The organism is Roseibium sp. LAB1 (assembly GCF_054658235.1).
In genome coordinates this window covers 1-230,686 of sequence record NZ_BAAGIB010000002.1, presented here as the reverse complement: position 1 = coordinate 230,686, position 230,686 = coordinate 1, and the positions used below count along the sequence as shown (strand labels likewise).

Annotated in this window: 198 protein-coding genes, 1 tRNA gene and 1 pseudogene; 107 read left to right on the top strand and 93 right to left on the bottom strand. The window is 59.8% G+C overall.

All coding sequences use genetic code 11. The annotated features are described in order from the left end of the window. Nucleotides 1–9: 9 nt before the first annotated feature. The 10 genes from ACYQ54_RS11055 (at nt 10) to ACYQ54_RS11010 (ending at nt 11,686) form a co-directional block, all read left to right on the top strand. Nucleotides 10–1,818 (top strand): heparinase II/III domain-containing protein, encoded by a 1,809-nt coding sequence (locus ACYQ54_RS11055; RefSeq protein ID WP_460082106.1) that lies wholly within the window; start codon nt 10–12, stop codon nt 1,816–1,818. Between the two features lie 12 nt (nt 1,819–1,830). Further along, nucleotides 1,831–2,778, top strand: a complete 948-nt coding sequence (locus ACYQ54_RS11050) for a carbohydrate ABC transporter permease (protein WP_460082103.1) — start codon at nt 1,831–1,833, stop codon at nt 2,776–2,778. Further along, nucleotides 2,775–3,623: a carbohydrate ABC transporter permease gene (locus ACYQ54_RS11045; RefSeq protein WP_460082100.1), complete on the top strand. Its 849-nt coding sequence runs from the start codon at nt 2,775–2,777 to the stop codon at nt 3,621–3,623. Before ACYQ54_RS11050 ends, ACYQ54_RS11045 begins: the two co-directional genes overlap by 4 nt. A 66-nt stretch (nt 3,624–3,689) precedes the next feature. Continuing rightward, nucleotides 3,690–4,799, top strand: a complete 1,110-nt coding sequence (locus tag ACYQ54_RS11040) for a glycoside hydrolase family 88 protein (protein WP_460084752.1) — start codon at nt 3,690–3,692, stop codon at nt 4,797–4,799. A gap of 43 nt (nt 4,800–4,842) precedes the next feature. Further along, nucleotides 4,843–5,979: an ABC transporter ATP-binding protein gene (locus ACYQ54_RS11035; RefSeq protein ID WP_460082098.1), complete on the top strand. Its 1,137-nt coding sequence runs from the start codon at nt 4,843–4,845 to the stop codon at nt 5,977–5,979. Continuing rightward, on the top strand, nt 5,976–6,680 hold the full coding sequence (locus ACYQ54_RS11030) for a DUF624 domain-containing protein (protein WP_460082096.1): 705 nt from the start codon (nt 5,976–5,978) through the stop codon (nt 6,678–6,680). Before ACYQ54_RS11035 ends, ACYQ54_RS11030 begins: the two co-directional genes overlap by 4 nt. Before the next feature lie 47 nt (nt 6,681–6,727). Beyond that, nucleotides 6,728–7,987 carry an ABC transporter substrate-binding protein gene (locus tag ACYQ54_RS11025; protein ID WP_460082094.1) on the top strand — a complete coding sequence of 420 codons (1,260 nt, stop codon included), beginning with the start codon at nt 6,728–6,730 and terminating at the stop codon, nt 7,985–7,987. 50 nt (nt 7,988–8,037) lie between these two features. Continuing rightward, nucleotides 8,038–9,855 carry a DUF2264 domain-containing protein gene (locus tag ACYQ54_RS11020; protein WP_460082092.1) on the top strand — a complete coding sequence of 606 codons (1,818 nt, stop codon included), beginning with the start codon at nt 8,038–8,040 and terminating at the stop codon, nt 9,853–9,855. A gap of 661 nt (nt 9,856–10,516) precedes the next feature. After that, entirely contained in the window at nt 10,517–10,945 is a 429-nt protein-coding gene (locus tag ACYQ54_RS11015; protein WP_460082090.1) for a GNAT family N-acetyltransferase, read from the top strand. 177 nt (nt 10,946–11,122) lie between these two features. Further along, entirely contained in the window at nt 11,123–11,686 is a 564-nt protein-coding gene (locus ACYQ54_RS11010; protein WP_460082089.1) for a hypothetical protein, read from the top strand. A gap of 25 nt (nt 11,687–11,711) precedes the next feature. On the opposite strand, the gene ACYQ54_RS11005 is transcribed toward ACYQ54_RS11010, so the two are convergent. The 3 genes from ACYQ54_RS11005 to ACYQ54_RS10995 all read right to left on the bottom strand — a co-directional run bounded on the left by ACYQ54_RS11005 (nt 11,712) and on the right by ACYQ54_RS10995 (nt 16,004). After that, a complete protein-coding gene (locus ACYQ54_RS11005; RefSeq protein WP_460082087.1) occupies nt 11,712–12,734 on the bottom strand; it encodes a helix-turn-helix domain-containing protein in 1,023 nt (340 codons plus the stop codon). Nucleotides 12,735–13,413: 679 nt separating this feature from the next. Next, the gene (locus ACYQ54_RS11000; RefSeq protein ID WP_460082084.1) at nt 13,414–14,739 is read right to left on the bottom strand and encodes a four-carbon acid sugar kinase family protein; all 1,326 of its coding nucleotides are present in this window, start codon (nt 14,737–14,739) and stop codon (nt 13,414–13,416) included. Then, the gene (locus ACYQ54_RS10995) at nt 14,736–16,004 is read right to left on the bottom strand and encodes a ribulose-bisphosphate carboxylase large subunit family protein (protein WP_460082081.1); all 1,269 of its coding nucleotides are present in this window, start codon (nt 16,002–16,004) and stop codon (nt 14,736–14,738) included. Before ACYQ54_RS10995 ends, ACYQ54_RS11000 begins: the two co-directional genes overlap by 4 nt. Nucleotides 16,005–16,120: 116 nt before the next feature. On the opposite strand from ACYQ54_RS10995, the gene ACYQ54_RS10990 reads away from it, so the two are divergent. From ACYQ54_RS10990 to ACYQ54_RS10955, 8 genes are all read left to right on the top strand, one after another. Beyond that, nucleotides 16,121–16,945: a phosphogluconate dehydrogenase C-terminal domain-containing protein gene (locus ACYQ54_RS10990; RefSeq protein WP_460082080.1), complete on the top strand. Its 825-nt coding sequence runs from the start codon at nt 16,121–16,123 to the stop codon at nt 16,943–16,945. A 107-nt stretch (nt 16,946–17,052) separates the two neighbouring features. Next, entirely contained in the window at nt 17,053–17,991 is a 939-nt protein-coding gene (locus ACYQ54_RS10985; protein ID WP_460082078.1) for a substrate-binding domain-containing protein, read from the top strand. 111 nt (nt 17,992–18,102) lie between these two features. Continuing rightward, entirely contained in the window at nt 18,103–18,771 is a 669-nt protein-coding gene (locus ACYQ54_RS10980; protein ID WP_460082076.1) for a DUF2291 family protein, read from the top strand. Beyond that, nucleotides 18,768–20,330, top strand: a complete 1,563-nt coding sequence (locus ACYQ54_RS10975) for a sugar ABC transporter ATP-binding protein (RefSeq protein ID WP_460082074.1) — start codon at nt 18,768–18,770, stop codon at nt 20,328–20,330. The genes ACYQ54_RS10980 and ACYQ54_RS10975 overlap by 4 nt, the downstream gene beginning before the upstream one ends. After that, nucleotides 20,327–21,391, top strand: a complete 1,065-nt coding sequence (locus ACYQ54_RS10970; protein WP_460082073.1) for an ABC transporter permease — start codon at nt 20,327–20,329, stop codon at nt 21,389–21,391. The genes ACYQ54_RS10975 and ACYQ54_RS10970 overlap by 4 nt, the downstream gene beginning before the upstream one ends. A gap of 10 nt (nt 21,392–21,401) precedes the next feature. After that, on the top strand, nt 21,402–22,427 hold the full coding sequence (locus ACYQ54_RS10965) for a Gfo/Idh/MocA family protein (RefSeq protein WP_460082072.1): 1,026 nt from the start codon (nt 21,402–21,404) through the stop codon (nt 22,425–22,427). Next, nucleotides 22,309–24,258: a D-apionate lactonase gene (gene apnL / locus ACYQ54_RS10960; RefSeq protein WP_460082071.1), complete on the top strand. Its 1,950-nt coding sequence runs from the start codon at nt 22,309–22,311 to the stop codon at nt 24,256–24,258. Before ACYQ54_RS10965 ends, apnL begins: the two co-directional genes overlap by 119 nt. A 71-nt stretch (nt 24,259–24,329) precedes the next feature. After that, a complete protein-coding gene (locus tag ACYQ54_RS10955) occupies nt 24,330–25,082 on the top strand; it encodes a transcriptional regulator NanR (RefSeq protein ID WP_460082069.1) in 753 nt (250 codons plus the stop codon). 564 nt (nt 25,083–25,646) lie between these two features. Here ACYQ54_RS10955 and ACYQ54_RS10950 read toward each other — a convergent pair. Next, nucleotides 25,647–25,772 (bottom strand): hypothetical protein, encoded by a 126-nt coding sequence (locus ACYQ54_RS10950; protein WP_460082067.1) that lies wholly within the window; start codon nt 25,770–25,772, stop codon nt 25,647–25,649. 95 nt (nt 25,773–25,867) lie between these two features. Next, the gene (aptA, locus tag ACYQ54_RS10945; protein WP_460082066.1) at nt 25,868–27,208 is read right to left on the bottom strand and encodes an omega-aminotransferase AptA; all 1,341 of its coding nucleotides are present in this window, start codon (nt 27,206–27,208) and stop codon (nt 25,868–25,870) included. A gap of 116 nt (nt 27,209–27,324) precedes the next feature. On the opposite strand from aptA, the gene ACYQ54_RS10940 reads away from it, so the two are divergent. After that, nucleotides 27,325–27,900, top strand: a complete 576-nt coding sequence (locus ACYQ54_RS10940) for a cupin domain-containing protein (RefSeq protein ID WP_460082064.1) — start codon at nt 27,325–27,327, stop codon at nt 27,898–27,900. A 15-nt stretch (nt 27,901–27,915) separates the two neighbouring features. Here the strand turns inward: ACYQ54_RS10940 and ACYQ54_RS10935 are convergent, their stop codons facing one another. Then, nucleotides 27,916–28,785, bottom strand: coding sequence for a MurR/RpiR family transcriptional regulator (locus ACYQ54_RS10935; RefSeq protein ID WP_460082061.1), 870 nt, complete (start codon nt 28,783–28,785; stop codon nt 27,916–27,918). 115 nt (nt 28,786–28,900) lie between these two features. Here ACYQ54_RS10935 and ACYQ54_RS10930 point away from each other — a divergent pair, with 115 nt between their 5' ends. The 5 genes from ACYQ54_RS10930 to ACYQ54_RS10910 all read left to right on the top strand — a co-directional run bounded on the left by ACYQ54_RS10930 (nt 28,901) and on the right by ACYQ54_RS10910 (nt 34,007). Continuing rightward, nucleotides 28,901–29,947: an ABC transporter substrate-binding protein gene (locus ACYQ54_RS10930; protein ID WP_460082059.1), complete on the top strand. Its 1,047-nt coding sequence runs from the start codon at nt 28,901–28,903 to the stop codon at nt 29,945–29,947. Nucleotides 29,948–30,026: 79 nt separating this feature from the next. Next, nucleotides 30,027–31,145 (top strand): ABC transporter ATP-binding protein, encoded by a 1,119-nt coding sequence (locus tag ACYQ54_RS10925; RefSeq protein ID WP_460082056.1) that lies wholly within the window; start codon nt 30,027–30,029, stop codon nt 31,143–31,145. After that, complete coding sequence (locus ACYQ54_RS10920; protein WP_460082055.1) at nt 31,142–32,077, top strand: ABC transporter permease; 936 nt, start codon at nt 31,142–31,144, stop codon at nt 32,075–32,077. The genes ACYQ54_RS10925 and ACYQ54_RS10920 overlap by 4 nt, the downstream gene beginning before the upstream one ends. After that, a complete protein-coding gene (locus tag ACYQ54_RS10915) occupies nt 32,074–32,904 on the top strand; it encodes an ABC transporter permease (protein WP_460082054.1) in 831 nt (276 codons plus the stop codon). Before ACYQ54_RS10920 ends, ACYQ54_RS10915 begins: the two co-directional genes overlap by 4 nt. Continuing rightward, nucleotides 32,901–34,007: a DmpA family aminopeptidase gene (locus tag ACYQ54_RS10910; RefSeq protein WP_460082052.1), complete on the top strand. Its 1,107-nt coding sequence runs from the start codon at nt 32,901–32,903 to the stop codon at nt 34,005–34,007. The genes ACYQ54_RS10915 and ACYQ54_RS10910 overlap by 4 nt, the downstream gene beginning before the upstream one ends. A 59-nt stretch (nt 34,008–34,066) precedes the next feature. Here the strand turns inward: ACYQ54_RS10910 and ACYQ54_RS10905 are convergent, their stop codons facing one another. The 8 genes from ACYQ54_RS10905 to ACYQ54_RS10870 form a co-directional block, all read right to left on the bottom strand. Further along, nucleotides 34,067–35,854, bottom strand: a complete 1,788-nt coding sequence (locus ACYQ54_RS10905) for a gamma-glutamyltransferase family protein (RefSeq protein WP_460082050.1) — start codon at nt 35,852–35,854, stop codon at nt 34,067–34,069. Nucleotides 35,855–35,883: 29 nt separating this feature from the next. Then, on the bottom strand, nt 35,884–36,753 hold the full coding sequence (locus tag ACYQ54_RS10900) for an ABC transporter permease (RefSeq protein WP_460084749.1): 870 nt from the start codon (nt 36,751–36,753) through the stop codon (nt 35,884–35,886). A gap of 5 nt (nt 36,754–36,758) precedes the next feature. Beyond that, nucleotides 36,759–37,706 carry an ABC transporter permease gene (locus tag ACYQ54_RS10895; protein WP_148581964.1) on the bottom strand — a complete coding sequence of 316 codons (948 nt, stop codon included), beginning with the start codon at nt 37,704–37,706 and terminating at the stop codon, nt 36,759–36,761. A 59-nt stretch (nt 37,707–37,765) separates the two neighbouring features. Further along, nucleotides 37,766–39,271, bottom strand: coding sequence for an ABC transporter substrate-binding protein (locus ACYQ54_RS10890; protein ID WP_460082047.1), 1,506 nt, complete (start codon nt 39,269–39,271; stop codon nt 37,766–37,768). Between the two features lie 28 nt (nt 39,272–39,299). Next, complete coding sequence (locus tag ACYQ54_RS10885) at nt 39,300–40,400, bottom strand: ABC transporter ATP-binding protein (protein ID WP_460082044.1); 1,101 nt, start codon at nt 40,398–40,400, stop codon at nt 39,300–39,302. Further along, nucleotides 40,397–41,404 carry an ABC transporter ATP-binding protein gene (locus tag ACYQ54_RS10880; RefSeq protein ID WP_460082042.1) on the bottom strand — a complete coding sequence of 336 codons (1,008 nt, stop codon included), beginning with the start codon at nt 41,402–41,404 and terminating at the stop codon, nt 40,397–40,399. Before ACYQ54_RS10880 ends, ACYQ54_RS10885 begins: the two co-directional genes overlap by 4 nt. Further along, the gene (locus ACYQ54_RS10875; RefSeq protein WP_460082039.1) at nt 41,394–42,110 is read right to left on the bottom strand and encodes a FadR/GntR family transcriptional regulator; all 717 of its coding nucleotides are present in this window, start codon (nt 42,108–42,110) and stop codon (nt 41,394–41,396) included. Before ACYQ54_RS10875 ends, ACYQ54_RS10880 begins: the two co-directional genes overlap by 11 nt. 287 nt (nt 42,111–42,397) lie before the next feature. Continuing rightward, the gene (locus ACYQ54_RS10870; protein ID WP_460082036.1) at nt 42,398–42,793 is read right to left on the bottom strand and encodes a hypothetical protein; all 396 of its coding nucleotides are present in this window, start codon (nt 42,791–42,793) and stop codon (nt 42,398–42,400) included. On the opposite strand from ACYQ54_RS10870, the gene ACYQ54_RS10865 reads away from it, so the two are divergent. The 7 genes from ACYQ54_RS10865 (at nt 42,792) to ACYQ54_RS10835 (ending at nt 50,908) form a co-directional block, all read left to right on the top strand. Next, nucleotides 42,792–44,006 carry a transporter substrate-binding domain-containing protein gene (locus tag ACYQ54_RS10865; protein ID WP_460082034.1) on the top strand — a complete coding sequence of 405 codons (1,215 nt, stop codon included), beginning with the start codon at nt 42,792–42,794 and terminating at the stop codon, nt 44,004–44,006. The two genes, ACYQ54_RS10870 and ACYQ54_RS10865, sit on opposite strands and share 2 nt — an antisense overlap. Continuing rightward, entirely contained in the window at nt 44,003–44,605 is a 603-nt protein-coding gene (locus ACYQ54_RS10860) for an ANTAR domain-containing response regulator (protein ID WP_460082032.1), read from the top strand. The genes ACYQ54_RS10865 and ACYQ54_RS10860 overlap by 4 nt, the downstream gene beginning before the upstream one ends. Nucleotides 44,606–44,609: 4 nt before the next feature. Beyond that, nucleotides 44,610–45,497, top strand: a complete 888-nt coding sequence (locus ACYQ54_RS10855; protein ID WP_460084747.1) for an ABC transporter permease — start codon at nt 44,610–44,612, stop codon at nt 45,495–45,497. Between the two features lie 2 nt (nt 45,498–45,499). After that, nucleotides 45,500–46,420, top strand: coding sequence for an ABC transporter permease (locus tag ACYQ54_RS10850; protein WP_460082030.1), 921 nt, complete (start codon nt 45,500–45,502; stop codon nt 46,418–46,420). Between the two features lie 71 nt (nt 46,421–46,491). Next, complete coding sequence (locus tag ACYQ54_RS10845; protein WP_460082028.1) at nt 46,492–48,120, top strand: ABC transporter substrate-binding protein; 1,629 nt, start codon at nt 46,492–46,494, stop codon at nt 48,118–48,120. Further along, nucleotides 48,110–49,060 (top strand): acetamidase/formamidase family protein, encoded by a 951-nt coding sequence (locus tag ACYQ54_RS10840; protein WP_460082026.1) that lies wholly within the window; start codon nt 48,110–48,112, stop codon nt 49,058–49,060. Before ACYQ54_RS10845 ends, ACYQ54_RS10840 begins: the two co-directional genes overlap by 11 nt. 66 nt (nt 49,061–49,126) lie before the next feature. Continuing rightward, entirely contained in the window at nt 49,127–50,908 is a 1,782-nt protein-coding gene (locus tag ACYQ54_RS10835) for an ABC transporter ATP-binding protein (protein ID WP_460082023.1), read from the top strand. 30 nt (nt 50,909–50,938) lie between these two features. On the opposite strand, the gene ACYQ54_RS10830 is transcribed toward ACYQ54_RS10835, so the two are convergent. Continuing rightward, complete coding sequence (locus ACYQ54_RS10830; protein WP_460082022.1) at nt 50,939–53,158, bottom strand: CHASE2 domain-containing protein; 2,220 nt, start codon at nt 53,156–53,158, stop codon at nt 50,939–50,941. A 201-nt stretch (nt 53,159–53,359) separates the two neighbouring features. On the opposite strand from ACYQ54_RS10830, the gene ACYQ54_RS10825 reads away from it, so the two are divergent. Then, nucleotides 53,360–54,406 (top strand): FecR family protein, encoded by a 1,047-nt coding sequence (locus ACYQ54_RS10825; RefSeq protein ID WP_460082020.1) that lies wholly within the window; start codon nt 53,360–53,362, stop codon nt 54,404–54,406. Nucleotides 54,407–54,413: 7 nt separating this feature from the next. Here the strand turns inward: ACYQ54_RS10825 and maiA are convergent, their stop codons facing one another. The 6 genes from maiA to xdhA all read right to left on the bottom strand — a co-directional run bounded on the left by maiA (nt 54,414) and on the right by xdhA (nt 63,156). Beyond that, entirely contained in the window at nt 54,414–55,058 is a 645-nt protein-coding gene (gene maiA, locus ACYQ54_RS10820; RefSeq protein ID WP_460082018.1) for a maleylacetoacetate isomerase, read from the bottom strand. 317 nt (nt 55,059–55,375) lie between these two features. Next, nucleotides 55,376–56,755: a guanine deaminase gene (guaD, locus tag ACYQ54_RS10815; RefSeq protein WP_460082016.1), complete on the bottom strand. Its 1,380-nt coding sequence runs from the start codon at nt 56,753–56,755 to the stop codon at nt 55,376–55,378. Nucleotides 56,756–56,823: 68 nt separating this feature from the next. After that, nucleotides 56,824–58,407: a permease family protein gene (locus ACYQ54_RS10810; protein WP_460082015.1), complete on the bottom strand. Its 1,584-nt coding sequence runs from the start codon at nt 58,405–58,407 to the stop codon at nt 56,824–56,826. Nucleotides 58,408–58,475: 68 nt separating this feature from the next. Next, nucleotides 58,476–59,330: a xanthine dehydrogenase accessory protein XdhC gene (gene xdhC / locus ACYQ54_RS10805; RefSeq protein ID WP_460082012.1), complete on the bottom strand. Its 855-nt coding sequence runs from the start codon at nt 59,328–59,330 to the stop codon at nt 58,476–58,478. Between the two features lie 3 nt (nt 59,331–59,333). Further along, complete coding sequence (xdhB, locus tag ACYQ54_RS10800; RefSeq protein WP_460082010.1) at nt 59,334–61,676, bottom strand: xanthine dehydrogenase molybdopterin binding subunit; 2,343 nt, start codon at nt 61,674–61,676, stop codon at nt 59,334–59,336. Nucleotides 61,677–61,692: 16 nt separating this feature from the next. Next, a complete protein-coding gene (xdhA, locus tag ACYQ54_RS10795) occupies nt 61,693–63,156 on the bottom strand; it encodes a xanthine dehydrogenase small subunit (protein ID WP_460082007.1) in 1,464 nt (487 codons plus the stop codon). A 202-nt stretch (nt 63,157–63,358) separates the two neighbouring features. Between xdhA and ACYQ54_RS10790 the strand changes: the two genes are divergently transcribed. Beyond that, entirely contained in the window at nt 63,359–64,258 is a 900-nt protein-coding gene (locus tag ACYQ54_RS10790; protein WP_460082006.1) for a LysR family transcriptional regulator, read from the top strand. 12 nt (nt 64,259–64,270) lie between these two features. On the opposite strand, the gene ACYQ54_RS10785 is transcribed toward ACYQ54_RS10790, so the two are convergent. From ACYQ54_RS10785 to pobA, 7 genes are all read right to left on the bottom strand, one after another. After that, on the bottom strand, nt 64,271–65,584 hold the full coding sequence (locus ACYQ54_RS10785) for a lyase family protein (RefSeq protein WP_460082004.1): 1,314 nt from the start codon (nt 65,582–65,584) through the stop codon (nt 64,271–64,273). 54 nt (nt 65,585–65,638) lie between these two features. After that, nucleotides 65,639–66,475, bottom strand: coding sequence for a beta-keto acid cleavage family enzyme (locus tag ACYQ54_RS10780; protein ID WP_460082003.1), 837 nt, complete (start codon nt 66,473–66,475; stop codon nt 65,639–65,641). A 195-nt stretch (nt 66,476–66,670) separates the two neighbouring features. Further along, the gene (pcaG, locus tag ACYQ54_RS10775; RefSeq protein WP_460082000.1) at nt 66,671–67,291 is read right to left on the bottom strand and encodes a protocatechuate 3,4-dioxygenase subunit alpha; all 621 of its coding nucleotides are present in this window, start codon (nt 67,289–67,291) and stop codon (nt 66,671–66,673) included. 2 nt (nt 67,292–67,293) lie between these two features. After that, on the bottom strand, nt 67,294–68,022 hold the full coding sequence (gene pcaH / locus ACYQ54_RS10770) for a protocatechuate 3,4-dioxygenase subunit beta (protein WP_460081998.1): 729 nt from the start codon (nt 68,020–68,022) through the stop codon (nt 67,294–67,296). A 13-nt stretch (nt 68,023–68,035) separates the two neighbouring features. Further along, nucleotides 68,036–68,440: a 4-carboxymuconolactone decarboxylase gene (pcaC, locus tag ACYQ54_RS10765; RefSeq protein ID WP_460081996.1), complete on the bottom strand. Its 405-nt coding sequence runs from the start codon at nt 68,438–68,440 to the stop codon at nt 68,036–68,038. Beyond that, nucleotides 68,433–69,224, bottom strand: a complete 792-nt coding sequence (pcaD, locus tag ACYQ54_RS10760) for a 3-oxoadipate enol-lactonase (RefSeq protein ID WP_460081994.1) — start codon at nt 69,222–69,224, stop codon at nt 68,433–68,435. The genes pcaC and pcaD overlap by 8 nt, the downstream gene beginning before the upstream one ends. Further along, a complete protein-coding gene (gene pobA, locus ACYQ54_RS10755) occupies nt 69,224–70,393 on the bottom strand; it encodes a 4-hydroxybenzoate 3-monooxygenase (protein WP_460081992.1) in 1,170 nt (389 codons plus the stop codon). Before pobA ends, pcaD begins: the two co-directional genes overlap by 1 nt. A 92-nt stretch (nt 70,394–70,485) precedes the next feature. On the opposite strand from pobA, the gene pcaQ reads away from it, so the two are divergent. After that, nucleotides 70,486–71,406: a pca operon transcription factor PcaQ gene (gene pcaQ / locus ACYQ54_RS10750; RefSeq protein WP_460081990.1), complete on the top strand. Its 921-nt coding sequence runs from the start codon at nt 70,486–70,488 to the stop codon at nt 71,404–71,406. A 20-nt stretch (nt 71,407–71,426) separates the two neighbouring features. Here pcaQ and ACYQ54_RS10745 read toward each other — a convergent pair whose 3' ends face one another. Genes ACYQ54_RS10745 through ACYQ54_RS10725 form a run of 5 tightly spaced genes read right to left on the bottom strand, consistent with a single transcriptional unit; the run spans nt 71,427 to nt 76,541 of the window. Then, entirely contained in the window at nt 71,427–72,380 is a 954-nt protein-coding gene (locus ACYQ54_RS10745; RefSeq protein ID WP_460081988.1) for a glucokinase, read from the bottom strand. Then, on the bottom strand, nt 72,377–73,519 hold the full coding sequence (locus ACYQ54_RS10740) for an ABC transporter ATP-binding protein (RefSeq protein ID WP_460081987.1): 1,143 nt from the start codon (nt 73,517–73,519) through the stop codon (nt 72,377–72,379). Before ACYQ54_RS10740 ends, ACYQ54_RS10745 begins: the two co-directional genes overlap by 4 nt. Nucleotides 73,520–73,542: 23 nt before the next feature. Next, complete coding sequence (locus tag ACYQ54_RS10735; protein WP_460081985.1) at nt 73,543–74,382, bottom strand: carbohydrate ABC transporter permease; 840 nt, start codon at nt 74,380–74,382, stop codon at nt 73,543–73,545. After that, nucleotides 74,379–75,272, bottom strand: coding sequence for a carbohydrate ABC transporter permease (locus tag ACYQ54_RS10730; RefSeq protein ID WP_460081983.1), 894 nt, complete (start codon nt 75,270–75,272; stop codon nt 74,379–74,381). Before ACYQ54_RS10730 ends, ACYQ54_RS10735 begins: the two co-directional genes overlap by 4 nt. 24 nt (nt 75,273–75,296) lie before the next feature. Continuing rightward, nucleotides 75,297–76,541 (bottom strand): extracellular solute-binding protein, encoded by a 1,245-nt coding sequence (locus ACYQ54_RS10725; RefSeq protein WP_460081982.1) that lies wholly within the window; start codon nt 76,539–76,541, stop codon nt 75,297–75,299. 96 nt (nt 76,542–76,637) lie between these two features. Here ACYQ54_RS10725 and ACYQ54_RS10720 point away from each other — a divergent pair, with 96 nt between their 5' ends. Continuing rightward, complete coding sequence (locus tag ACYQ54_RS10720; RefSeq protein ID WP_460081980.1) at nt 76,638–77,852, top strand: ROK family transcriptional regulator; 1,215 nt, start codon at nt 76,638–76,640, stop codon at nt 77,850–77,852. 441 nt (nt 77,853–78,293) lie between these two features. Here the strand turns inward: ACYQ54_RS10720 and ACYQ54_RS10715 are convergent, their stop codons facing one another. The 9 genes from ACYQ54_RS10715 to ACYQ54_RS10675 form a co-directional block, all read right to left on the bottom strand. Beyond that, nucleotides 78,294–79,352 (bottom strand): sugar phosphate isomerase/epimerase family protein, encoded by a 1,059-nt coding sequence (locus tag ACYQ54_RS10715; protein WP_460081978.1) that lies wholly within the window; start codon nt 79,350–79,352, stop codon nt 78,294–78,296. Between the two features lie 23 nt (nt 79,353–79,375). After that, on the bottom strand, nt 79,376–80,974 hold the full coding sequence (locus ACYQ54_RS10710) for a glycoside hydrolase family 43 protein (RefSeq protein WP_460081976.1): 1,599 nt from the start codon (nt 80,972–80,974) through the stop codon (nt 79,376–79,378). Beyond that, complete coding sequence (mgrA, locus tag ACYQ54_RS10705; protein WP_460081974.1) at nt 80,971–82,017, bottom strand: L-glyceraldehyde 3-phosphate reductase; 1,047 nt, start codon at nt 82,015–82,017, stop codon at nt 80,971–80,973. Before mgrA ends, ACYQ54_RS10710 begins: the two co-directional genes overlap by 4 nt. Nucleotides 82,018–82,028: 11 nt before the next feature. Further along, complete coding sequence (locus ACYQ54_RS10700) at nt 82,029–83,150, bottom strand: Gfo/Idh/MocA family protein (RefSeq protein ID WP_460081972.1); 1,122 nt, start codon at nt 83,148–83,150, stop codon at nt 82,029–82,031. A gap of 9 nt (nt 83,151–83,159) precedes the next feature. Then, nucleotides 83,160–83,906, bottom strand: coding sequence for a sugar phosphate isomerase/epimerase family protein (locus ACYQ54_RS10695; RefSeq protein WP_460081970.1), 747 nt, complete (start codon nt 83,904–83,906; stop codon nt 83,160–83,162). A gap of 43 nt (nt 83,907–83,949) precedes the next feature. Beyond that, nucleotides 83,950–85,041: an ABC transporter ATP-binding protein gene (locus ACYQ54_RS10690; RefSeq protein WP_460081968.1), complete on the bottom strand. Its 1,092-nt coding sequence runs from the start codon at nt 85,039–85,041 to the stop codon at nt 83,950–83,952. 11 nt (nt 85,042–85,052) lie between these two features. Continuing rightward, entirely contained in the window at nt 85,053–85,937 is an 885-nt protein-coding gene (locus ACYQ54_RS10685; protein ID WP_460084745.1) for a carbohydrate ABC transporter permease, read from the bottom strand. Between the two features lie 107 nt (nt 85,938–86,044). After that, nucleotides 86,045–86,935 carry a carbohydrate ABC transporter permease gene (locus ACYQ54_RS10680; protein ID WP_460081966.1) on the bottom strand — a complete coding sequence of 297 codons (891 nt, stop codon included), beginning with the start codon at nt 86,933–86,935 and terminating at the stop codon, nt 86,045–86,047. Between the two features lie 147 nt (nt 86,936–87,082). Beyond that, entirely contained in the window at nt 87,083–88,318 is a 1,236-nt protein-coding gene (locus ACYQ54_RS10675; protein ID WP_460081965.1) for an ABC transporter substrate-binding protein, read from the bottom strand. Nucleotides 88,319–88,546: 228 nt separating this feature from the next. On the opposite strand from ACYQ54_RS10675, the gene ACYQ54_RS10670 reads away from it, so the two are divergent. The 3 genes from ACYQ54_RS10670 to ACYQ54_RS10660 all read left to right on the top strand — a co-directional run bounded on the left by ACYQ54_RS10670 (nt 88,547) and on the right by ACYQ54_RS10660 (nt 93,737). Beyond that, nucleotides 88,547–89,581 carry a LacI family DNA-binding transcriptional regulator gene (locus ACYQ54_RS10670; protein ID WP_460081963.1) on the top strand — a complete coding sequence of 345 codons (1,035 nt, stop codon included), beginning with the start codon at nt 88,547–88,549 and terminating at the stop codon, nt 89,579–89,581. A gap of 446 nt (nt 89,582–90,027) precedes the next feature. Continuing rightward, nucleotides 90,028–90,831, top strand: a complete 804-nt coding sequence (locus ACYQ54_RS10665; RefSeq protein ID WP_460081961.1) for a PstS family phosphate ABC transporter substrate-binding protein — start codon at nt 90,028–90,030, stop codon at nt 90,829–90,831. Nucleotides 90,832–90,956: 125 nt separating this feature from the next. Next, nucleotides 90,957–93,737, top strand: a complete 2,781-nt coding sequence (locus tag ACYQ54_RS10660; protein ID WP_460081958.1) for a bifunctional diguanylate cyclase/phosphodiesterase — start codon at nt 90,957–90,959, stop codon at nt 93,735–93,737. Nucleotides 93,738–93,894: 157 nt separating this feature from the next. Here ACYQ54_RS10660 and ACYQ54_RS10655 read toward each other — a convergent pair whose 3' ends face one another. Then, complete coding sequence (locus ACYQ54_RS10655) at nt 93,895–94,911, bottom strand: 2Fe-2S iron-sulfur cluster-binding protein (RefSeq protein WP_460081956.1); 1,017 nt, start codon at nt 94,909–94,911, stop codon at nt 93,895–93,897. Nucleotides 94,912–94,973: 62 nt separating this feature from the next. Beyond that, a complete protein-coding gene (locus tag ACYQ54_RS10650) occupies nt 94,974–96,761 on the bottom strand; it encodes an ethylbenzene dehydrogenase-related protein (RefSeq protein WP_460081953.1) in 1,788 nt (595 codons plus the stop codon). Between the two features lie 681 nt (nt 96,762–97,442). Between ACYQ54_RS10650 and ACYQ54_RS10645 the strand changes: the two genes are divergently transcribed. Genes ACYQ54_RS10645 through ACYQ54_RS10615 form a run of 7 tightly spaced genes read left to right on the top strand, consistent with a single transcriptional unit; the run spans nt 97,443 to nt 104,975 of the window. Beyond that, entirely contained in the window at nt 97,443–98,810 is a 1,368-nt protein-coding gene (locus ACYQ54_RS10645) for a V-type ATP synthase subunit B (RefSeq protein ID WP_460081951.1), read from the top strand. Next, on the top strand, nt 98,810–99,433 hold the full coding sequence (locus ACYQ54_RS10640; RefSeq protein ID WP_460081948.1) for a V-type ATP synthase subunit D: 624 nt from the start codon (nt 98,810–98,812) through the stop codon (nt 99,431–99,433). Before ACYQ54_RS10645 ends, ACYQ54_RS10640 begins: the two co-directional genes overlap by 1 nt. Continuing rightward, nucleotides 99,430–101,223 (top strand): V-type ATP synthase subunit I, encoded by a 1,794-nt coding sequence (locus tag ACYQ54_RS10635; RefSeq protein WP_460081946.1) that lies wholly within the window; start codon nt 99,430–99,432, stop codon nt 101,221–101,223. Before ACYQ54_RS10640 ends, ACYQ54_RS10635 begins: the two co-directional genes overlap by 4 nt. After that, on the top strand, nt 101,220–101,669 hold the full coding sequence (locus tag ACYQ54_RS10630) for an ATP synthase subunit C (RefSeq protein WP_460081944.1): 450 nt from the start codon (nt 101,220–101,222) through the stop codon (nt 101,667–101,669). The genes ACYQ54_RS10635 and ACYQ54_RS10630 overlap by 4 nt, the downstream gene beginning before the upstream one ends. Nucleotides 101,670–101,693: 24 nt before the next feature. Then, nucleotides 101,694–102,395: a hypothetical protein gene (locus ACYQ54_RS10625; RefSeq protein ID WP_460081941.1), complete on the top strand. Its 702-nt coding sequence runs from the start codon at nt 101,694–101,696 to the stop codon at nt 102,393–102,395. 1 nt (nt 102,396) lies between these two features. Beyond that, nucleotides 102,397–103,143 (top strand): hypothetical protein, encoded by a 747-nt coding sequence (locus ACYQ54_RS10620; RefSeq protein ID WP_460081939.1) that lies wholly within the window; start codon nt 102,397–102,399, stop codon nt 103,141–103,143. Beyond that, entirely contained in the window at nt 103,140–104,975 is a 1,836-nt protein-coding gene (locus tag ACYQ54_RS10615; RefSeq protein ID WP_460081937.1) for a V-type ATP synthase subunit A, read from the top strand. Before ACYQ54_RS10620 ends, ACYQ54_RS10615 begins: the two co-directional genes overlap by 4 nt. Before the next feature lie 265 nt (nt 104,976–105,240). Here ACYQ54_RS10615 and ACYQ54_RS10610 read toward each other — a convergent pair whose 3' ends face one another. Then, nucleotides 105,241–105,936, bottom strand: coding sequence for a nitroreductase family protein (locus tag ACYQ54_RS10610; protein ID WP_460081935.1), 696 nt, complete (start codon nt 105,934–105,936; stop codon nt 105,241–105,243). Between the two features lie 420 nt (nt 105,937–106,356). Here ACYQ54_RS10610 and ACYQ54_RS10605 point away from each other — a divergent pair, with 420 nt between their 5' ends. Together ACYQ54_RS10605 and ACYQ54_RS10600 are read left to right on the top strand one after the other, a co-directional pair. After that, nucleotides 106,357–107,346, top strand: a complete 990-nt coding sequence (locus ACYQ54_RS10605) for an ABC transporter substrate-binding protein (protein ID WP_460081933.1) — start codon at nt 106,357–106,359, stop codon at nt 107,344–107,346. 128 nt (nt 107,347–107,474) lie between these two features. After that, entirely contained in the window at nt 107,475–109,766 is a 2,292-nt protein-coding gene (locus ACYQ54_RS10600) for a putative bifunctional diguanylate cyclase/phosphodiesterase (protein WP_460081932.1), read from the top strand. Nucleotides 109,767–109,891: 125 nt separating this feature from the next. Here the strand turns inward: ACYQ54_RS10600 and preA are convergent, their stop codons facing one another. From preA to ACYQ54_RS10585, 3 genes are all read right to left on the bottom strand, one after another. Then, the gene (preA, locus tag ACYQ54_RS10595) at nt 109,892–111,205 is read right to left on the bottom strand and encodes an NAD-dependent dihydropyrimidine dehydrogenase subunit PreA (RefSeq protein WP_460081930.1); all 1,314 of its coding nucleotides are present in this window, start codon (nt 111,203–111,205) and stop codon (nt 109,892–109,894) included. A gap of 75 nt (nt 111,206–111,280) precedes the next feature. Then, nucleotides 111,281–112,627, bottom strand: a complete 1,347-nt coding sequence (locus ACYQ54_RS10590) for an NAD(P)-dependent oxidoreductase (RefSeq protein ID WP_460081928.1) — start codon at nt 112,625–112,627, stop codon at nt 111,281–111,283. Nucleotides 112,628–113,000: 373 nt separating this feature from the next. Then, nucleotides 113,001–113,255 carry a hypothetical protein gene (locus ACYQ54_RS10585; protein WP_460081926.1) on the bottom strand — a complete coding sequence of 85 codons (255 nt, stop codon included), beginning with the start codon at nt 113,253–113,255 and terminating at the stop codon, nt 113,001–113,003. Nucleotides 113,256–113,757: 502 nt separating this feature from the next. Here ACYQ54_RS10585 and ACYQ54_RS10580 point away from each other — a divergent pair. After that, on the top strand, nt 113,758–114,555 hold the full coding sequence (locus ACYQ54_RS10580; RefSeq protein ID WP_460081925.1) for a creatininase family protein: 798 nt from the start codon (nt 113,758–113,760) through the stop codon (nt 114,553–114,555). Between the two features lie 13 nt (nt 114,556–114,568). On the opposite strand, the gene ACYQ54_RS10575 is transcribed toward ACYQ54_RS10580, so the two are convergent. Then, nucleotides 114,569–115,504, bottom strand: coding sequence for a LysR family transcriptional regulator (locus ACYQ54_RS10575; protein WP_460084742.1), 936 nt, complete (start codon nt 115,502–115,504; stop codon nt 114,569–114,571). A gap of 178 nt (nt 115,505–115,682) precedes the next feature. On the opposite strand from ACYQ54_RS10575, the gene ACYQ54_RS10570 reads away from it, so the two are divergent. The 6 genes from ACYQ54_RS10570 (at nt 115,683) to ACYQ54_RS10545 (ending at nt 121,826) form a co-directional block, all read left to right on the top strand. After that, nucleotides 115,683–116,693, top strand: a complete 1,011-nt coding sequence (locus tag ACYQ54_RS10570; RefSeq protein WP_460081923.1) for an ABC transporter substrate-binding protein — start codon at nt 115,683–115,685, stop codon at nt 116,691–116,693. A gap of 74 nt (nt 116,694–116,767) precedes the next feature. Beyond that, nucleotides 116,768–117,607, top strand: a complete 840-nt coding sequence (locus ACYQ54_RS10565; RefSeq protein ID WP_460081921.1) for an ABC transporter ATP-binding protein — start codon at nt 116,768–116,770, stop codon at nt 117,605–117,607. After that, nucleotides 117,607–118,527 (top strand): ABC transporter permease, encoded by a 921-nt coding sequence (locus ACYQ54_RS10560; protein ID WP_460081919.1) that lies wholly within the window; start codon nt 117,607–117,609, stop codon nt 118,525–118,527. The genes ACYQ54_RS10565 and ACYQ54_RS10560 overlap by 1 nt, the downstream gene beginning before the upstream one ends. Then, nucleotides 118,527–119,831, top strand: coding sequence for a cytosine deaminase (locus ACYQ54_RS10555; protein ID WP_460081917.1), 1,305 nt, complete (start codon nt 118,527–118,529; stop codon nt 119,829–119,831). The genes ACYQ54_RS10560 and ACYQ54_RS10555 overlap by 1 nt, the downstream gene beginning before the upstream one ends. A gap of 2 nt (nt 119,832–119,833) precedes the next feature. After that, nucleotides 119,834–121,240: an FAD-binding oxidoreductase gene (locus tag ACYQ54_RS10550; RefSeq protein WP_460081916.1), complete on the top strand. Its 1,407-nt coding sequence runs from the start codon at nt 119,834–119,836 to the stop codon at nt 121,238–121,240. A gap of 4 nt (nt 121,241–121,244) precedes the next feature. After that, a complete protein-coding gene (locus ACYQ54_RS10545; RefSeq protein WP_460081914.1) occupies nt 121,245–121,826 on the top strand; it encodes an NAD(P)H-dependent oxidoreductase in 582 nt (193 codons plus the stop codon). A 21-nt stretch (nt 121,827–121,847) separates the two neighbouring features. On the opposite strand, the gene ACYQ54_RS10540 is transcribed toward ACYQ54_RS10545, so the two are convergent. The 4 genes from ACYQ54_RS10540 to ACYQ54_RS10525 form a co-directional block, all read right to left on the bottom strand. Then, on the bottom strand, nt 121,848–122,252 hold the full coding sequence (locus tag ACYQ54_RS10540; RefSeq protein ID WP_460081912.1) for a RidA family protein: 405 nt from the start codon (nt 122,250–122,252) through the stop codon (nt 121,848–121,850). Between the two features lie 143 nt (nt 122,253–122,395). Next, nucleotides 122,396–124,054: a CRTAC1 family protein gene (locus ACYQ54_RS10535; RefSeq protein WP_460081910.1), complete on the bottom strand. Its 1,659-nt coding sequence runs from the start codon at nt 124,052–124,054 to the stop codon at nt 122,396–122,398. Next, entirely contained in the window at nt 124,051–125,472 is a 1,422-nt protein-coding gene (locus tag ACYQ54_RS10530; RefSeq protein ID WP_460081908.1) for a di-heme oxidoredictase family protein, read from the bottom strand. Before ACYQ54_RS10530 ends, ACYQ54_RS10535 begins: the two co-directional genes overlap by 4 nt. Then, complete coding sequence (locus ACYQ54_RS10525) at nt 125,469–126,653, bottom strand: ROK family protein (protein WP_460081906.1); 1,185 nt, start codon at nt 126,651–126,653, stop codon at nt 125,469–125,471. Before ACYQ54_RS10525 ends, ACYQ54_RS10530 begins: the two co-directional genes overlap by 4 nt. A 350-nt stretch (nt 126,654–127,003) precedes the next feature. Here ACYQ54_RS10525 and xylF point away from each other — a divergent pair, with 350 nt between their 5' ends. From xylF to xylA, 5 genes are all read left to right on the top strand, one after another. Beyond that, complete coding sequence (gene xylF / locus ACYQ54_RS10520) at nt 127,004–128,035, top strand: D-xylose ABC transporter substrate-binding protein (protein ID WP_460081905.1); 1,032 nt, start codon at nt 127,004–127,006, stop codon at nt 128,033–128,035. Nucleotides 128,036–128,172: 137 nt separating this feature from the next. Next, entirely contained in the window at nt 128,173–129,462 is a 1,290-nt protein-coding gene (locus tag ACYQ54_RS10515) for a sugar ABC transporter permease (protein WP_460081903.1), read from the top strand. Nucleotides 129,463–129,486: 24 nt separating this feature from the next. After that, nucleotides 129,487–130,254 carry an ATP-binding cassette domain-containing protein gene (locus tag ACYQ54_RS10510; protein WP_460084741.1) on the top strand — a complete coding sequence of 256 codons (768 nt, stop codon included), beginning with the start codon at nt 129,487–129,489 and terminating at the stop codon, nt 130,252–130,254. 150 nt (nt 130,255–130,404) lie between these two features. Further along, nucleotides 130,405–131,856: a xylulokinase gene (gene xylB / locus ACYQ54_RS10505; protein WP_460081900.1), complete on the top strand. Its 1,452-nt coding sequence runs from the start codon at nt 130,405–130,407 to the stop codon at nt 131,854–131,856. 25 nt (nt 131,857–131,881) lie between these two features. Next, complete coding sequence (gene xylA, locus ACYQ54_RS10500) at nt 131,882–133,201, top strand: xylose isomerase (protein ID WP_460081898.1); 1,320 nt, start codon at nt 131,882–131,884, stop codon at nt 133,199–133,201. Nucleotides 133,202–133,306: 105 nt separating this feature from the next. Here the strand turns inward: xylA and ACYQ54_RS10495 are convergent, their stop codons facing one another. Continuing rightward, nucleotides 133,307–134,269, bottom strand: a complete 963-nt coding sequence (locus ACYQ54_RS10495) for a GlxA family transcriptional regulator (RefSeq protein ID WP_460081895.1) — start codon at nt 134,267–134,269, stop codon at nt 133,307–133,309. An 84-nt stretch (nt 134,270–134,353) separates the two neighbouring features. Here ACYQ54_RS10495 and ACYQ54_RS10490 point away from each other — a divergent pair, with 84 nt between their 5' ends. Then, nucleotides 134,354–135,532, top strand: coding sequence for an MFS transporter (locus ACYQ54_RS10490; RefSeq protein WP_460081893.1), 1,179 nt, complete (start codon nt 134,354–134,356; stop codon nt 135,530–135,532). Between the two features lie 15 nt (nt 135,533–135,547). Here ACYQ54_RS10490 and ACYQ54_RS10485 read toward each other — a convergent pair whose 3' ends face one another. Then, entirely contained in the window at nt 135,548–136,057 is a 510-nt protein-coding gene (locus tag ACYQ54_RS10485) for an MmcB family DNA repair protein (protein ID WP_460081891.1), read from the bottom strand. 135 nt (nt 136,058–136,192) lie between these two features. Between ACYQ54_RS10485 and ACYQ54_RS10480 the strand changes: the two genes are divergently transcribed. After that, nucleotides 136,193–136,675 (top strand): hypothetical protein, encoded by a 483-nt coding sequence (locus ACYQ54_RS10480; RefSeq protein ID WP_460081889.1) that lies wholly within the window; start codon nt 136,193–136,195, stop codon nt 136,673–136,675. A 180-nt stretch (nt 136,676–136,855) separates the two neighbouring features. Here ACYQ54_RS10480 and ACYQ54_RS10475 read toward each other — a convergent pair whose 3' ends face one another. The 7 genes from ACYQ54_RS10475 to ACYQ54_RS10445 all read right to left on the bottom strand — a co-directional run bounded on the left by ACYQ54_RS10475 (nt 136,856) and on the right by ACYQ54_RS10445 (nt 144,956). Then, a complete protein-coding gene (locus ACYQ54_RS10475) occupies nt 136,856–138,640 on the bottom strand; it encodes a SulP family inorganic anion transporter (RefSeq protein WP_460081886.1) in 1,785 nt (594 codons plus the stop codon). A 93-nt stretch (nt 138,641–138,733) separates the two neighbouring features. Continuing rightward, complete coding sequence (locus ACYQ54_RS10470; protein WP_460081884.1) at nt 138,734–140,404, bottom strand: bifunctional protein tyrosine phosphatase family protein/NAD(P)/FAD-dependent oxidoreductase; 1,671 nt, start codon at nt 140,402–140,404, stop codon at nt 138,734–138,736. Between the two features lie 126 nt (nt 140,405–140,530). Next, complete coding sequence (locus tag ACYQ54_RS10465) at nt 140,531–141,424, bottom strand: MBL fold metallo-hydrolase (protein WP_460081883.1); 894 nt, start codon at nt 141,422–141,424, stop codon at nt 140,531–140,533. 36 nt (nt 141,425–141,460) lie between these two features. After that, nucleotides 141,461–141,895, bottom strand: a complete 435-nt coding sequence (locus tag ACYQ54_RS10460) for a DUF6691 family protein (protein WP_460081881.1) — start codon at nt 141,893–141,895, stop codon at nt 141,461–141,463. Between the two features lie 4 nt (nt 141,896–141,899). Continuing rightward, the gene (locus tag ACYQ54_RS10455) at nt 141,900–142,328 is read right to left on the bottom strand and encodes a YeeE/YedE family protein (protein WP_460081879.1); all 429 of its coding nucleotides are present in this window, start codon (nt 142,326–142,328) and stop codon (nt 141,900–141,902) included. A 329-nt stretch (nt 142,329–142,657) separates the two neighbouring features. Further along, a complete protein-coding gene (locus ACYQ54_RS10450) occupies nt 142,658–144,733 on the bottom strand; it encodes a bifunctional DedA family/phosphatase PAP2 family protein (RefSeq protein ID WP_460081877.1) in 2,076 nt (691 codons plus the stop codon). 37 nt (nt 144,734–144,770) lie between these two features. Continuing rightward, nucleotides 144,771–144,956, bottom strand: a complete 186-nt coding sequence (locus ACYQ54_RS10445) for a hypothetical protein (RefSeq protein WP_460081876.1) — start codon at nt 144,954–144,956, stop codon at nt 144,771–144,773. Between ACYQ54_RS10445 and pap the strand changes: the two genes are divergently transcribed. After that, a complete protein-coding gene (gene pap, locus ACYQ54_RS10440) occupies nt 144,955–146,421 on the top strand; it encodes a polyphosphate:AMP phosphotransferase (RefSeq protein ID WP_460081874.1) in 1,467 nt (488 codons plus the stop codon). The genes ACYQ54_RS10445 and pap overlap by 2 nt on opposite strands. Before the next feature lie 256 nt (nt 146,422–146,677). Here the strand turns inward: pap and ACYQ54_RS10435 are convergent, their stop codons facing one another. Further along, the gene (locus tag ACYQ54_RS10435) at nt 146,678–147,856 is read right to left on the bottom strand and encodes a pyridoxal-phosphate-dependent aminotransferase family protein (RefSeq protein WP_460081872.1); all 1,179 of its coding nucleotides are present in this window, start codon (nt 147,854–147,856) and stop codon (nt 146,678–146,680) included. Nucleotides 147,857–148,243: 387 nt separating this feature from the next. Here ACYQ54_RS10435 and ACYQ54_RS10430 point away from each other — a divergent pair, with 387 nt between their 5' ends. Continuing rightward, complete coding sequence (locus tag ACYQ54_RS10430) at nt 148,244–149,344, top strand: N-formylglutamate amidohydrolase (RefSeq protein WP_460081869.1); 1,101 nt, start codon at nt 148,244–148,246, stop codon at nt 149,342–149,344. Between the two features lie 11 nt (nt 149,345–149,355). Here ACYQ54_RS10430 and ACYQ54_RS10425 read toward each other — a convergent pair whose 3' ends face one another. Then, nucleotides 149,356–150,537, bottom strand: coding sequence for an NAD(P)/FAD-dependent oxidoreductase (locus ACYQ54_RS10425; RefSeq protein WP_460081868.1), 1,182 nt, complete (start codon nt 150,535–150,537; stop codon nt 149,356–149,358). Between the two features lie 122 nt (nt 150,538–150,659). Beyond that, nucleotides 150,660–151,877, bottom strand: a complete 1,218-nt coding sequence (locus ACYQ54_RS10420; protein WP_460081865.1) for an acyl-CoA dehydrogenase — start codon at nt 151,875–151,877, stop codon at nt 150,660–150,662. 157 nt (nt 151,878–152,034) lie between these two features. On the opposite strand from ACYQ54_RS10420, the gene gcvA reads away from it, so the two are divergent. From gcvA to ACYQ54_RS10395, 5 genes are all read left to right on the top strand, one after another. Next, complete coding sequence (gene gcvA, locus ACYQ54_RS10415) at nt 152,035–152,958, top strand: transcriptional regulator GcvA (RefSeq protein WP_460081863.1); 924 nt, start codon at nt 152,035–152,037, stop codon at nt 152,956–152,958. Nucleotides 152,959–153,249: 291 nt separating this feature from the next. Beyond that, entirely contained in the window at nt 153,250–154,158 is a 909-nt protein-coding gene (gene yegS / locus ACYQ54_RS10410; protein ID WP_460081861.1) for a lipid kinase YegS, read from the top strand. Between the two features lie 94 nt (nt 154,159–154,252). Beyond that, a complete protein-coding gene (locus tag ACYQ54_RS10405; RefSeq protein WP_460081859.1) occupies nt 154,253–154,990 on the top strand; it encodes a sulfotransferase family 2 domain-containing protein in 738 nt (245 codons plus the stop codon). A 16-nt stretch (nt 154,991–155,006) separates the two neighbouring features. Next, complete coding sequence (locus ACYQ54_RS10400; RefSeq protein WP_460081856.1) at nt 155,007–156,134, top strand: glycosyltransferase family 2 protein; 1,128 nt, start codon at nt 155,007–155,009, stop codon at nt 156,132–156,134. 32 nt (nt 156,135–156,166) lie between these two features. Beyond that, nucleotides 156,167–157,114: a hypothetical protein gene (locus tag ACYQ54_RS10395; protein ID WP_460081854.1), complete on the top strand. Its 948-nt coding sequence runs from the start codon at nt 156,167–156,169 to the stop codon at nt 157,112–157,114. A 99-nt stretch (nt 157,115–157,213) separates the two neighbouring features. On the opposite strand, the gene ACYQ54_RS10390 is transcribed toward ACYQ54_RS10395, so the two are convergent. From ACYQ54_RS10390 to ACYQ54_RS10370, 5 genes are all read right to left on the bottom strand, one after another. Continuing rightward, nucleotides 157,214–157,975 (bottom strand): sulfotransferase family protein, encoded by a 762-nt coding sequence (locus ACYQ54_RS10390; RefSeq protein ID WP_460081853.1) that lies wholly within the window; start codon nt 157,973–157,975, stop codon nt 157,214–157,216. An 84-nt stretch (nt 157,976–158,059) separates the two neighbouring features. After that, on the bottom strand, nt 158,060–158,863 hold the full coding sequence (locus ACYQ54_RS10385) for a capsular polysaccharide synthesis protein (protein ID WP_460081851.1): 804 nt from the start codon (nt 158,861–158,863) through the stop codon (nt 158,060–158,062). 7 nt (nt 158,864–158,870) lie between these two features. Then, complete coding sequence (locus ACYQ54_RS10380) at nt 158,871–159,713, bottom strand: FkbM family methyltransferase (RefSeq protein ID WP_460081849.1); 843 nt, start codon at nt 159,711–159,713, stop codon at nt 158,871–158,873. Nucleotides 159,714–159,749: 36 nt separating this feature from the next. Continuing rightward, nucleotides 159,750–160,811 (bottom strand): glycosyltransferase, encoded by a 1,062-nt coding sequence (locus tag ACYQ54_RS10375; protein ID WP_460081848.1) that lies wholly within the window; start codon nt 160,809–160,811, stop codon nt 159,750–159,752. Further along, nucleotides 160,801–161,748, bottom strand: coding sequence for a glycosyltransferase family 2 protein (locus ACYQ54_RS10370; RefSeq protein ID WP_460081847.1), 948 nt, complete (start codon nt 161,746–161,748; stop codon nt 160,801–160,803). Before ACYQ54_RS10370 ends, ACYQ54_RS10375 begins: the two co-directional genes overlap by 11 nt. Before the next feature lie 184 nt (nt 161,749–161,932). Here ACYQ54_RS10370 and ACYQ54_RS10365 point away from each other — a divergent pair, with 184 nt between their 5' ends. From ACYQ54_RS10365 to ACYQ54_RS10340, 6 genes are all read left to right on the top strand, one after another. Further along, entirely contained in the window at nt 161,933–163,561 is a 1,629-nt protein-coding gene (locus ACYQ54_RS10365; RefSeq protein ID WP_460081846.1) for a long-chain fatty acid--CoA ligase, read from the top strand. Then, a complete protein-coding gene (locus tag ACYQ54_RS10360) occupies nt 163,551–164,369 on the top strand; it encodes an SDR family NAD(P)-dependent oxidoreductase (RefSeq protein WP_460081844.1) in 819 nt (272 codons plus the stop codon). The genes ACYQ54_RS10365 and ACYQ54_RS10360 overlap by 11 nt, the downstream gene beginning before the upstream one ends. After that, nucleotides 164,370–164,867 carry a MaoC family dehydratase gene (locus ACYQ54_RS10355; protein WP_460081841.1) on the top strand — a complete coding sequence of 166 codons (498 nt, stop codon included), beginning with the start codon at nt 164,370–164,372 and terminating at the stop codon, nt 164,865–164,867. Then, nucleotides 164,861–165,847, top strand: coding sequence for an NAD(P)H-dependent flavin oxidoreductase (locus tag ACYQ54_RS10350; protein WP_460081840.1), 987 nt, complete (start codon nt 164,861–164,863; stop codon nt 165,845–165,847). The genes ACYQ54_RS10355 and ACYQ54_RS10350 overlap by 7 nt, the downstream gene beginning before the upstream one ends. A gap of 9 nt (nt 165,848–165,856) precedes the next feature. Beyond that, nucleotides 165,857–167,092, top strand: coding sequence for an acyl-CoA dehydrogenase family protein (locus ACYQ54_RS10345; protein ID WP_460081839.1), 1,236 nt, complete (start codon nt 165,857–165,859; stop codon nt 167,090–167,092). 169 nt (nt 167,093–167,261) lie between these two features. Continuing rightward, entirely contained in the window at nt 167,262–168,290 is a 1,029-nt protein-coding gene (locus tag ACYQ54_RS10340) for a phosphotransferase family protein (RefSeq protein ID WP_460081838.1), read from the top strand. A 288-nt stretch (nt 168,291–168,578) separates the two neighbouring features. On the opposite strand, the gene ACYQ54_RS10335 is transcribed toward ACYQ54_RS10340, so the two are convergent. The 3 genes from ACYQ54_RS10335 to ACYQ54_RS10325 form a co-directional block, all read right to left on the bottom strand. Beyond that, the gene (locus ACYQ54_RS10335; RefSeq protein ID WP_460081836.1) at nt 168,579–170,693 is read right to left on the bottom strand and encodes a 3-hydroxyacyl-CoA dehydrogenase NAD-binding domain-containing protein; all 2,115 of its coding nucleotides are present in this window, start codon (nt 170,691–170,693) and stop codon (nt 168,579–168,581) included. 100 nt (nt 170,694–170,793) lie between these two features. Further along, nucleotides 170,794–171,258: a tRNA (N6-threonylcarbamoyladenosine(37)-N6)-methyltransferase TrmO gene (tsaA, locus tag ACYQ54_RS10330; protein ID WP_460081834.1), complete on the bottom strand. Its 465-nt coding sequence runs from the start codon at nt 171,256–171,258 to the stop codon at nt 170,794–170,796. Nucleotides 171,259–171,328: 70 nt separating this feature from the next. Then, complete coding sequence (locus ACYQ54_RS10325) at nt 171,329–172,237, bottom strand: substrate-binding domain-containing protein (RefSeq protein ID WP_460081833.1); 909 nt, start codon at nt 172,235–172,237, stop codon at nt 171,329–171,331. A 288-nt stretch (nt 172,238–172,525) separates the two neighbouring features. Here ACYQ54_RS10325 and ACYQ54_RS10320 point away from each other — a divergent pair, with 288 nt between their 5' ends. From ACYQ54_RS10320 to ACYQ54_RS10260, 13 genes are all read left to right on the top strand, one after another. Further along, nucleotides 172,526–173,461 (top strand): ABC transporter permease subunit, encoded by a 936-nt coding sequence (locus ACYQ54_RS10320; protein ID WP_460081832.1) that lies wholly within the window; start codon nt 172,526–172,528, stop codon nt 173,459–173,461. Nucleotides 173,462–173,464: 3 nt separating this feature from the next. Beyond that, entirely contained in the window at nt 173,465–174,799 is a 1,335-nt protein-coding gene (gene livM / locus ACYQ54_RS10315) for a high-affinity branched-chain amino acid ABC transporter permease LivM (protein WP_460081831.1), read from the top strand. Beyond that, nucleotides 174,796–175,641 (top strand): ABC transporter ATP-binding protein, encoded by an 846-nt coding sequence (locus ACYQ54_RS10310; RefSeq protein ID WP_460081829.1) that lies wholly within the window; start codon nt 174,796–174,798, stop codon nt 175,639–175,641. Before livM ends, ACYQ54_RS10310 begins: the two co-directional genes overlap by 4 nt. Beyond that, a complete protein-coding gene (locus tag ACYQ54_RS10305; protein ID WP_460081827.1) occupies nt 175,638–176,369 on the top strand; it encodes an ABC transporter ATP-binding protein in 732 nt (243 codons plus the stop codon). Before ACYQ54_RS10310 ends, ACYQ54_RS10305 begins: the two co-directional genes overlap by 4 nt. A gap of 9 nt (nt 176,370–176,378) precedes the next feature. Then, nucleotides 176,379–176,747 (top strand): DUF6867 family protein, encoded by a 369-nt coding sequence (locus ACYQ54_RS10300; RefSeq protein ID WP_460081825.1) that lies wholly within the window; start codon nt 176,379–176,381, stop codon nt 176,745–176,747. Nucleotides 176,748–176,893: 146 nt separating this feature from the next. After that, nucleotides 176,894–177,994 (top strand): branched-chain amino acid ABC transporter substrate-binding protein, encoded by a 1,101-nt coding sequence (locus ACYQ54_RS10295; RefSeq protein WP_460081823.1) that lies wholly within the window; start codon nt 176,894–176,896, stop codon nt 177,992–177,994. A 479-nt stretch (nt 177,995–178,473) separates the two neighbouring features. Further along, on the top strand, nt 178,474–179,568 hold the full coding sequence (locus ACYQ54_RS10290; protein WP_460081820.1) for an ABC transporter ATP-binding protein: 1,095 nt from the start codon (nt 178,474–178,476) through the stop codon (nt 179,566–179,568). A gap of 82 nt (nt 179,569–179,650) precedes the next feature. Further along, on the top strand, nt 179,651–180,751 hold the full coding sequence (locus ACYQ54_RS10285) for an extracellular solute-binding protein (RefSeq protein WP_460081818.1): 1,101 nt from the start codon (nt 179,651–179,653) through the stop codon (nt 180,749–180,751). 107 nt (nt 180,752–180,858) lie between these two features. Further along, on the top strand, nt 180,859–182,124 hold the full coding sequence (locus tag ACYQ54_RS10280) for an ABC transporter permease (protein WP_460081815.1): 1,266 nt from the start codon (nt 180,859–180,861) through the stop codon (nt 182,122–182,124). Between the two features lie 8 nt (nt 182,125–182,132). After that, complete coding sequence (locus ACYQ54_RS10275; RefSeq protein WP_460081813.1) at nt 182,133–182,987, top strand: ABC transporter permease; 855 nt, start codon at nt 182,133–182,135, stop codon at nt 182,985–182,987. A gap of 200 nt (nt 182,988–183,187) precedes the next feature. Then, nucleotides 183,188–184,417 carry a M24 family metallopeptidase gene (locus tag ACYQ54_RS10270; protein ID WP_460081811.1) on the top strand — a complete coding sequence of 410 codons (1,230 nt, stop codon included), beginning with the start codon at nt 183,188–183,190 and terminating at the stop codon, nt 184,415–184,417. Between the two features lie 244 nt (nt 184,418–184,661). Beyond that, nucleotides 184,662–185,081, top strand: coding sequence for a hypothetical protein (locus ACYQ54_RS10265; protein ID WP_460081810.1), 420 nt, complete (start codon nt 184,662–184,664; stop codon nt 185,079–185,081). 31 nt (nt 185,082–185,112) lie between these two features. Beyond that, the gene (locus tag ACYQ54_RS10260) at nt 185,113–185,886 is read left to right on the top strand and encodes a MinD/ParA family ATP-binding protein (RefSeq protein WP_460081808.1); all 774 of its coding nucleotides are present in this window, start codon (nt 185,113–185,115) and stop codon (nt 185,884–185,886) included. A gap of 38 nt (nt 185,887–185,924) precedes the next feature. Here the strand turns inward: ACYQ54_RS10260 and ACYQ54_RS10255 are convergent, their stop codons facing one another. Together ACYQ54_RS10255 and ACYQ54_RS10250 are read right to left on the bottom strand one after the other, a co-directional pair. After that, a complete protein-coding gene (locus ACYQ54_RS10255) occupies nt 185,925–187,310 on the bottom strand; it encodes a serine/threonine-protein kinase (RefSeq protein ID WP_460081806.1) in 1,386 nt (461 codons plus the stop codon). A gap of 67 nt (nt 187,311–187,377) precedes the next feature. After that, nucleotides 187,378–187,500: a helix-turn-helix domain-containing protein gene (locus ACYQ54_RS10250; protein WP_460081804.1), complete on the bottom strand. Its 123-nt coding sequence runs from the start codon at nt 187,498–187,500 to the stop codon at nt 187,378–187,380. Between the two features lie 195 nt (nt 187,501–187,695). Between ACYQ54_RS10250 and ACYQ54_RS10245 the strand changes: the two genes are divergently transcribed. Continuing rightward, entirely contained in the window at nt 187,696–189,459 is a 1,764-nt protein-coding gene (locus ACYQ54_RS10245) for a type VI secretion system contractile sheath small subunit (protein ID WP_460081802.1), read from the top strand. Here ACYQ54_RS10245 and ACYQ54_RS10240 read toward each other — a convergent pair. Beyond that, the gene (locus tag ACYQ54_RS10240) at nt 189,435–190,160 is read right to left on the bottom strand and encodes a PP2C family protein-serine/threonine phosphatase (RefSeq protein WP_460081799.1); all 726 of its coding nucleotides are present in this window, start codon (nt 190,158–190,160) and stop codon (nt 189,435–189,437) included. The genes ACYQ54_RS10245 and ACYQ54_RS10240 overlap by 25 nt on opposite strands. A gap of 512 nt (nt 190,161–190,672) precedes the next feature. On the opposite strand from ACYQ54_RS10240, the gene ACYQ54_RS10235 reads away from it, so the two are divergent. Both ACYQ54_RS10235 and ACYQ54_RS10230 read left to right on the top strand, forming a co-directional pair. Continuing rightward, nucleotides 190,673–191,029, top strand: a complete 357-nt coding sequence (locus ACYQ54_RS10235) for an STAS domain-containing protein (RefSeq protein WP_460081797.1) — start codon at nt 190,673–190,675, stop codon at nt 191,027–191,029. Nucleotides 191,030–191,083: 54 nt separating this feature from the next. After that, a complete protein-coding gene (locus tag ACYQ54_RS10230; RefSeq protein WP_460081795.1) occupies nt 191,084–191,506 on the top strand; it encodes an ATP-binding protein in 423 nt (140 codons plus the stop codon). Nucleotides 191,507–191,533: 27 nt separating this feature from the next. On the opposite strand, the gene ACYQ54_RS10225 is transcribed toward ACYQ54_RS10230, so the two are convergent. After that, on the bottom strand, nt 191,534–192,460 hold the full coding sequence (locus ACYQ54_RS10225) for a PP2C family protein-serine/threonine phosphatase (RefSeq protein ID WP_460081793.1): 927 nt from the start codon (nt 192,458–192,460) through the stop codon (nt 191,534–191,536). Nucleotides 192,461–192,817: 357 nt separating this feature from the next. Between ACYQ54_RS10225 and ACYQ54_RS10220 the strand changes: the two genes are divergently transcribed. The 8 genes from ACYQ54_RS10220 (at nt 192,818) to ACYQ54_RS10185 (ending at nt 200,405) form a co-directional block, all read left to right on the top strand. Beyond that, on the top strand, nt 192,818–193,231 hold the full coding sequence (locus tag ACYQ54_RS10220) for a ubiquinone biosynthesis methyltransferase UbiE (protein ID WP_460081791.1): 414 nt from the start codon (nt 192,818–192,820) through the stop codon (nt 193,229–193,231). Continuing rightward, entirely contained in the window at nt 193,228–194,406 is a 1,179-nt protein-coding gene (locus ACYQ54_RS10215) for a class I SAM-dependent methyltransferase (RefSeq protein WP_460081789.1), read from the top strand. Before ACYQ54_RS10220 ends, ACYQ54_RS10215 begins: the two co-directional genes overlap by 4 nt. Beyond that, entirely contained in the window at nt 194,403–196,787 is a 2,385-nt protein-coding gene (locus ACYQ54_RS10210; protein ID WP_460081786.1) for a SpoIIE family protein phosphatase, read from the top strand. The genes ACYQ54_RS10215 and ACYQ54_RS10210 overlap by 4 nt, the downstream gene beginning before the upstream one ends. Nucleotides 196,788–196,790: 3 nt before the next feature. Next, nucleotides 196,791–197,336 (top strand): slr1658 superfamily regulator, encoded by a 546-nt coding sequence (locus ACYQ54_RS10205; protein WP_460081784.1) that lies wholly within the window; start codon nt 196,791–196,793, stop codon nt 197,334–197,336. Between the two features lie 31 nt (nt 197,337–197,367). Then, the gene (locus tag ACYQ54_RS10200; RefSeq protein ID WP_148582075.1) at nt 197,368–197,706 is read left to right on the top strand and encodes a slr1659 superfamily regulator; all 339 of its coding nucleotides are present in this window, start codon (nt 197,368–197,370) and stop codon (nt 197,704–197,706) included. A 230-nt stretch (nt 197,707–197,936) separates the two neighbouring features. Next, nucleotides 197,937–198,161 (top strand): hypothetical protein, encoded by a 225-nt coding sequence (locus tag ACYQ54_RS10195; protein WP_460081782.1) that lies wholly within the window; start codon nt 197,937–197,939, stop codon nt 198,159–198,161. 290 nt (nt 198,162–198,451) lie between these two features. Continuing rightward, on the top strand, nt 198,452–199,147 hold the full coding sequence (locus ACYQ54_RS10190) for a ribonuclease activity regulator RraA (RefSeq protein ID WP_460081781.1): 696 nt from the start codon (nt 198,452–198,454) through the stop codon (nt 199,145–199,147). Between the two features lie 64 nt (nt 199,148–199,211). Beyond that, complete coding sequence (locus tag ACYQ54_RS10185) at nt 199,212–200,405, top strand: ATP-grasp domain-containing protein (protein WP_460081779.1); 1,194 nt, start codon at nt 199,212–199,214, stop codon at nt 200,403–200,405. Here ACYQ54_RS10185 and ACYQ54_RS10180 read toward each other — a convergent pair. The 8 genes from ACYQ54_RS10180 to ACYQ54_RS10145 form a co-directional block, all read right to left on the bottom strand. Next, complete coding sequence (locus ACYQ54_RS10180) at nt 200,390–201,379, bottom strand: Rieske 2Fe-2S domain-containing protein (RefSeq protein WP_460081777.1); 990 nt, start codon at nt 201,377–201,379, stop codon at nt 200,390–200,392. The genes ACYQ54_RS10185 and ACYQ54_RS10180 overlap by 16 nt on opposite strands. Then, the gene (locus ACYQ54_RS10175) at nt 201,376–202,551 is read right to left on the bottom strand and encodes a GNAT family N-acetyltransferase (protein ID WP_460081775.1); all 1,176 of its coding nucleotides are present in this window, start codon (nt 202,549–202,551) and stop codon (nt 201,376–201,378) included. The genes ACYQ54_RS10180 and ACYQ54_RS10175 overlap by 4 nt, the downstream gene beginning before the upstream one ends. Further along, complete coding sequence (locus ACYQ54_RS10170; RefSeq protein WP_460081773.1) at nt 202,521–203,792, bottom strand: CoF synthetase; 1,272 nt, start codon at nt 203,790–203,792, stop codon at nt 202,521–202,523. The genes ACYQ54_RS10175 and ACYQ54_RS10170 overlap by 31 nt, the downstream gene beginning before the upstream one ends. Nucleotides 203,793–203,853: 61 nt before the next feature. Then, entirely contained in the window at nt 203,854–204,678 is an 825-nt protein-coding gene (locus tag ACYQ54_RS10165) for an MBL fold metallo-hydrolase (protein ID WP_460081771.1), read from the bottom strand. Beyond that, nucleotides 204,675–205,661 (bottom strand): NAD-dependent epimerase/dehydratase family protein, encoded by a 987-nt coding sequence (locus ACYQ54_RS10160; RefSeq protein WP_460081770.1) that lies wholly within the window; start codon nt 205,659–205,661, stop codon nt 204,675–204,677. Before ACYQ54_RS10160 ends, ACYQ54_RS10165 begins: the two co-directional genes overlap by 4 nt. A 2-nt stretch (nt 205,662–205,663) precedes the next feature. After that, the gene (locus tag ACYQ54_RS10155) at nt 205,664–206,620 is read right to left on the bottom strand and encodes a 3-oxoacyl-ACP synthase III family protein (protein ID WP_460081768.1); all 957 of its coding nucleotides are present in this window, start codon (nt 206,618–206,620) and stop codon (nt 205,664–205,666) included. A 212-nt stretch (nt 206,621–206,832) separates the two neighbouring features. Beyond that, nucleotides 206,833–207,060 carry a helix-turn-helix domain-containing protein gene (locus ACYQ54_RS10150; RefSeq protein ID WP_460081765.1) on the bottom strand — a complete coding sequence of 76 codons (228 nt, stop codon included), beginning with the start codon at nt 207,058–207,060 and terminating at the stop codon, nt 206,833–206,835. Further along, a complete protein-coding gene (locus tag ACYQ54_RS10145; RefSeq protein WP_460081764.1) occupies nt 207,038–208,060 on the bottom strand; it encodes a permease in 1,023 nt (340 codons plus the stop codon). The genes ACYQ54_RS10150 and ACYQ54_RS10145 overlap by 23 nt, the downstream gene beginning before the upstream one ends. Before the next feature lie 90 nt (nt 208,061–208,150). On the opposite strand from ACYQ54_RS10145, the gene ACYQ54_RS10140 reads away from it, so the two are divergent. Then, a complete protein-coding gene (locus ACYQ54_RS10140; RefSeq protein ID WP_460081763.1) occupies nt 208,151–209,011 on the top strand; it encodes a LysR substrate-binding domain-containing protein in 861 nt (286 codons plus the stop codon). Nucleotides 209,012–209,242: 231 nt separating this feature from the next. On the opposite strand, the pseudogene ACYQ54_RS10135 reads toward ACYQ54_RS10140, so the two are convergent. Next, nucleotides 209,243–209,530: pseudogene (locus tag ACYQ54_RS10135) on the bottom strand (trimethylamine methyltransferase family protein). Nucleotides 209,531–209,978: 448 nt separating this feature from the next. On the opposite strand from ACYQ54_RS10135, the gene ACYQ54_RS10130 reads away from it, so the two are divergent. The 4 genes from ACYQ54_RS10130 to ACYQ54_RS10115 all read left to right on the top strand — a co-directional run bounded on the left by ACYQ54_RS10130 (nt 209,979) and on the right by ACYQ54_RS10115 (nt 215,462). Further along, a complete protein-coding gene (locus ACYQ54_RS10130) occupies nt 209,979–211,589 on the top strand; it encodes an ABC transporter substrate-binding protein (RefSeq protein ID WP_460081762.1) in 1,611 nt (536 codons plus the stop codon). Nucleotides 211,590–211,775: 186 nt separating this feature from the next. Then, complete coding sequence (locus tag ACYQ54_RS10125) at nt 211,776–212,732, top strand: ABC transporter permease (protein WP_460081760.1); 957 nt, start codon at nt 211,776–211,778, stop codon at nt 212,730–212,732. A gap of 10 nt (nt 212,733–212,742) precedes the next feature. Then, the gene (locus ACYQ54_RS10120; protein WP_460081758.1) at nt 212,743–213,807 is read left to right on the top strand and encodes an ABC transporter permease; all 1,065 of its coding nucleotides are present in this window, start codon (nt 212,743–212,745) and stop codon (nt 213,805–213,807) included. Between the two features lie 2 nt (nt 213,808–213,809). Then, nucleotides 213,810–215,462, top strand: coding sequence for an ABC transporter ATP-binding protein (locus ACYQ54_RS10115; protein ID WP_460081756.1), 1,653 nt, complete (start codon nt 213,810–213,812; stop codon nt 215,460–215,462). A 95-nt stretch (nt 215,463–215,557) separates the two neighbouring features. Here the strand turns inward: ACYQ54_RS10115 and ACYQ54_RS10110 are convergent, their stop codons facing one another. After that, complete coding sequence (locus ACYQ54_RS10110) at nt 215,558–215,680, bottom strand: hypothetical protein (RefSeq protein WP_022999159.1); 123 nt, start codon at nt 215,678–215,680, stop codon at nt 215,558–215,560. A gap of 390 nt (nt 215,681–216,070) precedes the next feature. Here ACYQ54_RS10110 and ACYQ54_RS10105 point away from each other — a divergent pair, with 390 nt between their 5' ends. Together ACYQ54_RS10105 and ACYQ54_RS10100 are read left to right on the top strand one after the other, a co-directional pair. Continuing rightward, complete coding sequence (locus ACYQ54_RS10105) at nt 216,071–217,168, top strand: carboxynorspermidine decarboxylase (RefSeq protein WP_460081754.1); 1,098 nt, start codon at nt 216,071–216,073, stop codon at nt 217,166–217,168. A gap of 49 nt (nt 217,169–217,217) precedes the next feature. Next, nucleotides 217,218–218,456, top strand: a complete 1,239-nt coding sequence (locus tag ACYQ54_RS10100) for a saccharopine dehydrogenase family protein (RefSeq protein ID WP_460081751.1) — start codon at nt 217,218–217,220, stop codon at nt 218,454–218,456. Between the two features lie 210 nt (nt 218,457–218,666). Here the strand turns inward: ACYQ54_RS10100 and ACYQ54_RS10095 are convergent. Further along, nucleotides 218,667–218,743, bottom strand: a tRNA-Arg gene (locus tag ACYQ54_RS10095). A 357-nt stretch (nt 218,744–219,100) separates the two neighbouring features. On the opposite strand from ACYQ54_RS10095, the gene ACYQ54_RS10090 reads away from it, so the two are divergent. Next, entirely contained in the window at nt 219,101–220,657 is a 1,557-nt protein-coding gene (locus ACYQ54_RS10090) for a cryptochrome/photolyase family protein (protein WP_460081750.1), read from the top strand. Between the two features lie 359 nt (nt 220,658–221,016). Here ACYQ54_RS10090 and ACYQ54_RS10085 read toward each other — a convergent pair whose 3' ends face one another. After that, nucleotides 221,017–221,433, bottom strand: coding sequence for a septal ring lytic transglycosylase RlpA family protein (locus tag ACYQ54_RS10085; protein WP_460081748.1), 417 nt, complete (start codon nt 221,431–221,433; stop codon nt 221,017–221,019). Between the two features lie 341 nt (nt 221,434–221,774). Between ACYQ54_RS10085 and ACYQ54_RS10080 the strand changes: the two genes are divergently transcribed. After that, on the top strand, nt 221,775–223,868 hold the full coding sequence (locus ACYQ54_RS10080; RefSeq protein WP_460081747.1) for an EAL domain-containing protein: 2,094 nt from the start codon (nt 221,775–221,777) through the stop codon (nt 223,866–223,868). 90 nt (nt 223,869–223,958) lie between these two features. Here the strand turns inward: ACYQ54_RS10080 and gyrB are convergent, their stop codons facing one another. The 4 genes from gyrB to dnaA form a co-directional block, all read right to left on the bottom strand. Continuing rightward, complete coding sequence (gene gyrB / locus ACYQ54_RS10075) at nt 223,959–226,412, bottom strand: DNA topoisomerase (ATP-hydrolyzing) subunit B (protein WP_460081744.1); 2,454 nt, start codon at nt 226,410–226,412, stop codon at nt 223,959–223,961. Between the two features lie 132 nt (nt 226,413–226,544). Next, entirely contained in the window at nt 226,545–227,693 is a 1,149-nt protein-coding gene (recF, locus tag ACYQ54_RS10070; RefSeq protein ID WP_460081743.1) for a DNA replication/repair protein RecF, read from the bottom strand. 38 nt (nt 227,694–227,731) lie between these two features. Continuing rightward, the gene (gene dnaN, locus ACYQ54_RS10065) at nt 227,732–228,850 is read right to left on the bottom strand and encodes a DNA polymerase III subunit beta (RefSeq protein ID WP_460081741.1); all 1,119 of its coding nucleotides are present in this window, start codon (nt 228,848–228,850) and stop codon (nt 227,732–227,734) included. A 260-nt stretch (nt 228,851–229,110) separates the two neighbouring features. Further along, nucleotides 229,111–230,586 carry a chromosomal replication initiator protein DnaA gene (gene dnaA / locus ACYQ54_RS10060; protein ID WP_460081739.1) on the bottom strand — a complete coding sequence of 492 codons (1,476 nt, stop codon included), beginning with the start codon at nt 230,584–230,586 and terminating at the stop codon, nt 229,111–229,113. Between the last annotated feature and the right edge of the window lie 100 nt (nt 230,587–230,686).

Sequence of the window (230,686 nt, the reverse complement as noted above, 5' to 3'; positions counted from 1 at the left end):
GGACATGGCATGGAACCGGACGTCTCGGTGTCTGCATGCCTGGCACATCTGGGTGATCTCTTGCCCCGGTTCGTGCCCGGGCCTGCGATGTCCGACCGTGCGTTCTGGCAGTCCATTTCCAGCGAAAGCAGGTCACGGCTTATCGCGGCTGGAGAAACTGCCCTGAAAGCGGACTGGCCTTCCCTGACCGCTTCCGCCTATCGCGCCTATTGCGAAACCGGTGACAGGGCCACATTCGAAGCCGTCTATTTCGAACGCCGCCGGCGCCTGAATGACCTGGCCCTGGCGGAGTTGGCAGAGGTGGAAGGCCGGTTTCTGGACGCTCTTGTCGACGGGCTGATCCTGGTAATGGAAGAAAGCGGCTGGCAGTTGCCCGCTCATAATTCCCATGAGCGTGGTGGAAAACGGCTGCCCCTACCTGACCCGGAAAGACCTGTAGTCGATCTATTTGCCGCCGAGACCGCAGCTCAACTGGCGGTCATCAGGTTTGTCCTGGGGGATGCTCTCAACACACTCAGTCCGATCATCGTCGACCGGATAGACAGGGAAATCGAAAAGAGGGTTATCCGACCTTACCTCACGCAGCATTTCTGGTGGATGGGAAACGGCGACGAGCCGATGAACAACTGGACGGCATGGTGTACCCAGAATGTGCTGTTGTGCACCTTCTCGCTACCGTCGGACCAGTCCGTCAGATCCGCTGTTATTCGCAAGGCGGCCAAAAGCCTCGATGCGTTTCTCAAGGACTATGGCGAGGACGGAGCCTGTGAAGAGGGCGCGTTTTACTACCGCCATGCGGCGCTTTGCCTGTATGGGGCACTGACCGTCATGGATCAGGTCGCGCCGGGGTGTTTTGATGGCCTTTGGTCCGCGCCGAAGCTGCGCAACATGGCAGAGTTCATCCTGCACACACATGTTGACGGCGATCACTACATAAATTTCGCGGACGCTTCGGCTGTACTCGAGCCTTGCGGCGCACGCGAATTCCTGTTCGGGAAACAGGTTGGATCAGACAGACTCTGCACCCTTGCTGCAGAACACGTCTTGCACAATCCGCAACCAGAACTGCCTGGCGAAATAAGTCTTTTCTACCGGTTGCTGGCACTGGCCACCCGGCAGGAGATCGAAGAATTTCGAGGGGCGACCGGTAAGACGCCGGATCACTTCTATCCCAGCTGTGGGCTGTTCATTGCTCGCGACGAACGTTTCGTGGTGGCTGCCAAAGCGGGCGACAATGATGACGGCCACAATCACAACGATGTCGGCAGCGTCACGATCTACAAGTCGGGCCAGCCTGTGCTCATCGATGTGGGTGTCGAAACCTATACCTCAAAGACCTTCTCGCCGGATCGATACGAGATCTGGACGATGCAGTCGGGGTACCACAATCTGCCAAGTTTCGAGGGGCTGGATCAAGTGGCCGGAGCATCCTTTGCCGCGAGGGATATTTCCGTTGAACTTGGCCACGAAGTCTCTTCCATCTCCATGGAGATCGCGGACGCCTATCCTCCTGAAGCACGACTTTCAAGCTATCGCCGTCTGGTGCGGCTCCTGAAGGGAAGAGGGGTCGAGATTCGCGATGAACATGCTGGTGAGCTGTCGGCGACACTGTCCCTCATGACACGCGAACGGCCTGTCGCGGCAGGCACCGGCCTGAAAATCGGCAATCTGGGGGAGATTGAAATTGAAGGTGCAGGTTTGGCGGAGATCCAGCCGATCTCTCTCTCCGATCCCAGATTGCGCATCGCCTGGCCCGAACGGATCTACAGGGTCCTGCTGCCCTTTGATGGCAACACCATGACGCTCAGGATCCGGTGAAGGGGAGGGGCCATGCACGGGAACATGGAATTGAAGGAAGCGAAGAAGCCGTTGAAACCGACGCGAAGCAAGCGCTGGCGGAAAACCCAGAATCTGCTCATTGCCTATTCCTTTATCGCGCCAAATTTTATCGGCTTTGCGGTCTTCACGCTGCTGCCGATCATTGCCGCCTTCATGCTCGCGTTTTCACACTGGGACGGCAACAACCCGATAGAGTTCGCGGGACTGGACAATTTCTGGAAGCTCTTCTCTGACCGCGCTTTCATGGCTGCGTTCTGGAACACGATCATCTACACGGGCTTTACCGTGCCTCTGACGCTGGTCTGCTCGCTTGGCCTTGCGATCTTGCTCAATCAGAAGATCTTCGGCCGAAACTTCTTCCGGACAGTTGCTTTCTTTCCATACGTTGCCTCGCTCGTTGCGGTGGCGGTGGTCTGGAACATGATCTTCAATCCCGAATTCGGGCCGGTGAACATGATCCTCTACCAGCTCGGAGTTGACCCGAAAAACCTGCCCGGCTGGGCGGCTGACAAGGACTGGGCGATGGCGACCGTCATCCTGTTCTCGGTCTGGAAGATGATGGGTTACTTCATGGTCATCTATCTGGCGGGATTGCAGGGGATCAGTAGCGAACTTTATGAAGCTGCCGAAATAGACGGTGCAAATGCCTGGCAGAAATTCTGGCGCATTACCTTGCCCCAGCTGACACCGACGACCTTTTTCGTCTCTGTCATGTTGACGATCCAGTCCTTCAAGGTGTTCGACCAGATCTACATGATGACGCAGGGCGGACCGGGCACATCCACCCTGGTGCTCGTCTATCACATCTACAACGAAGCCTTCATTTCCTGGGACCTCGGTTACTCCAGCATGGTCGCGCTTGTTCTGTTTCTTCTGGTTCTCGCCATCACCGTCATCCAGTTCCGCTGGGTGGAAGGCAATGACGGGGACGAGGCATGAGCGAAACCCTCAAACGTCCGAAGCGCCGCATCAAATGGGGCCTCATCCTGACATATGTCGCTGCGGTCGTGGTGACGGTTACCATGCTGGCACCCTTCATCTGGATGCTGTCGGCTTCCCTCAAGCTGGACAAGGACGTTTTCGCGTTCCCCATCGAGTGGATACCCTCAGAACCCCGGTGGGAAAATTTCGTCGACATCTGGACGAAGATCCCGCTTGGACTTTTCGTCTACAACACCGCGAAGCTGACGATCATCGTGACGGTGTTGCAGCTTCTTACCTCAAGCTTTGCGGCCTACGCCTTTGCAAAGCTTCGCTTCCCGCATCGAAATCTTCTGTTCCTGGCATATATCGCCACGATTGCGATGCCATGGCAGGTCTACATGGTCCCGCAATTCATCCTGATGCGCGAACTCGGGCTCAACAACACGCATCTGGCACTGATCTGCCTCCAGGCATTTACCGCATTTGGGGTTTTCCTGATGCGCCAGTTCTACCTGTCGATCCCCAATGAACTGTGTGAGGCAGCCCGGATCGACGGCATGAGCGAATACGGTATCTGGTGGCGTATCATGTTGCCCCTGTCGATGCCGGCCTTGTCGACACTTACCATTTTCACCTTTGTCACGACCTGGAACGATTTTCTCGGGCCGCTGATCTACCTCACCAAAACCGAGCTCAAGACAATCCAGATTGGAATTCGCATGTTCATCTCCCAGTACTCGCAGGAGTACGGATTGATTATGGCTGCTTCCGTTGTTGCGCTGATACCGGTTCTCGCAGTCTTTCTCGCGCTGCAGCGGTTCTTCGTCGAAGGCATCGCCTCCACGGGCCTGAAGGGGTGACGGATGCTTAAGCCAATCAACCGCCAGCAGACCGATGCGATTTCCGACGCAGAAATTGCCGAAGCGATGGCCGCTGCCGTTCGGCAGGTGCGGCGCAATCTGCCTCAGTTCACGTATAATGCGCAGAACCATTCCAGTGTCGGAAACTTCTATCCGGCGGTTCCCAATGAGCAATGGACTGCCGGTTTCTGGCCCGGGTCAATCTGGCTGGCCTTCGAGGCAACCGGCGACAAGGTCTTTCAATATGCGGCGCAGATACAGGTGCAGAGTTTTCTGCACAGGATCGAGAACCGTATTGCGACGGACCATCATGATATGGGCTTTCTCTATTCTCCCACCTGCGTGGCTGCCTGGAAACTCGTGGGCGATGAAGACGGCCGGCGTGCCGCGCTTCTGGCGGCTGACCAGCTCCTTGAACGCTTTCAGGAAAAGGGGCAGTTCATTCAGGCCTGGGGGGCTATGGGCGAGCCGGGCAACTACCGCTTCATAATCGATTGCCTCCTGAATCTGCCGCTTCTTTACTGGGCGAGCGACGAAACAGGAGACCCGATTTACCGCGATAAGGCGCTCGCACACGCACGCACCACGCTCGAAAACTCTGTCCGCCCCGACCACTCGACCTATCACACGTTCTACATGGACCCGGAGACCGGTGCTCCCGTCCGCGGCGCCACGAAACAGGGCTACCGGGACGAAAGTGCCTGGGCGAGGGGGCAGGCATGGGGCATTGCCGGCATGGCCGTCTGTTATCTGCACGAGCGCAGCGCAATCTATCTCGAGACCTTCGAAAATCTGCTGGCCTATTACCTGAAACGCCTGCCGGACGATCTGGTGCCCTATTGGGACCTGACGTTCATTGACGGTGATGAACCAAGGGATTCGTCCTCAGCCGCCATCGTTGCCTGTGGTCTTCTGCAGATGGCGGATCTGCTGGAGGGCGAGCGCCCTCACGAACTCAGAGATCTTGCAAGACGCATGCTCGCAAGTCTCTGGCACAGTTATGCCGTTCGCGATCCGGCCGTATCCAACGGCCTGCTTTTGCACGGCACCTATTCCAAGAAATCCCCCTTCAACACCTGCCGCGGCGAAGGTGTCGATGAGTGTGTTGCATGGGGTGACTACTACTACTTCGAAGGACTGACGCGCCTGTCGCGCGAATGGACACCTTACTGGTGAGCCCGCAAGTGACGCGCATGCCGATTACCAGGGAACAAGACCTATGGCCGGAATATCACTGAGAAAACTGCGAAAGTCCTACGGGGCGCTGACAGTGGTTCACGATATTGATCTGGAAATCGAAGACAAGGAATTCATCATTCTTGTCGGCCCGTCCGGCTGTGGGAAATCAACGACCCTGCGCATGATTGCAGGCCTGGAGGAAGTCTCTGCCGGAGATCTCGTCATAGGCGACACCATCGTCAATGACGTGCCGTCCAAGGATCGGGACATCGCCATGGTGTTCCAGAACTATGCGCTCTATCCGCACATGACGGTCTTCAAGAACATGGCCTTTGGCCTGGAACTTCGCCGGTCGCCGCGCGATCTTATCGAGCGGAAGGTGAATGAGGCGGCCGAAATTCTCGATATCAGCCATCTGCTCAACAGAAAGCCGAAAGCGCTTTCCGGTGGCCAGCGCCAGCGTGTTGCCCTTGGCCGGGCGATGGTGCGCTCTCCGGAGGTTTTCCTGCTTGATGAACCGCTGTCGAATCTCGATGCAAAGTTGCGCACCACCATGCGGGCCGAGATCACCAAGCTTCACCGCAGCCTTGATGCGACGTTCATTTATGTGACCCACGACCAGGTGGAAGCCATGACCATGGCCGACCGGATCGTCGTGATGAAGGATGGCCACATCCAGCAGGTCGACAGGCCACAGGCGCTTTACGACAGCCCTGCAAACATGTTCGTGGCAGGTTTTATCGGCGCGCCGCAGATGAACTTCCTGCAAGTGACGGTCCGAAGGGTGGAAGGCCGCTTCAAGGCAGAGTTTGACGGACTGCTTCTGCCTTTGCCCGACACGTTTTCCGCGTCCACGCTGTCTCTCTACGAGAACCGGCAATGCACACTGGGGCTGCGCCCCGAGTACTTTCATGAAAAGCCGCCGCTAGATGTCGATGCGGACATGGTGGCTCCGGTGGACGTACTGGTTGAACTCTCGGAGCCGATGGGATCGGAAGTTCATTTGAACGCAACGCTTGGCGGTCATCCGATCATAGCCCGGGTGGGGCCAAGATGCGGTGCGGGTTCGGGAGATACCATCACCTTGTATGCAGACCTTTCCACCGCACACCTTTTTGACAATGAGACGGAAGCTGCGCTGGCAAGCGAGCCCGCTCTGGAACGGACCCTGGCATGAACTGGTACCTGAACCACTTTCTTGGCGAAGGGCCGGGTATTGCGAAGGATGAACCGCAGCCTATCGGCTTACGGTTGCTGGCCAGGACCATTGGGCGTGAATGGTGGGAGCTGATCAAGCTCAACCTCCTGTTCCTGATCTTCTCCCTGCCCGTCGTTACCTTGCCGGCTGCCTATTACGCATGTGTGCGTGTCAGCCTGACAATGATCGAAGACCGGAACGTCTATTTGTGGCGCGATTTCCGGGAAGCGTTCTGGTCGCGTTTCACCACGATGATGTTCCTGGGCGCCATGCTTGCGGTCGCATCGGGCCTGGGTTTTCTGGCCGTGAAGACATACGCAAATGCGTCACTCCATCAAATTATGTTTGCTGCACCGCTGGCAATCGCGATCACGGTTTCGGCCCTGGTCCCGATCTTTGCCGTGCATCTGTTCGTGGCCTTTGCTTACGCCAGCGACAGACCTGTCCGGCAAATAGCCTTGGCCGCCGCCTTTGGAGTGCTCGCACGGCCCTTGCCTGGAATTCTTGCGCTTGCCTGCGTTGCAGTGTTGTGGCTCGCGCACGTCGTTTTTTATCCCGCATCGGTGCTTTTGCCGGTGTTGATCATTTTCTCGCTCACCGCGCTCGTAACGACCTTTGCCGTGCGTGAAGGGGTGCAGATCGGTCTCTCGGCCACTTCGGGAGAACGGGAGGCCAAATAAACACAAGACCGAGACAGTCGGCAGGAAGATAAAGAATGGAGGAAATCATGAAGACGATGAAATTTCTGAAATCGATCGCGCTGGCGACTACAGCTCTCGCATTCGTCCCGGGGTCGGCATCGGCCGAAGATGTCACCCTCAACTGGGCCCTTTGGGATCTGGACAAGGTTGCATACTACGATCCGATCATCGAGGCTTACGAAGCGTCTCATCCGGGTATCAAGATCGAGACCACGGACCTTGGGTCCAGTGACTATAACCAGATGGTCATGACCCAGCTTACCGGCGGCGGAGATGATCTCGATATCATCACAATCAAGGATGTGCCGGGCTATGCCCAGATGGTGAATACCGGCCGTCTGATGAACCTGAACGAGATCGACGCGGTGCCATCCGATACCTCCGGCTACGGCGGACTGATCGAGGCATTGACAGTTGACGGCAACATCTATGCCCTGCCGTTCAGAACCGACTTCTGGATCGTCTACTACAACAAGGACCTGTTTGACGCCGCTGGTGTCGACTATCCCACCAACGACATGACCTGGGCCGAATTTGATGAAAAAGCCCGTGCAGTCACCTCCGGGTTTGGTGCCGACAAGGTCTATGGAACGCACCTTCACACCTGGCGGTCCACCGTTCAGCTTCCGGCAATCCAGAGCGGTGAAAACACGCTTGTCGCAAAGGACTACAGCTTCCTGAAGCCCTGGTATGAGCGCGCCTTGGCCCTTCAGGAGGACGGCATCATCCGCTCTTATGCGTCCTTGAAAACCTCCCAGACCCACTATTCCGGTCCATGGTTTTCGTCTCAGATCGCAATGTTGCCGATGGGGAGCTGGTTCATCGCAACGCAGATCGACAAGGTGAAGTCAGGCGAATCCAGCGCAGCCAACTGGGGCCTTGTAAAATACCCTCATCCGGAAGGTGTCGAGGCAGGTGCGACCGCTGGTCAGGTAACGTCACTCGGTATCAACGTCAATTCCAGGAAGGCGGATGCCGCGAAGGACTTCATCGAGTGGGTATCCGGTCCCGAGGGAGCCGCCATCGTCTCTGCAACGGGAACGATCCCTGCACTGCGTGACGACAAGGTGATCGAGACCATTGCGTCGAAAGACGGGTTCCCGGAGGACGATGCAAGTGCGCAGGCACTCGTGACGTCTGCTGCCTATCTGGAAATGCCCGTGGATCTGAAGGCCGCTGAGTATGAGCTGGTTCTGAACCGCGTCCACGATGCGCTGATGACCAACAACATTTCCATCGACGATGCCATCGCCGAAATGAACAATGGCGTTGCTGAAATCGACTGACGAAAAGTGCGGAACCGGTTCAGGCCGGTTCCGCAATTGTGGAGCAATGAATGGTTTCCAATCCCCTGTCGGGCAATCCGCTTCGGACCCGCGCAGACGTGCAGCGCGCTGCAGTTGATCTTTTCACTCCGCTTCTTCCCTATTTTTCCGTGTCGGGCGCACGGGTCCATCTGAGCGCCACGTCCGCACATTTCGATAAGGCGGCCGCGGACCTTGAAGGATTTGCAAGGCCCTTGTGGGGAATTGTGCCGCTTGTTGCCGGTGGTGGCACGTTCGAGCATTGGGAGCTCTACAGGCGTGGACTGGCAAACGGTACCGATCCGGATCACCCCGATTACTGGGGAGACATCGGTGACAAGGATCAGCGCCAGGTCGAACTGGCCTCGCTGGGGTTCACACTGCGGCTGGCCCGCGAACATTTCTGGGACCCTCTGGATGACCGTGCAAAGAGGAACGTTGCCAATTATCTGATCGCCGGGCGGGAGCGTGAATTCGTCGACAGCAACTGGAAGTTTTTCCGCATCCTCATTGATCTTGGCCTCGGCCATTGCGGCATCAAGGTTTCAGCGGACAAGCGCGAGAGATATCTGGACGACATTGATGCCTTTGCCATGGAAAACGGCTGGTATCGTGACGGACCCATTCGGAGTGCCGATCATTATATTCCCTTCGCATTTCACTACTATGGGCTGATCTACGCCGTCCTGTCCGGCGATGCCGAACGTGCAGACAGGTTCAAGGCGCGTGCCAGGGCATTCACCGGGTCAATCAGACACTGGTATGCCGCCGACGGCTCCGCGCTTCCCTTCGGCCGCAGCCTGACATACCGCTTTGCGCATGCAGGCTACTGGGGGGCTCTTGCCTTTGCCGGGATCGATGTTTTGCCTTGGGGGCAGATCAAGGGATATTTTCTGCGCAATCTTCGCTGGTGGGCACGACAACCGATCTTCGACCGGGATGGCATCCTTTCGGTCGGTTACTGCTACCCGAACCTCCTGATGAGCGAGGGCTATAATTCCGCCGGCTCGCCATACTGGGCGATGAAGGCATTTCTGCCTTTGGTCCTTGCGGAAGATCACCCGTTCTGGAGTGCCGAAGAGGAGGAGCCGGAAGAGGAAAAGGCGCCGGTTCCGCTCCGCGAAGCGGGAATGGTCCTGCAGCATCTTCCGGGCCACACAATCGCTTTGACCAGCGGACAATACTACGCGCGCTGGCGCGGCACGCCCGAGAAATACGCCAAATTCGCGTATTCGACACGTTACGGTTTTTCGGTCGAAGCCAATGACAGATATTTTCCGCACGCTGCTTGTGACAACGGGCTTTACCTGTCGAAGGACGGTCTTCATTTCCGCATGCGCGAGACCTGCGAAAAGGTTCTGATTGCCGGCGACAAGATCTATTCAAAGTGGCGTCCCTATGACGATGTGGAGGTCGAAACCTGGCTGATACCGGCTGGCCAGTGGCACTTGCGGATACACGAGATCAAGTCTGCAGTTGCCCTGGACGTTTGCGAAGGTGGTTTCGCACTGGACAAGCCAGAATTCGGGGAATGGTCAGAATCCCTGGATGCGAACAGGGCGGTGCTTGAAACGGCCACAGACCTCAGCACGGTGATTGGCTACGACATGCGCGCTCCAGCTGTCGTCAGCCCGTTTTCCAATACGAACCTCATGTTCGCAAGAACGCTCGTCCCGCAACTGAGAGGAAACTTGAAGCCGGGCAGAAGTCGGCTGGCCTGTGCCGTTCTGGCAAGGCCGTCTGGTGTCGAAACGGCCATGGACGATCCGCCGCATGTTCCGGACGTGGCTGATTTGCGCTCTCTGTTCGCAAATGACGGGCAGGAGCCCGAAGTTTTCAGGTTGGCGTAATCGTTCTGTCACCTTCAACCTTGTGAAAGATGCGGGCGAACCATGTCGTTGGTGCGTGTCGATTGAAGGAGAACGTAACAGGAGTGACTGGCCATTTAGCATCCCTTTCGAACGTCCGTCGACTTGGGAACGAACCCCGAAACCTGACATTCGTTCCAGACGCAACAAATTTACGAGATGGGCGGCAAGCGGACTTTCGCTGCAGATTGCATCAACGGAAGATATGCGGAAAAGTTGACCTTCGTCAGTGAGAACGCGATGTCCGCTTAATGATCGTCAATACGATTAGCTTACCGCACGATTGCGCGTTGAAAACATGAGCACCCGGCAAACAAATTGCCACTTCTTACCCACCCGTAACGTCCCGCACGTTCTGTTCAACAAGAGGCAGGCAATGGTGCTCATGGGAGAAAACGCGTGGCAAATGTGTTCGAAGTTGTGATCTTGAACGTTCTGGATCGCGTTTTCGGGCTTAGCCTGACTTAGAGTATGTCAGGCTATCAACAGTGCCCCACGGCCAGAACCCAGACTGCAAATTCCACATGTGGAGGCAACGCGCCCTCTCGGCTCAACTCGTCCACATCGGCTGAAGTCAACAGCGCTGAAAAATCACCTCATGACATGATCAGTTTCATTCAACAGAAAATGAGAAAGCAAGACAATGATCCGTAAATACAGAGCCGAAGATACCGAGGCCTTGATCAGTATCTGGGATAACGCAGAGGAGCTTGCGCATCCATTTCTGTCGTCCGAAGTGAGAGACCAAGTGCGCAGGGATATGCGCAGCTTGTATCTCCCAAATGCCGAAACGTGGGTGTTGGATGATGAAGGGGGCCCAGTTGGCTTCATCGCTATGATCGACAAAGAGATTGGCGGCCTATTTCTTGATCCTTCTCAGCAAGGCAAGGGCAAGGGCCGCGAAATGGTCGATCATGTTGTCGCGATCAAAGGGCCCCTTACCGTGGAGGTCTTCAAAGACAACAAGATTGGCCTGCCATTCTATGAACGATACGGCTTTGTCGTGACAGGGGAAGGAATGTTCGAAGCTAGCGGAGACGAAACCTTCAAGATGGCTATGCCAACTTCGTAACACGTGCTCGGAAGATATTTGAGATTGATGCCTTACGGTCCCAGAAAAAGTTCGCAAAGGCGATTTCGAACGTTCTGGATCGCGTATCTGGGCTTTTCAGGCACCGCGATTGCCTAATTGCAAGACGTTGCCGCTACATGCCGCAACTTTAACAACTTGCGCAAAAGGACCTTCCAGATGTCAACTAACCTCAACCCGTTCATTCGCTTGATAGTGCAAGCGACTGTACTTTTCACCCCCATCGCATCGATCGCCCAAGAAGGCCGTCAGCCAACCTGGCCAACAAGCATCGCGGTCCAAACCGAAACCGGGCAAAAAATCCCCGCTGGCGCTTACGGGGTTGTCCAGATTCAAACTCCTCGTGTTGCAAACCTTCTGCAGCTGCGAGGCGTTATGGGGCGTGGCATCGCCACAATACGAAGTGACGATAGCCAGGATTGTCAAAGCCTGCAGTTACGATTCGTCGCAGGAGATTTTGGGGGCGACAGTGTCTCGACCCACACAGGGCAACCCATTCGTCTAATCCTTCGGTCTGGACGCGTTTCAAATGCGCTGGCGCGGGGTGAAGACATCGTAAGTGACATGTACACCATTAGTAGCCAATCAAATGACCCAGACGCGGACATTATTATTGAAAGCGGATTAAGTATAAAGCACGGCTTCGTACTTAATCCGGGAACCTCCATTGTTGCGGACGTCTTCGGCTCGACGACAAGCCGCTTGAGCTGTTCAGAAATGTAGAGCCAGACAGGCAGGGCGGATGATATTAATCGTTTGCCCTGTCTGAACGAAACTGCGATGGTGTCCGCCCAGTGATCCGCCGAAACTCAGTATTGAAACTTGATTTACTGACAAACCCAGATTCAAACATCACCTCTGTGATCGGCAGTTCTGTTTCGCGCAAGGCATCTTGGGCATGACGGACACGAAAGCCGTTGATGTAACGAGAAAAATTTTCACCCGTTATTCGGTTAATCGCGGTTGAGACATCTCGGACTGGAACCGACAATCTCCGCGCAACGCGTGCGAGCGTCAAATTGCTGTCTGTATAGATGTTTGTATCGTTCATGAACGCATCGAGTTTAGCCAGCATTGTACGGTCGCTGTCAGAGGGACCCTCCGGGCTGGTAAGGCTGGCTTTTGTCGACCGCAACAACATCGGAACCCCAACTAGGGCGACAACAAAAATAAATGTCGTAAACACGCCTGATAGTCCGGTCAAGAATCTCAGTACAATGGCATCTCCCGCCAACATGCTGGCGGCAACGACCAAAAGGTCGGAGGCAACCATCAAACCAAGCAAGAATATCGCAGCATATAATGCGGAGCGCAGAATATGCAGCGCGTGCGGAGCAACGTGCACGAAATCATCCGCGGTACAGGGCAATAGCCGTGCCAACCGAAAAAGATAGACACTTGTAATACCCAGGACAAACACATCAGCGGACACTGGGAGGCCTAACATTATCGCGACCTGCGCGAAGACAACCGGAACGCCGTTCACGAGCAACGGTTTTCGCCATTCAGATGCGCCGTTCTGGGTCAATGCCTCGAAACCAAGATAGGCCGACGGTGCAATCATCACCGCCACCAACGGCTGAAGGTCCGCTGCCCACATCGTGTCAAATGAAAGTCGAAGCCCCAGCAGCAAGCCAGCGGCGGCCAGCGTTAGCAGAAAAGCACAAAAGAAAAATCGTGCCAAGAAAGGTATGCGCGTGTCTTGAGACAACGCAAATGCAGCAATTGAGGTCAAAATACTGACAATCCATGCAAGGGGTAGAGTGGTCATCATGCTTCCTGATTTTTATTGGGCAATCCAATTCTCCCCTCATCGAGGACTCGCTAACAAAAGCCAGCAGGTCAACAGTCATGCTGGGTTCAGAGCGAACATCTCACTATTTTGGCAGAATGGTAATCTTTACACGCCTCCCGATCACCACTGAGTTAAATTGGTCCGACTGCGAAAGCCGAACTTTTTCGCACTGCCGCTTATCCTCGGCGGGGCAGCCTGATCGGCGCACCACCACAAACATACTAATATCGCAAATAAGTCTGTGTGTTCACTTACGTGAGGCAAAATTCAGCCCCTCATTGACAACGAAGTATTTCACCGAAATCTGCCAGCGGTCATTCGCCGCGTTGCACAGTTAGGCCCCTCGATGCCGTCTGCTGCGCAACACCCCACCGTCGGCTTTGGGCCGGAATCGACACCACATCCAGGGCCGATGAATGTCAGCTAAGCCCGATCAGAGCAACTAAACCGTTCACAGATGGCTCCGGAGCTGATGGCCGTTCCTGGCGTAGCCTGTCGGTCAGCAAAGCGTCCCCAATTCAGTCGTTTAATGGAAGCTCTGCGCTGTCGAAAGCGGACATAGCAAATACTGAGATTGGTCTATCGATGGAGGTAATGGCACGTGTTCGGCAAGTCGCAAAAAGCCACTCTTTGGTTGCTTACATGGTTTCGTTATTCAGCCTTTGAACGCTCCGTCACGGAGATCCACGAAATACCTGTCATTTCCGATCTGACCGCCTTTCAACGCTATCTCGAATTCAGATCCTCCGCGGGTATGTGCAGTGCACACCGGTGAACCTGGTGTAGTCGGGATGGCGTGGCGGAGTGTCAGGGCGAAAATGTCTAGTGCGGCCAGAGCATGGCTTGACGTGTCTCCGCCGGCCACAGCAACACGCTCAAGATGATGCCGGTCCTTGAGGGTGGCCAGAAGGTGTCCAAGGGTCTTTCCGACGCTGTCGAGGTTCAACGGACCCGAAACCGTTTCGACCGCTTCGCCCCTGGCGGTGTAAAGGATCGGGCTCTGTCCTGCCTCGAGTGCCGCTGAAGCCATCTGCAATACGCGTTCGACTTCCTGCTTCAGTCCGTCACCGGTTGCAAGCGCCCTGAAGTCGACCTTTATTCCCTTGAAGCCCAGGTCTTCCGCGGTTTCGATCTGGCGCGCGGTTGTCGGCGAACAGCTTCCCGAAACAACCGCGATACGGGACTTGGCGACAAGGGGCGGCGATACTGCCGCCGGCGGGAGCAGGCCAAGTTCGCGCCATTTACGCAGGAGGGCATATTCGGCGCCGGACGAGCCGGCAATAAATGGTCCGAGATCCTGTCTGTTTTCCTCGAGATAGCCTCCTGCGGCCACCTGGGACAGGCTGTCGTAAACATCTATCAGGAGACTGGAGTTGCGCGCCTGGCCGATGTCAGGGGCCTGGTCGCGATTAGCGGCGATGGAGCCGTCCAGCGGGGTCACACAATCAAAAGGCAGATCTGTCTGTCTCGCCAGGTGTTTGACAAGGTCTGCCTCGTGCATTGGTGTTGCCGGGTGCCTGCTCATCACGGGATGCCTGTCTATCCTGTAAACCTCGTTTCGGTAAGCTGCGAACAGATTGCCGAAATAGGTGTAGCGCCGAAGTTGAGGGGCTCCGACGACAATCGCTGTCCGTTTCTGGCTAAACGTTGCTAAACCGATTTCCAGGGCACGGCCGATGGAGCCCTTTTTAGGCGAACTGTCGAAGGTCGAGCAGGTTTTGTAGTGGCAGAAACGGGCGTCAAGTGTCCAAAGCCAGGAGAAAATTGCCGGAAGGTGTTCCGACATCCACTCGGGTGTCTGGCTACGGCTGATGCCCGCCATGCCGACAGCGCGGCAATGCTTGAACTTGTCGAGCTGTTTTTCGCTGGGGATGGATGTGAACAGGACGGTTTCGACGCCTCCCGTTGTCAGGGCTTCCATCACGTCCGTCGATCCCGTGAAATCGTCACCGTAATAGGAAATGAAAAGATCGCTGGTCATTTCCTCTCTCCGGTGCCGTCTTTTTTCCCGAAGAGGTCCAGAGCCTCGGCAAGTTCCTTGTGGTCTTTCGCGAAAACATGTGCCGAAATTCCGCTTACGGCCGCCTCCGCGGCCTGTATCAGGCTCGCGACACCGCCGGCGACACCGCCGGGATGTCCCATGATCCCACCCCCGGCGCAATAAATGAAGTCGGTGTGCCCGACGGCCTGGCAGGTTTCCTCCATCTGGACGGCGGTCTGCCCCGACGAGAAGACCGGCATCGCCTGATATCCGTGTTCGACCGACAATGGATCGTCGAGAGATCGGGCGTTTTCGATGACCGTGGCGTCGGTTTCGCTGAACTTGTTGGCGATCCCGTTGACATGCAGGTGGTCCGCGCCCGCCAGCCGCCAGAACTTTTGCCAGACCCGGAACGAGATGCCGATATCCGGAGATCTCGAATAAACGCCCCAGCCGTTTCTATGGCAATGAAGCGGCAGGTCGACATGCCGCCTGATCGCAGTCAGGCCCGTGAGACCGAGCGGAAACAGGCTGACCATCGCGCAGGTGCCACCCGCCTGTTGCAGCAGGTCCGCATTTCGGCGCATCACGTCCAGTTCGTCGGTGACGTTGAAAGCATACATGACCTTCTTGCCGGTACGGTCCGCATGCGAGTTGATGACCTTCATCACCTCTTGCAGGCGTTCCTCGAAGGGGCAGTGAGGGCCGTTTGCCTGAAGTTCATCGTCCTTGATGAAATCGATCCCGCCTTTGACGAGTTTTTCGACAAGAGACGCGGTTTCGACAGGTGAGAGACCGACGCTTGGTTTCACAATCGTTCCGATCATCGGCCGGTCCCTGACACCGGCAAGCGCCAGCGTGCCCTGCCGGCCATAGGCCGGACCCGGATAAGCCGTGGTGAATTCTTCGGGAAAGGAAATGTCCGTCAGGCGAAGTGCGGACACGTCTGCCAGTTCGAAAAGGTTGCCCGCAACAGTCGCCAGGACGTTGGGAAGGGACGTGCCCATGTTGTCAAGCGGCCAGGAGAGAACGACCTCGCCACGCGTATAGGTTTCCGCGCTGATCCGGCACGGCAGCGAGGGGGCATTGCTTGTCGACGTCGCCGTGACCCGTTCGACCCTTGCCCCTGACCGCTCCCTCAACCGGTCTGTTTCGCCCGGCAGTTTCAGGAATGTTCCCGAGGATTGCTCGCCCGCGATTACCTCGGCGGCGCGCTCCAGGGTTGCCGGGGTTTCAAGATCATACGTTGCATAAAGCCTCCCCATACCTGTCCTCTGTCCTCCTTCAGCTCGATCATTGAGTATATGATTATCAACTTATCATACCAGTTGACAACATGATTTGTATGTGAATTTATTCTGGCAGCAAATTTGGAGGAAACATGAAAATCGCGCTCATCGGTGCGGGAGGAAAAATGGGGGTGAGACTCTCCCAGAACCTGAAAGGCTCCCGGTTCAACGTTGCCCATGTGGAGGTCAGCGATGCAGGCAGAGACCGGCTGAAGGCGGAGGTCGGCGCCGAATGTGTCGACGTCGACGCAGCGCTAGAAGACGCACGTGCGGTTATTCTTGCTGTGCCGGACACCGCGATCAGAAAGGTAGCGCAAGGTATCATCGACAAGCTTGCACCGGGAACGATGTTGATCGCGCTGGATGCGGCTGCCCCTTTTGCCGGGCACTTTCCCGAGCGCAAGGACGTGACCTACTTCGTCACCCATCCCTGCCATCCGCCGATCTTCAATGATGAAACGCAATTGCCTGCGAAACGCGACTATTTTGGTGGTATCGCCGCCAAACAGGCAATCGTGAACGCCCTCATGCAGGGGCCGGAAGAGGACTATGCAATCGGCGAGGAGATTGCAAAAACCATTTTCCAGCCAATCCTGCGCTCGCACCGGGTCTCGGTCGAACAGATGGCGCTTCTGGAACCGGGCCTTTCCGAAACCGTCTGCGCGACCCTACTCGTGGTGATGAAGGAAGCCATGGACGAAGTCGTCCGGCAAGGCGTCGACCCCGTGGCGGCCCGGGACTTTCTTCTGGGACACATGAACATTCTTGGCGCGGTCGTCATGGAAGAAGTCGACGGCGTCTTCTCCGACGCCTGCAACAAGGCCATCACCAACGGCAAAAAACGTCTCATGCGGGACGACTGGATCGGCGTGTTCAAGCCGGACGAAATCAAGGAAAGCATCCGGCAGATCACCTGATTGAGCGGCCGCCACGAAGTGTGGCGGGCGTTCAGACTGGTGCCGGGGGGCTTGGAGGAGTTCCGCGGGATCAGCCACGAAATTGAACCTATTGTTGGGAGGACAACATGAAATTCACGAGAAGAATCCTGCTTGCCAGCGCTGCTGTTGCAGCCACTCTGCTTGCACCCGCTTACGCGTCCGCAGCCGACCTCATCGCAATCATCACGCCGTCACATGACAACCCGTTTTTCAAGGCGGAAGCTGAAGGCGCGCAGAAACGTGCCGAAGAACTCGGCTATGAGACACTCGTTCTCGTCCACGATGACGACCCGAACAAGCAGAACCAGCTCTTCGATACGGCAATTGCCCGTGGTGCGAAGGCGATCATCCTCGACAATGCGGGTGCGGACGCGACCGTCGCTCCCGTGCGCCGGGCCAAGGAAGCCGGCATCCCGTCCTTCCTCATTGACCGCGAGATCAAGGAAACAGGCATTGCCGTTTCCCAAATCGTCTCTAACAACTACCAGGGAGCGCAGCTGGGTGCGGAAGAGTTTGTCAGGCTGATGGGCGAGGAAGGCAAATATGCCGAGCTTCTTGGCCGCGAAGCGGACACCAACGCCGGTATTCGTTCGGCGGGCTATCACGATGTAATTGACCAGTACCCGGATCTGGAGATGGTCGCCCAGCAGTCGGCGAACTGGAGCCAGACGGAAGCCTACGAAAAGATGGAGACCATCCTCCAGGCCAACCCCGAGATAAAGGGCGTCATTTCAGGCAATGACACTATGGCCATGGGGGCCTGGGCGGCACTCAAGGCTGCCGGACGGACGGACGTGATCGTTGTCGGGTTTGACGGCAGCAACGATGTACGCGACTCCATCCTGGAAGGCGGCATCAAGGCTACCGTGCTGCAACCCGCCTACCGCCAGGCTCAGATCGCGGTGGAGCAGGCCGACCAGTACCTGAGGACGGGTTCGACCGGTCAGGACGAAAAGCAATTGATGGATTGTGTCCTGATCAACAGCTCGAATGCCGGTGACCTCGAAACGTTCGCGCTGAACTAGGCCCGATATCACACCGCAGTGGTTGTTCCGCCGCGGTGTGATCTTTCCCACGAAAAACCTGAAAATCCTGCCGGACTTTGCCGGAAGGATTCTGTTCATGGAGGTTGCACAGTGGATCGCGGCGCAGTTCCTTCCCTGTTGTTAGTCCTTGCGGCTGTCGCCAGCCTGGGCGGTTGCAAACTCGAAAAGCATGTTGCCACGAATGACAGTGGCGGTCAGGCCCAGCAAGTCGTTTCGAGCGGTCCGGGCGGCGACATGGATGCCCTGGTTACGGACATCTGGGCCAAACAGGTTCTGCCACACCTTCAGCAAACGGCGACCGACATGGCCGTTCTCGGCGACGCGATTGCAGCGGATTTAGGTTCGGCCGGTGAAGCGTACGGCTATCGTCCGTCCAGCGAGGGAAGTCCCTGGAACTTCGCCGCGCGGGTACAGGGTACAATCCTGGCGGCCAAAACCGATACACGTGCCGCAACCGCGTATGTGGACGTTACCGCAGATGGCAAGGCGGACGTCATCCTGCAGCTTGGTCCGGTGATCCGTGGAACGGCGCTTCGGGATATCCTTCCCTTTGTCGATTTTTCTTCATTCACGGATCAGATAGAGTTCGCTCAGCTCTCCCGCTCCCTGAATACACAGGCCTACGAAAGCGCTCTGAAAGATCTGCCCCGCGACGATCTCGTGGGCAAGACTGTTGATGTGCTCGGTGCCTTCACGGTGCGCGGTGATGGTCCGCCATACCTGATCACGCCGGTGACGACGAAGTTTGGTGGATCATGACAGAAGCAAAGCACCAAATCGGCTTGTCTGTGCGTGCCGCAAACAAGGTCTATCCAGGCACACACGCGCTGAAGGACGTGGACTTCGATGTCCGGCTTGGCGCGGTGAATGTGCTCGTCGGTGAAAACGGCGCCGGCAAATCCACCTTGATGAAAGTGATTGCCGGCGTTGAGCAGCTGACCTCGGGAGAAATCCTGATGCAGGGGGAAAAGGTCACCTTCCCCGACACGCGCACGGCAGCGGCACACGGGATCGGCATCGTCTTCCAGGAACTCAACCTGTTTCCAAACATGACGGTTGCCGACAATATCTTCATCGCACGGGAAAAGACCCGCGCCGGAATCGATATCGCCGCAAGAGACCAGAGGGCGGAAGCCGCGGCGCTCATGCAGCGCCTCGAGCACGACATATCACCGGATGCGATGGTGTCCGACCTGCGCATCGGCGAGCAGCAGATCGTCGAGATCGCCAAGGCGCTTGCCCAGGATGCGCGGATCCTGATTATGGACGAGCCGACCTCCGCCCTGAGCGCGGCGGAAGTCGAAATCCTCTTCCGGGTCATCGCGGACCTGAAGAAGCGTGGTGTCGGCATCGTTTACATTTCGCACCGTCTGGAGGAGCTGATCCGGATCGGCGACTACATCACGGTGCTGAGGGACGGTGCGCGGACCGGTGCCAGAAGCATGGACGGCGTCGACGTGCCCTGGATCGTGCAGAACATGATTGGTGCGGCCTCGAAGGACTTCGCCAAGACGGTCGAACACGACTTCGGCGACGAGGTGTTCCGCTGCGAGAACATCAGCCTGATGGGCCGGACGGGAAAGCGCGTTGTCGATGATGTGTCGCTGTCCTTGCGGGCGGGCGAAATTGTCGGGATCTACGGCCTCATGGGCGCGGGGCGCTCCGAGCTGTTCGAATGCATCATGGCTCAGCATCCCCATTCCACGGGCGATTTCTACGTAGAGGGCCGGCACCTGAACGAACCCGATGTAGCAGGCCGTATCGGGCGGGGACTGGCGCTTATCCCCGAAGACCGGAAGTCGGAGGGCCTGATCCAGATCCTGCCGATCCGGGAGAACATGTCCCTGTCGAGCCTGGGTAGTTTCGTAAAGGGCATACACCTCAGCCTTGGCGCGGAACGGGAGACGGTGAAGCGGTTCGTCAAGGACCTCGCCATCAAGATCGCCAGCATGGAGAACCCGGTCAGTTCGCTTTCGGGTGGCAACCAGCAGAAGGTCGTGATCGGCAAGGCGTTGATGACCTCGCCCAAGGTCCTTTTGATGGACGAGCCGAGCCGCGGCATCGACATCGGTGCCAAGGCCGAAGTCTTCCGCACCATGCGACGGCTGGCGGCGGAGGGGTTGGGGATCCTGTTCGTCACTTCGGATCTCGAAGAAGTCATGTCCCTGTCCGACCGGATCATCGTGATGTCGAACGGCAGCACCACGGGCGAGTTCGATGGTGCCAGCGTCAGGGAAGAACAGATAATCGCGGCTTCCGCGATCGGTCACGCTCCTGCCTCCGAGGCAGGTCATGTCATTGGGAGTAGTAACGGATGACATCAGTCACCACCTTGCAGCCTTCGGGCACCTCCGGCGGACAACCGATGATCCTGCTGCTGCTGAAGCTCAGGACCTTCATCGCCTTGATCGCGGTGTTTGCCTTCTTTTCGTTTGCGGCTCCGAATTTCCTCAGCACCGCGAATTTCGTCATCATGTCCAAGCATGTGGCACTAAACGCGTTTCTGGCGATCGGCATGACCTTCGTCATTATCACGGGGGGGATCGATCTCTCGGTTGGGTCGATTGTCGGCCTGTGCGGAATGGTGGCGGGCTTTCTCATCCTCAACGGTATCGATCTGGGGATCGGGTATTCGCTCTATTTCAACATCTTTGAGATCATTCTCATCACGCTTGCGGTCGGTGTTCTTGTCGGAGCGATAAACGGCGTGCTGATAACGCGCCTCAATGTGGCACCCTTCATCGCGACGCTGGGGACGCTTTACGTGGCACGCGGCCTGGCGCTGCTTTCCTCTGACGGGGCGACTTTCCCAAACCTCGTCGGCAACGAGGCCTACGGATCGACGGGTTTTCACCTGCTCGGGACGGGAAGCTTTCTCGGCATTCCGGTTTCCATCTGGCTGCTGATTGCCGTCGGGCTGGCCGCTGCCTATATCGCCGGGCGCACACCACTGGGACGGCATATCTATGCGGTCGGCGGCAACGAGAAGGCGGCCGCCCTCTCCGGCGTGAAGGTCAACCGCGTCAAGATGTTCGTTTACATGTTCTCGGGTTTCTGCGCCGCCATCGTCGGCCTTGTCATCTCGTCACAGCTGGTGGCCTCGCATCCGGCGACGGGCGAGACCTTCGAACTCAACGCGATTGCCGCGGCTGTCCTCGGCGGCACGTCCATGTCGGGCGGCCGCGGACGGATTGGCGGAACGATCGTCGGCGCATTCGTGATAGGCGTGCTGTCCGACGGACTCGTGATGATGGGTGTCAGTTCCTTCTGGCAGACCGTCATCAAGGGCCTGGTGATCATCGCCGCGGTTGTTGTCGACCAGGCGCAGCAAAGGCTGCAGGCCCGCGTAGCACTGCAGCAGCAGGCCGCCGCAGCATGAGGAGGATTTCATGAAGAAAGGCGCACTGATCGGCTGCGGTTTTTTTGCCCGGAACCACATGCACGCATGGGCCGATGTCGAGGGAGCAGCCATCACCGCGTTGTGCGACCGCGACGAGAACCGCCTGAAGGAGACGGCGGACCGCTTTGGCGTCGAGCGGACCTATACCGATGCGGCCGATCTATTGAAATCGGAAGAGCTCGACTTTGTCGATATTGCCACGACGGTTCAGACCCACCGGCCATTGGTCGAACTCGCGGCCGGATCGAGAGTGCACATCATCTGCCAGAAGCCCTTTGCTGACGCGATGGAAGATGGCAAGGCAATGATCGATGCGGCGGCCTCCGCCGGCGTGACCTTAATGGTGCACGAGAACTTTCGCTGGCAGTCGGCAATCCGGGCTGCAAAGGCCGAACTCGACAAGGGAAGCATCGGAACGCCGTTCTGGGGACGGGTCAGTTTCCGTTCGGCCTATGATGTCTATTCCGGCCAGCCGTATCTTGCGACGGATGACCGTTTCATCATTCAGGATCTGGGAATCCACATCCTGGACATTGTACGCTTCCTGTTCGGCGACGCGCGCACGATCTCCGCAAGCACAAAACGCGTCAATCCGGCCATTCGGGCGGAAGATGTCGCGACCATGATGCTAGTACACGAAAGCGGCGTCACCAGTGTTGTCGACTGCAGCTATGCATCACGGCTCCCCCGGGAGAGCTTTCCCGAAAGCCTTCTCGAGGTGGATGGCAGCGAGGGAACGCTGAGGCTGATGCCCGGTTACAGGCTGGTGCTGCACAACGCGTCCGGCACCCGGGAACTGGACGTATCGCCCCCGCTGCTTTCTTGGGCGGAGCGCCCCTGGCACAACATTCAGGAAAGCGTCTACAACATCCAGCGCCATTTCATCGATTGCCTGAATGCTTCCAGCGCGCCTGAGACATCGGGACTGGACAACCTCAATACGTTGGAACTGGTCGAGGCTGCGTATCTTTCCGCTGCCGAGAACAGCCGGACAATCAAGCTGGACACCGCCTGACATGAGCGAAGAGAGACGCATTCGCCTGTACGGAACGGAAACGGTCCCGGAGCCATTCCGGATATTGCGCGCAGGGCCGCTGGAAGTGCGGCTGGAAAACGGAAATCTGCGGTACATCCGTTTCGAAGGCCATGAAGTTTTGCGGGCCATATCCTACGTTGTACGCGACAGGGACTGGGGCACGCTTGCCGCGACCATTTCCGATCTCGTTATCCTGGAAGAGCCCGGGAAGTTTGAGATATCCTACGTTTCCAGTTACCGGAACCAGGGGGCGGATCTCAGCGTCAAGGCACAAATCACCGGAACGGAAACCGGGTCTTTGAGATTTGCCTCCTCGGCTGTCGCCGACGGCGTCTTCGAAACCAACCGCTGCGGTTTCACCGTTTTGCATCCGATCAATGGAGTGGCCGGCGAACCCCTCGAGGTCGAGCATTGCAACGGCGCGGTCGATCGAACCAGGTTTCCCGACCTCATAGACCCCTGGCAACCCTTCAAGTCAATCCGGTCGCTGACCCACGCACCTGCGCCGCACTTGAAGGCCCGATGCCGGATGGACGGCGACGAGTTCGAAATGGAGGACCAGCGCAACTGGTCCGACGCCTCCTACAAGACCTATGTGAGACCGTTGGCGCTACCCTGGCCGTATGTCATGGACGCGGGACAAGAGGTCAATCAGTCGGTAACACTCGAAATTGAGATGAGTGAAATCGAAGGTGCATCGGTCTTCCCGGCACGGCATGGCAATGCAACCGGAGCTGTTGAGATTGTTGCAGGCGAAGCAACAAAGAGCCATCTGCCGCAAATTGGACTGTTGATCAGCCCTGAAGACACCAGATCCGCCATCGAACACGTCGGGCTTCTGGAAGAGGTAAACCCTGCCGCACTCTTGTGTCATTTGGATCCAACACTATCGCACGGATTGAAGGAACTTGAGAATTTCCGGTCCTTGCAAGACCTTTTCCAGGCGTCCTACGATCTCGAATATGTAGTCGCCTGTGATGGAGACCTTGAGGCAGAATTTCAGAACCTGGCCAGCATGGTAAAACGAAGCGGGCTTGAGTTGAACTCAATCGCGGTTTGTCCTTCTGTAGATCGTCGGTCGACACCACCGGGAAGTGAATGGCCCGAGTGCCCTCCATTGTCGATAATCTATGCAGCTGCAAGACAAGCTTTTCCCACGACAAAGCTCGGCGGCGGAATGTTCAGCTATTTCACTGAGTTGAACCGCAAACGGCCTCCAGTGTCATTGCTGGATTTTGTCACCCATTCAACCAATCCGATCGTTCACGCGGCCGATGACGACAGTGTCATCGAAACACTTGAAACCTTGCCGCACATCACGCGCTCTGCCCGGGCACTCATCGGCAAGGACAAGGAATACAGGCTTGGACCGTCGAGCATCGGCATGCGCCAAAATCCTTACGGTTCCCGGACTTTTGCCAATCCCGGCAAAAATCGACTTTGCATGACCCATGACGATCCGCGCCAACGTGGCCTTTTCGCCGCAGCCTGGACCATGGGCTATGCTTCCGCGATTGCACAGGCTGACATTTACCAATGGGTTCCGGCCAGTTTCACTGGCCCAAGAGGAATCGTTGACGAAGCAAACGGATCTCTTTGGCCTGTCGGTGAGGTGGTCTCGACCCTCGCTGCACTGAGCGATGCAAAGGTTATAAAATGCGACTGTGTAGGAGCGGATAAAATAGCTTCTCTTTGTGTGGAGAAAGATGGTGAGGTTCTGAAGATTGCCTCTAACCTGACAGACCAGGAGTTGGAAATTGCCTGTGACGATCCGACGACGCTTGGTCCATTCGAAGTTCTCCGGCTATAAGTACTCCGAAGGGTGATGAATCTGCAATCATTTGTGACGTTGAGTTGCCGCAATATGCAGAAAACCCAACGATGAAAGGATCAGATTGGCGGGTCATGGAAAACTGGAACGGCACGGGAGCCGGTGACGACAAGATTGTCCGGCGAAAACTCTCCGATCAAGTTTTCGATCGATTGCGTGAAATGATCGTGCGGGGAGAGCTTGCTCCCGGCGATCCCATGCCGTCCGAGCGTGAATTGATGCAACGTTTCGGCGTCGGCAGGCCTGCCGTGCGCGAGGCCATGCAAACGATGCATACCCAGGGGCTCATTTCGATTTCGCAAGGAGAGCGCTCCCGGGTCAGCGAGCTCTCAGCGGATCTCGCGTTCCGGCAGATGGACATGGTGGCGCGCATGCTGTTGTCCGCTTCTTCGGACAATCTTGAACACCTCAAGGAGGCGCGCAGACTGTTCGAGGTCGGCATGGTCCGGATCGCGACCGAAAAGGCCTCGCCAGAAGACCTTTCCGAGCTCAAGCAGCTTGTCATCGATCAAAACGATCTGCTCGGCAATCCGTCCGATTTCATCAAGACCGATATCGCGTTTCACAGCAAGATTGCATCCATCTCGGGCAATCCAATTTTTGCAGCGGTGAGTGACGCCATGCTCAACTGGCTGTTCAATTATCATACGGACCTGCTGATCTGGTCGGGACGAGAAAAGGTCACACTTGCCGAGCATTCGAAGATCGTCGAGTGCATCGAAAGTGGTGTTGCTGAAGATGCCGAAAGCGCGATGCGTTCACACTTGAACAGATCGCAGGATCTTTATCGGCATCACGTTTGAATTTACCGTCGGAAGCTGAGGCAACCGGAAAGGAAGCAGAAAGCAAGTTGGCAATGCCCTTCCAAAGCATGTGACCTCCATCCGCTCATAGAATACCGGTGAATTGTGCGCGCGTCAGATACGTTCCAGAAGTTTAAAGCCGGTCCTCCCACGCGTGTCAACATTGTCCGCATTGCCGGGGTCTGGTTGCCGGCCGTCTTTGCAGATGCAACGAATGTCTCCTTTGACTGGCCGCATCGCAGCGAAGTGGAACCGGACGAATGGCAGCAGTGGGCCGAATGCCACAGTGCACCTGCTTTATGCGAATGTCCGCTTCAATGACTTTGCACACAAATCTCGCCGGTTCCCTTTCTGCCCCATACCGGATACGAGCCGGTTTCCTTGCGACGAGTATCCGTGAGCGGTCCACGACTTCATGAGTGCCGTATTCACACCGGAAGCGCGTGACCTATTCCGTGAAACGAAGAGCTTTATGGATGGCGTTCGGTTCACGCCCGAAAAGCAGACGCTCCGGCAGAATACGGTGATCGGCACCTCAGAGGCGCTATAGCGACCTTTCGTCCGTCAGTGTATTGTCTGCACCCAACGGGCGATTTCGTCCTGCTCAACCGTAAGCGAGATTGCCGAGGCAGTGCAGACCAGGTCGTTGAAGGTGATATCCGTGCGAACCTGGCCAGTGTCCTTTGCCACAGGGTCGATAACCCGGCAAGACATGCGAACAGGACAGAAGAAAAACACCCCCGCCGGTTACCCGGCGGGGCTTTAATGTTCCGGTCGGCAGAAAACTACGCTGTCTCGGACAGAACCGCGCCAAGCGTCTCCACCATCTGGTCGATCATCTCTTCCTCCACAATCAAGGGAGGTGACAGTGCGATGATGTCGCCGGTAACGCGGATCAGAAGCCCGGCTTCAAAGCATTTGACGAAGACTTCGTAGGCGCGCTGACCCACGGCTCCCTCGCGCGGTTCAAGCTCGATCCCGGCAATCACGCCGATGGTCCGGATGTCCTTGACGTGTTTTGCGCCCTTGAGCGTGTGGATCTTGTCCTGCCAAGAGTTTGAAATCTCGGCGCCTCGGGTCAAGAGGTTCTGTTTCTCGTAGATGTCGAGCGTGGCAAGGCCGGCGGCGCAGGCAACTGGATGACCGGAATAGGTATAGCCGTGAAAGAGTTCTATCGTTTCGGCAGGCCCATCCATGAAGGCATCATAGACGGCGTCCTGCGCGAAGACCGCGCCCATCGGAATGACGCCGTTGGTCAGGCCCTTTGCGGTGGTGAAGAGATCCGGTTTCACGCCGAAGAAGTCTGAGGCGAAGGGGGCTCCAAGCCGCCCGAAACCGGTGATGACCTCATCGAAGATCAGCAGAATGCCGTGACGGTCACAAATCGCGCGCAACCGTTCCAGGTATCCCTTGGGCGGGATCAGCACGCCGGTGGAGCCGGCAACCGGTTCGACGATGACCGCAGCGATCGTTTCCGCCCCGTGCAGGGCGACGATCCGCTCCAGATCGTCAGCCAGGTGAGCGCCCCAGTCCGGCTGACCCTTGCTGAAGCTGTTGTGTTCGGGTGCATGGGTGTGCGGCAGGTGATCGACGCCGGTAAGAAGCGAGCCGAAATGCCGGCGGTTGTTGACGATGCCGCCGACGGAAATGCCGCCGAAGCCGACACCGTGATAACCGCGTTCCCGGCCGATCAGACGGGTACGGGAGGCCTCTCCGCGGGCACGGTGATAAGCCAGAGCCATCTTGAGGGCGGTGTCGACGGATTCTGATCCGGACCCGGTGAAGAAGACGTGGTTGAAGCCATCGGGCGCAACCTGTTTCAGCCGGTCCGCAAATTCAAAGGCGATCGGATGGCCCATCTGGAAGGACGGGGCGAAGTCCAGTTCCGACAGCTGCCGGGCGACCGCATTGGTGATTTCCTCATGGCCGTGCCCGGCGTTGCAGCACCACAGACCCGCGGTGCCGTCGAGAATGGTGCGATTGTCATCGCTGCGGTAATGCATGCCCTTGGCGGAGACCAGCATGCGCGGCGCCTGCTTGAACTGCCGGTTGGCGGTAAAGGGCATCCAATAGGCATCAAGCGGCTGGTTGGATCGAAAATCTGTGTCGTTACGGACGATGTTCATGGATGTCTCCTCGGTCGTTCCCTCTAGGAAGCGCCGATTTCGACTTCGCGAAAAGTCTGTTTCTTCTCCATGCGAACGCATTGAAAAGAAGCACATCGAGTGACAGAGTGTTTATGATGGTAAACACACTAAACACCGATGACTTCTCAAAGGACGTTGGATTGCGCTTGCGGGCGATCCGGCAAGCGCATGGATATTCGCAGCGGGAGCTGGCCAAACGGGCGGGTGTCACCAACGGGTTCATCTCCCAGCTTGAAGCGGCAAAGATCAACACATCCCTCAGCGCACTGAAGCGCGTTCTGGACGGCATACCCATCGGGTTGTCGGAGTTCTTTGCCTATGAGCCGGAGCGCCAGGAGCAGGTGTTTTTCGGAGCGGATGAGCTGACCGAAATCGGCAAGGGCACCATTTCCTACAGGCAGGTCGGCAACAGCCTGTTCGGACACGATTTGCAGATGCTCTATGAGGTTTATGAGCCGGGCGCGGATACGGGGCGGGTCATGCTCAGCCACGAGGGTGAGGAGGCCGGGATCGTCATTGAAGGGCGGCTTGAGGTTACTGTCGGTGAGGAGAGAAAGATCCTCGGGCCGGGGGATGCCTACCTCTTCAAGAGCACGACGCCGCACAGGTTCAAGGCGCTCCGGAACGAGCGGTGTGTCGTCGTCAGTGCCTGCACGCCGCCCACGTTCTGAACCTGGGTCCACACTCTAGAACAATCCGAGCTTCTTCGAATTCGCCTTCCATTGCACCAGCCGGTGAGCGGAAGCTGTCTCGTTGGCCCTGGCGGCCACATCAACCATCAGGCTGAGCGCGGCAACAATGCCGATGGTCGATTCCAGAAAAAGCCCTGTTCTGGAGGGAGCATAGATGGCTGCGTCGGCGATCTCCCGGCTCCAGTGGCAATATTCATCGGACACCACAATGACAGATCGGCCCTGGCTCTTGGCCAGCCGGGCAAGCTTCAGCGACTCCGACGCGTAAGGAACGACATCCACCAGTATGAGGCAACTGGAGGCCGCGCTTTCCGGGCTCTGGTCGAGCCATTCGCCCAGCATGCTGTCATGGGCGGACAGGAAGTGGACATTCTTGCGAGCGAGCGCCAAACGGCGGGCAAAATCCTCCACGGTTCCGCGGATCGATTGAAACCCAGTGGCAAAAATCGTCTCGGCGTCCGACAGCAGCCGGGAGACTTCGTCCCAATTGCCGCCCTGGGTCTGGTTGAAGACATTGGTCAGCCCCTGGACCTCGGCCTCCAGGGTTTCAACGAAACGGACGGGAATGTCGCCGTCGGTGACGAAGGAGGCGGTGGTAACCGAATAATGCTCGCGCAGGAGCTGCTTGAGCCCCTTCATGCCGTCGCATCCGAGGCGGCGCAGCAACCGGCCGACGGTAACCTCCGACACGCCGGCCTTTTCCGCGAGCGACTTGCCGGTTTCCAGTCCGAGAGATGAAATATTCAGGCTGACAAACTGCGCAAGCCGGGCTTCCTGCTTGGGGAGTTTCGGCGTTTCATCCTGCAAGCGCTTGAGGAATTCATCGAATTTGGCCTGGGGAAAGGACGAGAACCCGGCTTCCATGTCAGCTCCCAAAATGACAGAAAAATAACATTTGACAGAAATGTCATAATTCAATCTCCTTTTGGACGCAAGCCCGTTCACCTCCCAGAAACGTGGCAGCAAACCAGAGGGTTCCATGACTAACGACACGCTGAAGAGAGTTGCCAAGGCAACACTTGCGGCAGCGGCACTGGTGGCTGTTGCCAGTGCTGCGCAGGCCGACGAAGAACTGAATCTCTACAACTGGGGCGACTACATCAATCCGCAGGTCCTGGCCAAATTCACCGAGGAGACGGGGATCAAGGTCAACCTGGACACCTACGGCTCCAACGAGGAAATGCTGGCGAAGATCCAGGCGGGCGCCACCGGCTACGATATCGTGTTCCCGTCGGTCCACATGCACGACATCATGTTCCAGCTCGGCCTTTTGGAAAAAACCGATATCGGCAGCGATCCGGCCTTCAAGAACATCGATCCGCAGTTCATTCGCGCGAAGACCGATCCGGATGCCGAATATTGCCTGCCCTACGCGTGGGGCACCGTCGGCATCGCCTACAACAAGAAAAAGGTCGCCGAGATGACCGGCTGGGAGGACTTCTTTGCCCTTGCCGACAAGGGCGAGAAGATCATCCTTCTGGACGATCTGCGTGAGACCATCGGCATCGGCCACATCATGAACGGCACATCCGTCAACTCCACCGACGAAGCCGAAATCAAGGCTGCCGCCGATTACATTCTGGAGCGCAAGAAGAACGTCACGGCCTTCACCTATGACAGCATTCCGCTGGTCCAGTCGGGCGATGTGGCGGCGGCGCATTGGTATGTCGGCGCGAATATCTTCGTGCAGCAGGCTCCGGACGTGCTTGCCTATGTCATTCCGAAGGAAGGCGCGACCATGTACCAGGAGGACATCTGCGTCCTCGCCAGTGCTCCGAACAAGGAAAACGCGAAAAAGTTCCTGCAGTTCTATCTTCAGCCGGAAATTGCCGCGCTGAACGTGCAGCAGCAAATGAACGGCACGCCCAACCTGCCGGCGCGGGAGCTTCTACCGCCGGAAATCGCCAACAATGAAAGCATCTACCCGCCGCAAGAGGTGATGGAAAAGCTGCAGATCTTCGAGGATCTCGGCCGCGACCTGCAGCTCTACAACAGCGAATGGACACGCATCAAAACGGCTCAGTGACGCCGGATGCGGACGACCGTCATGATGAGACTGCGCGGCCTTGGGCCGCGCATGTCACCTGACGCTCCGAGGGGGTAGAATGCAAGGAATTCTAAGGATCGAGAACGCCTCCAAGAGCTTTCATGCTCCCGAAGGCGGCGTTATTCGTGCGCTGGACAACGTGTCCCTGACAGTGGCTCACAACGAGTTCCTGACGCTGCTTGGGCCATCGGGCTGCGGCAAGACCACGTTGCTCAGGGCTGTCAGCGGGTTTGAGGATCTCGACAGCGGCGAGATCTACATAGATGGCCAGCCACTGTCCAACCAGCCGGCCCACAAACGGCCGGTCAACACCGTCTTTCAAAGATACGCCCTGTTTCCGCATCTGTCCGTGGAGCGGAACGTGTCCTACAGCCTCGAGGTTGGCGGCGTCCCGAAGGCGGAGATCAGGGAGCGTGTCGGCAGCATGCTCGAGCTCGTCGGCCTTGCCGGCATGGGCGCACGCAAGATCGGCCAGCTTTCCGGCGGCCAGCAGCAGCGGGTGGCGCTTGCCAGGTCACTGGTTGCCCAGCCGAAGATCCTGCTGCTGGATGAGCCCCTGTCGGCGCTCGACAAGAACCTGCGCCACAAGATGCAGCAGGAACTGAAGACCCTGCAGCACGAACTCGGCATTTCCTTCATTTTCGTCACGCACGATCAGGAAGAAGCGCTGGTGATGTCGGACCGGATCGCGGTGCTGAACGGCGGCACCATCCAACAGCTTGATGCCCCGGAGGAGCTTTATCGCCGCCCCGGGAACGAGTTCGTCGCCCGCTTCATCGGTGAAAGCAATCTTCTGGATGCCACGGTGGTTTCGGTTGAAGGCGAAAGCTGCGACGTCGTGCTGGCCGACGGCACCGTCATTCGCGATTGCCCGGTGAACGGCCTGAAGCGGGGCGATCCGGCAAAGGTGCTGATCCGGCCGGAAAACCTCGTTGAAAGCGTTGGGCAAAGCAATCCTGACGAGCGTGCTGGGCACGAGATCTCGGGCACAGTCAGCCAGAGCTTCTTCGCCGGAACCGACTATCATCTTGTCCTGGCGTGCAAGGGGTTGCCGCCTGTCCGGGCGTCGCTTCGGGCGGGGCCAGGCACGTCGCATCACACGATCGGCGAACAGACTTCGCTGTTCGTGCCGCATGATGCCGTGCACCTCATTCCAGGACAGGGAGCGCCGGCATGAGCAAGGCGCACCACACCCTGGAACACAGGCGAAAGCTGACGCTGTTCGGCCTGCTGCTGCCGCCGTCCGCCTTTCTCGCGGTCTTCTTCCTCGGACCGCTCACCATCATGATCGTCTATTCCTGGCTCACACCGGGGCTTTATGGCGGTGTTGAATGGAAGTTCTTCCACCTGAACTACGGCCGTATTCTGGGCTGGGCCGACACCAAATACGAACGCTTCGATCCGGTCTATTTTGAAATCTTCCTGCGTTCGGTGAAGCTCGCCGCGACAACTGTTCTCCTCAGCCTCATCCTTTGTTACCCGGTCGCCTTCTGGGTGTCGCGCATGCCGGAGAAGCGGAAGAACCTGGTTATCTTCCTGATCACGCTGCCGTTTTTCATCAGCCTGATCGTACGCCTGTTCGCCTGGGTCCTGATCCTGCGGCCGACCGGCTTTTTCAATCAGGCGCTGATGGGCCTCGGGCTGATCGATGAGCCGTTGGAAATCATCTTCACCGGAACCGCGGTCGTCATCGGCATGGTCTATGTGTTCGTGCCTTTCATGTTCCTGCCGCTCTACGCCAGCATCGAAAAGCTCGACCTCAGCCTGATCGAAGCCTCGCAGGACCTGGGCGCCAACCGGATTCAGACCTTCTTTCGCGTCATCCTGCCGATGACCCTGCCGGGCATCGTCGGTGGCTCGATCATCGTCTTCATCCCAAGCCTCGGCAACTTCATCGTGCCGTCGCTTCTGGGCGGAGCAAAGGTGGTGATGATCGGCAACCTGATCGAGCAGCAATTCCTGTCGGCGCGCAACTGGCCTTTCGGAGCCGCGCTCGGAATGATGGTCATGGCCGCCGTGCTTGTCCTGCTGCTTTACTACATCCGTATCGTCACGCGCGAAGACCGGCGGTCGGGGGCAGCGAAAGTGGCAGAGGAGGTCGCGACATGAGACGCAAGATCTCCTTGAGAAACCTGGCCCTGTCGGTCTACGGCTGGCTGTTCCTGATTTTCATTTATGTGCCGATCCTGTTGATCACGGTGTTCTCGTTCAACTCCAACCCGGTCAACATGATGATCTGGCAGGGGTTTACCTTCGACTGGTACCGGACGATCTTCGGCTTTCCGACGGAGCTGAACGAGCTGACGCTCTATGTGGAATCGACCGATCAGCTCTATAGTGCGGTGCTGAACAGCCTGACGGTGGCTCTCATCACCACGGCCGTGTCGACGGTGCTCGGCACGTCGGTCGCGCTGGCAGTCGCCCGCTTCAGGTTCCGCCTCAAGAACTTCTACCGCGCCCTGATGTTCATGCCGATGATCATGCCCGACATCATCCTCGGCATAGCGCTTCTGATCTTCTTTGTGTCCTTTGGTTTCGGGCTTGGGCTGCACACCATCATCATCGGCCACTGCACCTTCCTCAGCAGCTATGTGTTCATCGTGGTCAGCGCCCGTATCTCGGATATGGACGACAGCCTTGAAGAGGCATCGGCGGATCTGGGGGCGGACGGCTGGACGACGTTCAAACGGGTGACCCTGCCGCTGATCGCACCGGGGGTTATCGGCGGCGCCATGCTCGCCTTCATCATCTCGATGGACGATCTGGTGATCACCTATTTCATCTCCGGCGTCGATTCCACCACGTTGCCGGTTCACATCTACGGCATGCTCCGCAGGGGCATCAAACCGGAAATCAATGCAATCGCCACGGTCATGCTGGCGTTCTCCTTCATCATCGCCTCCGTAGGCCTCTACATGCGGTCCCGCAAGAAATGACGCAGAAACTCAAGTCCAAACGCGCCCGCGATCTGGGGCTGCCCATGCCGGGCACACCGGGACCGCAAAACGCGATCACCGATGTCGAAGGTGTGCTTGTCGGCTACGAGACGCTTTCCTCAAGACGGACACCGGCGCTGGCGACAAACGGCCTTCCGGTACAGACCGGCGTGACGGCAATCCTGCCCCGGGGCCGCTTGTCGACTCCGCGTCCCGTGTGGGCGGGGCTGCATGCGCTGAATGGTAATGGCGAAATGACCGGCAGCCACTGGGTCAGGGACGCCGGCTATTTCACCGGTCCGATCCTGATCACGAACACGCACAGCGTGGGCGCCGCGCATGAGGCCGCCGTGCGCTGGATGGTCGACACCTACCGCGATGCCTGGGAAAACAACCATCTTTGGGCGATGCCGGTTGTTGCCGAAACCTATGACGGAGTCCTGAACGATATCAACGGCCTGCATGTGCGGCCGGAACACGCGGCAAAAGCCCTTGAAAATGCAACATCAGAACCGCCCGCCGAAGGCAATGTAGGTGGCGGCGCGGGCATGATCTGCTACGAGTTCAAGGGCGGAACCGGCACGGCCTCGCGGCGTGTCGAAGCGGGTGGAAAAACCCATACGCTCGGGGTTCTTGTGCAGGCCAATCACGGCGTTCGGCCATGGCTCAAGGTGCTGGGACAGCCGGTAGGCGAGAAAATGACGGAGAACCGGATACCCGGTTTCAATGCGGAACGCGGGTCGATCATCGTCATCATCGCAACGGATCTGCCGCTGCTGCCGTGCCAGCTCGACCGCCTGGCCCGCCGCGCGACCATCGGCATCGGTCGGGGCGGCACCCCGGGCGGAAACAATTCCGGCGATATCTTCCTTGCCTTCAGCACCGCCAATGAAATGGATCTGCCGCAGCTCAGTGGACCGTGGAAATCCATGGTGTCGCTGAACGACGATCTGCTCGATCCGGTCTATATGGCCGCTGTAGAAGCAGTCGAGGAAGCCGTTCTCAACGCCATGCTGGCCGCTGAAGATACGCCAACGGCGCGTCCGTCCGGCGCGGTCTGCCGGGCAATCGATGCCGAAGCCCTCAGGAAGCTCCTCGCATAGCTCAGACAGAGCACACCGGTGCCAATGTCTGCAAGGCACCGGTGGGCTGATGTTTGTCTTTATCGACCGATGGCGTAGGCCTGCATCAGGCGCGGTGTTGCCGCTGCCTTCAGAACGCCGTCAGCGCTGCGTTTGGCGGCGGTCAGCCGGCCGATGGTCCAGTTGCCGGAAACCTCCACCGAATGCCCGCGGGCCCGCAGCAGATTGATCGTCTCGGCGCTGAAATTGCCTTCGGCCATCACGTGCCCCGGCTGGCGCTGGCGCGGGTGGAAGGAGGTCGGGAAATGGGTGGTGTGGAACAGCGGCAGGTCGATGGCTTCCTGCAGGTTGAGGCCGTGATGCACAAGCCGCAGGAACAGGGAGAGCTGCCACTGGTCCTGCTGGTCGCCGCCGGGCGTACCGAACACCATCGCCGGCCGGCCTTCGTGGAAGGCAAGGCTCGGTGTCAGCGTGGTGCGTGGGCGTTTGCCGGGCGCCAGGCTGGTCGGCAGGCCCTCTTCCAGCCAGAACATCTGCGCGCGTGAATTCAGGCAGAAACCGAGCGCGGGAATGATCGGCGAGGATTGCAGCCAGCCACCGGACGGTGTTGCGGCAACCATGTTGCCCCAGCGGTCGATGATGTCGAGATGAACCGTGTCGCCCCGCCGCTCCGAAAGATGCGCCATCGTCGGTTCGTAAAGACCCGTGTTGGCAATGCCGGCGCGTTCGATCACGGCCATGTTGGCCGCCACCTGGTCCTCGAAGCCCGGCAGAACGCCGGGGCGCAGGTCGAAGGAGGCGGTGTCGGAAATCAGTTTCCGCCGCGCGTCATTGTAGTCTTCCGACAGCAGTGTGCTCATCGGAACGTCAACAAAGGCCGGATCGCCGTAATAGACTTCGCGGTCAGCATAGGCGAGCTTCATGGCTTCCGTCACATGGTGGACGAAGTCGGCGCCGGCCGGGTCCATGGCCCCGATGTCGAAGCCTTTCAGCAGAGCCAGCGCCTGCAGCAGCACGGGCCCCTGTCCCCACGGGCCGGTCTTGGCAACGGTCCAGTCGTGATAGTCGCCCAGGAGCGGATCTTCGTAAGTCGCGCTCCAGCTCGCCAGATCGTCGGCGGTGAGCACACCCTTGTGCTTGGCGCCCGAGCCATCCATCACCTCGGTCTTTTCCAGGAAGGCCGCAATCTCCTCGGCAATGAAACCGCGATAGAAACAGTCGCGTGCCGCGTCGATCTGGGCCTCGCGGCCGGTCTGGCCTTCCGCTTCGCTCAAAAGCCGCGTCCAGGTCTGGGCGAGAACCGGGTTCTTGAACATCTCGCCGGCTTCCGGCACGGTTCCACCCGGTACCCAGGTCTCAAAGGACGTCGGCCACTCTGTCTGGAAGAAGTCCTTCAGGCCGCCAATGGTTGCCGCTGCGCCCGGCAGCATCGGCTGGCCGTTTTCAGCGTAATAGATCGCAGGCTCCAGCACGTCGCGCAGGCTCAAGGTGCCGTGGTCGCGCAGCATCAGCATCCAGCCGTCGAAAGCGCCCGGAATGACAGTCGACAGCAGACCGTTGCCCGGAATGAGATCCAGGCCCTCCGCCTTGTAATGCTCGATTGTGGCTCCCGCCGGGGCAGGGCCCTGGCCGCAGACAACCTTGGTTTCGCCGGTACCGGCCTTGTGGAAGATCACCGGCAGGTCGCCTGCCGGACCGTTCAGATGCGGTTCCAGAACCTGCAGCACAAGCCCGGTCGCGACGGCGGCATCGAAGGCATTGCCGCCTTTTTCCAGGATGCTCATGCCGACGGCGCTTGCGATCCAGTGGGTGGAGGTGACGACACCGAAGGTGCCGGTGATTTCGGGGCGGGTGGTAAAAGTCGGCATGAGTTACTCTTTGGGTTTTAAAAAACGGATCAGCTTTCGCGCGGGTCGAGAGCATCGCGCAGGCCATCGCCCAGCAGGTTGAAACCGAGAACGACCAGGAAGATCGCCGCGCCCGGCCACCAGGCCATCCACGGCGCCTGGGTCATGAAGTTCTTGGCGACGTTCAGCATGGAGCCCCAGCTTGGGGCGGGGGCTTGCTGACCGAGGCCGAGGAAGGAAAGGCTTGCTTCGGCGATGATCGCGGTCGCCACCGTCAGCGTCGCCTGAACCAGAACCGGCGCGAACACGTTGGGCAGGATGTAGCGGGACATGATCGCGACATGGCTGAGCCCGATGGCCCGCGCGCCTTCGACATAGTCTTCCGTCTTGACAGACAGCACCTGTCCGCGCGTCAGGCGCACGAAGATCGGCATGGCCGAAAGCCCGATGGCGATCATGGCGTTGGTAAGGCTCGGCCCCAGGAAGGCGGCAAGCGCAATGGCCAGAATGAGGAAAGGCGTTGCAAGCAGTGCATCGGTGACCCGGGAGATCGCCTGGTCGGTCCAGCCGCCGAAGTAACCTGACAGAAGACCGAAGGGAACGCCGATCAAGACGGCGATCAACACCGAGACGACACCGGCCATCAGCGAGGCCTGAGCCCCCCAGATCATGCGCGAGAGGATATCCCGGCCGATCTCGTCGGTGCCAAGCCAGTGGGCGGCGGAGGGCGCCTTGCGCACCGCGCCCCAGTCGGTTGCGACCGGATCCGCAATGGGCAGCACTGGCGCGGCGACGGCAATGCCGACGAAGAAGGCGACAATGATGAAACCGAACAGCGCGCTCTTGTTCGCCTTCAGCTTTTTCCAGGCGCGGCTTTCGAGGCGGATTGTTTCCTCAGCCGGATCTGCGGCGGTGGTCACGGCGCTCACAGGCTGCTCCTCATGCGCGGGTTGAGAAGGAAATAGAGGACGTCGGCGATCAGGTTCATCAGGATGAAACCGGCGGCCGTGCACATGACGACTCCCTGCACGACGGCATAGTCACGGGTGAAGACCGCATCCACGATCAGCTTGCCGAAGCCGGGGATGGTGAAGATCTGTTCCGTCAGCACCGCTCCGGCGAGCAATTCGCCGAAGAGCAGTGCGCTGAGGGTCACGATGGGCAGCAGGGCGTTGCGGAAGGCGTGTTTCAGGATGACCACGTTTTCCAGAAGGCCCTTGGCGCGGGCCGTGCGGACATAATCGGCCTTCAGCACACCGAGCATTGCCGAGCGGGTGTGGCGCATCAAGGTGGCGGCCAGCGCCGTGCCCAGCACAAAGGCGGGCATGATCATTGTCTGGAGTGATTTAAGCGGATCGACAAAGGGCGATTCATAGCCTGAGGCCGGCAGCCATCCCAGTTGGACGGAGACCAGCATGATCAGCATGATGCCGAGCCAGAAATTCGGAATGGACAGACCGGACAGCGCCACGAAATTGGCGATGTAGTCGATGGCAGTGCCCTTGCGCACCGCGGACAGGATGCCGGCCGGAATGCCGATGGCAAAGGCGATGATCATTGCCATCACAGCGAGCTGGATCGTGACCGGCAGCTTGTCGGCAATTAGCTCCGTCACCGGCAAATTGGTTCGCAGCGAAATGCCGAGGTCGCCCTGCAGCATGGCCTTCATCCAGTAAAAATACTGGTAGATGATCGGGTCATTGAGCCGGTATTTCTCGCGAATGAACTCCAGCACAGCCGGATCGCGCTCTTCACCGGCAAGCACGAGTGCCGGGTCGCCGGGCAGCAGTTTCTGCAGCACGAACACGAAGATCGAAACCAGAATGAGCGTAGGGATGGCGATGACCAGCCGGCGCGCGATGTAGGACAGCATTCGGGCAAAATCCGTTTGAAACGGAACCCGGCCAAAGCCGGGTCCCGTCATCGGTGTGGTTACTTGAACTTGACGTTCTCGAGGCGGATCATGCCGTCCGGATAGGCGGTGAAGCCTTCCAGCTTGCCGGACAGCGCCCAGATCCAGGTCGGGTGGTAGAGATAGATGATCGGCAATTCGTTGATCAGGATATCCCGAGCCTCGTCATACTTGGCCTTGCGCGTGGCGATGTCATTGCTCTGCCGCGCTTCGTCCAGCAGCTTGTCGACTTCAGGAATGCAGACCTTGGAATCGTTGATCCCGCCCTTGCAGGTCATGAACTGGTGGATGTTGCCGTCCGGATCGACACGGCCCGACCAGCCCACCTGGCTTGCCTGGTAGTTGCCAGCGGACTGGTCCGCCAGCAGGCTGGCGAATTCCATCGACTTCAGTTTGACGTTGAAGCCGGCCTCGGCGGCCATCGACTGGACAACCTGCATCATCTGAGTCTGCACAGGGTTGTTGGCCACCTGCACCTCGACATCGAGGCTGTCATAGCCGGCTTCCTTGAGCAGGGCCTTTGCCTTTTCGACGTCGCGGGCCGGAACCGGATAGTCCTTGTCGTACCAGGGGCTGGTCGGCGGGAACGGCTGGTTGCCGGGGGCAAACGCACCTTCGAAGACAACCTGGTTGATCGCGTCACGGTCCAGCGACAGGCTGAAGGCCTGTCGGATCTTCGGGTCGTTGCCGAACGGGTTGTCACCCTTCTCGCCGTTGTTGATGTTCACCGTGATGCCCTGGTAACCCAGGCTGACGGCTTCGGCGAACCCGAGGTTGGCATCACCCTTCACCGAGGCAACGTCGGTTGCCGCGAGGCGTTCCAGCATGTCGATGTCGCCGGAGCGCAGGTTGGCAAGACGCACGGTCGTGTCGGGGATCGGCAGGAAGGTGACCGTGTCGAAGTTGATGGCATCCTTGTTCCAGTAGCCGTCGAACTTGGACAGGACGATACGGTCCTGCTGGACGCGCTCAACGAACTTGAACGGGCCGGAACAGACCGGGTTGTTGCCGAAATCGGCACCGGCTGCCTCGGCGGCGGTCGGCGACACCATCATTCCGGCGCGGTCGGCAAACTGGGCCAGCAGCGTCGCGTCCGGTGCAGTCAAGGTGAACTTGACCTGAAGCGGGCCGGAAACCTCCACGCCCTCGATGGACTTGACCTCACTCTTGCGGCGGCTTTCCGGAAGGTTCTTCGAACGTTCGATATTGGCCTTCACGGCTTCCGCGTCAAAGGGGGTGCCGTCGTGGAAGGTCACGCCGTCGCGCAGGTCCATGGTCAGAACCTTGCCGTCGTCGGACCAGGTCCAGCCGGCGGCAAGCTGCGGGATGATTTCAAGGTCCGGGGTGATATCGACCAGCTTGTCGCACAGCGACGTGTAGACGATGCGGCCGACAAAGGTCCGGGACTGATCGGGATCCAGCACATCGGCGTCGTCCTGCAGGCCGATGCGAAGATCGGCGGCTTGGGCGGCCGTGGCCAGGGTTGTTGCGCTGAGCAGCAGCGCGGCAAGGAAATCCTTACGCATGTTTGTACTCCTCTCGGAAGGGCTCGATTTAGGGTCTTGCGGCCGTCGTCGGCTCTTTTTGTTGACTTCGGGTCCGGAACAGCGCGAAGCGCTTTTCCGCATTGGGGCTCCTTGGCGGTTCCAGAACAGGGGACTGGGCGTCTTCCGCGATCTTTTCCCAGTGATGGCAGGCAACGGTCCTGTCACCTGCGACGGTGGCAGGTTCGGGCTTTTCCCGGCTGCAAAGGTCGGTCGCGTGCGGACAGCGCGGATGGAAACGGCAGCCTGAAGGCGGATCCAGCGGCGAGGGCACATCGCCGAGGAGGGCGGCCTTCATCGACCGGCCATGGGGCGAGGCGATCGGGATCGCGCGCATCAGGGCCTGGGTATAGGGATGCAGAGGCTTGTCGAAGAGCGCGTCATTGGGCGCCAGCTCGACGATTTCACCCAGATACATGACGGCCACCCGGTCGCTCATATGGCGGATAACCGCCAGATCGTGGGCAATCAGGATCAGCGTCAGGTCGAATTCCGACTTCAGGTCTTCCAGAAGATTGATGACCTGGGCCTGAACCGAAACATCCAGTGCCGAGACGGGTTCGTCACCGACGATTACCTTGGGACCGCTGGCAAGCGCCCGTGCAATGCCGATGCGCTGTCGCTGACCACCGGAAAACTCGTGCGGATAGCGGTTGGCAAAGGCGGGACGAAGCCCGACCTTGGTCAGGAGTTCGGCGACTTTCTGGCGCCGTTCGGCGCGCGAAAGCGTCGTGTGAACCTTCATCGGTTCCTCGATCAGCGCACCGACGGACATGCGCGGATTGAGCGAGGAGAACGGATCCTGGAAAACGAACTGCAGGTCTTTCCTCAGTCGGCGCATTTCCTGCTCCGACAGTGCCGATATGTCGTTTCCGTCGTAAAGAACGGCACCGTCCGAAGGTGTCAGCAGGCGGACCAGAAGACGCGCCAGCGTGGACTTGCCGCAACCGCTTTCCCCGACGATGGAGAAGGTCTCACCCCGTTTAATGTTCAGCGACACGCCGTTGACGGCGCTGACCGAGGTGGCCGGTTTGAACAGGCTCTTGCGGCCGCCGAACCGTTTGGTAACGGCGCGTGTCTCGATGATCTTGTCCCGGGTCGGCAGACTCATCCGGCGGCCTCCGCAAATGCGCTTTCCAGCGGCGCGTAATGACAGGCCGCCCTGTGGGTTGGGCCAAGTTCGACAAGTGCCGGTGCGGTGTCACAAGCAGTCCCGGCGAAGGGACAGCGCGGCGTGAACCGGCAACCGGCGGGCATGTTGTCGATGGTCGGCACCATGCCGCCGATGGTTGCCAGCTTGCCGGAACGCGGTCCGACCGACGGCACGGAACTCATCAGGCCGATGGTGTAGGGGTGCTGCGGATCGTCGAAGATCGCGGAAACCGGGCCTTCCTCTACAGCGCGTCCGGCGTACATCACACAGACGCGGTCGGCGATTTCGGCAACGACACCCAGATCATGCGTGATCATGATCAGCGCTGTTCCGCTTTCCCTCTGCAGGTCTTCGATCAGGTCGATGATCTGGGCCTGGATAGTGACGTCCAGCGCGGTGGTGGGCTCGTCGGCGATCAGCAGGACCGGATCGTTGGCAAGTGCCATGGCAATCATGACACGCTGGCGCATGCCGCCGGACAGTTCATGCGGATAATCGTCCAGCCGGCTGGCAGCGGCCGGGATCTTGACCCGTTCCAGCATTTCCAGCGCCCGCGCGCGGGCCTCGGCCCGGCTCACCGGGCGATGGCGCAGCACGATTTCCGCGATCTGGTCTCCGATCCGGTAGGACGGATTGAGCGAGGTCATCGGCTCCTGAAAAATCATGGAAATGCGGTCGCCGCGCAGGTCGGCGAGGGCGCGCTCCGGCAGCGCCAGCAGATCCTGTCCGCCGAAAGTTGCCGTTCCGGACATGACCCTGGCAACACCTTTCGGCAACAGGCCCATCAGCGACAGGGCGGTAACCGACTTGCCGCAGCCGCTCTCTCCGACGATGCACAGGGTTTCCCCCGGACGGACGGCAAAGGACAGACCATCAACGATATTGGCCGGAGCGCCCTTGAAACGGAGCGAGAGGTCCTGAACATCCAGGACAGGGGCGCTCAACGGAGCTTCAGTCGGCATTGGCCGCCTCGCTCGCACTCTGGAACAGCAGGCGCTCCTGCAGCGCCAGAAGGTGGGCACGCATGGTTTTTTCAGCAGTGATGGGATCCCGGTTCGCGATGGCTGCGATGATGTCGACATGCTGTGCCCGGTAGAGTGTCAGCGCATCATCGGTTCTCAGGGCTTCGCGGACATGGCGCCAGGCGGTGTCCTGCCGGACCCGGTCAACGACATCGAAAAGGGCCAGAAACAGCGTGTTGCGGGCAGCCCGTGCGATGGCCCGGTGCAGGGCACTGTCCCACAGTTCGCGGCTGTCCATGTCTTCCGCCTTGCCGACGCGGTCGGCGAGGTCGCGCATGGCGGCGATATCGGAAGGGGCTGCCCGCAGGGCCGCCAGACGGGCCAGCACGGGCTCTATCTGCAGCCGGACTTCCATCACTTCGAGCATGTTGGAATTTTCGTGCAGCGACAGGATCTGTTTCTCCGGCTGGGCCGGTTCGCTGCCGATAAAGGTCCCCGCGCCCTGCCTGCGCCAGATCTTGCCTTCCGTCTCGAGCACTTCCAGAGCCCGGCGCACGGCCCTGCGGCCGACACCGATGGTCTCGGACAATTCGCGCTCCGTGGGAAGCTGTTCGACGCCCTCCGCCGTGAGCTGGTCCACGATGATCCGAAGTCGTTCCAAAGCCATGCTGGAGTTGCGCTGTGAAGGTTTGTCGGTGTCGCTCATACCATACCAATTCGAACCAATTTGAATTGGTCACATTATTGGCGCGATATTTTTAGCTGTGCAAGTAGTGCTTTTCGCGAAAACGTGCCCGGAGATAGACTGAGACCGTGTGTGATTGCTTTCTAAGCTATAAGGTCGGCGTCAGATGAGAACATGTTAAGTGATTGTAAAATATAATAAAAGATACGATATGAATTCTAAGTTGGCGCATTGATGGGGAGGCCCGCCACTCCCCCTGCCTAAAATTTGCGCCAGGGAACAAATTTTAATCGGTTCCGTATTTTTCGTCAGGTTATCTCTCGCAGTGTAATTTTGTGCTGCCACATCGCCAGATTGGGGCTGATTGTTGCTTGTATTGATGAGAAATTTGCCATTCTTTTCAACAAAAAGAGCCGGTTTTGATGCGTTGTCTCCGAAGTGGCGAAATTGGCGAAATTGGTTCGTTTGGGGGCGATTGCTTTTGGCTCGATTGGTGGCGAAATTTTATGCGTGGCTGATCTTTGGGCTTTACGGCGATTGACAAGAATTTTTTCTTCGGCGATCCTGATATCGAAATAGCGGCAATCGTTCAGCCGCACGGCAATTGCGCCCCGATCTGTCGCAGGTAGACACCTGCGGGTCGGGGTTTTTTTATGTTCAGCTCCGCGGTTCACATCGTTCGGCTGAAGGGCAGGGTAATACATGGCCTTTGGGGAAATACCGGTCGGCGTTCTGTTTTCGAAATCCGGGTCCTATGCCGCGATCGGGCAGGAAGGCTATTGGGGTGCCCGGATCGCCATCGACGAAATCAACGCGTCCGGCTTGTTTGATTTCCGCTTCCTGCGGGTGGACGGTGATCCCAGGGGATCCGCTGAAAACTACGCCGTGGAAGCTGACCGGATGATGCGTGAGGCCGGTTGTCGACACATCATAGGCACCCAGACATCGTCAAGCCGCAAGGAAGTGTTGCCGGTAATGGAGCGTGGCCGGGGGCTGCTCTGGTACACCACGCCTTATGAAGGCTTCGAAAGCCACGACCGTGTGGTCTATACCGGCGCCTGCCCGAACCAGGGCGTGGTCCCGCTTTTCCGTCACATCGTTCCGGAGTCCGGCCGCCGGGCTTTCCTGCTCGGATCCAATTACATCTGGGGCTGGGAAACCAACCGCATCGCCCGAGAGCTTCTGGCCGGATGTGACGGCGAGGTGCTGGGCGAGCGCTATGTTGCCATCGGCGACGAGAACATCGACCATCTGATCGCCGAGATCCGCGAAAAGCGACCGGATTTCATCTTCAACAACCTGATCGGCGAAAGCAGCTACGCCTTTCTGCGTGCGATGAAGCGGCTTGCGATAGAAGATCCCGCCTTCGCGCCGAACCGCTGCCCGATCCTCAGCTGCAATCTGACGGAAGCCGAGCTGCCGATTCTGGGCGCGGCCGCCGAAGGACTTGTGTCCACCTCGACTTATTTCGAAACACTGGACACGCCGGAAAACGCGGATTTTCTCAGCCGCCTGGAAGGCCTGCGCGGCCCGGATGCGTCGATATCGTCCATGTTTGTCGGGCCCTATGAGGCCGTCTGGCTTCTTGCCCGCGCCATCGAGGCTTGCGGCTCGGATGCGCCGGACCATGTTCTGGCGGAATTGTGCCGCCGCCCGCACCGCACCCCCTTGCGCGACATCCGCATCGACCCGCAAACGCAGCACGCCTACCTGCAGCCCCTGATCGCCGTGGTCGAAACAACCGGTCCGGATCGCATCCGGTCCCGGTTCAGGATCATCGAAAAGACATCCGGACCGTTGGCACCGGACCCCTATCTGGTTCACTATGACCCGTTGGAAAGCAACGCCGGTTCGTCTGGTGACGCACCGGTTCCGGACAACGGCAATTCGCCGAGATTGAGGCTGGTATCGTCATGAGCAGCCTGTTCCGCACCCCCAGTTTCCGCGGCTGGTCCGCGACGATCCTGCACAAGCCTCATTCCGACAGGGATGCCGTGTGCCGCCAGCTTGATCGTCTCGGCATCGCGACGTCGACCGCCTGGCCGGAACTTCCCGAAGACGCGCGACAGGCCAACCTGGTGATATTCGACGCCGATGCCGGTCACGATGCCCAGTTCCCCTGGCCTGTCGAGGAGCACCCGATGCCGATGATCGCACTGATGGGCAGCGAAGCCCCGGGCCGGGTCGAATGGGCCATCCGGCGTGGTGCCATTGCCCACCTGAGCAAGCCCATCGCATCAAGCGGTGTCTATGGCGCGCTTGTCGTTGCCACGCGCACCTTTGCCATGCGCCGTGCATCGGAAGAAAGGATTGCCAAACTGGAGGCACGCCTCGCCTGCCGGCCTCAGGTGGCCGAAGCCATCATTCTGCTCATGCAGCATCAGGGCGGTGACGCCGAAACCGCCTACAAGCTGCTGCAGGACATGGCAATGGCGAGCCGGCAAACCATGGAAGACGTTGCGCTTGATCTGCTGGCGCGTTCAGGAGGGCAGAATGCCGGCCGACGTGAAGCCTGAAGTGATGCCCGACACCGTGAAAGCCACCGTTCCCGAAACACCCGAAGGCGTCTGGCGACGTCTCCTGCAAAGAAAGCTCGCCGTTTTCGCCCTGGGTCTGGTCGGCCTGATTGTCGGGGCTGCCGTATTTGCACCCCTTGTCGCGCCGTTCGATCCGGCGGAACAGTTCTTCGAAGGCCTGACGCTGGAAGGCGCACCCTTGCCACCGGGTGAAACCTTTTGGCTGGGCACGGATCTGCTTGGCCGGGATCTCCTGTCACGCCTGATCTATGGTGCGCAGACCTCGCTCATCATCGGGATTGTCGCCAACGGCATTGCCGTTGCCGTCGGTGCCTTTGTCGGCATTCTTGCCGGCTTCTTCCGGGGCTGGGTGGAGACTGTGCTGATGCGCTTCACCGATCTGATGATGGCTTTTCCGGCCTTGCTGCTTGCCATCACGCTGGCGGCCCTGTTCCGGCCTTCACTGTGGATTGTTGCCATGGTGATCGCCATGGTCAACTGGGTGCAGATGGCGCGCGTTGTCTATACGGAAACCAGGTCGCTGTCGGAGCGGGAGTTCATCCTGGCAGAACGGGCGATGGGTGCCGGTCTCTTCCGCATTCTGTTCAGGCACATCCTGCCGCATCTTCTGTCGACCATCGTCGTTTTCGGCACGCTGGGCATCTCGACAACCGTGCTTCTGGAAGCAACGCTCAGCTATCTCGGCATCGGCGTTCAGCCGCCGACCCCCTCCTGGGGCAATATCATCTACGAAAACCAGACCTATTTCACCTCGGCCCCCTGGCTGGTGTTCTTCCCGGGTGTCGCCATCATCGCGCTGGCGCTGGGCTTCAACCTGCTGGGCGATGCGCTGCGTGAGGTGCTCGATCCGACGCAGAAGGGGAGGCACTGATCATGGGCGGTTATATTCTGCGCCGGGTGTTCCAGTCCGTGCTGATCCTCATCGGCATCACCTTCCTGACCTTCGTCCTGCTCTATCTGATCCCGGCCGATCCGGCCCGCCAGATCGCCGGCCGCAGCGCCACCGCGCAGACGGTCGAGAACATTCGCGAGCAGCTTGGTCTGAACCTGCCGTTCTACCAGCAGTACTTCCGTTATCTGACCGGGCTGCTGCAGGGCGATCTCGGCCGCTCCTACCTGCAGAAGACGGAAGTGGGCGCGCTCATCTGGTCGCGTCTGCCGGCAACGCTCCTTCTCATGGTCGGCGCCATCGTCTGCGAACTGGCGATAGGACTTACCATGGGGCTCGTCGCAGCCCTGCGCCGGAACACGGCGACAGATACGAGCCTCATGGTCCTTTCCTTCGTCGGCGTGTCCTCGCCCCAGTTCGTGATCGGCATCCTGCTGCTCTACGTCTTTTCGGTGCAGCTCGGGTGGTTCCCCATCGGCGGTTACGGCACCTTCATGCACATGGTGCTGCCGTCGTTGACCCTCGGGTTCCTGGGCGCAGGCTGGTACTCGCGGATGATGCGCTCGGCCATGATCGACGTGCTGCGCCAGGACTTCATCCGCACGGCGCGCGCCAAAGGTCTGAAACGCTGGCAGGTCCTGTTCGGCCACGCCCTTCCCAACGCCTTGCTGCCGATCATCGCCATGATCGGGATCGATATCGGTCTTTTCATGAGCGGCATCGTGGTGGTTGAGAGCGTGTTCGGCTGGCCGGGCATCGGCCAGCTCGCCTGGCAGGCCATCCAGCGGGTCGACATTCCCATCATCATGGGCGTCACGCTCGTGTCCGCATTCGCGATCGTGCTCGGCAATTTCCTTGCCGACCTGATCGCTCCCCTGATTGATCCGAGGATCAAGCTGCGCTGACGCGCGGCAACCGCCGGAAAACCGTCTTCAGAGCGGCCCGGCACATCACCGTAAGAACCGGAGGTTGGACTATGAAGAAGACAGTATTGGCAGGGGCTGCCGCCCTTCTCGCCGCCACCGCCCTGACATCGGCATCCGCTCTGGCGGACGACATCAAGCAGGGCGGATCGATGATCGTCACCTACAAGGACGATGTCTCCACGCTTGACCCGGCCATCGGCTACGACTGGCAGAACTGGTCGATGATCAAGAGCCTGTTCGATGGTCTGATGGACTATGAACCCGGCACCACAAACCTGATGACGGACCTGGCCGAGGACTACACGATTTCCGACGATGGCACGGTCTTCACCTTCAAGCTGCGTGAGGGCGTCAAGTTCCACAACGGGCGTGAGATGACGGCGGAAGACGTGAAGTATTCGCTCGACCGCGTCACCAATCCGGCCACCCAGAGCCCGGGCGCGGGCTTCTTTGGTTCCATCAAGGGATATGATGCCGTAGCGGCCGGAGATGCCACCAGCCTGGAAGGTGTCGCCGTCGTTGATCCCTATACGGTCAAGATCGAGCTGTCCCGCCCGGACGCGACCTTCCTTCATGTGATGGCCATCAACTTCTCGTCCATCGTGCCGAAAGAGGCCGTGGAGGAATGGGGCGCCGACTTCGGCAAGCACCCGGTCGGCACCGGTGCGTTCTCGCTGGAAGAATGGACTCTCGGCCAGCGTCTGGTGTTCAAGCGCAACGAGGACTACTGGCGCTCGGGCGTGCCCAAGCTTGACGAAATCACCTTCGAAGTTGGCCAGGAGCCCGTGGTTGCACTCCTGCGTCTGCAGCGCGGCGAAGCCGACATTCCGGGCGACGGCATTCCGCCGGCGAAGTTCCTGGAGGTGACCAAGGACCCGCAGTACAAGGACCTGATCATCGAAGGCGGCCAGTTGCACACCGGCTATGTCACCATGAACGTGAAGATGCCGCCCTTCGACAAGCTGGAAGTGCGCAAGGCCGTTAACATGGCGATCAACAAGGATCGCGTCGTGCGCATCATCAACGGCCGCGCCGTTCCGGCAAACCAGCCGCTGCCGCCCACCATGCCGGGGTATGACAACGAGTACACCGGTTACGCCTACGATCCGGAAGCCGCCAAGGCCCTTCTGGCCGAGGCCGGTCTGGCTGACGGGTTCGAGACCGAACTCTATGTCTACAACACCGACCCGAACCCGCGTATTGCCCAGTCCATCCAGGCCGACCTTGCCGAAATCGGCATCAAGGCCGAAATCAAGGCACTGGCCCAGGCCAACGTGATCGCGGCCGGCGGCGAACCCGACCAGGCACCGATGATCTGGTCCGGTGGCATGGCCTGGATTGCCGACTTCCCGGATCCGTCCAACTTCTACGGTCCGATCCTGGGCTGTGCCGGTGCGGTCAAGGGCGGTTGGAACTGGTCCTGGTACTGCAACGAGGAGCTGGACAAGCAGGCAACTGCCGCCGACAGCATGACCGATCCGGCACAGAAGGCCGAGCGCGAGGAAGCCTGGCGCAAGATCTTCATCTCGGTGATGGACGATGCGGCCTGGGCACCGGTGTTCCACGAGCAGCGTTTCACAATGCGGTCCGAACGGCTGGGTGGCCCTGACGCCATCTTCGTCGATCCGGTCCACATTCCCGTCAACTACGACTACGTATGGGCGAAAGATGTGCAGTAACTGCAAGGCCGCTTACACGATCCACGCGGCACAACACCATTTCGGCTGGGACAATTCCAATACCCCGGCCGAAACGGTGGCACCGGGCACGGTGCTGGAATTCGAATGTCTCGACAGTTCCGCCGGGCAGCTGACGCCTGAAAGCACTGTCGCGGATGTCTCGACGCTGGATTTCGGCAAGATCAATCCGGTCAATGGCCCCATCTATGTGGATGGGGCCGAGCCGGGCGACGCACTGGTGGTCAAGATCCACGAGTTCAAGCCGTCCGGTTTCGGCTGGACCGCCAACATTCCGGGCTTCGGACTGCTGGCTGACCAGTTCAAGGAACCGGCCCTGCATGTCTGGTCCTACGACAAGGACAAGCTGGGCACGTCGGCCTTTGCACCGTTTGGCAAGGTGCCATTGAAGCCGTTTGCCGGCACCATTGGTGTCGCACCGGCCGAGGCGGGTCTTCATTCCATCGTTCCGCCCCGGCGGGTAGGTGGAAACCTGGACATCCGCGACCTTGCTGCCGGAACGACTCTCTACCTGCCGGTGGAAGTTGCCGGAGCCCTGTTCTCCATCGGTGACACCCATGCGGCCCAGGGCGATGGCGAGGTCTGCGGAACCGCCATCGAAAGCCCGATGAACACAGTCGTCGAGCTGGATCTCATCAAGGGGGCCAACCTCAAGATGCCGCGGTTTGAAACGCCGGGGCCGGTCACCCGTCATCTCGACGAGATGGGCTACGAGGTCACCACCGGCATCGGCAGCGATCTGTTTGAGGGGGCTCAGGCAGCCGTGTCCAACATGATCGACCTCTTGTGTGCCCGTCACGGCTACAGCGCGGTCGATGCTTACATGTTGTGCTCGGTCTGCGGCGATCTCAGGATCTCGGAAATCGTGGACATGCCCAACTGGGTCGTCTCGTTCTATTTCCCGAAGGTCGTGCTCCAGTAACGCAACCGGGCGGCGGTGCAGGCTGCCGCCCGTTTTCCAGAATTCAAGAAAGATCAGGACGTCCGGATGTCCAGACTGCCAGACCATGAACCCGTTGCCGAAGACGTCGTTCTTTCCGTAAGAGACCTTCGCACGGACGTCGCGACGCCTTCCGGCCGCAAGACCGTGGTCAAGGGCCTGTCGTTTGACCTGAAGCGCGGCGAAACCCTGTGTATCGCGGGCGAATCCGGCTCCGGAAAGTCGATCACCGCTTTGTCCATCATGGGACTTTTGCCAGAGCCGATGGCCCGGGTGTCCGGCGGCGAAGTGCTGTTTCAGGGCAAGGACCTGACCAAGCTGCGCGAGGACGCCATGCGCCGCATACGCGGCGGCGATATCGCCATGATCTTCCAGGAGCCGATGACCTCGCTCAATCCCGTGCTGACGGTTGGCCGCCAATTGCGCGAAGCCATTCTGGCGCATCAGGATGTAAGCAGACACGAAGCGGTCAAACGCGCGCTGGCGATGCTCGAATCGGTACGCCTCTCGGAACCGGAGCGTCGGCTGAAACAATATCCGCACGAGCTTTCCGGCGGCATGCGCCAGCGGGTGATGATCGCCATGGCGCTGGCCTGCAATCCGAAGGTGCTGATTGCCGACGAACCGACAACCGCGCTCGACGTGACGATCCAGGCGCAGATCCTTCAGTTGATCCGCGACCTTCAGCGCGATTTCGGCACGGCGGTCATCATGATCACCCACGACATGGGTGTCGTTGCCGAGATGGCCGACCGGGTGATTGTCATGAACCACGGCAATATCGTGGAAAGCGGCACAGCCTCCGACGTGTTCGAACGTCCGGCGGACAGCTACACCAGGCATCTTCTGGAGGCCGTGCCCAAGCTTGGAGCCATGACCGGTGTCGACAGCGCAGCAAAGACATCCGCCCAACCGGAAGCGCCGCTTCTCGAGGTGGAAGACCTTGTCGTCCGGTTCGACCTGCATGGCGGCCTGCTCAATCGGGTGACCTCCCGCGTTCATGCGGTCGAAGGCGTGTCCTTCACGCTGGCGCCGGGAGAGACGCTTGGTCTGGTCGGTGAAAGCGGTTGCGGCAAGTCCACCATCGGCAAGGCCCTCATGAACCTGGTGCCCTGGGAAGGAGCGATCCGGATCGCCGGACATCATGTCGGTATCGGCAGCGCGCAAGAACAGCAGCGCCGTAGGCGCGACATGCAGATGATCTTTCAGGACCCTTATGCCTCGCTCGATCCGCGCATGACCGTTGGCGATATTGTCGGAGAACCCCTGGTGATCCACGGCTTGGCGCGCGGCAAGGACCTCAAGGACAAGGTGGCGTCGCTGTTCGAACGGGTCGGTCTGCCGGCCGACGTGATCAGCCGTCACCCGCACGAATTTTCCGGTGGCCAGCGCCAGCGCATCTGCATTGCCCGCGCACTCGCGCTCTCGCCCAAGGTCATTGTGGCGGATGAAAGCGTCTCGGCGCTCGATGTCTCGGTTCAGGCCCGTGTTCTGGATCTTCTCCAGGAGCTGCAGGAGGATCTGGGCCTCTCCTATCTGTTCATTTCCCACGACATGGCGGTTGTGGAGCAGGTCTCGCACCGGATCGCGGTCATGTATCTCGGTCAGATCGTCGAGATGGGCACGCGCCGCCAGGTTTTTGAAAACCCGCAGCACGAATACACCAGGCGGTTGTTGAAGGCGGTGCCGATCCCGGACCCGAAACGCAGGCGCACCGTTTTCGATGTGCCGACGGGGGAGATACCCTCACCGGTCTTGCCGCTTGGGCAATCGGTTGAGCGGGTGCGCTACACAGATGTCGGTGGCCGGCACCTGGTAGCGGTTGCCTGAACCCCCGGGCCAGGCGTGGGACTTGCGGCGCTATTCCCCGGCAAGTTCCTCGATTATGGGTGACGGCATGAAACTGTCGTAGAAGGTGCTCAAGTCGACCGGAGCCACGGCCAGGCAGGCGTTCACAAGGCGTTCGATCTCCGCGCGAGTGGATACCCGGGTGCGTTCTTCGATAAGTTTCACGTGCAGCCGTTCCAATGCCTGCCATTCTTTTGTTCTGGCAAGTGCCTCATCGCCGACAAGCGCGTATAGAGTTGCAGGCTGAGCTTTGCCCTTGAGTGCAATTGACCCTGCTTCGAGAAGGGCCATGGACTTGCACGCGGTGGCCGTTGTTTGCGACAGCAGGATAGGCCAACCGACTTGCTTGCAGGAGGTTTCGATCCTGGACGCAACGTTGACGGCGTCACCGATCACCGAATAGTTGAACCGCGAATTCGACCCCATGTTGCCCACGCAACCAGGCCCGCTGTTCAGGCCGATGCCGATACGGACGTCGCCCAATTTGTAGGGGCCGGACTTGAAGCCGAAGGCGTCTCGCTCGTTGAGTTCCTTGACGATGTTTATCATGTCCAGCGCAGCATGGGCTGCCTTGACCGGATGATCGGCGACGTCAAGTGGCGCGTTCCAGAACGCCATGATTGAGTCGCCAATATATTTGTCGATTGCGCCTTCCCGTTTCTGGATGCTGTCTGAAAGCGGGGAAAGCAGACTGTTGAGGAATGCGACGACCTCTTCGGGAGGCAGCTTTTCGGATATCGGCGTAAACCCCCTCACGTCCATGAACATCATCGTCATGTAGCGGATTTCGCCACCAAGACGCAGCGTTTGAGGCTGTTCCTCCAGCTTTTTGAGCAAGTCCGGTGCGAGGTAGCGCTGGAACGCCCTTCGGACAAACCGCTTTTCCCGCTCCGTGAAGGCGAACATCAAGATTGTGGTCAGCAGAAAAATAAGTCCGGAAACCAGCATGGGAAAGACCGGATCCACAAGGAGACCATAGCTGGCAAAGGCAAGCCAGCTTCCGCCGCCGACGACCGCGCTCAGGACGGCGCCAACGGTGGCTGATGGGATCGCGCCCGTGGACGGCAATATAGCACCGATGATGAGCGTAACGATGAACAACGCCGCGATTTCAGCTCCGGTCGCCCAGTCGGGACGGTTGAGGAAAGTATTCGACAGGATTTGATCGATGATCTGCTGATGCATGAAAACACCCGGAACGCTCTCGCCGAGTGCCGTGAGCCTGATGTCTCGCAGCCCGGCGGCCGACGATCCGAAAAGGATGATGTGGCCTTCGATCAGGGGGGCCAGCTCCTCGTCCGACAGGTTCAGAAGATCCTTTGCAGAGAGGTAGAGAGACGGGTCATTGTGCGAATAATAAATCAGCAGATGACCATTGGCTGTCACCGGAACCTGAAACTCTCCGACCTTGAATTCGGTCATGGCGAGTGTTCCTGCACTGAACTCGCCGCTCGCTTCCGACGTTTTCAGAATGAAAGTTTTGTCGCCGAGCGCGACACGAAGCGTCTCGAGTGCCAGGGCCGGGTATTTTTCGCCGTTCGGGCCGGCAATGAACATTGGCACCTGTCGCACCACTCCGTCGGAATCCGCCTGCCCAAGTGAAATCGAACCACTTCCTTTCGCTACCGCCTGATAGGGAGGTAAGCTCATCACGCTGCCTCTGATCGGGTTGAGGAGCGGTGTCGGGTCTTCCCCGAGGACGACGTAGGCGGCCTTGGCATCGGGCAATCCCATTGCCGATCTGGGTTCGTTGAAAAATCCAAGGATCGTCGGCAGCCCGGCCATTGCCTGAACGAAAACGGCATCATTGTCCGGGATTCCGGAAAGCAGTGGCTTGATCTGGTTGCGGCCGGGCCAGCCGCGTTCCTCCAGCTCCCGCAAAAATCCTGCCGGGCCTGTCCGGTCAGGTTCGGAAAACACCATGTCAAAGGCGACGCAGGCGGCGCCAAGGCTCTGAATGCGCTCCAGAAGTTTGGCAATCTGTGTACGCGGCCACGGCCATTGGCCAAGCTGCGCAATCGACTCCTCGTCGATGTCGACAATCCGGATCGGTTGGCCCAGAGCCTCCCTTGGTTTGAAGCGCTGATAGGTATCGAAGGTGATCCAGCGCAGGGATGCAATGAATGGAGGATCGGACAGGCGTAGTTCACGGGCGCCGAAAAGGAGGATCAGCGTCAGACCCAGGACGAAAACGTGCCTGTTGCGTAGCAAGTTGAAAAGCGTCTTTCCCACCGGCATGCCCCTGACCGACACGGGTGTTCGGCAGCAGCGACACCGTTCCCATGTCCGATGCCCACTTTACGCTAGAATACGCAATTCTGAAAAAAATCTATCTTGACAAAAAGATCTGTATTTGACCTGAGCAATTAGCAATGATTCGTTTAATGGTTAGGGATGTGTTAAAATCAGCTCGGTTGGGCTGGAGTGGGAGTTATGAGGTTTGCCCCGGTTTTTATAGTTTTATTGTTATCCATCGTTTGTTCGACGGCGTCATTGGCCGATAAGGTTGGCATAACCGTTGATGCAAGCAAGACCGTCAAGGCGACGGGGGGTAGCGATGCCCGCATCCTGGCTTCAATGACGTCCATTTTCAGGAACGACCGGTTGCGGGCCAACTCCAGCGGAAACGCACAGATCCGGCTGATTGACGGCACCAAGATTGTTGTCGGACCCAATGCCGATGTGAAGATCGATGACTTTGTGATCACGGGGCAGACTGTAAGCAAACTTACAGTAAGTGCCACGCGCGGCGCCTTCCGCTTCATCAGCGGGCGCAGCAAATCTTCCGCCTACAGCATCAGGACGCCGAATGGCACGATCGGTGTGCGAGGTACGGCCTTCGATGTGACCATCACGCCTCAGGGAACCAATGTCGCCCTGTTGCGCGGCACGATCAAGGCGTGCGACAGGAGCGGGCGCTGCCAGATAGTCAGAAACCGGTGTGACTATGTGCTTATCGGTCGGCGCGGCGTGAAAAAGGATCGGGTGAATTCGGATTCGCTCAGGAACCGGTCGAAGTCACTCTTTCCGCTGCTCGTGAATGAGTCGAACCTGAACAGACAGTTCAGGCAGCGCGGGTCTGGATGCACCGTAAAAAATGCAAGGCTGGCACCCGATCGGGTTCCCGAGCAGCAACCCAGGAACATTTTCCGCGCACTCTTCAGTCCGCGACAACCAACCATCAACCCGAACAGTCCCGAGCGGAGCAGCCCCGAGCCGAATAGCCCCGAGCCGAGCAATTCCGTCTCCAGTTCACCAGAACCGGCGGCACAGCCTGGCAGCGCGCCTGCGAGTGCTGGCGTTCCCAACAATCCGGGCAACGGCAATGCCGTCGGCAATGCAGGAGAAAAATTCTCCAACGGCTCACGCGGAAACAGTTCAAGCGCACCTGGCCAGAGCAGCGATTCACCGGGCAGGAGCGGCAGCACACCGGGAGAAAACAGACAGGCCGGAAACCGGGCTGAACGCCGCAACAATTAGCCTTTTATCAGGCGGGCGGCGCGCCGATGGCGTCCGGATGGGCATCCTTGAACGCGTCGAGCGCTTCCGCGGCGGCGGCCGCGCGCCGGATTTTCGGAAATCCGGAAACATCCACACCCCAGCGGTTGGCATTATATAGCTGAGGCATCAGGCAGCAGTCGGCCATGGACGGCTGATCGCCGTGGCAGAACGGGCCGTTGTCATCCAGAAGGGTCTCGAACGCGGCAAGGCCCTTGCTGATGAAATGCTGCATCCAGGCTTTCTTGGTCTCGTCGCCGTCGCCGGTCAACTCGGCCACATGCGCCACGATGCTGAGATTGCAGACCGGGTGGATTTCCATGGCAATGGCATAGGAAAGCTGGCGTACGCGGTACTGGCCGTCGACATCATCCGGCATCAGGCTGGAACCGGGCGTCGTCGCGTGCAGATATTCGATGATGGCCAGCGACTGCGTCAGCGTCTTGCCGTCGACAATCAGCGCCGGCAACAGGCCCTGAGGGTTGAGAGCGAGATACTCGTCTTCCAGATGAGCCCGGGTCAAGAGGTTTACAGGCCGGTAGTCGGCTTCCAGCTTCAGAAGATTGAGCGCGATGCGAACGCGATAGCTCGCCGAGGACCGCCAGTAGTCATAAAAAACAATATCTTTCGCCATCAAAGCCTCCCGGAAATGCAGTAGGCATTGATACACTTATTTGGCCCTCAGTTGGCAAGTCCGTGTGTGTTGGACGGCGTCATTAGCCGATTTTTGCGAAGCTGGATAAGGCGTTTGTGCCGTCACCTCTTCTCCAGGGATGGTCATCCCGGACAAGCGAAGCGCCGATCCGGGGCCCACTCGCAAAGCTGCTTGCTGAAGAGAGGGACATTTCGAAGAAGCGCTGCTGCGAAACGCAGATGTTCTGGCAATGAGTAGGCCCCGGGTCTCGCGCTGCTCGCCCGGGGTGACACCTGAGTTGGCGACAGGGCAGAGTATCAGGAGAGAACGAGGTCCCTTTCGCGGACGGTAGGCGTTTTACGCTCCGGTGTCCGTCCGGGCCGAGTGACCGCCGGTGCCTTGCCTTTCTGCGCCTTGCCGGCGACATAGACCTCGTCGATGGCCCGGTCGTCACCCAGCATCTGCAGAACGAAAAGCTCTTCCGCAAGGGTCGACGCCCGCTCCATGCGCAGGGCCATCGCCTCGGTCGCGCAGCTGTCCAGCACAACAATGTCTGCCTCCGTGCCTTCGTCCAGGGTGCCGATCCTGTCTTCCAGTCCGAGCGCCACGGCATTGCCGCGGGTGATCCAGTGAAAGGCCCGGAACGGATGCAGTTTCTGATCCTGCAGCTGCAGGATCTTGTAGCCTTCGTTTAGGGTCTGCAGCATGGAGTAGCTGGTGCCGGCGCCAATGTCGGTGGCAATGGCGTTGACGATCCCTTTTGAGCGCAGGCCAGCATCATCGAACAGGCCACTTCCGAGGAAGAGGTTCGATGTCGGACAGAACACCGGCCGGGCGCCTGTCTCGGCCAGCGCGTCGATCTCGCGCTGTTGCAGGTGGATCGAGTGGCCGAGCAGCATCTTGTCCGACAGGAGACCGTAGCGCTGATAGACATCAAGGTAGTCGCGCGCTTCCGGGTAAAGCTCCAGCGTATAAGCGATCTCGTTTCGGTTTTCCGACAGATGCGTCTGGATGAAGCAATCGGGGTGTTCCGCGACGAGGGCGCCCGCCATCTCCATCTGGTCAGGGGTCGAAGTGATCGCAAAGCGCGGTGTGATGGCATAGCTCGCCCGTCCCCTCCCATGCCACTTGCCGATCAGGTCCTTGGTGTCGTCATAGCCGGATTTCGGCGTGTCGCGCAGCCCGTCCGGGGCGTTGCGGTCCATCAGCACCTTGCCGCCGATCATGCGCATGTTGCGTTGTTCGGCTTCCTCGAAATAGGCCTCCGCCGATGCCTTGTGGACCGAGCAATAGGCAACGGCCGTGGTGGTGCCATGGTCGGTCAGCAGGTCGAAGAACCGGCAGGCCATGGCGGCTGCGTGGCCTTCGTCGGCAAAGCGGGTTTCTTCCGGAAAGGTGTAGGTGTTCAGCCAGTCGAGAAGCTGCGCGCCCCTGGAGGCGACGATCTGCACCTGCGGAAAATGGATATGCGTGTCGATGAAACCTGCCATCAGCAGTTTCGGCCGGTGATCGATGATCTCCGCATCACCTGCCTCGCCAACGACATCGCAATAGCTGCCTCGCCGCAGGATGAGGCCGTTTTCGATCAAGAGCGCACCATCCTCGATATACTGGAAAGCAGAGGTGTCGTCCGGGGTTTGCGGTTCGGCTGTGAAGGTCAGAAGGCGGCCACGAAGAAGGAGGCGGTCGGAAGGCATCTGGAACAGTCCCGTTTGTCGGAGTTCGGGGCGGAAGATCCGCCCCGAAGTGGTTTTTGATGTCTGGTTCATTCGCCCGGGCTGACCTGGGCGTTGGCGATCGGTTCGGCTTCCGGCTCTGCTGCCTCTTCACGATGGAAGATCGGGTAGATGAACAGGAAGGCGGCGGCGATCAGGTAGCCGAGGCTGACGGTCGTGAACTCCGGCCAGTGCAGCGTTGCCGAATGGATGATTCCGACGGAAGCCATGGCAAAGGCCGCGAAGGCAAAGCCACCAGCATTGCGGAACCGGCCGTCGATGACGCTGGCAACGATGGCGCCCCAGATCAGGCCCGTCAGGATGGCCCCCTGGCTGAGCGCCAGATGGCCTTCGTAATGGGCGCCCTGCTGCAGCAACGCTGCGGTCAGCTTCGGATCACCTAGCGCCAGCATGCCTGTTGCCCCGGTCGCGCCGAGCGCACCGATCAGCGAGCCCCACTTGATGATCAGGAAGCTGGAGACATGGGGCATCATCGCAATGGTGACGGCAGCCATATGGTCGGTCCGCACCGCATGAGCCGTGTTGGTGATCAGGCTGAGCGCGACGAACACCAGCACCGGCGCCGCAGCGGCCACCGGGATCAGATGGTTCAGGAAGGCAAGCAGGCCGAAGAAAGCCGCCAGCGGAATGACCGCACCAACACCGATCACATAACCTGCATGCGCGCCCATGCGCTTGTAGGCCGGGTGACCGATATAGGCCGTGGTCGGGAAGGGCGAACCGAACAGCGCGCCGATCATGGTGCCGACACCGTCGGTGATCTGGCAGGTTGCCACCGGATAGTGGTCGCCGGCTGCTTCCGCGCTCTCCACGTTGTTCATCGTTTCGATGAAATTGTAGATCTGCACCGGCACCAGAACCAGGAACAGTTCTGGATGGTTGAAGAGATGCTGGATACCGGCAATCAGGTCACCGACATAGGGAACCGGCGGATAGAAGCCGACACCTTCGAAGCTGATCGTCGATTGCCCGGTGGCGAGCGCCACTCCGGTGCCGACCATCAGGGCCAGCAGGCCGGCCGGAATGTTGAACGGCAGGCGGAACCGGCCGACGAGGCCCCACAGGATGATGATCATCGAAGCAAAGCCGATGAACGGGTTCTCGAACACCGTTGCCAGCGGGACGGTGCCGATGAACACCAGCGCGATACCGCACAGGGTGCCGAGCATGCCCGCGCGCGGGGTGACCTTTTTCAGCCAGGGGCCGACAAGCGCGCCGAGGGCCGCGACGATGCCGCCCATGAAACCCGCACCGATGCCGACCTGCCAGGCCAGAACCGGGTCGTTGGTCGCCCAGTAGATCGGTCCGATAACGCCGAACAGATAGACGAACATCACCGGTGTCGAAATGCCGTAAGGCAGCGCGGTCACGTCCCGGCCGTGCTGTACGGCGGCGCGCTTTGCCAGAAAGACATAGGCAACGACGCCGGCCAGGATCGCGATGGCAGCTCCCGGCACGATCTTGCCGTAGACGATGTCCGCCGGCATCTGGAACACGAACTGGCAGATGCCCGCCAGGACCATGAGGTTTACGAGGTTATCGGTGAACAGCGCCCAAAAGGCGCTGAAGTCCCCCCTCGAAAACAGATTGTAGTCGTACCTCCCAACCCGCATATCGGGTCTCCTTTCAGGGTAAGACAGCCGTCCTGTTCCATCTCCCATTGGACAGGGCGGCCGTTGTTTCACTGCGCGGCTTCCAGCAGCGCAGCCTCCTCCGTGTCGCCGGCAGCACTTGCGCCCGTCGTCAGGGCGGTCAGGACTTCTGCGGCGACAAAAGCGGCAATGATCTCGGGGCGCTTGTCCCGGCTGGCGGTGGCGCCGATCGGGCACGTCAGCTGGTCGATGGACAGGCCATTACAGTGGCTGTTGCACCAGGAGCGCAGCTTGGCGCGTTTGGTGGCGGACCCGATCATGCCGACGTAGGACGCATGGCCGATCTCCAGGGCGGCGGACGTCAGCAGGAAGTCGAGGCCGTGATCATGGGTCAGCACGATGAAGGCGCTGCCTGCGGGCGCGTTATAGATTTCCACTTCCGGAATGGCACGCAGGCGCATGTCGACGCGCGCCTGACATTGCCCCAGCTCTTCCTTGCGCATGTCGACCAGCACACAGTGAACCGGCGCGTGCTGCAGCAGGTTGGCAATCGCCCGGCCGACATGCCCGGCGCCCATCACGTAAACATGCGGAAGGGCATCGTCCGCGGCCTGCAAACGGCTCACGGCCGCGTTCCGTTCGGCTCTGCGCATGCGGGCGAGCGACAGTTCCACCCGTCCGCCGCAGCACTGGCCGATTTCCGGGCCAAGCGGCAGGTCGAGCCTTGACGAAAGCGTGCCCTCGGCCAGCATGGAACGGGCCCGGGTAATGACGATATGCTCCAGCTGACCACCGCCGATAGTGCCGAAGAGGTTGTCCGGGGCAATGAACATCTCCGTACCGGCTTCCCGGGGAGACGATCCCCGGACCCGTGTCAGCACGACGCGGACGATCGGATGGGCTGAGCCGAAAAAGCTCTCGGCCTGGCTGGAGCGCAGGGTCATGACTTACTCCCGGGTTTTCAGCCGTTCGATGGCCATCAGCACACGCTCCGGCGTCGCCGGGGCGTCGAGACGCGGGCATTCGCGGTAGTCGGCAACACTGGCAACGGCCATGGAAAGCGCCTCGAACACCGAAATGCCGAGCATGAAGGGCGGTTCGCCCACCGCCTTGGAGCGCTTGATGGTGCGTTCCTGGTTTTCCGACCATTGGGCAAGTTTCACGGTGAACTGGCGTGGCCGGTCCGACGCGAGCGGGATCTTGTAGGTTGACGGCGCATGGGTTCTGAGGCGTCCTGCCTGATCCCACCACAGCTCCTCAGTCGTCAGCCAGCCCATGCCCTGAATAAAGGCGCCTTCCACCTGGCCCTTGTCGAGAACAGGGTTCAGCGACTTGCCGACGTCATGCAGGATATCGGTGCGTTCCACCCGGTATTCGCCGGTCAGCGTGTCGACGGAAACCTCCGAGCAGGAGGCACCATAGGCGAAATAGTAGAACGGGCGTCCCTTTCCGGCAGCACGGTCCCAATGGATCTTCGGCGTCTTGTAGAAACCTGCCGCCGACAGGTGCACACGGGCCATATAGGCCTGGCGGACGAGGTCGTTGAAGGAAACGATCTCGGACCCGATCTCGACCATGTTGTTATGGAAGCGGATGGTCTCCGGCCCGGTGTCCCAGCGCTCGGCGGCAAAGGCGACCAGACGTTCCTTCAGCTGTTCGGCCGCGTTCAGCGCGGCCATGCCGTTGAGGTCGGAGCCGGACGAAGCGGCGGTGGCCGATGTGTTCGGCACCTTTTCGGTCGTCGTCCTGGTGATCTTGATGCGCTCGAAATCCACCTGAAAGGCATCGGCGACAACCTGGGCGACCTTGGTGTTCAGGCCCTGGCCCATTTCGGTGCCACCATGGTTCAGGTGGATCGATCCGTCATTGTAGATGTGGATCAGGGCGCCGGCCTGATTGTACCAGGTGGCTGTAAAAGAAATGCCGAACTTGACCGGTGTCAGCGCAAGTCCCCGTTTGATGATGGAGGAACGGGCGTTGTGCTGCAGGACCGCCTCGCGACGGGCCTGGTAGTCAGAGGAGCTTTCAAGTTCTCCGATCAGGCGCGGCAAGATGTTGTCCTCGACCTCCTGATGATAGGGGGTGAGGATGCGGCCGTCGTTGCGGTCGCCGTAGAAATTGGCCTTGCGGATTTCCAGCGGGTCCTTGCCGAGCGCATAGGCGATCTCCTCGATCATGCGTTCGGCGGCAACCACGCCCTGCGGCCCGCCGAACCCTCGGAAAGCGGTGTTCGAGACCGTGTTGGTTTTCATCGGCCGGCTGGTGAGCCGGACATTCGGATAGAAATAGGCATTGTCCGCGTGGAACAGCGCGCGGTCCGTCACCGGTCCGGAAAGGTCGGAGGAATATCCGCAACGTGCCGCAAAAACACCGTCGACAGCCTCGATCCGGCCGCTGTCGTCGAAGGCGACGTCATAGTCGATGACGAAGTCGTGGCGCTTGCCGGTGGCGGTCATGTCCTGGTCGCGGTCCGGACGGATCTTCACCGGGCGGTTCCACTTCTTCGCGGCAATGGCAGCCACCGCGCAGAAGAGGTTCATCTGGCTTTCCTTGCCGCCGAAGCCGCCGCCCATGCGGCGGACGTTGACCGTCACCGCGTTCGAGGGCACGCCGAGCACATGGGCAACCATGTGCTGAGCCTCGCTCGGATGCTGGGTGGAGCAATGGACTGCGACGTCATCGTCTTCACCCGGAATGGCAAAGGCGATCTGGCCTTCCAGATACATGTGGTCCTGGCCGCCAATCTCGATCCGGCCCTTGATCCGGTTCTTCGCCGTGTCGAAGGCCGGTGCAATATCGCCGCGTTCCAGCTTCAACGGTTCGGTGACATGCGGATAGCCGGCCTCCATCGCGCTGACCGGATCAAGCGCATGCGGCAGAACGTCATAGTCGATCTTCGCCAGGTCCGCGGCCCGGCGGGCGGCGTCACGGCTTGTTGCAATCACCGCGAACAGTGGTTGGCCGTGAAATTCCGTCTTTCTGACCGGAAACACCGGTTCGTCGTTCTGGCCCGTCGGGCTGATGTCGTTGCAGCCGGGAACATCGTCCGCCGTCAGCACGCCGATAACGCCGGTAGCGGCCAGAACAGCATCCAGATCCATGGACCTGATCAGCCCGTGGGCAACCGTGGACGTGCCGAGATAGGCGTGCAGGGTGCCCTGCGGCTCGGCGATATCGTCGCAATATTCGGCCTGGCCGGTAACGTGCTTTTCCGCGCTGTCGTGGCGGCGGTCGGTGTGGACAGCGCCGCTGATCGACTTCTTGGCGTCCGTGATGATGTCGTGTTTCATGTGGTTCGCCTCAAACTCAAGCAGACAGCAGGTCGGCCGGCGCTTCGCTCCGGTCGTCATGGGTCAGGAAAAAGCGCTGCAGCAGGTTGCGCGCGGCAATCGCCCGGTATTCGGCGGATGCGCGCCAGTCGGACAGCGGTGTGAAGTCCGCCTGCAGCGCCTGACCGGCAGCCAGGAATGCGGCCTCGCCCCAGGGTTGGCCCCGCAGCGCGGCTTCCGCCTTGGCAGCACGCTTCGGTGTCCCGGCCATGCCGCCGAATGCGAGACGGCAATCGGTGATGCGGCCTTCGGAAACGGTCACGCAGAAACCGGCGGCGACAGACGAGATATCCTCGTCCCGGCGCTTGGAAATCTTGTAGGCGGCATGAAGCTGGCCGGGGCGGGCGCGCGGGATCAGAATGCTTTCCACGAACTCCGACGGAGTACGGTCCTGCTTGCCGTATTCGATGAAGAACTGCTCCAGCGGCAGGCTGCGCTGACTTGCCCCCTTGCGCAGGACGATCTGCGCTCCGAGTGCGATCAGAACCGGTGGCGTATCACCGATGGGCGAACCGTTGGCGATGTTGCCGCCGATCGTGCCCATGTTGCGCACCTGTTGGCCGGCGATCCGGTCCCAGTAGCTTTTCAGATGCGGGAAGGTCTCGCAGATCGTTTCCTGCGCTTCCGAGTAGGTGACCCCGGCGCCGATCTCCAGCGCGGTGTCGCTCAAGGTGACCGACTTCAGTTCCTGAAGGTGGCTGATGAAGACGGCCGGGCCGATGGGGCGCATGAACTTGGTGACCCAGAGACCGACGTCGGTCGAGCCCGCGACAATGGTCGCCTGAGGAAAGTCTTCCAGGATGGCTGCAAAGTCGACGACGTCCGCCGGCAGGATGGCACGGTTATGCTCCGGGCCGGTAATGACACGGCGGCCGTCGGATAGCTCCGTCAGCCGTTTGGCGATTGTTGCCCGTTCCGTTTCCAGGAAATCCTGTGCAGGTGAGCCATATCTGTTGGCTGCCATGGCGGCGGCAATGATCGGCTGATAGCCGGTGCAGCGGCAGAGATTGCCCTGGATCGCGCTCTCGACTTCGGTTTCGGTCGGTTCGGGATTGCCCATCCACAGCGCATAGAGCGACATGACGAAACCCGGTGTGCAGAAGCCGCACTGGCTGCCGTGGAAATCGACCATCGCCTGCTGGATCGGATGCAGACCACCGTTTTGCCCGCGCAAATGTTCGATGGTGACCACGTGGCAACCGTCGAGCGAGGCGAGGAAGCGGATGCAGGCATTGACGGTCTCGTATTTCAGACCGTCACCGGCAAGCCGGCCAACCAGCACCGTGCAGGCCCCGCAGTCGCCTTCCGCGCAGCCTTCCTTCGAGCCTGTCAGTCGGCGCTCCAGACGCAGGTAGTCGAGCAGGGTCTTGTCGGCAGGCACATCCGTGACAGTCACGTCGGCGCCGTTCAGCAGAAACCGGATTTCTGTGCGGTAGGTCATCGCGTCCTCGGGCAAAATCTTCTCTCAGCCAAGGACGGTACGCCTCGGGACACTTGCAAAAAATCCGGTGATTCCGGAAATTCTTTCAACAGATCATTGAAAATAGCCGTGCGATACTGTGGCTCACGAAATGCGACGAAAGTCGGTTACCGGAACCAGAAGTCTGTAATCGCACGAGAATTCAAATCCGAGGGAAGAGGCCATGTCCTATCTGGAATCCCTGCGCGTCTTCACCCGCGTGGTCGAGCTGGGCAGCATTACTTCCGGTGGGCGCGACTTGCGCCTGACGCCGGCGGTCGCAAGCAAGCGCATCAAGGAGCTGGAAAAGCATCTCGGCGTGCGTCTCTTCAACCGCACCACAAGATCCCTGACACCGACCGAGGTGGGCAAGGTGTTCTACGATTATGCGGTGAAAGCCCTGGAATCGATCGAGGATGCGGAGGCTGCCGTCGCCAGCTTTTCCGACACCCCGCGCGGGGTGATCCGGGTCACGGCGCCACTCGGCGCCGGCCGCCGCATCATCGCGCCGCTGGTGCCTCGCTTCGTCGAGAAGTTCCCCGCAACGGAAGTGCATATGCGCCTGTCGGATCGCAAGGTCGACATTCTGTCCGACGGTCTGGATGTCGCCTTTTTCATCGGCACCCCGCAGGATTCCAACCTGAAACTCCGCAAGATCTCCGATTGTCCCCGGGTGCTCTGCGCTGCGCCGGAGTATCTGGAAAAGCACGGTACGCCCCGAACCCCGGACGATCTCCTGAGCGACGAGCACAATTGCCTGCTGCTGCGCTACCCGCGATCACCGGAGTATTACTGGGTCCTTCAGACGCCTGCCGGACCGCGCAAGCTTCAGGTGTCCGGCAAGATGGATGCCGACCATGGCGATGTCCTCACTGACTGGGCCTTGTCGGGACATGGCATTGTCAACAAGCCCAGGTTCGACGTTGCCCAGCATCTGGAAAGCGGCCGCCTCGTGGAGATTCTCAAGGACACGCCGCCCCCGCCTACCATCTTCGGTTGCCTCTATCCACACAGGCGTCTGCAGGATCCCAAGATCCGCCATTTCGTGGATTTCGTGATCGGCAATGCGGATGTGGCTGGCTAGGCGTGGCCCCTTTCAGCCACTGCGGCGGGTCTGAAAGATCCGCGCCGACATGTCCCTTGCCGGTGCGACGACCTGTTGCGGGTCCAGTTCCTTCTGCCAGTCGAGGCTGACAGGGGCGATCCTTGCAAGGGCTTCGGCAAAGGGGGCCTGGTCTTTTGCCGCTGCTGCGACGAGATCCTTCGCATCAGTGCGGGAGACGCCATTTCGGGCGAGGACGAAACTGGCGGTTTCGGCCATGATTTCCGGGTTTGCGGCTAGCGTAGCAGCCAGATTGGTTTCATTCGCCTGAAGGCTGGTGGCAAGATCTTCTGCGTGAACCAGCGCAGCGCCCGCAGCCAGCAGAATTTGCGGCAGGAAATGCCATTCCAGAGGCCAGGCTGTTCCGTCGCGTTCCTCCAGCGGGCTGGCTGCGGCGGCAAGTCCGGCCTGTGCAGCAATGGCAATGCTGTTGAGCACCTGGATGGTCTCGGCCTGCACAGGGTTGGCCTTTTGCGGCATGGTCGAGGATCCGCCACCCGTTCCGCTGGCAAGCTCGGCAATGTCCGTACGCCCTGAAAGCGCCAGGTCTCCAGCCATCTTCGCAAGGGCGGAGGTAATCTGTTGCAGCCAGCCCGCAAGCGCCAGAATGGACGTCCGGTTGACGTGCCACGACGGGCTGTCCTCAAGGCCGAGTTCCAGTGCGAGCGCCGCCGAGACTGCGGTTCCGTCCGGAGCGATTGCGCTGTTTATGCCCGACGCGCCGCCGAACTGGACGCGTAGTACGGCGGACCGGAGTGCGGGCAGGGCATTTTCCGTGTCTATCAGCGGATGGGCCCATTGCGCGATCCGGTAGCCGAGGGTGATTGGTGTCGAAACCTGGCTGCGCGTACGCCCCGCCATGAGCTGGTTCTCGTGGCGCTTGCTCTGCCGTTCCAGCGTATCGATCAGTTTTTCCAGTCGCGCACCGAGAATCTCGAGCGCGACTTTCGCCTGAAGGACCAGCGCCGTGTCAATCACATCCTGACTGGTTGCGCCCCAGTGCAGCCAGGCCCCGGCTTCGGCGCTGAGCTGCTTGCGCAGTTCCGCCACAAGCGCTGGAACGGGCACACCGGCGGATCTTGTTCCGGCCGCCAGGCTTGCAGGCTCAATGTGAACGTCGGCGAGCTTCTCTGATATCTCCCGCGCGGCCTGCGCCGGAATGATCTCCAGGCGCCCCTGTACGATGGCAAGGGCGCGCTCGAAAGCGATCATATGCGCGACATCGCTGCCATCAGCGAGAAGCTTGGTCAGTTCACCGTCGGCAAAGAGGGAGGCGTGGATCTGGCTGGAAAAGAGAGAAAGAGGCATGGCTCGGCAGGGTCTCTGGATGGGCCCTTATTGAGAGCCAAGTGGAAAGGCGGGTCAAGCCGCCTTCAGCGGCAGACCCAGGATCTCGCGCGCCTGCTGCCAGCTGGCGACGGGGCGCTCGTATGTCTCGCAAAGTTCCGCCGCGCGTTTCACAAGCGCCGCATTGGAAGGGGCAAGCGTGTCCCGGCCAAGGCGGATGTTGTCCTCCAGGCCAGTGCGGGTATGATCGCCCGAGGAAATGCACCACTCGTTGAGGGTGAATTGATGCTGTCCGATCCCGGCGGCGCACCATTCTGCGTCCGGTGCCAACCGTTCCACCGTCTTGATGTAATAGTCGAAAACATCCCGGTCGACCGGCATGGCGTTTTTCACGCCCATGACGAACTGCACATAGAGCTTGCCGGGGATACGCCCGTCCCGGTTCATGGCGGCCGCCTGGTGAATGTGGCTCAGGTCGAACGCCTCGATCTCCGGTTTGACATGATGGGCGCGCATCTCGCTGGCGAGCCAGTCGACCAGATCCGGCGGGTTCTCATAGACCCGGGTCGGAAAATTGTTGGAGCCGACCGAGAGCGACGCCATGTCGGGCTTCAGGGCAATCATGCCACCCCGTTCCCTGCCGGCGCCCGAACGGCCCCCTGTTGAAAACTGGATGATCATGCCGGGGCAGTGTTTTTCCAGCCCTTCCTTGAGCCGCGCGAATTTCTCCGGATCCGAGGACGACGTTTCATCATCGTTGCGAACATGAGCGTGGACGATGGTCGCACCGGCCTCGAAGGCAGCCTGCGTGCTTTCCACCTGTTCCGACACGCTGATCGGCACCGCCGGATTGTTTTCCTTCTTCGGCAGCGATCCGGTAATCGCGACGCAGATGATGCAGGGCTTGGACATGTTTCACGCCGTTCCGGTTTCGCTGGCGCCGTTCGAGCAAGGAGCTCTGCGACAGTTGTTTAACTTTCCCTCATCCTGAGGAAGCGCTTCAGCGCTGTCTCGAAGGATGGGCCGCATACTCTGAGTGCGCCGCCCAACCTTCGAGACGCTTGGTTTGGCCAAGCTCCTCAGGATGAGGGGCGAGTTAGGCGCGCATCAAATATCGAAGAACACCGTTTCATCCGGGCCTTGCAGCTTGACCTCGAAACGGTAGACCGTCTTGCCGTCACGCTCGGTCTTCCGGGCGATCAGGGTCTGGCGGCGCTTTTCCCACTCGATCAGGTTGATGACCGGATCGGCGGCGTTGGCTTCGGTCTCGTCCTCGAAGTAAAGGCGTGTCTGAAGGCCGACATTGATGCCGCGTGCGACGATCCAGAGGCTGATATGGGGAGCGGAAACCTTGCCGTCCGGCAGCTTCACCCGGCCTGGCTTGACCGTATCGAACCCCCATTCGCCGGTGTCGAAATCGGTGATGACCCGGCCCCAGCCGCGAAATCCGTCTTCCACGTCGCCGGCATGTTCAGGATGGGCGTAAATGCCCTCGCTATTGGCCTGCCAGGTTTCAAGCATCACGTCCTTGATCGGCGAGCCCATGCCGTCGATGACGACACCCTCGACGCGGATGCGTTCACCCTTGGCGTTGGGACCGGCAATGTCCCAGCCCAGCTCCTGCCGGTAGATGTCGAAACCGGCGGCGCCGGGAGCGAGGCCGATGTGAACGTAAGGTCCGGCCGTCTGGGAAGGCGTTTCCTTCAGGTAATCGAGTTGCTGCGTCATGATCAGTTCCCCTCCGGCCGGTTTTCGAACAGGGTCGAACGGCGTCCGCGCAGGACGATGTCGAACTTGTAGGCGATCGTGTCGAGCGGAATAGTGGCGTTGAGATCGAGCTTGGCGACAAGCTGCTCAATCGCGGACGGATCGGGAATGGTGTTCACGATCGGGCATTTTGCGATCAGCGGATCACCCTCGAAGTAGCATTGGGTGATCAGGCGCTGGCAGAAGGCGGTGCCGAAGATCGACATGTGAATATGCGCCGGCCGCCAGTTGTTCACCCAGTTGCGCCAGGGGTAGGCGCCCGGTTTCACCGTGCGGAAATAGTAATAGCCGTTCTCGTCGGTAAGAGTGCGGCCGCAACCGCCGAAATTCGGGTCGATAGGCGCAAGATAGGTGTCCTTCTTGTGCCGGTAGCGCCCGCCCGCGTTGGCCTGCCAGATCTCTACCAGGGTGTTCGGAATCGGCTTTGCGTTTTCATCCAGAACCCGGCCATGCAGGATGATCCGCTCGCCAATCGCGCTTTCACCCGACTTGGCGTAATTGTAGATCAGATCCTTGTCGAGCGGGTCGATGTCGTTGTGGCCGAAGGTCGGTCCGGTGATCTCGCTGACGTTGTTTTCCAGGCTGATCATCGAATATTGCGGCGAGCGTGACACGCTGGTCTTGTAGTCCGGCGTATGCGCAGGCGGATGCCACTCGCGGTCCCGCTGATAGAATGGTCCGGGTTTCAACATCGATTTTCCTCCGTTAACCGCCTGTCGCGGTCAGCTTCTGGCCGCTGCGTTCCATTTCGGCGTAGGTTTCCTTGGCGATCTTGAGCGCCTGGTTGGCACGCGGCACGCCGGCATAGACCGCCACATGCTGAAACGCCTCGAGCACGTCCTGCTTGCTGGCACCGGTGCGGGCCGTTGCCCGGATATGCATGGCAATCTCCTCGAAATTGCCGAGTGCCGCCAGAAGGGCGAGCGTCAGCATCGAACGCTCCCGCGGACTGATGCCTTCCGACGCCCACACCGTGCCCCAGGCACCCTCGGTGATCAGGGTCTGGAACGGTTCGTCGAATGGCGTCTTGGCGGCTTCCGCCCGGTCGACGTGTTCATCGCCAAGCACCGACCGCCTGACCTTCATGCCGGTTTCAAAACGCTCAGACATGGAGGTCCTCCTTCAGGAAAGTCATGAGATGGCCGGCAAAGACATCCGGCTTTTCGACGCAGGGCAAATGGCCCGCACCGGAAATTTCAACGTAGCGGCTGCCGGCGACAAGTCCCGCCGTGCCGCGTACCATGGCGGGTGGGCTCGCGAGATCCTCGCTGCCTCCGATACCAAGCACGGGCAGTCGAAGCCCGGACGTGCTGTCCGTCAGATCCGCGCCCGCAATTGCCTCGCAGCAGCCGATGTAACCCTCCGTCGGGGTGCGAACCAGCATGTGACGCCAGGCCAGACATTCGGCGGTCTGACGGAAATCTTCCGAAAACCAGCGTTCCAGAATGGCATCGGCGAGGCTTTCGATGCCGTCCGCACGGATCCGGGCAATCCGGTCCTGCCACATGGCGGCTTCGCCCATTTTGGCACCGGTGTTGGACAGAACCAGTCCCTTGATGCGTTCCGGCTGCCTGTGTGCCAGAAGCTGACCGATCATGCCGCCGATGGAAAGCCCGACAAAGACACAGGTGCCGATCTGAAGGTGATCGAGCAGCTGTTCCGTGTCTTGAACGAGATCGTCCATCGAATAGGGGCTCTCAGGGCAGGAGGACAGCCCGTGGCCGCGCTTGTCGAAACGGATCAGCCGCAGACCACTTTCCGGCAAAAGGTCGACGACCTTGTCCCAGAGCCGCAATTCCGTGCCGAGCGAATTGGCGAAGACGACAGGCATGCCGTCCGGGTCGCCATCTTCGCGCCAGTGAATATCGGCGGCAGGCAAACGCACGATCTTCATCAGTAGGGCAGTCCCACATAGTTCTGCGCAAACCACTTCTGCGCGGTTTCATTGTGATGCAGCGACTCGATTTCCGCCCGCTGCATTTTCAGATCGAAGTCGGACTGGTCCGGGAACCGGTGCAGCATGTTGGTGGTTGCCCAGCTGAAACGCTCCGCTTTCCAGATCCGGGCCAGGGCCTTTTGCGAATAGGTATCGATACCTTGGCTGTCCTTGTCCTGATAGTAGTGCACCAGACCCTCATAGAGATAATGCACATCGGAGGCGGCGGTGTTGAGACCCTTGGCGCCCGTTGGCGGCACGATATGGGCGGCATCGCCGCACAGGAACAGGCGACCCCAGCGCATGGGCTCGCACACGAAGGACCGCAGCGGGGCGATGGACTTCTCGATGGAGGGTCCCGTCACCAGCTTGTCGGCAATTGCTTCCGGCACCCGGCGTTTCAGCTCGTCCCAGAACTTCTCGTCGGTCCATTCGAAGATGTCGTCGTTGACATTGCACTGGACATAGTAGCGCGACAGGTTCTCGTTGCGCATCGAGCAAAGCGCGAAGCCGCGTGTGGAGTTGGCATAGATGAGTTCCTCGTGAACCGGCGGTGTCTCGGAAAGAACACCCAGCCAGCCGAAGGGAAACACCTTCTCGTAGTCCTTGCGCACGGTGTCGGGAATGGTCTTGCGGCTGACGCCGTGAAACCCGTCGCAACCGGCCACAAAATCGCAGTCTATCCGCCGCGCGCTGCCGTCAACTGTGAAGGTGACATAGGGCGCGTCAGTGTCCGCATCGCGGATCTCGACCCCCTCGACCTCGAAAATCGTCTGCCCGCCAACCGCATCGCGGGCATCATACAGATCGCGCGTAACTTCCGTCTGGCCGTAGACGACGACATTCTGGCCGATCAGTTTCTGGAAGTTGATATCGAACATCTCGTTTTCGTACGAGATGCAGGTGCCGTCATGGACGAAGCATTCCTTGTCCATCCGCTCGGCCACACCGGCCTCGCGCATCATGTTGACGAGGCCCGTTTCCAGAATGCCGGCCCTGATGCGGCCAAGCACATATTCGCGAGTCTTGCGTTCGAGAATGATGGTCTCGATGCCCTTCAGATGAAGAAGCTGCCCGAGCAGCAGGCCGGACGGGCCACCGCCGACAATAACAACCTGAGTTCGCATCCGGTCCTCCCTTGTTGAATTGATATTGAATGATCGAAATCGGGAAGTAAAATGAGATATTCAGCTTCTTTCTTGCCAAAATGAGAAACTAAATGATCGACCGACGCATCAAGTTCCGTCACATCCAGTGCTTCGTCGAGATTGCGCAGGAACGCAGTCTGAAACTGGCCGCCGACAAGCTGAACCTGACCCAGCCGGCGATCTCCAAAACGCTCAAGGAACTGGAAGACATCATCGGTGCCAGCCTGATGACGCGAAATCGGGCCGGCATCGCGCTGACCAAACAAGGCAAGGTGTTTCTGCATTTCGCGCAAATCTCGCTGGCGAGCCTGCAGCAAGGCCTCGACGGGGTCGAGAAGGAAGGCGAACATGCCCGCGCGACCTTGAAAGTCGGCGTTTTGCCGAGTGTTGCGGCCAGCTTCATGCCCCCGGTCATCAAGGAATTTTCCGAACTGGCACCTCATGTCATGGTCCAGATCATGGACGGCCCGCACGGCTATCTGATCGAACGGCTGAAGATGGGTGAACTCGACCTGGTGATCGGCCGGCTCGGCAGGCCGGTTTCCATGGAAGGTGTTTCCTTCACCCAGCTTTATTCGGAGCGGGTCGACGTGATCGTCCGGACCGGTCATCCGCTACTCGAAAACCCCGACCTCAAGCGCATCATCGACTGGCCGGTGCTCTATCCGCCGGAAGGCGCGGCGATCCGGCCTCTGGTCGAGCGCTTCATGATTGCCAACGGGGTCGGCGAGATCCCGAACAAGATCGAAACCGTCTCAGGTGCTTTCGGCCGGGTCTATACCCGCCGAACCGACGCGGTCTGGATCATTTCGTCCGGTGTGGTCCAGAACGAAACCGCTGACGGCCACCTGGTCCGCCTGCCGTTCGACACCGACATGACCAAGGGGCCGGTCGGGCTGATGACCCGTCCGGACACCCAGCCGGGCGCAGAGGAACAAGTGTTCCGGCTGGCGGTTCAGACGGTGATCGAGGAACTTGGGTTGAAGTCCTGACCGGGCACCGTCGCTGGTGTCTACATCCGCGACGCACACCCCGCCAGCGCGGCGAAATCGTCATCAAGCAGATGAACCGGAATGCCGCTAACCAGCTTCTGCTGACGGCCCTTCGCGCAAAAGGCGTTGATGAATTCCGGCTCCGCCAGATACTTCGCCAGGCTCCGGGAGACACCGCCCGTTAGCACAATGCCGCCGAGGGACAGGAACACCAGTGACAGGTCGCCAATGACCCGGCCGAGAAACGTCACCCATTGCCGGGCGGCGGAAACGCAAAGCGGATCGGAGCCGGAATTTGCGAACTCAGCAATCTCGGCAGGCGAGAGGTTGCGCGGCGACAAGCCCTGCTCCAGGCAATACCACTCGTGGATTTCCTTGAGGCCGCTGCCCGACAGGGCCCGTTCGACCGAGGCGCGTCCCCGGTTGAGCGCCAGGTAGTTCCAGAGCCGCAGTTCGTCTTCGGTTTCGACCGGCAGCGTGGAGTGGCCGCACTCACCCGTACCCACATGAAGGCCGGCGGGTGTCTGAAACAGCGCGGCGGCATTGAAGCCGGTTCCCGCGCCGACGACGAGGCGCGTGGCGTTGCTGCGCAGTTTCAGGCTCGGTTCATAGACGGGCTGAAGCCTCTCCGCAGGGACCGTGTCCAGCGAGTAGGCAAGCGCCTCGAAATCGTTGAGGAAGGTAATGTTCGCTCCGCCCAGAACCTTGCCGATGCAGTCGGCACTGAACGTCCAGGGATGGTTGGTCATGCGGATCGCGGGACCGTCTATGGGCGCAGCAATCGCGATGACGGCGGACGCGCAGACCGGCCGCCCTGCCTCCGACAGATAAGTGCCGATGGCCGCTTCGGGCGTTTCGAAGTCCGCGTTGCGGAAGCGCGCGATGGTGTTTTCCAGAACGCGGCCGTTCTCGACCAGTGCCAAGCGGGTGTTGGTGCCGCCGATGTCGGCGGCAAGGCCTCGCTGAATGCTCATAGGCGGTTACCCGATGCAATGTCGAAATAGGAAATCTTGGAAAGGTCGAAGGCGATCGGCACGCGCTGACCGGCGGTGACCGGCGCATCCGCGGACAGCCGGGCAACGGCTTCCGTCCCTCCAAGTTGAACGATGGCATAGGTATCGGCCCCAGCAGGTTCGACAACATCCAGAAGACACTCGGCGCTCTGGAGAGTGCGGCCATCGATACCGCCGGCGCGCAGGCCGAGATCCGTCATTGCCTCCGGACGCAGACCGATGGTGAGCTCTGCCGTGTCACCAGATAACAGGGTTTCCGGTCCCGGGCCATGGTCGAACAGTTCCAGCGGCGGTCCTTCCGGTGTCGGGATCTGCAGCCGGACATGATCGCCTTCGCGAGTTGCCGTGCCTGTCATCAGGTTCATGGACGGTGCGCCCATGAAGTCGGCGACAAAGGCATTCACCGGTTTGTTGTAGATTTCCTGCGGCGTGCCGATCTGTTGGACCACGCCGTCTTTCATCACCACGATCCGGCTGGCCAGCGTCATGGCTTCGATCTGGTCATGGGTGACGTAGACGATGGACGCGCCTGTCGTCTGGTGGATGCGCTTGATCTCGGTGCGCATGGTCACGCGCAGCTTGGCATCGAGATTGGACAGTGGTTCATCGAAGAGGAACAGCTTCGGTTCGCGCACAAGGGCCCGGCCCATGGCAACGCGCTGGCGCTGTCCGCCGGAAAGTTCCGCCGGACGACGGTGCAGCAGGTGCTCGATCTTCAGAAGGTCCGCGACCTTGGCCACCTTCCGTTTCTTGTCCGGTTCGGCCACCTTCCGGACTTCGAGGCCGAAGCCGATATTGCGTTCAACGCTCATGTTGGGAAACAGCGCATAGGACTGGAACACCATGGCGATGTCCCGGTCGGCCGGTTCGTCGTTGGTGCGGTCCTTGCCGGCAATTTGGATTGTGCCGGAGGAAATGTCGGTCAGTCCGGAAATGCAGCTCAGAAGCGTCGATTTCCCGCAGCCGGACGGCCCGACCAGAACGAGAAACTCACCGGGCGCCATGGAGATATCGATGTCCTTGAGGACATTCACGTCCCCGTATCTCTTCTGAAGGCGGCTGATTTGGAGGATGGGGTCTTGCAGCATTGCGGCGTTCATTCCTTGTCGGTCTCCTGCTCAGGTCAGCCCTTGACGGATCCGGCGACCAGTCCGGAGACGATGAATTTCTGGAAGGCGATGGCGAGGATGGCGGGCGGCAGAGTTGCCAGGACGCCGACCGAAGCGATGACGCCGTAATCGGTGACACGTCCGGCCGAGAAATCCGCGATCGCCACCGGCAGGGTCTTCGCGCTGAGATCGTTGGTGAAGATCAGGGCGTAGAAGAACTCGTCCCAGGCAACCAGGAAGGACAGCATCGCGGTGGCGGCAATGGCTGGCAGGGCCAGCGGCAGCACCACCTGCCGGATCGTGTAGGCGGTGCCGGCGCCTTCCATGAAGGCAGCCTGTTCCACTTCCACCGGCAGAACGTCGATATTGGCCTTCATCAGCCAGGTCGCGAAGGGCAGCAGCATCGCCGTGTAGACGATGATCAGCGTCACCGTGTGGTTCAGCATGCCAAGGCTGCTGAAAGTCGAATAGAGCGGCAGCACATAGGTGATCGGCGGCATCATGATGGTTGCCAGGAAGGCGAACAGCAACACCATCGACGCCTGCCTCCGGGAAAAGGCATAAGCGGCCGGAATGGCCAGAAAAAGCGCGATCGCCGTTGCCCCGCCGGCTGTCAGGATCGAGTTGCGAAGCGCGCTCAGGAAGCGTTCGCCGTTGCCGCCCTCCAGGCTCAAAAGGTTGGCATAGCGGCTGAAGTCCAGTTGCGACGGGATCCAGCGCAGCGGCACTTCGGTCAGGTCTGTCGGAGCGCTGATGCTCATGACGGCGAGCCAGAGCAGCGGTCCGGCCGTGAAAGCTGCCAGCAGCAGGGCGCAGCCATAAAGCAGGATGGATTGAACAAGCGAGCGTTTCATGCCGCGCCTCCCGCTGTCTGCCGTCTGGACGCGGAATAATAGAAGACGATCAGGACGGCACTGATCCCGGCGACGAGCACCGCATAGGACGCGCCACTGCCGCTTCTCAGGTAATTGAAATATTCCTGGTAGACGTAGAAGCTCGCGGTCTTGGTACTGTCGGCAGGGCCGCCACCGGTCATCACGTAGATGATGTCGAAGACGCGGAAGGCCTCGATGGTTCGCAGCACCATGACCACCATCAAGGGTCCCGCGATCCAGGGCAGGGTGATCGAGCAGAAGCGTTTCCAGGGGCCTGCGCCCTCGATGGCTGCCGCCTTGCTCAGATCTCCGGGCACGGTCTGCAGAGCGGCCAGCGCCACATAGGCTACCAGCGGAAAGTTCTTCCAGACATCGGCCAGGATGACCATGTTCATGGCGATTGCCGGATCGCCGATCCAGCTGCGGTAATCGGAAATGAGGCCCAGCTGGAATAGCAGGGAGTTCAGCGCGCCATAATCGGGATGATAGATCAACCGCCACGCAACGGCGTTGACGATGGTCGGAACTGCCCAGGGCAGGATGATCAGCGCCCGCAGCAAAGTCCGGCCGCGAAATTCCTGGTTGAGCAGCACGGCAACGGCGACACCGAGAACGCCTTCCAGACCCACCGAGACGATGGTGAAATAAAGTGTCCTGAAAAGGGCTTCCTGAAAGTCGGGATCAGTGAGCGCGTAGACGTAGTTGTCCAGGCCGATGAAATGCACCGGCTCGGGAAGTGCGGAGATGCGCGTGTCGGTGAAGCTCAGCCAAAGCGTATTGGCCAGCGGTATCAGCGTGATCAGCGCAAGCACGGCAAGGGCCGGCGCCAGAAGGATCCATTTTTCGCGTTTCTGGCGTCGGCCAAGCATGGTCAGTCTCCCGTCAATCGCAGCTTAGCGGATGCGCTTGACGCGGTCGGCAGCAGCTTCCAGCGCTTCGTCCACGCTTGCCTGACCGAGCAGGACCTGGTGGATGTTCTTCTGGAGGATGTCGGAGACTTCCGTGTAGGACGGCACCAGCGGACGCGGATACATGACTGCGATGGACTCTTTCGCTGCCGCGATCAGGTCTTCCTGGCCGTCCATTACCTTCGGTTCGGAATAGGACGCCTTCCAGATCGGCAGGCTGAGCTTGGCATAATTGTCCTGAACGTCCTTCTGGGTGAGGAAGGAGATATAGGCCCAGGCTTCGTCCGCATGCGGGCTGTTGGACGGAATGCCGAGCCCCATGGACCCGTTGACGCTGGACGCCGTGGACTTGCCTTCGACACCCGGTGCCGGAGCAACCTTCACCTTGCCTGCGACCTTGCTTTCCTTCGGATCGTTGGCCAGGGCGTTCATGTAGGTCCAGTTGAGCGCGAAAGCCGCTTCGCCGTTGGAGAACACCCGGCGGACATCCTCTTCAAAATATTCGCGCGAGGACGGATTGGTAAGGCCTTCGTCCAGGGTCGCCTTCATGAAGGTGACAGCATCCTTGGCGCCGCCAGCGGCAAAGGCCGGCTGGCCTTCGTCGAAGAAGGCGCCGTCGTTGGCGGCGGTCAGCGTGGTGAAATCGCAGATCATCGCCTCCGATTGCGACCAGCTCCAGACCAGCGGATATTCGACAATGCCCTTGTCCTTGATCTGCCTGGCCTGGTCCGCCAGTTCGGCCCAGGTCTTGGGCGGTGCGGAAATGCCGGCTTCGGCCAGCATGTCGGCATTGTAGAAGAGGTATTTCGTGTCGAGGATCCAGGGCATGCCGTAGCGCTTGCCGTCATATTCGACGGTCGTCCAGGCCCCGTCGAACACCTTGTCGGTGTAGTCGGCCGGGATGCGGTCGGTGACATCCTGCAGGAAGCCGCGGGTGGCGAATTCGGCCGGCCAGATCACGTCGAACAGGACAACGTCATAGCCGTCATCGCCCGCGCCTGCCGCTGCAATGATCTTGTCGTGCAGGGCTTCATAGGGAACGAATTCGAGCGCAACCGTGACGCCGGGATTTGCTTCCTCGAACTTGGCCGTCATCGACTTGATGTCGTCTTCGCTGTAAGCCGCCTGGCTCATGAAAAGTGCATTCAGTCTGGTGTCGGCCAGTGCTGTCGTGGTCATGGCCAGGGTCGCGAAGGCGGACCCCAAAATCATCTTTCCAAACGTGTTCATCTCGCCCTCCGGTTTTTGTGTAGGCGAAGCATCCTATGTTCGGATTTTTTATTTTGTCAAATTGATAGAAAAAATAAATTCTGGTCTATTGGCACCATGAACGACAGTGCACCGATCCCTGCTTCCTTCCGCACCAGCGGCACAAACCTGACCCGGGCCAAAACGCATAATCACCGTGTGGTGCTGGAAGTCATCCGCACACGCGGCCCGATCGGTCGCACGGAAATATCTGAAATCACGTCGCTTTCCCGCCAGACGGTGCAGAACATCGTCGGCGAGCTGGAAAGCCGCGGCATTGTCGAGATGCACGCCCAGAAGGCCAGGGGCCGTGGCCATCCGGGCATGACGGTGCAGCTCAAACCCGATCATGCCTACAGTCTCGGATTTCATGTCGACCGGCTGTCGGTGACGGCGATCGCCTGCGATCTGCTGGGCAGCATCGTGTGGCAGTCGGCCACCTCCATGGCTGCCGCCACGCCCGAGGCAGCCAACAGCCGGATCCTGTCGATGGCGGAAGACTTTCGCGCCACACATCCCGGCATGGCCAAGCGTCTGTTCGGTGTCGGCCTTGCCGCTCCCGGCCCTTTCGAGACCGGAGCTCAGACCTCGAACAGAACCGATGCCACCACCTTTTCGGACTTCGGCTCGCCGGAAAATCTCACACAGCTCCAGTCGGCTGTCGGACTGCCGGTGGTTCTGCAGAACGATGCTTCGGCCGCAGCCCTTGGTGAGCACGTCTATGGAATTGGCCGGAGTTTCAACAGCTTCGCCTTCATCCAGTTCGGCATGGGTCTTGGCGCCGGCTTCGTCCTGAATGGTGCGCTCTATTCGGGAGCAACGAAAAACGCCGGTGAAATCGGCCATGTGGTGATCGACCCGAAAGGCCCCGCCTGCACCTGCGGCAACTCCGGCTGTCTGGAACGGTATTTGTCGCTGAATGCGCTGTGCGAAAGGCTGGGGCTGGAGCCGACAGATCCCGGGTCTGTCGCAAGGATTGAAGTCCTGTTTGCCGAGCAGGATCCCGCCGTCCTCGGCTGGATCGCCGATGTCGCACCGCTCATGCGCCAGATGATCAACATGGTTGAGATGATGCTCGACCCGGAAGCGCTTATTCTTGGTGGCATCATTCGACCTGATTTCCTCCAGGCACTTCTTGACAGTGCCGCGCCGCTTCCCCGCCGTCTCGATGGCTCTCCGGAAGAAGACAGGATCCGTCTCGGTACCTCCGGGGCAACGGCAGTGGCCCTTGGCGCGACAGCCGCTGCCGTTGACGCCCTCTACGCACCCTCGGTCTCGCACCTGCTGCTGTGAGACCAAGCTTCTAAAGAAACCCTCATGCTGAGGAGGACCGTCAGGTCCGTCTCGAAGCATGGGCGGCATATCCCGAGCAAGCGGCCCATCCTTCGAGATGCCGCTAAAGCGGCTCCTCAGGATGAGGTTGGTGGGAAGTTGGGGCGCCAAAACTGGAGAGAGTTTGCCGTTTCGTTGACGAGTAACCGCGGTGAACGAGAACGGCAGCCCTACCCAACGGCGTCACTCCGGACAAGCGCAGCGCAGATCCGGGAACCACTCTCAGCGCCGCCTGCCGAAGCGGTCGAATTTCTGCAAAGCCTGCGCACCAAACCGATTCTTTGGCAACGAGTGGGCCCCGGGTCTCCCTTCGGTGGCCCGGGGTGACATCAACGCATTTCATTCAGCTTTGCCGAAGAACGATGTCTGGTGCGAAACAGGAGTGCGCGAGGTACGCCGCCCCTAGCTCAGCCCCAGCATCTTCCGTATCTGCTCCTGGTCGGTCTCACCGCCGGCGAAATCGTCAAAGGCCTTGTCGGTGACTTCGATGATGTGGTGCTCGATGAAGGGCGCGCCTTCGGCAGCACCCTGCTCCGGCGACTTCAGGCAGCATTCCCATTCGAGCACGGCCCAGCTGTCATAGTCGTATTGCGCAAGCTTGGAGAAGATACCGGAAAAATCGACCTGGCCATCCCCCAGAGACCGGAACCGGCCGGCGCGGTTGACCCAGCCCTGATAACCGGAATAAACGCCCTGGCGGCCGTCCGGATTGAACTCGGCATCCTTCACGTGATAGGCGCAGATGCGCTCGTGATAGATGTCGATGAACGCCAGATAGTCGAGCTGCTGCAGCAGGAAATGCGACGGATCGTAGTTGATCTGGCAGCGCTTGTGACCGCCGAGCGCCTCCAGGAACATTTCGAAGGTGGCGCCGTCGAAGACATCCTCGCCCGGATGGATTTCATAGCCGACATCAACGCCGTTCTCGTCATAGACATCGAGGATCGGTTTCCAGCGGGCCGCCAGCTCCCTGAACGCTTCCTCGATAAGGCCTGCGGGGCGTTGCGGCCAGGGGTAGAGATAAGGAAACGCCAGCGACCCGGTGAAGCTTACGGAGGCCGTCAGTCCAAGTCGTTTGCTGGCAATGGCCGCCTTTTTCATCTGGTCGACCGCCCATTCCTGCCGGGCCTTCGGGTCGCCGTGAACCTGTGGCGGCGCAAAACCGTCAAAGGCCAGGTCATAGGCCGGGTGAACCGCCACGAGCTGACCCTGAAGATGTGTCGAAAGCTCGGTGATCTCGACGCCAGCGTCCGCGCAGATGCCTTTGACCTCGTCGCAATAGGCTTCGCTTTCGGCGGCCTTGTCGAGATCGAACAGGCGACTGTCGAAGGTCGGGATCTGAATGCCCTTGTAACCGAGATCCGCAGCCCATTTGGCGATTGCGGGTAGCGAGTTGAACGGAGCGTCGTCTCCGGCAAACTGGGCCAGGAAAATCGCGGGCCCCTTGATCAGTCCAGCCATGAATATCTCCTTAGGGTGTGAACTCACGTGCCTTCCGGTGCATATGAAAATCTGCTGAAATCGGCAGTCTTGCCTTGTCCGGTTATGTCGAAGGCCAACATGCCGACAAAAGCGCCGGTAAAGGATCCATGTTCACCGCGCCCGCCTTCGTCCGAAATCACGCTGGCATCGAGATCCGGCCCGAAGGGTGTCCAGTCGCGGCCCTCTTGACGCCAGAAGAACTGCTGGCCGGCACCGTCGACGTTGACAGCAAGTTCCACCGGCCCGTCGGCAAGCGCGACCGGATCTGCTGGAAACGACATGCGCCCGTCCGGCCAGTCGCCGGGGCAGGAGAGAATCGTCAGGCAGCGGCCGAGCTTTTCCGTCCAGCTGACAGCAAGAAAGTGAAACTTGTGCCGGTTGTAGTAGGTCGTCAATCCGGCGGCCTGCTGATAGGTCGTCGGCGCGAAGTCGGTGAGGGTGGTTTCCACGCGGTAGCTGAGGTGTTCCTGGCGCCGGGCCACGAGCGACTGCTCATACCAGCTGCCGATGCTTTCCCGTCCCGTCAGCCGCAGGGCCGTGCCCGTCAGCGAAAACAGCCGCTCAGGATAGGGCGTGCGCAGCCACTGGAATTCCGGTGGCAAGCTTTCGCTCGTGAAGGTGCGGTCCACCCGTTGAGGTGAACGGGGGGCTGCCGCAGTCAGGCCCGGCACATCAACTTTCGGAACCGTGCTGCCGTCTTCCAGGTAAAGCCAGCCGTCGTCCCGCCATTCGCACTTCTGGATCGCGGTTTCCCGCCCGAGAGGCGAAAACCGTCCGGGTAGCGGCCGGGAACACAGATGCGTGTGATAGACCCCGCCGTCCGGCGTCTCGACGATCTGGCCGTGACCGGCCCGCTGCAGCGGTGCGTCCGGTGTGTCCTTGGCGGTAATGAGATGGGTCTGCGGGTGAAGCTCGTAAGGCCCTTCGATCGACCGGGACCGGGCCATGGTGACGGCATGGTCATAACCGGTACCGCCTTCTGCGACCGTCAGGTAGTACCAGCCGCCGCGTTTATGAAGATGCGGACCTTCCGTCAGACCATGCGGGCTTCCGGAGAAGATCTTCCGGATCTCGCCTTTCAGGCCTTCGGTTTCGGACCATTCCTGCAGCAAGATGCCGTCAAAGGCCGGATGGCGCGGGTGCCCGCCAACGGAATTGGATATGTGGTTCCATTGCAGCACCAGGAACCATTTGCGACCGTCATCGTCATGAAACAGCGACGGGTCGAACCCGTGCGAACTGACATAGATCGGGTCGCTCCACGGCCCCTCGATGGAAGGGGCCGTGACGATGTAGTTGTGAGCGTCCTTGAAATTCCCATCCAGCCGTTTGACGTCGGTATAGACCAGCCAGAACCGCCCGTCCGCATAGGAAAGGCACGGTGCCCAGATGCCGCCGCTGTCCGGATTCCCGCGCATGTCGAGCTGGCTCGCCCGGCTCAGGGGCCGGCAGGCCAGATCCCAGTTGACCAGGTCTTTTGAGCGGTGGATCTGGACGCCCGGATACCACTCGAAGGTCGAGGTGGCGATGAAGTACTCATCGCCCGCCCGGCAGATCGAAGGGTCCGGGTTGAACCCCGGCAGGATGGGATTGCGGATCATTTCCGGCTGGGTCCTTTCCGTTCCGCCGAGGCCGCCCAAAGGTTGACGTCCGCCTCGCGGGTGGTTTCCTCGATAAGCTTCAGCTCGTCCTCGGAGAACTGGAGATTGGCAACCGCTCCGACACAATCCGCCACCTGGCTGCCCCGGCTCGCGCCGATCAGGGCCGTCGTGACCCGGCCCTTGCGCAGCACCCAGGCAAGAGCCATCTGGGCCAGGGTCTGGCCGCGGTTCCCGGCGATGTCGTTCAGCGCACGGATGGTGGCCAGGTTCTCCTCGCTCAGGAACTGGGTCTTCAGCGATTTGCCCTGGTTCGCCCGGCTGTCTTCCGGAATGCCTTTCAGATATTTGCTGGTCAGCATGCCCTGAGCCAGCGGCGAAAAGGCAATGGAGCCGATGCCGAGGTCATCGAGCGTGTCCAGAAGACCGTCTTCCTCGACCCACCGATTGATCATGGAATAGCTCGGCTGATGGATCAGGCACGGTGTGCCCAGGTCCTTCAGGATGGCAGCCGCTTCCCGTGTCCGCTGGGAATTATACGACGAGATGCCGACATAGAGCGCCCGGCCGGACCGCACGATGTGGTCGAGGGCCATCATGGTCTCTTCCAGCGGTGTGTCCGGGTCGAAGCGGTGCGAATAGAAGATATCGACATAGTCGAGCCCCATCCGCTTCAGCGACTGGTCGCAGGAGGCGATCAGGTATTTTCGGCTTCCCCATTCGCCGTAAGGTCCGGGCCACATTTCGTAGCCTGCCTTGGACGAAATGATCATTTCATCCCGGTAAGGTGCGAAATCGGTCCGCAGAAGCTCACCGAAAGCGGTCTCCGCCGATCCCGGCTTCGGCCCATAGTTGTTGGCAAGATCGAAATGGGTGATGCCGAGATCGAAAGCGGTCCGGGCGATTTCCCGTTTCCTGTCGAGCGGTGTGTCATCACCGAAATTGTGCCAGAGGCCGAGCGAGATCACCGGCAATTTCAGGCCGGATTTCCCGCATCGGCGGTATTCCATGGTGTCGTAGCGCGTATCCGCTGCTGTCCAGGTCATATGTTTTCCCGTTAAACTAAAAGGCCCTTTGCCGCCTGCGGGTCCAGGGCTTCCGGACGCTCGCAGGTGGTTTTGATGTCAATGAACGTTCCACTCTCGCCGGAGGCGAGAATCGACGTCATCACATCGACAACATGCAGAGCAAATTCCAAAGAGCAACGGTGTGGCCGGTTTTCCAGGATGCCGAGGGCCATATCCGCCAGACCTGCCGTCCGGTAATTGGCATGTCCGCGGTCGTTCGCCTTGGAGAAAGGATGCTGCCAGGCCTCCGACAACGTCACGAAGCTACCCTTGTCGGTCATGCGCACTTCGCCGCCGAAGAAATTTGGATCCGGCACATGGAGCGTGCCTTCGCGGCCGTAAAGCTCCATGTTGGAATGACCGTGCTGCCAGACGTCCCAGCTCGCGCAATAGGTGATCTGGGCCCCGGAGTGGAACTGCATCACGGCGTGGATCGTCGTTGGTGTTTCCACCTTGATCTTGTCGCCGTAGCGTGGCTGCGAGGTGATGGTGCGGTACTCGGACCCGGAAGAGCTGATGGCACAAACGCGCTTCACCGGACCCAGGAGCTGCACAAGGTTGGAGACGTAGTAGGGCCCGAGATCCAGGATAGGGCCGCCCCCTGGCTGGAAGAAGAAGTCCGGGTTCGGATGCCACATCTCCATGCCCGGACTTTGCACGAAACAGGTGCCGGAGGTCACCTTGCCGATCGCGTCGCTGTCGATCAGGTGCCGGGCGAGCTGGTGCGCACCTCCAAGAAACGTATCCGGTGCCGACCCGACCCGGAGGCCTTTTTCCTTTGCGATCGCGGCAAGGGATTCGCCCTCTTCCAGGCTGAGCACGAACGGCTTTTCGGAATAGACGTGCTTGCCGGCTTCCAGAACGCGCCTGGAGACCTCGTAGTGGACCGCCGGCACCGTCAGATTGACGATAATGTCGATATCGCTTGCTGCCAGAAGGCCGTCGACGGTTTCGGCTCTCAGGCCGAACTCCTCCGCGCGCGCTTTCGCCGCCGCTTCGTTGATATCCGCACAGGCGCGCACCTCGATGCCCTTGAAGAGCGGAGAAAGGCGCATATAGGCGGCCGAAATGTTTCCGCATCCGAGGATGCCGATACCAAGTGTCTTGCTCATGGGGTTACCTCAATAGGTGCGGAAGGCTTCGATGGAGCGGGTTGCGAAACGGTCAAAGTCCGAAGGCTTGTCGTGTTCCATCACGAAAAGATCGACCCCGGCACCCCTGAGCGCTTTCATGATCCCTTTCCAGTCCATGGTTCCCTGGCCGACATCCGCCCAGCCATCTTCCTCCGTACATTCGCCCTCGGGCGCAATGTCCTTCACATGGGCTGTCGTGATGCGGCTGGCATATTTCTCGATCCAGTCGAGCGGGTCCTGGTTGCCGCGCACGATCCAGGCGATATCGGCTTCCCATTCGATGGACGGGGCTGCCTCCATCAGGATGTCCATCGGCAGACGGCCATCGGCACAGACCTTGAATTCGAAGTCGTGATTGTGCCAGCCGAAGCGCAGGCCGGCGTCGCGGATCTTTTGCCCGATGGTTTCCAGGCGTTCGGCGATCGACTGCCACATGGCCGCGTCCGGAATGCGCTGCTCGGGCGGTACGGCGGGAACGAAGATCCGTTCCATGCCCAGGGTCCTGGCGGTGTCGATCACCTTGGCGAGATCGTCCTCGAACTGTTCCATTGGAAAGAAGTGGCCGGACGGCATCTTGAGGCCGTAGGCATCGAGCATGTCGCGGAAGGCTGCCGGGATCTCGTAGTTGCCGCCGAAGCCTTCAACCTGGGTATAGCCGAGTTCGGACAGCCGCTTGAGAACGCCGTCCCACGGGGTGAAGTCGCGTGCGGAATAGAGCTGGAAGGAAATATCCATCTTGAGTGTCCTGAAGTGTGTGCCTGACGTAGAGGAGGCCGGTCTAGAGCCGGGATTCAGTTGTTTTGTCGAAAATATTTGCGCGGGCGGGATCAAAGCCGACCGTGATGGCATCGCCGTGCCGGACATTCGCCTGTCCGTCCATGCGGACCCAGAGTGCCTTGTCGCCGGCGGTGAAGCGGACAAGCGTGTCCGAACCGAGCGGTTCGACCAGTTCCACCTGGCCGTCGAACCGCACAAGCGCCGTGTCAGCCTCCGCGCCGGTGACCATGTGCTCCGGACGGATGCCGAACCAGGCGGAACCGGCTGCCGGGGGACCATCCTGAAAGGCATAGCCATCGAGCGGAAAGGACTTGCCGCCGGTCGAGAACCGGTACTTGCCACCTGTTTCTTCCAGGGTGCCTTCGAAGAAATTCATGGTCGGCGATCCGATGAACTCGGCGACGTATTTGTTGGCGGGTCTGTTGTAGATCTCGTTGGGCGAGGCCAACTGCAGGATCTGGCCACCCCGCATGATCGCGATCCTGTCCGCCAGCGTCATGGCCTCGATCTGGTCGTGGGTGACGTAGATCATGGTGTTGGACAGCTTCTGGTGCAGCTGTTTGATCTCGACCCGCAGATCCGCGCGAAGCTTGGCGTCCAGGTTGGAAAGGGGTTCGTCGAACAGGAAAACGTCCGCGTCGCGCACAAGTGCCCGGCCAATGGCGGCACGCTGGCGCTGGCCACCGGAAAGCGCGGCCGGTTTGCGGTTGAGCAGCGGTTCGATTTGCAGGACCTTTGCCGCCCGGCTGACCCTTTCCTCGATTTCCGCCTTTGGCAGTCCCGCGTTCTTCAGACCGAAGCTGAGGTTCCCTGCAACGGTCATTTGCGGATAAAGCGCATAGGACTGGAACACCATGCCGATGCCGCGCTGGGACGGCTCGGCCCAGGTCACATTGCGCTCACCGATGAAGATCTGACCGCCGGTGACGTCCAGCAACCCGGCAATGCAGTTCAGCAGGGTGGACTTTCCGCAGCCCGAAGAGCCGAGCAGCACGAGAAACTCGCCCTGTCCGACATCCAGGTTGAGATCCTTCAGAACGTCGAGGTTACCGAAACTCAGGGAAAGGTTCTTGATGGAGATGCTTGGTTCCATGGGTTGTCTCGTTAGCCTTTCACCGCACCGGCGGCGATGCCGCGCACGAAGAGTTTTCCGGAGATGAAGTAGATGGTGAGGGGAACGAGGCCTGTCAGAATCGTCGCGGCCATGTTGACGTTGTATTCCTTCACCCCTTGCGTGGAATTGACGATGTTGTTGAGCTGCACCGTCATCGGATAGAGATCCGGCTTGGTGTAGATCACGCCGAACAGGAAGTCGTTCCAGATGCCGGTCACCTGCAGGATCATGGCAACAACGAAGATCGGCAGGCTCATCGGCACCATGATCTGGAAGTAGATCGCCCAGAACCCGGCCCCGTCCACGCGCGCCGCCTTGAACAGTTCCTGCGGTACGGACGCGAAGTAGTTTCGGAACAGCAGCGTCAGGATGGGCATGCCAAAGATGGTGTGCACGATCACCAGACCGGTCAGGCTGCCGTAAAGGCCGATTTCCCGCAGCATGATGACGATCGGATAGATCATCACCTGATAGGGAATGAAGGCTCCGACGATCAGAATTGCGAAGAAGGTTTCCGATCCCTTGAAGCGCCAGTTGGCAAGCGCGTAGCCGTTCACCGAGGCAATCGCGATCGACAGGATCACCGATGGCACCAGGATCTTCACCGAATTGAAGAAGCCGCGTGACAGGCCATCGCAGTTGAGGCCGGTACAGGCTTCCGCCCAGGCTTTCACCCATGGCTGGAACGTGACCTCGACCGGCGGTGCGAAGATATTGCCCAGCCGGATTTCCGGCATGCCCTTCAAGGAGGTGACAATCATCACGTAGAGCGGCAGCAGGTAGTAGAGGCAGACCATGATCAGCGTGCCGTAGATCAGGATGTTCCGGCGGGACAGCGCCTTGCGTGGCTTGCGGCCGGCGGGGCCTTCAACCATGCGGTTGCCGGACGAGGTGCCGTCGCCGTGCCGGAGGGCCCGGTCGGGACCGGTTTCCATCGCGGTATCGTATGTCATGGAGCCTTTCAGGAGGTGGGGGGTCTTGGTCATTTCCGCTTGCCTCCGAATTCGAGGTAGGCCCAGGGCACGACGATGATGATGACCGTGAGCAGCATCATGGTGGAGGCGGCAAAGCCCTGACCGAGATTCTGCGAAAGGAACATGGCGTCGTAGACGTATTTGGCCGGAACTTCGGAGGAGATGCCGGGTCCTCCGCCGGTCTGGGCGACGACCAGGTCGTAGACCTTGATAATGCCGGAGGCGATCAGCACGATCGCGGTGATGAAGATGCCGCGCATCATCGGAATGACGATGAAGAGATAGGTCTTCCACATCGGAATGCCGTCGATCTTGGCGGCCTTCCAGATGTCCTCGTCAATGCCTCGCAGGCCGGCCAGCATCAGGCACATGATCAGCCCGGTTCCCTGCCAAAGGCCGGCGATCAGGATGCCATAGATGACGATCTCGGGATTGTAGAGCGGGTCGAAGTTGAAACTCTCCCAGCCGAGACTGCGCACCACGTGCTGAATGCCGAAGTCGGGATTGAGAATCCACTGCCAGGCCAGACCTGTGACGATGAAGCTGAGCGCGAAGGGATAGAGAAGGATTGTCCTGAACGTGTCCTCGAAGCGGATCTTCTGGTCGAGCAGAGCCGCCAGCATGAAGCCGATCAGCAGCGAGAAAATCAGCGAGAAAGCTCCGTAGATGGCCAGGTTCTCGATGGAAATCAGCCATTTGCTGCTGCTCCACAACCGGTCATACTGGGCAAGCCCGACGAATTTCTCACGCGGCAGGAGCTTGGAGTTGGTGAAGGAATAAAGAACCGTCCAGGCGGTTCCACCGATGAAGACCACCACGGCGGTGATGATCATCGGAATCGCGGCCACCTTGGCGCTGATGTTCCGATGCCACCTCGCGGGGCGCGTAGCTGCGGCCATGCCGAAAACTTCCTTGTCGAGACGTCGTCCAGGGTGATGTCGGGCGATCCCTGCGCGCCGAAGCGCGCAGGGCTGGAGGACGCCGCCCGGCCGCGGCCACCGGAATTCCGGTGACGTGAGGCTCGGACGACGGGGCCTTTGTCGCTGTTAGTCGGCGTTGCCGACGATCGAGGCGAACGTCGCCTGTGCGTCTTCAGCGGACATGGACGGATTGTTGAAGAACTCGACGAAGAGATCGTTCACCTGGGTCAGGCTGTCGGCCGACATCAGCTGGTCCGGAGACTGGATGACATTGCCCTTGGCCAGGATGTCGAGGCCCTTCTTCATGCAGTCGTTTGCAGCCGCCAGATCGACGTCGCCGCGCACGGGCAGCGAGCCTTTCTTCAGGTTGAAGGCGACCTGGGTTTCAGGGGAGAGCATGACCTTCGCCAGTTCGCCCTGTGCTTCGGTGATGGCCGGATCGTCCACTTTCGGGAAGTAGAACGCGTCTCCCCCGGTCATGATGACCTCGTTGACACCGAGGCCGGGCAGGCAGGTGTAGTCCTTGCCGGCAACCTGATCGGCGACCTGGAACTCGCCCTGGGCCCAGTCACCCATGATCTGACCTGCGGCCTTGCCGGTGATGACCATGGTAGTGGCATCGTTCCAGCCCTGAACGTTGGAGTCCTTGGACATGTCACGAGCGGTCGCGGCGGCCTGGAAAACCTTTGCCAGTTCCTCGCTGGCAGCAAGCTCGGCATCCTTCTCGCCGAAGATCTTTGTATAGGCTTCCGGTCCGGCGAGCGCGGTGAGAAGCACCTGGAACGCCAGTGTCGTCTGCCACGGCTGCTGCCCCATGGCGAGCGGCACGATACCTGCCTCTTCAAGCTTCGGTGCGGCGGCGGCGTATTCGTCCCAGTTGGTCGGAACCGCCAGGCCGTTGTCCTCGAACACCTTGTTGTTGAGCCATAGCCACTGCTGTGAGTGGATGTTCACCGGCACGCAAAAGATCCGGCCGTCCAGCGTGCAGCTGTCGAGCAGACTGGAGGGATGGATGACTTCTTTCCAGTTGCCTTCTTCCGCAATGTCCGTGAGGTCGCGCATCAGGCCGGCTTCCACCAGTTCCTCTGCCTGGCGGCCGTGGTTGAACTGTGTTGCGCCCATCGGGTCACCACCGGTGATGCGGCTGATCATGATCGGCCGTGCCGTGCCGCCGGAGCCGGCAATGGCGCCGTCGACCCACTTGTTGCCGGTCGCGTCGAATGCCTTGGCGAATTCAGCGACTGCAGCCGCTTCGCCGCCGGATGTCCACCAATGGGTGACTTCCAGGTCGGTCGCATTGGCGGCCGTTGCTGCGCAAAGGGCGGTGGTTGCTGCAAAAACTGCACGTAGTGCTTTCATCATTTCCTCCCATCGAACGTGATATGTTCGATTGTCCTCACTATGCGGCCTCCACCGCATTTTGTAATCGATTACATTTTATTGTATGCTATATGTAATCGATTACATTCATCATTCTCGGGAAACGGTCGTGTGTCAACCCGGAATGTTGGGTCAGACAGCTTCGAGGGCGAAGCAACAGACTTGGTGACAAGAACCAAGGCAATAACAAGAGAAAAACCGGAGCAGGTCTTGGCCCAGAAAATTGCAAGAATTCAGGATGTTGCCCGGGAAGCAGGCGTGTCGACGGCGACAGTCAGCCGGGCATTGAGCAATCCGGAACTTTTGAGCGAGGGAACACGCGAGACTGTCTTTGCAGCCATCCGGTCCACGGGATATCGGGTCAACCGGGCGGCGCGAAACCTGCGCACCCAGCAGGCAGGCGCCATTCTCGTGCTGGTGCCAAATCTCGGAAACCCGTTCTTTTCCCAGATCCTTGCCGGTATCAGCGCCTCCTTCGGTGACCGCGACTATTCGGTCCTGATTGCCGACACCAGTGGCCACGCGACCAGCGGCAAACATGTCGTCGACTATTTTCTGGATGCCCAGATCGACGGCATGATCTGTCTGGACGGGGCAATCTCCCGCCAGGAACTTCAGCTGTTCGAGGACAACGGCGTTTCCGGCAAGATCGTCTTTGCCTGTGAATGGGCTCATGACGTCCGGTTACCCTCCGTGCGCAGCGACAACGTCCGCGGGGCGCAGCTTGCCGTCCGGCATCTTTACAACCTCGGTCATCGCAAGATCGCCCACATTACGGGCCCGGAGGAAAACGTCCTTACACATGCCCGGCGCGAAGGCATGCTGACGGAGCGCGCAAGGCTGGAACTGCCTGCGCGTGAGGAATGGATCATCCGCGGCGATTTCTCACTGAATTCCGGACGGATGGCGGGCGAGCGAATCCTGAAGATGAATGACCGGCCGACGGCTGTTTTCTGCGCGTCGGACCAGGTAGCCTTCGGTCTGATGTCGACCCTGACCGCTAGCGGCCTGCGCGTACCGGACGACATTTCAGTCGTCGGCTTCGACGATATCGAGCTCTCCGAGTTTTATGTTCCCGCTCTTACGACCGTCCGGCAGGACAGACGGGCTCTCGGAGCCAGGGCCGTCGACCTTTTGCTGGACCGCATCGACACCGCACACGTCACGGAAGAAGCCGCGATGGAGCCGGTCATGGTCGATGTGGACCTGGTCGTCCGGGCCAGCGCGGCTCCGCTGACACCATGAATGCAAATGTTGTCACCGTTCACCTGCGAGCAGGCAAGACAAAACGGCAAATGAACGCGGTTGCAGGCCGGTTGTATCGCAATCTTCTACTCGGAAACGGTGTGAATGTTGGTCAGGCATCTATCTCGCTTGCAGCTTATTTCATGCAATGCGCCGTTACTGGAGTCAGAAAATCCAAAGACGAAGCGTATTGATCTTGCTTTCCTGCAGTTAGGTCATGTGGATCGGTTCTTTGGTTTGGCAAATAGTTTTTCTGGATCGGTAAAATATTCCCACTAGGCAAATATTGCCCGCAGCTGAGCGTATTTTATTTTCCTCGTTATTTTATTTTTATTTCGAAACTTAAATTTTATTACATATTTATTGTAATTTATCTCGGGGGTTTAGTATTTAATTAACTTGAACATGTCACTCTAGATAGTACCGTCAATTTTTGGGTGATAAAAATGCGTAGTTTGGCTTTTGCCTTGGCATTGTCCCTTTGCACTTTTTTCCTACAGACTGACATCGCACCGGCGCAATCTCAGCTAAAGGTTGTCGGCACTGGTGATGGCCTTGAAATGCTTCAGGAAATTGGAGCAGGATTTGTCAAGAGCAATCCCGATATCAACCTTGATATTCCACCCAGTATCGGGTCCGGTGGCGGTATCGCTGCCGTCAGTTCCGGGACAGAGCGGCTGGGGCGGGTCGCCCGCCCGTTGAAGGACAGCGAGGTGGAAAATGGCCTCGTTTATTTGCCGATTGCAAAAATCCCCAGTGCAATCTTCACCCATCCATCCACTGGCATAAAGGAATTGACCAGCGACGAGCTCGTCAAACTCTATTCCGGTGACATCACCAATTGGTCTGAGCTCGGGGGGGCCGATCTGCGCGTCCGTCTTGTCCGGCGCGAAGATGCCGACAGCACTTTGCAGGTTTTGCAGGCGACAATGCCCGGCTGGACGGATCTGCAATTCTCACCACGCTCGAAAACCGCCCTTACCACTCAGGAAGCGATTTCCAGCGCGCGTGAAGTCGAAGGTGCGATTGCCTTCGGACCCTATTCGAAGTCGCTTGAGGAAGGCTTGTCGGTCTTGAAGATCGACGGCCACCACCCGACCGAAGACGGCTACCCGAGTTCAGGGACCCTCGCCCTGATCTACAAGGAAGGCACGCTGGATGAGGAAATGAAAGCCTTCATCGACTTTGCCCAGTCCGGTCAGGCTCACACATTGATCAGCAACTACGGTGGCGTGCCCGTCAGCAACTAACGCAATTGGTCAACATGATACGTCACTCATCCCTCCTCTGGCATTACACATACGGCGCCGTTATTACGGCGGTGTGTGCGTTTGCCGGTCTTATCGGGTTGGTGGCGTTTCAGCTTGAAGACAGCATGCAGCGGCAGGAAGCCGAGCTTCTGGAGCTTTCCCGGTCCCGCCTTCTGGAAACGCTCTCTGCGGACGTGAAACTGGCCGGAACCCGCATGGAGTTCCTGTTTCAGGACAGGCTTCGACGGATAGACGCCCTGTCGGAAAGGGTGGACACCGCCAAGGCCGTTGAATCGCGCAACGTCGTGGCCATGTCGGAGTTGCTCGGCCCGGCGGCGAAACTGGCGGATATGGACGGCATCGTTGTTCTGGATGAGGAGGGCCGTGTGATTGGTGCCTCCTCCTATTCCGCCGATCTTGTCGAACTGGGCTCGAAGATGTCGGGTCTGAGCTTCTTCGGCGAGGTTACCAAGTCGCTGAAAGACAGCTTTCCGGGCCAGAAACTGACCTACACCGGTGTTTTGCCCCGGTCCGAAACAGGTGTCTTTGTGCCCGGAGATCAGGTCAATGAAGTTTCGCAGGTCGTGTTCGTGCCCGTTTTCGACGATTTCGGCTATGTGATCGGCGGGCTTGTCGGGCAGCGCTGGCTGCGACCGGAAGAGCCGCTTCTGGTGGATCTTGCAAAGATCAATTCCTTCGAAATGGCAATCCTTTACGATGGGCAGATCCTTTCCGCCGCGAATTTCTCCGGCAAGCTGCCGGATCTGGCGAGGTCACCTGAAACACCAAACATCACCGTCAGTGGTGCCCATGTCATCGAATGCGGCGTGCCTGTCGCGCCGATGACTGTCTGCGCGCTGACACCTATCGAGGCGCTGACCGAAATCCAGCACAAACTGACGCGCATCGGCACGGAAGAGGAAGCCAAGTTGCTCCGGCGGCTGTTCCTGTTCGGGTTGATTGCGCTGGTGGCTTTTGCGGGGGTCGCCTTCCTCATGTCCCGGCAGATCACCAGGCCGCTGACCAAGATCACCCGGGTGCTGTCCGGCATCGCAACGGGTGATTTTGAAAGCCATGTAGTTGGAACCGAGCGGCTGGACGAAGTCGGTGACATCGCCCGCTCCGTCGTCTCCTTGCAGAAATCGGTGAAGGAACGCGACGCGCTGCGCGAGCGCGTGCACGAGAAGAACTCCATTTTGCGCTCCCAGGAAGCCCAGTTGCGAGAGCAGAACGTGCTGTTCGATGCGGCGCTCAACAACATGTCCCACGGCCTTTGCATGTTCGATGCAGATGGCAGGTTGATCGTGTCGAACCAGCGTTATGCCGAATTGTTCGAAGTTGAGCCGGGCAAGGTGATGCCGGGCATGACGGCTGCCCAGCTTGCGGCGCTGCAGAAGGTGGATGCCGTTGAGACCGGAGACAAGGCGCTGCATGAGGCTCGCCTTTCCGAACACAGGCAGTCCAGCGGTTCGCAAAGCACTGAAATGGTGAAGATCCGCTCGGGCCGGATCGTTCTGACCACACGCCAGCCTTTGGCCGAAGGTGGCTGGGTGGCGATCTCCGAGGATATCACCGAACGGCAGGAGGCGCGCGACCGGCTGGCGTTCCTGGCACGCCACGACCTTTTGACCCAGCTGCCGAACCGTATCGAGTTCCGCGACCAGTTGGACATGCTGTTGAACCAGCAACTGGTCAAGGGGGGCGAGTTCGCCATTCTGTGTCTCGATCTGGACGAGTTCAAAACGGTCAACGACAGTCTTGGGCACCCGATTGGTGACGAGTTGTTGCGACAGGTTGCGGAGCGTCTGCGCACCCTGCTTGGTCGCAAGGATGTTGTGGTTCGCCTGGGCGGCGACGAATTTGCGATCCTCACCGGCCTGCCCTGCAAGCTGCAGGATGTCGAGGAACTGGCTCAGTCGGTCATCTGGGAGATTTCCCAGCCATTCCAGATCACGGATCATGAGATCGTCATCGGTGTCAGTATCGGCATCACCGTTGCCAGGGCCGACGGCACGGCGGGCGACGAATTGTTCAAGCAGGCGGATCTGGCGCTTTACAGGGCCAAGGAAGACGGCCGCAACACCTACCGGTTCTTCGAGAAAGACATGGGCACGGCCGTCAACGACCGGCGCGAACTCATTACAGATCTCAGATCCGCGGTCGCCAATGGCGAACTGGAGCTTTACTTCCAGCCACAATACACGCTCGTGGACGACCGGATTTCAGGCTTCGAGGCTCTGGTGCGCTGGAACCACCCGACACGGGGAATGGTGTCCCCGGCAGACTTCATTCCGCTGGCCGAGGACACGGGCCTGATCACCCAGTTGGGCGAATGGGTTCTGATGGAAGCCTGCCGGATTGCGGCCAAGTGGCCGGATCACCTGAGGATCGCGGTCAACCTGTCTCCCCGTCAGCTGCGTGGCCATGCCTTTGGTCCGGTGCTGATCGAGGCCCTGGTTCAAACGGGGCTCAAAGCAGAACGGCTCGAACTGGAAGTCACCGAAAGCGTGCTTCTTACGGATTCCGAAGACGTTCTGGATTCGCTGCACCAGGCCAAATCATTGGGGGTGAAAGTCTCCATGGACGATTTCGGGACCGGGTATTCCTCACTCAGTTACCTGCGCCGGTTCCCGTTCGACAAGATCAAGATCGACCAGTCCTTTGTCCGGTCGATGGCCTACTCGGACGATTCCATTTCGATCGTGAAAGCGGTTATCGAGCTCGCGAACAACCTCAATATGACCACCACCGCCGAAGGTGTGGAGACCAAGCAGCTTCTCGACATGCTGACCGATATCGGTTGTACCGAGGCGCAGGGGTATTATCTCGGCAGGCCGATGCCGGTCACGTGTACCGAAGAGCTGATCTTTGCCGGGGAACGCACGCTGACGACGGCGGCTCAGTAATCTTCCGAAGCTCCGCCCCGTTCGACCGGACCGGGATCAGAGGATTCCGGACGTCAGCGCCTTTCAGCGGGTGCTCAAGCACTCCCGGTTGAACGTACTTCCAGCAAGTCCCTGACCCAGGGCCCTGACCCAGGGCCCGGACTTCAGCACTCGATCTTCAGCCTGCAGAAGCAGAGGTGAAGGGGGCGGACGCTTTCCGGATCAGGTTGCCGGCTAGAGCCAGCAGGCCGTTGTCTTGTTCCGCCACGAAGAAGGGGTCGGCATAGAACGTCGCTCCGGCGTTCAGCGCGATTTCCCGCATGGCGTCGACATGAGACGGCGCGCCTGCGGAATAGACGACATGATCAGGTGTCAGCGGGCCGGCCAGTTCGTGCGGGCGGGCCTTTCTCACTGTCTCGTCGTCACCGTCGCTTGCTGTCAGGGTGATCGGAATGCCGCGGCTCTGCAGCCAGCGGACTGCATCACGCATGTAGATCCCGTCCCTTGTTCTCGACCCGGCGACAATGCGGATTTCACGGCCGGTCTGGCCCAGGCTCGCGGCAACGGCAATCGACCAGATCGGTGCGAAACCGGTACCGGTGGAGGTCAGCAGGATCGGGTTCGGCTGCCGCCGCAGGAACGCATTGCCGAACGGACCGCGCAGCTTGACGGCATGTCCCTTGGCAATCTCCTTGCCCAATTTCGAGGAAACGACGCTGTCCGGATAGACCTTGATGTGAAACACAAGGACATTTTCTTCCGCATCCAGGTTGAGCGGGGTTGTGGGGCTATAGTCGCGCGGCGGATACCCGGCAAAGGTCGCACGCAGATATTGCCCCGGCAGCCAGGGCACGGGACGAACCGTCTTGACCCGGACTTCCAGGTACCCGTCCTTGATCGGCCGGACGCTTTCCACCGTTCCCTTCGTGGTCTTCACCAGCGGCACCGGGTCATAGGCGATCTCGGCATCCCCTACCAGGACCGACAGGCATCCGAGCACAGTGTCCTTTTCCCGGGTTCCCATGTCGTCGATCTGCCCGCTCAGGACGCGTACCCGGCAGGTTTCGCATTGGCCGGAACAGCAATCGTGCGGAATGACGAGACGTCCACCGAGGCCGGCGTCGATCAGCGTATCGCCGACATTGGCCTTGATGGCCTTCCCGTTGATGGTGACCGTGCAGGTGCTTTTCGACATGGGTGATTACATCCGTTGAAAGAAACGTCAGGGAAAGACACGAAAGGCGGGAACAGCTGGCGTCAATTGAACGTCAGCCGCACGGGGCGGGAATGGCGCGTGTGACGGGTCTGGTTATGGTCAAACGCAGACACCCACATGAAGAGACCGTCTCTCATCGCCAGATCCTGGCTCTGGCCCGTGTCCATGTCCCTGATCACTTCAAGCGTCCAGTGGCCGTCCTGCCATTTCGAGCCGCCAGCGAGATCCGCCCGGCTGCCGGAATATTCGCCCTGGATCAGGACGCCGGGAATAACGGTTCCAACAGGGATTTCCGCATCTTTTTCCGGTGAATAGGGCACGCTTTCGCTTTCGAACATCCACCACTGCGCGCCTTCTTCCTCGCCCACTTCGGTGGACAGGTTGATGGTGCCCATCAGGGACGTCATCTTGTTGTAATCGGCCGGGAGGCGCCGTACGCCAACCGTACCGTGATAATGGGTCACGGGATCGCCAATGTAGTTGTAGACGTAGAACGCTTTTCCTTCGTCAGGGTTGTAGCCGGCACTGTAGCGGCTCTTGCCGGCAGCCTGCGCTTCGTTCGGTTCCACGGGTGTTGCGAAATGCATGTCGTCGACGTGTCCCAGCATGCCGCCACGCGAGGCTTTCCACTGCCACACGTCGACCAGGCTGCCATCGGTCGTGTAATGCAGGCCGCGCCCCGTGAAGGCCCGCGGTTTGCCACTCAGCGGGTGCGGTCCCATATGGGTGGAGCCGCCGCCGCCAAATGCGTCGGTGGTCGAAAAGGCGACCGAGAACTTGTCCTCGTAGTAGGCGGTCTCGTCGGAAATGTCGGCCCGGTTGTTCAACATGTGCCAGCCGTCTTCGCGTTTGATCAGCGGATGCCGCTTCAAGGAGCGGTTCTTGTCCTCCCAGCGAAATGCGAAAGCGATCTTGTCGCCCACCTGCACGGCCCGCGCCTCAACCGTCGTTTCGCCCGTACCGTCCAGGTTCGAGCCTTGCTGGGTCCGGATGAAAACCGGAACGGCGTCCTGCCAGATCGCGTCATCCAGTTGACCGTCGAGAACGGGCAGGGTGGAGCCTTTGGCAACGACAAGGCTGTCACGCGTCCCGAAGTCGAGGCTGACGGCGCCAATCAGCACGACTGCGCCGAGCGCGGTGGCAATCGCCAGCGGATGACGACTCATGCCCGGGAACCGGCGCAGGGCCTGTGGCCGGAACAGCCGCAGCAACTGGGCAATGCCGCCATAACAATAATGCAGCACCACATGGGCAACGATATAGGTCAGCACTACGAGAGCGGCCGTGTAGTGAACCGTCACCCAGATGCCGCCATGTCCGAGATAGAGCAGGACACCTGTTGCCGACAGGGTGAGCACGGCAGCGAAAAGGATCCAGTAGGCAATCACGTTGACGGCGGCCAGGCGCAGTTTCGTACTGGCTGGAAGCGTCAGCACCACGATCTTCTTGGAAGAAATGCGCCGTTTCAGGCGGCCAAGCGTCATATAGGCCGCATAGGCGAAAATGACGGCGAGCACGAAGATTGCCGACACATAGTGCCAGGTCCAGATTTCGCCCTGCGGCAGGATCGGCTCGAACAGTTTCGAGAACCAGGCGTTTTCCGCATCGGTAGACAGACGCAAACCGGTCAGCAGGCTGGTGACGATCGCAACGACCAGCGTCCAGTGAAGGAGGATTGTGCCGATGTCGCTTCGCACCGGAGGAGTGCGGTCATCGGGCCTGGTCGGTACACCTTCCGAGCGATTGCCGTTTCGGTCGATGCGGGCCTGCCCTGTTTTCTCGGACGATGAACGCAGTTCGAGGGCGTGATCTGTCACTTGGTCCGTCAACGTTTCCTCCAGGGCCGCCAATGTCGCGACCGGGTTACCGGCATGGGTTGTGCAACCGGATGTCGGGGAATTTCAAAGCACTAAGCCAAAAAACATCACATTTTAACAAAAGTGAAGAAAAAATGGCGACTGCAACTTGGTTTAAACCTATCCGGGTGGTTTGGCGCATGCACAAAAGGTTTCCTCTCGGGTAGCAACGAAGTGCAGTGGGCGGAATTACAGCGAGGCCGCCACAGAAACGTTTAGATGTCGATGCGAATCAAGTTTGAGCCGAAAAATCCAACAGTTAATATTCAGGAATCTAGGTAAAATATCGGGTAGTATTCTTAAAAATTTCTTTAAATTTATGCAAAATGCCGTCGAACTGTTCTGAAGGCACTTGTCCGCGTCGGGATCCGTCTGCTTCGCAGCCAAGCCTGCGCAAGGAAGCCGTTGCTTGCCCGCATGCAGGCGATTTCGCAGGACTGTAAAAACGCAGTGCCCGGCCCTGGAGACGGCAGCTTTGATGCAGGTCATACGAATGCAATCATTTCTCTCTTAACTTCATTCCGGTTGAAGCTCAGCCGTGACTGCACACTGGAACCGGTTGTGCGAGCCAGAAAAACCCGCCTAAGATGGTTTGCGGTGCAACAGAGCGGGTTCGGCCCGGTTTGAGGTAATTTCTTTCTCAAGGGGGCGTAGATGCTGGTCTCCCATACGCGGATTGTCGATATCGTCGGCGATATCATTCGCATTCAGGTGTCTTCGACGAAAAGCGAGTCGGAGGGACGTCCGTGCCTGGGTGATCTGGCGCTGGTCGACGCGGGCAACGGTGCCACATCTCTCGCCCAGGTCATCAACATCGACCACGACATGGTTTCGCTGCAGGTCAATTCCGGGACCAAGGGGCTGGCGAACAACGCATCCGTGCGCTTCCTGGGCGAGCCGGCCAAGGTCACCTATTCCGACAATATCCTGGGCCGCGTGTTCGACGGGGCCGGTCAGCCGATTGACCGGGGACCGGATCTGCCCAGTGATCCCGCCGTGCCGATAGGCGGTCCCTCCGCCAATCCGATGAAGCGTGTGCTTGCCTCGCGCATGATCCGCACCGACGTGCCGATGATCGACGTCTTCAACTGTCTGGTGGAAAGCCAGAAGATCCCGATCTTCTCCGTTTCCGGCGAACCCTATAACCCGTTTCTGGCCCGTATCGGCATTCAGGCAGATGCGGACATCGTGGTGTTCGGCGGCCTGGGTCTGATCTTCGACGACTATGCCTTCTTCCGGCAGCAGTTCGAGGATGCAGGCGTTTTCCCGCGCACGGTGATGTTCATCAACCAGGCGTCCGACCCGGTGGTCGAGCGTCTGCAGGTTCCGGACATGGCGCTTGCGGTGGCGGAAAAATTCGCCGTTGAGGAAGGCAAGCGTGTGCTGGTGCTGCTCACGGACATGACGGCCTTTGCAGACGCCATGAAGGAAGTCTCCATCGCCATGGAGCGGGTTCCCGCCAACCGGGGCTATCCGGGCGATCTTTATTCCCAGCTTGCCCGGCGTTACGAAAAGGCATGCGACTTCAAGGGCTCGGGCTCGGTCACCATCCTGACGGTCACCACGATGCCGGGCAATGACGTCACCCACCCGGTTCCGGACAACACCGGCTACATCACCGAAGGCCAGTTTTATCTGCACAGCGGGGTGCTTGATCCGTTCGGGTCGCTGTCGCGCTTGAAGCAGCATGTGATCGGCAAGGTGACGCGCGAGGACCACAACCAGATTATGAACACCATGATCCGCTTCTATTCCGGGGCACGCGATGCGGAGCAGAAGCAGTCCATGGCATTCGAATTGTCGGAATACGACCGCCAGCTCCTGAAATTCGGTGGCCTGTTTCGGGAACGCTTCATGGATATCAACGTTGCCCTGCCTCTGGAAGAGGCGCTCGACCTGTGCTGGCAAACGCTTGCCGAATGCTTCCAGCCGGAACAGCTGTTGATGAAACAGGGGCTGATCGACAAATACTTCCCCAAACAGAAACCTGCCGCGGGAACGTCTGATGTGGAGGCTGCCTGATGGCCAGATTGGCCCTCAACAAGTCGTCACTGGCTCGGGAAAGCGGACAGCTCTCGGAATACAAGCGCTTTCTTCCGTCACTTGAGCTGAAGCGGCTCCAGATCATGGCCGAGCGCGCCAAGGCGAAGGAAACGGTCGTCCGGCTTGAGGCTGAATATGAAGCGCGTTTCAACGCGCTTGCTCACGACCTGCCGATGCTCGCCAATGAACACGTGCCGCTGGAAGGGCTGGTGGTACTCAAGCGGGCCGTCGTGGGCGAACAGAACCTGTCCGGCACACGGCTGCCGGTACTGGAGAATGTCGAGGTCGAGACGGAACCCTATTCCCGGCTGGCACGACCGCATTGGGTCGACCCCTATGTGGAGGGCATGCAGCAGCTGCTGCGGCTCAACAAGGAACGGGATATCGCCAGGGAGCGTATTGCGTCTCTGATCGAGGCCGAAGCGGTGATCTCGCGCCGGGTCAACCTGTTCGAAAAGGTGCTGATCCCGCAGGCGGAGCGTAACATCAAGAAAATCCGCATGGCCCTCGCCGACGCGGAGCGTGATGCGGTGGTCCGCGCGAAGATCTCCAAACGCAAGACTGCGGCGCGCGGTGCCGAATCCTCGGTGGCAGAGATATGACCATCGTCCCGCTCGTCAAGGTGAACCTGGTCGGCATCCTCGAAGACAAGGACAAGGTGCTGGAAGCTGCGCAGGAATTTGGCGCCCTGCATCTGATCCCGCTGACATCTGCACAAAAGGAACTGGAGGCCGTTCCGGCGGGTCGGGGGCGCGAGGCGACTGAAGCCCTGCGCTGGCTCATGGACAGTCAGGCACAACGGCGTCCCGTGACCCATCCCGACGACTTCGACCTGGAGGCTGTTGTCGAAAAGACGCTTGCCAACCGCAAGGCACTCCGCGACTGCGAAGACCGGGTGGCACGGCTCGACCAGCGCATTCAGGATGTGGAGCCCTGGGGAGAGTTCAGTTTTTCAGATCTGGCCGAAATCGGTGAGCACCGGCTCTGGTTCTATGTGGTGCCCAACGCCAAGTTCAAACAGGTCGATCCCACGGACAAGATCCTGGAGATCGTCCATCGCGACAAGTATCGCAGCTACATCGTCCTGCTGTCCCCCGAAGAGCCTCCAGCAAACGCCATGCCGGTGCCACGTGTTCATGTGGGTGCCGAGGCTCTTTCGGTACTGCGCCGTCAACTGGAAGACGCCGCCATTCAACTGGAAGAGCTGGAACTGCAGCGTCAGGCACTCACAAAATGGCGGTTCGTTCTGGCGCAGAACCTTGCTGCCGCCCGCGACCATTCCGCCCGCCGCAGGGCATCGCTTGAAACAGCGGACACCGAGCGGGTCTTCGTGCTTCAGGCCTGGGCGAGACAGGATCAGGTCGCCGAGGTCCTCCGGCTTGCGGACAGTCTCGGCATCGCGCTTCTGGTGACGGACGTGGACGATGCGGATGCGCCGCCGACCCTTCTTGAAAACAGACCCGCGCTGGAAGCAGGTGAGGATCTGGTCGAATTCTACCAGACACCCGGCTACAGAGGCTGGGACCCCTCGGCGATTGTCTATGTTTCCTTCGTGATCTTCTTCGGAATGATCATGACGGACGCAGGTTACGGTCTGCTGCTGCTTGTGTTGTTGTTCCTGTTCCGCGGCCGGTTCAAGGGCTCCGCGCTGGGCCGTCGCATGTTCCGGATGTCGGTCTGGCTGGCGATCTCGACAGCGGCCTTCGGCGTGGCAACGGGCAGTTACTTCGGTGTCGCGCCACCGGAGGGCACATTCCTGGCCCACCTGAAAGTGCTTCATCTGAAAGACGTGGACACGATGATGAAGATAACGCTGACCATCGGCGTAATTCATATCGTCATCGCCAACCTGATGCGTGCCTGGCATGAACAGACCCTGAGCGGGCGTCTGCAGCCTGCCGGCTGGTGCCTCGTGGCGCTGGGCGGCCTGGGGACGTTCCTCGGGCAGGACACGTCCATCGCCATCGCCGGCCCGGTTGCTGTGGTTGCCGGTCTCTTGCTGGTCGGCATCTTCGGCAGCGACCGCAAGGTGACATCGTTCAAGACAGGTGGCCTCAGGATCTTCGACGGTCTCGCGTCACTGGCTCGTATCGTGAACATTTTCTCGGATGTGCTCAGCTACATGCGCTTGTTTGCATTGGGCCTCGCGGCAGCGTCTCTCGCCGAAACCATCAATTCGCTGTCGGGCCAGCTCAACCACGCGGTTCCGGGCGTTGGTCTGCTCATCGCCATCGCGGTTCTGGTGCTCGGACATGCCATCAACATCGGGTTGGGGCTGATCGCCGGCTGCGTGCACGGCCTGCGTTTGAATGTCATTGAATTTTTCAATTGGGGTTTGAAGGACGAAGGCACGCCCTTCCGCCCGTTCAAGAAAGAGGAGACACGCCTGTGAACGAATTCGTTGTGGCTCTCGGCTGGTTTGGGCTGTTCGCACCGGTCGCCCTCGGAGCCATCGGCAGTGCCTGGGGCTGTGCCCTTGCCGGCAGCGCCGCGATCGGTGCCATGCTGGACAGTGACGGCGGATACGGCCGGTTCATCGGCGTTTCGCTGATGCCGTCCTCCCAGGTGATCTACGGCATCGTGATCATGTTCTCGCTACAGCAGCCCACCATTGATGCAGCCAATGGCGCCGCGCTTTTCGGCATCGGTCTCCTGTCCGGCGTCACGATGCTCTACACCGGCATCCGCCAGGGAGAGGTGCTCGCGTCGGCCATCCATGCATCCAAGGCCAAGCCGGAAATCTTCGGTATTTCGCTCGCGCCGGCTGCGGTTCTGGAAGGGTTCTCGGTTTTTGCTCTCGTCTTCGCGCTGGTTCTGTCCGGCTCGATCCCCGCGTAGGACCAGAAGCCACAGGAGACGGCAATGTCCAAACATGATGCAACGGCTGACCTGGAAAACGCCGCTGGCGCCGGTGTCCAGGCCTTGATCGAACGACTGAAGTCCGAAGGCGTGGCCGCCGGCCAGTCGGAAGGCGACGCCATCCTGGCCAAGGCCCGTGAAAAGGCGGAAGCGATCGTTGAGGAAGCAAGGCAGAAGGCTGACGGCCTGCTGACCGACGCAAGGGCGGAGGCGGCCCGCGAAAAAGCGGCGACCGAAGACGGGCTGAAGGTTGCCGCGCGTGATCTTGTCCTCAGCCTGCGCAACGAGCTTGGCGACCGCATCCAGCAGGAAGCCGGACGGCTGGTGGCAACCACCCTTGCCGATCAGGAGTTCCTGAAGAACCTCATTCTGGCGATGGCCGCCAACGCGAAGGAAAATGCTTCGGTCCGCGACAGCGAGCCGATGGAAATCGTCCTGCCGGAGAAAGTCGTCACCTTCGAGGAGCTGAAGCAATCGCCCGAGGCGGTCGAGCCTGGAACGCTCACCCACTTCGTGATCGCGCTGGCGGGCGAGGTGTTGCGGGAAGGGGTCACTTTCTCCACCGCGCCGGGCTTCGACGGCATCAAGGTGAAGCTGACCGACAGGGATGTCTCCATCGATCTGACGGAAGAGGCCATCGCAACACTGTTGAAGCGGCACCTGCAACCACGCCTCAGGGCGGTTATGGAAGGGGTGCTCCGCTGACATGAGCCGGCCGCACCAATATATCGCGCTGGTCACCAGTTTGCCCCATCTCGGCAAGCTGTTCTCGCGCAAGGATGTGCCGATCTCGGGGTTTCGGCTGAAACAGCGCCTGTCGATGCTTGAACCGGACCATGCAAGTCTGCTGCGTGAAATGGTGGAGGTGACGGCCTGGGCCGGCGTTGCCGCTATCGACCGGGACATCGACGTGATCCGTCGGGCAAACAGGGTTCTTGCGGATCTCCAGGCCTATCCGGATCTGCAGCACCTCGTCGGTGCGCGCATGGAAACCCGAACGCTCATTGCAGCGCTGCGCCGCCGGCGGGACGGACAGGAAAGCGCCGGAGACATCGTAAACTGGGGCTTTGGCCGCTGGTGCAGCCAGATCAAGGCGAACTGGAGCGATCCGGCGTTTGGCCTCGGCCATTTCATGCCGTGGGTGGGCGAGGCGCACCGGTTGATGAAGGCGGGCGACCACATCGCGATGGAACGTCTTGTCCTGACGCAGGTGTTCCGTCAGCTCAGCCATTACGGCAACCTGCACGAATTCGATTTCGAAGCCGTGGCGATCTACGTGCTGCGCTGGGTGATCGTCGAACGCTGGTCGCGCTACAACGAGGCCGATGCCCGTACTCGGCTGGCGACGCTGGTGGCGGCAGCCCTTGGCGGCAAGACAGACGGCGACAGACAAGCCGGCCGGCCGGATCTTTTCTCAGACCTTGCTTCTGCCCTTGAGGGAGCCTCTTCATGACGAGCCATGTTCAGCTACCCGAACCGACCGCGGAAATTGTCGCCGTTCAGGACGACCTTGTCACGCTGTCGCCGCTCGGCTCCGCGCCCCTCATCAAGAACGAAGTGGTCTATATCATTCCGCACGGCCCGGAGCGGGACGGCAAGCCGCGTGAGTATCTGAAGGCCGAAGTTCTGCGCGTGCGCGGCAAGTCGGCGGAAGCGCAGGTGTTCGAAAGCACGGCAGGGGTCCGGGTCGGCGACAAGGTGATCCAGAGCGGCGAGATGTTGTCCGTCGCGCTCGGGCCGGGTCTGCTCAGCACCGTCTTCGACGGCCTGCAGAACCCGCTGGCGGATATTGCGGTCGAGCATGGCTTCTTTCTGCCGCGGGGTGTGCTCACCAATGCACTTGACCAGAACCGCAAATGGTCGTTTGAGCCGAAGGTGAAGTCCGGCGACGTGGTCAAAGCCGGGGAAACGCTCGGCACGGTTCCCGAAGGCAGGTTCGAACACCGGATCATGGTTCCCTTCGTCACGACCGGTTCCTGGACGGTGGACCGGATCCGCGAAGGCACCTTCACCATCAACGAGGTGGTGGCAACGCTCAAGAACGATCGCGGCGAAACCAGAGACCTCACCATGGTCCAGCATTGGCCGGTCCGCCGGGCGATCCCGGAAGCGCTGGTGAAGGCCGGTCAGAGCGAGCGGATTTACCCGAGTGAGCCGCTGATCACCACCTTGCGTCTGATCGATACCTTCTTTCCCATCGCCCGGGGTGGTATGGGCTGCATTCCGGGCCCCTTCGGCGCGGGCAAGACGGTGCTGCAATCGCTGATTTCACGCTTCTCGGCAGTGAACATCGTGATCGTGGTCGCCTGCGGCGAGCGTGCAGGCGAGGTGGTGGAAACGATCACCGAGTTCCCGCACCAGCCGGACCCGTCCGGCGACGGCACGCTGATGGATCGCACGGTCATCATCTGCAACACGTCCTCCATGCCTGTCGCAGCCCGCGAGGCGTCGATCTACACCGGCATCACGCTTGGCGAATATTACCGGCAGATGGGCTATGACGTGCTCCTGATCGCCGACAGTACCTCCCGCTGGGCCCAGGCCATGCGCGAAACCTCCGGTCGTCTGGAGGAAATTCCGGGTGAAGAGGCGTTTCCCGCCTATCTCGACAGTGCCATCAAGGGTGTCTACGAGCGTGCAGGCGTCTTGCGCACCGCCAGTGGCGAGACCGGCAGCCTCACCATGATCGGCACCGTGTCACCGGCCGGCGGCAATTTCGAGGAACCCGTCACCCAGTCGACCCTTGGCACGGTCAAGACCTTCCTGGGCCTGTCTTCCGAGCGGGCCTACAAGCGCTTCTATCCCGCAGTCGACCCGCTTTTGTCCTGGTCGCGGTACCACATTCAGCTCAACGACTGGTACCAGCAGAATATCGGCCCGGACTGGGTCCCGCGCGTTTCCGAGATGATCGAACTTCTGCGCAAGGGCGATGAGATCACCCGCATGATGCAGGTAACGGGCGAGGAAGGCGTTTCGACCGAGGACTTCGTCCTGCAACAGAAGGCGCTGTTCCTCGACATGGTCTATCTGCAGCAGGACGCCTTCGACGATGTCGACGTGTCGGCACCATTGAAACGCCAGCAGGAAACCTTCGATCTGGTCTACCGCATTGCCCGCACCGATTTTGCCTTCAACGACAAGGCGGCTGTCCGCAAGTTCTTCACCGAGCAGACGTCCCTCTTCAAGAACCTCAACTACGCCGCCGACGGCAGTCCGGAGCGCAAGGATCTGATCGAGAAGATCAAGGCCAATGTCGGCGCCGCCCCGACGCTTGTGACGGGGTGAACTGCAAGGTTCCGTGCGTTGAGTTTCCCTACCGTGGTGAAGCCGGGGCCATCACGCTACAGGGCCTGACGACGCGCACCAATGTCACCCCGGACAAGCGAAGCGCCGATCCGGGGCCTACTCGCAGTGTCGCTTGTTGGAGCAGGGTATTTGCGACGAGAGGCTTGCCGCCACATCAGCAATCTGGAAATGAGCAGGTCCCGGGTTTCATGCCGCTCACCCGTGGGCGACATTCTGGAAGCTCAACTTGGCGCTGCTGATACTCCTACTCCTCGAACACGCTCAAGATTTCTTCCAGCGGCTTCTTGATCTTGGCAACCGCCGGAACCGTTGCGTCTTCCGCGGGATGACCGACGGCAAGGATCATCACGGGTTTTTCCGCTTCCGGACGGTTCAGGATCCCGTTGAGGAATTTCATTGGGTTGGGCGTGTGCGTCAGGGTCGACAGGCCTGCGTGGTGAAGCGCAGTGATCAGGAGGCCGGTGGCGATGCCGACACTTTCGGGCACGTAATAGTGCTTGTACCGGGTGCCGTCGTCGAAGGTTCCCCAGCGCTGCGCGAAAATCACGATCAGCCAGGGGGCGATGTCCAGATGCGGTTTGTCCGCATCGGTGCCGATGGGTTCCAGCGCCTTGATCCATTCGTCGCCCGCGCCGCCGTCATAGAACTTGCGTTCTTCCTCCTCGGCGGCCAGGCGGATCTTGTGCTTCAGGTCGGCATTGGAAATCGCCACGAAATGCCAGGGCTGGTGATTGGCGCCGCTTGGGGCCGTTCCAGCCGCCCGGATACAGGCTTCGATGATGGAGCGGTCCACAGGACGATCAGAGAAGTGCCGGACAGTATGGCGGGTGCGGACATCGTCATAAAAGTCCTGCGCGCGGGCCAGCATTTCCTTGTCGTCGTAAATCCGCCGGTCCGGCAGCGGCAACGGTTGGTAATCCAGGGCTGATTTGGAAATCATGTTTTTTGTCCATTCGCATTGCCGACCAGCGGATTCGAAGGGAATCCGGGCCGTGCAATCTCCTCCCACTATGCACCGTTAAGTATGGATCGACTGACCGCACGTCAGGCAACCAAAAATCTAGTCGGCCGTCTTCACAACTTGAACTAAGGGCGCCTATGCTCGTCTTGAGTAGGCCAAATGGCCTTGATGAAAAAATAACCTTGACCAGTGACATGGCACCTTTCTAGATTTTCTTGACCAATTGGTCAGCGCTGTTCGTCGAGAAGGCAAAATGCCCCGGCGTCCGGACGCGACCAAACTGCCGGTAAAGGATCAGGCGGCCGGGAACCGCGCTCAGGTCTGCACTGGCAAGGGTTTGAAGTTCCAGAGAAGGGTGAGTCCGACAGCGGCTCGCCCATAACCAGTAGGGGAATGGCAATGAAGGCATTGAAAAGTCTGGCGCTCGCGTCCGTCCTGGGCGCAAGCCTGGCTTCGGGCGCGGCCAACGCCGCGGACGAGCTGACACTGCAGCTTAAGTGGGTCACCCAGGGCCAGTTTGCCGGCTATTATGTGGCCAAGGACAAGGGCTTCTATGAAGAAGAAGACCTGGATGTAACGATCAAGCCGGGTGGCCCGGACATTGCGCCGCCGCAGGTCATCGCCGGTGGCGGTGCCGATGTCATCATCGACTGGATGCCGTCCGCTCTCGCATCGCGCGAAAAGGGTGTGCCGCTCGTCAACATCGCGCAGCCGTTCAAGAAATCCGGCATGATGCTGACCTGCCTGAAGGAAACCGGCATCACCTCGCCGGAAGATTTCAAGGGTCGGACGCTCGGCGTCTGGTTCTTCGGCAACGAGTATCCGTTCCTGTCCTGGATGAGCCAGCTCGGCATTCCGACCGACGGTGGCGACGAAGGCGTGACTGTCCTGAAACAGGGCTTCAACGTCGACCCGCTGCTGCAGAAGCAGGCCGACTGCATCTCCACCATGACCTACAACGAGTACTGGCAGGTCATCGATGCGGGCATTCCGGCGGAAGACCTGATCGTCTTCAAATATGAAGATCAGGGTGTCGCCACTCTTGAGGACGGTCTCTACGTTCTGGAATCCAGCCTGGACGACCCGGCAATGGTCGACAAGCTTGCGCGCTTCGTCAAAGCCTCCATGAAGGGCTGGGCCTATTCAGCCGAACACCCGGAAGAAGCTGCTGAAATCGTTCTGGAAAACGACGCCACCGGTGCGCAGACCGAAAAGCATCAGATCCGCATGGTCGGCGAAATCAACAAGCTGGTTGACGGCTCTGACGGCACGCTCGACATGGCTGCCTATGAGCGCACCGTGAAGTCCCTGCTGTCCGGCGGGTCCGATCCGGTCATCACCAAGGAGCCGGAAGGCGCCACCACAACGGTCGTCACCGACAAGATGTAACGTCTCTCAGGCAGCCGGAGCGGTCTACCGTTCCGGCTGCCTTTGCCGTATTCCCGCCAGGGCACCAAAAATTAAGTGTTTGTGACCAGACTGTTTCGCTGACGAACCCTTGGGATTTTGAAAGCGTAATGCGCGAGCTGTCTGGAAAATCAGACAAATTCGATTTGGTTCATTCAGCGCCGGAAACGGTGTCCGGTGAACCGCGCCGGATGCGTTCAAGCCTGTTCGGCATTTCTTCCGGCCTCGTCATCATCCTGATGTTCTGTGCCGTCATTTTTTCCTTCGGTGCGGTGCTGTTCAAGGTCGTGGTGGCTGAGCGTGAAGCCGCGTTGCGGGAAACCCGGTCGGTCGCCCGCGTCTTTCAAAATCACAAACAGCTTCTGCTGCGCGAGATGGAGCGCTACGCCGCATCCAACGCAGCCTATCAGAACATCGATACCAATCTGTCGCTGGACTGGATCAAGACGCGTTTCGGCGTCGATATGGCATTGGATTTCCCCCACGACTACACGATGCTTCTGGACCGTGATGGCGAAATCGTCTTTTCTTCGACCTACCATGGCAACGAGGCCGCCGAAGACTTTTTCGAGAAGATCCGGACACCTTTCACCGGAACGCTGGAAAGCATTCGTGAGAACTATGCCAGGGCTTTGGTCCGGTCGGGAACGGACGAGGTCCGTTTCGCCGGTGCCCTTGCCGATGTCTCCGCCATCGACGTCGTCGAGATCAACGGGCACCCCCACATCGTTGCGGCCTTCGCGATCGTGCCGGACCCGGGCGGCATCGAAATGTCCTTCGGACCACCGAACGTTCTCGTAACGGCCTTTGAGATCGATGCCGTGCATCTCGGCAATCTCCTGTCCAGCCTGGCCCTCGACAACCTGAAATTCGCTTCTGAAATCCCGGACGGCATGATCGGCACGCCGGTTGAAAACGGGGCGGGATCGGTTCTCGGCTATCTGGCCTGGCATCCGATGAGCCAGGCATCCTCGATCATCCTGTCTTCGCTACCCGTCCTCCTGCTGTCGCTCGGTGTCATTCTCACCGTGGCCCTGATTGCCCTTCGGCAGAACGCCAACGCCAAGGCGCGGCTCGCCGCTCGGGAGCAGGAAGCCCGTTATGCCGCCAATCACGATTCGCTGACAGGGTTCGTCACACGGGGATATTTCCACGCAACGGCGACGAAGAGACTGGCCCTGCGCAAGGATCAGCAGCGAAGCGCCTGGATTGTTTATCTCGATGTCGACAATCTCAAGCAGGTGAACGACATTCACGGCCATACCGTGGGCGACAGCCTGGTGGTCGCTCAGGCCGAACGCATCAGATCCCTGCTCGGCCCGTACGATCTGGTTGCGCGCAGTGGTGGCGATGAATTCCTGATCCTGACGGAGTGTTGGGAAACGCCGGAACAGGCCATGCGGGAAGCCGGCAAGCTGTTTGAAAAGCTGCGTCAGCCGTTCGACTATGAAGGCAAGCGCATCGAGACATCGGTCAGTGCCGGCATTGCCCGCTTCCCGGACCACGGCCAGACATTGACGGGCCTTATCCGCGCTGCTGATATCGCCCTTCACCGCTGCAAGATGGAGCAGAAAAGTTCCTTTCGGATTTACGACGAACGCATGGACGACCACCTGCGCGAACGGCGCGAGATCCGTGTCGATCTTGATTCAGCCCTGCGTGAAGAGCAATTCGACCTTTTCTACCAGCCGATCATCGACGCCCGGTCGGGTGAACTGGCCTTCTATGAAGCGCTGATCCGCTGGCGGCATCCGATCCGGGGGCTGGTGCCGCCGGCGATGTTCCTGCCGATTGCCCAGGATGCCGGACTTATGCCTGTGATCGGCGAATGGGTTCTGGAGCGGGCGCTTCGCGATGCTGGCAACTGGACGCAGACAGGTGTTTCCGTCAATGTCTGCACAAGCCAGATCCAGACGAGCGGTTTCGCGGAAAAGGTCGAAGCGCTGCTGCAAGAATACGGCTTCCCGCCGGATCGCCTTATTCTTGAAATCACCGAGGACCTGATGCTGGAGGAAAGCGCGCAGACGCGGGACACCATACTCAAGCTGCGCGATCTGGGTGTCGGCCTGGCCATAGACGATTTCGGCACCGGCTTCTCCAGCCTCAACTACCTGCACAAGTATCGCTTCGACAAGATGAAGATCGACCGCAGCTTCGTATCGCGCATCGGCGAGGACGAAGAGGCGGACATGGTCGTCCGCTCCATGCTGAGCCTGGCCAAGGTCATGGGCATGCAGAGTGTCGGCGAAGGCGTCGAGACGGAGGCGCAGCGGGACTTCCTGGTGGAAGCGGGATGCGAATTCCTGCAGGGCTATCTGTTCGACAGGCCGCTGCCCCTTGCGGAGCTGCAGCAGCCTGAACCCCTGCCGGTGTCCGCAGCCAATTGTTCGACAGGCGGGTGACCAACCGTCTCGTGGCAGCCACTTGCATGCATCCGATTATGAAACGCGAGCAACAAAAGCGCGGACAAAAAAACGCGGGCAAGGGAGGATCCTGCCCGCGTTGAAGGTGACCGCCGGAGCGTTGCCTATTCGGCTGCTTCCGTGACGGCCATCGGGTTGTTCGGATGCGTCGTCCAGTTGGCGTAGTCTTTTTCGACCGGCTTCTTGGTCCGCGGGTCGATACTGCCGGCAGCCATGGGCTCCATGGTGATGCAGTTCTCGACCGGGCAGACATTGACGCACAGATTGCAGCCGACGCATTCCTCGTCGATCACCTCGAACTTGCGCACCCCGTCGACCATGTTGGTGATTGCCTGGTGGGACGTGTCCTCGCACGCGATGTGACAGCGGCCGCATTCGATGCACAGATCCTGATTGATCTTTGCCTTGGCGATGTAGTTGAGGTTGAGGTACTGCCAGTCGGACACGTTGGGCACCGCGCTGCCGACAAACTGGTCGACGGAGGTGTAGCCTTTGGTGTCCATCCAGTCGCTGAGGCCTTCGATCATGTCCTCAACGACGCGGAAGCCGTAGGTCATCGCCGCTGTGCAGACCTGCACCGAGCCTGCACCAAGCGCCATGAATTCAGCTGCGTCGCGCCAGGTGGTCACGCCGCCGATGCCGGAGATCGGCAAGCCGTGGGTTGCCGGGTCACGGGCGATTTCAGCAACCATGTTGAGCGCGATCGGCTTCACTGCCGGGCCGCAGTAACCCCCATGAGCACCCTTGCCGTCGACGGCGGGCGACGGCGACATGATGTCGAGATCGACCCCCATGATCGAGTTGATGGTGTTGATCAGCGAGACCGCATCGGCACCGCCGGCCTTGGCCGCCTGGGCCGGCTTGCGAACGTCGGTGATGTTCGGTGTCAGCTTGACGATGCAGGGCATGCGCGAATGCTGCTTCACCCAGCGGGTGACCATCTCGATATATTCCGGCACCTGGCCAACGGCGGAGCCCATGCCACGCTCGCTCATGCCATGCGGGCAGCCGAAGTTCAGTTCGACACCATCGGCTCCGGTCTCTTCGACCTTCTTCAGGATGTCGATCCAGTTCTGCTCTTCGCAGGGTACCATCAGCGAGACGACAAGCGCACGGTCGGGCCAGTCGCGTTTCACCTGCTTGATTTCGCGCAGGTTCACTTCCAGAGGCCGGTCGGTGATCAGCTCGATGTTGTTGAGGCCGATCAGCTGGCGATCCTTGCCGTGGATCGCGCCATAGCGCGGGCCGTTGACATTGACGACCGCCGGATCTTCTCCGAGCGTCTTCCAGACGACGCCGCCCCAACCGGCCTTGAAGGCCCGGACGACGTTGTATTCCTTGTCCGTCGGCGGCGCGGAAGCCAGCCAGAACGGGTTCGGCGATTTGATGCCGATAAAATCAGTACGCAAGTCAGCCATGGTGGCTCTCCCTCAAATCGGTGGCGCCGAGCGCGTCAGCTGCTGTCGGGCGCTCAGGTTTCAGGCGCGCAAGTCTCAGGCGGTCAGGGCAGCGTTTATGCTTTCGGCGGCAATCTTGCCGTCCTCGACGGCCGCGACCGTCAGGTCTTCGCCGCCCAGCACGCAGTCGCCGCCCGCCCACACGTCGGCAAGGCTGGTCTTGCGGTCCGCATCCACAACGATCTTTCCCTTTTCAAGGGTCAGCGCGTCGCCGAGATCCGCTTGCACCAGTGTCTGGCCGACAGCCTTGAACACCATGTCCGCAGGCAGGGTGATGACTTCACCGGTACCGGTCAGGGAACCATTCTGCTCCTGGGTCCGCTCCAGTTCAATCGCGGTAATCGCACCGTTTTCGCCGACAAGACCTTTGGGCTGTGCCCAGGTCATGATCCTGACACCGCTGGTCTGCGCCAGTTGCTGTTCATAGTCGGAAGCGTTCATCCGGTCCTGACCGCGGCGATAGGCGATCGTGACGTCTTCCGCACCCAGCAGTTTGGTCTGAACCGCAATGTCGACCGCGGTCATGCCGCCACCAATCACCACGATGCGCCGTCCGACCGGCAGTTGCGAGAGATCTTTCGACTGGCGAAGGTCGGCAATATAGTCGACGGCGTCGATGGAGCCGCTCTTGTCTTCGCCATCCAGTCCGAGTGCATTGACGCCGCCAAGGCCGATGCCGAGGAAGACGGCATCATATTCGGCGCGCAGGGCTGCCAGATCCAGATTGTCGCCGAGACGCATTCCGGTTCGGACCTCGATGCCGCCGATGGAAAGGATGAAATCCACTTCCTTCGCGGCGAAGTCGTCGACCGATTTGTAGGACGCGATGCCGTATTCGTTCAGACCGCCGGCCTTCTCGCGGGCATCGAACAGCGTGACGTCGTGTCCGTGTACAGCCAGCCGGTGCGCGCAGGAAAGGCCTGCGGGCCCGGCGCCAATGACGGCGATCTTCTTGCCGGTCTCTGCTGCGCGCGTGAAGGGCGTGGAGCTGAATTCCGACATGAAGTGATCTGTCGAATACCGCTGAAGCTGGCCGATCTTCACCGGCTTGCCTTCGGCAACCTCGCGCACACAGACCTCTTCGCAAAGCGTCTCTGTCGGGCAAACGCGGGCACACATGCCGCCCAGGATGTTCTGCGCGAAGATGGTCTTCGCTGCCCCGGTCGGATTGCCGGTCGAGATCTGGCGAATGAACTGGGGAATGTCGATGCTGGTCGGGCAGGCCTGCATGCACGGCGCGTCATAGCAGAAATAGCAACGGTCAGCCTCGACCTGTGCTTCGTGCTGGTCCAGCAGCGGGTGCAGGTCGCTGAAATTCTCAGCGTATGCGTCCTCAGGCAAGCGCCCGGCGGCAATGTCCGGGCCGGCTTTGGTCTGGGTCATGGAGATCTCCGGAAGGTTGGCGATCGTTTTCAAGGCGGCTTCCTTCGTTTGATGAGGAAGCTCGGAAATGCATTGGAAGAAAATTTGAACAGTTAGTCAAATTTTTTTTGGAATGATTAAAAACTTGAGGCAAAAAATCAGCAATAAAATTACCGGAAAAACAGCAGCTTAACACCGAAACCGACATGTGATGAAATTTGCACCATGGCGCGAAATCCGGCCTGTTGAGGGGCGGAAACCGGATATTGAAGAGTGGAAATCTGAGTGGATCAACAGACAGGAACGCCAACAGACCCCGGCGCACGCAAGCGCATCGGGGCTGTCATGACAGCGCTATTGATCAGAAGCCTACGGTTCCAGGGCAGAGCCCGGTTCAGTGCGAATGATGCGACAAACGCAAGGGCACCGTCTGACGGGTTTCGTGAACCCGCTCGGCCACATTCTGGAATGCAAGCACGAGACTGACTGCAATCAAGGTTGCCGGCCACAAGATCGATGTGATCAGCACGCCGAACAGTCGGCCAGGGGTGCTCAGTCCGCTATCGAGCAGTTCCGCAGACGACAGGATCAGAAAGACCAGCGTCACGGCGCCATAGAGCAAGGCTCCTACGAAGAACAGGAGATACATGTCGGTTACCCACCTTACATTTTACCCAATGCCGCATCCCGAGCCTCAATGCGGCGTCCTACCTTGGGCATCACAAGGCAAATCTTTGGTGTAAATGTGGCGGCTTCGCTTCTGGGTAGGTATAGGTGCGCCTAAACTTTCACCATTCTGGCAAGGCGGGTGAACCCGGAATGCAGCGCATCTCCCCGGGAAGCTCCGGCTAACTCCATGGTTAACAAAAGGTTTCCAGGTTTTTCAGTTGCGGAAAATTGAACGGTTTCAGCCTGCTTTCCGCTCCCAGCACCTGTGGACATGTTTGTGGACAGGAATGGTAACTATTTTTCGATTGAGCACGAAGAGGCGGACGGGTGTCGCCATATTTCGCTCAGGGCCGGAAAAGTGCTTGAGATCCACTGCACACAAAAAGGCAGCGGCCTGAAGACATAATGATGCTTTTCAAGTGTCGCGGACTTGCCTACCCAAATCAGGAACGCATCACGGCAACAGACTTGGGGCAGCGCCGATGGCCAAGTATTTCTTCTGGAACGAATTGAATGCCTCTGACTTTGCGGCGCTCGATCCCGACCGGGTCATTGGCATTCTGCCGACCGCCTCGACGGAGCAGCACGGCCCGCATCTGCCGATCGCGACCGACGTCGCAATCGCGCAAGGCATGCTCGCCGAAATGCGCAAACAACTGCCGGAAGATCTCGATATCCTGGTGTTACCGGTGCAGGAAATCGGCAAGGCGAACGAACATGTCTACGGGCCGGGAACGCTGTCCCTCGGCGCCGAACTGCTGATCCCGGTCTGGACCGCCATCGGCCAGAAAGTGTCTGAGGCCGGCATTCGCAAGATGGTGATCGTCAACTCCCATGGTGGCAACACCGACATCATCAGCATCGTATCGCGCGAACTGCGCGTCCGTTACGAAATGGCTGTGCTGGTGACACACTGGGGTCGGTTCGGCCATCCGGACGGCATGATTTCCGCCCATGAGTCAAAATTCGGCATTCACGGCGGTGAGGTCGAAACCTCGCTGATGCTGCATTTCCGCCCGGATCTCGTGCGGATGGACAAGGCCGAGAACTTCGTCTCCAGGGCAGAGGAGATGCTGGCAAACTCGAAGTACATTCAGCCGACGCCGCCTCACGCCCTGGCCTGGATCGCCCACGATCTCAACCCGGCCGGCGTCGTTGGCGATGCCTCCAAAGGGACGGCGGAAAAAGGGGCGGCCATCAGCGCCTATCAGGCCGCCGGTTTCATTGAGATGCTGCGCGACTTCAAGGCCTATCCGCTGGCCAACCTGTATAAGCCATAACGATCTTGAGATCTTAAACCGGCAGGCTTCCCTCCCGCTGCAATTCTTCCACCTGGGCAACGAGTTCCTGAAGCAGGAACTCGACGAAAAGGCTTGTTGCCGCGTCCATTGAAGCTCTTGCCCGCGTGAACAGCTTCATCGGCTGGTGGTGCGTCCGCGTGACATTCAGCGGACGGAAGACCAGCTCGCCCCGGCGGCATTCTGCCAGCACGTCGAGCGGGTTGAGCAGGCTGATGCCGATGCCGCGCCGGACAAGCTGGCGAACCGTCTCCGAGGAATTCGTTTCCAGGATCGGCTCCACCGGGATCGGCACCGAAGACAGCACCAGATTGATCACGTCCCGCAGGCTGGTGCCCGACTGGGCGAGCACAAGCCGTTCCTGTACCACGTCCACCAGATCGACCGGACCGGTTTCCTGCGCCAGCTTGTGGCCTGGTGGAACCACCGCGCCGATGGGGATGTCGAAGGTCGCCAGTGTCCGCAGGCCCGGCGTAGCGGCGATGTTGAAGCCAAGGCCGATGTCGACCTCGCCCGTCAGAACCGGATTGATCGTGGTCGTGCCGCCGTCGCTGCGCAGCTTGATGTGAACGCGCGGGTTTTTCTCGATGAATTTCGCAATGATTTCCGACAGGGGGCCGGAGGCGAGGCCGACGGTGGTCACCAGCGAGACTTGCCCGGCCTGAGGCATCTTCAGCGCCCTGATTCTGGTTTCAAGTCTGGCATAATCCTTCAGGACACGGCGGATATGCTCCACGCAGAGCTCTCCAGCCGCGGTAAGCCGCAGTCCACGCGGCAGGCGTTCGAACAGGGGCACGCCGAATTCTTCTTCCAGCGCAAGGATTTGCCGGTTGATGGCGGAGGAAGACACATTGAGCCGGTCAGCCGCCTTTCGAATGGACCCGCAGCGCGCGATCTCGTCCAGATACAGCAGTTTGCGGGAGTGGAGCAGGGCCAAGTTATGCCTCCTTTTTGTGCATGCGGCACAATTGATCGTCAGAAATGGTAGCGATGACAATAAGGCATCGCTGCAGGCGAATTTTGATGCTTTTCAACGCGCGCTTCAAGGGCTCAAATATTTTCGGAAATGTGCGGTTTCACGGTAGTTTTGTTTTACTGGAGGGTACGAAATGACAGTTTTCCCGTCTGCGAAGACGCTTCTCGCGGCAGTTCTTCTCACCGGAACCGCCACTCACCAGGCAATGGCTCTGGATGAGGTCAGCTACGGCACCAACTGGCTGGCGCAGGCAGAACACGGCGGTTTCTACCAGGCCGTTGCCGATGGCACCTACGAGAAATACGGCCTCAAGGTCACGATTGCTCCGGGCGGTCCGCAGGCTGCCAACGATGCACTGCTGATCTCGGGCAAGATTGATTTCTACATGGGCGGGACGCTGAAGGGCTTCGACTACGTCAAGGAAGGCATTCCGCTGATCAACGTCGCCAGCATCTTCCAGAAGGATCCTCAGATCCTGGTTGCTCATCCGGATCAGGGCATCGAGAAGTTCACGGATCTTGCCAAGCTTGAAACCATCTACATGGGCAAGGACGGCTACGTCACCTATTTCGAGTGGATGAAGAAGAACTTCGAGGGCTTCTCCGACGCCCAGTTCAAGCCCTACACCTTCAATCCGGCACCGTTCATCGTCGATCCCAAGTCCGCGCAGCAGGGCTATCTCACTTCGGAGCCCTACGAAATTGAAAACCAGGCAGGCTGGGCGCCGAAGGTGTTCCTTCTGGCTGATGAGGGCTGGACGCCCTATTCGACCATGATCACCACCTCCAAGGCGCTGGTCGAGGAAAACCCGGACCTGGTGCAGCGGTTCGTCGATGCCTCCATCGAGGGCTGGTACAACTATCTCTATGGCGACAACGCCGCGGCAAACGAGCTGATCAAGAAAGACAATCCGGAGATGACCGACGGTCAGCTCGCCTATTCCCTTGGGAAGATGAAGGAATACGGCATCGTTGATTCCGGCGATACGGAAGAAAAAGGCATCGGCTGCATGACCGACGAGCATTTCAAGGGGTTCTTCGATACGCTCGCATCGATCGGCGTCGTGGATGCCTCCCTTGATTACAAGCAGTCCTACACCACGGACTTCGTCTGCAAGGGTGTCGGCCTCGACCTGAAGAAATAAGGCCGGTTCCGGCAAACACATTCCGCTTCGCGCCGCGGTGCGCGGAGCGGCCGTCTCCAGATGCAGAGTAGAGCATGGTCATCGCCGAACAGGGCAGCGCAGAAACGAAGACGCCGTCGGTCCGCAAAGTGAAACAGTCCCGCCCCCTGGTGGCGATGGACAATGTTTCGAAGGTTTTCTCCAACGGAACGCTCGCCTTGTCCGGCATGTCGATGACGGTTCGTCCGGGAGAATTCATCAGCCTGCTGGGGCCGTCCGGGTGCGGCAAGTCGACTGCCCTCAGGATCATCGCGGGTCTGGGTGGCATTTCGGAAGGCGATATCGACTGGCCCAGCTTCCGGATCAACTCGAAGGGCCTGCCCGACGGCGACATCAGTTTCGTGTTTCAGGAACCGACGCTGATGCCCTGGCAGACCGTGTTCGGCAATGTCTATCTTCCTCTGCGGCTCAAGGGCATTTCGAAAAAGGCAGCATCCGAACGGATCATGACCGCGCTGGAAAGCGTGGGACTGAAGGATTTCGCCGATGCCTATCCGCGCGAATTGTCCGGCGGCATGAAAATGCGTGTCTCCATCGCACGTGCACTGGTGACCGAGCCCAAGCTGCTGTTGATGGACGAGCCCTTCGCGGCACTGGACGAGATAACGCGCCAGAAGCTCAATGACGACGTGTTGGCGCTCTGGAAGGCCACCGGCATCACGGTGATCTTCGTGACCCATTCCGTCTATGAATCCGCCTATCTGGCGAACCGGATCGTGGTGATGAAAGCCCGGCCGGGCCGGGTCCATTCGGACTTCCCCCTGCACACCAGCCTGGAGCGGGACGCACAATACCGCACCTCCGAGGAATACAGGCAAGCCTGCGCGGAAGTCTCCGCCATGTTGTCGGAAGCCATGGGAGGCGAGGAGCACTGATGACCGCACCCGCGAATGACACGCTGGCACACGTCAGCGCCCTGCAGGAAACGGACGGTAAGGCGCAAGCCACCGGCAAAAAGTCGCCATCTGCAGCCAAACTGCCGACAAAGGAAAGCGCTGCGGCGGCCAAGCGCCGGGATCGCATCCTGACAGTGCTGGTTCCGATTGGCGTGATTGCCACCCTGATTGCTCTCTGGCAGATCATGGTCACCGTGAACGACATTCCCCACTACATTCTTCCCGGCCCTGGGCTTGTGGTGAAAGCACTGATGTCGGACTGGCCGATCCTTCTGCCAGCCCTTTGGGTGACGACGAAAATCACCCTGGCCTCACTCGCCCTGGCGCTGATCGGCGGCGGTGGCATGGCGATCCTGCTCGTCCAGTCCCGCTGGATCGAAACGGCGCTCTATCCGATCACGGTTATCCTGCAGGTCACACCGATCATCGCCATCGCGCCGCTGATCCTGATCTACGCACCGTCGACCCAGTCAGCGCTTCTGATCTGCGCCTTCGTCGTCGCCTTCTTTCCGATCCTGTCGAACATGGTACAGGGCCTCAAAAGCGTCGATCACAACCTTCTCAACCTGTTCGAACTTTATGGAGCCTCGCGCTGGCAGACGCTGATCTATCTGAAGCTGCCGGCCTCGCTGCCGTATTTCATGACCGGCCTTCGCATCGGCGGTGGCCTGGCACTGATTGCGGCGGTCGTTGCGGAATTCGCTGCCGGATCGGCGGGGGCGGGCTCGGGTCTTGCTTTCCGTCTTCTGGAATCTCAGTTCCGGCTCAATATTTCGCGTCTGTTCGCGGCACTGTTCCTGCTTGCCAGCCTGGGTGTGCTGATCTTCGCTTTGACGTCCTTCATCTCCTGGTGGACACTGCATCGCTGGCACGAAAGCAGCCTCAAGCGGGAAAACTGATGACATTCAACCTTCCCAAAGCCAGCCGGTTCGCGTTACGCGCCGCAACCCTGCCAGCCGCTGTCACGCCGGGGGCGACACTGCCTGCGCGCGAAGGGTTGTATGCGGCGGATCTGATTGTTGCAGATGGCCGGATCGAAGCCGTTCTTGCCGCGGGGGAGGCTCCTGCGGATATCGACGGCATCGATCTGCAATGGCGCATGGTCTGGCCCTGTTTCGCCGACATGCACACTCACATCGACAAGGGGCACATCTGGGACCGGCAACCCAATCCGACGGGCGATTTCGACGGCGCGCTTGCCGCCGTCCGGGCCGACCGGGAGGCGAACTGGACAGCCAGCGACGTCGAAACACGCATGGATTTTTCCCTGCGCTGTGCCTACGCTCACGGCACCAGCCTCCTGCGCACCCATCTCGACAGCCTGGCGCCGCAGCACAGGATTTCCTTCGAGGTTTTCGCCGGCATGCGAGAGCGCTGGAAAGGCCGGATCGCCCTTCAGGCCGCTGCCCTGTTTCCGATAGATGCCATCGATGACGACGCTTACTTCTCCGACCTTGTGGAGGTCGTCGTTGCAAACGGTGGTCTGCTCGGCGGTGTCACCTTCCCGATGCCGGATCTCGACCGCAGGCTGGATATCCTGTTTCGCACTGCGGCGGACAACGGCCTCGATATCGACCTGCATGTGGACGAAACCCAGGATGCCAACGTCCTGACGCTGCTCACCATTGCGGAAGCCAAACTGCGCAACGGGTTTGAAGGCGCCGTTACGGTCGGCCATTGCTGCTCCCTCGCGCGGCAGGACGACGACAAGGCCAAGGCGACAATCGACAAGGTGCGGGAAGCGGGCCTGTCCGTCGTGTCCCTGCCCATGTGCAACATGTACCTGCAGGACAGGCACCCGGGCCGCACACCGCGCTCGCGCGGTGTCACGCTGCTGCATGAGCTGCGCGCGGCAGGCGTGCCTGTGGCCGTCGCATCCGACAACACCCGCGATCCATTCTATGCCTACGGCGACCTCGACATGGTGGAGGTTTTCCGCGAGGCGGTGCGCATCGCGCATCTGGATCATCCGCTCGATGACGCCCCCAAGGTGGTCACGAGCGGTCCGGCCGACATTCTGCAAGTCCCGGACGCCGGGCGCATTGCCGTGGGCCTTGGTGCCGATCTTGTTATCTTCAACGCTCGAACCTGGAGCGAATTTCTGTCCCGTCCGCAAGCGGACCGCATCGTGATGCGGAATGGCATGGGCATCGACCGCCGCCTGCCGGATTATTCTGAACTTGACCCGCTGACGAGAGGCTGACGATGGCCGATTACGAGACAATCAAGGCCGAACTTGATGGCATTGCGGTTGAGGACAATCCACGCCTTGTTCAGGCCAAGAGCCGCGATTTCTACTGGTATTCTCCGGTTCTGAAGGCGCAGCTCGACAATGTCACCGGCGATCTTCTGGTGTCGCCGAAAAACGAAGCCGAAGTCGTGAAGGTCCTGAAGACGGCTTTCGCCCATGGTGTGCCGGTCACGCCGCGCGGCGCGGGCACGGGAAACTACGGCCAGGCAATGCCGCTCTCGGGCGGGATCGTGCTCGACATGTCGAAGATGGACGAGGTCAAGGAGATTGCTCCGGGCCGGGTCGTTTGCGGTCCGGGCATCGTCATTGCCAAACTCGACAAGATCACGAAGGAGCATTCCGGCCAGGAACTGCGTTTCCACCCTTCGACCGCGCAGACGGCGACCATCGGCGGCTTCATCGCCGGCGGTTCGGGCGGTGTGGGTTCGGTTCACTGGGGCGGCTTGCGAGATCTCGGCAATATCCTGCGCCTGCGGATCGTCACCATGGAGGCGGAGCCCCGGGTGATCGAGCTGTCCACCTGGGACCTGCAGAAGGTCAGCCATGCCTATGGCACCAACGGCATCATCACCGAAGTGGAAATGCCGCTGACGACAGCCCATGACTGGGTGGATGTGATCGTCGGCCATGAAACCTTCATGGATGCGGTGGTCTTTTCCGACAAGCTGGCGCGCAGCAACGGGATTCTGCTGAAGGAAGTTGCTCCGATCGCCGCACCCATTCCGTTCGATTTCTTCACCCGGCACAAGCCCTGGCTGAAGGAAGGCGAGGCCGTCACCGTGCTGATGGTGGCTCCGCATTCCATGTCGGCAATGCTTGCCCTTGCCGAGCGCATGAAGGGCGAGGTCCGTTTCCGGTCAGACGAAGTGGACAGCATGAAGGGTATTCCGCATGCGTATGAGCTTGCCTGGAACCACACGACGCTGCGGGCACTGAAGTTCGACAGTTCCTTCACTTATCTGCAGACACAGTATCCGGGGCCGGACCACGTGGATCTGGTACGCAAGACCACCGAGATGTTCCCGGGCGAGATCTTCGGGCATCTGGAGTTCCTGCGGTTCGACGGTCAGGTGCAATGCTCGGGCCTTCCCCTGATCCGCTACACGACGGAAGAACGGCTCGACGAGATTATCCGCCTGCACGAGGAAAACGGGTGCCGGGTCTTCAATCCTCACCGTTATACGCTGGAAGAGGGTGGCATGAAGCAGACCGACCAGGTCCAGCTGGCCTTCAAGAAAGAGACCGATCCCAAGGGACTGCTCAATCCGGGCAAGATGATTGCCTGGGACAATCCGGACTTCGACTTCAAGGCTGGCCAGAATTATCTGTTTCCGGGCCTCCAGGCCTTTGCCGAGGCCTGATCCGATGCGCGTACTGGTTCTTCATTCCCACCCGCAAGAGCAGAGCTTCGGTCGGGCGCTCTATCACAAGACCTGCGAAAGCCTTGCCAAGGCCGGGCACGAGGTCGATGGCTGCAATCTCTACGAGGAAGGCTTCGACCCTGTCCTGTCAGCCCACGACAGGGACATCTATCACACGGTTCCGGACAATCGGGAGCTGGTCGACAGCTACTGCCAGCGCCTGCTGGCGGCCGAAGGTCTGGTCATCTGCACACCGGTCTGGAACTTCGGCTTTCCCGCCATGTTGAAAGGTTATTTCGACCGGGTCTGGTTGCCGGGTGTGTCATTTCATCTGGAAGACGGCACATTGACCCCGACCCTGCGCCACATCCGCAAGATGGCGGCTGTCATGACCTATGGCGGCAGCCGGTGGCGGGCGTTTCTGGTTGGCGATCCGCCCCGCAAGATCGTCAACCGGGTCATCCGGGCACAGATCAAGATCGGCGCGCCGGTGAAGTATCTGGCCCATTACGACATGAACAACTGCACCCCGGCCTCGACCGGTGCCTTTCTGGAGAAGGTCGGCAGAGAGATGGAGCGGTTCTGACACCGCTCCGGGCAGCCTCGGCTAAAACACCTTCGCCGCCGTCACTTCCACTTCCACCAGAAAGTCCGCGCGCGTAAAACCGCCGACCACCAGCAGGGTGGAGACCGGTTTCAGCGATCCCGTGTAGCGGTCGCGGACGGCCATATAGTCGGGAAAGTCCTCACGCCGAGTGACGAAGCCCGAAATGCGGATGACATCGTCAAAGCTCATGTCCGCTTCCTTCAGGATGGCCGCGATGGCCTCGAAGCAGATTTCGGCCTGTCCGGTCACGTCCGGCGGGATGGTGTCGTCCGGCCTTATGCCGAGCTGGCCGGAAGTCACCAGCAGGCTGGCGCCCGGTGGCACGTACAGGCCGTGATTATACTGCCCGAAGGGGGGGCGGACGGAAGGCGGATTGAAGGGTTTCTTGTCGGTTGGACCGGCCATGATCGCGGAAACTCCGAAAGTTGCATCTTGTCATGCATGTTCCGGCAAAAGGCCAGGAAAGTCATTGAAAAAATGCAGCTTTTCGAAATCTACGATAGCCGTTTCTCAGGTCCGGCGCACCGGAGAAGATCTCGTGCCGGGATCTATTCCGGGTACCAGAGTTTCGCCTTTTCAGCTCCGCGTTCAATGATCACGTGGCCGTTGGCAAAGACGCGGTAGCCATGGCTCCAGTCGCCATCGGGCCACTTGATGCGCACATTGGCGCGTTCCGCCACACCAAGGCCGAAATGAACGAAGCCCATCTGGCCGGACGCATGTCCTGCACCAACCTGGATGTCCTTCACCACGGTGCGGTTGCCGGTCTTCACGCTGATCTTGGCACCAACCGCGCGGGAATTGGGCTTGCCGGGCTGGCGCACATCGACAGCCAGCCAGTTGCCGAGCTGCTTCGGCTCCTCCGCACTGCCCTTGCCAACGTTCCGGAACAGGCTGACCGGACCGGAGCGGTTCACGACAACGAGATCCATCAAGCCGTCCGCGTTGAAGTCCGCCAGGCCGGCGCCCCGGCCGCGCCGGTCAAGCGCGATCCCGGCCATGTCGCCGGTTTCGACAAACTGGCCATCCCATTGGCCAAGCAGCAGATTGTCGGGGTCATAGGCGGCAAAGTCCGGCATCGCTTCCACGTTGCCCTTGGCAATGAACAGATCCCAGAGCCCGTCGTTGTTGACGTCCTGAAACTCCGAATGCCAGCCGGTTGACGGTTTCAGGTCTTCCCCCGCGTAGGGTCTGTGGGCGGTGACGCCGAGATCAAAGGCAATGTCCTGATAGACAGGCACGGTCTCGTCCGATTCCGGATCGAGCTTCTGCAGTTTTGTGTCGCCCATGCTGGTCAGCGCATACTCGGGGAAACCGTCCACATCCAGATCGATGGAGGCAATGCCCATGCCCCAGATCTTCAGGTGTTGCCAGCCGTCCGACTTGCGATAGGGGCGGGGCGGGCGGCCGGGCGGAACAGCCCAGAGCTGCTCCTCGCCGCCGCGGTAATATTGCCGGTCGTTGGAAATCCTGAGTGCCGGCTCGCCGGAACGGTTCCAGTCGGTGAACAACATCGACAGACTGCAATAGCCGGGCGAGAGACGGGTTGCCTCTGGATAACGCACGCTGCCGTCTTCTGCCTTTTCCGGCCGGAACAGGAAGTTGTCGTGACAGGTGCCCCAGGGCGAACCGGGTGCAGACCGGTCAACATAATTGCCGAAGGCCAGCGTCGGGTAGGCAAGTCCGGGCTCATAGATCGCGGAAAAGGCAGTGCTCCATTCGCGGCCACCGTCAAAGCCGAGTGCCCGGTTGTCAACCTCGAATGAGCAGGCACCCTTGCCTTCCAGGATCAGGTTTTCCCCCAGACGCAGGACAACAAGATCCAGGATGTCGTCGTTGTTGACGTCCAGAGGATAGGCGCCGAGCACGCCTGTCGCCTGCTTGTCGTTGAGGCCGGTCTCAAGTGCGGTGAATTTCAGCGGCCCCGCCACGCGGCTTTCATTGCGGTAAAGCTGTGCCGGGTTTTTGCCGCCGGCAAAAAACAGATCCGGCTTGCGGTCGCCGTCGCAATCGAAAATCGCGGTGCCGCCGCCGACGAAGAATTCCCACGCGCCGTCGTAGCTGTGCTCGATGCCTGCCGTCGCGGCCTCTTCCACGAAAGTGGGGACAGGCGCAATTGAGGTCTGCCGGGCGTCCTCGGCCAGAGCGGGTGTGGCAATGGCCACGCCCAGCAACACGCCGGACACGGAAAGGCCGAAAGGTTTCATTCCGCGATCTCCAGGCTGCGCAGGAAGGCTATGATCGTCTGCTGCTGGGTTTCCGTCAGATCGGCGTAGGCCTTGCGGCTGTCGGAGGCCTCACCGCCATGCGCGAGAATGACTTCCTCCAGCGTCGTGATATCGCCCCGGTGTCCATAAGGTGCCGTGCTGCCGATGCCCCAGAGCTCGGACGTGATGAACACGTCCCGGGCAACGAAGCGTTGGGCGAGCAGTTCGTTGCCGAAAGTGTCGTTGGCCGCGTCGGCAATCGTGTGACGCTTCAGGTCGCCATAAAGCGGAACCAGCACACGCCCCTGGTCGTCCCGCGGCAGGGCTTTCACCCAGTCCAGCGTGCCGAGGTCGAGCTCAAGCGGCGCAGTCACGTCGCTCTGGCGCAGGGTTCCTGCGGTGTCGAACGGTCCCGGATCCTGAAAGACGAGGCTTTCGAGCGGCAGTTCGGGAATGTGGCAGGAGCTGCAGCCGATCGTTCCAAAGAGCGCCTCTCCCTTTGCCGCGGCGTCCTGCCAGACATCCGGCAGATCCTGTTTTCGGGTCGGGGCCGGAAGTGTCGCCTGAAAGGCCACCAGAGCCGAGATCTGGCCAGGTGATATTTCGCCCGTATGGCCGTCACCGTCGAAATCGTCCGTGCCCGTCCACACGGCGCCGAACCGCTCGGCGGCCTGGATGCCGTGATGATCGTTGCTGGCGTTGACGCTGAACTGCCGAAGGGAGGCAAAGACGCCCTTCTGGCTGAAGGGCCGCAAGGTCAGGTCGTCGTCGATCCCGTCGAGGCGCGAAACGTCCAGCGTTCCGTCCGGAAACGCAGTCAGCTTGCCGAAGGAGACGCCTTTCGTCTGCAGGATGACGGTTGCTTCCTGGCCGCTCGCCCTTGCCCGAGCCAGCAGGTCCGTCCGCTGGCGGCGCAGGTCGGTGGTCATTTCCCGGGCGAGCAACTCGATCAGCCCGGCGCCCTGAAGCGCGACCGTGTTGCGCTCGTTGGAAAACTGGGGATCGGTGGTGTCGAAGTCCGCGCTTTCGAACCCTTCGGACACGAACACGTTGGCGGTGAACGCACCGGAGCCGCCGATGACAGGCTCGTTGTGGCAGGAGGCGCAGGAATTGGCGTCCATCCCCGCCAGGCGTTGGAATGCCTGCGGGACCTTGCGGCGCACCTTCGTGGGCACGATGGCGCGTGTCGCCTCCGGACGGCCCGCGCCATCTTGTGTGGTGAACTTGGCCTTGAACAGTTCTTCGCCGATCGGCTGCAGAACCGTGATCGCATCTTCACCGGATTGCACCAGGGTGTCGATATCGACATCTTCCTTGATGGCCCGTTCGCTCCAGGGTGCCGGATCGGCCAGCGCAGCGGCAGGAAGGGCGAAACCCAGGGCAACTGCGGAAAGTGTCAGGCAGGACTTGCGTGTCATGCGGTCGCCTCCTTGCGGTCGAGCCGGGCGATTCGGCCTGCCGGCGGTGTTGCGTTGCCGAGGAAATCCTTGTCGAGACGTTCCATCGACTGGGCGATCAGGCCGCTGCGAATGAAGTCCTCATTCCACGGCATCACATCCAGCGAGAAATTGTTTCTGAGATCGGAAACAAGGGCTTCTTCCAGCCCTTCCCACATGCCCTTTTCCATGAAGGAGAAGGCCCGCATGGCGGCGCCGGTCAGCACCACGCGCTTGGGGTCGATCATCGCGATCACCCGGGCAAGGCCGTAGCCCAGCACCCGGCCGGCCTCGTGAAAGGCGTTGCAGGCGTCCGTGTCACCGGATCCTGCCAGTTCGATCAGCCGGGCAAGGCCGCTGACACCAGCCTGAATCGTGCCCGGATCTGTGTTTGCCGGCAGGTGCGAGGCAGCCCGCACGAGGGCGTAGTCGGACAGATAGGCCTCAAGGCACCCCTTCTTGCCGCATCGGCAGAGCGCGCCGCCGGGCAAGTGGTTGGCGTGGCCGAATTCCGCTGCCGTGCCGCTTGCGCCCGAAAACAGCCGGTTATCGAGGTAAAGCCCCATGCCGACCCCGTAGTCGAGCATGATCACGGCGAAAGTACCGCTGTAGCGGTTCGGGTCCGACCAGTGCAGCGCTTCGGTGATCATGTTGGTGTCGTTGGAAATGTAGCAATCCGCCCCGAAGGCTTCGTGGAGCGGTCCGACAACCGGAATCTTGCGCCCGGCGAAGGCGGGGCTCCAGGCAACGACGCCCGTTTCCGTTTCGACAACACCCTGCGCTGCAACGCCAATTTCCCGGACCCGCGACTGGCTGATCCCGGCTTCGTGGAGGAACTCCCGGATTGCGCTGATCAGTGTTTCGGGAAAGCTGTCCGCATCTTCGGTGGCACTGTCGAAATGGCTGCGCTTGTCGCGCACGACCTCACCGGCGAAATTCACCAGGGCAAGGTCGATGTTGTTGACCGAAAGACGGACGCCAACCGTGTAGACCGCGTCCGGATTGAGCTTCAAAAGGGTGCGCGGCCGTCCGCGCGCCTGGTGTGTTTTCGGTTCCTCGCTCTCCAGGCTCAGGATCAATCCCTGGTCCAGAAGATCGGAGGTAATGGCCGTCACTGTCGCGGGGCTCAGCCGTGTCATCTGGCCGAGATCTATCCGCGCCATAGGGCCGTTCCGGCGCAGGGCCTGTAGAACAATACTTCTGTTTTGCCGCCGGATCTGATCCCGGTCCGCCTTGCGTGTCATGCTCGCTCAGCTCTTCCCAAGGTGTTTCCTCTGTCCCGGGTTTCTCCCGGTTTTCCTGCTTCTCACCGGGTGATTCAGACCCCGCGGAACAGTGTTTTGCAAAACCATGTTGACAGGAGCTGCGCTTTCCTGCAACTTTTTTTCGGGCACCAAAAAAAATAACAATAAGGCTGTCCTTTCTGAAGGCGTCTCGAAAAGGCGCTTCGACACTGACGCATTTCAGGCGCATCCGTCCGACGTGGGATGTGCCAACTGGAGGAAACATCGCAATGCGTAAAATCACCACTTTGCTGGCGGGCGTCCTGCTGTCCGCAACCGCACTGAACCTTGCACATGCAGAAGACATCGTTGTCGGCGTGAGCTGGTCCAACTTCCAGGAAGAACGCTGGAAGACCGACGAAGCCGCCATCAAGGGTGCACTGGAAGCTGCCGGCGCGAAGTACATTTCCGCCGATGCCCAGAGCTCGTCTGCAAAACAGCTTTCCGACGTTGAGGCGCTGATCGCACAGGGTGCGAACGCTCTCATCATCCTGGCTCAGGATTCCCAGGCAATCGGCCCGGCTGTTCAGGCTGCCGCCGATGAAGGCATTCCGGTTGTCGGTTACGACCGTCTCATCGACGACCCGCGCGCCTTCTACCTGACCTTCGACAACGTCGAAGTCGGCCGCATGCAGGCTCGCGCCGTTCTGGCTGCCGCGCCGAAGGGCAACTATGTCATGATCAAGGGCTCGCCGACCGACCCGAACGCGGACTTCCTCCGCGGCGGTCAGCAGGAAGTCCTGCAGTCCGCAATCGATGCGGGTGACATCAAGATCGTTGGCGAAGCCTACACCGATGGCTGGCTGCCGGCGAACGCACAGCGCAACATGGAACAGCTCCTGACCGCCAACGACAACAAGGTCGATGCGGTTGTTGCGTCCAACGACGGCACCGCCGGTGGTGTTGTTGCCGCTCTGACCGCTCAGGGCATGGACGGCATTCCTGTGTCCGGTCAGGACGGCGACCACGCCGCTCTGAACCGCGTCGCAAAGGGCACCCAGACTGTTTCCGTTTGGAAGGACGCTCGTGAACTCGGCAAGGCAGCCGGCGAAATCGCCGTTTCGCTGGCCGGTGGCACCGAACTGTCCGGCGTCGATGGCGCACAGTCCTGGACGTCTCCGTCCGGCACCGAGCTGACCGCCAAGTTCCTGGCACCGCTCCCGGTCACCAAGGACAACCTGACCGCTGTCGTCGATGCAGGCTGGATCTCCAAGGACGATCTGTGCCAGGGCGTTGAAAACGGCCCGGCTCCCTGTAACTAATAACACTACGATTAATGTGCGGCCCCGGTTACTCTAAACCGGGGCCGTAATAACAGGGACAGCTGCTGAAGAAGCCGCTCCCCGGGATGGGCCACCCGATGCGTAAGCGTAATGGTCTCCAAGCAGGAGTAACCTCTATGTCTGACACCGCACTGTCAGGGCCCAAAAGCCCGACAGCACGAAACATGTTTGCCGCATTGCAGCTGGACACCCGGCTTCTCGGCATGATCGGGGCGTTCATCGTCCTGTGCCTGGTGTTCAATGTGATTACGGATGGCCGGTTCCTGACACCGCGCAACATCTTCAACCTCACGATCCAGACCGTGTCCGTCGCGATCATGGCCACGGGGATGGTGTTCGTCATCGTCACCCGCCACATCGATCTGTCGGTCGGCTCCGTGCTGGCAACCGTTGCGGCCGTCATGGCGGTTGTCCAGACCGATGTCCTGCCGCCTCTCCTGGGGCTCGGCAATCCGACCATCTGGATCCTTGCCATTCTGGCCGGCGTTATCGTCGGTGTGGTGATCGGCGCGTTTCAGGGCTGGATGATCGGCTATCTCGGCATTCCCGCCTTCATCGTGACGCTCGGCGGACTGCTGGTCTGGCGTAACGTTGCCTGGTTCATCACATCCGGCCAGACGATCGGCCCGCTCGACGAAACCTTCACCATGATCGGCGGCATTGGCGGCACCATGGGGGAAACGGGATCTTGGATCTTCGGTGTTCTGGCGGTGGCCGCTGCCCTGTGGATGCAGGTCTCCTCGCGCCGCAACAAGGCCGCGCATGGTTTCCCGGTCAAACCCGGTTGGGCCGAGGTCACCATGGGTGTGATCACGACCGCCGCAATTCTCGGGTTCGTCTGGGTGCTGAATGCCTATGACATTCCCACGGCGCGCCTCAAGCGTATTTTCGAGGCTAACGGCGAAATCATGCCGGAAGGCCTGGTCATGGGCTACGGCATTCCCTACTCGGTGCTGCTTCTGATCGTGGTCACCGTTGTCATGACCATCGTCGCCCGGCGCACCCGCCTCGGACGTTACATCTTCGCAACCGGCGGCAATCCGGATGCAGCCGAACTGTCCGGCATCAACACCCGGTTCCTGACGGTCAAGGTGTTTGCCATCATGGGCGGTCTGAGCGCACTTGCAGCTGCCGTGGCAGCCGCACGCCTCGGCTTTTCAACCAACGACATCGGCACGCTGGACGAACTGCGGGTCATTGCCGCGGCGGTGATCGGCGGAACGGCGCTTGCCGGCGGTGTCGGCACGATCTATGGCGCCATCCTGGGCGCGCTGATCATGCAGTCGCTGCAGTCGGGCATGGCCATGGTCGGTGTCGACGCTCCGTTGCAGAACATTGTCGTGGGAACGGTGCTCGTCATCGCTGTCCTCGTCGACATCATCTATCGCAAGCGCACGGGAGACTGAGACATGGACGCGCCTCTCGTAGAAATGAAAGACATGTGCATCTCCTTCGGCGGGGTGCAGGCCGTGGATCATGTCTCGGTCGACCTTTATCCGGGTGAAGTTGTGGGCCTGCTTGGCCACAATGGCGCCGGCAAGTCGACCTTGATCAAGATCCTCTCCGGTGCCTACAAGGCCGACAGCGGCGAAATCCGCATCAATGGCAAGGAAGTGCACATTCACTCGCCGCGCGACGCGCGGGCGCAGAACATTGAGACCATCTACCAGACGCTCGCTCTGGCGGACAATCTCGACGCAGCGTCCAACCTGTTCCTCGGCCGTGAACTGACCTCGCCGCTCGGCTTTGTCGACGATGATGCCATGGAAGCGGAAACCCGCAAGATCATGAGCCGGCTCAATCCGAACTTCAAAAAGTTCCATGCGCCGGTGAAAGCCCTGTCGGGCGGTCAGCGTCAGTCGGTGGCCATTGCCCGTGCGGTCTACTTCAATGCCAAGATCCTGATCATGGACGAGCCGACCGCCGCGCTTGGCGTGCATGAAACGCAGATGGTGGCCGAGCTCATTCAGGAACTGAAGAAACAGGGCCTCGGCATTTTCCTGATCAGCCACGACATCCATGACGTCTTCCAGCTTTGCGACCGTATCGCGGTCATGAAGAACGGTCAGCTTGTCGGCACCGCCCGCACGACCGACGTCACCGACGACGACGTGCTGGGCATGATCATCCTGGGTAAATGCCCGGAAGGGGCAATCCCGGGGCCAGGTGCCCTTGTGGACGATACCGTGGTCGGATAAACCGGCCGGACCCGCGGGCTCTTGCCCGCGGGGCTTCCTCATGGTTTGAACAGATGGCCTGGCCCCTGTTCTGACGGTGTGGAACCTCATGCCGAAACCCGTTCAGGGGTCATCGGCATTCTTTTTGGTTCATTTTGAGGAACGCACCTCATGTATATCGGTCTCGATATCGGTACGAGTTCGGTCAAAGCCATCCTTCTTGGCGAGGACCAGTCCCTGATCGCGTCGGCCACTGCGGATCTGACGGTCGAGCGGCCTCATCCGGGATGGTCGGAGCAGGACCCCGACAGTTGGTGGCGCGCTTGCGAAACCGTTCTTGATGCCTTGAAAGCGGAAGCGCCGAAAGCCATGGCGGCGGTGCGCGGCATCGGCCTGTCCGGTCACATGCACGGCGCCACGCTTCTGGATGCGGCCGGTACGCCGCTGCGCCCGTGCATCCTGTGGAACGACGGCAGGTCGGGCAAGCAGTGCTCGGAGCTGGAAGCGGCAGAACCGAAATTCCTGACGCTCGGCGGCAACCGGGTCATGCCGGGGTTCACCGCGCCCAAGCTGCAATGGGTGCGCGAGAACGAGCCGGAAATCTTCTCCAGGACCAAAATGGTTCTGCTGCCCAAGGATTATGTCCGCTTCAAGCTGACCGGCGAATACGTCGGCGAAATGTCGGATGCCGCTGGAACGCTGTGGCTGGATGTCGCCAAGCGCGACTGGAGCGACGCGCTTCTGGCCGCCACGGGCCTTACCCGTCAGAACATGCCACGCCTAGTCGAGGGTTCCGAAAGCTCGGGCACGCTCAAGGCAGAGCTCTGCGGCCGCTGGGGCTTCGATGCCGCGCCGGTGGTGGCAGGTGGCGGCGGCGACAATGCCGCTTCGGCCTGCGGTGTCGGCGCGGTCGATCCGGGTTCGGCCTTCGTCTCTCTCGGCACCTCCGGTGTTCTGTTCGTGACCAACGACCGTTTCTCGCCCAACGTGGACAGCGCGGTGCATGCCTTCTGCCATGCCGTGCCGGACACATGGCACCAGATGGGTGTGATCCTGTCGGCCACCGACAGCCTCAACTGGCTGGCAACGGTGCTGAAGCGCAATCCAGGTGAACTCACCGGTCTTGTGAGCAAGGTTGAAGGACCCTCGCCGGTGTCCTTCATGCCCTATCTCGGCGGCGAACGGACACCGCATAACGATGTCGACATCCGCGCCGGTTTCTTCGGCATTTCCCACGCAACCGACGATGCCGAACTCTGCCACGCGGTGCTGGATGGCGTTGCCTTCGCGCTCAAGGACTGCCTGGAAGCGCTCAGCGTTGCCGGCACCAGAATCGAGCGTGTTCTGGCAGTCGGCGGCGGATCGCGTTCGACGGTCTGGCTGGAGATCATCGCCAGCCTGCTCAACGTGCCTGTCGACGTTCCGGTGGATGGTGATTTCGGCGGATCGCTGGGGGCTGCAAGGCTTGGCCAGGCCGCCGCGCTCGGTACCACCGAAGGGATTTTTTCCAAACCAGCCCTGAAGGCCACCATCGACCCGGTTCCGGCCCTCACACAAAGATATGCCGAAGGCTACGAGCGTTGGCGCAAGTTGTATCCGGCGCTCAAGCAAGCCGGCTTTTAGGAAACACTTTCAAGGAGATGACAACATGAGCACTGGGTTCTTCGGCGATCTTCAGCCAATCCAATATTCCGGTCCGGCAAGCACCGAGCCGCTGAGCTACCGCCACTACAACAAGGACGAAGTTGTCCTGGGCAAGCGTATGGAAGACCATCTGCGTCTTGCCGTCTGCTACTGGCACAGCTTCTGCTGGCCGGGGTCCGACCCGTTCGGCGGCGAAACCTTCAACCGCTCCTGGATGGCAGCCGGCGGCGACCCGATGGAACAGGCGAAACTGAAGGCGGATGTTGCCTTCGAGATGTTCCAGATCCTGGGCATGCCGTTCTTCACGTTCCACGACCGCGACGTCGCGCCGGAAGGCCGGACGCTTGCCGAAAGCAATGCCAACGTCAACGCGATTGCCGACATCTTCGAAAAGAAGATGGCCGACACCGGCATCAAGCTCCTTTGGGGCACGGCCAACATGTTCTCCAACCGCCGCTTCATGGCGGGTGCTGCCACCAACCCGGATCCGGACGTCTTTGCCTACGCCGCCGCACAGGTGAAGAACGCGATGGACGTCACCTACCGCCTCGGTGGTGAGAACTATGTGCTCTGGGGTGGCCGTGAAGGCTATGAGACCCTGCTCAACACCAATATCAAACAGGAGCTGGACCAGTTCGGCCGCTTCCTCAACATGGTGGTCGAGTACAAGCACAAGATCGGCTTCAAGGGTACGATCCTGATCGAGCCGAAGCCGCAGGAGCCGTCCAAGCACCAGTACGACTACGACGTTGCCACCGTCTATGGCTTCCTGAAGGCCTACGGGCTGGAAAACGACGTCAAGATGAACATCGAGCAGGGCCACGCCATCCTGGCCGGTCACTCGTTCGAGCACGAGCTGCACATGGCCCGTTCGCTCGGCATCTTCGGTTCTGTCGACATGAACCGCAACGACTACCAGTGTGGCTGGGACACCGACCATTTCGGCATGAACGTGCCGGAACTGGCACTCGCCTACTACGAGATCCTGATGGCAGGCGGCTTTACCACCGGCGGCACCAACTTCGACGCCAAGCTGCGCCGCCAGTCGCTTGATCCGGTCGACCTGATCCAGGCGCACGTCGGCTCCGCAGATGCGATTGCCCGCGGTCTGAAGGCAGCCGCAGCGATGGTCGAGGACGGCCGTCTGAAGGGCTTCGTAGACGATCGCTATGCCGGCTGGCAGAAACCGGAAAACGCCGACATCCTCAAGGGTGGGTCCTCTCTCGAGACCCTGGCCGAGCGTGTTCACAAGGCCGACCTGGAGCCGCAGCCGAAATCCGGCAAGCAGGAATACCTGGAAAGCCTGGTCAACCTGTTCGTCTGATCCGATCTGCATCCGGAGCGCCAGTAGCGGTGCTCCGGATGCGAACCTTAAGTGAAAGTCTTCAAGGCTGGCCGCGGGCAATTCGCGGTTTGCCTCCACCGGTTTTCAGCTGTCCGCGAACTTTTCCCGGTACTCGCCGACGGTGGTGTTGAGATGTCGCTTGAACGCCCGCTGCATCTGCTGAAAATCGGTAAAACCGGAAACGCTTATGGCGCTTCCCACCGGCGCTCCACCGGACAGGACATCTGCCGCCCGCTTGAGCCTGTAACGTTCCAGATATTTCACTGGCGTCAGGCCCGCGCTTGCGGAAAACCGTCGGCTCAGGGTCCTTGGTGTCAGGCCGGCAACCTCAGCCATAAGGTCCAGTGTCCAGTCGCGTCCGGGATTGTCCTGCAAGGCGTCCAGCAGCCGACTGAGTTCACGATCACCGGAAAATTGCGCTTCAAGCAGGTCGGCAAACTGGGCCTGGCCGCCGGCTCTCTTCAGATAGACCACCAGCTCGCGGGCAACGGCAAGGGCGAGGGGGCTGCCGTGGTCCATCTTGATGATTTCCAGCGCCAGATCGATGCCTGACGCCACGCCCGCAGACGTCATCACCTGGCCATCGACGTGGTAGAGCTCGTCGGTGGACCACCGCACGTCCGCAAACTGCTGCCGAACCTGCTGGGCGCGCCGCCAGTGGGTCGTGGCTTTCCGGCCTCTCAACAGACCTGCATTGGCCAGTATCAACGCGCCAGAGCAGATCGAGATAATCCGTCCGTCCAACGGCGCGGAAGACCGTTTTGCCAGGAAATCCAGGATCCTGCCGTCGTACATGGCACGATCGACACCGATTCCGCCCGGGATCAGGAGATCACGGGTGCCGTCGAGGGACGCAGCCGCGTCCGCCTGCAATCGGAGCCCGCAGGACGAGGTAATCCCCGCACCGTCCATGGACACGAACCGCAACCGGTAGCGTTCGATGCCGTCCTCATTTGCGGAACTGAAAACCTGGACAGGGCCTGCCACATCCAGAATGTTCAGGCCGTCGAAAAGCAGTACGTCGATCAGGCGGATTGGTTTGTCCATAATTGACGATACTATGTCATTATAGACAGGCAGTTCAACCGGTAAACAGGAGCAATCCCTAGCGTAACCGGTTTGGACGGCGACATGCTCACGAGAAACTTTCTGCTCATCCTCCTTGCGAATATCGTACTCGGATCGGCAATGCCGATGCTGATCATCCTGGGAGGGCTGGCCGGGGGCTGGCTTGCACCTCACGAGTGGCTCGCGACCGCACCGCCGTCTATGCAGATGCTGATCGGGATCATCGTGGCAACACCGGTCTCGCTTTTCATGGGGCGGTTCGGCAGGCGGGCAGGTTTCCTGCTGGGTGCCATGTGCCTGGTCGGTGGCGGCGTCACCGCGGCATTGGCGCTCGTTCTGCAGAACTTTATCCTGCTCTGTCTCGCCCATGCGGCTCTTGGTGCTGCGTTGATCAGCGTGAACTATTTCCGGTTTGCCGCGTCCGAGGCCGTTCCAGCGGAACATCGGGCACAGGCGATTTCCTTCACGCTGGCGTCCGGATTGGTGGCCGCATTGCTGGGGCCGCAACTGTTCAACGAAGCAAAGGATGTACTGGCACCAACGCCGCTTGCCGGTGCTTATCTGGCAATCGCCGCGCTCGGAGTTCTCGGTGCGTTGCCGGTCTGGTGGCTCAGGATGCCCGCAGCACAGATAAAGGCGGCCCGCCGCGGAGCGGGGAGTGCGATAAGGATCCTGAGGCAAAATCCCAGGGCCGCCTGGGCAATCGGACTTGCCGCGCTGTCACAGGCGATGATGGTGCTCTTGATGACCCCGACGCCTCTGGCCATGATTGGTTGCGGCTTTGCGGAAGGCCAGGCCGCCGACGTCATCCGCTGGCATGTGGTTGCGATGTTCGCTCCGGGTTTCGTGACCGGGTCTTTGATCCGCCGCTTCGGAGGAACCAAAATTGCCGTCCTGGGGCTCGTTCTTCTGTTCGGTTCCGCGTTGACCGCATGGTCCGGCATCGATTTGTTCGAATTCTACGCATCCCTCCTGCTGCTGGGCGTGGGGTGGAACTTCGGTTTCATCGGCGGAACCCATCTGTTGCAGGCCGCCTTGAGTGATGAGGAAAGGCCGCTGGTTCAGGGTGTGAACGATACGCTCCTTGCGATCTCCTCCTCCGGAGCCTCGCTACTCTCGGGAGTGCTGTTTGCCGGGACAGGCTGGACAGGTCTGGCTGCGGTGTCCGCGCCGGTCCTGGCTCTGCTTGCGCTGATCCTGGTATTTCGGTTCCGGCGTCGGGAAGCCGTCGCAAGGGCTTGAGACGAAGTCCTGCCCCTAGAAACTTTGGAACAGCCGTACACCGTCCGGATCGGACAGATTGTGCAGCCGGTGTGCGGCATGGCGGGCGAAGCGGAGCGTTACCGACTTTCGCGTGGCGGCGGCCAGTTTGTGCTCCGGCGCTTCGCGCAGGATCTCCGCCCCGAAACCGTCGGACACAATCAGCCCGGCTTCTTCGGGAAAGATCTCCAGGGAAACATCCGGATGGGTCGCGAAATACAGGCGGTCGCAATGAAGGCGGTAGTCCGGCCACTTGGTATCGGCCCTGAAATCGGCGATCGAGGATTTGACCTCGACAATCCAGAGTTCATGTTTCGGCCCAAGCGCCAGAAGGTCCGCGCGGCGGGCGGAGGCAAGGGTGACTTCCGGCAGGCAGGCGAAATCGAGCTGCCGCAGCAGCCGGGCGGCGCCGCGCCAAACCTTCAGCGCGGTCTCCGACTGGCGTCCATCCTTGAGCGGGTCATCCAGCTGAATCCGCCCCGCAACTGGCTGATGATCGTGGTCCATGCGATTTTTGTTCCACATTTGTTCGTTTTTTGCAAGTTTCGCCGTTGGCGACATTGACCTTTCCTGCCAACTTGCGCGATGTTCGGCGCATCGGATAATCCGGATGGATCTTGTCACTCCGGGAGGGGGTAGCGGTTGAACGGTTTCAAACGAGGTGCCTTGTTGGGCGTGGCACTGGCAATTGTGTGCGGGCCTGCGCTTGCAGGCAAGGGCGACCTGATGTTCAAGGTGCCGAAATCAGCGCCTCTGTTGCAGGGCCGCGCACTGGATTTGCGTTTCGCGGATTTCGCGCAAGGCATCTGGGTTCGCGAGCTGCAGGACTGTCCTGCGCCTCGGATCGACCGAAGCGCACCGGGGTCGACGCTCGCCATTTACCGAGGTCTTCTGGAAACTTCGGGCAGGATCTGTCAGGTCTATGGCGCCGAGAAAAGCGGCAAGATGACCCAGCGCGCGGCCATCAACTGCCTGCTGACGGATGGCGGCGAGGCGATCGAACTGGTCACAGTGCAGCCCCGGGGCACGGAAGGCCTCTTGGTTCAGGAAGGTGAGAAGCCCCCGGTCCATTTCCGCTTCTGCGAAAAGATCATCCCGATCCTGCAATCGTCAAACAGCAACTGATGCTCGTTTGCTGCCTGGTTTGGGGTCGAGCGGCTCTCTGCCTCAAGCGCCTGACAGCAAAAAATGCCTCATCCTTCGAGACAGCGCTGATGCGCTTCCTCAGGATGAGGAGCGCTGGATCAGACAGTAATGCGGTAACAACCGGTTCGACCCTCTCACAGCAAAACAGCCGGGGCCGGATCAAATTTCCGGCCCGCTCCACAGGTTCGACTTCGCGGCCTTCTTCGGTGTGCGGCTTTCCGAAATATGCGCCGTCAGCGGGTCGAGCGCACACAGGGCGTCATATTGGCTGAGGAACACCTGCCCACTCAGATGCTTCAGGAAATCGGTCCGCTTTAGCCGGTCCATCACCGGTCCCTTCACCTCCGAAAGGTGGAAGGAAACGCCGGAGTCCTGCAGGCGATGATTGATTTCCTCGAGGCTTTCCAGCGCGCTTGCGTCGATCTCGTTCACGGCCGGACACATCAGCACCACATGCTCGATGTCGGGCTTTTCGGCGACCAGCGCGTAGATCCGGTCTTCCAGGAACCGCGAATTGGCAAAGAACAGGCTTTCATCGACCCGTAGCGTAAGCACTCGCTCTCCCGTCACCACGGCATGCCGGTCGATATTGCGGAAATGCTCGGTCCCCGGCACCACGCCGACAATTGCCATGTGCGGGCGGCTGCTGCGGTAGAGATAGAGCGCGATCGACAGGGCAACGCCGCTCACGACACCCGGTTCGACGCCAAAGAACAGCGTGATCAGGATCGTCGCCGCCATCGCGGCGAAATCGCTCTTGGAGTAGGCGAACGTCCGCTTGATCGCACCGAGATCGACCAGCGACAGCACGGCGACGATGATGGTTGCAGCCAGGGTCGCCTGCGGCAGATGGGTCAGCAGCGGGGTCAGGAACAAGGTAGCCAGCGCAATGCCGACCGCGGTGAAGGCACCGGCAGCGGGTGTGGCGGCACCGGCATCGAAATTGACGACCGAGCGGGCGAACCCGCCGGTGACCGGATAGCCACCGGAAATGGCGGAGGCGATGTTGGATGCGCCCAGGCCGATCAGTTCCTGATCCGGTTCGATCCGCTGTCGCTTCTTGGCTGCCAGCGTCTGGGCAACGGAAACGGATTCCACAAAACCGATAACCGATATCAGCAGCGCGGGACCTGCCAGAGCCAGCCACAGTTCGCTGTCGAAGGCCGGCAGATGCGGCACCGGCAGGCCGGAGGGAATGTCGCCGACAACGCGCACGCCCTTTTCACCAAGCTGAAAGGCGGCGGACAGGATGGTGGTCACGGCCACGGCCGCCACCGGCCCGGCCTTGGTCAGGATATCGGCAAAAAAGGGTCTCATGCCCATGCCAAGCAGGAGCTTCTTCAGGCCCTTGCGGACCCAGAAGAGAAAAGCCGTGGCCGAGACACCGATGGCAAAGGTGATCCAGTTGATCTCCCCAAGATGCTGCAGGATCGAGCCCAGGATGTCGTAAAGCGTATGTCCGTTCGCCTTGACGCCGAGGATATGTTTGAGCTGGCTCGAGGCAATCAGCAGGCCCGAGGCGGTAATGAAGCCGGAAATCACCGGGTGGCTTAGGAGGTTTGCCAGGAAACCGAGCCGGAACAGGCCCATGGCGATCAGCATCAGGCCGGACAGAAAAGCAAGAATGATGGCCGCACCCAGATATTCCGGGGTGCCCTGCCTGGCCAGTTCGCCAACGGCTGAAGCCGTCATCAGCGAGACAACGGCAACCGGTCCGACGGCCAGTGCACGGCTGGTGCCGAACAGCGCATAGGCGACGAGCGGCAGGATGGACGCGTAAAGTCCGACTTCAGGCGGCAGTCCGGCCAGAAGCGCATAGGCCAGAGACTGCGGGATCAGCATGATCGTCACGATCACCGCGGCAACGAGATCGTTCGTTGCCGTTTCCCTGTCATAGCTTTTACCCCAGTCGAGAATGGGCAGGTAGCGCTGTAGGCGGATCATTTTTCTTGGCCTTTGTCGGGGCTGGTAAAAACTCGAGCCGGAGAACCGGCTCGAGTTGCAGGTTGGTACGATGGGGCCCGTTTGCCGGGTTTGTTATGCTGCCGATACTTTTTCCGGCTTGGCCAGCCATTCCTTGCCGCGCAGCATGGCGCGCCAGTAAATGGGAGGCAGGATGCGCTCCTTCAGGAGCCACGCAGTTCGCGTCGGCCTGGTCCCGTCCACCAGCCAACGCGGGAAGCTCGGCAACAGCGTTCCGCCATAACCGAACTCGGCCAGGACGATCTTGCCGCGTTCCACGGTGAGTGGACAGGAGCCGTAACCGTCATATTGCGCCGTCGCGCTGTGGCCTGCGATATCGGAAACGATATTCTCGGCGACCACAGGCGCCTGTTTGCGCGCGGCAGCTGCCGTCTTGGCATTCGGTGCGTTCATGACATCGCCGAGCGACCAGATGTTGTCGAAGGTCTTGTGCCGCAGCGTGGACTGGTCGACATCAACCCAGCCGGCTGCATCCGCCAGCGGCGAGACACGGATGAAGTCAGGCGCCGTCTGCGGTGGCGTGACATGCATCATGTCGAAGTCGACTTCCACCTGGCGGGGATCCTTTTCCGGTTCCTTCACCTCGAACACGGCCTTTTTGGCAGGGCCGTCGACGGCAACCAGATTATGGAAGAAGTTGAGGTCGGCATCATAGCGCTTCACGTAGTCCATCAGTGCAGGCACATAGTCCTTCACACCGAACAGCACACCGCCCGCGTTCATGAACTGGATGTCGATCTTGTCGAGCGTGCCGGACTTCAGCCAGTGGTCTGCGGAAAGATACATGGCCTTTTGCGGCGCACCGGCGCATTTGATCGGCATGGGCGGCTGGGTGAACAGCGCCCGCCCTGCCTTCAAGGTCTGCACCAGGTGCCAAGTATAGGGGGCCATGTCGTAGCGATAGTTGGAGGTGACGCCATTCTTGCCGAGCGTATCGACGAGACCTTCGACCTTGTGCCAGTCGAGTTTCAGCCCGGGACAGACCACAAGCCGTCCGTATTTCACCACCCGGCAACCGTCCAGAACGACGGCATTGTCCTTCGGTTCGAAGGCGGCAACGGCCGACTTGATCCAGTGAACACCCTTGGGAATGAGAGACCCCATCGTCTTGGCAGTGTCCGACGCCTCGAAGATGCCGCCGCCGACCATGGTCCAGCCCGGCTGATAGTAGTGAACGTCCGCCGGATCGATGATGGCGATCTCCAGGTCCGACTTGCGGGCAAGCAGGCTGGAGGCCACCGAGATGCCGGCCGCGCCACCACCCACGATGACGATGTCGAAGCGTGCGTCCTCGGCTGTTTCGGTCGGCGTGCGTCCTCCATTGGCAATACGCCGCACGACGCCCGCCATGTCGTAACCGGCAGCCTTGGTCTTCGTGAGGATATCGGACAATGGCAGCTTTTCGGCCTGGGACAGCGACCAGAGCGTTGCCGAGCGCGTGCCGGTCCGGCAATAGGCCAGGATCGGTTTCGGCAGGCTTTCCATCAGCTTGCCGAACTCTTCCGCGTCCGTGTCGCCGACCTTGCCGGCGACGATGGGCAGATAGCGCGCCTCGAGGCCAAGCTTTCTGGCGGCGGCTTCGACTTCCTCGAAGGAGGGCTGGTCGGCGCCTTCTCCGTCCGGGCGGTTGCAGATCACCGAGCGAAAGCCCTGCTGTGCAAAGTCGGCCATGTCCTCTGGTTTTACCTGGGGAGCTACCGATATCTGGGAATTGATTGCTTTCATGGGTCCTGTCCGCCTCCTCCCGGCGATGAAATCTCGACCGATTTCCGCAGGAGCTGTCCCGTGTCCGAGCACGGGATACCGGCTGTCTGCGTCGGTTCTGTTAGAGGGTTCCGCTAAGGATCTCGATCAGAGGCCGTTGACCGGCACCTTCAGGAAGGTCTTGCCGCTTTCGTCCGCGGGCGGCAGCTTGCCTGCACGCATGTTCACCTGCAGTGACGGGATGATCAGCTTCGGCATGTCGAGCTGGGCATCGCGTTCTGTCCGGAACTTGACGAACTCTTCCCTGGACTTGCCGCCGCCAACGTGGATGTTGTGCTCCTTCTCGGCACCCACTGTGGTCTCCCACTGGATGTCGCGGCCGTTCGGGCCGTAGTCGTGGCACATGAACAGGCGCATGTCGTCCGGCAGGGCCAGCACCTTCTGGATGCTGTCGTAAAGTGTTGCCGCGTCGCCGCCGGGGAAATCGGCTCGGGCGGAACCGCCGTCCGGCATGAACAGCGTGTCGCCGACAAAGGCGGCGTCGCCCATCACATGCACCATGCAGGCCGGGGTATGGCCGGGCGTATACATGGCAAAGGCGGTCATGTCGCCAATCTGATAGACGTCGCCGTCAAGGAACAGACGGTCGAACTGGCTGCCGTCGCGCTGGAATTCCGTGCCTTCATTGAAAACCTTGCCGAAGGTCTCCTGAACCACGGTGATCTTGTCGCCAATGCCCAGCTTGCCGCCCAGCTTCTGCTGGATATACGGCGCTGCCGACAGGTGGTCTGCATGAACATGGGTCTCGATCAGCCACTCCAATTCGAGACCCTTTTCGCGGATAAAGGCGATGATCTGATCGGCATGGTCGTAGGTGATGCGACCCGCCGCGTAGTCGATATCCATCACGCTGTCGACAACGGCGCAGGCATTTGATGCCGGGTCCTTGACCACATAGCTGATGGTGTTGGTTGCCGGGTCGAAGAAGGGGGTAACTTCAGGTTTGACACCCATGTCGACCGGATAGTTTGAATTGCTCATATCAGTCTCCCGTTTGTTTTTGCCGGCAGAATTGGGTCAGGCTTTTGCGGGTTGTCCGCGATGACCGAGGGCCATCATCCATCTTGCTGTCAAAATGCCCACGACGATAGCACCGGCGGTCAGCACGGGCTCCATGCCAAGGCCCAGCACCGGGACGAGGCCGCCCGGGCAGAAGCCACTGAGGCCCCAGCCGATGCCGAAAACCGCCGAACCGCCGATCAGCTTGGCGTCGAGGTCGGTTGTTGTGGGCAGGGTGAAGCCCTTCGCCAGCAACGGTGTGTTCATCCGGAAGACCAGACGATAGCCGATGGCCGTGACAAGAAGCGCACCGCCCATCACGAAGGCAAGGCTCGGGTCCCAGGTTCCGGCAACGTCAAAGAAGTTCAGCACCTTGGCGGGATCACCCATGCCAGAGATCAGGATGCCGCAGCCGAAGAGGAGGCCAATGGCAAAAGCGGAAAGTAGTTTCATGCCGTTATCCTCCAAAGACGTGGCGTGTCAGGTAGACGGTCACACCTGCGGTGGCCATGAACGTGACGGTTGCCACGATGGACCGCGCCGACAGGCGCGAGATGCCGCAGACACCATGTCCGCTCGTGCAACCGGAGCCATAGGTCGTACCGATACCGGTCAGAATACCGCCGACCACCAGCAGAAGCGGTGAGGACGGTACGGTGATTTCCGGAAGCTGCCCGGTCGCGCCGAGCAGGATCAGCGGGCTGGCGACCATGCCGGCCAGAAAGGCGGTGCGCCAGGCCCAGTCCTGGTTGATCCGGGTCGTCAGAAAGCCGCTGGCAATGCCGTTGATGCCGGCAATGCGTCCAAGTACGGCCATCAGGGCAACGGTGGCAACGCCGATCAGCGTTCCACCCAGGAAACTCATAAGGGGTGTAAAGTCAGTCATGATGTGCCCTTGATTACGATATATTCAAATATATGAATATAAGAAAAAAGTATCAAGGGGTAATTTTCGATCGCGCTTCCAGGGATGGGGATTCGAGACACGGAAAACAAACTCTGCCAATGGAGTTTAACTAACTGGAATCAAGATACCTTTCGGCGCGGAGTGAAGCCGAAATTCGAATAGCTATTGAAAGAGGATGGCCGTCCAATAGGACATTTTTGGGACCGCGTCGTGTGGAGGCTCAACAGAACACCCGTCTCCAAACCAGCGCAAAGGGCTGATCCGGAACGCGATGCAGACGCCAGATCCGAACCGCTGCGATGGCGAGATTACTGAGCCTTCGGTGCTGCCTCGGGTGTATTATTTGCCGGAACCCCGGACGCAGCCGGAGGCACCGGTCCATAACCGAAGCCGAGCACGACTTCGGTGCCGTCCGCCCGCGTTCGCGTTACTGCACCAGGCAGCAGAAGGGCTGGGTTGTCGGTTGAGTCCGGCGTCTCGATATCCGTCTTGGGGCCGGAAAACTCGCCCATCGGGCGCAGTATGTCCTCATGTACCACGCTGCCGAGGTAAAGCGGATGCAGGTGCCCCGCTTCCAGAATGGCATAGCGGCTCGGCCAGAGCCGCAGCACCCAGCGGCCGCTCTTTTCCGCGTCCGCAGACTGATCCTTGCGGATGAGCACGAGAGCCGGTTGTCGCCCGTTCTGGCTGCGCGGCAGGATTGGCAGGGAGTCCGGCGGTGTCTTGCCTTCCACGAAACCGCTTGCGGTCGAGAGAGACCATTTCGGCGGCGTCTGCCAGCCGTCGGCCTCCGACGCCTTGGCAAAGCGGTCCAGTGATCCTGCGAACTGGATCACCAGCGGCTCTTCCGTATCGCCGTTCAGTTCGATGCGCTTGGCGGGCAGGGCCCGCCAACCAGTCGCGAGCCAGCCTGTCGAGGTCAGCACTTCCGTGTTGGAGCGTGGCTCGTAGATTTTTATCGCTTTGTCGTAGGTGCCCGAAAGGTGCCAGGCGCCGAAGACACCGAGCGTTGCCACAACGATGGCGGCGAGTGTGGCCCGGCCGATCTTCTCGTTGTGGATCGGGCCGAACACGAAGGCGAAGGCCGAGACCATGGCAATGCCGAACAAGAGCCCTGCCAACACGTCCGACATCCAGTGGGCACCGAGGTAGACGCGCGAAAAGCCGATGGTGATGACCAGCGTTGTTGTGACAGTGAAAATGCTGGCCTTGGCCCACCGGCTGAGATCGTGCGCGATCAGCACGGCGCAGATGCCGTAGAGCACCGCGTTCAGCGTCGCATGGCCACTGGGGAAACTGTAGGCGTCGGCGCCTGCATAAAGCTCGATCGGCCGCGAGCGATGCAGCATCAGCTTGAACAGCGGCACGAACAGGGCCGTGCCGGCTATGGCGATGACAAAGCCGATGCCACGCCGCCAGGCTTTCCTCAGGAACAGATAGGCGGCGACTGCAACTGTGACGGCGGCAACGACGACGCCGTCGCCGAGCGAGGTCACGAACACCATGAGCCTGTCCCCGACCGGGGTGCGCAGGCTGTCGAACAGGTTCAGGATCGCAAGGTCGGCACGCACCATCGGTTCGCCGGGAGCGATTTCACCGACAATCCAGAAGAAGGCCGGCATGGAAATCAGCAGGAGCAGCGCAGAGGCCAGCATGCCGGCCGAACGCGGATGTGCGGGGTCGAAATTGAGCGCGATCCATTGCGATACCCGGTCCTGTCGCCTTGCAAAGCGCTTGATGATGGCTGCATGCGTGTTCGGGAACAGCGGCAGAACGATCAGGATCAGCCAGCGGCCGAGCATCACCGCCAGGAACACGATAACCAGCAGCGCCCCGAGCACCAGCGCCAGCCGTCCGCTGATCTGGCCGATGGCGTCGAGCGCCGAACCGGCAATGATACCGGGGGCAATATGGGCAACCGTCCAGGCGAACGCGGAGGTAACGTTGACAACCGAGAACCGCGTGAAATTCATGCCGGCCATGCCGGCGATGCCTGGAACCACCGATTTCACGCCGGGCACGAAGCGTCCGATAAAGACACTCTTGCCGCCGTGCTTCTTGAAGAAATTCTCGCCGCTTTCCACGATGTCCGCATATTTGTTCAGCGGCCACATGGTCTTGATCTTGTCCTTAAAGGCGTAGCCGATCCAGTAGGAGATCGCATCGCCCACGGTCGCGCCCAGGGTCGTCCAGATGAACAGCGGCAAGGGGTCCAGCTTGCCGAGCCCTACAAGCGTTCCAGCCCCCACCAGCACCACCGTCGTCGGTACGAACAGACCGATCAGGAACAGTGCTTCGCCCATGGCGGCCAGAAAACAGATCAGACCTGCCAGGGACGGGTTTTCCGCGATGAAGGTCAGAACGGGATCAAGAAATTCGGTCACGGGGTCGGTCGTGTTGGTCGAGAAAAGCTAAAAACAGTCAAATGCCAGGCACCACCGGACTGCCGAAGGAACTGGTTACCGCTTCATATAGGCGTGCCGTCTTCCATCCGATAGCGAAAAATTGGAATCTGCTTGCATTCGGGAAGTTTGAAGCAAGAGATGGTTTTTTATACGCCACTGTTTCAAGATGCAGCCAGTGCGTCTTTTCTTTTGAGGTCTTCATGTTTGAATCCGCCCGCCTGCCGCAGAACATGGACAAGAAAACCTTCAAGAAGCTGGAGCCACAGTTGCGCGAGGCGCTGCTGGCGGCCCAGTTGCCCGTTGTTGAGAAACAGCCGTTTTCGACGATGATCCTCGTAGATGGCCTGGATGGTGCGGGCAAGGGCGAAGCGGTTGCCAGGCTCTATGGCTGGATGGATGCGCGCCACCTGGTCTGCAACGCCTATGGCGAATTGATGGATGAAGCCAAGCTGCGCCCACCGCTGTGGCGCTACTGGCGCGATCTGCCACCCAAAGGCGAGACGGCCATCGTGTTCGGGAGCTGGTATCAGACCGTTCTGCGGGACTGGATCTACAAGAAGATCGACGAGGATGCTTTCGACAAGGCCCTGACCCGGATCCGCCGGTTCGAGGAAATGCTCGCCAACGAGGATGTGCTGATCCTGAAATTCTGGTTCTACCTGCCGAAGAAGGAACAGGAAGAACGGCTGAAGCGCATCGAGAAAAAACATGCCGCACGCCATGTTCTGGCTGACTGGGCGGCGTTGAAGCACCACAAGAAGGCCAGCGAGGCCGGCGAAAAGATCATTCTTGAAACCAGCAAGGGCAATGCACCCTGGTTTGTCATCCCTTCCCAGGATCCCGAGTACCGCGATGCCGCGCTGGCACAGACAGTTGCCAATGCCATGAAGCTGAAGCTGGAGGACGGCGAACCGCATTCGATTGCCGCACCGCCCGTGGTCGGCGGCCTGAAGCGCGAAACAGCGGTCGACACCATCGACCTGACGGAAAAGCTGGAGAAGTCCGAATACGAAGAGCTTCGCGACAAGTATCAGAAGAAACTGTCAGATCTGTCGGACATGAAGTCCCTCTCCAAGACGGGTGTCGTTCTGGTGTTTCAGGGCAATGATGCTGCCGGCAAGGGCGGTGCGATCCGCAGGGTGATCCGCCCGCTCGATCCGCGCATCTACAAGGTTCACCCGATCTCGGCACCGACCGACGAGGAAAAGGCACGCCCCTACCTGTGGCGCTTCTGGCGACGCGTGCCGGCCAAGGGTCATTTCGCCATCTTCGACCGGTCCTGGTACGAACGTGTGCTGGTGGAACGTGTCGAAGGATATGCCGGACACGACGACTGGCTGCGCGCCTACAACGAAATCAACGAGTTCGAGCAGGAACTCACGGACTTTGGCTACATTGTCTGCAAGTTCTGGCTCGCGATTTCCGAAGAGGAGCAGCTGCGCAGGTTCAAGGCGCGCGAGGACACGGCCTACAAGCAGCACAAGATCACGGATGACGACTGGCGCAATCGCCTGAAATGGGACCAATACGCCATCGCGGCGGGAGACATGATCGACCGCACGTCAACCCACTACGCCCCCTGGACGCTGGTCTCCTCCGAAGACAAGCGCCATGCCCGGATCAAGGTTCTGAAAACGATCTGCGACCGGCTGGAGGAAAAGCTTTAGGAAGAAAAAGACTTCAAAACGACCCTCATCCTGAGGAAGCGCGTAGCGCTATCTCGAAGGATGGGCGGCATAATTCGGTACAAGCGGCCCATCCTTCGAGACGGGCCTGACCGGTCCTCCTCAGGATGAGGACCGTTTTGCTGAAGGGACTGGTGAAAATGCCGCGCAGCAAGCATTGCCAAGCATTTGAACCCGTGTGAAAGGCGGCCGATCGCGCTCAAAAATCCGACACTTTCCAGGACGCGTCCCACCGTTCTCACAGAGCCCCTGCCAGATAATCCATCGCCGCCTGCACGCCGCCTTTTCCGTGGGGAATACCGAGTTTCTGGAAACCGAGCTCGATGGCTGACAGCGTTCCCAGAAGCATGACAGCGTTGACGTGGCCCATGTGGGCAATGCGGATGCCCTTGCCGGACAATTCGCCGATCGTTCCGCCGATGGTGACACCGCAGACTTCCTTGGTGAAGCTCCTGAGGGCGGCTGCATCGCCCTCATTGAACCGCACAACGGTGACGGAGTTCGAGCGGGCGTGCGGGTCGGTGATGTTGAAATCGACCGCGCCTTTTTCCGCCCAGACCGCAACGGCCCGCCGGGTTGCCTCACCCAGAAGGGCGTGTCGGTGCCAGGTCTTTTCCAGCCCTTCCTCGAAAATGAGGTCGAGCGCCTTGTGAAAGGCGAACAGGAGGTGCTCGGGTGGGGTGCCGCAATATTTCTGGTAATGCTCCGGCCCCTGCCGGAAAGTCCAGTCGGTGTAGTTTGTGCGAAGCTCCGCAGTCTCATGTGCCTTGTCGGCTTTCGGACCGGCGGCGACAAAGGAGAGGCCGGGCGGGCACATCAGGCCCTTCTGCGACCCCGTCAGCGCCACATCAACACCCCAGGCATCCATCTCGAAAGGAATGCAGCCAAGCGACGCGATGGTGTCGACCATGAAGAGTGCAGGGTGCACAGCGGCATCGATGGCCTTGCGCAGCGCGGCGATGTCGTTCCAGACGCCGGATGCCGTATCGACCTGGACCACCAGGATAGCCTTGATCTCGTGGGCGGTATCCCGTTTCAGGCGCTCTTCCAGCCGGGCGGGGTCTACCCCCTTGTCCCAGGCACCTGGCAGAACCTCGATGTCGAGGTCCAGCACATTGGCAGCCTCGCCCCAACCAAGCGCGAAGCGGCCGGACTCCAGCACCAGGATCCTGTCGCCACGCTTCAGCGTGTTGCACAGGGCAGCATCCCAGGCGCCATGACCGTTGGCTGCGTAGATGTACGTCTTGCCTTCGGTCCGGAACAGGCGCTGCAGTCCGTGCAAACAGAAACTCGTGGTTTCCAGCAGGGGGCCTTCATAGATGTCCACCGCCGGCCGGTGCATGGCGCGCAGGACCTCCTCCGGCACATTGGTTGGTCCTGGAATCATCAGAAATTCTTTGCCATTGCGAAGCGTCATGGCGGGGTCCTCGTTTGAAGGCAGTTCCTGAACGGAGGGGATGGGGCAGCCTTGGCCGCCGGAAGACGTGTTGACGAGAAAATTGCCCGCCTGCAGGCATCCGTCAAGACGCCAGTTCGATGGCCTGCCGAATAACAGTGCCCGGTTCACGGGATTGTGCAGCTGCGAAATGGTGTGGGAAAGCGGGGATCTGACCGGAAACGGCTTTCACCCCGAAACGGCGCGGGCGATAAGAGTTGGCAAACAGCTGGAAACAATGATCTATTCGACCGTACCTTGCTGCGGGTAGGGTGATGTGACTTTTGGTTGTAAAGAAAATGTCTTGTTTCCGTTAAGTAAATTCTCCAAGTTAGAGGCCGTTTGGTCTCGTCGTTTAGGCGTTGCAGCATGATCCTGGTTGAAGAAGGACAAAGCCCGCTTATTGTCTGCCTGCCCCACTCGGGCACGGAGATCCCGAACGCTGTCGAAAAAAGACTGAACGCCACGGGCCGCCTTCAGGCCGATCTTGCCTGGCGACTGGAGCGTGTGTTCGACTTTCACGGAGAGTTGAGCGCGACGGTGCTGCGCTCCACCATTTCCCGCTACGTCGTCGACCTCGACCGCGATCCCAAGACGCCTGTCAGCGCTGCGCAGGATCCCACGCGCGCCTTGTGTCCCGCCACCACGCTGGATGGCAAGCGCATCTATCAGGAAGGCGAAGAGCCGGGTCCGATCGAGATCGAACAACGCACGCTGCTGTTCTATACGCCGTTCCACAAGGCGCTTCGCCGCCAGATTGACCGCCTCCTGCGCAGTCATCGCAAGGTGATCGTTTTGGACTGCCAGTCCATGCGTTCGAACATCAAGGGCGTGACCGAAAATGGGTTGCCGCTGGTCAGCATCGGGACGGCGGACGGAAAGTCGTGTGATCCGGACCTGCGCAATGTGCTGGTCGGCTCGTTCAAGGGGCGGGAAGGGTATACCGTCAGCGTCGACGAGCAGACCCGCGGTGGTTTCATCACCCATACGTTCGGCCGTCCGGACCGTGGCCTTCATGCGATGACGCTGCTGCTGGCGCAGCGCTCTTACCTGCGACACGAATCGCCACCCTTCGAGCCGGACAAGGTGCGAATGGCCCGTCTGACCGCTGTCCTGCAGGATGCGATGACCCGGCTGGTGGACTGGACGTCGGTGGGTAGTACTTACTCTGGCCAGAAGCAGGACAATAGCCAGGATAAGCACCAGCCGTTACCGGTGGATGAGCCCCTGGTGGAGACGACAAGATCTGAAGAGAGCGGCAGCAACGCCGACCCTGTCACCGACGATGCCGAAGCTTCAACGGAAGGTGCGGCAGAAACCCCGGACGATATTTTGGCGGGAACGTCTGATGCGGCACTGGAAAAGACGGAGATCATCCCCGTCGCCCCACCGGCCCTGCCCAAGGTGTCCAGCGCCCAGACGAGCAAGGTTGAGGACGGTCCGGTCACGCCCCTGCTGGTTGCCGAATAAGCCTCAGGCGCTCAGACCACGTTCTTTTCGATAATCGGCGTTCCGGCGGCGAGACGGTCGAATGCCAGCGGCGAAAGATCCAGCGTCTGATAGCTTCCGGTCGCGACCAGTTCCGCAAGTCCGCGCCCGACTGCTGGCGACTGCTGCAGGCCATGACCTGAAAACCCGAGCGCCAGATAGAAACCGCCCAGCCCCGGGACCGCGCCGACAAAGGCGTTGTGGTCAAACAGGTTCATGTCGTAGCACCCCGCCCAGGCCGCCCCAGGCCGGATTGCCTCGAAGGCGGGCACACGCGTGGCCAGTGTCGGCCAGATATGCTCTTCGAAAAGGCCGTAATCGACGTCGAAATCGTGGCAGTCCGGATCGCGGTCCTCAGGCGGCGCCGACCCGCAGATATAGCCGGTGCCTTCCGGGCGTGCATAGGTGCCGTTCGGGTCGATCAGCAGCGGAAAACGCTCCAGCTTGTCCTTGCACTCGAAGGTAAAGACGCAGCGCTTTTTCGAAACGATCGGTACATCCAGCCCGGCCTCACGGCAGAGTTCGGCACCGCCGGCAGCACCGGCGCAATTGACGACGACGGGTGTCGACAGCGTTTCGCCGTTCGAGAGCGTTACGGTCCAGCCGCCATTGCCGTCTTTTTCGACCGACGCCTTGGCGGGAATGTAGTTCACTCCCAGCGAGCGGGCTTTCTTGCGGAAGGCCTGCATCAGGCCGTAACCATCGAACCAGCCTTCACCCGTTATGCCATGGCAGCCTGCGGCTAGGTCGGAAACCTCCAGCCACGGGAATTTTGCCTTCAAACCGTCCGGGTCAAGAAAGGCGATATCCGCACCAAGCTCCTTCTGAAGGCGGTGGTTTTCCTCTAGAATGCCAAGCTTGTCCGGCGTTGCCAGGAACAGGTAGCCGCCTTCATGAAGGTCGATTGCGGGCTTGTCGCCATTGACGTTCAGCGCTTCGCCGATCTCCCGCAGGAAGCGAATGCCGTAAAGCGAGATCTCGATGTTGATGGCGCTTGAGAATTGCTGGCGGATGGACGCCGCCGAGCGCGCGGAGGCGCAGGTTTCATAGGCGGGATCCGCCTCGATAACGACGATGCGTCCGGAAAAATCGTCGCGCATGGCCAGATGGCAGGCGACGGACGAGCCCATGACGGCTCCCCCAACGATGACGACATCAGCAGTCTGGTCCGCCATGGAGCCTCCTCAAGCGCTGTCAGGCAAAACAACGGGCCTGCTATCGCAAACCCTTATCAAGAGAACCGAACGAGAGACGGGCGGCTAGGGCCGCCCGCATCAAATGTCATGTTTTCAGGGTCTTAAAAGAACGCCTGCAGGCCGGTTTGTGCACGGCCGAGGATCAGCGCATGAATGTCATGCGTGCCTTCATAGGTGTTGACCGTTTCCAGGTTCTGGGCGTGGCGCATGATATGGTATTCTTCCTGAATGCCGTTGCCGCCGTGCATGTCGCGAGACTGGCGGGCGATATCCAGGGCCTTGCCGCAGTTGTTGCGCTTGATCAGCGAGATCATTTCCGGAGCAACCTTGCCGGCATCGAACAGCTGGCCGACGCGCAGCGCGGCCTGAAGGCCGAGCGTGATTTCGGTCTGCATGTCCGCCAGCTTCTTCTGGAAGAGCTGGGTCTGTGCCAGCGGGCGGCCGAACTGTTCGCGGTCGAGGCCATACTGGCGGGCGCGGGTCCAGCAGTCCTCTGCAGCGCCCATGGCGCCCCAGGCGATGCCGTAGCGCGCACGGTTGAGGCAGCCGAACGGACCTTTCAGGCCGGAGACATTCGGCAAGAGGGCATCTTCCCCCACCTCGACGCCGTCCATGACGATCTCGCCGGTGATTGATGCGCGCAGGGAAAGCTTGCCGCCGACCTTCGGTGCGGAGAGGCCCTTCATGCCCTTGTCGAGAACGAAGCCGCGGATGGCACCGTCATGCGCTTCCGACTTCGCCCAGACGACGAAGACGTCGGCGATCGGCGCGTTGGAGATCCACATTTTGGATCCGGTCAGCTTGTAGCCGCCGTCGATCTTTTCCGCACGGGTGCGCATGCCGGCCGGATCGGAACCGGCGTCCGGCTCGGTGAGGCCGAAACAGCCGACAAATTCGCCGCTTGCCAGTTTCGGCAGGTACTTCTGGCGCTGTTCTTCCGAGCCGTAGGCGTAGATCGGATACATGACGAGCGAGGACTGAACGCTCATCATGGAGCGGTAGCCGCTGTCGACACGTTCGATCTCGCGGGCAACGACACCGTAAGCGACATAGGACGCACCGGCGCAGCCGTATTCTTCAGGCAGGGTGACGCCGAGCAGGCCGAGTTCACCCATTTCGTTGAAGATGCCCCGGTCGGTCTTTTCTTCCCGGTAGGCTTCGATGACGCGCGGCAGCAGCTTTTCCTGGGCAAAGGCGCGGGCCGTATCCTGGATAAGCTGTTCGTCTTCCTTCAACTGTTCGCGCAGGTGAAACGGGTCCTGCCAGTCGAAGGAACCGCCGCCGGCCGGTGCGGACTTAACATTCGCGGGTGCGTTCATGATCGTGTCTCCCAGGCCGTGGTCCGGCCAATGATGTGCAGCCGTTTGACGGCCAAGGTCATTCTGTTTTCTCTAGTTTTGCCTCAAATCCGTTTGCGGAAAAGCGAAACCTCGTCCATCATTCATGACGAAATGGAATGAAGTAGGGGAATATGCCATGCGCCGCGCCTTTGTCCCGCCGGCGGACACGCTGATCGCGTTCGAATGCGCGGCCCGGCATTTGAGCTTCACCCGCGCCGCGGAAGAACTGCATCTGACGCAGGGCGCCGTGTCCAAGCAGGTACGCCAGCTGGAAGACAGGCTGGGCGTCGAACTGTTTCGGCGGGTGCGCCAGCGCATCGTCCTGACCGACGCGGGCCGGATTTATCTGCATGACATCCGTGGCGCGCTGGAACAGATGACGGCGGCCACACGGCAGGTGATGTCGTATGCCGGCAGCGCGGACGTCCTCAACCTTGCGGTTCTGCCGACCTTCGGCACCCGCTGGCTGGCGCCGCGGATCGCCGATTTCGGCCGGCGCTATCCCGATGCAGGCCTGAACCTGAGCGTGCGCCTGCAGCCGTTCGATTTCGATGAGGAACCGTTCGACGGTGCCATCCATCATGGTGATCCGGTCTGGGCCGGGGCGATTGCCGAACGCCTGTTCGATGAGGAGGTCATCCCGGTTGCCTCGCGTGTCTTCCGCGACAGGCACGAGATCCGAACCCCGGCCGACCTTGCCCGCGTCCCGCGCCTGCAGCTGGCAACACGCCCGCTTGCCTGGCGGCAGTGGTTCGATCTCGCCGGTGTAGAAACCGATGCGGCCTTTCAGGGAGCGCGTTTCGAACAATTTGTCATGATCTCGGAAGCTGCGATCCACCATGCCGGCGCCGCGCTGATCCCGCGGTTCTTCGTCGAGGCGGAACTGGCCTCCGGGCGGTTGGTCCGGCTTTTCGATCTCTCCCTGTCGCAACAGACAGCCTATTATTTCGTTTATCCGGAAGGCCGGACGATGCGTCCGGTGGTGAATGCATTCCGGAAATGGCTGATGGAGGAAGCCCGCACCGCGCGCACGCGCCGGGAAACGATGCTGCCTGGCTGACATCGCCCGAAACCATGCTGGGTACATCGATGCTCTTCCGGTGGCCTTCAGCGTTTCACCCATCGTCAGAAATTGAAATGGACCTTCACTTGGCCCATCTTTCGTCGGAACGAATGCACCCAAACGGCGTTTTGCCAAAGGGATACAACCCCGGAAAGAGACACGACCCCGGAAAGATTTGCCGCACTTTCAAACATTCAAAAGCCGGTCTTGGGTTATGATCTGCTGCTGCGACCGAAGGGCGTTTACGCGCCGCTGACGGCCGCGCGAGGCGGGGACAAGGAGACTTCATTGGAAAAGCACCATCTGCGCCTGATCCTCAACGGCAAGTCCGCTGGACGCGACGATGTCCGCGGCGCGGTCGAAGCCGTTCGGGCGATGGGTCACAAGGTCTCCGTCCGCGTGACCTACGAGGCCGGCGATGTCGAAAGACTGGTTCACGATGCTTTACGAGATCATGAGGCGGACAGGATCGACACTCTTGTCAGCGGGGGTGGCGACGGCACCTTGAACGAGGTTCTGGATGCGGCCCTGCACGACTTGGATGATGGAGAAAAACCACCGTTTGCCTTTGCGGTGCTGCCCCTCGGCACGGCAAACGACTTTGCCAATCACATTGGTCTTGATCCGGCGGACATCACGTCCTGCCTGCGCTTTGCAGTGCGTGCATCGGCCAGGCCGACCGATATCGGCGAGGTCAACGGCTGCGTTTTCGTCAACATGGCCACTGGCGGTTTCGGGACGCAGGTGACGTCGCAGACCGACCCGAACCTGAAACGCGTTCTGGGCGGTGCCGCCTATCTCTTCACTGGCCTGCAGCGGTTTTCGGAACTTTCCGCCTGCGAAGCTCGCATCGAGGCGGAGGATTTTTCATGGGAGGGCTCGTTCCTGGCCTTGGCCGTCGGGAACGGCCGGCGCGCCGGCGGCGGCATCCGCCTGTGCCCCAATGCCAAGCTCGATGACGGCTTCCTGGACCTGACCATTGTCCCCTTCCCGCAATCGGGCAAGGTCATCGACCTGTTGTCGGCCCTGCTGGACAGCGGTGTGGAAGACATCAACGGCGGCCCGATCCAGCGCAGGGTGCGCAATCTTCGAATCGAAACGCAGCAACCCGTGCAGTTCAACCTGGACGGCGAGCCAATGAATGGACAGTCCTGGCAGATTGGGATAAGGCACCACCAGATCGACCTCAGGCGCTGACGGTCGCTGCACCGGGCAGGATGAAACGACGTCTGGCTGTCAGCAATGCCTGGTGCGGGAAGGCGAACGGCACCGCGTTCAAGAGACGGACAGCATGGACGAATACCAGCTCAAGAATTTCCTCAAGTTCGCACCCGCCAGGCTGGGGCTAGTGCCGAAGAAATTTCTGTTTATTCACATCCCCAAGAACGGCGGAATGTCGATACGCCATTCCAAAGAATTAGAAGGCAATCTGGTCCTCGCCAACCGGCGCCGTTTGAAAAGCAAGGCCTATGCCGATGCAGTAAAGCGGAAAATGGCAGAATTGGGAGCCATGCCAGGGTACGAACACGCGAGGTATCGTGATGTGGATCTGTCGGTTCGCAAAGCTACTAAAGCTTTTGCTATTGTCCGAAATCCCTGGTCTCGCACCGTATCTAGGTTCAAGTTTGCGCTTCAGACGAGGCAACCAACTGGGGCACCGATCGAATTTTCCCCAAAAGCCTTCGAAGCTTTTCTCGAGGAACGCCATTTATGGGCAGGTGTGGACTACTTTTGGCATAGAGCAATAAGGGGCTGGTATCAGCAGGAAGACTATCTCATTGACGAGCAAAATAAGATAACGCTGGACATAATGCGTCAGGAGCATTTGGAAAAAGATTTGAAGTCCTATCTCGGTATGAAAACAGAATTGCAAGCTAGAAACGTAAGTAATGCAACTAGCAAAGACTACCGCCAAATCTACTCAAATCATACAATTAGCATTGTTGCCGATTGGTATGCCGCTGATATCGAGAGATTTGGATTCGACTTTGATACGGCAGCAACAAAGAACGTCTCTGCGTTTTCATAAGGCAAGGGTACGGCTCGTGAACGCACAATCTGTTGATGATCAGCTGGTAGAAGCATTTGGTTCGGAGGCGCCTTTAGGGCTAAATGTTCCTGCAGGCGGTGTGGTCGCCGTCATTTTAGCCTTCAATGAAGTTTTGCGGTTTCCCTATTTCCTAGAACACTACCGCTCGCTAGGAATCAGGCACTTCCTAGTTGTAGACAACAATTCTAGCGACGGGACGTTGGAGTTTTTAGCCAGTCAGCCTGATGTTCAAGTAATCCGGACAGAGAAGGACTACAGGGACAATAAATCAATCTGGCGCCAACTCCTTTGCGATAAGTACCTTATAAACCGTTGGGTGATTTTCCCCGATGTCGATGAGTTATTCGTCTATCCCGGCTGGCCCGAGAAAAAGATTGATAACATCGTGCAATACCTAAACGCAGGTAATTACGGGGCGATGTTTTGTCCGATGGTAGACATGTATCCAGCGGGGCCGTTGAGGGACTTATCCTATCGACCAGGACAAAGTTTTTTAGAAGTTTGCCCTTGGTTTGATGCGTCAGGTTACCGCTACAATCCGCTGAAGGGTAGTCACGGTAAGCGTTATAAAACACCGGCGAGGCATGTTTTTGGTGGGACAAGGGAGCGCCTTTTCCACCAGAACTCGAAACGTGCAAAAACTCCCTTCGACCGGCTGTTACTCGCCACTGTATATTCGCTCCGCTCGAAAGAGCCGAACAGCACATTAGGGCGCAAACTGGATCAGCTGATTTTCAAGCTTATTAAAAACGCTCTACCTAGCCCAGCAGCCGTACAGAGCAAAATCCCGCTCATTAAATGGCAACGTGGCTTTACTTTCTCTGGTGGCGTTCATGGCATTGCTCAAAAAATCTCAGTTTCCCCCTTATGGGGAGCCTTATTGCATTTCAAATATCTGGACGATTTTCAACACAAAGTGGCTGAAGCCTTGAAACGCCAACAGCACACCGACAATGCAGGACACTATCGTGAGTATGAAGTTCAATCGTCGGCTCTAATGGAAAAAGGGCTCTTCGGGAGGACAAGTCGTTTGTTTGAGGGCGTAGACTCGCTGAAGGACTGTGGGCTAGTGCGTGAGAGACGTGAATTCCAATTATTTAGAGGAAAAAGTATTCATGATTAATTATTTTTTGAGAAACACTAATGAGAAATGCGATGAAGAAAAGTCTTTCTGATTACTACAGCAAGATATTCCTACACATAGGTGGGCATCGAACCGGAACATCCAGGTTGCAAAAGTACTTGCTTGAGCTTCAGGAAAGCGCCGCAAGTAATAATTGTGATTTTGTCACGCCGCAAGTTTCGGGTCAACGAGAGTTGCCCGATCATCGTAATCTAATCAAGAAATACTTTAAACAACATGCTCGCCTTGAAAAAAAACCGTGGGTTCTAAAATTTATACACCAAAATAGATTGGAGAAAATTTTCGCCAAATACGTAGATTTTATCACGCCAAAATCTTCAACACTTGTAATGTCAGAAGAAAATTTTCTAGGGCAGGCTTTTTACTCCGAGTTACCTGGGGTTCTTTATCCGGACGCAGAGCGCAATCTGCGAGCAGTTCGTTCACTTACAGGTCTAAATATTGAGAAGATTTTCTTGTCCATTAGGCCTTACCCGGATTTTTTACTTTCTTACGACCTCATGCGTGAAGCTTATTTCAATCGTGGCATAGGTTTTCGAAATTTGGCGAATTGGGCTTCTGGGGAGTTACAGGGTTGGCAAACTCTTTTAGAAGTCTTGAGATTAGTGTTTCCAAATACGGAAATTGAAATTTGGCCCTACGGCGATGTTGCAATAGAAGAACAGGTTTCCCGCTTAACTTCTTTTTCTATTTCGGAGGTTTGCCTAGGTTCAGACGAAGAAATTATTAATGCTTCTGCCTCATTTGAGGCATTGAAGGTACTCAAGGAAAAGCGCTTAGCTGGATTGAAATTAGGAAAAGAAGAAGTAGACAATATTCTGAAATCGGTGCGTGGCAAAAATATTAGTAGATCAGATATATTTTCAGATGTTGAACTTCGTCGATTATCAAAAATATATCTTTCTGAAGTTCAATCCATAAGCAAGATGAGTAATGTTTCTGTATTAGGAAGGTTCTAGCAGTTTGCACGGTAGTGGCGCATCCGTGACTTCGCTGGACTAATCCCCGCTGGCCGCGATAGCACGTTAATGCGCTATTACATTCCCTGACCAAACTTCCTAGATTGATAACTCATCAGGATAGCCAAGTGATTCAAAGTCATTTTTATAAATCTTCCTAACAAGATTTATTGACTCGTCACTATAATAATGACGCAGTTTCTCATTAGCCATTTTTATCTTTCCTTCTTTTTTAACCTCTACTTTATGTGGTTTTTCAAAAATAGAACCATCGAAAGACTGTCCAGTTAATTCGTTCAAAAATGGCGGCAGATCTTGCGAGAGATTTTCCAACTTGGCGACTAACGTGTATGCTTTCAAAGGCTTGTAAAGTAGCTCTGTTTGCGGCCAAAAGTGCCTATTTCCCCGGTTAGGCAACGCATCAAGATGTTTAAGAAACTCCAGAAACCCGTGAGCGCTATTGTCGCGATAACCTCCGTAGTTGGAAAAACGTCCAGACTTATCACCCCCAACTTTGTCGAGAAATGCTGAAAGTGTTCGGTCAAAGGGGTTTCGCACTACGACGAGCGAATGATACGTTCGTGATTTTGCTAGCAGTTTCAAAGATGCCGTTTCTGGTCGAATCAGATTTTCTTTGAGCAAATGCGGTGAATCGAAATCTGGGTAACCACAAACTTGAGCCAAGTAAGCACATACGCTCGTATTGCCGGCCTTTTTTATTCTATTGAAGCACAAGTTCAATTTAGGAAAAATAACTACGCAGTCATGATTGAAGTAATTTTTAAGGTTATAATCTGCCTCACGAAAGAGCAGATGTTTCGACAACGAAAATCTAATTTTTTGTTTCTTTGCCTCAAACATGTCTCGCGATCCCAGTCAATACTTGCGCCTGTATAGCGTGAAATTTTGATAAATTACCTTCATCAATCAATGTATAAAATTGTATTAGATATTAATTTTAAGTAATTCACATTCATTTCCCCAAATTTTTCTGATGGAAGACTTTGTATCATCTAAAGAAAATTTTCTCTTATAGCATAATTTATGAACAGGGGTGTATTTGATAACTTCAAGGTCTTCTACAGTGAGAGCGTTTCTGACAAGGGTTCTCTGTAGTCTATGAGGGGGGGTGGCGCTTAGCTTAGGCACGTCTTTCCATGCTTTGCGAAATCGTAAGGATGTCCAGATTGAATATTCAAACATGTAGTGGAACCAGAAATAGGCGCGAGGTAATTTGGTTCTACCCTGCCAAAACGCAAGCGAATTCTTAAGCCAAACCTGCGGAATAATTGCTCCTGGCGACGCGGCAAGAAACCAACTAGAAACTTCGCGATCCTCTCCGGGTCGATGAAAGGCAAAAAACTCTGTTTGGGCAAATACCATTGGCAACCAATCATCTAACGGTTTGGTACACAAACAAGTAGAGTCGACCCAAACGCCTCCATGTGTTGCAAGTAGTTTAATCCTTAGCAGATCGGAATAATGAGAAACTGCCATGTCAGGCGGGAAAGCGCTTCTTGGAAGTATGTTTTCGGCAATATCCTTGTTTAATATTATTACTTTCCAATTAGGATTGTGAAGCTTCCAGCTTTCAGCACAAAATTTGCAGATTTCGGGTGCGATATCTATGCCCGTATCCCAAAAAATATAAATCGTTTTGGGTAAATCTATACTTTTCCCAGAAAGGACCGTACCTCTCAGGATTTTACCAAGTCTCGTCTTTTTAATTTTCCCGTAGAACTTCTGCATTGGACCTTCAACCACTTCTTTCCGGCAATGGGCTTTCTAGAACAAACAACGCCGTCAGTCTCTTCGTTGAAATTTTCTCGAACCTGAACCCTCGCTCGGTCAAAAAGTGGCACACGGCTGGCAGTGTGGGTTCTTTGGTGAGGCCGCGTTCGGGGCCGCAGTCGACGCAGATGTAGTGGACACGATCCAGGATCTTGTCGGCGCCTTTGAGGATTTCGGGTTCTGCCCCTTCGCCTTCGATCTTCAATAGTTTGATCGAGCGAATGTCGTTTTCTTCGCAGTAGTCGTTGAGTGTGGTCGTTTCGACCTCGACAACCGAGCCGTAGCCGGAAAACTCGATGAGGGAGGAATCGGCGGTGTCCGATTTCTCATAGAATTTGAGTGTCGTCTTTTCGTGCCACAGGGCGCGTTGTTCGATAACGCCATTGGGGTTGTTGAGCTTGCAGCAGGCGGCCTCGTCCCGGCCGGGCTCGAAGGCGATGTAGCGGACGGCCTTGCCTTCGAGGTGCAATCCGAGGCCGATTTCGCCGATGTTCGCGCCACAGTCGATCACCACATCGCCGTCTGAAATCATTGTCGGATCGATGAAATAGTCGTTTAGAAGGCCTTTGGTGCGTGGCTGGACACCATAACGGTAGAAGCCGACGCGCTCGCTGTGAAGAAAGGAAATCTCCTGGCCCGTTTCATCCCGAACGCGGAACACGGGCTCATCTGAGACAACCTTGATGTTCCAGCGTTTCTTGTTTCGTAGCGCGTTCGAAAAGCTGACATACCAATTGAAAAGCTTCGAAAAGGTGTGCCTGTTCGGGCGACGGACGATGAAATTATACAGTCTTTTTTTCTTTTTCATGTTCGCGCCTGCTTGGGTTGCCTTTGGCGGTCAGTATCAGCTCTCAAAAAGCAGAGTGGAATAGGTCTTGCCAATGGCGTCTTCGGAAAACTGGCCTTCCAGGTGGTTTTGACCGCCTTCAACCAATGCCTTTTCCTGATCGGGTTTGTCGAGTAGCTGTTTTACTGACCCCGCCAGTCCCTCGACATCCCCGCAGGGTGACAGCAGTCCCGACTTGCCGTGCTCGATCAGCCAGCTTGGACCGGGCGAGGCGGTGGCGACGACGGGGAGGTTGGCGTTCCAGCCTTCCAGGACGACATTGCCGAGCGGTTCGTCGTCGGTCGGGCACAGAAGGATATCGGCGGCTTTCAGAAAAGGTGAGGGGTCGCGTTGCCAGCCGAGGAAGTGGACGCGGTCTTCGACGCCAAGGCTTGCGGCCAGTGCCTTCATGTCGGCCATCAGCTCGCCGTCCCCGATCAGCCAGGCATGAACAGTGTCTGGCAGGCCGGCGACTGTCTGAATGGCAAGGTCGAAGCGCTTGCGTTCCACGAAGCGGCCGAGGTGGATCAGCACCGTGGCGTCTTCCGGTGTGTTGTAGTCCGCGCGGTTGACCGGTTTCAGGTCCGCAGGAAGCGGGTCGACAAAGTTGCTGATGACGTGGGCGCGCTCCGCCGGCCAGCCCATTTCAATGGCCTGGCGGATGATCTCAGGGGTGTTGCCGATCAGGTCCTGAACGTTGCCATAGGTGTGAAAGCCGTCCGGCCAGTCGCCAAGGCGCAGGAACGTGCGCATGTTGGGGCCTGGCTTCGGCATCCACTTGCTGGCCGGGCTCATCCAGCCCATGGTGGTACGGGCACCAAAGGATTGGATCTGGCGGGCGATGTTCCAGCGGATGACATGGCGTTTCAGATGTGAGCGGCTGAACGTCATTTCCCGCACATCGCAGTGTTTTGCAAGGTCGTCCCGCCAGGGCCGGTCCTTTCGGATGAAGGCGATCTGCTCAACACCCCGCCGGGCAAGCGCCGCCGTCAGGCGCACGAAGAACCGTTCCGCCCCGCCATCGACACCCAGGTGGATATGGGCGAGCTTCTTCGGTTTCATCGGCGTGTCAGTGACCATCGATCACATCGTAGTAGTTATGCGCCCGGCCCAGTAGGCCGCGCAGGTTGCCGGAGCCCTTCATGAGCCGGATCAGGCCATAATAGTAGAGCTTCTCTCCGCGCTTTTTTGCAAAGGGCTTCAGCACGAAACCGACGACTGTGGCCAGCAGGCCGAAGAACATGCGCCGCAGGCTCTTGGGAATGAAATGCAGCGCGGCCTTCAGCCGGCCTTCGCGCAGCACGATGTTGAAGGCACCTGATGTTGCGGCCATGTGCATGCGGCTGAGCAGGCGGCCGGTGGTGACGCGCGAGGCCGGAATGTCCTCCTCAACGAAGGCATCATCCACCCAGATCATCTTGGCACCGGCTGCATGGGTCCGGCGGAAGAAGTCGATATCCTCGCTACCGAAGGTCAGGCGTTCATCGAACCGCAGCCCCAGGCCGTCTTTGGCGATGATGCGGCCACTCAGCAACACGTTGTTGGTTGGTGCTTCGGTGATCAGCGTTCCGGTTGGCCGGGATTTCAGCAACTGCGATTTCCACCAGTGCGGTGCCGGTTTTTCATAGATGCGGCGCACGGGCCCGTTGGCAACCTCGGCTTTATATTGCTTGCAGGCGGCCACCAGTTTCTCGATCCAGTCGGGTTCCGCGCGCTCATCGTCGTCGATCAGCGCGACCCAGTCCGGATTGTGCTCCAGTGCGGCTTCCAGCGCCGTGTTGCGGGCAAAGGGAATGCCCTTGCGTTTTTCGTGGTGGAAGAAGACCGGCAGCGACAGCCTTTCCTTCACTTGCGCTGCTGCGGCGCCGGTGAAATGCGGCACGGGATCGTTTTCCACAACGACGATCGCCATTTCCGTGTTCTCGGGCTCGACCAGATTGTCGAGGCTTTCAAGGCACGCCTGCAGCATTTTCGGCCGCTGCGCGGTGCACACGGCAATGACCAGTTTCTGGGTCATGAAGGGGTCTCAACCATTCCACTAGGGTTGGGCAGGGTTTGGCGCATGTGCCCGCCGCTGTCAAAGGGTTTCGGGACATGTCATTTGAGGAAATTGACCTTTCCAGCACGTCAGTCGCACGCTAGGCTTCCCCTTTAACCCTTTGGGGGACCGCGAAAAGCGGCCGTGTTCTGGGAGGAAACACATGAAGGGAATGATGATGCACCGTCCGCTGAAAATTGCGGACCTCATCACCTTTGCAGCGGATATCTATCCGGCCGGCGAGATCGTCTCCGTGCGCACGGAAGGCGATATTCATCGCACCACCTACAAGGATACGGCTGGCCGCATTGCCCAGCTTGCCCATGGTCTGAAGACGCTCGGTGTCAGTGAAAGCGACCGTGTCGCGACCCTTGCCTGGAACGGCTACCGTCATTTCGAGCTTTATTACGCAATCTCCGGCATCGGCGCGATCTGCCACACCATCAATCCGCGCCTTTCAGCGGAACAGATGATCTACATCGTCAATCACGCCCAGGACCGGCTGCTGTTTGTCGATCTCACCTTTGTGCCGATCGTGGAAAAGCTGCGCCCGCATTTTCCGGCGGATCTGAGGATCGTCATCATGACGGACCGGGCGCATATGCCGGAAACGACGCTGGAAGGGGCACTGTGTTACGAAGAGATCCTTGATGGGCAGCCAGACGCGTTCGACTGGCCGGATTTCGATGAAGATCAGGCTGCCGGGCTTTGTTACACCTCCGGCACAACGGGCAATCCCAAGGGTACGCTCTATTCGCATCGCTCCACGGTGCTGCATGCCTACGACATGTGCGTCACCATTCCCAGGGTCCTCAGGGAAGGCTCGCGCATTCTGCCGGTGGTGCCGCTGTTTCACGTCAACGCCTGGGGCCTGCCCTACGGCGCGCCGCTCTCCGGCTCCAGCCTGATTTTTCCAGGGGGCGCACTGGACGGCAAAAGCCTGTTCGACCTGATGGACCGCGAAAAGGTGTTCTCCGCCTGGGGCGTGCCGACCGTCTGGATCGGCCTCATGAACGAGATCCGCCAGCGCGGCCGCATTCCGGAAGGTTTCGGCGATATCGTCGTCGGCGGGTCGGCGGCCTCGCGCTCGCTGATCGAGGCTTTCGAGAAGGAGGGGGTCAATGTTTGCCATGCCTGGGGCATGACGGAGATGAGCCCGCTCGGCACCCAGTGCAACCTGCCACCAGATATGGCGGACCTGCCGTTCGACCAGCGCATCGACAGGAAGCAGAGCCAGGGGCGGCGGGTGTTCGGCGTCGACCTGAAGATCGTCGATGATGCCGGCAACCGCCTGCCGCATGACGGCAAGACGCCGGGCCATCTCTATGTTCGCGGCAACACCATCACATCAGGGTATTACGAGAACCCGGAGGCCTCGAAGCCGGTGTTCGACAAGGAGGGTTGGTTCTGCACCGGCGATATTGCCGCCATCAGCCCAGAAGGTTTCCTGACCATCACCGACCGGTCCAAGGATCTTATCAAGTCCGGCGGCGAATGGATCAGCTCGCTCGATCTGGAAAATATCGTCATGTCGCATCCCGGCGTTGCCAACTGCGCGGTGATCGCGGTGCCGGATGCCAAGTGGGACGAGCGTCCGCTGTTGATCGTGCAGGCCCGCGAGGATGCCCAGCCGCAAAAGGCCGACATCCTGGGGCATCTGGCCGAACGTGTCGCCAAATGGCAGGTGCCGGACGATGTCGTTTTTGTTGATGCCCTGCCGATGACGGCAACGGGCAAGGTATCGAAACTCACCTTGAGACAACAATTCCCGGAGCCCCCGCATGACGCCTGAGCATTTGTTTGGCCTTGCCGGAAAAACCGCGCTTGTCACGGGCGGGGCGACCGGTATCGGCCGCATGGCCGCTGAAGGCCTGATCGCGGCCGGCGCGCAGGTGATGATCGCCAGCCGCAAGGAAGAGGCCTGCATAACGGCAGCAGACGAGCTGAACGCGCTCGGCTACTCCGGCAAGGCGGAGGGCTTTGCCGGGGACGTTGCGACGGAAGAAGGCATTGCGGCTCTGGCGGCCGAGATCGGCCGGCGAACGGACAGGCTGGATATCCTGATGAACAACGCCGGCACAAGCTGGGGCCAGCCACTTGGAGACTTTCCCTATCACGCGTGGGAACGGGTGATGCGGGTAAATGTCACCGGCCTGTTTCAGCTGACGCAAAGCCTGTTGCCGCTGCTGGAAGCCGCCGCCAGTGACGATGATCCGGCACGTGTCGTCAATGTCGGCTCGGTGATGGGAGAAACCGCGCATGGCGACCGGGCCTACAGCTATGCGGCGTCCAAGGCGGCTGTCCATCATCTGACGCGAATCCTCGCCAAGGAACTTGCCGACCGACGCATCACCGTCAATGCGCTGGCACCTGGGCCTTTCGTCAGCAACATGACGGCCTTTGCGACGGCGGACGAGGACGTGCGCTCCCGCGTGGGGGCACAGGTGCCGCTTGGCCGGGTCGGCCGGCCGGAAGATATTGCCGGTTCCCTGCAATTTCTGTGCGGCCGGGGCGGTGCCTATATCACCGGCGCCATTCTGCCGATCAGCGGCGGCATCAATGTGGAAACCGGGCCAGACCTTTTCCAGGAGGCCTATTGAGTGAACATTGAAACGTTGCCCCGCATCCTTGCAGCCGGCGAGCTGGAAACGCTTGTGGGAACGGAGGTCGGGGTGTCCTCATGGCACTTGATCGATCAGGCCCGGATAGACGCTTTTGCCGAGGTGACTCAGGACCACCAGTTCATCCATGTTGATCCAGCGCTGGCTGCGGATACGCCGTTTGGCGGCACGATCGCGCACGGGTTTCTGACGCTGTCGCTGCTTTCGGCCATGGGCATTGAGGCGCAGCCGAAGATCAAGGGCGCCACGATGGGCATCAACTACGGCTTCGAGAAAGTGCGGTTTCTGGCCCCGGTCAAAGTTGGCAGCCGGGTGCGTGGGCGGTTTGTTCTGGCACGTCTGACGAGGCCGAAGTCACAAGAGGTCGATATTGTCTGGCAGTCGACGGTGGAGATCGAAGGCAGCAAACGGCCGGCGCTGGTCGCTGAATGGCTGAACCGGTTCTATCTGGAAGGAGAGACGGACCAACCATGCTGAAGGCAAGAACCCTTCCCAAAGCGTTGCAGACACTGAGGCTTCCGGCCGTCGCGGCGCCACTGTTCATCGTGTCGTGCCCAAAGCTGGTGATTGCCCAGTGCAAGGCGGGCATTGTCGGCAGTTTTCCCGCGCTCAATGCGCGGGACGAGCCCGGTGGCCCGGTCATGCTGGAAGCCTGGCTGAAGAAGATTACCGAGGCGCTTGACCGGCACAACCAGGAAAATCCGGACCGCCCTGCGGCCCCCTTTGCCGTCAACCAGATCGTCCACCGGTCCAATGAGCGGCTGGAACGGGATGTCGAGATCTGCACAAGGTGGAAGGTGCCCATCTGGATCACCTCCATGGGCGCGCGGGTCGAGGTGAACGAGGCCGCTCATTCCTGCGGTGGCATCGCCCTGCATGATGTCATCAACAACACCTACGCCAGGAAGGCTGTCGAAAAAGGTGCCGACGGACTGATTGCGGTCGCCGCCGGAGCAGGCGGTCATGGTGGGCCGCAATCGCCCTTTGCCCTGGTTCGGGAAATACGGGAATGGTTTGACGGCCCGCTGCTTCTGGGCGGCGCGATCTCCACCGGCGAAGCCCTGCTGGCGGCTCGCGTCATAGGAGCTGATCTCGGCTATGTCGGGTCGCCTTTCGTGGCGACGGAGGAAGCCAATGCCGACACGACCTACAAGGACATGATGGTGGCAGGCGGGGCGGAGGATGTGCTGACCTCCTCGCTCTTCACCGGACATCCGGCCAATTACCTGAAGGGTTCCATTCGCAAGGTCGGCCTTGATCCGGATCACCTGCCGGACGAGTGGGATGTCAGCGTCATGCCGGACGACAGCCCCAAGCCAAAGGCCTGGCGGGAGATCTGGGGCGCCGGTCACGGCATCGGCGCCGTCAAATCGGTCGGTCCGGCCGCTGCGGTCGTTGACCGTCTCGAAACCGAATACCGCGCTGCCATCGAACGGCTGCGGGCTGAAATCTGTTAGGGGGAAGTGATGGATCTTGGAATGACCGACCGGGTGCGGCCACTGATCGAGCAGGTCCGCCAGATGGTGGAAACGGAAATCGCCCCCCTCGACCGGGAATATCACGAGGAAGTCGGTCGCCATCCGTCCGGTGACCGCTTCCGGATGACAGACCGCCAGCTTGAAATTCTGAACAGCCTAAAGGCCACGGCCAAGGAACGAGGGCTCTGGAATTTCTGGCTGACGGACAGCGAAAAAGGCTTCGGCCTGACGACGGTGGAATATGCCTATCTGGCCGAGGAAATGGGAAAGGTTGGTATTGCTGCCGAAGTCTTCAACTGCAACGCACCCGACACCGGCAACATGGAAGTGCTGGAGCGTTACGGAACCGCGGCTCACAAGGAAAGGTGGTTGAAGCCGCTGCTTCAGGGCGATATCCGCTCCGCCTATCTGATGACGGAACCCGACGTTGCCTCGTCGGATGCCACCAACATCGCGCTGACCGTCGTGCGTGATGGCGAGGGCTGGGTTCTGAACGGCGATAAGTGGTGGGCAACGGGCGCCGGCGACCCGCGCTGCGCACTTTACATCGTCATGGCCGCAACCGATCCGGAGGCCCACAAGCACAGCCGCCATTCCATGTTCCTGGTCCCGTCGGATGCAGCGGGCATCGAGGTGCTGCGGCCAATGCATGTCTTTGGTGCAGACGATGCGCCACACGGCCACATGCACATTCGCTTCACCAATGTCCGGATCCCGCAGGAGGATCTGGTGCTGGGTGAAGGGCGAGGCTTCGAAGTGGCGCAGGGCCGCCTTGGCCCGGGCCGCATCCACCACTGCATGCGCGCCATCGGACAGGCGGAAAAGGCGCTGGAACTTCTGTGCAAACGGGCCATGGGGCGGGAGGCTTTCGGCAAGAAGCTGATGGATCTCGGCGCCAATTACGACATCATTGCCAATGCGCGCATGGAAATTGAAATGGCGCGGCTCCTCTGCCTCAAGGCGGCCTGGGTAATGGACACGCAAGGCACTCGCGCCGCTCAGCCCTGGATCAGCCAGATCAAGGTGGTGGCACCGCTCACGGCCCTGAAGGTGGTCGATGAAGCCATGCAGGTACACGGTGCCGCCGGCATCAGCCAGGACTTCCCGCTCGCCGCCATGTGGACACACCTGCGCACCCTCAGGTTTGCTGACGGCCCCGACGCCGTCCACCGCCGTCAGGTCGCTCGCACGGAACTGCGGAAGTATTCCAACGGGAAGCTGTGAGGATGGTCTTTCTCCGGCTTCCAACAGAGCGCGACTGCCACGAAGTCTCGCCTTCCCCCACCCTCATTCTGAGGAAGCGCTGCGCGCTTCCTCAGAATGAGGAGGTGGGGAGGAAAGCGGCCGCTGGACTGGTTCAAGGAATGGGTCTCATCGCAGGGCCATCCTCCTCATGACCCCAAACACGGATCTTGACCTGATTGCCCTGACCAGCTGGCTGGAGCAGAACCTTCCCGGGCTCAAGGGGCCGTTGAAAGCCGACAAGTTCAATCGGGGGCAGTCCAACCCCACTTTCCGCCTGCGCTCCGCCTCTGGTGACTATGTCCTGCGCCGCAAACCGCCGGGCGTGTTGTTGAAATCCGCGCATGCGGTCGACCGTGAATTCAAGGTGCAGAAGGCTTTGGCCGGATCGGATGTGCCTGTCGCGCGGATGCACGTCCTGTGCGAAGACGAAGATGTCATTGGGTCTGCGTTCTACGTCATGGACCTTGTCCGGGGGCGCAACTTCGATGATCCACGGCTGCCGGACGTTGACGCGGAGACCCGCAGGGGCATCTACGACGAGATGAACCGGGTACTGGCCGCAATTCATGCCACAGACCTGGAAGCCTGCGGTTTGACCGATTTCGGCCCTGCCGGCAATTACTACCGCCGCCAGATCGACCGCTGGACCAAGCAGTACCGGGCAAGTGAAACCGGAACCATTCGGGCTATGGACGAGCTCATTGCCTGGCTCGACGTCAATGTGCCGGAAGACGACGGTCGGCGGACGCTGGTGCATGGCGACTATCGCATCGACAACCTGCTGTTCGCGGAAGACGGCCCGGCCTGTGTTGCGGTGCTCGACTGGGAGCTGTCGACCATCGGCCATCCCTTTGCGGATCTGGCCGCCTTGATCATGCAATGGCAGCGCCCGCCCGGAACCGAAGGCCGGGGATTGGCCGGTGTCGACCGGAAGCCGCTTGGCATTCCGCAAGACCAGGACTTCATCGATGCTTACTGCGCCCGCACGGGGCTCGCGGGCATTCCGGAGTTCGGCTTCTACCTGGCCTTTGCCTTCTTCCGCATGGGAGCGATCCTTCAGGGCGTCAAGAAACGCGCTCTCGACGGCAATGCCTCCAATCCGGAACTCGGCTTGAAGCTGGGTGCAAGCGTGCCGGACTATGCCGCTGGCGGACTGAATGCGGCACACGGAGGTTAGCGACCTCCCAGCGGGCTGGACGCAGCCGGTGACAGGTGCGCATTTCCGGGATAGCCCCCCCGGCCGCAGCGAAGCGGAGAGCCGGGGCCTACTCGATTCCAGAGAGATGATGAGCGGGCTCGGGAAGAAGACGCCGCACTCTTTGAGGCCTCATCCACGCGTCCTCCAAGGCTGACATGCGAGTGGCCCCGGATCGTCGCGTGCGCTCCGTCCGGGGTGACATCTTGCGTGGTGGCGTATGCTCTTCGTCATCGACACCGCGCGCAGCGGCGCGGCTGTTGCCCTCAATCAGCCCTTCGCATTCATCTCCGCAAAGGTTCCGCCGTTCTCGGCGACCTGCCGCAGGAGAGCCGGGACTTTCCAGTAGTAGGCGTCTTCCTTGGCATACTCTTCGATCCGGCGAACCAGTTCACCCGCGCCGATAACATCGGCCGTGTGCAGCGGGCCACCCCGGAAGCGGGGGAAGCCGTAGCCGTTGAGAAAGACGGCATCGATGTCGATGGGGCGAAGGGCGATGCCTTCTTCCAGAACGCGCACGGCTTCGGAAATCATCGCGGTCATGAACCGGCTGACGATTTCCTCTTTCGTGAAACTGCGTGGTGTGACACCGGCCTTTTCCCGTTCCGCATCGATGATCGCAAGTGCTTCCGGGTTCGGCCGCGGGCCCAGGTCGTCGTAGATGTAGAAACCCTGACCGGTCTTGCGGCCGAACCAGCCGTTCTCGCAGAGACGGTCGGCAATCGGAATATAGCGTTCCTCGGCTGGGCGGGTGGCGGCGCGGCGCTTGTTGGCGGCCCAGCTGATGTCGAGCCCGGCAAGGTCGGCCACCTGGTAAGGTCCCATGGCAAAACCGAAGCCGCGCATGGCTGTGTCGATTTCCTCCGGCGACGCGCCATCCATCATCATGTAGTCGGCGGCCTTCTTGTAGAAGGTCATGATGCGGTTGCCGATGAAGCCGTCACAGACGCCCGAGCGCACGGCGATCTTCTTCAGTTTCCTGGCCAGCGCGAACCCGGTGGCGACAACGTCGGCGCCGGTCTTGTCGGCAACCACCACTTCCAGAAGCCGCATGACGTGAGCGGGCGAGAAGAAATGCAGGCCGATGACATCCTGCGGGCGCTCGGTTGTCGCCGCGATCTCGTTGATGTCGAGATAGGACGTGTTGGAGGCAAGGACGGCACCCGGTTTGCAGACCTTGTCCAGTGTCTGGAAAATGTCGCGCTTGACGCTCATTTCCTCAAACACGGCCTCGATGACGAGATCGGCATCGGACAGCGCGGCGAGATCCGTCGAGGTGTTGAGTTTGGCGGCCAGAATGTCGTCGCGGGCTTCAGTGGAAAGTTTGCCGCGTTTGACGGCGCCTTCCAGGTTCTTGGTGATCGTTGCGACACCGCGGTCGAGGCCGCCCTGGTCGCGTTCGGTCAGGGTCACCGGCAGGCCTGCCAGCAGAACCGCTGTCGCGATGCCGGAGCCCATGGTGCCACCGCCAATGACACCGACGGAGTTGATGTCGCGCGCGGTCGCGGAGGCTTCCGGGATCTTGGTGACGGCACGTTCGGAAAAGAAGGCATGGATCAGACCGGCGCGTTGCGGGCTTGCCATACATTCCTCGTAAAGCCGGCGCTCTTCGGTCATGCCCTCGCGGATCGGCAGGTGGCAGGCTTCGACGGCGTCGACGCATTTGTGCGGCGAGAACAGCAGCGGCTGGCTTTTGCCTAGCTTGGCGCGCATCGCTGCGATGGCAGCCGGGTCCGGTTCCGCAGTCAATTCGCCTGTCTTGCGGTTGGGCAATAGACCGGAGAGCAGGTCCTGTGCCGAGGCCAGCGCGATGTCGCGTGGATCGCCCTCCACGATCCGGTCGATCAACCCGTTGGCCAGGGCATCGTCGGCACCCATCGGCTTGCCGCTGGTGATCATGTCGAGCGCCACCGCGATGCCCGCGAGCCGGGGTGCGCGCTGGGTGCCGCCGGCACCCGGCAAAATGCCGAGCGTCACTTCCGGCAAACCCACTTTCGTGCCCTTGAGTGCGACGCGCGCGTGACACGACATGGCCACTTCCAGACCGCCGCCGAGCGTGGTGCCATGCAGGACACAGACGATCGGCTTGGACGCGCTTTCGATGAAATTGCAAAGTTCGGGCAGCCACGGGTCGAGCGGCGGCTTGCCGAATTCGCGGATATCGGCACCGGCAATGAAGGTTCGGCCCTTGGCATAAAGCGCGATTACGTCGACACCGTCAGTCTGCTGCAATGTGTCCACGGCCTGCCAAAGCCCCGTTCGGATGGCATGGGAGGCAGCGTTGACCGGCGGATTGTCGAGGGCGATGAGGCCGACAGAGCCGTTGATCTCGATCGAGACGACGTCGTTGATACCGGTTTCGCCGGCAAGGGTTTCTGTAGGCATGAATTTCTCCCAGGGCGCCAATCGCGGGCGCGGATTTTGGGCCGGATTGTCAGGTCCGGGCAGAGCTTGTCAAGGTGACCGAAGAGGGCAAACGGTGCGGTCAGCCCTTGGGCGGTGCTTTTGGCGTGAAAGCGCAGCGGTCAGGCTTCAGGTCGATAAGCGGGGTGCCGTCGAGGCAGTCAAGCCCGCGTACGATCAGATTGGGCCCATCGACGGAAACGAGTTTGGCCAGAACGGTGCCAATCGGGTTCGGCCGGACAGGCGAGCGCAGGGCGAAGGTGCCGAAAATGTTTTCGCTATGAGCCGGGTTCTGGACCACCAGGTCCCGCCTGGCCTTGTCGAGCCAGTAGAGCACTTCCACACTGTCGTAGGCCTCGATGCCCTGCAATGCCGGCACCCAGGGGTCGAAAATCTCGATCCGGCATTCCGGGCCGTCTACGCTGCCCTGACGCGGGCAGTCCTTGCGCTCCTTAAAGGGGGTGTGGATCCTGCCGATGAAAAAGAGTCTGGCATCGTCCGGTTCCGTTATGGGAACCGAGATTTCGTGCGGGCGGATATCGCTCATCGTGTCTTTCCTGAATGAATGCCTGAATGGAGGGCTGAATGTGCGAGAGACCGACGAGAGGCAGTTCGGGTCAAGCTGACAACCAGCGGACAGCGCCGTGGCCGTCGAGGTCATAGCCGCCAAGCGCCGCAGCCTTGTCCCTGAATTCCGCAGTTCGCGCAAATTCGAACAGCTTTTGAACAGGTGGGGTGAAGAAGGACCGGCGGTCGATCAGAAGGTCGAAGCATTCCTCTGCCAGCGGCACGAAGGCCAGTTTGTAGGGCCGCGCGGCGGTTTCGATACCCAGGGCTGCGTCGGCCTCGCCGGCAGCAACGGCCGCTGCCGCGTCGTTTTCCGTGTGGGCGGTGGAAGGACCGAGAGCCAGATCGGCTTCACTGAGGCCCGCATCGGCAAGCAGCCTCGAAAACAGCAGTGCTGTGCCTGCGCCCGGCTGGCGCAAGGCGACGCGTTTGCCTTTCAGGTCTGCGACGGATCGGATCGTCGTCGAGGCTTCGCGGGAAACCAGAAGGCCGCGTTTCCGGTTCGCCCAGCCGATCAGCACCGCATCCCTGAGGTCAAGACCGCCGACCGTTGTAACGTTCCATCCGGTTTCTTCTGGCAGATGCAGTCCGGCAAGGGCAGCGTCTCCGGCGGCAAACCGGTTCAATCCGTCGGCGCTGCCGTTGCACAGCATCGCCAACCCGCAGCCGGACGCATGGACCGCCCAATCCAGTAGCGGATCGTGCGAGCCGGCCAGCACGCCCGGGCGTTCAGCCGCTGTGGTGGAGGCAGGTCCCTCGATCCAGGAACGCAGCTCCGCTGCGGGAAACAGAAGTTTTCCCGTGATTCGCCGGTGCGGGATCTCGTTGGCTGCGGCAAGGTCGTAAACCTTGCGCTCCTTGACCCGCAAAAGGTCGGCCACTTCCTTTGTGGTCAGGAACTGAAGTTGCTGTGTGCCGGTGTCTTGCAAAGGATTGCCCATGGTTGTGTGAGGGGACATTATCGGAGGAACTTCCGGAGAGACAAGACTGTCCGGTGGAGACTTCGCCTGGCTGGTTCGACGGATAGATGAAACCGTACCGCCCGGGCCGGATTTTTCTGACCGCGAATTTTAAAAAGCGGAATAAATTTCCTCAAAATACGAAAAGAGGAAATCTTTTATTTTTATCTTTTGCCGGATACGAGAGGAATTGTCTCATCTCGTGTGACTTGCTAATGAAGCTTTAATGAAGGCAAAAAAGCCTCGTTCTAAGAAGCAGAAATGGCTTCCGGGGGTAACAAAAAGAATATGGATTACTTTCTACAGCAGCTGATCAACGGTGTGACGCTTGGGTCGATCTACGGCCTGATCGCCATTGGCTACACGATGGTGTACGGCATCATCGGAATGATCAACTTCGCCCATGGCGACATCTTCATGGTCGGCGCCTTCATCGCGCTGATCTTTATCGTCGCATTCGGCATCACGGCAGGCTTGCCGGTGGCACTCCTCATCCTGGCACTGATCGGTGTCCTGGTCATCTCGATGGCCCTGACGGCGGCCTGGGGCTGGACGGTTGAACGGATCGCCTACCGGCCACTGCGCGGGTCTTTCCGCCTGGCGCCGCTGATCACCGCGATCGGCGCTTCCATCACGCTGCAGAACTTCGTGCAGATCTCGCAAGGAGCGCGCAACAAGCCTCTGCAGCCGCTGATCTCCGGCGGCTTCACGTTGAGCGACGGCGGCGAGGACGGGTCTGGCTTCATCGTGCAGCTCTCCTACACGCAGATCCTGATCATCGTGGTGACCGTCGTGCTGATGGTGGGCTTCACCTTCCTGATCAACAAGACCTCACTCGGCCGGGCTCAGCGCGCGTGCGAGCAGGACCGCAAGATGGCGTCCCTGGTTGGTGTCAACGTCGACCGCACCATCTCGCTGACCTTCGTCATGGGCGCGGGCCTTGCGTCTGTCGCGGGCCTCATGTTCCTGCTCTACTACGGTGTGATCGACTTCTACATCGGCTTCCTGGCCGGGGTGAAGGCCTTCACCGCTGCGGTTCTGGGCGGCATCGGGTCGCTGCCGGGCGCCATGCTGGGTGGATTGCTGATCGGTCTCATCGAGACCTTCTGGTCCGGTTATTTCTCGGTTGAGTACAAGGACGTTGCCGCCTTCTCGATCCTGGCGATCGTGCTGATCTTCATGCCCGAAGGCCTGCTCGGCAAGCCGGAAGTGGAGAAGGTCTGATCCATGTCAGCAAAATCTGAGAACCTCTTCAAGGTGTCGCTCAAGGATGCGGCTGCCGGAGGCGCGATCGCGCTTGCCCTGTTCAGTGTCCTGATCGGGATGAAGGCCGAGGTCGCAAGCGGCCTTGGCGGACAGCTCGGCATCGAGTACCGCTGGGTCGCCGTTGCCATTGCAGTTGCCATCGTCTTCGGCGGCCGGCTGCTGCTGAACCTGTTTGTCTGGAAGACCGACAAGCCGGTCACCGAGACCGCAAAAGGCTTCCTGCCAAGTGCAAAGCCGCTTGCCAAGCTCGGCAAGTTCGCGATGCCGGTGTTTCTGATCCTGGCGGTGGTGCTGCCGTTCCTGCTGATGTCGGCCTATGGCGCACGCGGGTCCCGCCAGTATCTCGACCTCGCCATTCTGGTGACCACCTACGTGATGCTGGGCTGGGGTCTGAACATCGTGGTCGGTCTCGCCGGTCTGCTCGATCTCGGATACGTCGCCTTCTACGCAGTCGGCGCCTATTCCTATGCGCTGCTGGCGCAGTATTTCGGCTTCTCCTTCTGGATCTGCCTGCCGCTGGCCGGCATCCTTGCCGCCTTCTGGGGCATCATCCTGGGGTTCCCGGTGCTGCGTCTGAGGGGCGATTATCTGGCCATCGTGACGCTGGCTTTCGGGGAAATCATCCGGGTGGTTCTGCTCAACTGGTATGATTTTACCGGTGGTCCGGACGGCATTTCAGGTATTCCGCGGCCAAGCTTTTTCGGTATTGAATTTGAACGCGGCCCGGGTGGCTTCGCCGATACGTTCGGTCTGGAATACAGTTCCATTCACCGGATCATCTTCCTCTACTACCTGATCCTGATCATGGCTCTGGTCACCAACTTCGTGACCATGCGCCTGCGCAAGCTTCCGGTCGGACGGGCCTGGGAGGCCCTTCGCGAGGATGAAATCGCTTGCCGTTCGCTCGGCATCAACACCACCAACACCAAGCTGACCGCCTTTGCGCTCGGTGCGATGTTCGGCGGTTTTGCGGGCTCGTTCTTCGCCACCCGGCAGGGCTTCATTTCGCCGGAAAGCTTCACCTTCATCGAATCCGCGGTCATTCTGGCCATCGTGGTTCTCGGCGGTCTCGGCAGCCAGATCGGCGTCGTGATCGCCGCGGTTGTCATGATCGGCGGCTTTGAATTCTTCCGCGGACTGGAAGAATACCGCATGCTGGTCTTCGGGCTCCTGATGGTCGTCATCATGGTCTGGAAACCACGCGGCCTCATCTCCACCCGCATGCCGTCCATTACCCTGAGCGGCAAGAAGGCGAAGGGCATCAGTGCCGACCTCGTGCAGGAGGGCCACGGATGAGCTCCTGGGATACCAACCCCGTCCTGACGATCGAACATCTGACCATGCGCTTCGGCGGCCTGGTCGCCATCGACGATCTGTCCTTCAACGTCGGCCGTGGTGACATCACCGCGCTGATCGGCCCGAACGGCGCCGGCAAGACCACCGTGTTCAACTGCGTAACCGGCTTCTACAAGCCGACCGAGGGCAGGGTCGTGATGAACCGCTCCAACGGTGAGCATTATCTGCTCGAACGCATGGCGGACTTCCAGATCTCGGCGAAAGCCAAGGTTGCCCGCACGTTCCAGAACATCCGCCTGTTCGGCGGCATGACCCTTTTGGAGAACCTGATGGTCGCGCAGCACAATCCGTTGATGCTGGCATCAGGCTATTCGCTGGCGGGCATTTTCGGTCTGGCCACGTTCCGCAAGGCCGAGCGCCAGGCGGTCGAAAAGGCACGCTACTGGCTGGAAAAGACAGCTCTCATAGACCGGGCGGATGCCCCGGCGGCAGATCTGCCTTATGGCGACCAGCGGCGCCTGGAAATCGCCCGTGCCATGTGTTCCGGTCCGGAACTCCTGTGCCTGGACGAACCGGCAGCCGGCCTGAACCCGAAGGAAAGCAGCGAGCTGAACGCGCTTCTGCAATATATCCGCAAGGAGCACGGAACCTCTATCCTGCTGATTGAACACGACATGAGCGTTGTGATGGAAATTTCGGATCACGTCGTGGTTCTGGACTACGGCGAGAAGATCTCCGACGGCACCGCCGCGGAAGTGAAGGACGATCCGAAGGTGATCGCCGCCTATCTGGGCGTTCCGGACGAAGAAGTCGATGCAGTGGAAGAGGAGGTCGGCATATGACATCCTCCAATCATCTTCTGGAAGTCAGGAACGTCGAGACCCATTACGGCAAGATCATCGCACTGCGTGGTGTGGACCTGACCGTCGACAAGGGTGAGATCGTCTCGCTGATCGGCGCCAACGGGGCCGGCAAGTCGACGTTGATGATGACCATCTGCGGCACGCCCCAGGCAAGTTCCGGTCAGGTCATCTACAATGGTGAAGACATCACCCGCATGCCTACCCATGAGATCATGCGCAAGTCGATTGCCCAGTCTCCGGAAGGCCGGCGGATCTTCCCGCGCATGAGCGTGATGGAAAACCTGATCATGGGAGCCGAAATGGCCGGCAACCACGATCTGGAAGCCGGTCTGCAGCGCGCCTTCGACCTGTTTCCGCGCCTGAAAGAGCGCCGGAACCAGCGTGGCGGCACGCTGTCTGGTGGCGAGCAGCAGATGCTGGCAATTGCCCGGGCATTGATGTCCAATCCCCGTCTTTTGCTTCTGGACGAACCGTCTCTCGGTCTGGCACCGCTGATCGTGAAACAGATCTTCGATGCGATCCGGGACCTCAACCAGAGCGACGGACTCACCGTCTTCCTGGTGGAGCAGAATGCCTATCATGCGCTCAAACTGGCGCACCGGGCCTATGTGATGGTGAACGGCAAGATCACCATGTCCGGTACCGGCAAGGAGTTGCTCGCCCGCGAGGACGTGCAGGCAGCTTATCTCGAAGGCGGAAGACACTAGGAGCGCGCTATGGGTATTCTTTATCAGACCAGTTTCGGCGTGTTTCTCGTCCTGCTGTGCGGCCTTGGCGGCGGCGCGGCCTGGATGACCGGACGTGCCTGTGCCAACACCTGGCGGCCGCTATACGTGCTGTTCTGGTTCGTGTTCCTGTTGAGTCTGGCGATCAGGTTCCTGACCTTCGCCCTGTTCGACGGAACGCTCCTGTCGGTGCACTATCTGGTTGTAGACTATCTCATTCTGCTTGCAATCGGCCTGGCGGGATGGCGGTATACACGGACCAACCAGATGACGACGCAGTATGTTTGGCTTTACGAAAAAACCAGTCCTTTCAGCTGGCGGTTGAAGACCGGCCAGACGGACAGATACGCCGAAGGCTGAGAATTCCGGAGGTGCGTTTTCCGCACCGATGGGGAACCGGCTGGGAATGGACGAAAAACAACAAGAATCGTCCCTGGCCCGGCCAAAACGGAAGCAAGGGCTTCCAGTCCAAGTGGTCCAGATAACTGGAACCAGGGGAGTTGATGATGAAAAAGTATCTTTTGGCTAGCGTTGCTGCAGTGGCCGGTATGGCCATGTCCACTGCCGCTTTTGCAGACATCGTGATCGCAACTGCAGGCCCGATGACCGGTCAGTACGCCTCCTTCGGCGCGCAGATGAAAGCCGGTGCCGAGCAGGCCGTGGCGGACATCAACGCTGCAGGCGGCGTCAATGGTGAGCAGCTGGTACTGGAAGTGGGTGACGACGCCTGCGACCCGAAACAGGCTGTTGCCGTTGCCAACCAGATGGTCGGCAAGGGTGTGGTCTTCATGGCCGGTCACTTCTGCTCGGGCTCTTCCATCCCGGCATCTGCCGTGTACGCGGAAGAAGGCATCGTCCAGATTTCTCCGGCTTCCACCAACCCGAAGTTCACCGACGAGCGTCCGGGCCCGGGCACCTTCCGCGTCTGCGGCCGTGACGACCAGCAGGGTCAGGTTGCCGGTACCTATCTGGCAGAGGAATTCGGCGACAAGAACATCGCCATCGTTCACGACAAGACTGCCTACGGCAAGGGCCTCGCCGATGCCACCAAGGAAGTCATGAACGCTGCCGGCAAGACCGAAACGCTCTACGAAGCCTACACCGCCGGTGAAAAGGACTACACCGCGCTGGTCTCCAAGCTGAAGTCGGAAAACATCGACGTTCTCTACGTCGGCGGCTACCACACCGAAGCCGGCCTGATGAAGCGTCAGATGGTCGACCAGGGCATGAGCACCATCCTCGTGTCCGGCGATGCGCTCGTGACCGACGAATATTGGTCGATCACCGGCCCGGCCGGCGAAGGCACCCTGATGACCTTCTCCCTGGATCCGCGCAAGAACCCGGAAGCCGCACCGGTCGTGAAGGCGCTTGAAGACGCCGGCAAGACCGCTGAAGGCTATGCACTCTACACCTATGCCGCTATCCAGGCATGGGCCCAGGCTGCTTCAGCTGCCGGTTCCACCGACTATGACGGCGTCGTCGGCGCACTGAACGACGGTGACTTCAAGACCGTTCTCGGCGATCTGTCCTTCGACGACAAGGGCGACGTTACCCTGCCGGGCTACGTCTGGTACGAGTGGAAAGACGGCCAGTACGACTACAAATAAGCCGCAAACTCCGCAAGTCTGAGGCTTTGCTCATTGCCCCGTCCGGCGCTTGCCGGGCGGGGTTTTTGTTGTCTGCAGGATCTTCCTGACGTTGCGGTCCCCGCCGGAGGGATGACGCAGCCAGAGCATTTCGTGACGTTCTACGGCTCCTGACCCAAGTTGGCATGCGCGAAACTCTTCTAGAGGCACAACAAACAACATGGTTGTGCAGTAAAGATTGCCGAACCCGGAGAAAGACATTTCTTTCTTCGGGCGCTTCTTCTTGAGTAAAAACTCGGCTCCATAATGCGTTGCAAAATATTAAGTCGGCGCCTGACTAAAAAATATCCAATTTTTTTTCATAACCCCTTCCCAAAAGGCAGTAATTTTGTTTTTCTATGCGCGTTCGTACACATCGATAGCTCTTCAGGAACGGAGGTTACCTGGAGGTTATTGGTCGTGCGTCTAATAATAATGATAGAAGCTGACTTGGGGACACAATGGCGAACACACGGGGCGCTGCTGTTAAGTATGACAGCGTTCAAAAGAGCTATGACGGGGAAACCCTGGTCGTAAAGAACCTCAATCTCGATATCCCGCCGGGCGAATTCCTGACCATGCTCGGTCCATCCGGCTCCGGTAAAACAACCTGCCTGATGATGCTGGCCGGTTTCGAACCGGCGACGCACGGCGAAATCTATCTGAACGACCGCCCGATCAACAACGTGCCCCCGCACAAGCGCGGCATCGGCATGGTCTTCCAGAACTACGCCCTGTTTCCGCACATGACGGTGGCCGAGAACCTCGCCTTTCCGCTTCAGGTGCGCGGTGTCGGCAAGGCCGATCAGCAGGAAAAGGTCAAGCGGGCACTGGAAATGGTCGAACTCGGGGCGTTCGGCAATCGTCGCCCGGCTCAGCTGTCCGGTGGCCAACAGCAGCGTGTCGCCGTGGCCCGCGCCCTGGTGTTCGATCCGGAGCTGGTGCTGATGGACGAGCCGCTCGGCGCACTCGACAAGCAGCTGCGCGAGCAGATGCAGTACGAGATCAAGCACATTCACGAGAACCTGGGTGTCACCGTGGTCTATGTGACCCACGACCAGACCGAGGCGCTGACCATGTCGGACCGCGTGGCGGTGTTCAACGACGGTGTCATCCAGCAGCTGTCGACGCCGGACGATCTCTACGAGGATCCGCAGAATTCCTTCGTTGCCCAGTTCATCGGGGAAAACAACAAGCTGAACGGCAAGGTCGTCGAGATCAACGGTTCGGAGTGTCTTGTTGAAATCGATGACGGCACGAAGCTCAAGGCCGACAAGGTCAACGTGGCCGCCGTTGGAGACAGGACGACCCTGTCCCTGCGGCCCGAGCGGGTGGAATTCGATACTGTCGACACGATGGACAATCTGGTCAATGGCCGGATCGAGGAACTCATCTATCTCGGTGACCATATCCGCGTTCGCATGAACGTGGGTGGCAACGACGAGTTCATCGTCAAAGTTCGCAACCGCGGAGAGAAGCGCAAGCTCGCCGTTGGCGAGACAGTCCGGGTGGGCTGGGCGCTGAACGACTGTAAAGCGCTCGATGCGGTTGTCTGAAAATCGCCCGGCGGCCTGTCCAAGGCCGCCAGCGACCACAACGGAAAAATCCGTTAAATCCTAAAAGAGGGAGCTAACAAACATGAAGCTCAAAACTGTAATTCTCGCAGGCACTGCTCTGGCGTTTGCCGGCAGCGCTGCCATGGCGAAGGACATGACCATCGTTTCCTGGGGCGGTGCCTATCAGGCCTCCCAGAAAAACGCTTACGCGGATCCGTATGTCGCTGAAAACTCCGACATCAACGTGATCTGGGATGAGTCTTCCAACGAGGCTGTCGCCAAGCTGCGCGCCATGAACGAAGCCGGCAACATCACGTGGGATCTGGTCGACGTGGTCGCTTCCGACGCCATCCGTCTGTGCGACGAAGGTCTGGCTCTGGAAATCGATCCGGACACCGACCTTGCAGATGCTCCGGACGGCACCAAGGCTTCGGAAGACTTCGGCGACCTGCTGGTCTCCGAGTGCTTCATTCCGCAGATCGTCTACTCCACCACCTTCGGCTACCGTTCCGACGTGGCTGAATGGAACGGCAAGGAGCCGGACGACATCTGTGATGTGTTCGATCTGGAAACATTCCCGGGCAAGCGCTCGCTGGAAAAGCGTCCGATCAACAACATGGAATGGGCTCTTCTGTGCGACGGCGTGCCGAAGGAAGAAGTCTACAACGTTCTTGAGACCGAAGAAGGTCAGGATCGTGCCTTCAAGAAGCTCGACTCCATCAAGGACAACGTCGTGTGGTGGTCTGCCGGTGCAGAAACGCCGCAGCTTCTGGCCGACAAGGAAGTCGTGATCGGCTCCACCTATAACGGTCGCCTGTTCTCCCTGATCGAAGAGCAGAAGCAGCCGGTGAAAATGCTGTGGGACGCCCAGGTGTTCGACCTTGACGGCTGGATCATCCCGGCCGGTCTGCCGGAAGACCGCCTTGCCATGGTGAAGGACTTCGTCAAATACGCCACCGACACCCAACGTCTGGCGGATCAGGCGAAATACATCTCCTACGGCCCGGCTCGCAAGTCTTCGGCTCCGCTGGTTGGCAAGCATGCCGATCTCGGCATCGAAATGGCTCCGCACATGCCGACCGATCCGAACAACGCCAAGAACACCTTCCTCTATAACTACGAGTGGTGGGCTGATTACCGTGACGACATCGACGCCAAATTCCAGGCGTGGCTGGCTCAGTAATCATCTGAAGCTGTCCGCGTTCGGTTGAATGCGGCCAGAAGAGAAACCGGTCCGGGTGGGGCAGCGCTCCACCCGGATCTCCCAATGGATTTGCGGAAGACTGTTTCATGAGCGATACCCACGCGGGCGAGGTTCTGACGACGAAAGACGGCAAGCCGCTGAAGGCAGCTCTTGCCAAGGCGCTGCGCCGAGAGAAGCTGCGCGCCCTGGCGTTGATTGCGCCCCTGCTGATTTTTGTCCTGCTCACCTTTGTAGCTCCGATCGTGGACATGCTGTTCCGCTCGGTCGAAAACGGAATCGTGGAAGACACGCTTCCCAGGACAGTCGTCGCCTTGCAGGAGTGGGACCCGTCGTCCGGCCAGGCGCCTGACGAAGCGGTCTTCGCGGCCCTTTACGACGACATGGTCGTCGCCGTGAAAGAGAAGACCCACACCCGCCTCGGCTCTCGCCTCAACTACGAGGAAACCGGCGTCTCCAGCCTGTTCCGAAAGACGGGACGCGGCATCAAGCGCATGGATGAAGCCGGTCCCTTCAAGGAACAATTCATCGATGTGGACAAGGACTGGGGCACCGTCGAAACCTGGCAGGTGCTCAAACGGTTCTCGCCGCGCTATACGGCCGGCTATTTCCTGAATGCCTTCGACGCGCAACAGACCGCGAACGGCGTCGAACTGAAACCGGAAGACGAACGGATCTACATGTTCCTGTTCGGCCGCACCCTGTTCCTGTCCGTCGCGATCACCGTATCCTGCCTGCTTCTGGGCTATCCGATCGCGTTTCTTCTGTCGGCCTTGCCGCTGCGCTCGTCCAACCTGCTGATGATCCTGGTGCTGCTGCCCTTCTGGACATCGCTACTGGTGCGTACGTCTGCCTGGAAGGTGCTGTTGCAGCAACAGGGGGTAATCAACGATTTCCTGGTCTGGACAGGCCTCATAAGCGACGCCGGACGCCTGGTGATGATCAACAACCAGACAGGCACGATCATCGCCATGACGCACATCCTGCTGCCGTTCATGATCCTGCCGCTCTATTCGGTCATGAAAACCATTTCGCCGTCCTATGTACGTGCGGCCAAGAGCCTTGGCGCCAACGACTGGACCGCGTTCTGGCGGGTGTATTTCCCGCAGACCGTGCCGGGCATCGGCGCGGGTGCCGTGCTCGTCTTCATCCTGTCCATCGGCTACTACATCACACCGGAACTGGTGGGTGGCACGTCGGGCATCTTCATTTCCAACCGGATCGCCTACCACATCTCGTCGTCGCTCAACTGGGGTCTGGGCGCAGCGCTCGGCACGTTGCTGCTCGTGGCGGTTCTGGTTCTCTTTGTTGTCTACGACAAGATCGTCGGCATCGATAACGTGAAACTCGGATAGGTGGCGGCATGAGTGCACTTCCTCCCTACGCGTCTCCTCTCCAGATCACCTGGTACTACATGTTCCGGGTGATCTGCGGGTTGATCTTCTTCTTCCTGATCTTCCCGATCCTGGTGATCCTGCCGCTCAGCTTCAATGCGGAGAACTTCTTCACCTTCACCAAGGCAATGCTGGCTCTTGATCCGGCAGGCTATTCCTTCAAGCACTACCAGGATTTCTTCACCAATCCGGATTGGCAGCAGGCGCTGACCAACTCGGTGCTGATCGCGCCGGTGGCGACCATACTGGCAACCGGTTTCGGCACGCTGGCCGCGATTGGCCTGTCCCAGTCCCATGTGCCCTACAAGTCTGCGATCATGGCAGTGCTGATTTCGCCGATGATCGTTCCGCTGATCATCTCGGCGGCGGGCATGTATTTCTTCTATTCGCGCATCGGTCTGCAGGGAACCTACTGGGGCGTGGTTCTGGCCCATGCCGCACTCGGAACGCCCTTCGTCATCATCACGGTGACGGCGACGCTGGTCGGTTTCGACCGAAGCCTCGTGCGGGCGTCGGCCAGCCTTGGCGCCAACCCGGTCACCACCTTCTTCAAGGTGCAGATGCCGCTGATCATTCCGGGCGTCGTCTCCGGTGCGCTGTTTGCCTTCATCACCTCCTTCGACGAAGTGGTGGTGGTGCTGTTCCTCGGCTCTGCCGGTCAGAAGACCCTGCCGTGGCAGATGTTCACCGGGCTGCGCGAACAGATCTCGCCAACCATTCTGGCGGTGGCATCCCTCATGGTGGCCATTTCCATCTGTCTGCTGACCGTGCTGGAGTTGCTGCGCCGCAGGTCTGAGCGCCTGAGAGGACTTTCACCGGGCTGATCCCGGTCGGGCGTGAAGAGCGCCCCGCTGCTTTCAATTTGAACCGGTGGCGGAACGCCAGTCACCGGGTGGAGACAGGATCTCCCGGTAGCAAGACATCTTGAATTTGGGCCTGGCGGGCCGGCTTCTTCACGGAAGCCGGCTCGTTTTGCGTTTCAGGCCCCGGATACCGAAGCATGAACAAACGGAAGGAGCCTTCAATGAGCAATGACATGATCCGCATTTATGAAATGAACAACGGTGAGAAGGCGTTTTCGCCCTTTTCGGCCGGCGAAATGGACAGCCGCCAGGAAAAGCTCAGAAAGCTGATGGCGGACCGGCAGATCGATGCCGCCTTGTTCACCTCCTATCACAACATCTGCTACTACTCCGGTTTCCTCTATTGTTACTTCGGCCGCAAATACGGTTTCCTGGTCACCCAGGACAAGGCAACCACGATTGCGGCCGGTATCGACGGTGGTCAGCCCTGGCGCAGAACCCATGGCGATACGGTCATCTATACCGACTGGCGCCGGGACAACTATTTCCACGCCATCCAGTCGCTGCTGGCTTGGCCCAACCCTGCAATCCGCCGGATCGGGATCGAGTTTGACCACGTTTCTCTCGACATGCTGAAACTGCTGGAAGCCGCTTTTCCCGGTGTTGAGATGGTCGACATTGCCGCCGATGCCATGGCGCAGCGCACGATCAAGAGCGCTGAAGAACATGTACTCATCCGTGAAGGTGCGCGGATCTGTGATGTCGGCGGGGCGGCGCTGGCGGAGGCGGTCCGGGCCGGTGTTGCCGAACACGAAGTGGCCATGGCGTCGACCAACGCCATGATCCGTGAAATTGCAAAGTCCTTCCCCTTCGTCGAGCTGATGGACACCTGGACCTGGTTCCAGTCGGGCATCAACACCGACGGTGCTCACAACCCGGTCACCAACAAGAAGGTCGAAGCCGGTGACATCCTCAGCCTCAACTGTTTCCCGATGATCTTCGGCTATTACACCGCACTGGAGCGGACGCTGTTCTGCGAATATTCCTCTGACGAACATCTGCGCCTTTGGGAGATCAACTGCCATGTTCACCGGGAGGGGTTGAAGCTGATCAGACCGGGTGGACGCTGCTGCGATATCGCCAGCGAACTGAACGACATTTACCGCAGCCACGATCTTCTGAAATACCGCAGCTTCGGCTACGGACACTCCTTCGGTGTGCTCAGCCACTATTACGGCCGCGAAGCCTCGGTGGAGTTGCGAGAAGATGTCGACACCGTCCTTCAGCCCGGTATGGTCGTGTCGATGGAGCCGATGATCATGATACCCGAAGGTGAGGCCGGTGCGGGGGGATACCGGGAGCATGACATCCTGATCGTGACCGAAACCGGCGCTGAAAACATCACCGGTTTCCCGTTCGGACCGGAGCACAACATCCTGCCGAAACGATAAGGCGGCAAATTTTCCCACCTTTGTTTCGAACCACGGCGGCAAGGGGCTGACATCTTGCCGCCGACATGCCCGGGCCGGCCCGGGGCAATTGTCGAGATATAGCTGCAGACGACGGCCTCGAACCGCCCCAGCTGCTATGTGGCGAATGCGCCGGGGCAATCGCCGGGCCGCTCAACAAACATCTTGGGTTACCCGGCAAGGCGTGATTTAACCGGGCTATCGCCGACTGCCTCCGGAGGCCTGAATGACCTCATCCGACACCATGAAACCTGCTCTGGCCAGTCTGGCCCGAACCTGCGAAGCTATTGCCAACGGGCGCTTCGACGAGGTCGAGGAGCTTTATCAGGTGATCACGGACAATGGGGTCGAGGCAGATATCCGCGCCCTGGCTGAAACCTTTTCCGGCATGGTGGTGCAGGTGGAGGCGCGTGAGTTCCATTCAAGCCAACTCATCTCGGAACTGACGGAAACCAAGCGCCAGCTGGAGGCGGCCGAAGCGAAACTGCGCAAGGAAAATGCCGAACTGAAGACCCGACTGGACAAGTTCGAAGTCACCTATGACCAGGAACAGGCCAAGGCGGAAGTCGAGCAGGTAAGCGAATCCGACTATTTCCGGTCCCTGCAATCGCGCGCCAAGGACCTTCGGTCCAGATACAAGTCCTGATTTTTTTAAAAACATCCTTCGAGATCGATCCGTGACCAAAATCATTTCCACTCATTCCTATCGTGGCGGCACCGGCAAATCCAACGTCACGGCCAATCTGGCCGCGGTTCTTGCCCTGCGCGGCCACCGGGTCGGCATTGTCGACACGGATATCCAGTCTCCAGGCATCCATACCCTGTTCAAGGTCGATCTCAACACGGTCACCAACACGCTGAACAACTACCTGTGGGGCCATTGTCCGGTCACCGACACGGCGGTCGATGTCACGGATAATGTGGTCGATGGCGACGGCAATCCAACCGTGCCGGACGGTGGCAAGGTCTTTCTGGTTCCCTCGTCCATCAAGACCGGTGAAATCGCGCGTATCCTGAAGGAAAAATACGATGTCGAGGACCTGAACCGTGGCTTTGTCGATCTCTGCCGGGGGCTGGAACTGGATTATCTGCTGCTCGACACCCATCCGGGCGTCAACGAGGAGACTTTGCTGTCCATCGCCATCTCCGACACGCTGCTTTTGATCCTGCGCCCCGACATTCAGGACTATCAGGGCACCGCGGTCACATTGGAACTGGCGCGCAAACTGGAAGTCCCGCAGCTGTTTCTGGTCGTCAACAAGGCGCTTGAAACCTTCGATTTCAACGAATTGGCACAGCGCATTTTTTCCAACTACCGCACACCGGTGGCGGCCGTCCTGCCTTTGTCGACAGACCTTATCCAGATCGGCAGCACCGGCCTGATCTGTACCCTGCAGCCGGATCACGGCTTCACCCGGGCCATCGAGACGATCGTCGATTCCATAGAATAGGCGATGCCCGCATGCCGGGATGCGGCCTGGCCTCGTACTCAGTCCTGTCTTTCAAAAAGGCCCTTGAGGAAACTGTCGACGTCTCCGAGGCGCTTGTTGCGGTCGAACTCGAGCGCCTGTCTCACGGTTTCCCAGGCTTGCCGGTCGAGGCCTTTGATGGGCATTGGCGCGACGCCTTCCTGTGCCACCTGATCTATTGGGCGGGACTGGAACGGGTGGCTGCCTGTGAGGATCTGGTAGGCGATGCAACCGAGCGCAAAGATGTCGTCCCGCGGATCGCGATCCGCCCGCCGGAACTGCTCGGGACTGGCATAGGTCTCCGTCAGGCTGTCCTGGATTGGATGATCCGCACTGGCGCTTGCGGCGGCGGCCAGGCCGAAATCGAGCAGCTTGATCGTGCCATCGGTCGGCAAAAAGATGTTGCCGGGATTCAGATCGGAATGAACGACACCGCGGCTGTGCGCATGGGAGAGGCCCGCGCAAATGCCCCTTAGGATGCGGGTGCATTCGCCCGGGGGCAGGGGTTGACCGAGAGCTCGCCCGATCCGGCGGTCGAGACTCACCCCGTTGAGCAGTTCCATGACGATGAACACATCCGCCTTGTCGCGGTCGAAATCATAGACGGTGGTGATGTTCGGGTGCGCAAGCGCCTGAGACTTGCGCGCTTCCGCTTCCAGCAGTCGCAAGGCTTCTGTGTCGTAGTGAAAACTCTCGTTCAGAAGCTTGATGGCGACATAAGGCTGATCGTGACCCGCTTCCAGACGGCGCCGGTCAACGGCGGAATAGACGTGGCCCATGCCGCCCCGACCGATTTCGATATCCAGGATGAACCGGTCACGCAGGATGGAACCGACGCCCGCGCGCTTGACCTTGGAGGCCGCCAGCTTGTTGATGTCGAGACTGTCTCTGTGGCCGCCACTGGACACACGACGCGCGTCGGAGCGGAACCGCGCGCTCCTGAAATCGGTCAGGTATTTGTCCAGTTTGCTGCTGTCGTCGACGGACGGCGGCGTGTCATCCATATTCGAGCGCTGGCTGCGAAAGTCCGTGTAACCGGACACGAGCGAGGTCAATATGGCGTCATCGATCTTGCTGCGAATGTCGTCGCCCGTATCTGTTGACGGTTCGTCGCGAAACGGCAATGGCGGCAGGGTGTCCGGTTCAGCGGGGTTCGGATCTGCGAGCGCGGCTGTGGCCGGGCGGGATGGGCTGTCAGCATCGGGCGACGGCAGCTGGTTCAGCAGTATCTGACCAACATCGTTCGGCAGCCGGCCATCTTCGACGAAGTCCCGGATGGTCTGCCGGGTCTGACGAAGGGCAATTTCCGATTGCTGTGCGCCGGTCCGCAATTGCTTCGACAAGGCGTCATAGGACAGCTTGCCGGACACGAAGGCGGTTATCAGCGTGCGCGCGGCGGAGGTCATGTCTGACGTCAAATTTGCAGAATCCCTAACGTGTGTCCGGCTCGAACCGTCTCCTGCCCCTCACGGATCAGGGGTGTTCGAAACCGTCGGAGCGCGTCATGTTGAACCGGCCGAGCGTGTCGATAATCGTTCGTCGGCTGACACTCAGTATGCGCGCTGCATTTGTTTTGTTCCAGTTGGCTTTGTGCATTCCGGTCTAATATTATCTGCACATGCGCACTTCAGGTCTGCGCGGAAGGCAAGAATGCGCCGTCCTGGCAGGGAGGGGCCCAGGCGACCATGTGCAGGGGTACGACGTCGGCGGCAAGATCGTGATCGACGGGACCACTCTGGCCTTTTTGTCGAATTGAGCGGAGCTCAAAGTTATCAACCGGGGATGATCGAAATGACCAGGAAAGACGACGTCAAAGGCGGTATCGCCAGTTTCTCGATTGGCCTCGGAAAGCAGGGCCACGCTGCGGCCCCGATCTCGCCGGCGCCACCTTTCAGGGTGCTGATCGCAGGTGACTTCGGCCTGCCGGCAACAGGTCTGGCCTTCAACATCACCGGACTTGATGTTGAGGAAATCCTGGAGCGTAACGCACCGGCCTTTTCCGTGTCCGTGCTCAACACTCTCGGCTCGTCTCCTTCGGAACTTGAAGAACAGGTTTCCTTCACCAGCCTGAAGGACATGCGTCCGCCAAATCTGCTTCGCCGTTTCCGCTTCGTGCGGGATCTTGAGACCGCAGCTGGCGATCAGGACCAGCTTGCCGCCCATGGCCAGCGCTACGACAAGGTTGGTGAGGCGATGTCTGACGAACGCAAGTCGGTCCTGGAAAAGCTGCTGAAAGAAGAAAAAGTGCCAGCCTCAGTCTCAGCCCCGGCCAAAGACAAAGGGCCGGGTGGCGGCATCATTGGCACAGACGGGCTCGACGAGCTGATTTCGATGATCCGCTCTTCGGGGGAACAGGCAGCGCCGAACGAGAGTGGCAGCGCCGCCAAGGCCGCCGTCGATGCATTCATTCAAAAGACCCTACAGGAGGAGCGCCAGTCGTCGCATGCCCCGGTAGCTGCGAACAAGGAGGATGTTCCGGCCGGCACGATGCAGGACGGCCAGGTGCGTCTCTTCTTCGAAAGTGCCAAACTGCATACGGTGCTGCAGAACTGGAGCGGGTTGAATTTTCTCCTGAGTGAAATTCCGTTCGACTTGCCGCTGGAACTCTATCTCCTACAGCTCGATCACGATCTTGATGCCGTGGACGTGCAAGAGGTTCTGGGCGGTACCAGTGAAGCTCTGCAGGCCGAACTCTACGATGTTGCCCTGTTTGCGAACGAGACCGGTCTGAGCCCGCGCGATACGGAGCGACTGAAGGTGTTTGCGCGGGAATGTGCCGATAGCGATACGGTCGGTTTCGCCTCGCTCACCGGTGACTTTGCCGGCGTTCCCGGAAAGGAACTGGCCGGCATGGAAGCGCCTCATCAGGTGCTGGACAGGCCTGGCCTGGAAGGCTTTGCAGGCCTGCGGGACGGTGATGCCGCCTCTCATCTGGCGCTTTTCTGGAACGATGCCCGGTTGACCGCCGTAGAGGCGGCGGTTCCGGCGCTTTATGCGGCAGGTGGTTTCGTGGCGCTTTCCGAATTACTGATCCAGCTCGAAACCGAAGTGTTTCCGCGTCTGCCTGTCGGCACACCCAGGGATTACGACGCGCTCGAATTGGTCGAAGGCGGGGCCATGGGCCGCTCGGTTGCCATGGCAACGCGGTTTCTCGCCGGATCGGGCGCGGCACCGTCACTCGCGCTTGCCGGGATCAACGTCCTGGAGGGCGTTGCCAACAGTACCAGTCTGGTGTTCCACCAGGCGGTTACGGTGCAGCGGGGCAATGAGGGTCGTGGATCGCTGGATCAGGCTCTGCTTGTGTCGCGTTTGTTCTCCCTGTTCCAGGAAGCCCTGGGCGGGGCCGTGACGGAGGGGCAGAATGCTGACGACCGGGAAGCCGCCGTCGCGCAGAACCTGGAAGTCCTGAGTGCATCCCTGTCGGGCAAGGTTGCTTTCGAGGTCACACGAATGGCGGTGGAAGACCAGGATCTGATCGGCGTGACGGCATCCGTCCTGGAGGGCTGGGCCTCGGGTCAGCAGCATTCTTTCTATCTGCCGGCGTCCGATGGCTGACCCTCTGCCTCCACCCAGACCGTTATCACCGTGATGTCGTCCGCGGATCCGCCGGCGGCGGAACGCGCAACCAGCCGGTCAGCGAGGCCGAAGGTCTCATCGGCGGCCATCTCGGCAAGCATGGGTTCGTCCATGCCTTTCAGAAGTCCGTCGGTGCACAGCACGAAAACATCACCGGGCATCATTTCCAGCGTTCGGCGGCCAAGCTGTACCGCGTGGCCGATACCGACAGCGGACGTCAGCCGTCCGGCCTCGTCGGCATGGTCCTCGGAGAGGAGCAGCAGTTGCTGCTGGCGCAAAAGGTAAAGGCGCGAGTCACCGGCCCAGATGCAGCTGGCTTGTGACCCGCTGATGACCAGGCTGAGACTGGTCGTGCCTGAAATGTCTTGTTCGGGGGCGGCGAGAAAACCGGCGTAGAGATCGCGGCCGACATGGGAGAGCGCAGCTTCCAGGGCAATCAGCCGGGTTTCGTGGCTGTGCGACGGCAGGTTGGCCAGCTGCGAGATGGCGTGAACCGTCGCACGGCTGGCGACTTCACCGTCTCTGTGACCGCCCATGCCATCGGCAACGGTGAACAGCCCGTGCGACGGGGCCGCAAAGTGACTGTCCTGATTGACCGGATGTCTGGGGCCTTGCCGGGTCGCCGCTTCGGATCGCAACAGCAGAACAGCGGCAGAAGTGTCGATCGTATGCAAACGCACCTTCTCCCGTGTTGAGGACACAGGATCAGACCGGGGTCGATCTGACCGCGCGGCCATCCGAACCACGGCCATTCCGCGGAAAGGCAGCCTCCGGTTTTCCGCCCGTCAGGCATCCCTATCCAGATACAGAGTTCCGGAGAGCGCGTCGAGCCGCCATTCTGCCCTGCCACGCTCACGGCGTTGGCGGGCCAGTCTCCATCTTGCGCAATTCGGATTCAAGTTTCTTGAACTTGAGCGATACACGAAACGGTTCCTGGTCATCCAGAGATTCCAGAGGCTCAAGGCCCAAATCTATTCTGGCGGCATGAAGAGTTGCCGAGGGACTTTCGTGGGCTATCGGGGGTACCTCGGATCGAGTGAACGCAGGAAGCACGCGAAAATAAGATGAAATGCAGCCTCGTAGCCTTTGGCGCGTCACACCTTTATAAAATTTACAAGTTTCGCGCCGAAATTGCGTGACAGATACTTTCATCATCAGAAACCGGACGCCGATGCAGAATTGGGAAATGGCAATGACCGCAGACGTCGAAGAAATCACCATCAGCCACGAGACGGACGGCGATCTGATCATCGTTCACCCTGTCGGCAAGCTGGATACGCTCAACGCAAAGACCTTCGAAACCTATCTGAAGGATCTGATCGCGGTGACACCGGGAACGTTGCTGATCGATATGGAACAGGTCGATTACGTGACCAGTTTCGGGCTGAGATCGCTGCTGATCGTCGCCAAGCTTCTGGCACCGTCCGGAGACAAGCTGGTGTTGTTCCAGGTGAACCCGTCTGTCGTCGACGTCCTCAAGATTTCCGGTTTTCTGAAGATCATGCAGGTGGCGGAAAGCCGGGAAGATGCAAAGGCGTTGGCGGGTTGACGAGACGTCTCGCCAGCGCGCTAATCTGAACAACGGCCGGCAGGGAACGGGATAGTGGATCTCGAGACGGTGACAGTTCGAAATGACGTGGAGGACCTGCCGGCGGTTTACGCCGTGCTGGAGCGCTTCTGCACCGGCGCGGGCCTGTCCGACGAGGACCGCCGCACGCTTTGTCTGGTTGTTGAAGAACTTTTCGCCAACACCGTTTCCTACGGCTATCCGGACGGCAGCGAGGATCAGATCGCGATAACGGCCGCGCTTGGCCCGACACATGTCAAGCTTGTGCTGTCCGACAGGGCAAGGCCGTTCGACAACAGTTACATGCCGTCCGCACCCTCCGGAGCCGAAAACGTCGAGGACATGGGCATTGGCGGACTGGGGTTGTATCTGGTGCATCAGCTCGCCGACGAGGTTGCCACAAAGCGTATCGGCAACGTCAACCACACCACGGTTCTGGTGCCGCGCGCAAAGACCTGAACTGTGTCTGGTTGCCGGATACGGCTGTCAGAAGGCAAATTCCATCATCGAGAAATCATCCGGCAGGGGGGCGTTGTCATGAAAGGCGGCCAGCCAGTCATATATGGCCTGAGGCAAGGTGCCTTCCACGATTTTCGATTTGTCCGCCAGCTCGGCCCAGGTCAGGGTCCGGCCGTCTGCATCCTCGATCTCGTAGGTACCGTCACTGATGACCAGTAATCTGTCGCCGGGGAGAATGTCGAACGTTCCGCCGTCGAAGTCCATGTCGGGCATGGCGCCGATCACCATGCCTTCCGGTGTCCCAAGGCCCACCACGTCCAGTCCCGATCCCGACGGACGCAAGAGAATGGCGGCCGGATGGCCTCCGGAGGCAAATGCTAGCTGGCGGGTCGACCGCCGGTAGACACCGTACCAGATGGTGAAGAACATGTTGTTCTGTCGTTCCATCGGAAAGGCATTGTTCAACTTGGCAAGCACGTGTGCCGGGTCGCGGAAATCGGTGTCCGCAAGAGCATTCGAGCGCAGCACGTTGATGATCGCCACGGACAGCAATGCGGCACCGACACCGTGACCGCACACGTCGATCAGATAGATGGCGAAATGGTCGTCATCGAGGTCGTGATATCCGAACGAATCACCGCCAAGTTCGGTTGACGGCACCAGGAGCCAGTCCGCTTTCGGGGCCGACGGCCGCCTTTCCGGCAGGATGGAATACACATAATTGCCGGCATCCCGAAGTTCCGCCTCCAGGCGTTCCTGGGTGCGGGTCAGCAGAATGTTGTATTCGGCGAGCTGGTCTTCCACGGCTTCGCCATGCTCGATCGTGGCCTCGTAAAGCAGCTTGAGGTCATCGTGTTCTGCGCGCAATTCCTCAAGTTCTCTGCGAACTCGCGCAAGTTCGTCTGCAGAAGCGTCTGGCTGGGCAGCGGCGTCAAAAATACTGGTACTTGTCATGGTGAAAATATGATGCCTTTACGGACGCGCGGTGGAAACCCAAAGTTTAGAGTTCTGCTGCTATGTTAATGAAGCAGAAAACATTGGAGCAATCGCGGTTGATATATCCTTGGCAATGAGCGACACCGTATTGTTAAATACATGAATTATCGATGACACGAGTTCAATCGGCCAAAATTTCCAGCTTTCTCGTATAACTGAAGTGCATCGCTTTGAGGTGCAATTGACCACGCCAGCGGGGGAATAAAAATGCAGGCACCTTCTGAAGGCATATCATCTAATTCCGGTCTGCCACAGATGATTCACCTGGATTTGGACATCAAGGATTTTTGTTCCGACTGGACTCATTGCGATCTCATGTCGGGTTACGTCGCCCGGATGGTCAGCCACAACCGGCTGGATTCGCTCCTGTTTTCCAATCTCTATTCGTCGGCTTTGAACGAGCTTCTGGAAGCTGTGTACCGGACCCACGGCACAAGCGGCAATCTGGAATGCGCCGTCTTGCGCGACGGCAATGTCGACCGGATCGAACTGACTTTTCCGGCCGACGAGGAAACTTACAAGGTCTACGAGGCTGCCATAGCGAAAGTGACCGGCGACGACGCCGAAACGCTTTACCTGGAGGCATTGTTTGCCGAAGCCGAACCCGATGCGAGCCTGGGGCTTCTGGAGCTCGGCGTCGACTATGGCGCCCGGCTCGCCATCGGACGGAGTGAAGACGGCCGCATGAGCCTGGTCGCAGAGCTTGTGCTTGAGGACGACGCAGAATGATCGCTGATAATATGACACAGGCCTTTCAATGGACCTTCAACGAGAACGATCAGGAGTTCTCGCTTCATGGCAGTCTGCGCCCGCAACGGGCTGAAGAGCTGCATGGCTGCTTTTCCGCGATGGAGCAGTCCGTCGCCAAGGTAAGCGGAAAATTCTACGTCAATGTCAGGCGCCTGGTGCGCATGAACAACGTTGCGTTCCATGCCTTTGCCGGCAAGATCCTGGATCTTGTGCGCAGCCGCAGCGATCTGAGTGTTCATGTGACGACGTCGAGCGTGGTCGGCTGGGCAACGCGCAAGTTCGCTGTGCTCGAGACAATGTCCGACAAGATCACTGTCAGCGAATATGACAATGAATTCTATCCGGGACAGTCGTTCGTCGAAGACAGCGAATTCATCCATGTGCTGCGCACGCAGACAAAGCTGACCTGGCGGCACGAAAAGGAACTTCTGCGCAAGCACGGCCTGAAGCCGGGAATGCAGGTTGCCGACATTTGCTGCGGCATTGGCGATTTCGCCGTGCTTCTGCAAAAGGAGTTCGAGCCGGACCGGCTTGTCGCACTGGACCATTCCAGGTCCAGCCTCGACTACGCACGCCGTGTCGCCGCCGACTTCGGCATCCGGGGCATCGATTACGTCTTTGGCGATGCCGCGGACATGCTGCTGGAGGACAACCAGTTCGACTTCGTGACCTGCCGTCATTCCCTGCAGGTGTTCGATCAGCCGGAGCTGATCCTCAAGGAACTCTACCGCATCTGCAAGCCGGGCGGCCGGATCTACGTCACCAACGAAAAGAACTCCCATTGCCTGGGAGAACCGAGGTCGGAGTCCATTCAGTGGACCTATAACGAGGTCGCCAAACTCTGGCACCACTTCGACATGGATATCGAGATTGGCCCGAAAAGCCGGCGCCTCCTGATTGACGGCGGCTTTGAGAATGTAACCATCGGCTCGTTCATGGTCACCAACACCGATGGTGATCCGCAGGATTTCGCAGACGTCATCGCGTCGTGGAAAAACCTCTTTGCCGGGAAAATGGCGCAGGAACGCGGCGACGACGCCGAATTCATCGAGCGCTTTGCCAAAGGGTTCGACGATCATATTTTCGCAGCGCTCCACCCGAAAGGTTATGCAGGTTGGCCAATCTGGGTTGCCTCGGGGCGTAAGCCGCTATGAATGCACCGGTAACAAGTCCACAGAACGAAAAGCAGATCGGCCGCTTTTCGTTGCGAAGCTTCCGCGCCAAGTTCATGCTTGTCGTGGGCGTCGCGGTTCTGTTCGATCTGGCGCTTGCCGGCGGCATCGGTATCTGGAACGTGCAGAAACTGTCCAGGGATGCGACGGAGCAGGTCGGTGAGGGCCTGACCACCGCGACCGAAGACTATCTGCAAACCTACATCGACACGACAGCGTTCCGTGCCGATCTGCTGATCGAGCGCGTCCATTCGGAACTTGCAACGCTCGCCTCGTCGATGCAGACGCTCATTGACCACCCGGATGTCCAGGAAGCGGTTGGCAACACGATCGAGACCAGTCCTGAATTTTCCTCTGAACTGGTCTATGACGAAAAGGGTGGCTGGTCGCAGAACACGGAAGGTGTTCCGTCCGCCGTCAGCGTCTGGGGCTATTTGCTTGATGAAAACAAGAACCCGGTTCCCAAGGCCGCCGAAGAGCTGAAGCACAGTTCCTTCCTCAGCCTTGTTGGTCCGTCGATGATGTCGACGGGCGCTCCCAAGCTGCAGATTTATTATGTCGGTCCCAAGGACGCGTCGATCATGCGCGCGACCCCTTATTCGGAGCAGGCACAGACATTCGATCTGCTGTATCCCGGTCATAACGAGGGCGCGAATTTCTGGGATTTCTTCTTCCCCGGCGTCTACGAAGGCTGGCAAGACTGGATCAAGGATCCGTCCTCCAGGCCGGTCGAGTCCAATATCGTCACCACCGCTCCCTATATCGATGCGATCACGGGCAAGCTGATCGTCAGTTTCTTCCATCCTCTGTGGACCCAGGATCGCAAGGATGTTGCGGGGATGGTCGCGGTCGACATCACGCTCGAGCAGTTGACCTCACTGGTCGAAAGCCTTGAGATCTCTGAAAGCGGGTTCGGCTTCCTGACGATGTCCGACGGCAATGTGGTGGCAACCCCGAAGGCCGGCGAGGCAACCCTTGGACTGGTTTCCAGCGACGTCAGCGGACAGGGTGTCACCGGTGTGAACCGAAATCTCAAGGAAAGCAGCCAGCCGGCCATCGCCTCCCTTGAGCTCAGCGCCAAGGACGAAACCGTCATCAAGCACATCTTCCTTGAGAACGATGGCGAGGAAGTCCCCTATCTTCTGGTTCTGAAGCAGCTCAATCCTGCCAACCTGTGGGATGGCGCCGGCATCACTTCGGAAACGATGACGCTGGGCTTCGTGGTTTCCGAACGCGAGATCTACCAGTCGCTGATCGATGCCACCAACAACATCTCCGAGGCGACGGCCCGCATTCTGAACTACCAGCTGATCGCTTTCTGCGTCAGTATCTTCGTGGTGTTTGTTGCCGTCTATGCCATTTCAGGCCGCATCACCAAGGGTCTGTCGCAACTGGCCGAAGCAGCGCGTGCCCTGCAGAACAAGGACTACTCGGTCCGTGTTGCCATTCCGACGCGCGACGAGGTCGCGGCGGTGGGCCTCGCCTTCAATCGCATGGCGGACGAGATCAGCTATCATACGGAGAACCTTGAAAATCTCGTCGAGGAGCGGACCAGAAAGCTGGAAACCGCGAACCGCGAGATCGGAGAGCTCAACAAGCGGCTGAAATCGGAGAACCTGCGCCTGGGGGCAGAGCTGGATGTCGCCAAGCGCATTCAGGAAATGGTTCTGCCGCGCCTGAGCGAATTGGAAGTGATCCCGCAGATCGAAATTGCCGCCTTCATGGAGCCGGCAGACGAGGTCGGCGGCGATTATTACGACGTCCTGTTCGACGGCAGCCGCATCAAGGTCGGTATCGGTGACGTAACCGGCCACGGGCTGGAAAGTGGCGTCTTGATGCTGATGGTTCAGTCGGTTGCCAGGGCCCTTCAGGAGAAGGGGGACAACGATCCGATCGCCTTCCTGGATGTGCTCAACCGGGCGGTCTACAAGAACATCACCCGCACCAATTCGGACAAGCATCTGACCCTTGCCTTCGTCGATTATGAAGACGGCCAGGTGACGTTGTCCGGTCAGCACGAGGAGGTGCTGATCATTCGCGCCAATGGCGAAACCGAGCGGATCGACACCATGGATCTCGGTTTCCCGGTCGGGCTTGAGGCTGATATTTCACCCTTCGTGGCGACGCTCGATCTCGCGTTCGGGCCTGAAGACATCCTCATCCTGCATACGGACGGGATCACGGAAGCGGAAAACGCGAAGGGCGAGATGTACGGCCTCGACCGGCTTGCCCAGAGCGCACATGAAAACCGCGAAAAATCCGCAAAAGGTATTGCCGCGGCGGTCATTCATGATGTGAAGTCGCATATCGGCGACTACAAGGTATTTGATGACATCACTCTTGTTGTGTTGAAGCATAGGTAAGGCATGGTCGAGGATTTTGGAGAGACGGCTGCTTTGAATGGCGGAGACGCGAGGCGTTTTTGTCTCACGCTGATGGCAGAACCGCTGGAGCTGAGCTGGCATCATTGCGGCCTCACCTCGGATTTTATCGGGGAATATTTCAGCCGGGCCTGCGGCAAAGGCGTTGATCCTGTCGATGCACGCCACAGCATCAGTTACATGATCAACGAGATCCTGGAAAATGCGATCAAGTTCCGACATGGCGGCGACATCGCGATTCACAGTTCGATGGAAGCGGATACGTTTGAAATTCGGATCGTGAACCGGATCGACCAGGAAACCGCCGCCAAGTTCCAGGTTCACCTGAAATCCCTGCTCGACCGCGAACCGGGAGAGCTGCTCCTGGAACGTATCGAGGAGAACGCCCTCAATCCGGACTCCTCCGGTTCCGGCCTGGGCTTGCTCACACTTATGAGCGACTACGAGGCCAGATTGGGCTGGTCTTTCGCGTCTGAGCGTGTAAGTGAAGGCGTTGAGTTGACGACATATGCTTCTTTGCGACTTTCCTGATCGCTGACATATTCCAAAGGAAGATACCACAATGGAAATCAGCACGAACGATTACCGCGTTTGGACTGAAGGCTCCGACATCCACTACGAAGGAACGATGCGGCTTTCAGGGACGGATGCCTACGCACCTATTTTGGAAATCATGAATTCCGTACTGGCAGCCAAGCCGGAACTCATCACCATGGATCTGACAAGCCTGGAATTCCTGAACAGCTCCGGCATCAACCTGCTTGCGAAATTCACGATCGAAATCAGAAAGCAGCCGGAAGTCGGCGTTCGGGTTCTCGGCTCCAAGTCCATCCCGTGGCAGTCGAAATCGCTCCGCAACCTGCAGCGTCTGCACCCGGCGCTTGAACTGACGATTTCCTGATCCCGCTGTCGGGCGCACGCGAGGACGTCCTGATGCAAGCACACCGGAAATGCCAGCAGACGTCCGGCCTCCGTTTCAAGGGTGCCGGATGCATTGCGCATGCCCTTGCTGCTTTATCCGTCCTCGGTGCCGCAGGCTGTCGGTCGATCAGCCAGTCTCCCTGACTCGAAAGCGAATATGTCGGCAAACCCACTGCCGAGTTCTTCGAAGCCCATGGGGCGCCGCTTCAGGTGATCGGCTACGAACAGAAGATCAAGACGGTCTCAACCGCACGCGACGTGCTGCAGGAAGACTCGAAGGAACTGGTCTACGACCGTTCGTTCCACAACCGGAAAACCTACTCCAGGATCCTGAAACAGGTTGCAAACGCTTGCAATCAGGCGCTGCTGACGACGGCAGACGGCAAGATCATCCCGATCGAAGCGCAGTCCGAAGCGGCGACATCGATGCCGTAAAGGCTGCCTGGGATGCCCGGATCTAGCAACGGGCGGTGACTTGCCTCTGTTGCCCCTGAGCTCCAGGTAACCTTGACCGCAAAGGGCTGGTGTACCGCTGTGCGTGTCGTCTGCTCTCCCTCTCGCCATGATGCAAATATCCCTTGGCCAGCAAGACGATCCGGCGGAATATGCCGCTTGAACCGCCGGACCTTTTCACCCGGACAACGCGCCCGGACGGGACCGGCGGTATGGCATTTGAAACGTTTCTGTCCTGCCGCGCATTGTCAGCGCCTCTTCCGGAGACCCACATGACCCTGTCTGCTGAAGCCGCCGAAATCCTGAAATCCGTCAGCACGGCTACGTTCACAACGATCCTTTTGAAAAAAGGTCTGCGCAATGTCTGGATTCGCGGGGCAATGCCGCTCGACCGTGCTCGCCCGCGCATCGTTGGCCCGGCATTTACCCTTCGTTTCGTGCCTGCACGCGAGGACCTGGCGACCCCGGCCTCCTGGGGCTCACCTATTTCCACCAGGGCTGCCATCGAGGAGATGCCTGAAGGGTGTGTCGCCGTCATCGACGCAATGGGCATCCGGGATGCGGGCGTCTTCGGCGACATCCTGTGTGCCCGCATGCGCAAACGCAATGTCGCAGGCATGGTGACCGACGGCGCGGTGCGTGATCTGACCGGTGTTTTGGCCTCCGACCTGCCGGTGTGGTGCAGCGGCGTTTCGGCCCCGCCGTCTGTCGCCGGTCTTACCTTTGTCGGCTGGCAGGAAACCATCGGCTGCGGCGGTGTTGCCGTCATTCCGGGCGACATCATCGTGGCCGACGGCGATGGCGCGGTCGTGATCCCGGCGGGCAATCTTGAAGAGGTGCTGAAAGAAGCGCCGGAACAGGAGCGCATGGAAGCCTGGATCGTTGATCAGGTCGATGCGGGCGTGCGCCTGCCGGGACTTTACCCCATGAACGAGGAAACCAAAGCGCGCTACGAAGCCGAGCGGTGAGGGGTATTCGAATGCGCCGAGGCAGCTGTTACCGGGCGTCGAGACATCCAGACGAAACAGGACGATGACGACGATGCAATCCGGCACAGGCCGTCCCTCCGGACAGACTGTTCTTGTAACAGGCGCCCGCGCGCCTGTTGCCCTGCATCACGCCCGTCTGTTTCATGCCGCCGGTTGGCGCGTTGTTCTGGCCGATATGCCTGCCCGGCCGCTTTCCCGGTCAAGCCGTGCCTGTGCGTCCTATAGGCGGTTGCCGTCGCCGAGATTTCATCCGGAAGCTTTTGCCAATGCGGTCGCCGTTTTGGTCGAACAGGAAAAACCGTCCCTGATTATCCCGACCTGCGAGGAAATCTTCTATCTGGCCGGACTCAGGGACAAGCGCGGCCTTGGCGCGGACCTGTTCGCGCCTGGTCTTGATCTGCTTCGGGTGGCCCACAACAAACATGACTTCATCAGGCTGTGTGAGGAGTTCGGTATTGCCGTACCCGGAACATGGCTGCTTACGAGCCCGCAGGACGTTGCCCGTTTGAGTGGAGAGGCAAAGAACCTTGTGTTCAAGCCTGTCTGGTCCCGCTTCGCCGGTCAGGTTCTGGTGTCGCCTTCATCAGACAATTTGAAACGGGTGGTGCCGAGTGCCGCGATGCCCTGGGTTGCGCAGGAACGGTTGGAGGGAGAGGAAATCAGTACCTATGTCGTGGCACGCGGCGGCAGGGTGCTGGCCTTGTCGTTGTACCGCTCGCTTTACCGGGCCGGAGCCGGGGCGGGGATCTGTTTCGAGCCGGTTACGGATGCAGCGGCGCGGGACTTTGTCGAGACCTTCGTCAGCAACACCGGCTGGACCGGACAAGTCTCATTTGATCTGATGCGTCTTGAAGACGGCTCCGTTCGTCCGCTGGAATGCAATCCGCGGGCGACGAGTGGTCTGCATTTTTTCAAGGACGCAGGCCGGTTTGTTCAGGCGCTGTTGCCCGGCGGGAAGGACGTCCAGCCGAACGTAACACGCATTCAGGCCGTGCGCCTTGCCATGTGGGTCTATGGCCTGCCTGCAGCGCTTCGCTCCCGGAACATCAGGCGCTTTCAAAAGGTTCTGGGTGTGGCCGAGGAAATCCTCAAAACCAAAGACGATCCCGCGCCCGGTCTGGCGCAGGTGCCGGCCTTCCTGGAAATCGCGGCCATCGCCATTCGCAATCGCATCAGTCTTCAAAGTGCCACCACCAGGGACATCGAGTGGAACGGGCCGGATCAAAGTTCGATATAGGCGGTCCTGGGGGACTGCGCCGCGCCTGGTAACTCACTTCTTTCAATTGCCTCGATATCCTGGCGCAGGTAATCGAGTGGACCGATCAGGGGCCTTGAGACCGGAAACCGTGTCGCGTTTTCATGCGCCGATTTCAGCACGCGGCGGTCTTGCTCCAGAGCGATGTGGAACATTGGTTGGAACGCCCAGGACTTGATCCGGTCAAGGAGCCCCTCGTTCGGACCGATGAGGCAGCCGATGCCTTCAACAAGTCCTCCGGATATCTGTCTCAAATGAAAGGTGGTTGCCAGAGCAAGGCCGTTTTCACCCCAGTATTCAAGCTCGGCGATGCCGGGAAAACGATAACGCCCAATCGTCCGCAATCGTCCTGCTTCCAGCATCTTGCTGATCAGGCCGTGCTGCTGGTCTTCTCCGGTGTAGACGGCCTCGACCCAGCCCGGCCCGCCAGTGATGTCGACCCGAACCCGGTGGCGCTTGCTGCTGAGGCCGCGCAGCAGGCCCTTGTGGGTGAAATGGGTATGGGTCGCATCGAGAATGTTTTCGGCGGTATCGATCAGCGTCGAATGCGTGCTGCTGCGCACCAGCCGCACCAGCACCTTCTTTCCTTCCATCGGATGCAGGTAAGGTTCGCCGTCCGGGGTTCCCCTGGAGAGAAATATCACCCCGTCTTTTTCGAACGTCTTGAGGCCGGGAATACGGTATCCCGGCAGGTCCCCCAGGTGCCCCGGAATGGCGGTGCAGCGTCCGCTGCCGTCAAACCGCCACCCGTGATAGGGGCATTCGATCTCGCCTCCGACGACCTTTCCTTTCGACAGCTCCATCAGCCGGTGCGGGCAACGGTCGGCCAGAGCCGCAATGCCGGTCCCGCTGTTGAACAGCACCACCGGTTCGCCGCCAAACTCAAGCCGCAACGGCTGCCGTCTGACATCGTTCACAAGCGCGACGGCCTGCCAGATATCCTTTGGTGAGGTCATAGGTCGAAGGCCTCCAGTAGGGGGATGCCGATGCGAGACAGAAGCGTTTCAAGGCTCCGCACCGCCAGTTGTCTGCGTCGGGACAGATGACCGGTATAGACGGCGTTGAACTCGATTTCCGGTTCTGCACCGCGCAGGCGTTTGAAGTGGCCAGCGCCTGCACTCATGTTGAAAAAGAGATTGTGCCGCTCGGCAATGTCCTGACCTGCCGCCATGACCAGTCGATAGAGGCCGTCTTTTGGGGCCAGACCGGTATCGTATCCGACCAGTGGCTGGGTCAATGTACGACCGTTTTCGAAGAAGCCGGCAACTGCCACCAACAGGCCGCTGTCGTCGCGATAACCAAGCAGTCGGAACAGGCCCCTGCGATGGCATTCCCGGATATAGGTTGCCGTGTACTGCGGATTGAGCGGGGTGTACTTGTCGAGATAGAGCATCTTGTAGAGCTCTGCGGCACGCGCGAAATCCTGCTCTTCAAAACCGTTATTTTCGACCAGCCGATATGGCGTTCGCTGCATCAGTTTTGTGTCATAGCGGCGATTTTGCGTCGGTTTGCAGGGCGTACCGTCACCGGCGTAAAGATAGATCCGCCGGGCTGCCAGAAACCTGAAACCGGCCTGCCTGAGGGCGTTCATGGATGTCCGGTCTGCCCGGCCATTGAGGGATCGGATGACAATGGCATGCTCGGGAAAGCGGTGCGCAAGGTTACTGGCAATCTCGCGGGCAGCGGCCGCATCGATTTCCGGCACAGGGTTGGTCGACAGCAGCCAGTTGTTCACCTGAACCTGCCGGTCGAGCCCGCTGGCTGCAATCAGCGGTGCACAGGCCCGGATCAAAGGACGCACCAAATGATAGGCCAGCGGCGATTTCAGGAAATTGCGCGTTTCCTCGATTGCATAGTCGATATAGGCGGCGCTGGGCGAGCAGATGTAACACGTCGGTGGGCGGCAGGGTTCGTTGGTCGTCAGCGGAAAACAGCGTCCGGCGATCTCCAGCTTGCTGACGCTTGTTGTGAGATTGGCAACAAGATCAGGCATCGCAAAATCGTTGCACAGGTGCACGAAAGACCGAACGGTGTCGGGATCGTTGCTCACACGCTCGCTGTCTCTGTTGTCCCGTAGCATGGGGTCTTGCGCCAAGGTCATGGCCGGACCTGCTGCTTCATCCGGCATTCCACTCGTCGGAGCTTGCGGCTGCTTTCCAGAGGCAAAACTTCCCGGCGAAGCGAAATAGCGGGTGTCAGTCCCTGTGCGCTCAGGGCTTTGCCTAGCGCCGACCGCGCCGCCTCCGCGCTTGCATCTGGCAAGTCCGGTGACAGCAGCAAGGTCATCGATCCGTCTACTTCCTGCACAAGACGAAAATCGGAAATCTCGCGAGAGGCGTCCAGAACCGCGTTCCGCAGGATGTCGGGCGTGACAAGTACCTCCGTTCCCGCCGCGTTGGTGAAGATAAAAATATCGTCCATCCGCCCGATCACTTCATCGACAGCCCAAAGCGGCGAGCCGCAGCTGCAAGGTTCCGACGACAGGCGCAACAGGTCGTTCATCCGGTATCGCGCCATGATCTGGAAATCGCGGCGAAAGCCTGTCACCAGCGGTGTGACCAGGCCGTTCGCGACCGGTTCGAACTCGAAATAGTTGGCATCCTCGGCAAGATGTAGTCGGCCATGAGCGCACGACACGGCAAAGAGGCCTTCAGTCGCCATGTAGATCTGCCCGAGGGTAATGCCGAACCATTGTTCAATAGCTGAACGGTCGACGGGGTCGAGGGTCTCCGCCCCGGCATAGAGCTTGCGAGGCGCAAGACGGCTCGATGTGTCCGCCAGGTGCCGCAGTGCCCGGGGCGGGGCAACGATGGTCGTCGGGTCGAAGGTTTCCAACTCGCCCAGCCAGGTGGCGATACCACGGCGCAGATCGAAGAACCGGAGCTGTAATTGCCGCAGTTTGGCCGGGCTTTCGTAAAGCGATGAGGACTGCGGCAGGATGATCGCAACCCGTTCCGGATGCCACAGAAAGCCGGGTAATGTCTTGGCCAGAATGGTGCCGAGCCAGCGGAAGCGTTCGGCCGCCGTGATGGCATAAAGACCCCGGTTGCCGCTGGTGCCCGTGCTGGCGCCGATGTTGATCCCGTTGATCTGACCACCTTCCTCAAGGGCTCGCCATCCAGCCTCGGCGGTGATCCTGTCTCTGTTGAAGGCCTCGAACCGGCTCATCACGATGGCCTTGTCGATGATCGGCAGTTGGTCAAGGCGCGAGGGTGCGTTGCGGTAGAAATCAACCCTGGGAAGATCGCGGCGCATCCAGGTGTCCAGCCGTTGTTTCTGCCAGCGCTCGAAAGCCTGACGGGACCGGCCCCGACGGTTGCTCCAGAGCGTTTCAGCAAATGCGACGCCAGTCTGAAATCGCCCGGTCATTCCTGAACCCCGGTCATTCCTGAGCCCCAGACCCCGGTCATTCCTGAGCCCCAGACCCCAGTCATTCTGGAACCCCGGGCAGGTCGTAAGGACTATCTGACGGATCATGGCACAGCAGGACATCACCGCCTTGCTTGCGGAAGGCAGCCACTCGCCTCGTGCTGTCGGCAAGAGTTGCGCGATCCGAAGCGACAAGGATGGCTGGAAGTCCAGGCGCCATGCCGGGATGAAGAGCTGCTTCACACCACTGGGTATCGACCGCATAAAGCAGCGGCACGGGCTGTGCGGCAAAGCAGATGCCGAAATGCCCTTCAGCATGACCGGGCAGGTCGACGGCAAGCATCGAGCCATCGCCAAAAAGATCGGCGCCTTGACCGAGCCCATGTGGTGCGGGTATGACCGGCAGCTTGTCGATATCAACGATCCGGCTGGAGAGATCCTGCGGCAGCAGCTCGTCAAAGATGCCGTGGCGCAGATTGGCAAATCTGGAGCGCGCCAGAACACGTGCGAACACGGCCGCTTTCGTGAAGACCCTGGCCTTGGGAAAAAGATGCAGCGCAGCGACATGGTCCGCGTGGAAATGGGTCAGCACAATGGCTTCCACATCGGCAGTGCGGGCACCCAGGCGTGCAAGGACGGAGGTCGGCAGGTGCTCATGCACCAGCTTCGGTCGAAGCAGATTTGCATAGAGGCGAAGCGGCAGACTTCTGCCCGGACATTCGGTGACCCGTGGGCCGTAACCTGTGTCGATCAACACCAAACCGGCAGTCGTATGATGCTGTACGCCATAGCGTACCTTGAACCGAAGCGGTTGCCTTTGGCCACCGCGAACCACCAACCGCTCCGGTGCGGAAACGAATGCGCTGTTTGCAAAGGCCGGGGTCAATGGACAGCCCCTCCGCCAAGCGTTCTTGCAAGTCCCATTTCGAAGTCAATCTGTGGCTGCCAGTTCAATAACCGCGCTGCCTTGGAAATATCGAGGCTCTGCCGGAAGGCGAATAGACCGAGCGTATAGGGTGTTGCCGGAGGCTCACCAGCACCAGGCAGGACGAGGCTTGCCCTTTCCATGAGTTTCGCCGCAAGAACTGCCGGGGCGAGGGGGCGTTTCCGCCAGCGGACCGGGACACCCTTGGCGGCACAGACACGCTCGACAATGAAACGCACAGGCAAGGGCTCACCGCCGGAAATGTTGAACGTCTCGCCTTCACATGCGGGGGGAGCCTCAAGGGCCGCATCGATAGCGGCAAGCACATCTTCCACATGGGTCAGGTCGATGGAGGCAGCACCGTCCCTGAAAAGCGGCAACGGCCGCTTCCCGGCTGCCGTGAGCAAACGGGGCAGGAGGCTCGTGTCTCCGACGCCGTATAGGCCGCGTGGACGAAGGTTGATCGGGCCGAGGTCGAAACGGGCAAGTGCAAGCCGCTCGGCGTCGGCCTTGGTCGCCGCATAGGCATTGATGGGCGGAGGCAGCAGCGCATCTTCCCGAACCTGCTCCTTGTCCTTCATCTCGAAATAGACGGTGGGTGAGGAGATGTTGACGAAGCGTGTCACCCCCAGCTCACCTGCAAGCGCCAGAAGATGTCTTGTCCCGATGACGTTCGCCGTCTCAAATGCACTGCGCCGCCCCCAGGGCGCGGAGAGCGCAGCACAATGGACAACGGCGTTGATCGGACCAAGGCCAGAGAATCGCTGTGGGTCGCAGGCATGGGACAGATCCATGCGCACGACGTCGAAGCCCTCGGCTTCAAGCTGCCGACAGTACAATTCGTCGCGTCCGAGAGCGATCGGGTCGGAGCCCTTGGCGCGCAGATGACGGATCAGTTTACCACCCAGAAATCCCGTTGCTCCCGTCACCAGCAAACGCGCCATGGTCAAACCTCCAGGGCCATGCCGCCAAAGGTGACGCCAGCGGATGTTCCGAGCAACAGAACGCGCATTCCCGGCTCGATCCTGCCCTGGCGCCAGGCAATGTCGAGCGCGGTCGGCAGCGACGCTGCAATCTGGTTGCCATGTGTGTTGCCGATGTCGACCACGCGGCTGCGCTCCATCCCGGTTTCCCGGATCATGTGCTCGAGTGCGAGCGGGCTCGCCTGATGTGGCACGACGAGATCGATATCCTGCCGGATCCAGCCTGCTTTGGACAGGAGGTCGTCGACGAACTGCGGAAAGTGTTTGTGCGTTACCCGGAATAGGTCCTTGCCCTCCATGTGGAACACGGCGTGACGGGCGAAGGCATCGTGGTCCTTGTGAAAATCGAACCGCGTGCCGCCGGCTCCAATCTCACACGCGGCATAAGCAGAAGGGTAGGTCCGCAGCAGCGAGCCCGCAATGCCGGGACCGGTTTCCCCTCCAGTCGTCAGGACCACTGCGGCCGCGCCGTCGCCGAACAGGGCGGCAACGTCGGGCTGGTCGTCCCACGGCAGGGCGCGCGACGCGATGTCCGCGGCAAATACAAGCACTGACGACGCCTGCCCAAGCGCAAGCTTGCTGGCGGCAAGGTCAAAGGCGGTCAGGAACGAAAGACAGGTCGCATTGACGTCGTAAGCCGCCGCCGCGCCATCCGCAAAACCCAGTCTTTTCATAACCAGCGGCGCGGTTGCTGGAAGGGTCTGGTAGGGAATGCCGCAGGCACCGAGGATGAGGTCAGTATCATCTGGCGTGCTGCCCGCTCTTTCAAGCGCAGCTTCGCAGGCAGTAACCGCCAGGTCGATCTGACTTTCCTCAGCTGCGACAAACCGGCTTGAAACGCCGGACAGTTTTTCAAGATGTCCGGCCGGGAACCCCAGTTGGTGGTCAAGGGCCTCCGAGGTGACGGACTTTGCAGGCAAGGCATGTCCTGTGCCGGCAATTCTGACGGGAAGAATGGATGCGGCCTCCGTTAGCGCACCGGTTCGGACCGGCTTCAGACAAGGATCTAAGTCACGGGCCGAAGACACGCAAGGAGGATGGGCCATTGGACCGGGCGGAGAAGCCGGAACCGGTTTGCCAGGAAAAGGGGTCGCGTTTCAGAATTCGGGCAGTTCGCAGCCCCAGCACCCGGTCATGCCCTTTGAAACGCCGCTTGAGTTCCAGCGGAGCAAAGACGCTGATTGTGCGGCGTTGCGCCGAACCTGTTTTGATAGGTGCGGATGAAATGCGAAGCGGAATCGTAGCCGCAGGCCAGGGCGATTTCCGATACGGGCCGCTCGGTCTGCAGCAGGAGATTGCGGGCGGCAGAGGAGTAACCCCGGACTTTCGGTCCGCGCCTAAGCGAACCATTCGAAGACATACCCTGAGATCAGTGAACCGATGATGGCGAGCGCCAGGTAGAGCAGAAACGGCCGCAATTTCAGAACCGGAAGAATTGCAAGTGCGCCCCAGATGCTGACAACACCGCCGGAAACCAGAAAGGCCATGGCCGCTCCCGGCGACATGCCGTTGTCAATCAGGCTGCGTGTCAGCGGCAAGGCTGCATATCCGTCGATATAGGCCGGTGCACCGACAAATACCGCCGCGGGAATGGCCCACCAGTTACCGGTCCCGACATAGGCCGCCAGTGATCCGGGCGTGAGCGCGGCATTCAGCGCATATTCGGCAAAAAAGGCCGGCACCAGACACACCAGTATCAGTCGTGTAGTTGCTGTCGCCTGCCTGACGAAGGCGTGGCGCCGGCTTCTGTCCCGCCAGACAAACGGATCGAAAGTGGCCGCACCTTCACAGCTGCTTGCCGTCAATTTCGACAAGAGCCCGCTTGAGCGCAAGGCTGCCTCCCCGCCAACGCTGCCGGTGAAAGCTGCCGTTATGGCGCCGCCGAAGACACCCAGAAAGAATGCGGAGAGGGTCTTGCCGACGGCGAAGGCGACACCGAGCGTTGCCGCCGTTGTGGCAAGCATGGCCGGATCCGTGATTGGCGAGGACAGCCAGAACGCCATGACCGGGGCCAGGGGAACGCCCGCTGCAAGCAGGCCGACCATCAGTGGAAGGATAGTGATACCGCAGACCGGTGTGATCGCGCCGATGGCCGATGCGGCAATGACGGCGTGCGGCAGGCGGCCGTCAAATGCACGGCCAACTGTCCTGTCGGCCCCGCTGGACAGGATCCAGGCCGTGAGTGCGATGCCCGGAAGCACAAGTGGGGCGACCTCAAGAAGGCCTCCACCGGCAAACAGCAATCCATCCAGGAAGAACAGTGGCCAGAACCAGACCAGTCCGGTGAGGACCAGAATTCCGACCCCGGCGGAAATCGAACGAAACCCGACCGAGAAAGGGCGTGCTGTCTGTCCTTCCATGATGTCCTCCCGTGGTTGACGGCAGCACAATAGTGGTGATCAATACATTGGAAAAACGAATATCTTGAATATCAGGCATTGAGAAAACAGATGCAGAAACTCGACAGTGATCTCCTGCGAACCTTTCTGGCTGTTGCGGGGACGGGCAACATCACGGCTGGCGCACGTCTGATCGGACGGTCTCAATCTGCCATCAGCCTTCAGATCATGCGCCTGGAAGAGGTACTTGGACGGGAGGTCTTCGAACGTACCGGGCGGGGCGTATTGCTGACCGAGACCGGCCAACGCCTGTTGCCCGTCGCCAGGGAAGTGGCCGAGCGCCTCGATGCCGTCCTGCGGGACATCTGTGCCGATGGTCTGCGCGGCAAGCTGCGTCTCGGTATTCCTGACGATCATGGACGGGCAAGACTTGCGCAGATACTGGCTGCCTTTTCCCAGTCGCATCCGCAGGTGGAACTCGACGTGACCTGCGCCATAAGCACCGAATACCCCGAATTGCTGTCCAGGGGCGCGCTCGATCTTGCGGTCTACGAGGTTGAAGCGGTGGGGACGCGTGAAGAGGTGATTTTTGAGGATCCGACCTGCTGGGTCATGTCGCGGTACCGGGATCTTCTGGCGGAGGACCCGGTTCCCGTCGCGCTGTTCGACCGGGCCTGCTGGTGGCGGAACGCAGCGCTCACCTCGCTCCAGGCTCGTGGCATACCCTACCGGATCGCATTTTCAAGCCAGAGCGTCGCGGGAGTGACCGCCGCTGTCGAAGCAGGAATAGCCATCGGTCTGCTCGGCCAGTCCACAATGGCAGGTCATCTGAAGGTGCTTGGAGAAGAAGATGGCTTTGATCCGACCCCGGTCTCGAAACTGGTGATCGGCTCAGCGTCTTCGGCTGATCCCGACCTGCTCCGGACCATGAAATCCGTAATCCGCCAGGCTTTCCGTCCTGCTGATCAGTAAGTGGCGGCAGGGCTGCCGAACAGGGTTGCATCCGGCTCCACACCGAGCCGCGAGCCACCAGCCCCTTGGCAGACGGATCGGCCTCTTCTGTATCCGGACACTTTCTCCCATGGAACAGGTTCCCTCGATGATGGGGTCTGCCAGGCAGATCCCGCTGTACACGGTAAACTCCGCCTTGCAGGGCAGACGCGACAGCACAGTCAGCCCTGGCGTCCAGATCCGGGGCGTGGCTCAAAAGTCCTGGTTCAGGGAATCCGCCATCGGGATCTCGCACTCACGCCGGGCGATATAGTCGAGAAGAGCCTCGTTTCCGGCGGGATCGAGGGCCGGTTCCTCATACTCCGGCAGAAGCTTGCGGGCCTGGCCAAGAGCCCGTTCGGTGATCTCCACCTCTCCCTCGGTCTTTCATTGCTCGTTGGAGGTGTTGTCGAATGTCTCCGGCATGAAGAACGCCCGCTGGAAGTTCTCCTGAGTGTGCGGATGACCCAGGTAATGCCCACCGGGGCCGACGGCCGGCACGGCCGCGGCTGCGCTGGGCAACACTCATCTTGTCCTTTGGTAATCAGTTATTTTGACAAGAAGAATGCGCCTGAATTGCCGATCGGGACCACTGGAATACGAACTGGCGACGCATTTTCCGACATTACCGGAGAATAATCGTCTTCCGCCTAAAAGAATACTTTCAGATATGCATCAGTAGACGAAACTATACGCGCGTAGCATTTTTCGTGCCTTTCCGAAAATCAAATATCATTCATAATAATGCTGCTATGCACAATATCTGAGCAGGCAATCAACATTAAACATTTTAAATGAGGAATTTATCCAAAGGGGTGGTCGAGCAGGGGCACTTCGTGTTTTGCTATGTAAATGTCGCAAATGAGCATCATGGATACAAAAAAACCACGGATGCTACGTTTGGGAAATTGGCAAGTGACTGTTTAAGAAAAACCGGAAGGGGAGACAGATGACAAAGTCCAAAGACGCCGAGATGCTTGAAAGGCTTGAAGCCGCGGCCCGCACGGGAGGAATCAGCAAACGTGATTTCCTTCGGTATTCCGTGCTGGCCGGATTGACAGCAAGTACCGCGACTGGCCTCTGGTCCTCCGAGGCGAAAGCCCAACCCAAGCAGGGTGGAACGTTCCGCTGGGGGATTCACGACGGAAACACCTCCGACTCCCACGATCCGGGGACCTACCTGACCCGCGTGATGATTTTCCTCGCCCACACGCACCGCAGTTACCTGACCATGATCATGGGCGACGGTTCGCTGGGGCCGGATCTGGCCGATAGCTGGGAAGCCAGCGCGGACGCGTCCGAATGGACCTTCAAGCTGACCGAAAACGCCACGTTCCACAGCGGCAAGAAGCTGACCGCGGATGACGTCATTGCCTCGCTGAACCATCACCGCGGCGACAAGACCACATCCGCAGCCAAGGCGCTGCTGACCGATGTCACCGACATCACCAAGGACGGCGACTACACCGTTGTCGTGAAACTGTCCGGCGGCAACGCCGACTTCCCATGGCTGATGACCGATTACCACATGGCGATCTGCCCGGCCAACGACGACGGCACGATCGACTGGCAGTCTGGTGACGGTACCGGTCCCTACAAGATCGACAATGGCGAATTCGGCGTCCAGTTCAGCCTCAGCCGGCATGACGGCTGGCACCGTGAAGGCGCCTATTTCGACAAGGTTGAACTGATCACGCTGAACGATCCGAATGCCCGCCAGACGGCCCTTGTGACCGGCGATGTGGATGCGGTCTCGCTGATCGAGCTGAAGACCATGGGGCTGCTGCAACGCAATCCGAACATCAAGATCCACAACATCCCGTCCGCGGGCGCGATCACGCTGCCGATGTTCTGCGACACGGCACCATTCGACAATCCGGACGTGCGCAACGCCCTGAAGCTGGCGATGAACCGCGACGATATCATCGAGAAGATCACCTTTGGTGCGGCCACCAAGGGCAACGACTTCCACCATTCGCCGGCCCAGCCCTACTGGCCGGATGATATTCCGCAGCGCGATTATGATCCGGACCAGGCAAAGTCGCTGCTCAAGAAAGCGGGTGCGGAAGGACTTACGGTCAGCCTCAGCACCGCGGACAGTGTCTATGCGGGCGCCGTCGACATGGCGGTTCTCTACGCCGAGCACGCCAAGGCAGCAGGCATCAACATCAATGTCGTGCGTGAGCCAAATGACGGCTACTATTCGGATGTCTGGTTGAAGAAGCCGTTCTGTCTTGTGTCCTGGGGTGCGCGTCCGACGCCGGATGTCATGTATACGCTGGCCTACAAGAACGATGCGGCATGGAACGAGTCGCATTGGAAGAACCCGCGCTTCAACGAGCTTCTCCTGCAGGCCAAGGCCGAGCTGGATGACACCCGCCGTGCGGAAATGTATCGTGAAATGGCCATGTTGGCCCGGGACGACGGTGGCACCATCATCCCGTTCTTCAACAACTTCGTTTATGCCAACAGCGCGAAGGTGGGCACGCCGGAAAAACTGGCTGCCAGCTGGGAAAATGACGGCGCCCGCGCCGCCAGCCGCTGGTGGTTCGAGTCCTGATCGAGGGGTAAGGCGGCGGCTCAGGCCGCCGCCTGCAATTCGGCCCTGCTCCGGACGCGGGACAGGGTCGGTTTAAACGGACAGAGCTCCTGCCAACGCAAAGCAAAAAAAGCTGACAGGAACCTGCCCGATTGGTGTCCGGCGGAGCCTTGAGCCGTGCCGGGCTTTCCTATTCTGGAGGGACAAATGGGGGACATCCTACAGCTGGTCCTTAAGAGACTTGGCTTAGGTGCGATCACGCTACTTGTGGTCTCTATCCTGATCTTTTTTGCAGTCGAACTGCTGCCCGGCGACATTGCCCAGGCCGTTCTCGGACAGGGAGCAACGCCTGAAACCGTCGCCGCCCTGCGAGAGAAGCTCGGCCTCGACCAGCCGGCGGTCATTCGCTATTTCCATTGGCTCGGCGGTGCACTCACCGGCGACTTCGGTGTCTCGCTCGTCTCCGGTGAACGGGTCAGCGCCGCCATCAGCGACAGGTTCGTCAACACGCTTTTCCTGGCGACCTATGCGGCTGTAATCGCGGTGCCGATTTCCATCGTTCTCGGCGTGATTGTCGCTCTTCTGCGCAATACCCTGTTCGACAGGGTCGCCAACGTGGTCACGCTGACATCGATTTCCTCTCCGGAATTCTTTCTCGGCTACATCCTCATTCTCTACCTGGCGGTCAAGACCAACTACTTCCCCGCCATTGCCAGCCTCAGCGCGGACATGAGCTTCGGGGATCTGTTGCATCGAACCTTCCTGCCGGCGCTGACCCTGGTGCTGGTGGTGACGGCGCATATGATGCGCATGACGCGCGCGGCGATCATCAACCTCCTGGCCTCGCCCTACATCGAGATGGCGCGGCTGAAGGGCGTGCCGCCCTGGAAGGTAATCGTCAAACACGCCTTGCCCAACGCCTGGGCGCCGATCATCAACGTCGTCGCTCTCAATCTCGCCTATCTCATCACCGGTGTGGTCCTGGTGGAAGTTGTCTTCGTCTATCCGGGCGTCGGCCAGCTTCTGGTGGACGCGGTTGCCAAGCGCGATTTCCCGATCGTGCAGGCCTGCTGTCTCATCTTCGCCGCAACCTTCATCCTGCTGAACCTGGCAGCCGATGTGGGCGCGATCCTGACCAATCCGCGTTTGCGGCATCCGAAATGAGGGCAGCGACATGAGCACATTTGTCATTGGCTACTATGCGCTGCTGATCGGGGCCTCCTGCCTGGCGGCCTACTTCAACAAGCGCAAGATCTTCATCATCGTCTTTTCCCTGACGATGATTTCCTTTCTCGCAGGCATCATCGGCGGCACCCCGGCGTTGCGGTTCATCACCACGGCCGCAGGCATGCTGGCCCTGGCCGCCGGAACCTCCTATGCCTTCCGGGAATTCCTGATCATCATCACGCCCACCGGCGTCGCAAAGGAGTTGCGCACCGCACCTCTCACGGCCGCCTTCGGCATGTTCGTGATCTTCACCTATGCCGTTGCCGGGATCTTCGCTCCGGTGATCGCGCCTTTCGGCGAGGCCCAGGTGATATCCTCCGCCTTCGCCCCGCCGGACGAAACCATGCTGCTGGGAGCCGACCAGCTCGGCCGCGACATGTTCAGCCGAATCATCTACGGCGCCCGCAACTCGGTCGGCCTGGCGCTGCTCGCAACCTTGCTGGCTTTCTTCATGGGGGCCTTCGCCGGTCTGCTTGCGGCCACCAAGGGCGGCTGGTTCGATCAGTTCATCGGCCGTCTGGCCGACGTCATCATGTCCGTACCGTCGCTGATCTTCGCGCTCTTGATGCTCAGTATCTTCGGTACAAACCTGGTGGTGATCGTCATCGTGGTCGCGGTGATTTATTCGCCGCGCGTCTTCCGTCTCACCCGAGCGGTTGCCGGCAACGTGGTGGTGATGGATTACATCGAAGCGGCCAAGCTTCGCGGCGAGGGCACCTGGTACCTGATCCGCAGGGAAATCCTGCCGAACTCGACAGCACCGCTGATCGCTGAATTCGGTCTGGAGTTCTGCTTCGTGTTCCTGCTGATCGCCGGTCTGTCGTTCCTGGGGCTCGGCATTCAGCCACCGACCGCCGACTGGGGGTCGATGGTGCGTGAAAACGCGACGCTGATTTCCTTTGGCGAGATGACGCCGCTGATCCCGGCAGCCGCCATCGCACTTCTGACGGTTGCGGTGAATTTCGTTGTCGACTGGATGCTGTTCCGGTCTTCCGGCCTGAAGGAGGTTTGAGCATGGTGCCGAAAAAAGACGTTCTGCTTCGGATCTCCGATCTTCGGATCGAAGGCTATTCCGACGAGCAATGGGTCGAGATCGTCCATGGGGTCGATCTCACCCTGCACAAGGGCGAAGTGCTGGGGCTGATCGGAGAATCGGGTGCCGGCAAATCGACCATCGGTCTCGCATCGATGGGCTTTGCCCGCGACGGCTGCCGGATTTCCGGAGGCTCGATAGAGTTCGACGGCATGGAACTGACGACCACGCCGGAAAGCGATCTTCGGGCCTTGCGCGGGTCGCGCATCGCCTATGTCGCCCAGTCGGCGGCGGCTTCGTTCAATCCGGCCCACCGGATCATCGACCAGCATACGGAAGCTCCGATCCAGTACCGCATTCAAAAGCGGTTCGAGGCGCAGGAAGACGCCATGCAGCTTTACGAGCGGCTGCGCCTTCCCAACCCGAACGAGATCGGCTTCCGTTATCCCCACCAGGTCTCGGGCGGCCAGTTGCAACGCGCCATGACTGCCATGGCCATGGCATGCCGGCCGGACCTGATCATCTTCGACGAGCCGACCACCGCGCTTGACGTGACCACGCAGATCGAGGTTCTGGCCGCGATCAGGGACATTGTCGACCAGTTCAACACCGCGGCGATCTACATCACCCACGATCTGGCCGTGGTGGCGCAGATGGCCGACACCATCAAGGTGCTTCTCAAGGGTGAAGAGGTTGAGGAGGCACCGACCGAGCAGATGCTCGGTTCGCCCAAGGAAGACTACACCAAGAGCCTGTGGGCGGTCCGCAGCTTCCAGCGGCCGCAAAAGCATCGGCCGAAGGAAGCCGATGCGATCCCGATCGTCTCCGTCCAGGGCATCGACGCGGCCTATGGCAAGACCAAGGTTCTGGACGATGTCTCCTTCGACATCTATTCGGGCATGACGGTTGCCGTCGTCGGCGAATCCGGCTCCGGGAAGTCGACAACGGCGCGCTGTATCACCGGTCTGTTGCCGCCCACCAAGGGGCAGATCCTGTTCAAGGGCGAACCGCTGCCGCCGCGCTATCAGGACCGCAGCAAGGATCAGCTTCGCCAGGCGCAGATGATCTATCAGATGGCCGACACGGCGTTGAACCCGAAGATCAGGATCAGCGAAATCATCGGCCGGCCGGCACAGTTCTATGGCGGCCTGCACGGTGCGAAACTGAAAAACCGTGTCGATGAATTGCTCGACCTGATCGAGCTTGAGCCGTCAAAATTCTACAATCGCTACCCGCCGGAACTCTCTGGCGGCCAGAAACAGCGTGTGGGCATTGCCAGGGCGCTGGCGGCCGACCCGGCCTTCATCATCTGTGACGAGGTGACGAGCGCGCTCGACCAGCTTGTGGCGGAAGGCATCCTGAAGCTGCTCGACCGGCTGCAGCAGGAGTTCAATCTGGCCTACATGTTCATCACCCATGACCTAGCAACGGTGCGCTCCATCGCGGACGAGGTGGTGGTGATGCAGCGAGGCAAGGTGGTGGAGCAAGGGCCGAAGGACGAGATGTTCACGCCGCCCCACCATCCCTACACGGATCTGCTTCTGTCTTCGGTTCCCGAAATGGATCCGAACTGGCTGACGACGCTTCTGGAAGAACGCGGCACCGATGCCATTGGCGAAGCCGCCGACGTCTGATCGCAAGCGGTTTGCTTGTGCCGAAATGCAATCACCCCCGGAGATCGCTCCGGGGGTGATTGAAACGCTGCCGATTTTTCGTTAGGCGTGCGGGATCAGCCGACCATCAGGTAGCCGGAAAGAGCCATCGCACCCACGATAACGGCGTAAACGCCGACCAGCGCCGGCCAGGAGCCGCTCTGTGCCTTGTATTCGCGAATGAGATCGTCCCGGGTCATACCGACCTCCAGAAATGCCCAACTCTTGAGCGGGCTGGTGAATATTTGATCTGCCGGACAAATACGGGAGGAAAGTTAAGATTTCAATGAGTGAAAGCACGAATCTCCCTTCTATTTTTGCATAACTGTTCTGCGTTCCATTCACGGAAGGCATAACAACTCGGCGAGACGCCCGGTTCGCACGTCCCCGGGCCAGTGGCCGGGCGCAAGAAAGACGCCTCAGGCCCTTGCAAGGCCCTGCATGGAGACGGTATCCGTCACGCCGACAGCGAAGCTGGAACGCCTTCTGGCGGTCCGGCCGGTCCGGACAACCGGGCAACCGGAAATCGCTCCCAATCACCTGTCCGCGCGGCCAAGACCGGCCGCAGGCAACGATGGCGACGGAACCAGATGATCGAGACACCTTACTATCTGATCGACAAGGCGAAGCTGCTCCAGAACATGGAAAAGATCGCCTATGTCCGGGAACGGTCGGGCGCCAAGGCCTTGCTGGCCCTGAAGTGCTTCGCCACCTGGTGTGTTTTCGATTTCATGCGCGACTACATGGACGGCACCACCTCGTCCTCGCTGAACGAAGTCCGGTTGGGGCATGAGCGGTTCGGCAAGGAAACCCACGCCTATTCCGTGGCCTATGCCGATTACGAAATCGATGAAGTGATCTCCCATGCGGACAAGATCATCTTCAATTCCATCAGCCAGCTGGAACGCTTCGCGGAAAAGTCGGCCGGCATCGTGCGCGGGCTTCGCCTCAACCCGATGGTCAGCTCGTCCAGCTTCGACCTTGCCGATCCGGCCCGGCCTTTCTCCCGTCTTGGCGAATGGGATGTCGCCAAGATAGAAAAGGTCATGAACCGGATCAGCGGCTTCATGATCCACAACAACTGCGAAAATGCCGATTTTGCGCTGTTCGACCGCATGCTTGGCGATATCGAGGAAAAGTTCGGCGGGCTGTTGAGCCAGGCGGAATGGGTCAGTCTCGGCGGCGGCATCCACTTCACGGGGGACGACTACCCGCTCGACCTCTTCGCCGACCGTCTCAAGGCTTTTGCCGAAAAGTACGGCGTACAGGTCTACCTGGAACCGGGCGAAGCCTCGATCACCAGGTCGACAACACTTGAGACCACCGTGCTGGACACGCTGTTCAATGGCAAGAACCTCGCCATTGTCGATGCCTCCATCGAGGCGCATATGCTCGATCTTCTGATCTACCGGGAGACTGCAAAGGTAGCGCCCAATGAAGGGCCGCACAGTTACATGATCTGCGGCAAGTCGTGCCTTGCCGGTGACATATTCGGCGAGTTCAACTTCCCTGCCGAACTCAAGACCGGTGACCGGGTTTCCATTCAGGATGCGGCGGGTTACACGATGGTCAAGAAAAACTGGTTTAATGGCGTGAAAATGCCCGCGATTGCGGTCAAGGAAGTGGACGGAACCGTCCGCGTTGCTCGTGAGTTTTCGTACCGGGACTACGAGCAAAGTCTGTCTTGAGACTTGAACCCCGAACACCCCCAAGGTCCAAGGAAGGTATCTTTATCAAATGAAAAAGACTGTTCTCATCATCGGCGCCGGAGGTGTCGCTCAGGTGGTGGCGCATAAATGCGCACAGAACAATGATGTTCTCGGCGATATTCATATTGCCTCGCGCACCAAATCCAAATGCGACGACATCATCGCAACCGTGCATGCCAAAAAGGCGCTGAAGCAGCCGGGTGTTCTGGAAGGACACGAACTCAACGCGCTGGACGTTGCCGCCACCAGCGCGCTGATCCGCAAGACCGGCGCGCAGATCGTCATCAATGTCGGCACGGCCTTCCTGAACATGTCCGTCCTCAGCGCCTGTCTGGAGACGGGAGCCGCCTATATCGATACCGCCATTCACGAAGAGCCGGGCAAGATCTGCGAAACCCCGCCCTGGTATGCGAACTACGAATGGAAACGGGCCGAGGAATGCGCCGCCAAGGGCGTCACCGCCATTCTGGGCGCCGGCTTCGACCCGGGCGTCGTCAACGCCTATGCCCGCCTTGCCAAGGACGATTATCTCGACAAGGTGACCGAGGTCGACATCGTCGATATCAACGCCGGCAGCCACCAGCGCTATTTCGCCACCAACTTCGATCCGGAGATCAACTTCCGGGAATTCACCGGCACGGTCTATTCCTGGCAGCAGGGCAAGTGGCAGGAAAACAGGATGTTCGAGATCGGCAAGGAATACGACCTGCCGGTGGTCGGCAAGCGCATGGCCTATCTGTGCGGCCATGACGAAGTGCACTCGCTCGCAAAGAACATGGACGGCGCGGACGTCCGCTTCTGGATGGGCTTTGGCGAGCACTATATCAACGTCTTCACCGTTCTGAAGAACATAGGCCTTCTGTCCGAACAGCCGGTCAAGACGGCCGAGGGGCTGGAAGTCGTGCCGCTGAAGGTGGTCAAGGCGTGTCTTCCCGACCCGTCGTCGCTGGCACCCGAATACACCGGCAAGACCTGCATTGGCGATTTCGTCAAGGGCACCCGGAACGGCAAGGACCACGAGGTCTTCATCTACAATGTGGCCGACCACAAGGAAGCCTATGAGGAAGTCGGCAGCCAGGGCATTTCCTACACCGCCGGCGTTCCGCCGGTCGCGGCCGCCATGCTGATCGCAACTGGCGAATGGGATGTGAAGAAGATGGCCAACGTGGAAGAACTTCCACCGCACCCCTTCCTCGGCATCCTGAACCGCATCGGCCTGCCGACCCGCATCAAGGACGCCGACGGCGACCGGGCGCTGGAATTCTAGGCCGAGGCCTTTCCAAAGCCGGCAACAAGTTCAGCCCCGGTCACCACCGGGGCTGTTTGCGTTTAAGGCAGCCGGACACGGGCGAAAGTGCTGACTTGGGAGTCCCCGAGAGCACAAAGCCCGCTCAACGCCCCATCTTTGAAGACATACCCCTACCGGACACGGTGCGCCCGAAGTGGTTGCAGGGAAAATTCGGCAGAGAGGAATTTTTGGCGCACCCGACAGGATTCGAACCTGTGACCTCTGCCTTCGGAGGGCAGCGCTCTATCCAGCTGAGCTACGGGTGCTTGCCCGCGCGGGGAACCGGCGCGGGGGATAGAGGGGTCTGATACAAGATCCGGCGATCCGGGGCAATCGCTTTCTGAAATTTTGGACAAGATATCGGCGCGGTTGCCGGGGTTGCGCAGGGCAAGGCATTTGTGGGGGGCGGCTGCCGGATTTGCGGGGGCAGGCTGAGGCAGATTACCGGTCGAAGTGAAAGGCAACACACTGGGCAATGGGGGGCACGGCTGGGGGCAGAGTGCCGAAGGCGTGCCGGGCTGAATACCGGGTCTTGCGGCGCTGTGCGGAAAAATTGCGTGAGTGGTGATAGGGCTGCGGAGTTCGTGCGTAGGAAGAGCGAACACTCATTTTCGCTGAGACCGATGACCGAGACCAACCACTGCCGATCTCTTGTTCTTGTGCTGGGAGACCAGTTGAGCCCCGATCTTTCCAGCTTGAAGCGGGCAGACCCGGTGCGCGACAGGGTGCTGATGGTCGAGGTGATGGCAGAGGCCACCTATGTGCGCCACCACAAGAAGAAGATCGCCTTTCTGTTTGCCGCCATGCGTCATTTCGCCGAAGAGCTGAAGGCGGCCGGCTGGACGGTTGATTATGTGCGGCTGGACGACCCGGACAACAGCGGCAGTTTCAAGGGAGAGGTGGTGCGCGCCTGCGAGCGGCTGCGCCCGCAGCAGCTTCTGGTCACCGAACCCGGCGAATGGCGGGTACTGGAGGACATGCGCTCATGGCGGGACGCCCTTGGCCTGCCGGTGGAAATTCTCACCGACACGCGGTTCTATTCCACCGTGGCGGATTTCCGGGCGTGGGCGGACGGGCGCAAGCAGTTGCGCATGGAATATTTCTATCGGGAGATGCGCCGCAGCACCGGCTTGTTGATGGACGGCGACAAGCCTGCCGGCGGCAAATGGAACTATGACGCGGACAACCGCAAGCCGGCCCAGCCGGACCTGTTCATGCCCGAACCGAAACGCTTTGCCCCGGATGCGATCACGCGCGAGGTGCTGGATCTGGTTGCCGAGCGGTTCGCGGGGCACATCGGCGACCTGGAGCCATTCTGGTTCGCAGTGACCGCCAGGGACGCCGAAGCCGCCTGTGATCATTTCCTGGCCGACATGCTGGCCGATTTCGGAACCTACCAGGACGCCATGCTGAGTGGGCGCAAGTTCCTGTTTCACTCGGTCCTGTCGGCCTACCTGAACGCCGGTCTGCTTGATGCCAAGGCGCTGTGCCGAAAGGTGGAGGCTGCCTGGCGTGCGGGGCGGGTGCCGCTCAATGCCGCCGAAGGGTTTATCCGGCAGATCCTTGGTTGGCGCGAATACGTGCGTGGCATCTACTGGCTGAAGATGCCGGACTATATCGACAGCAACGCGCTTGGCGCGGACCGTCCGCTACCGGACTTCTACTGGAATGGGAAGACGCGCATGCGCTGCCTGTCGGAAGCCATCGGCCAGACGTTGGAAGACGCCTATGCGCATCACATTCAAAGATTGATGGTGACAGGCAATTTCGCGCTCCTGGCCGGCGTCAGGCCGCAGGAGGTGCATGAATGGTATCTGATGGTCTATGCCGATGCCTATGAATGGGTGGAGGCCCCCAACACAATCGGCATGAGCCAGTTTGCCGATGGCGGACTGCTCGGTTCAAAGCCTTATGTGTCCAGCGGCAATTATATCGACCGGATGTCGGACTATTGTGGTGTCTGTTCCTACGACGTCCGGAAGAAGACCGGGCCGAAGGCCTGTCCGTTCAACGCGCTTTACTGGGACTTTCTGGATCGCAACGCTGACGTGCTGCGAGGCAACCCGCGCCTCGGCCAGCCCTATGCGTCCTGGGCAAGGATGACACCGGACAGGCAGCAGGCTCTGAGGAACAGTGCGGCGGACTTCCGGACGCGTCTTTTCAACGGTGAGGAGGTTTGATTTTGCTGTGCCCGCATCCGAGCCTGCGTTGCCATTGACGCAGCGGTTGGTCGCCATTTGCGGGAGTAAGATCAAGGATATAAAAAAAACGCGCAGCCGTTAGACTGCGCGAATAAAGTTACTGTGCACGTGGCCCCATCGACCACGGCGGCAACTCTAGCGGCATCTTTCTCGATTGTCATTACCGTAAAATATTTTATTTTTTGATTCACTGTAATGCGACTGATCGTTATTCATACTGAGTCATATGTGAAATAATGTGACGATCAAATTAATTCATTAAATTCAGCGCCTTAAATTTGTTGCACAATTTGGAAGCGCCGTTGAGGCAGGAAGGGGTCATCTTTCCTGCCGCAAAATTATTGGCAAATTTGCTTATAATTGGCAGAAATTTTTCCGGCTTTGCTCGAAAGTTTTACGCGGGTGATGCCTCTGCGGACAAAACCGAGCTCTTTGGCTGCCGCCCAGGTCACATCTATAACACGGCCATTTGCGAAAGGGCCCCGGTCGTTGATCCGCACTGTAACGGTCTTGCCGTTGGCAAGGTTGGTAACATCCACGAGCGTGCCGAAGGGCAGGCTCCTGTGAGCAGCGGTCAGCTGGTTCGGGTTGGCGCGTTCTCCGCTCGCGGTGGTGCCGCCGAGCTTGTACCACGATGCCTTGCCGCATTGCTGATAAACGCCTGCCTGGGCGTTGTTGACGCTACCAGCCGCCAGAAGCAAAACACCACACAGCGCGACGCGCGATAGATGCCGTGCGAGAGCAATTCTTTCCATGATAGTCCCCCTGGAGCCGGGCAGGCCGCCCCCGATCGATCTTGAACACAGTTTCGTGATGCCGCTGATAACATTCCGTAGCGGCGCCTTTACGTCGTCGACGTGATCAAAATGTGGCAGTTTCTCAGGTGAACTGGGGCATTAGTATAAAATAAACATAAAATTTTAAATACATTTGGTGACGCTTGATTAATTTTTAATTTACTATAAAAATTCTAAGAGTTGTGGGTATTTCTTCTGTTTCAGATTTGCCAACTGATCTGTGTTAGTAATTTTTACATAGGAACGGCGCATGTGTATTGAGTAGCGCCAATTTAACGGCAATTTGAAAGGGCGGTCTGGTGCAAGTCAGCCATCGGTTCTTGAGCGACCGGCTGGAACAATCCGGTCGTGCGGAAAATAATACTTTAACCGGCTTCCACACTTCCCTGCTGGAGGTGCTTCCTCATGCTGCGGCGTATGTCGCGCAGGATGGCAGCGTTCTGGTTCATAACAAGCAAATGAAGGCGCTTTGCGCCGCCAAAGGTGTTTTTCCGGTCCCGCTCAGCTTGCCGGCGCTGCTGTCTGAAACCAGCTGGCGCCGATGCGAGGCGGTCTTGTCGGCTGCATTCAGCGGTGTTCCGGCCCAGGCCAGTGGTGTCATCCTGCTGCAGTCCGGGGCAACCTTCTGCCACCACATGATCTGTACATCCTTCGTGTCGCTTTCCGGCGAACGACAGGCGGTTCTCGTCCAGTTCGATCTTGAAGAAGCCGGGCAGGACGAAATCGTGACCGTGGCAGAACCGGTGCGGAGCGAGCCTCGCCCTGGAAGCACTGCGCGCGATCTTGATCTGCTGCAACATTTTCCGGACGATGTACTTGTGTTCGATGGCTCTGAAAGTGTCGAGAACATGGCTGAAAAGCTGCTCGAACTGATCAGCAGTGATTACGACGCGGACCTTCTGGCCGAAGCGCTGGCAAGCCTGGAAGGCGCACTGCCGCAAACCATCTATATTCCCGAGAATCGCAGTTTCCAGGCCGCGGGCTATGCTGCGGACAGGCAGATGTGCGAAGTGCGGATGGTACCGATCCCCGGCGCAAAAACCGAAAACCTGGGTGGCCATGCATCCATGGCCGTCATCCGGCGCAATGTCGACTGCCCGCAGGAAGCCGCGGAGAACCGGCGTCTGGCCTATCTCGACCCGTTGACAGGTCTCGAGAACCGTCGTGCCTTCACCAAGGCCTTGAAGCGCGAACTGACAAGGCTTGCTTCCGATACCGAAACGGGCCTGGCCGTACTCTATATCGATCTTGATGAGTTCAAGAAGGTAAACGATCTGGGCGGTCATGACGCGGGCGACGACATGCTCCTGCGTGTTGCGGCCTGCCTGCGGCTGACTCTGGGGGAATTCGGCACGGCCGCCAGGATCGGCGGCGACGAATTTGCCGGCATGGTGCCGGTTGCCAACGAGGAAGCCGCCCTCGACATTGCCGAGGAAATTCTGGGTGGTTTCGATCGGATCCGCCTGGAAGTGGGCGACCGGGTCTTCACCATTGGCGGCTCCATCGGCGTTGCCTTCCTCGACTGCGGTATCAAGCTGCGCGAAGGCGATGCAGCCGCTCTGCTGGGTCTGGCCGACCGGGCCTGCCTGCGTGGCAAGCGCTTCGGCGGCCGTTCGGTCCAGATCCATTCCGTACAGGCCCAGGATTGCGAAGGGACAGGCGGTGAACTGGCGGATTTGCCCGAACCGGGCAGTTTCCGCGGCAATGAGCTGACACTTTATGCAATGCCGATCGTTTGCCTGAAGCGCGCCAAACCTTGCGGGTCGGAAATCCTGTTGCGCCTTCAGGGCGACCGTGCCCGGGGTCTATCCTCACGGGCCTGGATCTCGGCCGCCGAACGGTCCGGGTTCATTGCCCAGGTTGATGCCTGGACACTGGACAAGGTGTTGGACGCCGCAGAGCGCAGTTCCGACCGCGCCATTCTGACGATGAACGTATCCGCGGAATCCGCGCGCGATCCGATTTTCCGCGATGGCCTCTACCATCGCCTGTCGGTCAATCCGCTGCTGGCGTCAAAGCTGTGCCTTGAAATCGCGGAGAAGGATTTTCTGCGCGAGCCGACCAGCGTTCAGGCGTTTTTCAAGTTCGTGAACGAACTTGGGTGCCAGACCGCCATAGACGACTTCGCCGGACACTGGCCGGTTCTGTCGCGGTTGACCAACCTGCGTGTTGATTGGCTGAAGCTTGAATCGAGCCTGACTCAGCAGGTGGTCGAAGAGCCGGCCAAGGCTGCCATCTTGAACGGCCTTGTCCGCGCAGCCCATGAACTCGGCATCAAGGTGATCGCCAAGCACGTGGAAACAGCGCAGGAAGCACGGCTTCTGTGTGAACTCGATATTGAGGCAGCGCAAGGCTATTTCTTCGGCCGTCCGGAACCCTGGGCCGGCGGCTGACCCTGTTGGGGTACAGTCCCCGGAATTCCCGGGCAAGAACAAGAAAGAGCGGCACAAGGGCCGCTCTTTCTGTTTGCGCTCGCTGTGACCTCAGATGTCGAGGTTGGCCACGGCCAGGGCATTTTCCTGAATAAACTCGCGTCGCGGTTCGACTTCGTCGCCCATCAGCTTGGTGAAGATGTCGTCGGCGTCGTCGGCCTCGCGCACTTTCACCTGCAGCAGGGAGCGGACATTCGGGTCGAGCGTGGTTTCCCAGAGCTGCTCCGGGTTCATCTCGCCGAGACCCTTGTAGCGCTGCAGCGAAATGCCTTTCTGGCCGGCGGCATAGATCTGGGTCAGCAGGGCACGCGGTCCACGGATTTCGGTAGAGATGTCCTTGCGTCGCAGGACGGCAGCCTTGCCGTAGATCTCGTTCAGGTGGCTGGCGTGTGCTGCCAGACGGCGAGCGTCGGTGGACCCGAGCAGAGCTGCATCGATCGTGGCTGCTTCCTGCACGCCGCGAACCATCCGTTTGAACACCAGGCTGCCATCGTCCCGTGCTTCGCCGGTCCAGCCGCGTTCGAATTCGTCGGCCAGAATATCCATGCGCCGGGCGATATAGGCGGCAGCTTCCTCGGCCTTGCCCTGGTCTTCCAGGATCTCCGGTGTCAGCGCACCCGCAATCGCGGCCTGTTCGACCACATCCCGGTTGTAACGTGAATGCAGCCCGTCAAAGATGTCGGAAATGGTCCGCGCCGTCTCTGCCACGGTGCGAAGGTCCTGGCCGGTGCGAACCTCGCCGTTGGCCAGTGTCAGGGAGGCGTCGTCCAGGCCCTGTCCGATCAGGTAATCTTCCAGCGCCTTCTGGTCCTTCAGATACTGTTCGGACTGGCCGCGCTTGACCTTGTAGAGCGGCGGCTGCGCGATATAGATGTAGCCGTTTTCGATCAGCTGCGGCATCTGACGGAAGAAGAACGTCAGCAGCAGCGTGCGAATATGCGCACCGTCGACGTCAGCATCGGTCATGATGATGATCTTGTGGTAGCGCAGTTTCTCGACGTTGAATTCCTCCTTGCCGATCCCGGTGCCGAGCGCGGTGATCAGCGTTCCGATTTCGTTGGAGGACAGCATCTTGTCGAAGCGTGCGCGCTCCACGTTGAGGATTTTACCGCGCAGCGGCAGCACGGCCTGGTTTTCCCGGTGGCGGCCCTGTTTGGCCGATCCGCCTGCGGAATCACCCTCCACCAGGAAAAGTTCGGCCTTGGAGGCATCGCGCTCCTGGCAGTCGGCAAGCTTGCCGGGCAGGGATGCGATGTCGAGAGCGCCCTTGCGGCGGGTCAGTTCGCGCGCCTTGCGGGCGGCTTCACGTGCGGAAGCTGCTTCCACCACCTTGGAGACGATCGTCTTTGCCGGGGCCGGGTTTTCTTCCAGCCATTCGCTCAGGATTTGCGAGATCAGGTTTTCGACAACCGGCCGCACTTCGGAGGAAACCAGCTTGTCCTTTGTCTGGGACGAGAATTTCGGATCCGGCACCTTGACGGATAGGACGCAGGTCAGACCTTCGCGGCAGTCATCACCGGAAAGGTTCACCTTTTCCTTCTTCATCAGGCCGGTGGCTTCAGCATAGCCGGTGACCTGCCTGGTCAGCGCTGCGCGGAAACCGGCAAGGTGCGTGCCGCCGTCGCGCTGCGGAATGTTGTTGGTGAAGCACAACACATGCTCATGGTAGCTGTCGTTCCACCACATGGCGGCTTCGACGGTGATGCCGTCGCGCTCGGCCCGCATGTTGATCGGCTCTTCGATCAGGGGATGCTTGGCCCGGTCCAGATAGCGCACGAATGCTTCGAGGCCGCCTTCGTAGAAAAGCTCCTCGACCTTGTCCTCAACACCGCGCTTGTCGGTCAGGATGATGCGTACGCCGGAGTTCAGGAAGGCCAGCTCGCGCAGGCGGTGTTCCAGGGTGCCGAAATCGAACTCGGTCTTGGTGAAGGTTTCCGGTGACGGCAGAAAGGTAACCTCGGTTCCTTTCCTGCCGTTGGCGGGCCCGACCACCTTCAGCGGTGCCACGGCATCGCCGTGGGCAAAGGTCATGCTGTGTTCCTGGTCGTTGCGCCAGATGCGCAGCTCCAGCTTTGTCGACAGGGCGTTGACGACGGAAACGCCCACGCCGTGCAGGCCGCCGGAAACCTTGTAGGAATTCTGGTCAAACTTACCGCCGGCGTGCAGCTGGGTCATGATGACCTCCGCCGCCGACACGCCTTCTTCCGAGTGCAGGTCGGTCGGAATGCCGCGGCCGTTATCGGACACGGTGACCGATCCGTCCGGATTAAGGCTCACCGTCACGTGGTCGGCATGACCCGCCAGTGCTTCGTCGATGGCGTTGTCGACGACTTCGTAGACCATGTGGTGCAGACCGGAGCCGTCATCGGTGTCGCCGATATACATGCCGGGCCGCTTGCGCACGGCATCGAGGCCCTTGAGGACCTTGATGCTGTCGGCGCCATATTCGGCACCACCATTGGTTTCGGGGGTCGGGCTGCTCTCAGGCGTGGACGTGTCGCTCATGCGAATCAATCACCAATCGATTTGTCTTTTCTAACCCTGTTATACGGGGTTCCGGCGGGGGTTCAACCGCGTGCCGGCCATAGCCAAGCCAGCGAAGGGTTTCTGGTGGAAAACCACAAGATTCCGGCGGATTTAAGGGGCGTCGCTCCGCGTGAGCAGGCGGCCCTGGTGCTCCCTGATCTCAAACACTTCCGCTTCGGTGGGCAAAGCCTCGAAAAGGGCCTCGTCGGTACCGGTCATGAAAACCTGTCCGCCAAGAGATTCCAGCTTCGTGAACAGGGCCGAGCGGCGGTCCGGATCGAGATGCGCGGCCACTTCATCGAGCAGCAGAACCGGTGTCATTCCGGACACCTTCGCCGTCAGTTCGGCATGGGCAAGGATCAGGCCGATCAGCAGCGCCTTCTGTTCCCCCGTCGAGGACTGCGACGCCGGCATTGCCTTGGCTGCGTGAAGAACGGTGAGGTCGCTCAGGTGCGGACCGTTGAGGGTGCGCCCGGCGGCGCGGTCGCGGTTGCGCCCGTCCTGCAGCATCTGCCGGTAGCGGTCTTCCCTGTCGGAGGCACTCAGGCCTGCGGTCTCCGCCTCAAAGGCGCCTTCCAGGCAGACAGAGGCGTGCGGGAACGGCAGGTCCTGTGCCGCCTGGCCGGCGATCATTCGGCTGAGCAGGTCAACGGTCTCGGTTCTGGCGATCGACACGGCGGTGCCAAGCTCGGCCACCTGTTGTTCCAGCGCGCTCAAATAGGCATCGGAGCCGCCCTGGTCGAGCAGGCGGTTGCGCTGACGAAGGGCGTTTTCGAAGTCGCTGACCCGGCGGCCGTGTGTCGGGTCGATCGCCAGCGTCAGCCGGTCGAGAAACCGGCGACGGTCGGAACCGGGGCCTGTGAACAGCCCGTCCATGGACGGAACCAGCCAGAGGACTCGCATATAGTCGAGAAGGCTTTCCGAGCCGCGAACTTCCTCGCCGTCGATACGCACCTTGCGTCCGGACGTGCCGGCGACCAGACCGGTTCCGATTTTGGTTTCGAACCCGTCCAGCTGCACTGTTGCGGCAACGCTCCAGCTGCCGTCGCCGCCTTTGCGGGCGATGTCGGCCAGCGCCGCCCGGCGCAGGCCGCGTCCGGCGGTCAGAAACGATATGGCTTCCAGGATATTGGTCTTGCCGGCGCCATTGGGCCCGACAAAGGCGGCCATCTTGGCCGATATCGGCAGCGTCAGGGCGCTGTAGTTGCGGAAGCCGGTCAGCGACAGACGGGTCAGCTGCGCCGTCCGGTAATCTGTCATGACCCCACTTCCGCTACTGTTTGGGCACGCCGGCTAAATCAGACCCGCATCGGCATGAGAACGAACAGGCAGTCATCGACCGTGTTGTCCTGAATGAGGGTCGGGGATCCGCTGTCCGCCAGGCGGAACAGGGCCGTGTCGCTCGAAAGCTGGTTGGCGATATCGAGCAGGTAGCGGGAGTTGAAGCCGATTTCCATCGGGTCGGCGTCATATTCGACAGCCAGTTCCTCGGTCGCGCTGCCGGAATCCGGGTTGTTCACCGTCAGCACCAGGCGGCCTTCGGTCAGCGACAGCTTGACGGCGCGGCCGCGTTCGGAGGAGATCGTCGACACGCGGTCGACAGCTTCCTTGAACTCGTCCCGGTCGACGCGCATTTCCTTGTCGTTGTTCTGCGGGATCACCCGGCCATAGTCCGGAAAGGTGCCGTCGATCAGCTTGGATGTCAGGATAACGGAGCCGGTCGTGAGACGGATCTTGGTGTCGGAAAGCTCGATCTGGACATTGGCTTCCGGGTTCTCGAGCAGCTTCTGAATCTCGCCAACGGTCTTGCGCGGCACGATGATGCCGGGCATGCCGGCCGAGCCGGACGGCGCCGGCACTTCGGCCTGGGCCAGACGGTGGCCGTCAGTGGCAACCGCGCGGAACTGCAGGCCGGAGCCCGCATCGACCGTGTGCAGGTAGATGCCGTTCAGGTAGTACCGGGTCTCTTCGGTCGAGATCGCGAACTGGGTCGCGTCGATTAGCTTGCGGATATCGGCACCGGTCAGCGCGAAGCCGTGGCTGAAGTCGCCCGCGGTCAGGTCCGGGAAGTCGGTTTCCGGCAGCATCTGCAGGGTGAACTTGGACCGGCCTGCGCGAATTTCGAGCGTGGCATTGTCGCTGGTGGTTTCCAGCACGACCTGCGAGCCTTCCGGTAGCTTGCGCACGATGTCATAGAACATATGTGCCGGAACGGTGGTCGCACCCGGCAATTCGATCATGGCCGGCACGCTTTCGACGATTTCCAGGTCGAGGTCGGTTGCCTTCAGGTTGAGCGCGCCGCCATCGGCGCGCAGAAGAACGTTCGACAGGATCGGAATGGTATTCCGGCGTTCGACCACGCGGTGAACATGGGTCAAGGACTTGAGGAGGTCGGTCCGCTCGAGGGTCGCTTTCATACTCTCGTTCCGTGCTCATGAAACGCCTGGCTGAGCTGCCGGGCTGATTGAATATTCTTGGCTCCGGTGAGGAGCGGGGTGGACGACACTGCCCTTAACCGGCTCCAAAAGCAAGGGGGCGTTCTGCCCGAACGCCCCCAATTTTGGTAGAATATCGTGTATTTTAACCTTCGTTTGCCATGTGCCGGGAAGAGGCCGGCGGATGCCCGATTGAAATCGGTGGGGCACCCGCAAAACGCCTGTTTCCGAAGCTCTCCGCCTCAGGCGTCGAGCATGCGCTTGAGCAACTCCAGCTCCTGCGCCAGCGCGTAGTCGGCGCGCGCCATTTCCTCGATCTTGCGGACGGCGTGCAGAACCGTCGTGTGGTCCCGGTTGCCGAAGCGGCGGCCGATTTCCGGCAAGGAGCGCGGGGTCATGACCTTGGCAAGATACATGGCAATCTGGCGCGGACGAACGATGGTCCGGGTGCGCCGTGCAGACAAGAGATCCGCCTTGGTGACATTGTAGTGCTTGGAAACCACCCGCTGGATGTCTTCGATCTTCACCCGGCGCGGCTCGCTGGAACGCACAAGGTCGCGCAGGGTCAATTCAGCCATTTCCTGCGTGATCGGCTGGTTGGTCAGCTGGTTGTGCGCGATCAGACGGTTGAGAGCACCTTCAAGGTCGCGGCCGGAAGAGGCAACGTGACGGGCAACATAGTCCAGCACGCCGTCCGGAACGTCGAACTGAGGGTAGGTCTTGCGGGCCGTGTCGACGCGCGTCGCCAGGATGTTTCGGCGCAGCGCGAAATCCGGTTCCTGAATGCCGACCACCAGGCCGCCGGACAGGCGCGAGCGGACGCGGTCGTCGAGCGTGTCCAGTTCGGACGGCGCGCGGTCCGCGGCCACGATCACCTGACGGGCACCGTCGATGAGAGCGTTGAGGGTGTGACAGAATTCCTGCTGCACCTGTTTGCCGTGCAGAAACTGCATGTCATCGATCAGAAGAAGGTCGATCGTGCGCAGATTCTCCTTGAAGGCCAGTGCGGACTGGGACTTCAGGGCGGCAACGAACTTGTACATGAAGTGCTCGGCCGTGAGGTAGAGCACCTTGCGGCCACCGGCCCGGGCCTTCGCGGCCACGGCCTGCATCAGGTGGGTCTTGCCCAGACCGACCGAGGCATGCAGGTAGAGCGGGTTGAATGTGACCGCGCCGCCGGCAGCAACCTGACGGGCCGCAGCCAGGGCCAGGTTGTTGGACTCGCCTTCGACAAAGGTCTCAAACGTGTACTTCGGATCGAGCGCCGCACCTTGCAGCACGTCACGAGCGTTGTCCGAGCTGGTCTCACCGCGGCCGAGAGCCGCCGTTGCCGCCTGGGCCCGGGTCACCTGTGCCGCGTCGGAAAGCGCGTCGGAACGGGTTTCGGCAGCGGCCGGCTTGCTGCCCTGGGGCGCTGCAAGGCTTGGTTTGGCAATCGGGGTCTGACGCGGGCGGATTGCACCGCGCACCGTCAGCTCGATGCGGTGAACGTTGTCACATTCCCGCTGCCAGAGGCCCATTAGCTGGTCGTTATAATTGTTCTGAATCCACTGCTTCAAAAACCGGGTCGGAACAGACAGGCGAACAGTGCCGTCCTGATGTTCCTCGAGGTCTACACGTGCAAACCAGCTGGTAAAAACATCATCGCCCAATTCTGCGCGAAGCTGCTTTTTCACCCGTTTCCACTGTTCGGAGCCGCCTGCCTCCTGAACCTGCATGTTATCTGCCTCCTGTAAATGTGAAGAGCAGTCCGCCACAGCCACTCTTCGACGCCTTGCTGCTTTTGCAGCATTATAATGTCCCTTTTGGGACGGTTAT

Coding starts and splice junctions, on each gene's coding strand:
- ACYQ54_RS10875 (WP_460082039.1), bottom strand. CDS start 42,110: ATGAGCGACACCGACAAACCTTCACAGCGCAACTCCAGCATGGCTTTG.
- ACYQ54_RS10790 (WP_460082006.1), top strand. CDS start 63,359: ATGTCCTATCTGGAATCCCTGCGCGTCTTCACCCGCGTGGTCGAGCTG.
- ACYQ54_RS10600 (WP_460081932.1), top strand. CDS start 107,475: ATGCGCGAGCTGTCTGGAAAATCAGACAAATTCGATTTGGTTCATTCA.
- ACYQ54_RS10535 (WP_460081910.1), bottom strand. CDS start 124,054: ATGAAACCTTTCGGCCTTTCCGTGTCCGGCGTGTTGCTGGGCGTGGCC.
- ACYQ54_RS10515 (WP_460081903.1), top strand. CDS start 128,173: ATGTCTGACACCGCACTGTCAGGGCCCAAAAGCCCGACAGCACGAAAC.
- gyrB (WP_460081744.1), bottom strand. CDS start 226,412: ATGAGCGACACGTCCACGCCTGAGAGCAGCCCGACCCCCGAAACCAAT.
- ACYQ54_RS10975 (WP_460082074.1), top strand. CDS start 18,768: ATGACAGAAGCAAAGCACCAAATCGGCTTGTCTGTGCGTGCCGCAAAC.
- ACYQ54_RS10645 (WP_460081951.1), top strand. CDS start 97,443: ATGCTGGTCTCCCATACGCGGATTGTCGATATCGTCGGCGATATCATT.
- ACYQ54_RS10935 (WP_460082061.1), bottom strand. CDS start 28,785: ATGGAAGCCGGGTTCTCGTCCTTTCCCCAGGCCAAATTCGATGAATTC.
- ACYQ54_RS10360 (WP_460081844.1), top strand. CDS start 163,551: ATGACGCCTGAGCATTTGTTTGGCCTTGCCGGAAAAACCGCGCTTGTC.
- ACYQ54_RS10145 (WP_460081764.1), bottom strand. CDS start 208,060: ATGGAAGGACAGACAGCACGCCCTTTCTCGGTCGGGTTTCGTTCGATT.
- pcaH (WP_460081998.1), bottom strand. CDS start 68,022: ATGTTGAAACCCGGACCATTCTATCAGCGGGACCGCGAGTGGCATCCG.
- ACYQ54_RS10305 (WP_460081827.1), top strand. CDS start 175,638: ATGACATCCTCCAATCATCTTCTGGAAGTCAGGAACGTCGAGACCCAT.
- maiA (WP_460082018.1), bottom strand. CDS start 55,058: ATGGCGAAAGATATTGTTTTTTATGACTACTGGCGGTCCTCGGCGAGC.
- ACYQ54_RS10290 (WP_460081820.1), top strand. CDS start 178,474: ATGGCGAACACACGGGGCGCTGCTGTTAAGTATGACAGCGTTCAAAAG.
- ACYQ54_RS10860 (WP_460082032.1), top strand. CDS start 44,003: ATGAGCAGCCTGTTCCGCACCCCCAGTTTCCGCGGCTGGTCCGCGACG.
- ACYQ54_RS10880 (WP_460082042.1), bottom strand. CDS start 41,404: ATGCCGACTGAAGCTCCGTTGAGCGCCCCTGTCCTGGATGTTCAGGAC.
- ACYQ54_RS10565 (WP_460081921.1), top strand. CDS start 116,768: ATGGTCATCGCCGAACAGGGCAGCGCAGAAACGAAGACGCCGTCGGTC.
- ACYQ54_RS10085 (WP_460081748.1), bottom strand. CDS start 221,433: ATGGAAAGAATTGCTCTCGCACGGCATCTATCGCGCGTCGCGCTGTGT.
- ACYQ54_RS10580 (WP_460081925.1), top strand. CDS start 113,758: ATGGCCAAGTATTTCTTCTGGAACGAATTGAATGCCTCTGACTTTGCG.
- ACYQ54_RS10605 (WP_460081933.1), top strand. CDS start 106,357: ATGAAGGCATTGAAAAGTCTGGCGCTCGCGTCCGTCCTGGGCGCAAGC.
- ACYQ54_RS11035 (WP_460082098.1), top strand. CDS start 4,843: ATGGCCGGAATATCACTGAGAAAACTGCGAAAGTCCTACGGGGCGCTG.
- ACYQ54_RS10295 (WP_460081823.1), top strand. CDS start 176,894: ATGAAAAAGTATCTTTTGGCTAGCGTTGCTGCAGTGGCCGGTATGGCC.
- ACYQ54_RS10620 (WP_460081939.1), top strand. CDS start 102,397: ATGAGCCGGCCGCACCAATATATCGCGCTGGTCACCAGTTTGCCCCAT.
- ACYQ54_RS10495 (WP_460081895.1), bottom strand. CDS start 134,269: ATGGACAAACCAATCCGCCTGATCGACGTACTGCTTTTCGACGGCCTG.
- xylA (WP_460081898.1), top strand. CDS start 131,882: ATGAGCACTGGGTTCTTCGGCGATCTTCAGCCAATCCAATATTCCGGT.
- ACYQ54_RS10285 (WP_460081818.1), top strand. CDS start 179,651: ATGAAGCTCAAAACTGTAATTCTCGCAGGCACTGCTCTGGCGTTTGCC.
- ACYQ54_RS10895 (WP_148581964.1), bottom strand. CDS start 37,706: ATGCTGTCCTACATCGCGCGCCGGCTGGTCATCGCCATCCCTACGCTC.
- ACYQ54_RS10245 (WP_460081802.1), top strand. CDS start 187,696: ATGACCAGGAAAGACGACGTCAAAGGCGGTATCGCCAGTTTCTCGATT.
- ACYQ54_RS10690 (WP_460081968.1), bottom strand. CDS start 85,041: ATGGAACCAAGCATCTCCATCAAGAACCTTTCCCTGAGTTTCGGTAAC.
- guaD (WP_460082016.1), bottom strand. CDS start 56,755: ATGCCTTCCGACCGCCTCCTTCTTCGTGGCCGCCTTCTGACCTTCACA.
- ACYQ54_RS10125 (WP_460081760.1), top strand. CDS start 211,776: ATGGGGGACATCCTACAGCTGGTCCTTAAGAGACTTGGCTTAGGTGCG.
- ACYQ54_RS10115 (WP_460081756.1), top strand. CDS start 213,810: ATGGTGCCGAAAAAAGACGTTCTGCTTCGGATCTCCGATCTTCGGATC.
- ACYQ54_RS10460 (WP_460081881.1), bottom strand. CDS start 141,895: ATGAAACTACTTTCCGCTTTTGCCATTGGCCTCCTCTTCGGCTGCGGC.
- ACYQ54_RS10905 (WP_460082050.1), bottom strand. CDS start 35,854: ATGCCGACTTTTACCACCCGCCCCGAAATCACCGGCACCTTCGGTGTC.
- ACYQ54_RS11045 (WP_460082100.1), top strand. CDS start 2,775: ATGAGCGAAACCCTCAAACGTCCGAAGCGCCGCATCAAATGGGGCCTC.
- ACYQ54_RS10590 (WP_460081928.1), bottom strand. CDS start 112,627: ATGACCCAGACCAAAGCCGGCCCGGACATTGCCGCCGGGCGCTTGCCT.
- ACYQ54_RS10915 (WP_460082054.1), top strand. CDS start 32,074: ATGAGACGCAAGATCTCCTTGAGAAACCTGGCCCTGTCGGTCTACGGC.
- ACYQ54_RS10780 (WP_460082003.1), bottom strand. CDS start 66,475: ATGTCCAAGCCCTGCATCATCTGCGTCGCGATTACCGGATCGCTGCCG.
- ACYQ54_RS10685 (WP_460084745.1), bottom strand. CDS start 85,937: ATGGTTGAAGGCCCCGCCGGCCGCAAGCCACGCAAGGCGCTGTCCCGC.
- gcvA (WP_460081863.1), top strand. CDS start 152,035: ATGCGCCGCGCCTTTGTCCCGCCGGCGGACACGCTGATCGCGTTCGAA.
- pcaD (WP_460081994.1), bottom strand. CDS start 69,224: ATGAAGATCGTGCGTTTGCCTGCCGCCGATATTCACTGGCGCGAAGAT.
- ACYQ54_RS10910 (WP_460082052.1), top strand. CDS start 32,901: ATGACGCAGAAACTCAAGTCCAAACGCGCCCGCGATCTGGGGCTGCCC.
- ACYQ54_RS10710 (WP_460081976.1), bottom strand. CDS start 80,974: ATGATCCGCAATCCCATCCTGCCGGGGTTCAACCCGGACCCTTCGATC.
- ACYQ54_RS10550 (WP_460081916.1), top strand. CDS start 119,834: ATGGCCGATTACGAGACAATCAAGGCCGAACTTGATGGCATTGCGGTT.
- ACYQ54_RS10615 (WP_460081937.1), top strand. CDS start 103,140: ATGACGAGCCATGTTCAGCTACCCGAACCGACCGCGGAAATTGTCGCC.
- ACYQ54_RS10455 (WP_460081879.1), bottom strand. CDS start 142,328: ATGACTGACTTTACACCCCTTATGAGTTTCCTGGGTGGAACGCTGATC.
- pobA (WP_460081992.1), bottom strand. CDS start 70,393: ATGCGAACTCAGGTTGTTATTGTCGGCGGTGGCCCGTCCGGCCTGCTG.
- ACYQ54_RS10205 (WP_460081784.1), top strand. CDS start 196,791: ATGGTCGAGGATTTTGGAGAGACGGCTGCTTTGAATGGCGGAGACGCG.
- ACYQ54_RS10175 (WP_460081775.1), bottom strand. CDS start 202,551: ATGCCGGATGAAGCAGCAGGTCCGGCCATGACCTTGGCGCAAGACCCC.
- ACYQ54_RS10140 (WP_460081763.1), top strand. CDS start 208,151: ATGCAGAAACTCGACAGTGATCTCCTGCGAACCTTTCTGGCTGTTGCG.
- ACYQ54_RS10235 (WP_460081797.1), top strand. CDS start 190,673: ATGACCGCAGACGTCGAAGAAATCACCATCAGCCACGAGACGGACGGC.
- ACYQ54_RS10325 (WP_460081833.1), bottom strand. CDS start 172,237: ATGTCCCCTCACACAACCATGGGCAATCCTTTGCAAGACACCGGCACA.
- ACYQ54_RS10335 (WP_460081836.1), bottom strand. CDS start 170,693: ATGCCTACAGAAACCCTTGCCGGCGAAACCGGTATCAACGACGTCGTC.
- ACYQ54_RS10990 (WP_460082080.1), top strand. CDS start 16,121: ATGAAAATCGCGCTCATCGGTGCGGGAGGAAAAATGGGGGTGAGACTC.
- ACYQ54_RS10270 (WP_460081811.1), top strand. CDS start 183,188: ATGAGCAATGACATGATCCGCATTTATGAAATGAACAACGGTGAGAAG.
- ACYQ54_RS10370 (WP_460081847.1), bottom strand. CDS start 161,748: ATGACCCAGAAACTGGTCATTGCCGTGTGCACCGCGCAGCGGCCGAAA.
- ACYQ54_RS10940 (WP_460082064.1), top strand. CDS start 27,325: ATGGTAAACACACTAAACACCGATGACTTCTCAAAGGACGTTGGATTG.
- ACYQ54_RS10255 (WP_460081806.1), bottom strand. CDS start 187,310: ATGACCTCCGCCGCGCGCACGCTGATAACCGCCTTCGTGTCCGGCAAG.
- ACYQ54_RS10635 (WP_460081946.1), top strand. CDS start 99,430: ATGACCATCGTCCCGCTCGTCAAGGTGAACCTGGTCGGCATCCTCGAA.
- ACYQ54_RS10530 (WP_460081908.1), bottom strand. CDS start 125,472: ATGACACGCAAGTCCTGCCTGACACTTTCCGCAGTTGCCCTGGGTTTC.
- ACYQ54_RS10105 (WP_460081754.1), top strand. CDS start 216,071: ATGATCGAGACACCTTACTATCTGATCGACAAGGCGAAGCTGCTCCAG.
- ACYQ54_RS10465 (WP_460081883.1), bottom strand. CDS start 141,424: ATGAGCAATTCAAACTATCCGGTCGACATGGGTGTCAAACCTGAAGTT.
- ACYQ54_RS10540 (WP_460081912.1), bottom strand. CDS start 122,252: ATGGCCGGTCCAACCGACAAGAAACCCTTCAATCCGCCTTCCGTCCGC.
- pcaG (WP_460082000.1), bottom strand. CDS start 67,291: ATGACGCAGCAACTCGATTACCTGAAGGAAACGCCTTCCCAGACGGCC.
- tsaA (WP_460081834.1), bottom strand. CDS start 171,258: ATGAGCGATATCCGCCCGCACGAAATCTCGGTTCCCATAACGGAACCG.
- ACYQ54_RS10665 (WP_460081961.1), top strand. CDS start 90,028: ATGCGTAGTTTGGCTTTTGCCTTGGCATTGTCCCTTTGCACTTTTTTC.
- ACYQ54_RS10845 (WP_460082028.1), top strand. CDS start 46,492: ATGAAGAAGACAGTATTGGCAGGGGCTGCCGCCCTTCTCGCCGCCACC.
- ACYQ54_RS10660 (WP_460081958.1), top strand. CDS start 90,957: ATGCAGCGGCAGGAAGCCGAGCTTCTGGAGCTTTCCCGGTCCCGCCTT.
- ACYQ54_RS11005 (WP_460082087.1), bottom strand. CDS start 12,734: ATGACCACTCTACCCCTTGCATGGATTGTCAGTATTTTGACCTCAATT.
- ACYQ54_RS10405 (WP_460081859.1), top strand. CDS start 154,253: ATGGACGAATACCAGCTCAAGAATTTCCTCAAGTTCGCACCCGCCAGG.
- ACYQ54_RS10560 (WP_460081919.1), top strand. CDS start 117,607: ATGACCGCACCCGCGAATGACACGCTGGCACACGTCAGCGCCCTGCAG.
- ACYQ54_RS10435 (WP_460081872.1), bottom strand. CDS start 147,856: ATGACGCTTCGCAATGGCAAAGAATTTCTGATGATTCCAGGACCAACC.
- ACYQ54_RS10735 (WP_460081985.1), bottom strand. CDS start 74,382: ATGAAACGCTCGCTTGTTCAATCCATCCTGCTTTATGGCTGCGCCCTG.
- ACYQ54_RS10185 (WP_460081779.1), top strand. CDS start 199,212: ATGACGACGATGCAATCCGGCACAGGCCGTCCCTCCGGACAGACTGTT.
- ACYQ54_RS10215 (WP_460081789.1), top strand. CDS start 193,228: ATGATCGCTGATAATATGACACAGGCCTTTCAATGGACCTTCAACGAG.
- ACYQ54_RS10855 (WP_460084747.1), top strand. CDS start 44,610: ATGCCCGACACCGTGAAAGCCACCGTTCCCGAAACACCCGAAGGCGTC.
- ACYQ54_RS10100 (WP_460081751.1), top strand. CDS start 217,218: ATGAAAAAGACTGTTCTCATCATCGGCGCCGGAGGTGTCGCTCAGGTG.
- ACYQ54_RS10545 (WP_460081914.1), top strand. CDS start 121,245: ATGCGCGTACTGGTTCTTCATTCCCACCCGCAAGAGCAGAGCTTCGGT.
- ACYQ54_RS10675 (WP_460081965.1), bottom strand. CDS start 88,318: ATGATGAAAGCACTACGTGCAGTTTTTGCAGCAACCACCGCCCTTTGC.
- ACYQ54_RS10225 (WP_460081793.1), bottom strand. CDS start 192,460: ATGACAAGTACCAGTATTTTTGACGCCGCTGCCCAGCCAGACGCTTCT.
- ACYQ54_RS10840 (WP_460082026.1), top strand. CDS start 48,110: ATGTGCAGTAACTGCAAGGCCGCTTACACGATCCACGCGGCACAACAC.
- preA (WP_460081930.1), bottom strand. CDS start 111,205: ATGGCTGACTTGCGTACTGATTTTATCGGCATCAAATCGCCGAACCCG.
- ACYQ54_RS10320 (WP_460081832.1), top strand. CDS start 172,526: ATGGATTACTTTCTACAGCAGCTGATCAACGGTGTGACGCTTGGGTCG.
- ACYQ54_RS10835 (WP_460082023.1), top strand. CDS start 49,127: ATGTCCAGACTGCCAGACCATGAACCCGTTGCCGAAGACGTCGTTCTT.
- ACYQ54_RS10985 (WP_460082078.1), top strand. CDS start 17,053: ATGAAATTCACGAGAAGAATCCTGCTTGCCAGCGCTGCTGTTGCAGCC.
- ACYQ54_RS10470 (WP_460081884.1), bottom strand. CDS start 140,404: ATGAAAGCAATCAATTCCCAGATATCGGTAGCTCCCCAGGTAAAACCA.
- livM (WP_460081831.1), top strand. CDS start 173,465: ATGTCAGCAAAATCTGAGAACCTCTTCAAGGTGTCGCTCAAGGATGCG.
- ACYQ54_RS10640 (WP_460081948.1), top strand. CDS start 98,810: ATGGCCAGATTGGCCCTCAACAAGTCGTCACTGGCTCGGGAAAGCGGA.
- xylB (WP_460081900.1), top strand. CDS start 130,405: ATGTATATCGGTCTCGATATCGGTACGAGTTCGGTCAAAGCCATCCTT.
- ACYQ54_RS10490 (WP_460081893.1), top strand. CDS start 134,354: ATGCTCACGAGAAACTTTCTGCTCATCCTCCTTGCGAATATCGTACTC.
- ACYQ54_RS10265 (WP_460081810.1), top strand. CDS start 184,662: ATGACCTCATCCGACACCATGAAACCTGCTCTGGCCAGTCTGGCCCGA.
- ACYQ54_RS10275 (WP_460081813.1), top strand. CDS start 182,133: ATGAGTGCACTTCCTCCCTACGCGTCTCCTCTCCAGATCACCTGGTAC.
- ACYQ54_RS10725 (WP_460081982.1), bottom strand. CDS start 76,541: ATGAACACGTTTGGAAAGATGATTTTGGGGTCCGCCTTCGCGACCCTG.
- ACYQ54_RS10740 (WP_460081987.1), bottom strand. CDS start 73,519: ATGAACGCCGCAATGCTGCAAGACCCCATCCTCCAAATCAGCCGCCTT.
- ACYQ54_RS10380 (WP_460081849.1), bottom strand. CDS start 159,713: ATGAAAAAGAAAAAAAGACTGTATAATTTCATCGTCCGTCGCCCGAAC.
- ACYQ54_RS10965 (WP_460082072.1), top strand. CDS start 21,402: ATGAAGAAAGGCGCACTGATCGGCTGCGGTTTTTTTGCCCGGAACCAC.
- ACYQ54_RS10525 (WP_460081906.1), bottom strand. CDS start 126,653: ATGGCGCGGATAGATCTCGGCCAGATGACACGGCTGAGCCCCGCGACA.
- pap (WP_460081874.1), top strand. CDS start 144,955: ATGTTTGAATCCGCCCGCCTGCCGCAGAACATGGACAAGAAAACCTTC.
- aptA (WP_460082066.1), bottom strand. CDS start 27,208: ATGAACATCGTCCGTAACGACACAGATTTTCGATCCAACCAGCCGCTT.
- ACYQ54_RS10120 (WP_460081758.1), top strand. CDS start 212,743: ATGAGCACATTTGTCATTGGCTACTATGCGCTGCTGATCGGGGCCTCC.
- ACYQ54_RS11030 (WP_460082096.1), top strand. CDS start 5,976: ATGAACTGGTACCTGAACCACTTTCTTGGCGAAGGGCCGGGTATTGCG.
- ACYQ54_RS10555 (WP_460081917.1), top strand. CDS start 118,527: ATGACATTCAACCTTCCCAAAGCCAGCCGGTTCGCGTTACGCGCCGCA.
- pcaQ (WP_460081990.1), top strand. CDS start 70,486: ATGATCGACCGACGCATCAAGTTCCGTCACATCCAGTGCTTCGTCGAG.
- ACYQ54_RS10870 (WP_460082036.1), bottom strand. CDS start 42,793: ATGTATTACCCTGCCCTTCAGCCGAACGATGTGAACCGCGGAGCTGAA.
- ACYQ54_RS10995 (WP_460082081.1), bottom strand. CDS start 16,004: ATGGGGAGGCTTTATGCAACGTATGATCTTGAAACCCCGGCAACCCTG.
- ACYQ54_RS10680 (WP_460081966.1), bottom strand. CDS start 86,935: ATGGCCGCAGCTACGCGCCCCGCGAGGTGGCATCGGAACATCAGCGCC.
- ACYQ54_RS10885 (WP_460082044.1), bottom strand. CDS start 40,400: ATGAGTCTGCCGACCCGGGACAAGATCATCGAGACACGCGCCGTTACC.
- ACYQ54_RS10700 (WP_460081972.1), bottom strand. CDS start 83,150: ATGAGCAAGACACTTGGTATCGGCATCCTCGGATGCGGAAACATTTCG.
- mgrA (WP_460081974.1), bottom strand. CDS start 82,017: ATGACCTGGACAGCAGCGGATACGCGCTACGACACCATGGAATACCGC.
- ACYQ54_RS10745 (WP_460081988.1), bottom strand. CDS start 72,380: ATGAGCATTCAGCGAGGCCTTGCCGCCGACATCGGCGGCACCAACACC.
- ACYQ54_RS10485 (WP_460081891.1), bottom strand. CDS start 136,057: ATGGACCACGATCATCAGCCAGTTGCGGGGCGGATTCAGCTGGATGAC.
- ACYQ54_RS10825 (WP_460082020.1), top strand. CDS start 53,360: ATGAGGTTTGCCCCGGTTTTTATAGTTTTATTGTTATCCATCGTTTGT.
- ACYQ54_RS10695 (WP_460081970.1), bottom strand. CDS start 83,906: ATGGATATTTCCTTCCAGCTCTATTCCGCACGCGACTTCACCCCGTGG.
- ACYQ54_RS10955 (WP_460082069.1), top strand. CDS start 24,330: ATGAAAGGATCAGATTGGCGGGTCATGGAAAACTGGAACGGCACGGGA.
- recF (WP_460081743.1), bottom strand. CDS start 227,693: ATGACAGATTACCGGACGGCGCAGCTGACCCGTCTGTCGCTGACCGGC.
- ACYQ54_RS10510 (WP_460084741.1), top strand. CDS start 129,487: ATGAAAGACATGTGCATCTCCTTCGGCGGGGTGCAGGCCGTGGATCAT.
- apnL (WP_460082071.1), top strand. CDS start 22,309: ATGCTTCCAGCGCGCCTGAGACATCGGGACTGGACAACCTCAATACGT.
- ACYQ54_RS10210 (WP_460081786.1), top strand. CDS start 194,403: ATGAATGCACCGGTAACAAGTCCACAGAACGAAAAGCAGATCGGCCGC.
- xylF (WP_460081905.1), top strand. CDS start 127,004: ATGCGTAAAATCACCACTTTGCTGGCGGGCGTCCTGCTGTCCGCAACC.
- ACYQ54_RS10365 (WP_460081846.1), top strand. CDS start 161,933: ATGAAGGGAATGATGATGCACCGTCCGCTGAAAATTGCGGACCTCATC.
- ACYQ54_RS10425 (WP_460081868.1), bottom strand. CDS start 150,537: ATGGCGGACCAGACTGCTGATGTCGTCATCGTTGGGGGAGCCGTCATG.
- ACYQ54_RS10180 (WP_460081777.1), bottom strand. CDS start 201,379: ATGACCTCACCAAAGGATATCTGGCAGGCCGTCGCGCTTGTGAACGAT.
- ACYQ54_RS10865 (WP_460082034.1), top strand. CDS start 42,792: ATGGCCTTTGGGGAAATACCGGTCGGCGTTCTGTTTTCGAAATCCGGG.
- ACYQ54_RS10170 (WP_460081773.1), bottom strand. CDS start 203,792: ATGACCGGGCGATTTCAGACTGGCGTCGCATTTGCTGAAACGCTCTGG.
- ACYQ54_RS10280 (WP_460081815.1), top strand. CDS start 180,859: ATGAGCGATACCCACGCGGGCGAGGTTCTGACGACGAAAGACGGCAAG.
- ACYQ54_RS10970 (WP_460082073.1), top strand. CDS start 20,327: ATGACATCAGTCACCACCTTGCAGCCTTCGGGCACCTCCGGCGGACAA.
- ACYQ54_RS10250 (WP_460081804.1), bottom strand. CDS start 187,500: ATGCACAAAGCCAACTGGAACAAAACAAATGCAGCGCGCATACTGAGT.
- ACYQ54_RS10850 (WP_460082030.1), top strand. CDS start 45,500: ATGGGCGGTTATATTCTGCGCCGGGTGTTCCAGTCCGTGCTGATCCTC.
- ACYQ54_RS10375 (WP_460081848.1), bottom strand. CDS start 160,811: ATGGTCACTGACACGCCGATGAAACCGAAGAAGCTCGCCCATATCCAC.
- ACYQ54_RS11015 (WP_460082090.1), top strand. CDS start 10,517: ATGATCCGTAAATACAGAGCCGAAGATACCGAGGCCTTGATCAGTATC.
- dnaA (WP_460081739.1), bottom strand. CDS start 230,586: ATGCAGGTTCAGGAGGCAGGCGGCTCCGAACAGTGGAAACGGGTGAAA.
- ACYQ54_RS11055 (WP_460082106.1), top strand. CDS start 10: ATGGAACCGGACGTCTCGGTGTCTGCATGCCTGGCACATCTGGGTGAT.
- ACYQ54_RS10395 (WP_460081854.1), top strand. CDS start 156,167: ATGAAGAAAAGTCTTTCTGATTACTACAGCAAGATATTCCTACACATA.
- ACYQ54_RS11050 (WP_460082103.1), top strand. CDS start 1,831: ATGCACGGGAACATGGAATTGAAGGAAGCGAAGAAGCCGTTGAAACCG.
- ACYQ54_RS10200 (WP_148582075.1), top strand. CDS start 197,368: ATGGAAATCAGCACGAACGATTACCGCGTTTGGACTGAAGGCTCCGAC.
- ACYQ54_RS11040 (WP_460084752.1), top strand. CDS start 3,690: ATGGCCGCTGCCGTTCGGCAGGTGCGGCGCAATCTGCCTCAGTTCACG.
- ACYQ54_RS10655 (WP_460081956.1), bottom strand. CDS start 94,911: ATGTCGAAAAGCACCTGCACGGTCACCATCAACGGGAAGGCCATCAAG.
- ACYQ54_RS10160 (WP_460081770.1), bottom strand. CDS start 205,661: ATGGCGCGTTTGCTGGTGACGGGAGCAACGGGATTTCTGGGTGGTAAA.
- ACYQ54_RS10625 (WP_460081941.1), top strand. CDS start 101,694: ATGTCCAAACATGATGCAACGGCTGACCTGGAAAACGCCGCTGGCGCC.
- ACYQ54_RS10570 (WP_460081923.1), top strand. CDS start 115,683: ATGACAGTTTTCCCGTCTGCGAAGACGCTTCTCGCGGCAGTTCTTCTC.
- ACYQ54_RS10610 (WP_460081935.1), bottom strand. CDS start 105,936: ATGATTTCCAAATCAGCCCTGGATTACCAACCGTTGCCGCTGCCGGAC.
- ACYQ54_RS10340 (WP_460081838.1), top strand. CDS start 167,262: ATGACCCCAAACACGGATCTTGACCTGATTGCCCTGACCAGCTGGCTG.
- ACYQ54_RS10310 (WP_460081829.1), top strand. CDS start 174,796: ATGAGCTCCTGGGATACCAACCCCGTCCTGACGATCGAACATCTGACC.
- ACYQ54_RS10385 (WP_460081851.1), bottom strand. CDS start 158,863: ATGCAGAAGTTCTACGGGAAAATTAAAAAGACGAGACTTGGTAAAATC.
- ACYQ54_RS11000 (WP_460082084.1), bottom strand. CDS start 14,739: ATGACCAGCGATCTTTTCATTTCCTATTACGGTGACGATTTCACGGGA.
- ACYQ54_RS10715 (WP_460081978.1), bottom strand. CDS start 79,352: ATGGCTGGACTGATCAAGGGGCCCGCGATTTTCCTGGCCCAGTTTGCC.
- ACYQ54_RS10345 (WP_460081839.1), top strand. CDS start 165,857: ATGGATCTTGGAATGACCGACCGGGTGCGGCCACTGATCGAGCAGGTC.
- ACYQ54_RS11010 (WP_460082089.1), top strand. CDS start 11,123: ATGTCAACTAACCTCAACCCGTTCATTCGCTTGATAGTGCAAGCGACT.
- ACYQ54_RS11025 (WP_460082094.1), top strand. CDS start 6,728: ATGAAGACGATGAAATTTCTGAAATCGATCGCGCTGGCGACTACAGCT.
- ACYQ54_RS10810 (WP_460082015.1), bottom strand. CDS start 58,407: ATGCGGGTTGGGAGGTACGACTACAATCTGTTTTCGAGGGGGGACTTC.
- ACYQ54_RS10785 (WP_460082004.1), bottom strand. CDS start 65,584: ATGCCTCTTTCTCTCTTTTCCAGCCAGATCCACGCCTCCCTCTTTGCC.
- ACYQ54_RS10930 (WP_460082059.1), top strand. CDS start 28,901: ATGACTAACGACACGCTGAAGAGAGTTGCCAAGGCAACACTTGCGGCA.
- ACYQ54_RS10430 (WP_460081869.1), top strand. CDS start 148,244: ATGATCCTGGTTGAAGAAGGACAAAGCCCGCTTATTGTCTGCCTGCCC.
- ACYQ54_RS10585 (WP_460081926.1), bottom strand. CDS start 113,255: ATGTATCTCCTGTTCTTCGTAGGAGCCTTGCTCTATGGCGCCGTGACG.
- ACYQ54_RS11020 (WP_460082092.1), top strand. CDS start 8,038: ATGGTTTCCAATCCCCTGTCGGGCAATCCGCTTCGGACCCGCGCAGAC.
- xdhB (WP_460082010.1), bottom strand. CDS start 61,676: ATGAAACACGACATCATCACGGACGCCAAGAAGTCGATCAGCGGCGCT.
- ACYQ54_RS10920 (WP_460082055.1), top strand. CDS start 31,142: ATGAGCAAGGCGCACCACACCCTGGAACACAGGCGAAAGCTGACGCTG.
- ACYQ54_RS10220 (WP_460081791.1), top strand. CDS start 192,818: ATGTCGGGTTACGTCGCCCGGATGGTCAGCCACAACCGGCTGGATTCG.
- xdhC (WP_460082012.1), bottom strand. CDS start 59,330: ATGACCCTGCGCTCCAGCCAGGCCGAGAGCTTTTTCGGCTCAGCCCAT.
- pcaC (WP_460081996.1), bottom strand. CDS start 68,440: ATGTCTGAGCGTTTTGAAACCGGCATGAAGGTCAGGCGGTCGGTGCTT.
- dnaN (WP_460081741.1), bottom strand. CDS start 228,850: ATGAAAGCGACCCTCGAGCGGACCGACCTCCTCAAGTCCTTGACCCAT.
- ACYQ54_RS10445 (WP_460081876.1), bottom strand. CDS start 144,956: ATGAAGACCTCAAAAGAAAAGACGCACTGGCTGCATCTTGAAACAGTG.
- ACYQ54_RS10730 (WP_460081983.1), bottom strand. CDS start 75,272: ATGCTTGGCCGACGCCAGAAACGCGAAAAATGGATCCTTCTGGCGCCG.
- ACYQ54_RS10150 (WP_460081765.1), bottom strand. CDS start 207,060: ATGTCTTCGAATGGTTCGCTTAGGCGCGGACCGAAAGTCCGGGGTTAC.
- ACYQ54_RS10130 (WP_460081762.1), top strand. CDS start 209,979: ATGACAAAGTCCAAAGACGCCGAGATGCTTGAAAGGCTTGAAGCCGCG.
- ACYQ54_RS10420 (WP_460081865.1), bottom strand. CDS start 151,877: ATGAACGCACCCGCGAATGTTAAGTCCGCACCGGCCGGCGGCGGTTCC.
- ACYQ54_RS10110 (WP_022999159.1), bottom strand. CDS start 215,680: ATGACCCGGGACGATCTCATTCGCGAATACAAGGCACAGAGCGGCTCC.
- xdhA (WP_460082007.1), bottom strand. CDS start 63,156: ATGACCTACCGCACAGAAATCCGGTTTCTGCTGAACGGCGCCGACGTG.
- ACYQ54_RS10720 (WP_460081980.1), top strand. CDS start 76,638: ATGAACGACAGTGCACCGATCCCTGCTTCCTTCCGCACCAGCGGCACA.
- ACYQ54_RS10390 (WP_460081853.1), bottom strand. CDS start 157,975: ATGTTTGAGGCAAAGAAACAAAAAATTAGATTTTCGTTGTCGAAACAT.
- ACYQ54_RS10090 (WP_460081750.1), top strand. CDS start 219,101: ATGACCGAGACCAACCACTGCCGATCTCTTGTTCTTGTGCTGGGAGAC.
- ACYQ54_RS10925 (WP_460082056.1), top strand. CDS start 30,027: ATGCAAGGAATTCTAAGGATCGAGAACGCCTCCAAGAGCTTTCATGCT.
- ACYQ54_RS10300 (WP_460081825.1), top strand. CDS start 176,379: ATGGGTATTCTTTATCAGACCAGTTTCGGCGTGTTTCTCGTCCTGCTG.
- ACYQ54_RS10890 (WP_460082047.1), bottom strand. CDS start 39,271: ATGCGTAAGGATTTCCTTGCCGCGCTGCTGCTCAGCGCAACAACCCTG.
- ACYQ54_RS10190 (WP_460081781.1), top strand. CDS start 198,452: ATGACCCTGTCTGCTGAAGCCGCCGAAATCCTGAAATCCGTCAGCACG.
- ACYQ54_RS10475 (WP_460081886.1), bottom strand. CDS start 138,640: ATGATCCGCCTACAGCGCTACCTGCCCATTCTCGACTGGGGTAAAAGC.
- ACYQ54_RS10350 (WP_460081840.1), top strand. CDS start 164,861: ATGCTGAAGGCAAGAACCCTTCCCAAAGCGTTGCAGACACTGAGGCTT.